Here is a 230,686-nt window from a genome sequence, read left to right as displayed (position 1 = left end):
CAGCGCGTCGAGGGTCACGACCCAGGGCGAGACGCTGCTACCGAAGCTCTTGCCCAGGAACGGCCCCAGCGGCACGTATTCCCAGCTCTGAATGTCGCGGGCACTCCAGTCGTTGAACAAAACCAGCCCGAAAATGTGCTCCTCGGCGTGCTGCAGCGGAATGGAGTGACCCAGCTCGGTGCTTTTACCCACCACGAAAGCCACTTCCAGCTCAAAGTCCAGCTGCTGACTCGGACCAAACGTGGGCGCAGCGGCATCGGGAGCTTTGCGCTGCCCGTTGGGTCGGCGAATATCGGTGCCGCTGACCACGATGCTGCTGGCCCGGCCGTGGTAGCCAATCGGGATGTGGCGCCAGTTGGGCAGCAGGGCATTGGCCGGGTCCCGGAACATGATACCCACGTTGGTGGCGTGCTCGATGCTGGAGTAGAAATCGGTGTAATTGTGGGGCTTCACGGGCCGGAGCATCTGCACCTCGCTCTGGCGCACGAGGCAGGTGCGCATGGCTTCCTCGTTGTCGCGCAGCTCGCCGTTGTCGTGGCGCAGCAGCTCCGAAACGCGCAGGCGCACGGCCCGCCACACCGGCCGGCCCAGGGCAATAAACTGGTTCAGGGAGCGGCGCCGAAACACCTTGGGCTGGGTCGGAATGTCGAGGTCTTCGAAGAAGCCGAATTGGCTCACGGCGTACAAATCCAGCACGTAGTCGCCGATGGCCACGCCCACCCGCGGGCCGCGCTCCGGGGTTTCAAACACGCCGAAAGGCAGGTTCTGAATGGGAAAGTCGCTGGTTGGGGCAATATCAATCCAGGAGTGCAGGGCGGGGTTATTCGGGTTGGGCATCGGAAAAGGAATAGCGTAGGGTGATGGGCAAAGATAGGGTAGGGAGCTGAACGAGACGGTGACTAGGAAGGAATGAGTGAAGTGGCTACCTTCGAGGTAAAGCTGTTTGATGTCGGTATTTAGGTCGATTGTGTTAGAGGTAATAGAATATTCCCTCTTTCTTAGCCAAGGCAGGCTACGTATTGGCAGACATCATTCATAATTTTTGTCCGTGTAATCAAGTGTAATTTGGAAACTATAGACTACCGCTCTTTCGCTCAAAAGTGCGTCGATGATTTAAAGGTCTTGCAAGCTGAATTGCAGGAAAAATATGAATTAGATGGCTACGAGAATTGGTTTTATAACCAAGCCACTGGGTTATTAACCTTTTCGACTGGTCCAGTTGAACTGAACTTTAAATATTTTCAAGCAGGAAGTTTCTCGCAAAAATCAAATACTTGGAAATGGTCTTGGGATAATGACCATACTCTTAGTAATGTGAAAGATGCGTCTAATGTCATAAAGGAATTCGGGCATAGGTCAGGCTTCCCAAAACTCACAACTGGCTACTTCCCGAGTGACGAATTTGAAGCATGGGAGTTTACAGCAATTGCCGCTAAACTAACACATGGCATCGGTGTATATAGACCTGTTAGCGACCAGTTGCAACTTTTTTTAATTATAACGGAAGTGCTTGACAACGAAACTGCGCAAAGTATTAAGGATAAATATGTTGAATGCGGCACTCATGAGTACAGAAGACGAGCATTTGTTTGCAAACATCTCAGCTTTACGAATGAAGTAGGGTTTGAAGAGGCGTTTGAAACCTTTCCGGAGATGGAGCTTGAAGAAGATGATGACTTTCAAGCATGGTGTGATAAATGTGAAATTGTTAGACAAAAAGAGGATGGGTGGAACGATAAGTCAATGGCATTTGCAGACATAAAGCTTGTTTGTGAGAGATGTTATTTTGAGATAAAAGAAGTAAATCTTGGGTACAGATAGAGTCTAGGCCTGCCAAATAGACGAACGTATAACAAACAAAAAAGCCAGCTTTCCGCAAGGAAAGCTGGCTTTTGACTTAACAAGCAAATACTAAAACTCCGGCGTGGGCACCGGGGCCGGCGACACGGGGTGGCCGGTCTGGCCGGCGGGCTGCTCGGCGAAGGGAGTGCCGTTGATGGCCTCCACCCGCACAATCTCGGGCACGGCCTTTTTCACCGACTCTTCCACGCCGGCTTTGAGCGTCATCGGCGACATGGGGCAGGTGCCGCAGGCGCCCATCAGCTCCAGTTGCAGCACCAGCTCGTCGGTGATGTTCAGCACCCGCACGTTGCCGCCGTCGGCCGCCAGATACGGGCGAATCGTGTCCAGGGCCTGCTCGACGCGGGACAACAAAGGATGCTCTAAAACAGCGGAAGAATTCATGAGAATTGAGTTGGCCCTGCTGCCGGAAGCAGGGGTAGGCGGGTAAAGATACAGCTTTTGGCTGGTGTGAGGATAACACGCCGGCTGCTGACAAAGTTACCAGCCGGGACTAAAGAAGAGCTTGCCGTTCAGCTTACGACTTCATTTCGACCACCTGCGTGCGGGGTGCCACGGCGTTGCGGATGGACACCTGCCGGGCCAGCTCCTCGGCCAGCTGCTCAAACAGCGCGGCGGCCGGCGTACCGGGCTGGGTAATGGCGGGGGTGCCGTAGTCGCCGTTTTCGCGGATGCTCTGCACCAGCGGCAGCTGGCCCAGCAGGGGCACTTCGTGCTTGTCGGCCAGGGCCTTGCCGCCGCCTTCCCCGAAGATGTAGTAGCGGTTGTCGGGCAGCTCGGCGGGCGTGAACCAGGCCATGTTCTCCACGATGCCCAGCACGGGCACGTTGATCTGGGGCTGGCGGAACATCTGCAGACCCTTCTGGGCGTCGGCCAAAGCCACTTTCTGGGGCGTAGTCACGATCAGGGCGCCCGTGACGGGCACGGTCTGCACCAGCGTGAGGTGAATGTCGGAGGTGCCGGGCGGCATGTCGAGCAGCAGGTAGTCCAGCTCGCCCCAATCCACTTCGGTAATGAACTGCTTCAGGGCCGAGGAGGCCATGGGGCCCCGCCACACGATGGCGCTGTCGGAAGGGGCCAGAAAGCCGATGCTGATGAGCTTGACGCCGAACTTCTCGATGGGCTGAATCAGGTTGCGGCCCTCGGGCGTCTGGAATACGTGGGGGCGGGCATCTTCCACGCCAAACATGACGGGCATGCTGGGACCGGAGATATCGGCGTCGACGAGGCCGACTTTGGCGCCGGTGCGGGCCAGGGCAATAGCCAGGTTGGCCGTGACGGTGCTTTTGCCCACGCCGCCTTTGCCCGAGGCAATGGCAATGATGTTCTTGACGCCATTGAGCACGGCCGAGTTGGCCGCCCGGGCCGTCGTCACGCGCGAAGTCAGGTTCACTTTCACCTCGGCGTCCTTGTCGACCATCGTGTGGATGGCGCGCACGCAGGCGTTGTGAATCAGCTCCTTGAGGGGGCAGGCGGGCGTGGTCAGAATGACGGAAAACGACACCGTCTTGCCGTCGATATGCACGTCCTCAATCATGTTGAGGGTCACGAGGTCTTTGCCCAGGTCGGGCTCCTCCACGTAGCTCAGGGCCTTGAGGACGTCTTCTTTGGTAATAGCCATAGGTCGGAAAATGCAGAATGCAGACTGCAAAGATAACCCACAAATGCGGGCGGAAGTTACCGGCCGGGCAGAGTTAGTTGTAAACCCAGCTATATCCTTTCCCGCCTGTCATCCTGAGCAGAGCGAAGGACCTTGGCACGCAAGAACAAGTCGGTAGTTGTCTCACTCGTTCATATCCCATAAGGTCCTTCGCTCTGCTCAGGATGACAGGTAGGGTTGTGGTTCCAAAAAATAATTTCTGCTTTGCTGTAACCTTCCCGTTGTGGGGCGGTGTCCACAGTCAAATAACCCACCACCTACCACCTCTCCTCCGGTTGGACTCGCTCTCAGACAACGCCCTTATGCTCCGGGTCAAGGCCGGTGATGTGGACCGGATGGGGCTGCTCTTTGAGCGCCACCACCGCAAGCTGTATTCCTTTCTCTACCACATGCTGGGCCGCGCCGATACCAGCGAAGATTTGGTGCAGAACGTGTTTTACCGCATGCTCAAATACCGGCACACCTACACCGGCGAGGGCGAGTTTCGCACCTGGATGTACCACTTGGCCCGCAACGTACTGGCCGACCACATCAAGAAGAACCGCCATGCCACCCACCACGCCGACGTGCAGGACTTCGCCGAGAAAATAGGGGGGGGGACCCGGGCCGACGAAACGCTGCAGCGTGAGCAGGAAGTAGCTACCCTGCACAAAGCCCTGGGCCGGTTGAGCGCCGACAATCGGGAAGTGCTCATCCTGAGCCGGTTTCAGGAGCTCAAGTACGAGGAAATAGCCCGGGTGATGAATACGACTGAAGGCGCGGTGAAAGTGCGGGTGCACCGGGCCCTGAATGAGCTGAAAACAATTTACCTGCGCATTGAAAACTGAAGGGATGGACATGCATTGCGAACAAGCCCAGCCCCAGCTGCTGGAGTATTTGAATAACGAACTACCCGCCGCCGAGCAGGCCCGTGTGCAGGCCCATCTGGCCCACTGCCCCGACTGCCAGGAGGAGCTGCTGGCCCTGCGGCAGGTGTGGCACACGCTGGGCACCACGCCCGAGCCCGAGCCCAGCGAAAACCTGCGCCCGGCCTTCTACTCCATGCTGGCGGCTTACAAGGAAGAAGTGGAAGCCGCGCCCACGTTCTCCCTGGCGGGTTTCTGGCAGAAATGCCGGGCCCTGCTCGCGCCGGGCCCAGCCCTGCGCCTGGCCTACGGCCTGGGTTTGCTGGTGGTGGGGCTGGCGGCGGGCTACTGGCTCAACAATGGGCCGAAAACAGCCCCGGCCACGGCCGACCAGCAGCAGCTGGCCGCCCTCACCACCCAGGTAGAGCAGATGCGCCAGGTGATGCTGCTGTCCCTGATTGAAAACCCCTCGGCCACCGAGCGGCTGCGGGCCGTGAGCTACACCAAGGACCTGAGCGGCCCCAACGACAAGGTTATCGACGCGCTGCTGAGCACCCTGAACCACGACGAAAACGTGAATGTGCGCCTGGCTACCCTCGAAGCCCTGGCCGCGCTGGCCCAGGAGCCCAAGGTCCGCCTGGGCCTGGTGCAGGCCCTCAAGCACCAGGATTCGCCCCTGGTGCAGTCGGCCCTGGCCGATGTGATGGTGCAGCTCCAGGAGCGCCGCTCGGTGCAGCCCCTGCGCCGCCTGCTCAACCAGCCCGGCCTGAACCAGGCCGTGAAAAGTAAAATTGAAGAAAGCCTTCAACATCTCTCCAATGGCCGGCCTGCCGCGCCCTCAACCTCCGAACCCTACCATGAAACTGACTATTCACCCCAGCCTGATAGCGCTGCTGGTACTACTGTCTAGCTGCCAGGCCACGGCCCAGAACCGCGAGTTCAAAGAGCAGATCAGCAAAGAGTTTACCCTGACCGGGGCCGCTGACCGCAGCGTGCTGGCCATCTACAACATCGACGGCAACGTGAGCGTGCAGGGCACCACGGGCAACAAAGTGGTGGTGGAAGTGACCCGCATCATCCGGGCCGACGACGAGCAAACCCTGGAGCAGGGCAAGAAAGAAGCCGTGCTGGGCCTCTACCAGCGCAACGACAGCGTGGTGGCTTACATGGCCGGCCCCTTCGACACCCGGCCCCGGCGCAACGGGCGCAACATCAACCACCGCGACATTGACTACCACTACACCTTTCACTACGTGGTGAAAGTGCCCAACCAGATGAATCTGGACGTGTCGACGATTAACAACGGGGCCGTGACGGTGCGGGAGGTGAGCGGCAAGCTCCGGGCCCACAACATCAACGGGGCCGTAACGCTCACCAACGTGCAGGGCACCACCGATGCCCGCACCATTAACGGTCCGCTCGAGGCCAGCTACCTGAGCAGCCCCCCCGGCCCCTGCACTTACAGCACCATCAACGGCGACATCAAGGTGACGTACCCCAGCGACTTAGGGGCCGATGTACGCTTTAAGAGCATGCACGGCGAGCTGCTCACCGACTTCCCGAACGTGGAAAGCCTGCCCGTACAGGTGGTGCAAAACAAGGAAAGCACCACTGGCGGCACCAAGTATAAACTCTCCAAAGGCACGGCCGTGCGGCTGGGCAAGGGCGGCCACGACTTCCGCTTCGAAACCCTCAACGGCGACGTGACCATTAAACGTAAACCCTAATGAAAACCCTGTTCTATCTGCCGGTGCCTGCCCCTCACCGTTTCCGCGCCGGCCTGCTGCTGCTCCTGCTGACCATAACCCTGACGGCTGCGGCCCAAAGTAAAGAGCAGCTGGTGGTTCCCCTGAGTTCCCCCGGTAAGCCCGGCCTGCTCCACATCAAGCTCGTGAACGGGGGCGTAACCGTGCTGGGCTATAGCGGCAAGGACGTCGTCATCGATGCCGCGCCGCGCGGCCGGAGCCGGGATAAGGATGCCGACGACGACTCCGACGACGATAACGACACCGACGGCAAGCCCGGCGCCAAGGGCATGCGGCGCATTGCCGGGGCCGCCACCTTCGACGTGACGGCCGAGGAGAAAGACAACAAGGTCTACGTCAAGAGCAACTCCTGGCAGCAGCCCGTGAACATGACCGTAAAGGTGCCCCAGCGGTTTTCCCTGCAAATCAGCACTGTGCAGGACGGCGACATCGTGGTCGAAAATGTGAGCGGGGAAATCGAGGTCAACAACGTCAACGGCGGCATCGTCCTGCGGCAGGTATCGGGCTCGGCTGTTGCCACCACCGTCAACGGCCCCATCAAGGCCGTCTTCAAATCGGTTTCGGCCGGGGCCCCCATGGCCTTTACGACCGTCAACGGGCCGGTCGACGTGACGCTCCCGGCCCCGGCCAAAGCCGCCCTCAAGCTCAAGTCGGAGCACGGCGAAATTTACTCGGACTTCGACCTGGTGACCGATAAAACCCCCGCCAAGGTGAACCGCACCGCCCAGAACGGGGTCTACCGCCTCAACGCCGACAACTGGACCTACGGCAAACTCAACGGGGGCGGGGCCGAAATCATGATGAAAACCCTGAACGGCAACATCTACATCCGCAAAGCTAAGTAAGCTGGGCTGAGGAAGTTGGATTCTGGTAACATGCTTGAATTTTGTGAAACCTTCCGGGCCCCGTTCCCGATACTGCATACAATAGCCCAGCAATCTGCCACGCCCGTGAGAGTCGCTGCAACGGCCTCAGGCGTTTTGGAAGCCCGGTGGTGAGTGTCGGGCCCCAATAGGGTGGATTTCGTCGGCCGCGGCTGGGCAATAGCGGCTGACAATTCTCGAAAGGCGGCCTCTGCACCACGCAGGGGCCGCCTTTCTCATGCGTGTAGCATTCCGGCCGCTGAACCTCGTACCTTCGTAGTGCCGTTTCCGCGTCCTTCTTACCTGTTGCTCGAAAGTACCCTTGGCCCGAATCCCGAAAGAAACCGTTGACCAGATCATTCACCACGCCGACATCGTCGAGGTGGTGGGTGACTTCGTGACCCTGAAGCGCAAGGGTCAGAATATGTGGGCCTGCTGCCCGTTTCACCACGAAAAGTCGCCGAGCTTCTCGGTGGCTCCGGCCAAAGGCCTCTACAAGTGCTTTGGCTGCGGCAAGGCCGGCGGGGTGGTGCAGTTCATCATGGATATCGAGGGCACCAGCTACGTGGAAGCCCTGAAATACCTGGCCAAAAAGTACGGTATTGATATCCAGGAAGAGGAAAAGACGCCCGAGGAGCAGCTCGTTCAAAACGAGAAGGACTCCCAGTTTATCGTTTCCAACTGGGCCAAGGACCACTACCAGAAGCTCTTGCACGAGTCGGAAGAAGGGGAGAGCATCGGGCTGAGCTACCTCATGCAGCGCGGCCTGAACCAGACCACCATCAAGACCTTCGAGCTGGGCTACTCCCTCGACCAGTGGGACGATTTGCTCAAGGCCGCCCAAAAGCAGGGCTTCGAGGCCAAGTACCTGGAGAAAACCGGCCTGACCATCGTGCGCGAAGACGACCCCAACCGGCGCTACGACCGGTTCCGGGGCCGCGTGATGTTCCCGATTCACAACGTCTCCGGGCGCGTCATTGGCTTCGGGGCCCGCACGCTCAAGGCCAACGACAAGACGGCCAAGTACCTCAACTCGCCCGAGTCCGACATCTACCACAAGTCCGACGTGCTCTACGGGCTGTTTCAGGCGCGCCAGGCCATCCGCTCCGAGGAAGTGTGCTACCTCGTGGAAGGCTACCTCGACGTGCTGAGCCTGCACCAGGGCGGCATCAAGAACGTGGTGGCCTCCTCGGGCACCTCGCTTACCGAAAGCCAGATTCGCCTCATTGGGCGCTATACCGACAACGTGACCGTGCTCTACGACGGCGACGCGGCCGGCATCCGGGCCTCCCTGCGCGGCATCGACATGCTACTGGAAGGCGCCCTGAACGTGCGCGTGGTGCTGTTTCCCGACGGCGACGACCCGGACAGCTACATCCGCAAAGTCGGCGACCAGCGCTTCAAGGACTACCTGGAAAAAAACAGCCAGGACTTCATCTCCTTCAAGACCCGGCTCGTGTCGCAGGAGGCGGCCCACGACCCGGTAAAGAAGGCAGAGGCCATCCGGGACGTGCTCCAGAGCATTGCCAAAGTGCCCGACCCGATCAAGCGGCAGGTGTTTTTGCAGCAAACCAGCACCACCTTCGGCATCGACGAGCAGGTGCTCATCACCGAGTACAACAAGCTCGTTAAGAAGGACTCCCAGCGCGCCGCGCCCGGCACCAGCGGGGGGCAGAGCAACAGCGGAGGTGTGAGTGGGGCCAGCAGCCGGCCCCCGTCGGGCAGCCGCCCGTACTCGCCCGCCCTAACCACTAGCAACCAACAACCAACAACTGGTGGCCTCAGCCCCGAGGAAGAGGCCGAAATGGCCATGTACGGGGCCTCGCCCGACGAGCTGGCCGCCGCCGGGGGCAGCTCGGCCGCCGAGGCCGATACCGAGCTGGAACCCGTGCCCGATCTGCAGCAGGCCTGTGAGCGGGAAGTGGTGCGCCTGCTGCTGCTCTACGCCGCCCAGCCTCTTACCGAGGACATGGCCGTGGCCCAGTACATCTTCGGGCAGCTGGAGGAAACGCCCCTGCAAACCCCGATTTACGCCGACCTGCTGCACCTGTGCCGCCAGGAAATGGAGCAGGGCCGCTGGCCCGAGGTGCGCACCTTTATCCAGCACGGCCGCTCCGACATTCGCATGCTGGTCAGTGATTTGGCCACGGAAAAGTATGAGCTGAGCCCCAACTGGAGCACCCACCAGATCTACGTGCCCCGGGAAATCGACCAGCTCCAGCAGGCCTGCGACAACGCCATTCTGCGCCTCAACAAGGTGAATGTGCAGCGCGAGCTGGCCGTGCGCCTCGAAGCCCTGCGCCACCCCATGGACGAGCTGGCCCTGCTCGAAACCCTGCACACCATCAAGCTGCTCAAGAAGATGGACGACGACCTGGGCAACATGCTCGGTACGGTCATTCCGCGCGGGGCTATGTAGGCTAGTGTGAGGCTTTTCAGTCAATATGGCCGTCATGCTTCGGCTGCGCTCAGCGTGGCAGTTACTGTGGCAACGCCAAGGCCCGCGAGGTGTCTCGCCTTATTCGAGAGGACGGTCATTAACTAGTGAACAGAAACTAACCGAATGTGGAAACGCGCTAACCTGAACCGTTTCTTTGTCGCCTTGCTGCTGACGGCGGTTGGGTTTGCCACGGGTATTCTGGGCTTCATGACCATCGAGGGCTACAACTTCCTCGATGCCGTGTACATGACGATGATTACCATCTCCACCGTCGGCTTCGGGGAGTTGCATCCGTTGTCGGCGGCGGGGCGGCTGTTTGTCTCAGTCTATATTTTCTTTAACCTGCTCGTCATTGCCTACCTCGTGTCGGTGCTCACGACCTATATCTTTGACGGCGAGCTGCGTACTATTTTCAAGATGTTCAAAACCGACCAGGAAATCCGGGGCTACCACGACCACGTCATCGTCTGCGGCTTCGGGCGCAACGGCAGCAAGGCCTACCACGAGCTGCGCGCCAACGGGGCCCGGGTGGTCGTAGTCGAGCAAAACCAGGAGCTGCTGCGCGACGAAAGCGGCGCGGGCACCATTCCCACGGTCGTCGGCGACGCTACCACCGACGAAACCCTGCTGGCGGCCGGCATTCACCGGGCCCGGGCCCTGATTACGGCCCTGCCCAAGGACGCCGACAACGTGTTTGTGGCCCTCACGGCCCGGGAGCTTAACCCGGGCCTCAAAATCATTGCCCGCGCCAGCCTCAAAACCTCGGAAAGTAAGCTGCTGCGCGCCGGGGCCGACTCGGTTGTGATGCCCGATGAAATCGGGGGCTCCCACATGGCCAACCTGGTCATGCGCCCCGAGGTAATCCGATTTCTGGAAATGATGAACGGCTTGGGGCCCAACAAGCTGCGGCTGGAAGAGCTGAGCTACCGCGAAATCCGGCGCGAGTGGCAGGGCCTCAGCATCCGGGAGCTGGACATTCGTTCCCGGACCGGTGCCACCGTTATTGGCCTCAAGCAAAGTACCGGCGAGTTCATCGTGAGCCCCAGCGCCGACACCCGCCCGGTAGCCGGCGACGTGCTGCTGGTGCTGGGCACCGAGGAGCAGATTCAGGCCCTGGCCGTGCAGTTCCGGGTGTAGCCGGGGCGGGTTCTTGTTACGATAAATAGCCAGCATAACCGCTTTCCACTGCCTTCTGCGTAGCTTTGGGCCCGCTTCAGTGCGGCTTGCCACCGTTCACTTCGTACGTGCATATCCTTCAAATCTGTCCGCGTGTGCCCTTTCCGCCCCATGATGGCGGGGCCATTGCCATGTATGATGTTGCGGCCGGCCTGGCCGCCCAGGGGCACCAGGTTACGGTGCTGGCCCTCAATACGCCCAAGCATTTTCAGCCCGACTCGGTGCTCAGCCATCTGTCCGGGGTGCGCCTTCTCACCGTGGCCGTCGACACCCGCCTGTCGCCGGTCAAGGCCCTGAAAAACTTGCTCGTCGGCAAGGTGCCCTACAACGTGGAACGCTTTATCAGTCCGGCCGTGGAGGCGCGGCTGACGGAGCTGCTGCGCGCCGAGCACTTCGACGTGGTACAGCTCGAAGGCTCCTTTGTGGCCTGGTACGTGGATGTGGTCAAGCGGGTGGCGCCCCGGGTGCCGGTGGTGCTGCGGGCCCATAATGTGGAGCACACCATTTGGCAGATGCTGGCCGACGGGGAGCGTAACCCACTGAAACGCTTCTATCTGCAGCATCTGGCCCGGGGGCTTAAAACGTTTGAAGAGCAGTTTCTGCCGCGCTTCGATGCCGTAGCCGCTATTACCGAGCCCGACCAGCGCCGCCTGCGCGCCCTGGGCTGCCCCGAACCCGTCGTGTTTGTGCCCGCCGGCGTCGATTTGACCCGTTTCCAGGTAATTCCCCAGCTGCGGCCCAAGCCCCGGACCCTGTTCCTGATAGGCTCCCTCGACTGGCTGCCCAACCTGGAGGGGCTCGACTGGTTTCTGGACAACGTGTGGCCCCACGCCCACGAGCAGATGCCGGACCTGGAGCTCCACATTGCCGGCAAGAACACGCCGGCCCGCCTGCAGAGCTTAGCCAAGAAAAACGTGCTGGTGCATGGCTTCGTGGAGTCGGCGGCCGAGTTTATGCAGCAATACGACATCATGATTGTGCCCCTGCTGTCGGGGGGCGGTATGCGCATCAAGATTATCGAAGGCATGGCCCTGGGCAAGTGCATCATCAGCACGGGGCTGGGCTCGGAGGGAATTGTCGTGCGCAACGGCTTCGACATCGTGCTCTGCGACGAACCTACCGAGTGGCTCAAGCGCATCCGGAGCTACTACGACGGTGAGCTGGGCCACCAGGCCATCGGGCAGGAGGCCGCCCGCACCATTGCCCGCCTCTACGACAACCGCCGCGTGGTGGAAAGCTTTCTGGATTTGTACAGCATTGCGCAGCGTCGCGTGCAAAGCGCCCCCAGCGCCTAAGTTTGCCTCATGAAGCTGCTCGTTCTGCTGTCCCGCTTTCCCTTCCCGCTCGATAAGGGCGACAAACTGCGGGCTTTTCACCAGCTCCGCTACCTGGCCCAGCACCACGAAATCTGCCTGCTGGCCCTCACCGACGAGCCCGTGCCGGAAGCTTCTTACGCGGCCGTGCGCCCGCTGTGCCGGGGCGGCTTGCACGTGCATGCCCTGGGCAAGCCCGGCATTGCGGCCAACATGGCCCGGGCCCTGGCCACGGGCCTGCCTTTTCAGGTGGGCTACTTCTATGATGCTGCCGCCCAGCGCCGCCTCGACGCGCTGCTGCGCGAGTTTCGGCCCCAGCACGTGTATTGCCAGCTCATTCGCATGGCCGAATACCTGCGGCCCCACGCCGGTACGTATGCCATGACCCTGGATTACATGGACGTGTTTTCGGCCGGCATGCAGCGCCGGGCCCGGCAGGCCCCGGCTTGGCAGCGCCCGGTCATCAGCCTGGAAGCCCGGCGCCTGCTGCGCTACGAGGCGGCGGTGTTCGGCTGGTTTCAACACCACACCATCATTTCCGACCAGGACCGCCAACTCATCAACCACCCCGAGCGGCAGCGGATTCACGTGGTGCTCAACGGCATCGACACCGACTTTTTCCAGCCCACGGATACGGCGAAGGAGTATGACCTCGTCTTCTGCGGCAACATGAGCTACCACCCCAACGTGGATGCGGCCGAGTTTCTGGCCACCGAAATTCTGCCCCTGGTACACCACACCCACCCCCGGGCCCGGCTGCTGATTGCCGGTACCACGCCCGCCGCCCGGGTGCTGGCCCTGGCCTCGCCCGCGGTGGTTATCAGCGGCTGGCTGCCCGATATCCGGGATGCCTACGCCTCGGCCCGGGTGTTTGTGGCCCCCATGCGGGTGGGTACGGGCTTGCAAAACAAGCTGCTCGAAGCCATGGCCATGCGCCTGCCCTGCGTGACGACACCCTTGGCCAATAATGCTTTGCGCGGGGTGCCGGGCGAGGATTTGCTCGTGGGCCAAACCGTCGCCGAGCTGGCCGCCCACATCACCCAGCTGCTGACCGAAACCGAGCCTGCCGCCGCCCTGGCCGCCCGGGGCTTGGCGTTCGTGCGCCGCCACTACAACTGGGCCGCGGCTACCAGTCGGCTTGAGGCCTTGTTCGCCAGCCACAAGGGTAGTGACAACGGTTAGCAGCAGACTCCCGAGGCACCCACATCGGCTTGCCCCAGGCTCCTGCAGAACAGGGCTGCCTAGTAGGTATGATCTGTCACTAACGTCTTTGTCACAAACTGGCATGTGGCGAAGACGTTAGTGACAAATGTCTGAATCTCGCCTGGTGTCACAGTTGTCTATACATACTCATTCGTTGTGACACATGGTGGGAAGTCTTCCGCTGGGCCGGCTACTCAACCCATTTCTGGCCCCGCGCCGAAAAGCCGGCTCAACCCTCGTAACTTCGCGCCGCCGTCGGTGGTTATGCTGCCGGGCGCATTACTCTCCTGCTCCCCCAACCCCATGCTTGACTCTATTGAAGACGCTATTGCCGATATCCGCGCCGGCAAAGTGGTAATTGTAGTGGACGACGAGGACCGCGAAAACGAAGGCGACTTCATTTGCGCCGCCCGCTGCGCCACCCCCGAAGTCATCAACTTTATGGCTACCCACGGCCGGGGCCTGGTGTGTGCTCCGCTTATCGAGCAGCGCTGCGACGAGCTGGGCCTGGAGCTGATGGTGGGCCGCAACACGGCCCTGCACGCGACGCCCTTCACCGTGAGCATCGACCTGCTCAAGAATGGCGTGACGACCGGCATTTCGGCCTCCGACCGTAGTAAAACCATTCTGGCCCTGATTGACCCCGACACCAAGCCCGAGGAATTAGGCAAGCCCGGGCATATTTTCCCCCTGAAAGCCCGTAAGGAAGGCGTGCTGCGCCGCGCCGGTCATACGGAGGCCGCCATCGACTTGTCGCGGCTGGCGGGCTTCGAGCCGGCCGGGGTGCTGGTCGAGATTCTGAAGGAGGACGGCGAAATGGCCCGCCTGCCCGATCTGCAGGAAGTAGCCAAGCGCTGGAATCTGAAGCTGATTTCGGTGCAGGACCTGATTAAGTACCGGCTGCAGAAGGAAAGCCTGATTACCCGCGACATCGAAGTGCAGCTACCCACCGAGCACGGTGATTTTGAGCTTGTCGCCTTCACCCAGCGCTCGACTAATGCCCAGCACCTGGCCCTGGTCAAGGGCGACATCAGCGGCGACGAGCCGGTGCTGGTGCGTGTGCACTCTTCCTGCGTGACGGGCGACATCTTCGGCTCCTGCCGCTGCGACTGCGGCCCCCAGTTGCACAAGGCCATGGAGCAGATTGAGCGCGAAGGCCGCGGCGTGATTGTGTATATGAACCAGGAAGGCCGCGGCATTGGCCTGCTCAACAAGCTGCGGGCCTACAAGCTGCAGGAGCAGGGCCGCGACACGGTGGAAGCCAACCTGGAGCTGGGCTTCGGCATGGACGAGCGCGACTACGGCGTGGGCGCCCAGATTCTGCGCGAGTTGGGCATCAGCAAGATGCGCCTGCTCACCAACAACCCCCGCAAGCGCACCGGCCTGGTGGGCTACGGCCTGGAAATCGTGGACACGGTACCCATCGAAATTGCGGCCAACCAGCACAACGAGCGGTACCTGGCCACCAAGCGCGACAAGCTGGGCCACACCATCCTAACCAAGGACCGCACTCCCCACGCCGACCCCGACTCGGCCGTGCCCGTACGGTAAGCCGGCCAGCGTACTACCCCACAAAACACCCGACACCAGCCCGTGTCGGGTGTTTTTGTTGGTAGGGCCCCGGCTTGGGAAACCCCGCCGCTGAGGTTTCCTACCACCAGGTGGTGCTGCATGCCGGGCGAGAATACCTACTTCTAGGTATTGTGCTGACTTTCCCGGTACCGGAATTTTGGGGGTTGTGTCGCCGACGCAACGTCCATCCTTCGGGCACTTTCAGGTTGTCCGGCTATTTCCTGGGGCCTAGCCCTTACTTTCTGCATGCAGCACGTTTCCTCACACACCTCTTTTCGGGCCGCGCAACGGGCCCTTATTCTTTCTGTTTGCCGGCTTTGGCGCTACGTGGCGCTTCTGATGCTGATGGTGCTGCGGCCGGGCCTGGGGCTGGCCCAGGGACCCGCTTGGCAGCTGGCCCAGGCCGGTAATCCGATGCAGGCCGGGGGCTCGGGCACCAGCACGACGACCGGTACGGCCGTCGACGCCAGCGGCAATGTGTTTGTGACCGGCTATTTCAGCGGGCAAGTTGCTTTTGGCACCACTATGCTCACGAGTGCGGGCGGCACCGACGTATTTGTGGCCAAGTGGATGCCCGCTACCAACTCCTGGGCCTGGGCCCAGAGTGGCGGCGGCCAATACGACGACAAAGGCAACGGCATTGCCGTGAGCGGCACGAATGTGTACCTGACCGGCGCCATCAATGAATTTTACTACTCCTCTGGCTACGGCACCATGCCCAGCAGCCCGCAGGCCAGTTTCGGGGGAATAAGCGTGTATAGTTCTGCCAACTCGTACTCCTACGGCTCCACGCACTCAAGCTTTTACGGGACCGACTACCTGTATCATAACATGGTCGTAGCCTGCTACACCGATAATGGCACCTCGGCAACCGTGAAATGGGTGCAGAGCAGCTCCGCGTCCCAAGGCGGAAAAGGGATAGCCGTGAACGGAAATGCTGTCTACGTTATCGGTCGTCAAGTTTTACCCTATACGTCTACCTCCGAGCACTGTCAGGCATTCAGAGGCTGCCACACCGATTATTATTACGGTTCGCAGAGCAATATAATCCTGTTTCGGTATAACGATATGGGTACTGCAGGCAATTATGCCTGGGCGCAGACGGCCGGGGGAAGCGGCCGGGACGAAGGCTACGGGGTAGCGGCGAGTGGGAGTTCGGTCTACATTACGGGCATCATTTCCAATAACGCGGCGGATGCCAGCGCCGTGCGCTTTGGCACCACGGCCGTGCCGGGAGCCAGTGCTACCGGCTCGTCCGATATGGTAGTAGCTCGCTATACCGATGCCGGCGTTTTCGGCTGGGCGCGGGTAGGGGGTGGCACCGGGGAAGACATTGGCCAGGGCATAACCGTGAACGGAGCCAACGTGTACGTTACGGGTTCGATCTACAATAATGCGGCCGATGCCCATGTCGTCCGTTTTAATGGCACGGCCGTGGCCGGCGCCAGTGCCACGGCCAGCGCCGACGTGCTGCTGGCCCGCTACACCGACGCCGGGGCCTTTGGCTGGGCCCGGGCGGGCGGGGGCACGGGCGAAGACCGGGGGCTGGGCGTAGTTGCCAACAGCACGGCGGCTTACCTGACCGGCTACACCACCAACACGGTTGCCAATGCCAATACCGTGCGTTTCAACGCTGTTAATGTTGTTGGAGCCAGCACCACGTTGAGCAAAGACCTGCTGGTGGCCCGCTATGCCAACAGCGGTACCTTCAGCTGGGCCCGAACCGGCGGGGGCGCCGGCGCCGATGAAGGCGGTGGTATTGCCGTGAGCGGCACCAGCCTGTCGGTGGGTGGCTATACGGCTAGTGCCTCGGCCGCCTTCGGTACGGCTACTGGCTCCCCGCTAATGGGCGGCCGGGAGGCTACCAACCGGGCCGTGGTGGGCAACCTGCTGGATGCCACTGCCAGCGGAAGCTGGCAAACCATAAAAGGCAGCAGCCACGGCGGCACCAGCACGACGACCGGTACGGCTGTCGATGCCAGTGGTAACGTATTTGTAACCGGCACTTTCTCGGGCGAGGTAGCTTTTGGGGCTACCACCCTGGGCAGTGTGGGCGGCAACGACCTGTTTGTGGCCAAGTGGGTGCCCGGCACCAGCACCTGGGCCTGGGCCGTAGCGGCCGGGGGAACCGGCGCCGACGGCAGTACCGGCATAGCCGTTAGCGGCCCGGCGGTATACGTGACCGGTACAGTGTATAACAACAGCGCCGATGCCAATGCCGTGCGCTTTGGCTCCACCGCCCTGGCCGGCGCCAGTACCGTTGCCAGCGAAGATGTGCTGGTGGCCCGCTACACCGACAATGGTACTGCTGTGACCTTCAACTGGGCCCGGGCCGGCGGCGGCACGGGCCTGGACAAGGGCACGGGCATAGCCGTCAGCGGCCCGGCCGTGTACCTGACCGGCTCTATTACCAATACCACTACCGATGCCAACGCCGTGCGCTTCGGTACGACGGCCGTAGCGGGGGCTAGTGGCACATCCGGCGAAGATGTGCTGGTGGCCCGCTATACCGACAACACCAGTAGCGCGGCCCTGAACTGGGCCCGGGTCGGTGGCGGCACGGGTGCCGATGTTGGGGCTGGCATAGCCGTCAGCGGCCCGGCGGTATACGTGAGCGGTACAGTGTATAACAACAGCGCCGATGCTAATGCCGTGCGCTTTGGCTCCACCACCCTGGCCGGCGCCAGCGCTACCGCCAGCAACGACGTGCTGCTAGCCCGCTACACCGATAACACAACCAGCGCGGCGCTGAGCTGGGCCACCGTGGGTGGGGGAGTCGGCGCGGATCAGGGCGCCGGTATTGCCGCCAGCGGCAACGCCCTGTACCTGACCGGCTCGTTCAGCAACAATGCCGCCGATGCCAACGCCGTGCGCTTTGGCGGCGCCGCCCTGCCTGGCTTTGGCACCAACGCTTATTACTCGGATATTCTGGTGGCCCGCTACACCGACAACACCAGCAGCGTGGCCCTGAACTGGGCCCAAGCGGGTGGGGGCGAACAGTTCGACAAGGGGACCAGCATTGCGGTAAGCGGCACTGCCGTGTACGTAACGGGCGCGGTTGTCAACGACGGTAGCAAGCCCATCCGCTTTGGCGAAACGCCAGCTTATGGGGGCACGGCCTACAGCCAGGACGTGGTGGTGGCGCGCTACACCGACAACACCAGTGCCGGGGTTTTCGAATGGGCTACATTCGGTGGGGGCAATAATAATGACCTGGGCGCCAGCCTGGCCCTGAGCGGTAACTTCGTGTACGTTGGGGGATTCGTGACTCCGGCGGCTACGTTTAGCAACCTGACGATAACGAATCCGGCCTCTACCAGCGTCAATTTTCTGGGGGCTCTGGATATTACCAAGCCCCATATTGGCTGGGTGTCGCCCGCTAGCGGGGTTGCCGGTACCACCGTTACGCTCAGTAACTACCTGCTCAGCGGGGCCAGCAACCTGGTGGTGAATGGGGTTAGTACGCCTATTGTCGCTAATACGGCGTCTACTATCAGCTTCGTGCTGCCCGCCGGCGCCGGGCCCACCAACCTGATAACGGCAAGTACTGCCGCCGGCCCAGTGAGCACCACGGCCTTCACCGCCCTGCTAAGTCCGCTCAGCCTCAACCCCGGCGTTAACGCCCGTTCGGCGCCGTTGACCAACTCCAGCGTGGCCCTTACCTTCAGTGAGCCCATAACGGCTACACCTCCCGGCTCGGCTATTCACGTATTCTCGGCCCAGGCCGGTGGGCGGAAGGCCGGGAGCGTGACGCTGAGCGGCAGCACGCTCAGCTTTGCCGCCGCGGCCAATACGCCCACTACTTCGTTTAAGCCCGGTGAGGTAGTCCGCGTAACTCTACCCAATGGGGTGCAAAATGCGGGCGGGCTACCGGCCTCCAAACGGGTGTACCAGTTCACGACCGGTACCGCCGGTACGGGGGGCGGAAATTTCCAGGCTCCGGCCACCAACGCGGAACCCGGCGTAGGCGCCGCGCCCAGCAGCGTGGCTACGGCCGATGTGGACGGCGACGGCGACCTGGATGTACTGACGACCAATTCGACCACCCAGGTGGTAACTGTGCGGCTCAACAACGGCAGCGGGGTCTTCGCGCCGCCCGCTACGGGGGCTACGGTTGGAGTCGGCTACAATTCTGCCAGCGTGGTCACCGGGGACGTGGACGGCGACGGCGACCTGGACCTGCTCACGGCCAACTCGGATAACAACACGATCAGCGTCCGGCTCAACAATGGGGCCGGTGGCTTTGCCGCTCCCGCCTCCAATTCGGAAGTGTACGTGGGCTCTGGTCCTCGCTCCGTGGCCCTGGGCGACGTCGACGGTGACGGTGACCTGGACCTGGCCGCGTCGAACTACTACGGCAACACGGTCAGCGTGCGTTTCAACAACGGCAGCGGCATCTTCAACGGCCCGAGCAATACGGACCTTTACTTGGGCTATTATCTGCAGGAAACCACCCTGGGCGACATCGACGGCGACGGTGACCTGGACTTGCTGGTGGTCGGCTCCAATGACCAAGCCGTGTTCGTCTGCCTCAACAACGGAGCCGGTATCTTCAGCAGCAGCGGGCAGCGGGTATATGTGGGAACTACCCCCACCGGCCTGGCAGTCGGCGACGTGGATGCCGACGGTGACCTGGACCTGCTGACTGCCAACTCGGGCTCCAACAACGTGAGCGTCCGCCTCAACGCCGGCAACGGCTATTTTGTGGGTCCGGCGACCAATGCTACCCTGAGCGTGGGTAACAGTCCGCGCCATGTGGCCCTGGGCGACGTGGATGCCGATGGTGACCTGGACCTGCTGACTACCAACTTTGCCGGTAATACCGTTAGCGTACACGTCAACGACGGCAGCGCCAACTTCACGGTTCCTGCCGTTAGTGCCAGTATCAGTGTCGGCACCAGCCCGGTTATGACTGCCTTGGGCGACATCGACGGCGACGGTGACCTGGATGTGCTGACCGCCAACTCGGGCAGCTCGGCCGTGAGTGTCCGCCTGAACCAGGCAATGCCCTTGTCGGTTACGGCCCTGAGCTCCAGCGCCGAGCTGGCCGGGATGCCAATAACCATTCGCGGCACTGGGTTTGCGCCGGGCAGTAGCGTCCGCATCGGGGGAGTGCCGGCGGTGGGAGTGGTGGTCAACTCGTCCACCTCGATTACGGCGACGGTGCCCGCCAGTCTTCCGGCGGGTAGCAGCCCGGTGGTGGTAACGACGGGAGCCGCTTCCAGCACCAGCACCACGGCCCTGACGGTGCTAAAGCTCTACGACGGCACCACCAGCACCTGTCCTACGACCACGGCCTACACGGCCACCGGCGACGGGCAGTGGCACTACCTGCTGGCCGACAACGGCCAGGTGGTGGCCGCGCTGCAGGATACCCGCGCCGCCTTGGGCACGGTACAGGTCAATTTTCAGGTGACGGGCCCTGCAAGCCCCGTGCGGGCCGATGGGCGGGGCAATAAGTACCTGGACCGCAACTTCCGGCTTACGGCCAGCGGGGGCTCTTTCCCGGGGCAAACCATCAACATGCGCTTCTTCGGCCTGACCAGCGAGATGAGCCGTTTGCAGGCCGCGGATGCCGCCACGACCTATGCGTCCTTGCGGGTTACGCAGTACAGTGGTGCCAACGAGGATTGCCGGCTGGATAACAACGATTTTGGGCGGGGCGAATTCCGGAGCTTACCCGCTTCGGCCAGCACCCCCGGCAACGACGTGCCCTGGTTTATGGCCCAGGTAGCGGTGCCCGATCATTTCTCCGAATTTTTCCTCACCAATAGCGCCACGCCGCTGCCCGTGGAGTTAACTGCCTTCACGGCCCGCCAGCGCCCCGATGGTATTGCCCTGACCTGGCGGACGGCCTCGGAAAAGAACAGTGCCCGCTTTGAGGTGGAGCGCAGCACCGACGGGCAAACCTTTGCGCGTATCGGGACCGTGGGCGCGCAGGGAACCACGGCCAGCCCAACGGCCTACGACTTCCTGGACGCCGAGTACCCGCGCCCGGCCGCCGTGCTCTACTATCGGTTGCGCCAGTTCGACCACGACGGTAGTAGCAGCCTGTCGCCGGTGCGCACGGTGCAGCCCGCCAGCGGCTCGGCGCAGCAGCTCTATCCGAACCCGGCCCATTCTGCCGTGACCGTGACGGGTATTCGGAGCGCGGCGCCCGTGGAGGTGCTCGATGCCCTTGGCCGTCAGGTTGCCTCGGCGCGGGCCGACGCCGATGGCCGCGCCTTGCTAACGCTGCCCGCGGGCTTACCGGCGGGCGTCTACGTGGTGCGTAGTAGTGGCCTGACGCAGCGGCTGGTAGTAGAGTAAACTCCTAGAAGCTTACCAGCAAATGCCCGGTTGGCTCTTCGGAGGTAGCCGGGCATTTGCTGCTTTGGGGCGTAGCGCCCCCTGCCAAGAGAACAGCTTAAGGCTCAATCGGTCAAGCCGAGCCGTGGGCTATGCCTTGGTCTGGCTAGCGTGGTACAGAAACGAGCAGGGCGTGAACCTGCGGCGGGTAGGTGTAGTTACAGCACAAAGGAGCCCCTGGCTGGTGTGTGGCCAGGGATTCTTACCAACAAAAAACGGCATCTGCGTAAGCAAAAGCTTGATTTTTAGGCTACCTTTCTTTCGCTATGAAAACACTGCGTTCCTCCTTTAGCGTCGCTTTAGCGGCCATCCTCAGCTTCGGGGGCAGTACGGCTGCCGTAGCCCAGCAGAACGTTGCCTTCAGCCAGCAGTTTGCGGGAAGCACCGTGCTGCTCACCTCCGGCGATACGATCCAAGGCCCCTTGGTGCTGCACCGCAACGAGGACGTGATTCGCCTCACCATGCCCGACAATACCGTGAGTACGCTCTCGGCCGTGGCCGTGCAGAGCTTTGCCGTGAAAGGGCAGAAAGAAGACCGGCGCAACTACGAGGACTTCTTCGACACCCGCGCGGGCTATTACTACGGCAATCCTTATTACAGCGTGCCCCGGCCCCGGCGCGAGCGGGTCGATACCAGCCAGGTGCGGGTATTTCGGACCTACCGCTGGAACCACGACAAGGATTACAGCGACTTCAAGTCGCCGGCGTTTTTCGAGCAGCTCAGCGGAGGGCCCAGCGTCCTGCTGCGGCGCGAGGTGCTGGTCGAGCGCACGATAAACAACGGGCCCATGTACGGCCCCGGGTACGGCTATGGCTACGGCGGGTACGGGGTTCCTTCCATGAGCCGCTACCGGACGATGAAAGATGTGTTTTACCTGGGCTTGCCCAACGGCAATGTACTGCCACTGCGCAACCCCAAAAAAGACCTGCTGGCCATTTTCCGGCAGCAGGCCAAGCAAATCGAGCAGTATGCCAAGGGCAACAAGCTGGACTTTATGGACCCGCGGGAACTGGCCTCCATTGTGAACTACGCCAACTCCCTGCAGAAGGAAGCCAAGTAACAAAGTCAGTATCCTAAAGTGAAAAGGGCCTCAACCATTCGTTGAGGCCCTTTTTCGGTGGCAACGGCAAACGGCTGCAACTATAAATCCCGGCTGCGAATCAGCAGGTAGCTCAGCAGCCACAGCCCGGCAATATAGGCCAGGGCAATGGGGGCGGCCTGGGGGGGAAGCAGGGCGGTGGAGGGGCCCGTTACGGTGCTGAGCAATTCCTGGCCGGGCGTCGGGGTCAGGCTGTCGAAAATCTTGACGGGAAAATACCGGTCGATGTGGTCGGGGGTGGCGAAGCGCAGCAGGGGCTCTACCAGCCAGGCGTAGAGCAGAAAGGCCAGAAACGCGGGACCCGCTTTGCGCAGCAGAAAGCCCAGCAGGGCCGCCAGCGCCAGGTACCCCAGCGCCTGGATGCCGTAGAGGGGCACGGCGCCGATGGTTTCGGAAGACCGGCCGAAGGTTTCCGGGGAGCGGGTCAGGCCAAAGAACAACCCGACGGCCAGCACCGCCAGCGTCCCGAAAACGGCCAGTAGTGCCGATACCGCCAGTTTTCCTTGCACCAGGCCCGCCGCCGAGCTGCCATCAATGACCTGCTGGCGGAAGGTGCGGAACTGGAATTCGTCGGTGATGAGAATGATGAGCAGAATGCCCAGCAACAGATTAAAGTAGCTGGCCACGTACGCCAGTCGGGGCCAGAGCTCGGGAAAGGCGTAGAGCGTATTGCCCAGCTGCTGGCCGTTGATCTGCACGTTGCTGCCCACCGACACAAAACCAGCCAGAAGCCCTACGAAAAGCAGCAGAATGACCCATACCGTCCGGTAGGGCAGAATCTTACGAAGTTCGGCGCGAAGAAGCATAGATGGTAAAGTTGTGCAAGGGAGAGATGGTGAACTGGCGAGTTGTTCGTCTGGCGTGGTATAGCGCGGCTGCACCGTTAACTCACTATCTCTCCATTTTGCTATTTGGTGAGCTCTAGGAATTGGGCTTCAAGGCTGCGGTGGCGCACTTCCAGGCCCGCCAGCACGACGCCGCTGGCAAACAGGGCCCGGTTCAGCTCGGCCGGGGTGTGGCCCGGGGCTAGCACGGCACTGTGGCCGCCCCCGGTTTCGGGCCGCACGTCGCTTACCCAGGTCAGCTGGCCCAGGGCGTGCAGCAAGGACGCCGGGTTCAAATCCGCTTCCACGCGCAGCACTACCCGGTCGGAGGCCGCCAGGATGTCGCGCACGGGGCCGGCCGTGCGCAGCTCCCCGCGCTGCAATACGGCCACGTGGGTGCAGACCTTCTCAATCTCATCGAGCAGATGACTGGCAATCAGGATAGTTTTGCCCTGGGCTGCCAGGCGCTGAATCAGCTCCCGCACTTCGGCTATACCCTGGGGGTCGAGGCCGTTGGTGGGCTCGTCGAGTACCAGCACCTCGGGGGAGCCGAGCAGGGTGGAGGCCAGGGCCAGGCGCTGCTTCATGCCCAGGGAAAAACCCCGGAAGGCATCGTGTTGGCGGGCGGTAAGGCCTGCCAGCTCCAGGGCCGTATCCACGGTGGCCGGGTCGGCGTGCTTCACGTCGGCGGCCAGCAGCAGGTTTTGGCGGGCCGAGAGGTAGGGGAAAAAATTGGGCGTTTCGAGCAAAGCGCCCACCCGCCGCTTGCTTTGGCTGGAGAGAGGCTGGCCAAACCAGCGCACCGAGCCACCGTCGGGCCGCAGTACGCCCAGGGCCAGGCCCAGGGTCGTGGTTTTACCACTGCCGTTGGGCCCCAACAGCCCGTAGACGCTGCCCTGCTCGACCTGCAGCGTGAGGCCGCGCAGGGCCGTGGTGCCGCCGTAGCGCTTGGAAAGATTGTCGAGTTCGAGAACGGCCATGAATCTTGTAGTTCGTTAGTGGTGGTCAGTTGTTCGGTCGTACTGGTGTCTGCTTGTAGCAACTGACAGCCAACAACGGCCAACTGGTGTTATTCCACCGGCAGCTTACCGCCCTGCCAGCGCACGACCGGGTAGCGCAGGTGCGACTTTTCGTAATTCGGCGACTGGCGGTACATGAAGTCGAGCTGGGCGGCGCCGCTGCTGGCAAAGGCGGGGTTGTCTTTCTGCAGCTTCTGCAGGCGCTGGCGCAGGGCCGGGTCGCGCTGGAGCAGTTCGGCGGCCACGTCTTCAAACACGTAGTCGGAGAAATACTCTTTCTGCTGCAGGATGCCGTCGAAAAAGCCCCAGGCAAAAAAGGAGTCGGTGGCCTGAGGTTCCAGGGTTTCGACGAGGTAGCGGGCGGCGGGCTGGTCGAGGTAGGCCACGTAGTCGCCGCGGCGGAAGGTGAGGGGCTGCTGCTCGGGGCGTACTTCCACCTGGTGGTGCAAGTAATGCCCTTCGTAGGGACGCTGACCGGTTTTGTAGTCGGCAATGTAGTACACCTCCGTGGTCAGGGTGGTGTCGCGGGTGAGGCGGCGCAGCTGCACGCTGCTCAGGCGCAGGCGCTCCACGACCTCGCCCCAGGCCTGGGGAATGATGTAGGCCACGGGCCGCGTCACGCTCACCGTGGGCCGGAAGGTGTTGTAGTAGTTGATCGGGCGGGTGTAGGGCGCCTTCCGGTCGTACCAGAGCCGGGGCTGCCCGCTCACCTCACTGGTTTTGGTTTTGCCTTCGTAGCCCCGGAAGCTGATTTTCTCCGCTGACGTCGTGTCAATAGCCCAGGCCAGGGGAAACTGGGTCTGGCGTTGCAGCTGCTGAGCTGCTTCGGCGCGGGCCTGGGCCAGGGCGGCGGCATCCTGGTGCACGTAGCGCACGAGCAGGTCCAGAAAGTCGTACTGGGCCCGCACCCGCGGGGTGTAGGCCTTCAGCATGTGGGTTTCGGTGACAAACCCGATGGTGTTGAACAGGGTGGTGTAGCCGGTAGAATAGCGCGGGGTTTCCAGAAAGCCCTGCAGGCCCCGGGCATCGGGGGTGCGGCCCTCGAAGTCCACGTAGGGCGTCATCGGCGACTTGCGCTTGGCCATGCCCGCGTACAGGGCCGGCTGCAGCCGCTGGGTCAGGTACTGACTGAGCACCGGGTGCAGCTTGTCCTTCTGGGTGGCAATCAGCGTCATGGTGTACTGGTAGTCGGCCCCGTCGGAGGTGTGGGTGTCCACGTACACATCGGGCTGCCAGCGCTGAAACAGCTGGGCGAAAGCCCGGGCGTTGCGCGAGTCCTGCTTGATATAGTCGCGGTTCAGGTCCAGGTTGCGGGCGTTGCCGCGGAAGCCGTACTCCTCGGGGCCGTTCTGGTTGGCCCGGGTGGTGGAGTTACGCACCAAGGAGCCGTCCACGTTGTAAATCGGGATGATGACCAGGGTCACGTTTTCCAACTGCCGGCGCAGCTCCTTTTTCTGCACGTAGTCGCGGGCCAGCATCATGGCCGCGTCGATGCCCTCGGGCTCCCCGGGGTGAATGCCGTTCTGGATAAAGACCACCCGCCGGTTTTTGCGCCGCACCGATTCTGGGTCGGCATCCCCGTCCAATGACACCACTACTTCGTGCAGGGGCTGGCCGATATCGGTGGTACCGGCTTCGCGCAGGAGGATTTCGGGGTAGGCTTCGTCGAGGCGCTGGTAGTAGGCAATGCACTCGGCGTGGGTCGTGGTGGTGTTGCCGTTGCCTTTTTCAAAAGGCGTGCGCCAATCCGGGGCGGGGGCGGAAACGGTCAGAAGCGCGGAAAGCAGGAAGGCGAGCATGCGGACGAATGTAGCAAAGAGCCGCGAAGCTAGAGCTAAAATGCCGTATACCCCCGTGCTCCGCCTTGGTCTGGCTACGAGGGCCGCCGAAACGGGCCGCGGCCGGCCTTAGTACAACCGGCGGCGGGCCGGAAACAGGGCCTGGTCGAGGCTGTATTTGCCCGGACCGATAAAGAGCAGGCCCAGAAACAGGATGCCCGATTCCAGGGCGTGGGAGTAGGCGTTGAAATCGTCGCCGCTGAGCACGTGCATCAGGGTGGCCATCAGCATAGTGCCCACCAAAACCGCGCAGGCCACGCGGAAAAACAAGCCCAGGGCCAGCAGCTGCCCGCCCACGGCTTCGGCCAGGGCCGCCACCAACCCCCAGGCTGCGGGAGCAAAGTCGATACCTACCATTTTCATCACGCCTCCAACTTGCGTCCACATTGCCGGCCCGCCCATCAGCTTGGGGTAGCCGTGGATGGTGAACATTACCCCAATCCCGACGCGGAGCAGTAGCAGGCCCAAATCGTGGTAACGGTAGCGGTTTTCAAACAAGACCATAGAAGGAGAGTAGGCTAGGCGGCGAGGTTTGGCGGAGGGGAAGAAAGGTATATAGGAAGACTACCATCGTTGCCAAAGTACAAGATTTATGGTGGAATACCATAAGCCCACGGTTGAGCTACCGCACCCGCACGCCCATGATGCGGGTAGCCGGCGGGATGTCGGCCGTGCTCATGTCGGTGCCGTGGTTGGCGGGCAAAGACTTTTCGTCCAGAATCCAGCCGATGCGCATCTGGCCCGATATGGCGACAAAGTCGTCCTCGTCCTGGCGTACGCGCGTCAGGCCGTACACTTGCCGGGCTGCCCCGAACGGGGAACCTACCCCGATGCCCTCGGCCGTGCGGTACTGCGGGTCGTAGACGCGGATGCGGCGCAGGGTAACCACCGAGTCGGGGCCGCTGATAAACTCCAGTATGGTTTCCGGGGCCTGGGGCTGCTGGGCGTCGCGCAGGCGGTAAGCCGGGTAGGTGACTCCTTTATACTGATAGGAAGTTTTGGTGAGCTGGGCAGCCGGTACCAAGGCCAGCAGCTCCCGTTCCTTCATGTTAAGCCGCAGCCGGCCCACCTGGCTGGGGCTAATCAGGTGGAGCGAATCGGGCAGGTTGGCGGCCGAGGAGCCGAGCGCGGCGGGGTCGGTGGTGCCGGTGCTCCCGGCAAAGGGGGCTTCCGAGCCGGAAGAGGCGGCCGGGGTGCGCCCCGCGGGCGAGTCGCAACTGATGAGTAGCAGCAGCAGGGCCGCGGAAAGGTAGCTTGGGTTGATCATGGTTGGCAGGAAATACGGGGGCAGCACGCCGGGCGTTGACGTATACAGCAGCTTTCTACGTGTAACCGCCCAACTCCGGCCCTTGTGTACCTTTGCCCGGATATTGTACCACTAAACTCCGCTGCCCGTGCCTGCTACAGCTCGTAAACCGCTGATTTTGATTTCCAACGACGACGGCATCACGGCCCCGGGCATCGCCCTGCTGGTGCGCGTGATGCGCCGCATCGGCGAGGTGGTGGTGGTGGCGCCCAACTCGCCGCAGTCGGGTATGGGCCACGCCATTACCATCGGCACCTCCCTGCGCCTCGACCCCAGCACCATTTTCGAAGGCATCGAGGCCTACGAGTGCAGCGGCACGCCCGCCGACTGCGTGAAGCTGGCCAAGCACGTAGTGCTCAAGGACCGCACCCCGGATCTGGTGGTATCGGGCATCAACCACGGTTCCAACTCCTCGGTGAACGTGCTGTACTCGGGCACCATGTCGGCCGCCATTGAAGCCGCCATTGAGGGCCTGCCCGCCATTGGCTTTTCCCTCTGCGACTACGGGCACCAGGCCGATTTTTCGCACACCGAAGAATGGGTGGAGCACCTCACGCGCCAGGCCCTGGCGCACGGCATTCCGGTGGGCACGGCGTTGAACATCAACTTCCCCAAGAAGCAGGCCCAGCCCATTGCCGGCGCCCGGCTCTGCCGGCAGGCCCGGGCCAAGTGGCAGGAGGAGTTCGATTTGCGCTACGACCCGCACAACCGGCCTTACTACTGGCTGATCGGCAATTTCGTGAACGAGGACCAGGGCGAGGATACCGACGAATTTGCCCTGGCCCAGAACTATATTTCCATCGTGCCCTGCCAGTTCGACCTGACGGCCCTGCACGGCCTGACGCAGATGAACGAGCAGTGGCAGCTGGGATTACAGGGCGGCAAACCAATCAAAACGGTTTCGAAAGCAACGTCGCCCCAACCCCCGCAGAAAGCCAAGCCGGCCCCGGCCGCCAAGAAAACGGCTAAGAAGTAAGCGGCGGCTTTGGCCAAAACGAGCTCCGAAACCGCCTTTCGGAGCTCGTCGCGTTTTGGTGGGTGCCAGCCTAACGGCAGCAATAGAGCTGTACCAAAACAGGCGGTGCCAAAAACTTTTGGTACCGCCTGTTTTGGTACAATCCGCTACGAGTGGCCCTTGGTCGGCTGGCAGGAAGCAGCCTCGCACGCCCAGACGCGTTTGTGCTTTATCTTCCCCCCAAATTCACTCCGCTACGCTTGCTAATGCTACTCAACTCCCGATTTGTTGCCGCCGCGCTGCTGGCGCTCGGCTTGTCCCGGCCCGCGGCGGCCCAGGTGTATACCGCCGCCGACCCGCTGGCGCACACTTTTTCTATCGTGGCCCGCGACCCGGCCACCGGCGATATGGCCGTGGCCGTGCAGAGCCACTGGTTTTCGGTGGGCACGGCCGTGTCCTGGGGCGAGGCCGGGGTGGGCGTGGTGGCTACGCAGTCGTTTACCAATAAGTCGTTCGGGACCCGGGGCCTAGCCTTGCTGAAAAGCGGCAAAACCGCCCAGCAGGCCCTCGACGAGCTACTGGCTACCGACGAAGGCCGGGAGGTGCGCCAGGTTGCCATTGTGGATGCCCGCGGCAACGTGGCCACCCATACGGGCAAGAAATGCGTGGACTTGGCCGGGCATATCAAAGGCAACCAGTTTTCGGTGCAGGCCAACATGATGCTCAACGACAAGGTGTGGCCCGCTATGGCCAAGGCTTACGAGCAAAACGCCAAGTTGCCCTTTGCCGAGCGGGTATTGTCGGCCCTGGAAGCGGCCCAGGCCGCGGGCGGCGACATCCGCGGCAAGCAGTCGGCGGCTTTGCTGGTGGTGCGGGGCAAAGCTACGGCCGCGCCCTGGGACGACCGGCTGATTGATTTGCGGGTGGAAGACAATGCCGCTCCGCTGCCCGAGCTGGCCCGCCTGCTGCGCCTCACCCGCGCCTACGACCATATGAATGCCGGCGACCTGGCCGTGGAGAAAAATGATATGCCCCGGGCCATTGAGGAGTATCAGGCGGCCGAGAAGATGTTTCCCGAAAACCTGGAAATGAAGTACTGGCACGCCATTACCCTGGCCAACAAGCAGCAGCTGCCCGCGGCCCTGGCCCTGCTCAAACCGATTTTCCGGCAAGACCCCAACTGGCGCACCCTCACCGAACGACTACCCAAAGTGGGCCTGCTCACGGTAACAGAAGCTGAGCTCAAGCAGATTCTGAGCTTAAAATAGCAACGCTGACTCCTATGAAATTCAAATCCCTCTTGTGTGGCGGTGGCCGGGCTGTCGTGGTGGCCGGTTTTATCTGGCTCGTAGCCACCGGCCTGCTGGGGTGCGCGGCCGCCAAGCCTACGGCCGCCGCATCCGCTGTTACGACGGTCTACATCGTGCGCCATGCCGAAAAAGACCCCACGCCCGGTCTGCCCGACCCGGTGCTGACGCCGGCCGGCGGGCAGCGGGCCCAGGCCCTGCGGGAAAAGCTGGGCCAGGAGCCCATTGCGGCCATCTTCACCACCAATACCACCCGGACCCGCACCACGGCCGCGCCCCTGGCTGCCAAGCTGCAACTGACGCCGCAGGTGTACGATGCCCGGCAGCTGAGCGCCCTAATCGAGCGAATCAAGACCGAGTACCAAGGTAAAAAAGTGCTGGTCGTGGGCCATTCCAATACGATTCTGGAAACGGCGGAAGCCCTGGGCGCCACCCGTCCCGTGGCTACCGTGCCCGACTACGAGCACAGCTACCTGCTCGAAGTACGCTTGCCGGCCACGGGCGCGGCCACGGCCACGAGCCAGCCGTACGGAGCCGCTACGGTAGTACCGGCCGCTAAATGAGAAGACTGCTCGTGCTGTTACTGGCTGGGCTGGGGCTGGGTAGTGGGCCGGTAGCCGCCCAAACCCTGAACCCGGCCGCCGATTCTGTTGTGCGGCCGGTACCCGGCTCGGCTAGCTTCGTGGGCCCCCCCGATACCTCGGCCCGGCCCACCCGCCTCTACCACGAACGGCTGGCCGGTCCGCGCCGTTTGCGGGGCGCCATTGGCAAGTTCCCGATTACAATGGAGCTGGACTCGGCCAATGGCAGCTACACGGGCGGCTACTACTACGAGCGGTGGGGGGTGTGGCAGGAAGCGCGGTTTGACGCCGGGCCCGGGCCCCGCACCGTGAACGTATGCGAAACGCCGGCCGGGGATATCACCGGGCAACTGCGGCTGCCGGGCAAAAAAGGAGGGACGGTGCGGGGCACCTGGGAAAACGCCGATGGCCGCCGCACGGCTCCCTTCACCCTGCGCGAAACCTACGCCAAGGCGGCCCGCTACGAGCAGGACTTGTGGGAAATGTGGCGCTACAACGCTTGGCGCGAAACCAGTCAGCAACCCCGGGACTCGGCGTTTTTTTACCAGTTCTACCTCGAGGTCAAGCTGCCCCAGAACCCCGGGGCCGAGCGGCGCCTGCGCCAGGTGCTGGCCGCCCCGGTTTCGGCCGAGATGATGCCCCTTTACCTGGACACCCTGCTGCGCCGCAAACAGCGCCAGGATAAAGGCTACCAGTTTCATGGCTCTACCGACGTGGTCTACAATGGCAACAACCTGTTTTCCGTCATGCGGGTGAGCAGCTTTCAGCAGGGTCCGGATTACCAGCCCCACGAATGGTACGACGGGGTTAGCTTCGACCTGCGCACGGGGCGCCGCCTGAAGCTGGCCGATCTGCTGGTCAAAGATTATCAGAAGCGCCTGCTCAGCCTGTTTCAGCGCAGCGTGGAGCGCTACCTGGCCGGCTTGCCGGCCTCCCGGGCCGTGAAAGCTCCCTTGCCCCGCCTGCCCGTAGGCGGATTTGTACTGGCTCCGGCGGGCCTGGTGTTTACGCTCGACGACCGGGACGATGCCCGCCTGAGTAAAGCCGGGGCCGGCACTGCCGACCGGTTTCTGGAAATTGTGCTGACCTATGAGGAGCTGCTGCCGCTCATCAAGCGCAGCGGTCCGCTGGGCCCGGTATTGCAGGAGCGGGGCCTGGTGCCAAAAAAGTAACCTTTGCACGCAGCCCACCCGCGTTTCGTGTTACCTTAGCCCGTCGGTACCGGCGTAAAGAGGCCTGCTGACCCGGTTTTTACTGTTTTTTCTTCGCTGAATTTTCTTGGTTATGCGCTCAATCTTCCGCCGCGGGCTGCTTGTTTCGGGCCTCGGCTTACTGGCTTTCACTTCGCACGCCCAAACCGCTAAAGTCAACAAACCCGACTCGCTCGTTCTGCGCAAAATCTACGACGAAGCCCTGCTGCGCGGGCAGAGCTACGAAAACCTGCGCTACCTCACCGGCCAGATTGGCGGCCGCCTCAGCGGGTCATCCCAGGCCGAGCAGGCCGTGCAGTGGGGCAAGGTCACGATGGAAAAGCTGGGCCTGGACCGGGTGTATCTGCAGGAAGTAATGGTGCCCCACTGGGTGCGCGGGGCCAAGGAAAAAGCGGAAATCAAGGGGGCCAAGGGCAAGGGCCTCGACATGAACGTCTGTGCCCTGGGCGGCTCGGTCGGTACCAATGGCCGCATCAAGGCCCAGGTGGTAGAGGTGCAAAGCTGGGCCGAGCTGGCCGCCCTGCCCGACGAGAAAGTGAAAGGCAAGCTGGTGTTCTTCAACCGGCCCATGAACCCCACCTTTATCGAAACCGGCCAGGCCTACGGCGAAGCCGGAGACCAGCGCCGCAACGGGGCCATCGAAGCCGCCAAGCGCGGTGCCATCGGGGCCCTGGTTCGCTCCCTGTCCCTGGCCCACGACGACTTCCCCCACACCGGCACCATGCGCTACGACGAGAAGGTGACCAAAATTCCGGCTGCCGCCCTGAGCACCAACGGGGCCGACCAGCTCAGCCAGCTGCTCAAAGCCGACCCCGGCCTGACCTTCGAGCTGGAAATGAACTGCGAAACCCTGCCCGAGGTGAAAAGCTACAACGTGGTGGGCGAAATTAAGGGCACCAAGTATCCCAACGAAATCATTGCCGTAGGCGGCCACCTCGACTCCTGGGACCTGGCCCAGGGAGCCCACGACGATGGTACGGGCTGCGTGCAAAGCATGGAGGCGCTGCGGCTGCTCAAGGCCGCCGGGCTCAAGCCCGAGCGCACCGTGCGGGCTGTGCTGTTTATGAACGAGGAAAACGGCGTGCGGGGCGGCACCAAATATGCCGAGCTGGCTAAGTCGGCGGGGGAAAAGCACCTGGCGGCCATGGAGTCGGATGGGGGCGGGTTTACGCCCCGCGGTTTCAACATCGATGCCCCGGCCCCTACCGTCAAAAAGATTCAGCAGTGGCAGCCCTTGTTCCGGCCCTACGGCAGCACCGAGTTCAAGGCCGGCCATTCCGGCACCGACATCGAGCCGCTGAAAGACCAGACCAAGGCCCTCATCGGCTACGACTGCGACGACCAGCGCTACTTCGACATCCACCACACCGCCGCCGACACCTTCGACAAGGTCAACCGTCGGGAGCTGGAGCTGGGCGGGGCCAGCATGGCCAGCCTGATTTATTTGCTGAGCAAGTACGGGCTGTAATCGGGGGGTAATACTGTGCTGGAGAAGAAGGTGCTGATGGTCTTCGCGTGTCGTTGCGAGGCGCTAGCCGAAGCAACCGGTCCGCTGCGCAGTACGCCCTGACTTTTCACCACCAAGCCCTTTTTCCTGGCCTTACGAGGAAAGCGGTGTCAACTCGTCCGCCAGACATACGTCCTGCGTTCTTTTCCCGAAAAGCCCTTTCTCGTTGCGCACGGGGAAGGGCTTTTCACGTAAGAACACGGGGCCTATTGCTGTAGAGTACCGCGCGCCGCCGGGATGGACACGGCTTTAGCCCCCTAATCCATCTATTTGTTAGCCCCCCTTATGTTCCTAGTCGCACTGTTGCCCCCGGAGCCCGTTTTCTCCGAAGTCTGGGCCATGAAGCAGGAAGTGCACCAGCTGACGGGCAGCCGCAACGCCGTGCGCCTGCCCCCGCACATCACCCTGATTCCGCCCCTGCGCCAGCCCGAGGCCTTTGAGCCGGAGTTTCGGGCAACCTTAGCCGAGTTTGCCAAAACCCAGGCCCGTTTTTCCGTCGGCTTGCAGGACTTCCGGTGGTTTGGCAACCGCACGCTCTTTGTGCAGGTGGCCCAGCCCGGGCCGGTGCAGGCGTTTCACGCCGCCCTGGTCGCCTGGTGCGCCCAGCACGCCCCGCGGGTACCCCGCGAAAACCGGCCCTTCACGCCCCATATGACCCTTGCCACCCGCGACTTGCCCACTAGTGCCGTCCCCGAACTGCGTAGCCTTTTCGTCGCCCGCCACTACCAGGCTACCTTCGCAGTCGGCAGCTTCGTGCTTTTTCGCCACGATGGGCAGCAGTGGCGTCAGGTGGAAGAGTTTTACTTGCCGGCTTAAGGAAAAGCCGCTGCCTGACCTGGCGCAGGCATTCCTGGACTCTCCTTAGCTGGTCGTGCCGTGCGAAGCCGCAGCTGGTTGGTAGGGTGGGGGCCGCAAATTTTGTCATGGAAGGCGGCCTTTTCAGGCCCAGCTTGTACCTTCCGGTTTGTATCAAATTACTGCTCCGCTTTGTTTGTGGCTATCCGTTGGTCTGCCGCCCGTTGGGGCAAACTCATTGTTTTTGCCGGTTTACTGCTCGAAAGTGCCGCTCTGCAAGCTGGTACTTTGCCTTCCAGTGAAGTCACTCCAGCCCGCTATTGGGTGCTGCTGCGCAACAAGGCCGGTATGCATTTCAACCCGGCAACGTACTTCGCTGCTCCCGCCCAACTGCGGCGCCAGCGCCAGGGGCTACCCGCGGCCGACAGCACCGATTTTCCCGTCCGCCCCGATTTTGTTCGGCAGATCCGGGCCGTGGCCGATTCCGTGACGCTGGTCAGCCGTTGGTTTAATGCCGTGGCCTGCCGGGCTACTCCGGCCCAAGCCGCCCGCCTGCGCATGCTGCCCGGAGTGGTAAGTGTGGAGCAATGGGAGCAAAGCTCCCTGCAGCTAGCCTCCCAGGCCGGCACAATCGAGCGGGGCAGCATGACCATCACCGCCGACGACCGGCAGCTGGCCCGCCGCCAAACCGCCAGCCTGGGCGGCCCGGCCTTGCGCCAGGCCCGCCTCGAGGGGCAAGGGCTGCGCATTGCCATCTTCGACGTGGGCTTTATCGGCACGGTCCGCCACCCGGCCTTTGCCCAGCTGATTGGCGAGAAGCGCCTGGTTGCCACCTACGACTTTGTCCGGAAGGGCCCCAATGTGTTTGTGGGCGGCACTCATGGCACCGAGGTACTTTCCTGCCTGGCCGGCCTGCTGCCCGATGGTACCGCCCTGGGCTTGGCTCCCAAGGCCGAGTTTCTGCTGGCCCGTACCGAGCGACTCACCCGCGAAATCTACGCCGAGGAGGAAGCCTGGCTGGCCGCCGCCGAGTGGGCCGACCGTAACGGGGCTGATATTATCAACTCGTCGCTGGGCTACACCGACCGGCGCTACTTTCCCGAGCAGATGAACGGGCGTACCAGCCTGGTGGCCCGGGCGGCCGCAATGGCCGTGCGCAAAGGAATTCTGGTGGTAAATGCTGCCGGCAACGATGGGGAAGACCCGGACTGGCCTACTATCGGCACGCCGGCCGATGCCGACTCCGTGCTGACCGTGGGGGGCCTCGACCCGGATACCAACCTGCACATTGATTTCAGCAGCTACGGCCCCAGCGCCGACCGGCGGCTCAAGCCCAATGTCATGGCCTTCGGCACAGTGCTGGCGGCGGCCCCGGGCGGGTACGTGCGCACCCAGGGTACTTCCTTTGCCAGCCCGCTGCTGGCCGGCTTTGCCGCCTGCGCCTGGCAGCAAAATCGTAGTCTGACGGTAATGCAGCTTTTCGAGAGGCTGCAGGCCAGCGCCGACTTGTACCCGTATTTCGACTACGCCCACGGTTATGGGCTGCCCCAGGCGGCAGCCTTGCTCCGGCCCGCTGGGGAAGTCCGTAGTAAGCGTCCAACAGTCGATTTCGTTCACCAAGACACCGTTTTGGCCATTCTGATCCGACCGGAAGCCGCCATTATTCCGGCTCAGGTACTCCCTCTGTATTCCGACTCGGCAACGGTGGTTCGTGCCGCGCAACAAGTGCCGGCGGTAGGGCGGGAGGAACTGGCCCCGCCGCTTAGCCGGCAGCCAGCCCCGGGCCAGGCACTACCCGAGCCGGCGCCGATGGCCCCGGTGCGACCTATGTACCTGTACTGGCACGTAGCCGACCCGCAGGGCGTGTTGCGCAGCTACGAGGTGCGCGAAGTTACCCAACGGGCGGTGCTCCAGATTCCCCGGCGCACCCTGCGCCCCGGCGACACGGTGCGGGTTTGCTACCGGGGCATCACTCAAAGCTATCTGGTCCCATGAGGAAGTCTGGTTTGTTGGTGGTCGGCACCTTGTTAACGGCCGCGGGCCCCGTTGGAGCCCAACGGATTCTGCTGCAGGAAAACCCGGCAGTGGATACCGTGAAAAGTGTCTTTGGCCCTAATCGGGCCTTCTACAATCATTTTTACCTTGGCTACGGCTTTGTGGCCGGTAAGCCCGCCGCTGCCGGGGCCGAGCTGCGCTACCCGGCCTCCGGAGAGCTGGTGCTGGGGCTGCGCAATAAATTCCGGTTGTCGCAGGGGCTGGCGCTGGGCTTGGATCTGCGTTACGCCCGGGTGGCCTACCACCTGGCCCAAAAAGCCCAGAAGCTAGTGCCGAATGCAGCCCAGCACCACCGCGAGTATCTGGCGACGCCCCAGGCGCAGCTGGAAGGCTTTGCCCGGCTCAACTACGGCCGGCGCGGCAATGTCATCGGCCGCTACGTGGATGTGGGCGGCTGGGGCGGCTGGGTTATCAGCACGGCCCACCACTACGAAGACCGGCCGGGCAATGGGGCCAAACGCATAACGGTTACCGAGCACGGGCTTTCGTATCTGCGCCGCTGGAGCTACGGCGTGGGCCTGCGGGCGGGTTCGAGCCGCTACGCCCTGACCGGCCGCTACCGGCTTTCCGACGTGTTTACGGCCGAGGTGCAGCCCCAGTATCCGGAGTTGCCGCGCTGGGTGGTGGGGTTGGAATTAGGCTGGCTTTAATTTGTAAAATACCCGGGCGGGAAAAGGCAACCTTCGGCTGCTTTTTGTGGTACATGCACCCAACAACCCTGCTTTGGTACAAAATTGGCACTGAATTCCTGTCCAGTGAGCAAGGCTGTTCGGGACTTTTGTATTTTGCCGAACTGATTAGAAGATGGTTGATTACCCCACAATGAAAAAACTTTTCCTCCCCGCTGCCTGCGCAGCCCTTTTGCTGCAAACAACATCTTGTATCAACACGGAGCGGGAAGTCGGCACGTCGCAGAACGCGGACAAAGTGTATACGCCCCCCACGTCTACCAGCCGCCTCAACAGCCGTACCGTACTCAATACCGTGCGCACGGCGCATTACTTTTCGAACACTAAGACCAAGGATAACTTCATTCTGCAGCTTCAGGGGCCCAAAATCCTGAATGCCCAGGCCAAGTTTATCATCGTCAGCAGTGCCGGCGACACGCTGCGCAAGGAGATAATGCCGGCCACGGCCCTGCTCGATGAGCGCGAATTGGAAGATCCGCAGGCTGCCACGGTGCGCGACAAGGAAATTGCCATTCTCAAGGGAATGAACAACTTCTTCCGCGAGGACCGCTTCACCCAGCCTGCCGTGCCCAAAGCGGCGGCCCAGCCCGCCGAAATTGATGCGCAGGCCTGGTCGGCGGTGAAGGAAGACAACAAGGCAGTAGGGTTCGACTACATCACCGTTGGTGGGAAAGAGCGCCGTATTGCTTACGCTAAAAAGCTGCAGAAAGCAGTTGTAATTGCCGAGTAAGCTTTTGTTTAGCCCAAACCTCAAAGCCTTTCTGCTCCAGCAGGAAGGCTTTGTTTTTACCGATACTTGTCTGGTTTGAAAGTGTTGTTGTAAGGAATAATAAATTGATTGTCAATAATTTGTTATTCAATTGTGAAAGGATATGTTTAGCTAAAAAAAGAATGGCGCAGCCCCTACCAAGAGCCACGCCATGTCTAAATCCAATCACCTGGGCGAAAGATGAGCGCCGCTGGATGAGGTTTGTATGAAGCGCCTGGAAAGCTTAGCCGTGGGGCGTCGCCGGTTTGGTAAGCCAGCCAATTGCCCCGGAAGTACTGCGCACCAGGCGGAAGCCTTTGAACTCTCCCAGCACGGCCACCTGACTGCGGGCCGGCAGTGTATCGAGCGGAGCAGCAGCGGCTGTGGGATAGGCGTATAAATCGACAGAAGTGGCGAGGGCCTCCTGGCGCAGGGCGGGCGTAGCAGCGGGCACTACCGCCTCGGCCGGCACGTAACCGATGCGGCCGTCGGGCTGCTCGACGCGGTACCAATTAGCCTGGCTGCCAAGCACAAACAGCGGCGTGTTCCGGCTCATGGCCGCTACGGTGGCCCCTTTGGCCGCCGGGCTGCGGCGCAGGGTAGCCGCCTTTTCCCGCACCCGCACCCACTGACCTAGTCGCTCGGGCTTGGTGCGCGGCGCGGGCGGCAGGGCGTCGGCCCGGCGCACAAAAGGGAAGGGGTCGACGGCACCACGGCCGGCCCGGTAGACACCGAAGTGCAGGTGGGGCGTGGTGGTACGGGCATTGCCCGTGTTACCGACTAGGCCCAGCGTGTCGCCTTTTTTAACCAGTTGCCCCGGCTGCACCAGTTGCTTATCGAGGTGAGCATAATAGAGGTGCTGCCCGTGCTGGGTATCGGCTAGCCACACCACGTTGCCCCCGAGCCGGGTGACGCCGGTGCGCGTAATAACCCCCGACACGGCGGCTACGGCGGGCGTGCCGCGCTTGGCAAAAATGTCGATGCCCTCGTGGCGGCGGGCGCCCTGGTCCCGGTCGGCCCCCCAGAAGCTGCCCACGGCCACGTCGTTCTTGCCTTTCACCGGAAAACCCAGCGACGGGGCCCGCTGAATGCGCAGGGTATAGCGGCCCGAGCGCAACAGCTCCGGCTGCACCCGCAGCAGGTGCTGTTGGTCGTCGGCCGCGGCGTAGCTAAAGGACAGCGCCGTGGTATCGGCCGAGGCAATGGGGCTGGGCAAGTGGTTGGGGCTGAGTTCATACGCATCCAAAAACACGTGCGCGTCGGTGCCGGCCGCCAGGGTCAGGCTGATATTAATCTGCTCCCCGGCCCGCACGGCGTAGCGGTAGGAGGCGGCCATAGCCCGGTCGGCGCGAAACAAGCCGGTTTCCTGGAACGGCAGCGTCACGACCAGCGAGTCGCGCAGGGCCCGGTCGGCCGCGGCCAGCCAGTCGCGGCCCAGGGCGGTTTCGTCGAGGTGGGCCTGGCGCAGGCGGCGGGCGTACGCCTCGTGGGGCGTGCTTTTCTGGAAAAGACCCTGCAGGGTTTGCTGCTGGCTGCAGGCGGTGGTTACAAGCAATAAAAGGAAAAAACGGAGCGACAGGCGGATAGCGGACATCGAGCGGAATTGATATACTACCCTAAACCCAGTTTTTGGGGAGCTAGTTCGCTGGGCTCGGGCTGGATAACTGAAGCGCCACCCAGTCAGTCGCAGGCCGGATAGCTCCCGCTTGCTTCTCAGTACCTGCCGCCAGTTTCTTAGCGAAGCCATGCCGTAACCCCGGACGGAAATAGGTATTATTGGTCGACTTTACTGACCTCTATCCAACCTACTGCTATGTTTTCCGCTGCTCGTATCCAGTCTATTCGTAAAAGCAAGGGCCTGTCTCAGGAGGTACTGGCCGAACAGTCGGGGGTGAGCTTGCGCACGATTCAGCGGGTAGAGCAGGGCGAAACCGTGCCGCGCGGCCACACCCTGCAGGCCCTGGCCGCTGCCTTGGACGTGACGCTCGAGGCCCTGCGGACCGAGCCGGAAGCTCCTAGATCTGCCCCCGTGGACTTCGTTCCTTCCCCAGCCCCCGAGGCGGTAGCGGCTACCCAGACCCTGGCGCCGCCGGCCGTTGAAGCTGCTGCGCCCGGTAGTCAGCCGGTCCCGGCCTTGCGGTCCGACCCGGGCTTTGTGCAGCTGCTCAACCTGAGTGCGCTGAGCTTCCTGGCCTTCCCGTTTCTGAACATTGTGGTGCCCCTGCTGCTGTGGCGGGCCCGGCGCCACGACACCGAGCATGTGGCCGAAATCGGGCGGCGGGTGCTGGGCTTTCAGGTGCTATGGCAGGTGGGGTGCTTCTTTGCCTATATGCTGGTGGTACTGGGCAATATCCTCGCCGCCCGCTACCGGCTGCCGGTGTCGGCGGGCGGCTACGTGGGGGTGCTGCTGTTCAGCTACGCCCTGAATGTGCTGACCATTGTGTACCAGGGAGCCCAGCTGCGCCGCGGGAATCTGGACGTGTACCGGGTCCGTTTCTAAAGTTGGGCTTATGAGTAAGTGGTTGACTAATAAATATATAAATCAAGTGGCGGGGAAATGACGCCTAAATGACGCACGGCCGGGTAGGGGCAGCGGGTAGTTTTGAGCCATCAACGAACCCCAACCAGTGCGTTATGAAAACCATCTACAAAGTCCTGCTTTCTATCCTGGCCTTCTTTGCGCTGAGCAGCGTCGGCGGCTATTTTTATTTCCGTAAAAAATTCCAGGCCCCCGCCAATCAGCTGGTCGTGACAGGGCTGCCCGCTACCAGTTCGTTTGTGTGGCTGGCCGACAGCACCACCAAACCCGTGACGGCGCACGCGGCTATTCTGCTCCCGGTTCGGCTGCCCGGCTGCCCCCGCACCTGCTACGTGCAGTTCGATACCGGCGCCCCGACTTCTCTCTTCTATGGCAAGTCGCTGGCGGCGCTGCGCACGCGCTACCCCGCCACCCAGGCCGCGCTGCCCGTGCAGAACGATACGCTCCACAACCTGTCGTTTCCGCTGGGGCAAGGCCGCATCCTGGCCCGCCGCCTCCGGGTCATTCAGTACGGTGCCAGCGGAGTGCCGGCCGACACCACCCGCCCCTTTATCATCGGCACGCTGGGCGCCGATGTGCTCGATGGCCGGGCCCTGGTACTCGACTACGCCCGCCAGCAGTTTGGTCTCCACGATAGGTTGCCGGCCGGCCTGGCCCAGCAGGCTGCCTTCACGCCGCTGTCCTTCGCCGAGCGCCGCGTGCAGTTCACGGCCACTGTGGAAGGACAGTCGCGGCAGCTGTTGTTCGACTCCGGCAGCAGTGCCTTCGCCTTGCTGACCAGCAAAGACAATTTCGAAGCCCTGGCCCGACCGGCCGCTCCGGTGCAAGTGGCGTCGGTCAACTCGCTGGGCCGAACACTGACTTCTTATACCGTGGCTACCCCGGCGGCCCTGCAGGTGGGCACGGCCGCCGTGCCGCTCGGCACCGTAACCCACATTGAAGGCACCCGCTTTACGGAGGAAATGCTGATGCGCTTTTCGGGCATGGGCGGGATGTTGGGCAACGCCCCCTTCGTAACCCGTACCCTGATTCTGGATGTGCGCGGCGGGCGGTTAGGCATCCTCTAGGCCAGATCCATTGAGCGGAGTTAGCCGTTATCGGGTGGGCGCTTACCTTTGCCTTCCTCACCCACCCAACCCGCCACCTCTATGAAGCTCATCGAATGCCCCCGCGACGCCATGCAGGGCCTGACCGAGTTTATTCCTACCGCTACCAAAACCAGCTACCTCAACGCCCTGCTGCGCGTGGGTTTCGACACACTCGACTTCGGCTCGTTCGTCTCCCCGAAAGCCATTCCGCAGCTGCGCGACACGGCTGAAGTGCTGGCCGGCCTCGACCTGAGCCAGACCCGCACCAAGCTGCTGGCCATTGTGGCCAACCTGCGCGGGGCCGAAACGGCGGTCAGCTTCCCCGAAATTCAGTATATCGGCTTTCCGCTGTCGGTGTCCGAAACCTTCCAGCTGCGCAACACCAACAAGACCATTCCCGAAGCCCTGGCCGAGCTGAACGCCATGCAGAACCTCTGCGAGAAAGCCGGCAAAACTCTGGTCACCTACCTGTCGATGGGCTTCGGCAACCCTTACGGCGACCCGTGGAGCCCCGAAACCGTGGCTGAGTTCACCCAGACGCTAGCCGATATGGATGTGCGCATCGTGGCCCTGTCCGACACCATCGGGGCTTCGTCGGCGGCTACCATCGAGCCGCTGTTTCGTCAGCTCATTCCGGCCTTTCCCAATATTGAATTTGGCGCCCACCTGCACACCACGCCCAGCACCTGGCGCGAGAAAGTGGCCGCGGCCTACACGGCCGGCTGCCGCCGCTTCGACGGGGCCCTGGGCGGCATCGGGGGCTGCCCCATGGCCGCCGACCAGCTGACCGGCAACATGCCCACGGAAAACCTGGTGGCTTACTTTGCTGAAATTGGGCAGGAAACCGGCCTCGACCCCAAGGCCTTTACGCAGGCTTGGCAGGCAGCCGGCTCCGTGTTTCATTTTTGACACTAGGTCAGTTTGTTGAGCTTGTGCCTTGCTCTTTCCTGGCTACTTTGGAGGTAGCGCCGCATATTTGCGTCTCATCGTTGAAGAATCAAGGCTGTTCCTTTCGGACGTCGCAACGATTCTGACGCAAATGTGCGTCGATATCCTCCCTGCTAAACCACACGCCATGCCTACTGCCGTCGACTTGTTTATTCCCTGCTTCGTGGATCAGCTCTTTCCCGACACGGCCATGAACATGGTGAAGGTGCTGGAAAAGCTGGGCTGCGCGGTGCACTACAACGGCAACCAAACCTGCTGCGGGCAACCAGCCTACAACGCGGGTTACAAAGCCGAAAGCTGCTCGGTGGCCACCAAGTTCCTGCACGATTTTCCCTCCGACACGGGCCGCTACATCGTGAGTCCGTCGGCTTCCTGCGTGGGCATGGTGCGCAATACCTACGCCGAACTCTTCGAGAATACGCCCGAGCAGAAGCAGTACCACAGCGTGCAGCGCCGCATCTTCGAAATGACTGAATTCATTGTGGATGTGCTGGGCGTGTCCTCTATCAAAGGGGCCCAGCTGCCGGGCAAGTACACCTACCACGACTCCTGCTCGGCCCTGCGGGAGTGCGGCATCCGGGAGGCCCCGCGCCAGCTGCTCGACGCCGTGCAGGGCCTGGAGCGCCTGGAAATGGCCGAAACCGAAACCTGCTGCGGCTTCGGTGGCACCTTTGCCGTGAAATTCGAAGCCATTTCCGTTGCCATGGCCGAGCAGAAAGTGGAGCACGCCCTGGCCACCGGCGCCGACTACCTCATCAGCACCGACACGAGCTGCCTGATGCACCTGGACGCCTACATCCGCCGTGAGAAAAAGCCCATCAAAACCATGCATGTGGCTGATGTGCTGGCCAGTGGGTGGTAGAAGCAGTGTCCTTGCGAGGCCGAAGGCTGTGGCAATCCGTCCTCTGAACTGTGCTGAGTGTTCTAACGTGAAAAGCCCCTCACTACAAGCGTAGTAAGGGGCTTTGGGTTTAAGGTCGGGGTGTACTTCGCAGAGGACGGATTGCTTCGTCGTACCTCCTTGCAAGGACACGAAAAACTACAGCAGCTTCTGAATCCGCTGCTTCAGGCCTTCGGTGGCTTCGAGCAGGGGCAGGCGGGCGGCGGGGGAGCACAGGCCCAGCGCTTCCAGCACGGCTTTGATACCCACGGGATTAGCTTCCTCGTACATCAGCGGGTTCAGGGGCAGAAACTCGAACAGTAGCTTGGTAGCCGCGGCGTAGTCGCCGGCCAGGGCCAGGCGGGTCATGTCGCTCATGCGCTTGGGGTAGGCATTGCCCAATACGCTGATAACGCCCTCGGCCCCGAAGGAAATCATGGGCGTCGTGAGCATATCGTCGCCGCTGATGAGCAGGAAGCCCTCGGGTCGGCGGGCGGCTATGGCCATGCACTGCTCCAGGTTGCCGCTGGCTTCCTTGATGCCGATGATGTTGGGGTGCTGGGCCAGGCGCAGCGTGGTTTCGGCCGTCAGGTTGGAACTGGTGCGGCCGGGCACGTTGTAGAGCAGGATGGGCAGCGGGCTCAGGTCGGCCAGGCGCAGGTAGTGCTGGATGATGCCCTGCTGGCTGGGCTTGTTATACGCCGGGCTGGCGGAGAGAATGGCCGTGATGCCCGTCAAATCGGTGGTGCGCAGCAGGGTTTCGAGGCCGGCCGTGTCGTTGCCGCCGATGCCGTACACGAGGGGTACGCGGCCCGCTACATGTTCTTTCACGACCCGCAAGATTTCGGCTTTTTCCTCGGCCGTCGTCGTGGGCGACTCGGCCGTGGTGCCGTTGATAACGAGGTATTCCACGCCACCGTCGATGTTGAAATCGAGCAGGCGACGCAGGGCGGGGTAGTCGACGGCGTGGTCGGGGGCGGGGGTGAAGGGCGTGATGAGCGCAACGCCCGTGCCGCGAAGTTTGTCCATGCGGGGAATTAGCTGTTGTTTTGTGACTTGGAAGGTCCGCGGCGAAGATACAATGCTCTTGGTCAAGGTCGGCTTCCGGCATTTTCTCCCCAAAAGTACCGGGTCTGGCCGTGTGCCGCCGCAATTCACCCAATGATTTTGTTCCGTACCCCGCTTTTTGCGGCCGCCGCAGCCCTGGCAGCCAGCTCATTTCTCACCGCCTGCGACACCAAGCCTGCCACAGCCTCCGAAGCCGGCAGCCCCACGGCTGAAGCCATAGCCTCCGATTCGGCCGCCACGGCCGCCGCCATGTCGGGCACTACGGCTACGGCTACCGACGAGGCCAACGCCACCCCGGCCCCCGACCCGAGCAGCATTCCGGCCAGCAAAATTGCCGACGCAGCCACCATCACGGCCCGTCCCCAGGTGCCGATTCTGTGCTACCACCAGATCCGGGACTGGCGCGCCAAAGACTCCAAAGGCGCTAAGGACTACATCGTTCCGGTGCAGCAGTTCAAGGACCAGATTAAGATGCTGGCCGACTCGGGCTACCACACCATTCTGCCCGACCAGCTCTACGCCTACCTAACCACGGGCGCCAAGCTGCCGAGCAAGCCCATCATGCTCACCTTCGACGACACCGACCTCGACCAGTTCACCGTCGCCAAGCCTACGCTCGACAAGTACGGCTACAAGGCTGTTTACTTCGTGATGACCGTGAGCCTGGGCCGCCCCAACTACATGAGCAAGGCCCAGGTAAAGCAGCTTTCCGACGAGGGTAACGTTATCGGCTCCCACACCTGGGACCACCACAACGTGAAGAAGTACCAGGGTGAAGACTGGGTAACCCAGATTGAAAAGCCCACCAAGACCCTGGAGGAAATCACGGGCAAGGAAATCAAGTATTTTGCCTACCCCTTCGGCCTCTGGAACCCCGAAGCCATCCCGCAGCTGAAGCAGCGCGGCATGGTAGCGGCCTTTATCCTAGCCGAGAAGCGCGACCAGCAGGACCCGCTCTTCACCATCCGCCGCATCATTGCCAGCGGCTACTGGAAACCCCGGACCCTGCACAACAGCATCGTGCAGAGCTTCTAGTAAGTTGAAGCGGGCGAAGAACAGCTTCGTCTTAAACAAGAAGTCCCAACGCCGGCGCCGGCGTTGGGACTTCTTGTTTGAAATTAGCCAAAGAAATCAGGCGGCAATGCTTGAAGTTCTGTCAATATCTGGTCCCGAACGGCTTCACTCGTGCAGGCCAAAGATAAGCTCCAGTTGTCAAGACGAAGGGTGGCATCCGAGCCTAGTAGTTTAAAATCCGTTACGTAGCCGTCCAGAATGTCGATTAACGGCGGTAGAGGAAAATGGTACATGGCCGCTAAGTGAGCGAGCAGGCACTGAAACATAAAAGTCTCGACAGGCTCAATCTCGATGCTGGGCCAGCGGTTGCCAACCCATCTACTGGAAACAAACTGCGCCATCAGATCTACTCGGTCTTCACCCCCGCCGCTTTCAGGTCTTTATAGGCTCCAGCATTTACCAGCTTACGAAATCCTTTTTCCTGCAACAGCCCGGCGGCTTTGCCGCTGCGGTTGCCGGAGGCGCAGTAGAGCACGTAGGTTTGAGTGGTGTCGAGGCCGGCTAGCAGGGTGGGGAAGTTCGGGTCCCGGAAGTTCAGGTTCTGGGCGCCCTGCAGATGGCCGGTGGCATATTCCTCCGGTGTGCGCACGTCGAGCACGACTACGTTGCGCTTCTTCAGCAGCTTCTTGGCTTCGGTGGCCGGGGTAATGGGCAAGGCGGGCGCCGCTGGTTGCTGGCCATTGAAGCTGGGGGCCGGCAACGAGGTGCTGGCGGAAGCGGCAGTTTGGGCCAGGACCGACGGAGCACTCAGCAACGCGCTGAGCACGGCCACGCAATAGGCGGAGCGAATCATAGGCTGAGCAAAAGAGGGAGAGGCTGACTAAGAACAGCCGTGGGGCGAAAAAGTGCCCCACCCAAGGGGCGGTACAACCGTGAGCCGGGGTGGGAATAGACCGGCTTGCAGCAAGGCGCGGTCCGGCTCACGGTTGAGACCAATTACCACCGGAACAGTGGTTTCAGCCGCTAAAATAAGGAACCTTGCTGACCTAAATCGTTTGCAGTGGATTTAGGTGCCGGAAAAGTCTGCTCGGAAGCCGTTTCGGCGCTGGAATCGAGGTTTTGGGGAGCTAAAATTTCTTCTTCATCTTCCGCCTGCGTCTCCGTCGGAATCATGGCCAGCAAATCGGTTTCCGTAATGATGGGCACTTTCAGCTCGGTGGCCTTTTCGCGCTTGGCGGGCCCCATTTTGTCGCCGGCTACCAGGTAGCTGAGTTTTTTGCTGATGGAGCCCGTGATTTTGCCCCCGTTCTGCACGATCAGCTGCTGGAGCTCTTCGCGGCTGTGCTGCTCAAATACGCCCGACAGCACGAAGGTGAGTCCCGCCAGCCGGTCGCTGACGGCCTTGGGTGCTTCGCCCGTTAGGGCCAGTTGCACCCCGGCGGCCCGCAGGCGCTCCACAATCTGGCGGTTGCTTTCGTCCTGCGTCCAGGCGGCCAGGTTAACGGCAATGACATTGCCGACTTCGGGCACAGCGGCCATATCGGTAGCCGAGGCCTGCAGGATGGCGTCCATGCTGCGGTAGTGCGCGGCCAGCTTTTCGGCCACGGTTTCGCCCACGTACCGGATGCCCAGGCCGAACAGAACCCGGTCGAAAGGCACCTGCTTGCTGGCTTCCACGCCATTGAGCAGGTTCTGAATCGATTTTTCGCCCAGGCGCTCCAACCCCGTGAGCTTCTCGGTTGAGAGGTCGTAGATGTCGGCTGGGGTGCGTACCAGGCCCAGGTCGAAGAAGCGGCCCACGGTTTCGGCCCCCAGCCCGTCGATGTTCAGGGCCTTACGGCTTACGTAGTGCTCCAGCTTGGCCTTGAGTTGGGGGGCGCACCCCGTGTCGTTAGGGCAGCGGAAATGGGCTTCGCCCTCGGGCCGGATCAGCGGCGTGCCGCAGGCGGGGCACTCGGTCGGGTACTGAATCGGTTGGCTGTCCTCGGGCCGGGCCGAGAGGTCCACACCGGTTATTTTGGGAATAATTTCCCCGCCTTTCTCCACGAACACCAGGTCGCCGAGGCGCAAATCGAGGGCGGCAATCTGGTTGGCGTTGTGCACCGAAGCGCGCTTCACTACCGTGCCGGCCAACGGAACCGGGGTAAGCATGGCTACCGGCGTCACGGCCCCGGTGCGGCCCACCTGGTACTGAATGCTGTTGAGGCGGGTGCGGGCGGCCTCGGCCGGGTACTTGTAGGCAATGGCCCAGCGCGGGCTCTTGGACGTGAAGCCCAACACTTCCTGCTGCCGGAAGTCGTCCACTTTAATCACGATGCCGTCGGTGGCGACGGGCAGCTCGAAGCGTTTTTTCTCCCAGTGGTGAATAAAGTCCAGCACCTCCTCAATGGAATGGCACCGGCGCCAGGTGTCGGAAACCGGCAGGCCCCAGGCCTTCAAGGCTTCCAAAGAGGCGCTGTGGGTGTGAAACACGCCCCGGCCGGGGCTCAGAAAGCTGTAGGCAAAAAAGCGCAGGCGGCGGGCCGCTACCAAAGCCGAGTCTTGGAGCTTCAGCGTGCCGCTGGCCGCGTTGCGCGGGTTGGCCAGCAGAGCTTCGCCGTTTTGTTCCCGTTCCTTATTAAGATCGTCGAACACGCCCAGGGGCATAAAAATCTCCCCGCGCACCTCAAACTCGGCCGGCTGGTTGGGGGCCGGGCGCAGGTGCAGGGGCAGATTCTTGATGGTGCGTACGTTGTTGGTTACCACGTCGCCGCGGGTACCGTCGCCGCGGGTCACACCCTGGGTCAGCTGGCCGTTTTCGTAGGTCAGGCTCATGGCCACGCCGTCGAACTTCATTTCGCAGACGTAGGCAAACTCGGCCCCTTCCAGGCCCCGGCGCACCCGCTCGTCGAAGTCGCGCAGGTCGGCCTCGGAGTAGGTGTTGCCCAGGCTCAGCATGGGGTACTTGTGCAGGGCCGTCGGAAATTGCTTGGTGATGGTACCGCCCACGCGCTGGGTAGGGGAGTTGGGCAAGGCCAGCTCCGGGTACTGCTTTTCGAGCTCCTGCAGGTCCGCCAGCAGCTGGTCAAACTCCTGGTCGGATACTTCCGAAATGTCTTGCTGGTAATACTGGTGGTTGAGGTAGTGCAGCCGCTCGGTAAGGGCCGTTATTTTCTCCTGAATGGCGGTGGTATCGGACATACGTTTGGGAAGCTGAACCGGGAGGTGGAAGAGAACCGTAGGGGGGAAGTAACAACGATTCAGCCGGCTAAAAATACGCGGCCGTCCCCGGTTTTGGCCACCTGATTTTGCTTGGCCCTGTAAAAAACAAAGGCCCTCACGCGGAGGGCCTTGTTCCTTAGGTTGCTAGGGCGATGCTGCTTACTGGGCTACCAGCACCCCGTCGGCCTCGAAGTTGAGCTGCTCTTCGGGCTGGGTAATGGCGGCCACTTCCTTCGCCGATTTGCCGGCATCCTTGGCGTAGTGCTGCAAATCGGCCACGGGTACTACTTCGCGGTGGGCCCAGCCATTGACCACCACCGTTTTACCGCTGATGTCCTTGGGCACGAAGAAAGCGTAGTCCTTGAACCGCACCCGCATCGGCTTGCCGTCGGCTGTAGTCATCGTCAGCCAGCAGCCCTTGGCCTGGCAGACCGCGTCGGCGGTGCCGACCAGCTTTACCTGGGCCGAATCCTGCTGGCCCAGCACCTGGCGCAGCTCACTCATGGGGCGCGCCCCGTCGGCAGTAATGGCCGCCCCGAAGGTCTTGCCCGTAAGGGCCGGCGCGGCCGCCGCTACGTCCGGAGTAGTTGCTTCAGTGGTAGAAGGCGACGACTGGCAGGCTGCCAGGGTGGCCAGGCCAGCGGCCAGCCAGAAGGATTTAGGGAGCAGGAGCATAGGGACGGGGCAAAAAAGAGGGGCCGAAGTTTCGGCCCCTAAAAATACTGGTTTTCATCGAAGCTCAGTGCGTTACTGGCTTTTGGCACTGGCCAGGATCCGGGTCTGGCTGAGCTTGCCTTTTTTGTCGTACACCTCGGTTTTCACAATGCCCATGGAGGGCGAGTAATAGTCTACCACTTTGTAGGTGGAGCGCATCACCATGTCCTTGCGGGCCTGGGTAGCATCTTCGTGTTCCGACTCGATTTTGTAGCAGGAAAAGGTGCCGGCCGGGGTGGTTACGGGGGCGGGGCCACTGACTACCTTCCGCTTGCGCACAAAGCTGCTGACCTTGGCAATATCCACCACCGAGCTGCTGACCTGTACCTGGCTGCCCCCGGCCGGCAGTTGCGAGCCGACCTTGGGCTGGTGGGGCCAGGCCAGAGCTACGGGGGCATACTCCAGCTTCCGGTCCCGGAACGAGCGGATGCTTTCGGGCTTGAACTCGCTCATGCCGTCGATAAAGCTGGTGTCCTGGCGGCAGGAAAACGTGAGGTCCTGCATGTTCAGCAGGCGGCTTTTCGTGTCGTAAAGTCCGCTCTTGAGCAGCACCTTGTGGGTTTCTACGGTTTTCTTCTTGTTCATCTCCGAGCTTAAGCTCACCACGCGCATGCGGACTTCCCCGGAGGGTTTGTTATCCGAATCGGTAAGGCGGTACACCCGCTCGTTGTTGTCGGTCAGCCCGAAGGGGTGGTGGCAGTCGATGCCGGTAGCAGCCGGGCTGGCCGAGGCCGGTACACTGTCGGTAGGTTGCTGGGCAACTTGGGCCTGGGCAACATGCAAGGGGAGCTGCGCAAGCACAATAGCGTACAAAAGACGGGAAGAAGGCAGGAGAAACATAGCGTAGGAAGGTGAACGGTAGGGCGCGCAGCCTGGGCAACATACGCAGGCCGGGCTATTTGGATGTAGAAGGCCTGCTGGGCAAACAGTCTGCCAAACCACCGCTCAGCTCGGGCAGGCTGGCGCGGCAGCCCCCGAGCCTGTAACTTGCGCCGCCGGGCCACGTTTGCCAGGTATCTGTTTTTCACTTTCCTTATCCTTTCTTCCCATGGCTGATTCTTCTCAATCATCTGGCAGCTGGGCCGACACGGCCGCTTCTTTATTATCCAAGCTTTCGGGTGGCGTTGAGCTAAGCCTGGCGTTCGACCAAATGGAGCTGCAGGTGCCCAACGCGCAAAATCCCGCGGCCACGCCCACCACCTGGCGCCTGAACGGCTCGTTGCGCATCCGGACCCGGGGCGAAAACCCCGGCGCAGCTTCGCCCCAGTTGCCACCGGCCAAGTCGGAGCCCCTTGGCTAGGGGCCTCGACATTGAGGCGCGCCTGGTCGTGACCCTGGACGGGGACGACATTCAGATTGCGGGCTCGGGCTCCTACCTGATTGTGAACCTGCCCAGCCAGCGCGTCCTCGACAAACTTACCAGCGGTCCGCCCAAGCCACCCGGCCAGAAAAAAGAGAAATCCGCGCCCGGGCCCGACCCCATGCAGCAACTCAACGACCTGGCCCGGCAGCTCGGCCTGATCCTAGACCTGCGGGTGGCCGGCAAGACCTACGTCACCTTCGGCGCCGGCCGCACGGCTAAGATTACGCTCAACGCGGTGCTGGGAAAAATCGGGTCATTTTTCGGGGGGAAATAAGCTGAATAAGGCCGGCCGGCGAATAGTATTTTACGTATCTTGTTTAAATAGCCACTAGCGCCGTCGGCAAGGTCGAGAACGGAACTTATGGCTCTTGGATTGGTTTCCAGAACGTACGCTGCTCCCTCTTCCCCCGATGATGAATTCTGACAAAGAACGTAAAGATAAAGTAGGCGCCGGTCGGCCACCCTCGGCCTTTACTCGCATCGAGCGGGTGCCCCCCTTGCTAATGCTCCTGTACCTGGGCATGGTGGGCATCACGGTCATGTTCGTAATCCTGGTGGCAGCCTACATCCAAACCCGTTCCCTAAACGGGGGAGGTACCGGTATTCACCCATTGCCGCGTTATTTCTCCCTGAGCACCGTCGTTTTGCTCATTAGCAGCTATACCCTGAGCCAGGCCCAGCGCATCTACCGCACCGACGACATGCGCAACCTCACGCGGTGCTTGGGGGCTACCCTGCTGCTGGGTAGCATCTTTGCCGGCCTGCAGGTGCTGGGCTGGCGGGAACTGATGAACCAAGGCGTCTTTTTTGTCGGGGAAGCCAGCGGAACCTACATCTACCTGATTTCTGCCCTGCACGTAGCCCACTTGCTGGGGGGCATGCTCTTTCTGCTGGCCCTGATGTTGCGGACCCTGCACGCCTCACGGGATGCGGTACGGTCATTGGTATTTATCCGCGACCCTTACCGCCACCGGCAGTTGCGGATGCTTAATATTTACTGGCATTTTATAGATGCTCTCTGGGTGGCCCTGTTTGCCGTCTTTCTGTTTTTGTATTAGCAGTGAGCACCCAGCCCAAAAAAGCCCCGGCTCGTACTTCGAGCCGGGGCTTTTTTGGGGGCGCCAATACCCTAGGGGGCAATGGTAACGGTGCCTTTGTAGGTCTTATCCGTGTATTCAATTAGCAGGAAGTACACCCCGGCCGGCAAGCCCCCACCGTCCCATTTAAAAGTGCGGTTGGTGGTCCGGTACACCAGATTGCCCCAGCGGCTGAATATTTTGATATCGGCTAAGCGCGAGTCGCAAAAGTCGGGCGGCAGGTTGGGCAGCTCGAAGAAGTCGTGCACCTTGTCGTTGTTGGGGGTGAAGATGTTGGCCGGCAGAAAATCCGGCGCCACCGGGCGTTCTACCTCAAAGCGCAGCGTGTGGGTTTTCGGCACGGGCTTACAGGTAGTTTCCTGCAGCCGGAAGGTGACCTCCGTCTGGTCGCGGGCGGCCACCTCGCAGTTGGGTATCCATTCAAACAAGCCCGTAGCCCGGCCCGGGCCATTTTGCGGCGTGAAGCGCATGCCCGCCGCGGCTAAATCCATGCCCGCCACGCTGGCCGTCATCGTGAGCATATCCTGGTCGGTATCCAGCCCTTCCAGGCTCATGGTAAAGCTTTCCCCCAACTGGCGCCGCACCACGGTTACATCATCACTGGTGGTGAGGGTGGGTGGGGCATTGGTGTAATCAATCTGAATGGGCACCAGCAGGGGGGCCGCGGCCTGGGCTTCGGAGCAGGTCGTGGCGGCGGCCCCAAAGTCAAACTCGTAGAAAAATTTGTCGGTAGGCGGACACGGGACTCGCCAGGTGAAGGTGCCGCTCACCTGCCCGCCCGTGGAGTTTTGTACCAGGGTAGCGCCCACACTGGCCGGCGTAAATCCCCGCCCCGTCATGCTCAGCGTTACGGGGTCGGCGTCGGGGTCCCGGCCCGTGACCTGAAACGTGACCAGGTCGCCGATGCGTACGCGCAGGGGCAGCCCGGGCCCGGCCGTGGTGGCAACAAGAGGCGGGGAATTGGGGTCAGGAACGCCCATAAAGGCTACCCGTACCGTGTCGCGCTTGGGCAGGCTGCAGCCGTTGTCGGCCACAATTACGTCCAGCAGATAAACTTTCCCCTTCGTATCGAGGCAGTTGGGGAAGCAGAGCTGGGAAACGAGCGTGTCGGGGGAACCCGGCGTCCGGACCACTCCCTGCGTGATGGAAATGGCCGGCAGCGGGGCCGAGAAGTTGACCGGGTTGTAGGATAAGGTCAGCTTGGAATTGGGGTCCGGATCGGTAAAGCGCAACTTCAGGCAACGGCTTTGACCCGGCTCCAGCCGCAGCACGTCCTTACCGGACTCGTAAAACTTGTTGGTCCCGGGAAGCTGCACATTCACCTTGGGCTTGGCATTTTGGGGGCAGTCTTCCACCAGGAGTTGAAAGTCGCGGCGCACTTCGCTGATTTTCTGGCCCTTGCGGTACTCCGAGCATTTCACTCCAAATACGAATAACCCCAGCTGGCTGGGGCGCACCTGCAACCGGCCCGTCCGCCCGTCTACGGTGAGGGAAGGCGTACCGGGTATCTGGTTGAGCACATTCAAACCCGGCGTCCATTGCACCAGGCTGTAGGGCTGGGGGGCCGCCTCGGCCGGCTTGGGGACGTTGGTGCTCGAGTGCCCGTTCAGCGGCGTCGACAGCTCATATACCAGGGAGTCCCCGTCGGTATCCTTGCCCCCAAAATCGAAGTAAAATAGCTCGCCCCGGCAGGCATAGTCGCTCAGGGGCGGGAAAACCCGGGGCGTGGAATTAATAAAGGGCTTACCGTCGCGGACGACGGCCGGAAACTCCAGGTAGTAGGTCTGGCCGGCGTCGCCGGGGTTGCGGATGTTGCGAATGTTGTTGTTGCGGCAGCAGCGCTCCACGGCGGCGTAGTAGCCCGCGGGGTTGGCGTACTGACTGGCCGGCAAGTCGATCTGGCCGGAGTAGGCAATGCGGCGGGTACCCAGAATCGGCCGGGTGCAGGCAATATCGGAATAGGCCACCGTGGTATTGGTTACCAAAGGCAGCGTGAGGTTCTGCATCCGGCGGTTGGTGCCCTTTTCAAAAATGCTCACCACCAGGGAGTTGTCCAATGCTCCGGGGTTGCCGTATATAGCGTCGAAGTACAGGTTCAGATTGATCTGGTAACGACTGCCCGACTGGTACTGCAAGTCCAGCTCGCCGCCCACGATATGGGTGGCCTGCGCCCGTCCGCTCAGCAGCAGCAGGAGTAGAGGCAGGAAAATGACGTGTAAAATTCGCGACATGCGGGAAGGGAATGATTACTTGGGAAAGATACAAAACCTCTGCTCGGCAGACCAGCCCAAAATCCCGTGTTTGCAGCCCGGTCCGTATCTTAGCATCCTTGGCTGAAGTGGCCGCAGGGTGGCTTTAGTCGTATCTAATTTCCTTTCGTATGCGCCGTATTCTTTACTCGTTGCTGACCAGCGCACTGCTGGCCGGGGCCGCTCAGGCTCAGATACCAACTTACCGGGCCTTGCCCGCCGACCTGGATGGCACCGCGGCCCTGAGCTGCGCCCACCGCCACGAAGCGGCGGCGCTGCGCCAGCCGGCTACCACGGTGCGGCACCGCCAGAAGATGGAGCGCTACGACGTGAAGTACTATAAGCTCGACATTGCCCTGGAAAACAACTCGCGCAATGTGGGCGGGTCGGTGCGTATGCAGGCCCGCAACGGGGCCCAGGCCCTCGACTCGCTGGCGTTTGAGCTCTACCCCAGTTTTATTATCGACTCGGTGGTGGTCGATGGCAAGAAAGCCGTGGGCACCCGCCGCGCCGCCGGCGACGTGACCGTGCGGCTGGCCCAGCCCGCGGCGGCCAATGCGTTGTTCAATGCCTACATTTATTACCGGGGTACGGCGCCCAACGGCAGCTCGGCCGCCATTGGCAATGCCCTCGATACCGACGTTGATTCCGAGTTTGGCGCTACCAGCATCACCTGGAGCCTGAGTGAGCCCTTCAACGCCTACGAGTGGTGGCCCTGCAAGCAAGTACTGACCGACAAAGCCGATTCCTCCGACGTGTGGGTCACGACGAGCAACATCAACAAGGTGGGTTCCAACGGGGTGCTGGAGCGGGTGACGGCCCTGCCCAACAGCAAGAGCCGCTACGAGTGGAAGTCGCGCTACCCGATTGATTACTACCTCATTTCGGTGGCCGTGGCTCCTTATGTGGAGTACACGAACTACGTCAACCTCCCCGGCGGCCTCCGCATGCCCATCGTCAACTACGTCTACAACCAAGCGGCTCTGAATTTCTACCGGGCCGAGATGGACCGTACCCCGGGCTTTATCGAGAACTTCTCGAATCTGGTGGGACTTTACCCATTTTCTAAAGAGAAGTACGGCCATTCCATGGCCCCCATTGGCGGCGGCATGGAGCATCAGACCATGACCACGCAGGATGGGTTTACCTTCACGCTCACGGCCCACGAGCTGTTTCACCAGTGGTTTGGCGATAATGTTACCTGCGCCTCCTGGCGGGATATCTGGCTCAACGAAAGCTTTGCCTCCTACGGCGAATACATTTCCCTGAATGCCTTTTCGACCCCGGCCAGTGCCCGCACCTGGATGGACAACGCCCACGCCACCAGCATGCAGAGCCCGGGCGGCAGCCTGATTGTGCCCGATACTACGAACGTCGGCCGGATCTTCAACTTTCGGCTGAGCTACAAGAAAGGGGCTGCCGTAGTGCATATGCTGCGCTACCTGCTCAACGACGACACGAAGTTCTTCCGGGCCCTGCGCACCTACCAAACCCGCTACGCCGGCGGCACGGCCCGTACCATTGATATGCAGCGGGTCTTTGAAGCGGAGGCCGGCCGTTCCCTCGATACTTTTTTCCGGCAGTGGGTACTGGGCGAAGGCTACCCCACCTTCAACGTCCGCTGGAACCAAGTGGGCAACACCTTGTATCTGCGAACCACCGAAACGGTATCGATGGGTGCGGCAACGCCTTTCTTCGACACGGAGCTGGACTACAGAATAAACTACAGCAACGGCACCAGCCAAACGGTGCGGCTGCGCCAGAGCCAGGCCGAAACCTCGTTCAGCCTGCCCCTGAACGGCACCGTCACCAGTATTCAGGTCGACCCGGACCAGTGGATTCTCAATGGGGCCGGTACCGTCGTGCGCGACAATGCACTGTCGACGAAGAATGCGGCCAGCATGGCGGCCCTGGCGGTGTACCCCAACCCTTGCCAGGAGGTGCTGCAACTCGCCAATCTGACCATGCGCACGGCCCAGGCGGAAGTAACGGATGCTACGGGCCGGGTAGTGCTGCGCCAGACGGTAGGCGCAAGCCACAGCCAGCTCGTTACCCGAACCCTAACGGCCGGGCTCTACCACCTGCGAATTACTACGCCGGAGGGAGACACGTTTTTTGCCCGCTTTGTGCGCGAGTAACCAGCCTGAAAACCTTGCAAAAAAAGCCCCGCCGGATCTACGGTGGGGCTTTCTTGTTATTTATAATACTCTTTGATGCGTTTCTGAACTTCGGGCGGAGCGGGCGGCAGGTTGAAAATGGTTTCCATCAAATCGTCGAAGGAAGCGGCCGGGGTAAAGATTGTATCCTGGTAAGGGTTGGCAAAAAACCGGATGAAGCCCGGCTGCCCGTTAATGCTGACCAAGTCGACTGTTACGTTGCCAAAGCGCTGATTGCAACGGCCCGTAGCCGTGCAGTCGTGGGGCCTGGGCTTGAGAAAATGCTTCTCGATGGATTCGGTGTAGCGCTCATGCTTCACCAGCCGCTTGTCAGATACCGACGCATTATAGCCCTGACTTAGGACCTGGTCCCGAATGAAGTCGAATAAGTGCCGGAAGTTGCCGGGCCCGATGCTGGGGTCATAAAAAAACAATGCCCCTTGCCGACCTTCTTCCTTCAGCAGCTGCACGCGCAGCTGCTTGGCGCACACACCAGTTTTCTGGAAGTGATACGCTTTGAAATAGGGCCCCATCCAGTTCAGATACACCTGCTGCTCGACCCAGTGCTGGTGGGCCCGCTGCTGCGCCGACGTGCGCGCCAGGGGCTGCCAGCTGGTCGCCTCCGAGGCGGAGGAGCGGGAGAATATCTTCTTTAAAAAAGGTAGCAAGGGATGGGAGTCAGTTTGAGCAAAAACACCAGGGCCAGTAAATAGTTTTTAGAGGACTTGCAGCCCTGGCCTTTTCTGCTGGGTCTTTCTCGTTCTACTCTACTCTACCGCTACCCTATGACTACCAAACAACGTACCGTTCTTAAGCAGCGCCTGCTAGCCGAATGTCGGCGGGTGCAGCAGCAGAAGGCCGACAATGCCCGTCAGGCCATGCTCGACGCGCAGGAAAGCGCCACAGAAAGCCAGGGTGCGATAGAGGATAAGTTTGAGTCTTTCCGGGAGGCCTGCCAAATTCAGCGCGACTTATTTGCCCGCCAGCTCGACGAAGCCCTGACGGGGTTGCAGGCCTTGCAGCGTGTGCCCGAGGCTCGTTGCCCTAAGGATCAGCCCGGCGTCGGCACCGTCGTAGTCACTGATTCCCAGCGGTTCTATATTTCTGTCAGCCTGGGAGAAATCAAGGTAGATGGGGAGCCCTATTTTGCTATTTCCGCTTTTTCGCCCCTTTTTCAGGCCATGGCTACTAGCCGGGTAGGCGAAACGTTTAATTTTCGGGGCAAGCATTACCACATTGAAGAGGTGTTTTAGCCCGTCTTACCGCACCCGAGCCCAGTAGTGGGAGCGGCCCACGATGGGAAAGCCGATATAGCCTTTTACTTCCAGCTTGTCTTTGTTTACTAAGCTCACGTAGCAGGAATAGGTGTGCCCATTGCTGGGGTCGTAAATCTGCCCGTCTTCCCACCGGTCGGAGCTGGCATTATACCGCAGGCCCTGTAGCACCGGCATATTCTGCAGCGGCTGGGTCCGCTTGTCGGGGTCCGGATTGTGCACATCGGCTTTGGGCCGGCCGTTTGAAGTGTCTGCCGCTTCTTTGAGCCACACTAGGCGGCCGCAGAGCATGTCTCCGCACCGGTAAATTTCGATGTGAGACTCGCCCGTGTCATCCGCCCACACGCCCAGGGGAACGGCAGTCTGAGCCCGCGCTCCGAAAGAGCTGGCCAGCAACAGCAGAAAGCTAAGTAGGAATGTTTTCAAGGTGGGTGGTAGTGGACAGCCTAAACCAGAGCGGGGCGGTGAAGGTTTCCGTTAGGAAGGTAGCACAAAAAAAGCGACGCCCCAGTTCGGAGCGTCGCTTGTTGATTAAGGCCTTAGCCCGGGGCTATTTAACCCGCGTCCAGGTCTGGGATTTGCCGATTAGGGAAAAGCCGATATAGCCTTTTACTTCCATCGTGTTGGCATTCAGAACCTTCATGTAGCAAGAGTACGTCTTGCCATCTTCCGGATTATAAATGGTACCGTCGTCCCACTTATTCTCGCTATCCTTCTTGAAGTCTTTCATGAAGACCAGGCCCAGACGCGGCCGGTTACGCAGCTTGGGGTCGGGGTTCTGCGTGTCGAGCTTGGGCTTGCCGGTAGCCGGGTCGTTGGGCACCGTCAGCGAAACAATCTTACCGTAGAGCTTGTCGCCCTGCTGGTAGATTTCAAACGTGGCCTTTTTCTCTTCATTGGTCCAGATACCAAGGGGCGAAAGTTTCTGGGCCGAAGCAATGCCCGTTAAGCTCAGCAGGAGCGCCAGACAGAGGAACAAGGTTTTTTTCATGGGAAACAGGGGTGAGAGGGATAATGACGGGAAAAAGATAGGAGAAAACTCCGAAATACGCTGCATGCGTAAGTTTTTTCAGTTGCGGAGGTGAATTACAAGTTTGAGGCCAACTCTGCTATTGCTCCCCCGGGGGAAATATTTCAAAATTATTTAGCAGAAAAAGGTACTGATGGTCAGTCGTATGGCTAAAAACATTCGCAAAGCCGCTAAAAAAAGGCGTTTGGGTTTTGAACCATCCCCGCGGCTTTTTACTTTAACTGCCAGTAGTGAGTGCTACGACCCCATCTAAGCAGCTCTAAGGTGCTGAGTAGCGCCGATGGGGGATGTCGGATCTAAAGAAAGGAGGTACAAAATGTCTAGTAGTCCCAAACAAATCCTGCCAAGCCTGTCGAATGTAGTCCGCTTCACCGCCGGACGCGCTTAACAACAGCTTTCGCGCGGAACCTTTGTTCGCCCTTCAGGGCGGGTTCCCGCATTCTGGCAAGGTCTTACTCAAAGGATGACGGGGCTGTACCCCAGACTCGTCGCTTGGTAAGATTTGAAGGATTAGATACCCGGTTCGCCCAGCAGCCTCCCTGGAGGTTTTGCATAGGCGGCCGGGTATCGTTTTTTATACCTGATCTGGTAAAAACAAAAGCCCGTGGCTGCCTTATAAGCAGGCCACGGGCTTTTGTTTTGATACCGAATTCTGGCACTAGCCTAGTGTGAAGCGCGTTTGACCTTGGTTTTTACCTTCGTCGCCGAAGCGCCGGGCGCGGTGACGACGCCTTTTGTGTTGGCGCTGGTCTTACCCGCGGCCTGATTTTCCGTCGCCAGGGGCGCTACGCCCAGTACCCGCCGGATACCCATAAAGCGCCGCTCGTAGTCGGTGCCTTCCACCTGGCTGATTTTGACCCCTGACTCGCGGCGGGCCGAGGAGGAGTGAATAAAGCGCAACGGCTGGCCCGGGTCGGAAACAATGATGCCCGCATGGCCTGGCGTGGTCGAGGTGGCAGCCGTGCCGGTGAAGATGACCATGTCGCCGCGGCGGGCCTGCTCCCGGGGCACGGCGCGGCCGGTATTGATGAGTAAGGCCGTGGAATGCGGTACCGAAACGCCGAAACGCCCATACACATACATCAAAAAGCCCGAGCAGTCGAAGCCCCCGGTGGGAGTGGTGCCCGCGTATGTATACGGGGAGCCCAGCTGCTGCATGGCAAAGATGATGAGGCTATCGGCCTGGGGCAGGTCCAGGGGAGTAGCCACCGGTTCCAACGTGCCCGGCGTGGTATCGGCCACGGGCCGGGCCGGCAGGCGGTAGACTACGGCTACGCGGTTGGGACCGGGTTGCTTACCAAACCGTTGCCAGGCGAAGTAGCCCGAAATTCCTGCCACCAGGAGAAGAAAGGTTAACCAGACGTAGCGCATGTGCTAATAAACGAAACCCCGAGAAGAATGGCGTGGGTACAGTCCTAACGGAGGAGCTTCGGTGCGGGTTCCTCCCTATTTTCGGGTAGGAGCTGGGAAAACGGCTGGGGCCGGTTTGTTTTCACCAGTATCTTGCAACCCCGGTCCGTTTTTCGTGTCGGGGTGGTGGCGCCTGCCGCACCGTTTCCTTTCCCTTCTCACTCTCTTTCCCTTATGACGCATTCTTATTTCCGCCGGCTGCTGGCCGTGGCCGCGGTAGTGCTGCTGAGTCAGTTTAGCCCGGCTCTGGCAGCTTCCACCCTGCGCTACACCCTGTCGATGCCGGCCCCGCAGACTCACTATTTTGAAGTCGAAATGGCGTTGGGGGGCTTTAACAAGCAGTACACCGACGTAAAAATGCCCGTGTGGGCCCCCGGCTCGTATTTGGTGCGGGAATTTGCCAAACACGTGGAAGGTTTCGAGGCCAAAGCCGGCAACGAAACCCTGCGCACGGAGAAAATCACCAAAAATACCTGGCGGGTATACCACCCCAAGTCGAAAGACTTTACGGTGCGCTACCGGGTGTACGCCTTCGAGCTAAGCGTGCGCACCAGCTTTCTGGATGCCGCCCATGGCTACCTCAACGGCACGAGCGTGTTTATGTACCCGGCCGACGGGCAGCAGCTGCCCAGCACCCTGACGGTGCAGCCCGCCCCGGGCTGGACCCAGGTAACGACCAGCCTGAAGCCGACCGGGCAGCCGTTCACCTTCCGCTCGGCCAACTACGATGAACTGGCCGACTCCCCCATCGAAATCGGGACCCACAAGGTGCTCAGCTTCGACGTGAACGGCACGCCCCACACCATTGCCATGTTTGGCAACCCCAGCTACGACGAGAACCGGCTGCTGTCGGATATGAAGCGTACCTGCGAGGAAGCCCAGCGCGTGGTAGGCCAGAACCCACTGGACCGCTACGTATTTATCATTCACAACATCGACCGGGGCACCGGGGGCCTGGAGCACCTGTTTTCGACCACGCTGTCGGTTTCGCGCAATGCCTATAGCTCGGAAGCCGGTTGGAAGGGCTTCCTGGGGCTGGTAGCTCACGAGTACTTCCACCTCTGGAATGTGAAGCGCATTCGTCCGGTGGCCTTGGGCCCGTTCAATTACGACGAGGAGAACTACACCCGCATGCTCTGGGTGAGCGAGGGAGGCACGGAGTACTTCAGCAACCTGATTGTGCAACGGGCTGGCTTTGTGACGCCCGACGGCTACCTGGCTGACTTGAGCAACGGCATTGGGCGGGTCGAGAATACGCCCGGCAACAAGCTGCAGTCGGCCGCCGAGTCGAGCTTCGACGCCTGGATCAAATATTACCGGCCCAACGAAAACTCCGTCAATACCGGCATCAGCTACTACGACAAAGGCGAGGTAATCGGGGCCGTGCTCGATCTGATGATCATCAACGAAACCAAGGGCCAGAAAAGCCTCGACGACGTGATGCGCTACCTCTACGACCGGTACTACAAGCAGCTGGGCCGGGGCTTCACCGACGATGAGTACCAGGATGCCGTAGCCAAAGTAGCCGGCCGCCGCTTCGACGACTTCTTCCGCAAGAACGTGTACGGCACCGAAACCCTGCCCTACGCCACGGCCCTGGGCTACGCTGGGCTGACGCTCACGACCACGCCCGTTACCACCGATGCCACCCTGGGAGCCAATGTGAGCACCGCTGGAGGCAAGTTTACCGTGACCAGCGTGCTGCGCAACGGCAGTGCCTGGCAAGGCGGCCTGAACGTGGCCGACGAGATTCTGGCCATCAACGGTGCCCGCCTGACCGATGATCCCAACAAGCTTCTGGGCGGCGTACCCGCTGGTACGCAGGTTGCTATGCTCGTTTCGCGCGACGGGCAGCTCAAGGAAATAACCTTCCCGCTGCTGGCCGGGGCCAACCAGCGCTACCGCATCGAGAAGCTGCCAAGCCCCACGGCGGCCCAGCAAACCGTCTTTACGAAGTGGCTGCGTACCAAATAGGGCAGTTCCTTACTCAGTAGAACTAGAAAAGGCCGCGAAGCACTTGCTTCGCGGCCTTTTTGTTGCTGCGCCGCTATTGCTACAACGGCAGTGCGCCAACTGCCGCCGCCACATTCACCCGGCCCCAGCCAAAGCTGCTGCTGCGGGCAGCGCGGTTGCTGCTGCTGGCCACCAAGCGGCTCATAATCTGGGCCCGGCTTTCGGTGGGGTAGCGCGACCAGACCACCGCGGCCATGCCGGCCATGCTGGCCGTGGCTACCGACGAGCCGCCCACGGTGCTGGGGGCGTCGCCGCTCATGGCCAAGGATAGGGGCCGCCGGTCGTTGCTGGTGCGCTGCATTACTACCGTAAATTCCACGTCGGAGCCGGTGTGGCACTCGTCGCAGCGGGTGGGGGCAGTGAGGTTGTCTTTCATGCCCGTTACGGCCACGGCTTCCGGCAGGGAGGCCGGATAGATAACCCCAACCCAACCCGCCGACCAGTCGAAGGAAGTGCCGGCGGCGCAGAAGATGAGCTTGCCCTTGCCGTAGGCGTAGCGAATGGCATCGGTCATTTGCGAAGAGCTGGTTAGCCGGCCCATGCTCATGCTGATAACGCGCACGTCGGCCCGGTTACCGGCCAGAATATACGCATCCGAGACGCCCTTTACTTCCCGGCTACCGTCGATGAACACGTCTTCCGAGGCCCGAATGGTAATCAGGTTGGCATTATAGGCCACGCCCACCGCGGCGCCGTCGGTGCCCCGAGGAGCCGCCGCGGCGCCGGCCATACTCGTGCCGTGGCCGCAGCCGTCGTTGGGGGTTTCCGCGTCGCCGTAGGGAATGCCGAAGATGGAATTGCGGGGCAGGGTCACGAGCCGCTCAATTGTGCGCCCGCTGCTGAGGCCCTGGTTGTAGGCCGCGCCCAGGTTTTCCTGCGCATCGGACGAGCCCGAATCAATGATGACAATCTTGATGCCCTGACCAGTGCTCTGGCTCCAACTGGCCCGAATGCCGTGGTACTGGTCGGCCTGGTTCCAGCTCGATTTGCTGCCGTTGCTAAGCGTGGTGTAGTCGGAGCCCGCTACGAGGCCGGCCGTGGCCGTATTGCTGCCGCAGCCGCTGCTGCTCAGCGCGGCGGCCCCTTTGCTGGCCGTAGGGCGGTTGGGTTCATAGCCGATAGGCTCGGCGTAGCGCACCAGATTGGAGGCCCGCAGCTTCTGAATAGTACTTAGCTCGCGCACGGTAACGTCCAGCACGGGTAGCACATTGTCCGGGTAGGCTAGCAGCTCTTGCAGGGTAAGCTCGGGCCGGGTTTTGCGCTCCTCACTCAGAATCAGCTCCAGCACTTGCTGGCGGGCCGCCTGCCAGGCCGGGTCGGCGGCATCGGCCGGGAACTCCAAGCTGCCGCCTGCGGGCCGGTAACCCACCGACAGCACGTAGTCGGACCGGGTGAGGGCGCTCCAGACGAAATGGGGCGTGGCCTGATTCCAGTCGAAGACACCATTCTGCTGCAGCTTGGTCAGAATCTGCTCATCAAGCTGCTGGGCGCTAAGCGCTTCTGTGGGATTTTCAGCCGGCTGGGGCAGCAGCTGGTCCTGGGCTTCCTGCTGCTGACAGCCCGCCAGCAGCGCCGCGCAGAGCGCGGCGGCAAGGGTAGTGGTACGCATACGTTCGTGGGTGTTTGGGTTGGAAAGAACAGAGTAGTAAGCGAATGGAGCGAAAACATAGATGAAATACAATATGCTGCTAGCATAACTTTTTTACCCGTAAGCTCGTAGTTCGCCAGCCGCCAAAAGCAAAAAAGCCCCGCTCGTCAAGAGCAGAGCTTTTTTGCAGAGCTGAACACGGTGACCGTTCAGCCAAGGTTCTTACATCACCCGTTTCAGGGCCACGTCGCGCACCGGGGTGATTACCAGGGGTACCTTTTCTACTTTCACCGAAGAGGTGTCCAGGCCGAAATACTTGTCTTCCGAGGCAATGAACTGCTTGATGTAGAAATATGCCTGCATCACCAGCTTTTCCATTACGGGGAAGTCGTTTTCCACCGATAAGAACTTCTCCAGCACCACGAAGCGGAAGTCGCCGGTAACGTGCTGCTTGCTCAGGGATTCGTAGCGGGAGGTAATGTCCACTTCGCGGTTGCGCACCAGGTCCTCCACCACTTTGCGGAAGTATAGGTTGATGCGCTGCTCCACCCGGAAGCCCAGGCGGAAGGTAATGCGGAAGGCATCGTCGGGGGCCAGCTCCACCACCTTATACTCCATCGTATACGGTTCGTCGGTGGTATCCACGTGCACAAACCAGTAAATGTCGGCCCGCTTGGGGCGCTTCTGGAAGATGGAGTAGATGATCTTGGATTCAATTTCGGAAGCCCGCTCGGCCGAGGTCATAAACACCAGGTGAGTCGCATACTTTGGCACCGATTCGTCGTTGCTAAGCTCTTTAAGAGCATCCATGTAGGGGTCAATCTTGACGAATTCCGTGAGGCGGCGCTTGATGTAGTAGGCCCGCAGCCACACGTACATCACCCCAATCAGTGTCGAGCCGATAGCCAGCGACACCCAGCCGCCGTGGGGAAATTTAATCAGGTTAGCTACCAGAAACGAGCCTTCAATCAGGCCGTAGACCGCGGCAAAGAGTACGACGACAACCAGTGGCACGCGCTTGGTGCGCAGCCACACCGTGAGCAGCAGCGTAGTCATCAGCATGGTCAGGGTAATAGCCAGGCCGTAGGCAGCTTCCATGTTGGATGACTCCCGGAAGTAAAGCACTACCCCGATGCAGCCCAGCAGCAGCAGGCGGTTCATGCTGGGCACGTAGAGCTGGCCCTTCACGTCGGTGGGATAGTTCAGCTTCACCTTCGGCCACATATTGAGGCGGATAGCCTCGGCTACCAGCGTAAACGAGCCCGTAATAAGGGCCTGCGAGGCAATGATGGCGGCAATGGTGGCAATGCCGATGCCAATGAGCAGAAACCAGTCGGGCATAAGCTCATAGAACGGGTTGCGGCCGTTGAGCTGCTGGCCCTGGTTGGTGAGCAGCCAGGCGCCTTGCCCGAAGTAATTGAGCACCAAGCAAGTTTTGACGAAAACCCAGCTAATGCGAATGTTGCCTTTGCCGCAGTGGCCCAGGTCGGAGTACAGGGCCTCGGCTCCGGTGGTGCACAGAAACACGGCGCCCAGCAGCCAGAACCCGCCGGGGTAGTGCACCAGCAGTTCGTAGGCATAGTAGGGGTTGACAGCCTTCAGAATCGTCGGATTCTGCACAATCCAGCTGACGCCCAGCACGCCCAGCATGCTGAACCACAACAGCATGATGGGCCCGAAGGCCTTACCGACAATCTGGGTGCCAAAGCTTTGCAGAAAAAACAGCGCGGCAATGATGGCAATAACGATGTACACAATGATATCCTGACTCAGATGCGGATACACCTGCTTCAGACCTTCGATGGCCGAGGAAACCGAAATCGGGGGAGTTATTACCCCATCGGCCAGTAGGGCGGCGCCCCCGATAATGGCAGGCACCGTCAGCCAGGCCGCCCGGCGTCGCACTAAGGCGTAGAGGGAGAAAATGCCGCCTTCTCCGTTGTTGTCCGCGTTTAGGGTCAGGATAACGTATTTAACGGTCGTTTGTAACGTTAGCGTCCAGAGCACGCAGGAAATGCCCCCTAATACCAGCCGCGGGTCGATGAGTTCGGGCACAATGGCCTTCATTACGTAGAGCGGAGAGGTTCCGATATCACCGTATATAATACCTAAGGCAATCAGTAAACCCGCAGTTGAAATGGCGGTATGCCGATGTTTGGCGTCCATGAGAGGAAGAAAAAGGGGAAGCTTACCTTGAAATAAAAGTGGGCAAATGTAGGGGTATCAGACTAAACCAAGGATGAAGTTTCGTTTGCGCCAACTCGTCGGGCCCTTGGTTGGGATGTTAAGAAGGGGGGGAAGGTTGGCTGGCGGCCGCTTGGGCTGCATCCGTTTCAGCTTGCAGGAGGGCAGCGGCCTGGGCGGCGGCTTCATCGTGGCGCTGGCGAATGCGGCGGTTGGTTTCAGCGGCGAGCTTAAGCCAAGGCTCCGGGGGACCAGAAAAGGAATAGTAGGCGGCCTCGCGCCCCAGCCGGTGAAGGCGCAGACGGTTGGCACCGCGGTTGCCGTAGGCCAAAATCAGGGCGCCAAGAGCCATACCGGCCATGGCGGGCATGGTGCGCACCCAGTTCTGCAAAAAGGCCAGCGTGAAACCAGCCAGAACGAGTCCGCCGAGCATAAACCACAGCAGCCAGCGTACCGGCTGCACTTCTACCCCCTCCAGTTCCAGTAAAGAATAGCGCTGCTCATTCACCACCAGGCTGTCAGCCGTAAGTTCCACGCGGCCATTCTCGCTGCGTAGCGTTGGCGGGGGAGGAGGCAGAGGAGCTGAAGCAGGCACGGTGGCCGGCTCCGGTAGCGGTTCGGCCGGTAATTCTTCGGTAGCGGGCATGGGCACCGATGGGGAAATTCTGGGGGCCGCGGCCGTGCTGGTGCGCACCCAGCCAATGGGCTGGGTGGCACTAGCACGGCTACTGGCCGAAGCAGCGCTTCAGTTATTTACTTTAATCAGCTCCACGTCAAAAATCAGGGCTGAGTCGGGCCCGATGTCGCGGCCGGCGCCGCGCTTGCCGTACGCCATGTCCGAGGGAATGTAAAGGCGCCATTTCGAGCCTTCGGGCATCAGTTGCAGGGCCTCCGTCCAGCCGGCAATAACCTGATTAACCCCAAACGTAGCGGGTTGGCCGCGCTGGTAGCTGCTGTCGAATACGGTGCCGTTGATGAGCGTGCCGTGGTAGTGGGTCGTTACCGAGCTGCGGGGGCCGGGCTTTTTGCCGCTGCCTTCGGTCAGCACTTCGTACTGCAGGCCGCTGGGCAGGGTCGTTACCCCGGGCTTGTTCTTGTTTTCAGCCAGGAAGTCTTCGCCGGCTTGCTTGTTGTTGCTCATATCAGAGGAATCTTGGTGGTCTTCTTCTTCGGGGCCGCCCATCTGGGCCTGCAGCTGCTCCATGGCGCTGCGCATCTGCTCCTGAGTTAGGCGGCTAGGTTCACCGGCCAAGCCTTCTTTAAGGCTGGCGGCCAGCACGTCGATGTCGAGCTGCAAACCCTGCTGGGCAAAGTTGCGGGCCAAATCGCGCCCGATAATGTAGCTGATCTGCTCCTGGAGGCTGTTGAGGTTCATGAATCAGAGTGGGTAAGAATTTCCAAAGCAGGGCCGCACAGGGCTAGCACTACCTTGAAAGCAGTGGTGGATGAAAGGATGTTGGCTGCCCGGCGTGGGCTGCTGAAGTGTGAAGTACCGAAAACCGGCCCGAATGGATGTGGTTTTTTTAATTAATCTATGGTAACCTGCTGATTCTGAAAGCCGGATTATTTATGGGCCTAAAACAACAAAGCTCCGCCGAAGCGGAGCTCTGTTTCAATATTGGCCAACGAAGTAGCTTAGCAGTAGTAGCACTGGTCTTCGCCGTGCAGGTCAAAATGCAGGTTCAGGTCTTTGAGTTGAGCGGTCAGGTAGCCCAAGGACCCGAGGCCGCTCAAAAGCAGAAGCGACGATAAGGCAGTGGTCTTTTTCATGGCAGAAAAGGTATGTAAAAGCAATTCAGCTTGTTGAGTGCAAAGATAATACGCATTCATTAAGAAAGTGTTATGCAAGCATAACTATTTTCTTGCCGCCACGCCGCAAACGCCTCGTGTGCCAGCCACGGAGCAGAAATGAGACGCCAGGGCATGCTAGGAGCAACAGACAACCGAACTCAGCTCGTTTACTTTCGTCAGCCCAGCTCTCTATGCACCAGAATCTCCCAGGAAGGCCTGACGGCCACGGCTTGGCCGCAGGTGCAGAAATCCGCAGGCTAACAGTAGGGGTAGAGGGCATCACTCGGCAACCTATGGTGCGGATCTATCCGATGGAGTTGACCGAGCAGGAAGCCCATAGAACCAATTCCACTTAGGAGTAGCATGGCAGACAGAATAGCGTTTTTCTTGTACATATACTTAAATAGGTAAGACTTGCGGGAGAAAATACAACTGTAAATATCATGTTTTTACAATATAATAGTGACGAGCTTAGAAAATATTTATTTGATAGAGTGATGCGCGCTGAAGTAAAGCCAGCCGGGCTGCTGAGGGGCTGATACTGCGCGAAGAATAGGTTTTCGCAAAGCCAGTCCCCCGCCGGGAAAAGGGTGTATTGCGTAACTTTCGCCCTTGGTGTTTTTCAGTTTCCTCCTGCTCGTTTTATATGAAATCTTTCTTTACCCTCTTGCTGGCACTATCGGTGCACTGTGCCCACGCCCAGGTCAACTTGATTATGGGAGGAATTAATGCGGCTCGTTTGGCTTCGCGTGCGGCAGCCAATAGCAAAAAGGCCGGCCAGGCGCAGGCAACTGCCCCGGCGGGACAGGAGCGCTACGTTACGCCCTTTTCGTATCGGGGGCAGCAAGTATCGCGGCAACGCACCGCCGTGGGCAACCTCAAGGGGAAAGGGGCTTCCGAGGTGTTGGCACTGGAAGCCGCCTTGGAGGAAAGCCACCAAGCCATGCTCGCTGACTCGGCGCAGTCCTTTCTGCCAGCAGCCCGGGTCGAAGCTATAGTAGAGGCCGCCCGGAAAGCCGCTGTGGCCCGCTCGCGCTGGAACTATGCGCCTTATCACCAAGAGCTAGCTTTTTATCAGCGAGAAGAAGCGCGCCGCCAAAAAGCCGCTGCGGCAGTTCCTGCCAAGTAGTTTCGGCTTTCTAACCTGCCTGGCCGGGCCCACCTCGTTCTGGGAGGCGGGCCCTGTTTGGTTGCAGGCCCGGGTTACTAGGAATTTTCAAGAAGGAGGCCTTGGGTAGTTGGCTTTTCCAGGCTTAGCAGCCACTGCTTGCGCCACAGGCCTCCGGCATAGCCCGTAAGGCAGCCATCGGCCCCGATGATGCGGTGGCAGGGAATTATAATGGCAACGCGGTTCATGCCATTGGCCGCCGCCACGGCCCGCACGGCTCCGGGCTTGAGCAGGGCCGCGGCCTGTTGGCCGTAGGAGCGGGTACTGCCATAGGGTATGGTTTGCAATTCCTGCCACACGGCCAGCTGAAACTCCGTGCCGGGCGTAACCAACGGAAGGGAAAACTCGCGACGGGTGCCGGCAAAATATTCCAGCAGCTGGGTCCGCAGCGGCTCAAAGTGCGGATTGAAGCCCTGCACAATTGTGGCGTTCAGGCGGCGGGCCAAGTCTTTGAGCTCGGTTTCCAGGCCGCGCCGGTCGGTGAATTCGAGCAAGCAGATGCCTTCGGCGGTGGCGCAGGCCAGCATGGTGCCCAGCGGCGTTTCCAGGCGGGTCAGCTGAATAACTTGTTGCTGACGGCTCAGGGAAGGAGCAACTCCGAAAACCGCTTTGAACGAATCCTGAAAGCCGCTGAGCGACTCGTAGCCACTGTCGAAGGCCGTGTCCGTAACCGAGAGGCCACTTTGGAGCTTTCGAAACGCCTGGTTGATGCGGCTCAGGCGCTGGTAGGCCTGAAAGGTGATGCCGTGCTGCCGCAAAAACCAGCGCCGCACCGTGGCCGGCTCCAGGCCTTTGTTGCGCAGGTCCTGGTCGGAGATGCGCAGGGCCGGCTGCTGGGCCAGGGCCTGCAGCAGGTCGTGGATGGGCGGGGGAGTAGCATCCCGGGCTTCCAGCGGCGTGCAGACTTTGCAGGGGCGGTAGCCGTGGAGCAGGGCTTCTTTGGTTGTAGAAAAGAACTCGACGTTTTCCGGCTTGGGTTTACGGGCCGAGCAGGTGGGCCGGCAGAAGATGCCGGTCGTTTTTACGGCCGCAATAAAGCGTCCTTCGTAGGTGGCGTCCTTGGCGACCAGGGCCTGGTAGCATTCCGCCGCGGTAGGTTCTGGTTCTGGTAGCATCGGCAAATCAGGCAAAAAGGGCGGTCAAACTACGCTCTTGTCGAATCTGGTGGCTCAGGCGCTGCTGGTGCGTGGCTGCGGCTTCGTACAGGAAGTTTCCCAGACTCACGCGCCGCACCCCTGCGGCAGCCAGGGCTTCCAACGCGGGCAGATTGGGCAAGGCCATGACATTTACGGGCAGGGCCGTGGCCCGGCAAAGCTCGTTGATGTGGGCTAAGTTGGTGAGGCCCGGAACAAACAGGCCGTCGGCGCCGGCTGCTTCGTAGTAGTGCAGCCGCTCCAGGGTGGCTCGAACGGGCTGCTCGGCTGGCAACAGGTAGGTATCGGTGCGCACGTTGATAAAAATATCGAGCTGCTGGCGCGCGCAGTGGCTGCGCAGCACCCGGAGCGTATCGGCAAAAGTCGCCGGCTCGAGTAGTTGCCGCTGTCCGGCAACCACTACGGAGTCCTCCAGGTTGATACCGACCACACCCAGGGCGGCCAGCTCCCGCACGTGGGCCGCAATCTGGGCCGGGTCGCGACTGTAGCCGCCTTCCAGGTCGACGCTGACGGGTAGGGTGGTGCTGGCGCAGATCCGGCTGACCAGGTAGCGCAGCTTGGCAAAGGGCAGTTGCTCGCCATCGGCGTACCCCAGCATGCTGGCCATGGCTGCGCTAGAAGTGCCGATTGCCGTGAAGCCAGCCGTCTGGCAGGCCGCGGCGCTACGGGCATCCCAGGCATTGGGCAACAAAAGGGGCTGGGACTGCTGGTGCAGCTGGCGAAAGTGCTGGGTTGGGGTCATGGGCATGTTCTTTTTTGAAGCAAAGGAACAGACCGGGCCCCGGTGGCCGCAACCGAAAAATGAACAAGCATTTTTTCAGGCCAATGCGACTGCACGAGCCGGCTTAGGCGGTCCGAGCATTAGCGGGGCTTCTGGGGCGCCTGCTGGGCGGCGCTGATTTTCTGGGCTACTTCCACCATAGGCGCTACCCAAATTTGCTTTTCGTGGGCTTTCAAATAGCGCAGCAGTTGCCGGTGGGCTTTGGCATCAACATTCAGGCCGTGGCCCCCGCCTACGCCGTGAAACAGAAACACCAGCAGCGTGTGCGACGCTTGGGCCTGCTTTACCAAATCCACCAGATAGTCGCCCGACTGCCCGTGGATCATGTAGGCATTAATATTGGTCAAGTCAACCTGGGCGGCGGTTTGCAGCCCCGACGTAACGCCGCGGGCGGCCACAAAATCGGGCTTTAGCTCGTCGTAGAACTTCACGCCACCAATGGTCAGGTCGCCGCAGGGGTAGGCAAAGGTGCGGGCCGTTTTGCCGTCGATGGCCGTGAGGAGGGTGTTGTTGGCGCGTGCCTCATTTACGGCCCGGGTCACGGTGTACTTGCTCAGGTCGTTGTCGGGCGTGACGAAGCCGCGCCCGGGCAGGCTGCCGTCGCAGGGGTGCATCAGGGCGTGGTTGCCCAGCTCGTGGCCCCGCTGCGCCGCCCGGCGCCACTCCGGCAGGCGCTTGGCCACCACGGGCGAAGAGCCGATCAGGTAAAACGTACCGCGCAGCTTAACTGAATCGAGGGCGGGCACCACGTTGTCCAGGTCCACGTCGATGGCGTCGTCGTAGGTCAGCACTACGGCGCACTGCTTGTTGTTCCAGGCCGGGGTGGTTTGGGCGTAGCTGCCCGCTGCGCCCAGCAGTACGGTGGCGGCAGCCAGGGGAAATAGGCGAAAAAAGTTCATGCGGAAAGATAACGGCTTGCCTACACTCCACCGCTACTTGCTGTCATCGATTGGGGTGGCCCGGGCTTATTCCTTGTTTTCGGCCACTTCCACCCGGCGGTTGCGGGCATCGGGCGACGGGTATAAGGGCCGGGAGTCGCCGTAGCCGATGGTGGTGATGCGCGCGGCGGCAATGCCCGCTTTCACCAGATAGGCTTTCACGGCTTCGGCCCGCTGCTCGGAGAGGGTTTGGTTTTTCTGGGGCTCCCCAATCCGGTCGGTGTGGCCGGCTACACGGAGTTGCAGCGTGGGCCGAGCGTTAAGTTCGGCCACCAGCTGGTTGAGGGCCGGGAAGCTTTCGGCCAGCAGCTCGGCCGTCCCCAGCTTAAAGAGCACCGTGGGCAGCACGGCCGGTGTTGGGGCCACAAGAGGCGGTGGGGGCGCGGGACGGGCCGTGTCGGGTTTGGCGGGTAGTGGCGCGGGCACCGCCGCCGTGGGCGGGGCCGCGGGTTTGGGAGCCGCCGGCTTGGGAGCAGGGCCGCTTACTTGAATGGTAATGGGCGTCACCGGGCTTTGGCGGGTCGGGTAATAGCTCTGCGTCAGGTAGAACGTGGTGGTTTTGCTCAGGCGGGTACGGAAGGTGTTGCCGGTTGCAACGGGCTTTTGCAGCTCCGCATCGGCAAACCAGAGCACGTTGCGGCCCGATACGCGCAGGGTGGTTTCGGCCCCGGCCGCCACCGTAGCCGCCGATTTGAGCTTGACGCGGTACAGGGTAAAAGTCCCCTGGTCGCAGTCGCCGATGGGTTTGTAGGTTGCCTTGCCGGTGAGCTTTTCCTGCGTGGGGTCGTAGGTGAAGGTGATAGAGCCCTCGCACCAGTAGGAGAAGGGCGTGGTGCCGGTTTCGTTGAGCTTGCGTACATGGTCGATGCGCAGGCTTTTGGCCGCCGGCGTACCCTGCACCTGAAAGGTAACCGACATGCCGGGCTGCCCGCCCATTTCCTGGTAGAGGACGCCAAATACGCCCGTGCCTTTGCCTTTCTGCAGGCGGAGCACGGCGGGCCAGGTCGCGCCCGGTTCCCCGGTATCGGTTTCGACGCCCTGCCAGTTGCCCGTCAGCGTTTGGGCCTGCCCGGGGCCGGCCAGCAACAGAATCAGTAAGCTATACCAAAAACTGCGTTTCATGCCGCGAAATAAACGAGGTTACCGGATAGAATCCAGCCCCGGGCCGGGCGCCCTGGGTGGTTAGGTAGCGTACGACAGTCTGCGGGCCGCTTTACGCATCCAGCAGCCGCCGATGATAATTGATCTGGCCCAAATGATAGGTCAGGTGAGTCGCTAAGTGCGTAAGAAAATACTCGGTTGAGGTAGTGGTTTCCAGCACCAGCAGCGGGTACTCGGCCGCCAGCGTTTCCGGAGGCACCCGGCTTAGCACCTGGTCTACCACAAGAAGGGTAGCATCAAGCTGGGCCAGCAGGTCGGGGCGGGGCACATGCTTGCGGGAAAACTCCAGCTCCCGGTTTCTGACGTAGCCCGTGCCGCCGAGTATGGCCCCAATGTAGGTGTTCAGATTGCCCAGCAGGTGCAGGCACAAGTTGCCGGCAGAGTTAGCTATGCCCCGCTCGACCTGCCAGATCTTCTGCTCATCCTGGTACAGCTCAATTTCCTGGCGGAGGCGTTTCAAATCCCGGGCAAAGAGCAGGCGGAGCGTGTCGAGTAGCATACGGGGCCGTAAAAGAGAATTGTAGAGAATCGGGTTAACGATTTGGTCGGCAATGTTAACATATACGGGCATAGGGGCTGCCTTTTTTGCCACCTTGTAACCTCTGCAACCCTTATTTAGCTTTAACCGGGGTGCGGGCCGGGCCAGTTGCCAGGGGCCGTACCTCCTGGACCAGGGTGAGCAGTAATTTGCCCGGCTCCTCGAGCGGAATCAGGTGGGCCGAGTTTTCAAACCAAACTCCTTTTTTCAGCGGAGCTTTCACCTGGGCCAGCCAACTGGCCGTGGGCTGCGACGGGGTCGTGTAGTCGTGGCGGCCCATGAACATGAAAACCGGAACGGGAAAAGTCTTGACGGGCTTGAAGTCGACGCGCAGCAATTCGGGCAGAATCCGGCCCAGGGTAAACCCGTTGCCCTGGTCGATGGCGTCTACCTCGGCCGGGGTGTAGGCCGGGGAAAGCAGCGGGGCGTTGAAGTAGTACATCGAGTTGCTGCGGTAGGCCGACAATCCTCCGTAATACTGGGGCCAGGTGCGGGCAATGATGATTCGCTCCCGGGTAATGGGCTGCTGGCCCGGGTAGGGCGCAATGGAGCGTAGTTGCCGCAGCGCCTCCAGGTTGTTTTCCCGGGTGGCGCGGTCCAGGGCGTAGGCAAAGCTGAGCCGTTCGTTATCCTGGGCGTTGATAACCTGGCCGATGCCCACGTAGGCGTAAAACAAGTCGGGGCGCTGCAAGGCCGCGTGCATGCCGACCACGGTGCCCCAGCTGTGGCCCATCAGAATGACTTTTTGCTTGCCGTAGCGCTGGCGCAGCCGCTGGGTCAGGGCAATGACGTCCTGCACGTACTGCTCAATCCGGATGCTCTTGCCCAGATTCGTCGTATCGTTGGCGGCGTAGGTTTTGCCCGCGGCGCGCTGGTCGAACTGCACCACGGTGAAATACTCCTCCAGGGGCCGTTGAAACATCCACGACACGGGCGCCATCGGCGAGGCCGGCCCACCGTGGACAAACAGCAGGATGGGGTTGTGCTTGTCTTGCCCCCGTACAAATACCCACTGTTTCACCCCGCCAATGGGCACCGCGTAGGACTCCTGCACCCCATTGGGTGCGACAATGGTGTCCCGGTCGGCTATAACTTTTCGAGCCGGGGCATAAGGGTCGGGGGCGTTTTGCTGGCCAACTGCGGGAAGGCCGCTGAGCAGTACCAGCACCAGATAAGCAAGGCAGCTGAAGAGAGGTCGTTTCATAGCGGTGTCGAAAAAACAGAGGGTAGTAGCAGCACCAGATGGAAAAAAGAGCGGCCCGGTTGCCTGTTTTACCAGGCAACCGGGCCGCTATCAGTCAGCTTCGACCTCGCGAAGCCGCAGATGCACTGCGCCTGTGCGGGCCGCCGGGCAGGAGCTACTCGTCGGTAGCAGGCTTGCGGGCCGGGCCGCCCAGCATGAGGGCCATCATTTGCATGCCCACCTGCATTTCATCTTTCGCATAGTCCAGCACCGGGGCCGTGGTGGCCACTTTCAACTCCTGGTCGGTAATGGCCTTGGGCTGCACGCTGGCAAACTCGTAGACCATGCGCTGCTTGCGCTCCTTGTCGAAATACACGACCAGCCGGGTGATGCCGTGGGCTTCGGCCACGTACACGGGATGAGCAAAATTGAGGCTTTGCGGAATCTGGGCGGAAGTCCACACGTCGAGGGCCGTGGGCTTATTCGAGAGCTGCCCGGGTTCTGGCGTCGCTTTTTCAGCCGCTCCGGGCTTAAGCGTGTACGTGGTTTTCTGGCTGGGGTAGCCTGCCACCAGGGCGGTTTCGGACGAAGGTTTGACGGTGTAGTCTTGCGTGGTAACCACAATGCTCTGCCAGGTTTTCTTAACCGTGGCCGCGTCGTAGGTGTAGTTCACCGTTTGGGGCGACGACTGCGAGGTCATGCGCAGCAGCCCTTTTTGGGTGGCGTGGTTGAAGTAGTTTTCCAGGTGGTAGGTCAGCGCGTCGGTGGTGGCGCGGGCCTCCTGAGCCCGGCAGTAAATCGTGCCTTTGCGGGGCAGCATCAGGGCCCCAATGGTCATGGCCGGGCTAAGCGTAGCGGCCTCCGCCTGAAACTGCTGCTGCTCGGCCGGCGTGAGGCTGCTCATCAGCTGCTGGATCTGGGCCTGGATGTTGCCCTTTGCCGGGTCAATCTTGCTCAGCATTTTGTCATACGGATTGCCCGGCAGCGACACCTTGGTCGTGATAATGCCCTGGGTGAAGTTGGCTACCGGAGCAGTGGTTGCCGAGGAAACGGGAGCATAGCCCGCCGCTACTAGGCCGGCTGCCAACGGCAAAACCGACAAGGCCAGTAAACGATGAATTCGCATAGGTAGAAAGTGAAAGGAAAAACTAGAAAGGAGGCACAGCGTGTTTGGCGGGCAATTTCCTGACCCGAAAACGGCGGCAATCTATATAGATAAAACGTAATGAAGCCCGCTTGCTACTCCTTGTAATACTCCTTGAGGGGGTAGGTGCGCGTGGCCGTGGTCCAGCGGCCGTTGCGCTTCGTGCGGGTCTTGACCACCACATTTTCACCGCCCCCGGTGGCGTCTTCCTCCACGGTCAGCACTTCGCTGAGGCCTTGGCCGGGCACTACTTCGTACTCGGTGGTCAGGTGCCAGCAGCAGCCGCTTTTCTCGAAGGTGATGAGGCGCTTACGCTTCTTATCGAGCTGAAACATGCCCAGGTTGTCGGTGGCCAAAGCCGTCAGCTCGGCGCTGCGAATGAATTTGCGGGGCCGGCTGGCGTACACGTACACATCGTAGGAAGGGCCCCCGTAGCTGCTGTTGTTGCCGTTGCGGATGGCCAGATCTTCGCTGCCGTCGAAGTTGAAATCGTCGAACAGCAGCGGGCTTTGCTCCCCATACAGCTCCACGGTCTTGACCGAGGGCTGCTGGTGGGCATCGAGGTAGAAGTTCAGGTCGGCGGAGGTGAAGGTCTGGATCAGCTGCTTGGTGTGCTGGTCGTAGAGCCGGATGGTGCCGGCGCCCTGGCACTGGTCGGTTTCGCAGCCCGCTACGGTGATGGTGGCCGAGTAGCGCGCCGAGGCCTTGGAAATGGTGAAGCTGCGCGGGCCGGGGCCGGCCGGGGCCGCGCCAAGCAGGGGAAGGAGCAACAGGAAACGGAGCATAGAAGTTGAAGGCTAAAATACCGGTGCGAAATAGGGCAAACGGCGGCATACGGTGAAGCCGGCCTTACTCGGCGGCGTTGCGCGCGGCAAAGTGCTGCTGGGCAATTGCCAGGAACTCCTCTTTTGATAGGTAGCGGCTAAAAAAGTTTTCCAGCGTGCCGACGGCGGTTATTTCCTGGAAAAAGACCTCGTGGTCGGTGCCGTAAACGGTTGGGTTATCCGGAGCAGGGTCGCTTAGGCAAACAAAGTAGTGGTCTGGGAAACCGTAGGAATAGCAGATGCAGATAAACTCCAGCGGGTCGGTTCCCGCAACAACGGAATGAAGGTCGGCGGGGGATACCAGGTCCTCCAACTCGCCGTAGTCGGGCGTATCGGGGGTGAAGGGGGTAAAGCGGAAGTTGCGGAAAAAGTCCTGCCCGTAGGGAAGTTCGTGGTCGGCGAAGAAGTGCAGCAGCAGGGCCTCGTCAAAGGCCGCGGGGTTAGCCGCGTACAGGTCTCGGTTCTGGTCGTAGAACACATCAAGGCCCAACACTTCCTCGGCGTAGCGCCGCGGGTAGAGCGGATGCGCGAACGTGGTGGCCTGCAGAAACTCGGGTAGCGTAGCAACGGGCGGGGCCGTGACGCGGCCGCCGAGGCGGAGAATCTGCTGCCGGATTTCGGGTTTCATACGGGCAGGGAGGTGTGTAAGACCACGGCAGGAGCCTACTTCTTCAGCACCAGCTCAGCTTTTTTGATGCGCAGCGTGGGGTTGGCCGCGGCTACGAGGCGGGCTTTAAAGGTATACTGGCCCGGCGCGGGAATCGTAAGGGCCCCGTTCTTGCCGGTGAACCGCCAGGTGGTTTTGCCCTGTATCGAAGTCCTAACTTCGCCCACCGTCACGTTTTTCGCGGTAGGATCCAGCTCGAACTGCTGATATGGCGTCCCGTTTTGCAACACCTGCACCTGAAAGCGCAGTGGGGTTTCGCCCTCGTAGGCCATATCCATTTCCGACCACAGCGCCACTTCGTCGTCTTTCTGCAGCTGCAGCGTCGCCTCTTCCTCCACTTCCCGGCCCGGGGTGCTGATGGCGTTGACCGGCAGGCGGGCTATTTCTTTGCCGAACAGACTGCCACAGGCGCTGAGCGCCCCAGCCAGCAGTAGCGTGACCAGCAGGTTTCGAAGGGCGGTTACGGGGTCGAGCGGTTGCATCGTCAGAAGGGTTTGGGCGGTAAGCTTAGTGGTTTTTCTGCAAAACCCGACGATTCGGCGGCGCTAATACCCGTTCTTGGCCCGGTGCTGAATTCGCTTTTCCCAGCGCTTGCGTTTGGGGGCAATGTGGCCGCGCAGGTGCTTTTCCATTACCATTACGGCGCAGGGCGCGGCGGCGGTGGCCCCGAAGCCGGCATTTTCCAGGTACACGGCCACGGCAATCTTGGGATTATTGGCCGGGGCAAAGCCTACGAAAGCGGCATGGTCGTCGCCCTCATCATTTTCCACAGTGCCGGTTTTGCCCGCCACCGTGATACCCACATCGGCCAGGCTGGAGGCGTCGGCCGTGCCGCCGCGCTGCATCACGGCTACCATACCGGGCACGAGGGCCTCGAAGTTGGCGCTGTCGATAAGCGTGTGGCGCTTGCGGGTGAAGCGGGCCAGTGGGCCATTTTCGCCGATGCCGCGCACCAGGTGGGGCGGGTAGTACCAGCCGCGGTTAGCAATGATGGCCGCCATATTCGCCATTTGCAGGCCGGTGAGGTTGATTTCGCCCTGTCCGATGCTGAGCGAGTAGATGGAGCGGTACGTCCAGCGGCGGGTGCGGCGGGCTTTGTCGTAATAGGCCGGGGTGGGCAGAAAGCCGGGTGCCTCGCGGGGCAAATCTACGCCCAGCACCGAGTCGAGCCCGAAGGAGCGGGCGTAGCGCCGCCACTGGGCCAGGTTCGCGTGGCGGGCGCCTACGGTGTCCTGGGCCAGGGAGTCGGGTACGCAGTCGATTAGGCTCTGCATGACCTGGTAGAAGTAGGGGTTGCAGCTGTACTTCAGTCCCGCCGTCAGGTTTTTGCCCGGCTTGTGGCGGTGCACGCAGCTCACCAACGACTGGTCGCAGCGGAAAGCTGAGCCGGGGGTAATGGCGTGCATCTGCAGGGCAATTGCCGCATTCACGAGTTTAAAGACCGAGCCGGGCGGATTGGCTAGCATGGCCGGCCGGTTGAGCAAGGGCAGGCTTTCGTGCTCGAGCAGCTCAGCTCGCACCCCGGCCTGGTCGGGGGCGGTAATGGTGGCCGCCGGGTACACCGGGGCCGAGACGTAGGCCAGAATTTCGCCGGTGCGCGGGTCCAGGGCCACGAGGTAGCCCCGGCGGTTGCCCAGCAGCTTTTCGGCGTAGGCCTGCAGGTTAGTGTCAATGGTCAGGTGCAGGTCCTGGCCCTGCTGGAAAGCCGTATCCTTGGCCCAGGTGCCGTGCTGCTGGCCTTTCTTATCTATCAACGGGTGCAAATAGCCGTGGTGGCCGCTGAGCAGGCCGTTGTAGTAGGCCTCGACGCCGCCGTTGCGCAGACGGTAGAAGCGGCCCCGCCCGGTGCGCTTGGCCTGGCGGAAAAAGGCCTGCGCCTCGGTATTGCGGTAGCCCAGCACGGGAGCCGCGGCGGGGGTGGTGTAGGCGCGCTGGTAGCGTTCGGTAAGCGTGAGTTGGGGCACGGTGGCGCTGCTGTCGCGGCGAATACGCTCGGCTTCTTTCCGGGTCAGGCGGAGCTGAACGGTCACGCCGTAGGCGCCCGGGTAGGGCAAGGCCTCCTGGATGCGACGGCGCACGGTGGTCGAATCCCAGCCCAGCAGCTCGCCCAGGGCCAGGGTGTCGAGGGCCCGGCGCGGCAGCTTGAGCAGGTACTGGGGGCGGGTGTCGACCAGCACCGAGTCGTTGCGGTCGAGGATGCGGCCCCGGATAAGAGAATCAGCCACCACGACACGGCGTGGGGTATAGGTTTCGCCGGTGCTGGGGTCTTTGACCGGGGCGCTGGTGGGGTGGTCGGGAGTGGAGCAGGCGGTTAGGGCCACTAGCAGAATTGATAGGGCGTTTTTCCACCTGGGATAAACAATGCGCATGGGGTAAAGCTAGGCAATTGCCGGGCTTCAGCCGGGTGCTTTTCGCCGAATGGGGCTACTCGCTGTGTAAACCGTGCTACGCATGGGCCTGAGTGCCTGCCCGGTCTTGGTGTAAGCGCATCTGCAGGAGCTGCCGCCGGCGACGCACAAGACCATCAACGAGCGGCTGGTGGCCGGGGAGGTTCCGGAAGACCTAGTGAACGTGCTGCAGCAGGGCACGGGCGCCAGTGAGAGCGGAGCTATAACACGCAAAAACGTCCTGCTAAGCCCGGTGCTCGGCAGGACGTTCCGCATTATGGGGTTGACTTACTGGGCTGCCGGGTACCAGTTGCGCAGCCGCACGTCGATTTTCTTGTTGGCCGTGGTCACCGTTTTCTTAAAGCTCTCCACGTCGCTCAGGCCGCCCTGGCCGCGGTAGTGGTAGGGATACACGATGCCGGGCTTAAAGGCCAGTACGCCCTGGGCGGCCTGGTTCACGTCCATGGTGTAGGGCAGGTTCATGCACACGAAGGCCACGTCGATACCCTTAAGGGCGCGCATTTCGGGGGTGTCTTCGGTGTCGCCGGACAGGTACACGTTTTTGCCGCCCAGGCCGAGCACGTAGCCGTTGCCCCGGCCTTTGGTGTGCATGGCGTCGGGGGCTTCGGGCAGGTTGTACATCGGAATGGCCGCCACGCTCATGCCCAGGGTATCAAGCTTCTGCCCGTTCCGTAGGATGCGGACCTGGGCTTTGTACTCGGCGGGCAGCTTCTCGGCCACGGCCTGGGGCACGATCATCAGGGCCTTGCCCACGGACAGCCCCGAGAGCGTCTGCTGGTCCAGGTGGTCGCCGTGAATGTCGGTGATAAGGACCACATCGGGGGCGGCCAGGCCGGCGTAGGCCGCGGCTCCGCCGTAGGGGTCCACGTAGATGGTCTTGCCGTTCCAGGTCAGCACCACGCTGCCGTGGGTGATGGGCTGCACCGTGAGCGGGCCTTTCTTGGTGGCAATCTGGTCGGCGGCCGCGCGGGGTGCGGGGGCAGTTTGGGCCGGCGCCTGCGTAGCAACCGCCGCCAGGGCCGCCGCGAGGATAAGGGTAGATTTCATTGGGGGTTTTATTGGTGGGTAAAGGGGACCGGGTTGCTAACCAGGGGCGGGGACGAAAGTTCTGGGGCGGAGGACCTGGCGCATAGAAAACGCCGCCCGAATTGCTCTGGGCGGCGTCCTTCCAATGCCGAGACTCCGCGCCGCTACTTGGCACTCAGCACCACCACGCCCAGGGCGGGCACCGACACCTGGGCTACGGCCTTGCCGGTGAAGGCATCGTGGTACTTGCGGGCGGTGAGCTGGGCGTGGGTGAACGGCGCGGGCTGACTGCCGCGGTTCACGATTACCAGCACGTCCTCCTTCCCCAGGGTACGGCGAAAGGCGTAGAGGCGGCGGGCATCGTCGGTGGCGACGGTAGTGAACGTGCCGCGCTGAATGGCGGGGGAGCGGCGGCGCAGGGCAATGAACTGCTGGTACCAGGCAAACAGCTCCTCATTGAAGCGCACCTCGTCGGGGGCGTGGGTAGTTTGGTCGGGGTTGTGGGTTTCGGGCTGGTAGGCCTGGCCGGGCCAGAGCATGGGCTTGCGGCAGTCGGGGTCGTTGGAGCCCCACAGGCCGGCCTCGTCGCCGTAGAAAATCATGGGGGAGCCCAGGTACAACATCTGAAAAGCAGCAATGAGCTTCTGCTTCTGGAGCTGGGCCGGCGTGGGCTTGCGGGCGTTGTAGGTGGGGTTGTTGCTTTTCTGGCTCCAGTTGAAATAGTCGCCCCAGTCGCCGAAGCGCTTGCCGTCGGGGTTGGCCACGGCGCTGCCGATGCGGGTGGCGTCGTGGCTATCGACCAGGTTCTGCATGTTCAGGGCCACGCCGGGCCCGAAAGCCTCGCGCAATTCCTGGAGGCGAGCGTCGAACTCGGTGACGGTGGTGGCCTTGGCATCCTGGACGAAGAAGTCGTGGACGGCGAAGGCGAAGTTGTAGTTCATGGTGGCGTCAAACTCGTCGCCGGCCAGGTAGGGTTTGGTTTTGTCGATGGGGAAGACCAGCTCAGCGGTCATGAAGGCCTGGGGGTTGAGGCGGCGCACGTGCTGGCGCCAGCTTTTCCAGAAGGGGTGGCCCACGTCGTAGGCCACGTCGAGGCGCCAGCCGTCGATGCCGTGGGCAGCGCCCTTGTTCATGGGGTTCATCCAGCGGGCGGTGGCGTTGAAGATGTACTGCTTGGGACCGGCCACGATGCCCGAGGCGTCTTCCTTGAGCTCGGGCAGGGTCTTGACCCCGAACCAGCCGTTGTACTCGAAGCGGGTGCCCTTGGCCGCGTCGCGCCAGCTCTTCACCATGAACCAGTCGGCGTAGGGAGAGGCCTGCTGGTTTTTTTCCACGTCCTGGAAGGCGAAGCTGCGCGCGCCCAGGTGGTTGAACACGCCGTCGAAAATGATGCGCATCTTGCGCCGGTGCACCTCGTCGATGAGCTTAAGCACGAGGCGGTCGGCCTGGGTCCAGACCCAGGTTTCGGGTTTGAGTGGGTCTTCGGTGGCCATCAGCTGCTTGTCGGCTGCGGGGGCGGGGCCGAAGGTGGGGTCCACGTGGTGGTAGCAGAGCGCGTCGTACTTGTGGGAGGAGGGCGACCAGAACACGGGCGTCAGGTAGAGGGCATTCACGCCGAGCTTCTGCAGGTAGTCGAGCTTGTTGAGGATGCCCTGCAGGTCGCCGCCGTAGCGCCGGCGCTGGAGGTTGAACCAGATGTTCTGGCCGTTTTGCTTTTCGTAGGGCTGCAGCTGGTACCAGTCGCTCGTCCAGGGGTGGATCTGGAAGGCGGAAGAGTCGTTGAAGGGGTAGGCCCCGCGCTGGTCCTGTACCTGGGGGTCGTTGGTGGGGTCACCGTTGGCAAACCGCTCGGGGAAGATCTGGTACCAGACCACGCCCTTGCTCCAGGCGGGGGTGAAGTCGGCGGGGGCAGCTTGGGCGGCGGTTTGGGCGCGGACGGCGACAGGGGCGGTCAGTAGAGACAGGGCGAGCAGCAGGCGGTGGCGGAAGGTTGTTCTCATAAGTGAGGAAGGAAGCAGAAGGCGAGGGGCAAAGCTAAGCGACGCGGGCCACTCGGGGCGGCCGGCTTTGCATTTCAATCCGTGTTTACTTGGGTTAATGAAGGCATGCTCATTCAACGACCCGACGCAAATAGGGGGCTCTACATCCGGTGGTTCAGCTCAACAAAACGCCGCCAAGATGACTACAGGCGGCGCAGTTCTGGGTTTGCCGCTTCGGCGGCAGTGGAGTATTACCTCCATATTAATAGATAGTTACGAGTTGCGGCTGCGCCTAAACTCGCGCCAGATGGGGCGGGACGCTCGGGGCAGAGCCCCTCCGGCATACGTGTCACTCGGCACGGTCGAGCGACTGCGACTGCGGGAGCGGGGGCGAAAGTTCTGGTTGGGATGTAGAGACGCATACTTGCGTCTCGTCGTCCGCACCGTTTGGATACCGATACCATTCCAACGACGTCGTGCAACGATAGAGACGCAAGTATGCGTCTCTACATGAACAGGCCTTCTTCGGCGGTTTGTTCGTGCTGCCAGCGGGTGGGGTTAGTAAGGATGTAGTGGCGGATTTTGTCCAGCTCTTCGGGGCTGCGCACGACCCGGTCGTGGAAGCGGGGCTGCCAGGCGAGGGGCAGGCCAGCACGGCGGGCCTGGCCGGTGGTGCCGGCTTTGAAGCCGCGCAGGATGGCGGCTAGATTCTCGCGCTGGGGTGCAAAGCGGTTTTCGTAGTGCCTGGCCGGGCTGGGTTCGGTGGGTTTGTCGAACAGCAGCAGGCCGTGCAGGTGGTCGGGCATGAGGATGAAGGCATCCAGCACAACGAAGGGGAAGCGCTGCGGAATTTGCTGCCAGCCGTCGGTAACTAGCGCGGCTACGGGCGTAGGTGAGAGGTAGGCTCGGTCCCAGTCGTGGTCGGGCACGGTGATGTCGCCGAAGTAGCGGGTGCGGTGCTGAGTGCAGATAGTGACGAAGTAAGCCCCGTTCTGCCCGTAGTCGTAGCCCCGCAGCCGCGCCGAGGCCACGCGGTATTTGTCGTGGTATAATTCTGTATCCATAATTCGATAATTGGATAATCTGAACGATGTAGAGACGCATATTTGCGTCTCGTCGTTGAACGAGGACGCCTAGATATAATGCAGGATAAATAACATCAGCAACGATTGAGACGCAAGTATGCGTCTCTACATCCGGTGGTGCCGTTCATGAAAATGCCGCTGGGATTAGTCCGAGCGGCGCGGCGGAAGTAAAGGATTCACGTTATGGCTGATTATGAGCTTCGTCATGTTAAACTCGCTTCGGACAGGGGGAGTAGCGGTGGCTGATGCTTATGATAAGATTTCTTGCGGTCGGATCTTTTAACGCTGCAGATGCTTACGCTATACTGGAAAAGGGTAAAATCGAAGTTAAAAGGTATTTCTTGGTCGAAATACGGCTTGTGCTTTTGATAAAGTGATTCATCAATTACATAGCCGCCTATATCATCAAACAGAAAACGTTGTTTAAACTCGACCAGCTGCTCATGAAATATTTCCGTCAGCTTGCTATAAAGGATGTGAGAAATATTGATGAAGCCAAATACGTATTCTGAAGTGGGTAAAGCGACTTCCAACCTCACCTGAAAATAATTTAGGTTCTTTTTCATTGTGAAATCTACTATAAAAAAGGGCGCTACCCTGGCAAGGTAGCGCCCTTTTTATTTCAGTTTATATAGAAAATTACATATTCCGCCGGTACTGCCCACCCACTTCAAACAGCGCATTCGTAATCTGCCCGAGCGAGCAGAACTTCACCGTTTCCATCAGCTCCTCGAAGAGGTTGCCGTTGGCAATGGCGACTTGCTGGAGCTGCTTGAGGCGCTGGGCGCTGCGGTCCTGGTTGCGGGTGTGCAGGTTGTGCAGCATCTCAATCTGGTACTGCTTTTCCTCTTCCGTGGCCCGGATCACCTCGGCGGGCACCACCGTGGGCGAGCCTTTGGAGGAAAGGAAGGTATTCACGCCGATGATGGGGTACTCGCCCGTGTGCTTGAGCATCTCGTAGTGCATGCTTTCCTCCTGGATTTTGCCGCGCTGGTACATGGTTTCCATGGCGCCCAGCACGCCGCCCCGCTCGGTGATGCGGTCAAACTCCATCAGCACGGCCTCTTCCACCAGGTCGGTGAGCTCCTCGATGATGAAGGAGCCTTGCAGCGGGTTCTCGTTTTTGGCCAAACCCAGCTCCCGGTTGATGATGAGCTGAATGGCCATGGCCCGGCGCACCGATTCCTCGGTGGGGGTGGTAATGGCCTCGTCGTAGGCGTTGGTGTGCAGGGAGTTACAGTTGTCGTAGATGGCGTACAGGGCCTGCAACGTGGTGCGGATATCGTTGAAGTCGATTTCCTGGGCGTGCAGGCTCCGGCCACTGGTCTGGATGTGGTACTTCAACATCTGGCTCCGGGCGTTGGCGCCGTACTTGAGCTTCATGGCCTTGGCCCAGATGCGGCGCGCCACCCGGCCGATAACGGCGTACTCGGGGTCGATACCGTTGGAGAAGAAGAACGACAGGTTCGGGGCGAAGTCGTTCACGTCCATGCCCCGGCTCACGTAGTACTCCACGAAGGTAAAGCCGTTGGAGAGCGTCAGGGCTAGCTGGGTGAGGGGGTTAGCGCCGGCTTCGGCAATGTGGTAGCCCGAAATCGACACCGAGTAGAAGTTGCGGACCTTCTCCTTGATAAAGTACTCCTGCACGTCGCCCATCAGGCGCAGGGCGAATTCGGTGGAGAAGATGCAGGTGTTCTGGGCCTGGTCTTCCTTGAGGATGTCGGCCTGCACGGTGCCGCGCACCTGGCTCAGCGTGCGGGCTTTGATAGTAGCGTACACGTCGGCGGGCAGGACTTGGTCGCCGGTCACGCCGAGCAGCATGAGGCCCAGGCCGTCGTTGCCCTGGGGCAACTCGCCCTGGTAGCGGGGGCGGGCGAGGCCCTTGTCGGCGTAGATCTGGTCTATTTTAGCATCGACTTCGGCTTCGAGGCCCTGCTCCTTGATGTAGAGCTCACACTGCTGGTCGATGGCGGCGTTCATGAAGAAGGCAGCCAGGGTAGCAGCGGGGCCGTTGATGGTCATCGACACCGAGGTGCTGGGGTTGGCCAAGTTGAAGCCCGAGTAGAGCTTCTTGGCGTCGTCGAGGCAGCAGATGCTCACGCCGGCGTTGCCGATCTTGCCGTAGATGTCGGGCCGGTGGTCGGGGTCCTCGCCGTAGAGGGTCACCGAGTCGAAGGCCGTGGAGAGGCGCTTGGCGGGCAGGCCCATGCTCACGTAGTGGAAGCGACGGTTGGTGCGCTCCGGGCCGCCTTCGCCGGCAAACATGCGGGTGGGGTCTTCGCCCTCGCGCTTGAAGGGAAACACGCCGGCCGTGTAGGGGAACTCGCCGGGCACGTTTTCCTGGAGCTGCCAGCGCAAGAGGTCACCCCAGGCCGTGTAGCGCGGCAGGCTGACTTTGGGAATCTGCTGGTTACTCAGGCTGGTGGTGTGGGTCTGGATGCGGATTTCCTTGTCGCGCACCTTAAAGACGAACTCCGGGGCCTTGTAGGCGGCTACTTTTTGCGGCCAGGTTTCCAGGAGTTTCCAGTTCTGGCCGTCCAGCCGGAGTTTGACCTCCTCGAAGGTCCTCTCCAGGCCGGCCACGAGGCTTCCGGATTCGGATTCGTGGCCGCCGTTCCCGCGGCCAGGTCCTGCAGGGGCGTTGCCGAGGCTTTGGACGGCTCCGATGGCTTGCTTGATTCCGTAGAGCTGCTGAGCGGTGTCAGCTTGTTTGAGAACCCACTGGTCATATTGGCGGTTGGTTTCGGCGATTTCAGAAAGGTACCGCGTGCGGTGCGGCGGAATGATATAGATTTTCTCGGAATCCTCTTTGGTGGTGGCCAGCTGGGAGGCGAAGGGCACGGAGGTCTTCTGCTCAATCATACGCAGCACGGCCCGGTAGAGGCGGTTCATGCCCGGGTCGTTGAATTGCGAGGCGATGGTGCCAAAGACAGGCATCTCGTCCAGGGGCTTGTCCCAGAGGCCGTGGTTGCGCTGGTACTGCTTGCGCACGTCGCGCAGGGCGTCGAGGGCGCCGCGCTTGTCGAACTTGTTGAGGGCAATGACGTCGGCGAAGTCGAGCATGTCGATTTTCTCCAGCTGGGTGGCGGCCCCGTACTCGGGCGTCATCACGTAGAGGCTGGCGTCGGAGTGCTCGATGATTTCGGTGTCGGACTGGCCAATGCCGGAGGTTTCGAGGATGATGAGGTCGAACTCGGCGGCCCGGACTACGTCGACGGCGTCCTGCACGTACTTGCTCAGGGCCAGGTTGCTCTGGCGGGTGGCCAGGCTGCGCATGTAGACCCGGGGCGAGTTGATGGAGTTCATCCGGATCCGGTCGCCCAAAAGGGCCCCGCCGGTTTTGCGCTTCGAGGGGTCGACGGAGATGATGGCAATGGTCTTCTCGGGGAAGTCGAGCAGGAAACGGCGCACCAGCTCATCCACCAGGCTCGACTTACCGGCGCCGCCGGTGCCGGTGATGCCTAATATTGGGGTTTGGTATTGGTTTTTGGTTTCTGGTTGTTGGTTGTTGGTCTCCGTCCCGTTTTCGGACTTCTGGAAGTCGGCGACGAGCTGGGACTTCACCCGCTCGAATTCTTCGGGGAAGTTTTCGGCGGCGGAGATGAGGCGGCCGATGCTGCGGGCGTCTTTTTCCTTGACGTGGGACGCTTCGCCGTTGAGGTTTTGGCCGGTGGGGAAGTCGCAGCGCTGGAGCAAATCGTTGATCATGCCCTGCAGGCCCATGGCGCGGCCGGCGTCGGGGGAGTAAATCTGCTCGATGCCGTAGGCGTGCAGGTCCTCGATTTCGGTGGGCAGAATCACGCCGCCGCCGCCGCCGAAGAGGCGGATGTGGCCCGCGCCGCGCTCCTTGAGCAGGTCGTACATGTACTTGAAGTACTCGTTGTGGCCGCCCTGGTAGGAGGTAATCGCAATGGCCTGGGCATCTTCCTGGATGGCGCAATCCACGATTTCCTGCACCGAGCGGTTGTGGCCCAGGTGGATGACTTCGGCGCCGCTGCTCTGGATGATGCGGCGCATGATGTTGATGGCCGCGTCGTGGCCGTCGAAGAGGGCGGCGGCGGTGACGATGCGGATGTGATTCTTCGGCTTATAGGGAGCGGCGGGAGCGGCTTGCATAGCGCGGGGGAATGGGGTGGAATTTGGGTAGGCGAAGGTACGAAAAAAGCCCCGGCGGTGGGAGCGGGGGCTATTTGTTGATTACATACGTCAGGAAGGTGGAATAAGCTCTTTTAGAAAATTGTAGCTCTCCGGGGGTAGATTTATTCCAGCAGCTACAGCTTCTACCTGCTGAAAAAAGGGCTCGGTAATCTTGATGTCAAACTCGTAGAGCTGCACTACGATGATATCAAAACCAACTTCCCACTCGGCATAATCGAACATGTCTCTGGCGTTAGAACAATCTCGCGGCGGTAAACCTAGGGCCGCAGCGGCGGATAATAGTGACCAGTATTTCTCCTGTTGCTTTCTCACGAAGGTTTCTATGGATGGTATGCTATCCGGGTTAGCCCCAGCGGGGCGGCACCACTAGTTGCAACGGTGGTGTCGTCCCGCTGGGGCTTGAATAATACTATGGGCTGGTTTTGCTGCCCATATGCTGCCCCGCTGGGGCTGGTTGCTCAAGTGTCATTGGCTGCGGCCGAGGTGGCAATGGGGGGGTGGCGGGGTGGCACGACCCTCGATGGGCTTGACAAGATGGTTGCATAGAGTGGCAGGACCCTCAGCGAGGGTGACACCGGCTTCGACGGAGCTGACATGAACCTTCAAAGAGGTGACATAAGGTTGAAATACCGTGGCAAGAGCCTCAACAGGTGTGGCATGGACCTCAACGGAGCTGACATGGGGTTCACGGAAGGTGTCATGGGGTTGAACTGAGGTAACATGACTCTTATGGGTAGAAGCCGGCTTCTGCCGTCGGGAGCCCGCTGCGGGCGGTTGGCCTGTTCACACTACTTGCTGCTTGGGTTAGGCGTAGGGTGGTAAGGCCGGTGTAGAGACGCATAGTTGCGTCTCGTCGTTGAACAATAATCGGTCGAATGGCGCGGACGATGAGACGCAAGTATGCGTCTCTACATCGTTCTGGTTGATAAAGTAGTGGTAAGGTCCTTTGCAGGCTCAGGATGACAGACGCTATTCTCAACTCCGCTACTTCTGCTCCGACAACACGGTGAAGTACAGGCTGGGGAGCAGGTTGTGGACGGTCCAGGCGGCGTGGCCGTTTTCGCGCTCCACCATGCCGGGCTGCTTCTGGCGGACGACGGGGATGGAGAAGTACTTGTCTTCGGGGTCTTTCTTTTCGCTTTGCAGCCATTGCAGCGTAGCCGCTACGGGCTGGGCGTCGAGCACGATATTGTAAGGGCGCAGGTCGAGCTTGAGCCAGCCCTGGCGGGTGGGCGGGCAGATGAGCTGCACGTCCTGGGTGCTGAGGAGCTGGTCGGGGCGGTTGTCTTTGACGGTATAGAGGTTGAGGCGGAAGCGCAGCAGCTCGTACTTGTTGTCGGTGAAATAGACGTGGAGCTCTTCGAGGTAGGAGCGGCGCTCGGGCGTGAGCAGAGTGCCCATTTCCCAGCCCCATTCGTCGTCGACGGTGGTTTTGCCCGAGCTGCCGGCCATCCAGCGCACGTCGGCCTTGTCGGCAGTGCGGCCCAGCTTGCCGGGCTTCACTTTGCGGCTTTGGATGGTGACTCCCTTCAGAACCTGTGCCTGGGGCGTGAGCTGAAACACGCGTTGCCCGGCCACGAGCTGGGTCGGCGGCACCAGGCGGGGCTCGAAGCCTACGCAGGATACAATCAGGGTATCGCGCAAATCCGGGGGGAGGCGCAGCAGGTAGCGGCCCTGCTCATCGGCGGCGGTGCCGATGGCCTTGCCCCGCACCCCGAGGATGGCGAAGGGTACGGGCTCCTGGGTTTGGGCATTGACTACCTGCCCCGTTACGGTTACCGTTTGGGCCCAGGTGGGAGTAGCGAACAGCAGCAGGAGCAGCCCTGCCAGCAGGTGGGGGAATCGGCGAGACACGAAGGGCGGCAAAGGCAGAGCGGGTGATGGTGGGGCGTAAACGTCAGCTCGTCCTTACGCAGTTCCCCTGCTTCTGGCTGCCCCGGCTGCCCCGACATCGGAAAGATACGGCCGCCGCCGGCTCCGTGGATTTACTTATACGTCTGCACATCGAGGTACATACTGACATGAATGGGGTAAGCCCGCCAGGAGGCCTCACTTTTATCCCGAACCAGGGAGCGGTGCCGGGGCGCCGGAAAGGCCCCCGGCCCGCCGAACTGCCGGCTAGTGGGCGCGCTTTGCTGGCCCTGCAGCCACTGAATGCCGGCGGCCACGCGCTGGCCTTTGGCTAGGTGCAGATGGTAGGGCGTCAAGTCCACGTCAATCCAGCCGGTCTGGTTAGCCGGAATGGTAAACTGCACGTCCTGGGTGAGCAGCTGCTGGGTGGGCTGACCCCGCTCAATGGAGTAAAGGTTGAAGCGCAGGCGAATCAGCTCAAACTCGTTTTTCTCAATGTAGACGTGGAAGCTGTCCAGGTAACAGCTCTTGCGGATGGGCAGCAGCGTGGCCACTTCCCAGCCCCGGTTGCCGTCGGCTTCGGAAATGTCGCGGATGCTGGTTGACCAGTGCGCCGTTCCCCCGGTTTTGGTGCGCCCCAGGGTGCCGGGCGTAACTTTAGCGTGGCGCACCTGCACTTCCCGCAACGGGGCCGGGACCAGCGCCAGCACGACCACGGGGCGTTGCCGCAGCTCGGCGAGCCGCAGCTTGCGGGCCTGGTAGCCCACGCAGGACACTACCACCGTATCGGTAGGGGCGGCTGAGCCGAGGGTAGCCAGCGCAAAGGCTCCGCCCGCGTCGGCTACGGTACCAACAGCCTTGCCCTGCACCCCCACCGAGGCGTAGGGCACCGGGGCACCGGCCGCCGTACTCACCTGACCGGTAGTAGACGTTTGGGCCGGTGCGTGGTAGCAGTAGCTCAGCAACAGCAGAAGCAGCAGGTAGCGAAAAGTGGGCATGGGCAGAAGGGTTTGCTGCTAAGAGTAAACCCGAACGGCTTCGCGTTGCATGGCCCTTCCACCGGCCCGAGAGTCTTCAGCGCAAAGCGTTGACCAACATATCTATGAATTTTTCTGCTAGGTCTGTCTTTATCGTAGTTACTGCCCGTGCGAAAGCCAGCCAGCCGGCCCATCGGCTGGCTGAAAGATAGGGTGCGGGGAGGGGCGGCTACTTAGCCGCCTTTTTCTCTAAAGCCTGGAGCAGCTCGTCGGCCGCTTTTTCAATGTCATGGTAGCCCTGCTGGGCAGCCCGTTCCTTGGCGGCAATGAGTCCGTCGCGGTGCACGGTCTTAAAGTCGCCGTAGGGAAACTTGTAGCGGCCCTTGGTGTCTTCACCCTTGCTGGCATCCTGACCCAGGTGCCAGTTGGCGTACTCCGCCATTTCGTGCTTTTCCAGGAACTTGTTTTCGTCGCCCGAATCGGGGTTATGCTTACCCCAATGCCCTTCGTCGTTCTTGATTTTGCCGTCCTGAATCAACTGTTTGGCATAGGCTACGGCCGCGGTATTAAGATTGACGCTCATGGCTGTTGTGTGGTTTAAGTGGTAAGAGTGAGGCACTCAGCAAGTGCCCGGAGTATAGCTGAAAGTACGCGCCGGCTGAGCTTTCGTTAAGGCGGAGCTTAACCCCCGAAAACCAAAACAGCCGGGCCTCTGCTGGGAGGTCCGGCTGTTCGTCACAAGCAGCTTGGGGTGATTTAGCGCACGTCGCGCACGGCCGCTACGCCGGCCTGGGCCACGGCGTGGTCGTCTTCCACGGTGCTACCCGAGACGCCAATGGCACCAATCACGCGGCCGTTGCTGTCGGTAATGGGAAGGCCGCCGGGAAAGGTAATCAGGCCGCCGTTGGAGTGCTCAATATTGAAGAGCGGGCCGCCGGGCTGAGAAATTTTGCCCAGCTCGCCGGTGGGCATATCGAAAAAGCGGGCCGTCTTCGCCTTTTTGATAGAGATGTCCAGCGAGCCGAGCCAGGCGCCGTCCATGCGGGCAAAGGCGGTCAGGTTGGCCCCGGCATCGACCACGGCAATATTCATTTTAACGCCCATTTCCAGGGATTTTTGCTGCGCAGCGTGCACGGCTGCCTGGGCTTGTTCAAGTAAAATACTCATACTAGAGATAGGTTGGATGAGCCTCAATAACCCTGGCTTGGCTAGAAGGTTAAGCGCACTGCCTAGAAAGTTACCCCTGCGCCGAGTACTAGCCGCCAGCCCAGGCCCACCAGGCCCGCCAGCACGAGTAAGCCCAGGGCCAGCTGAGTGCGTTTGGGCTCGGGAATGGTAAATTCGAACAGCTCCTGGGCGCTTTTCACCGCCATAGGCCCCAGCAGCAGGCCCATTACCAGAAAGTGCAGGGCCTCGTTGCGGCTCAGCTCGGGCCACTTCAGGGCCGCCAGCAACAGGCTGCCTACCACCCAGGGCACCAGAATACCGACCAGGATAAGCTGGCGGCGGTTATGGTACTGCATCAGCGTAATGGAGTCGTGGCTTTGCAAAAAGCCGATGGCGGCAAAGTAGCCCAGCACCAGCTGCAGCAGGCCGGCTACGACAGCTAGGATAACGTTCGGGATATTGCCGGCCAGGAACAGCCAGCTGGGAATGTACCAGGCCCAGTTTTCCAGAAACGTATCGGCTACCAGGGCCCCCAGCACCAGGTTGGCACTGTGCAGCGTGAGCCAGAGTAGAAACAGCTTGAACAGCCCTTTCCGCTGCCGGGCCCGGTGCCAGAACCAGAGCCCGGCCCCTACGGCCAGCAGGGCGCAGACCGTTGGGCCGATGCCATACACGGCCAGGACGGCCGAGCGCCACCACTCCGGGTCGGTGATGCGAAACTGGATGCTGCTCAGGCGCCACACCCCGGGAATGCTCAGGCGGCGGGCCATGGCCACGGTAGCGAGCTGGTAACTGCCCTGGGCCAGCATATAGGCCAGCACGTATATAATAGTGCTATTAAGGGCAGTAATAGCCGTTTTGGAAGAGGTGCCGGAACTGACAACCGGAGCCGGAGCAGACATACAGGGGAAATAAAAAGCAGGAACTCGGACTAAAAGTAGGGAGTCTGGGGTTGTGTTCCAGCAGGCCACTGCGGGCCCCGAATAGCATTTGCGGGCGGTTTTGCCTACCTTCGTCTTTGAAAATACGCCATCAGTGAAGAACATTCGCAATTTCTGCATCATTGCCCACATCGACCACGGCAAAAGCACGTTGGCCGACCGGCTCCTGGAATTCACCAGCACCGTGTCGAAGCGCGACATGCAGGCCCAGCTGCTCGATAACATGGATCTGGAGCGGGAGCGAGGCATCACCATCAAGAGCCACGCCATCCAGATGCAGTACCCCTACAAGGGGGAGATGTACACGCTCAATCTGATTGATACCCCCGGCCACGTCGACTTTAGCTACGAGGTGTCGCGCTCCATTGCCGCCTGCGAAGGCGCCCTGCTGATCGTCGATTCCTCGCAGGGTATTGAGGCCCAGACGATTTCCAACCTCTACCTGGCCATCGGCTCCGATCTGACCATCATTCCGGTGCTCAACAAAATCGATTTGCCCCACGCCATGCCGGAGGAAGTTTCCGACGAAATCGTGGACCTGATCGGCTGCGACCGGGACGAAATCATTCCCGCTTCGGGCAAGTCGGGCATCGGCATCGAGGACATTCTGAACGCCATCTGTGACCGTATCCCGGCCCCGAAAGGCGACCCGGAAGCTCCGCTGCAGGCTTTGATCTTTGACTCGGTCTTCAACTCCTACCGCGGCATCGAGGTGCTGTTCCGTATCAAGAACGGCACCATGCGCAAGGGCGACAAGCTCCGCTTCATGGCCACGGGCAAGGAATACGGCGCCGACGAAATCGGGATTCTGGGCCTCAACCAGGAGCCCCGCCAGGAAATTGCGGCCGGCAACGTGGGCTACCTGATTTCGGGCATCAAGGAAGCCCGGGAAGTAAAGGTCGGGGACACGATTACGCACGTGGCCCGCCCCACGCAGGAGGCCATTGTAGGCTTCGAGGACGTGAAGCCCATGGTATTTGCCGGTATCTACCCCGTCGATACCACCGAGTACGAAGAGCTGCGCTCCAGCATGGAAAAGCTGCAACTCAACGACGCCTCCCTGGTGTGGGAGCCCGAAACCTCGGCGGCCCTGGGTTTCGGCTTCCGCTGCGGCTTTCTGGGCATGCTGCACATGGAAATCGTGCAGGAGCGCCTGGAGCGCGAGTTCAACATGACGGTCATCACCACCGTGCCCAGCGTGCAGTTTCACGCCACCGGCACCAAGGACCAGCTGCTGACCATCAACGCGCCTTCGGAAATGCCGGAGCCGAACCTGATTAAGCACATCGAGGAGCCCTACATCAAAGCCCAGATCATCACGGCTTCCGATTATGTAGGCGCCATCATTACCCTGTGCATGGAGAAGCGCGGCATCATCAAGGGCCAGAGCTACCTGACTTCCGACCGGGTGGAAATGAACTTCGAGCTGCCTTTGTCCGAAATCGTGTTCGACTTCTTCGACAAGCTCAAAACCATCAGCCGCGGCTACGCCTCCCTGGACTACGAGCTGATCGGCTTCCGCGAGTCGGATATGGTGAAGCTCGACATCATGCTCAACGGCGAGAAAGTCGATGCTCTGTCGGCCATCGTGCACCGCTCTAAGAGCTACGAGTGGGGCAAGCGCATCTGCGAGAAGCTGCGCGAGCTGCTGCCCCGCCAGATGTTCGACATTGCCATTCAGGCGTCCATCGGGCAGAAAATCATTGCCCGTGAAACGGTGAAGGCCCTGCGCAAAAACGTAATTGCCAAGTGCTACGGCGGCGACATCAGCCGCAAGCGCAAGCTGCTTGAAAAGCAGAAAGAAGGCAAGAAGCGGATGCGCTCGGTGGGTTCCGTCGAGATTCCCCAAGAAGCTTTCTTGGCAGTACTCAAACTAGATTGATAAAAAAGGGGCGGCTCCATGGAGCCGCCCCTTTTTGTTTTTGCTCACTTAAAGGCCCTTATACGGCTGGATTCATCGAATTAGCCGTTGCGCCCTCTACCGGTCCTACGTACCGTACGTCGGAAGAGAAGCCCAGATACGGAATGTAAACGAAGCTGAAGAAAATCATGGCTAAATAGTTTCCCAGGCCTGTTTTGCCATACGACTTACACATGCTCACAAACAGGGTGATGTAGAAGTAGATGTTAACAAAGGGAACCAAATACAGAATGATCTTCCACGTTTCCCGCCCAATGATTTCGTGCATGACGATTAGGTTGTAGATCGGAATGAGGGATGCCCAGCCGGGCTTACCCGCTTTTTCAAACATCTTCCACATTCCGGCCACAATCAGAACGATAAAGGCCAAGTAGAATAACGAACCAAAAATACCTGCAAAGACCCCCGGTGTGTTGTCTTCCATAAGAACGAAAAGTGAATGGTTGGTGAATGATTGAGGTTGCAATATAGATTTTTCCTAATAAACATTGATTTAAAGAAGATGTCAAACAGCCTGACCAAGAACTGCACAAGCGAAGCGCAGTTAGAAAAAATTCGCAAAGGCCAGGAACGCAAGTTTCGGTGGAGGGACGATTGGCCCCAGATGGAGCAAGCCATTCTAACCGAAGGAGCCGCCGCCATAGCCCGCCACGAAGAAACGCACCCCACGACCCCGAACCCCGATCAAGGATTAGTATAACCAACTCAACTCCGCATGACCACTGCTCCTGAAGCCCCCGCCACCTACCGCCTCATCGACGGCAAGCAGACTGCCGAAGATATCAAGGTGGAAATTGCCGCCGAAGTTGCCCAGCGCAAAGCCGCCGGCCAGAAAGTGCCCCACCTGGCCGCCATCCTCGTCGGCCACGACGGCGGCTCGGAAACCTACGTGCGCAACAAAGTGCTGGCCTGCGAGCGGGTCGGCTTCGAGAGCACCTTGCTGCGCTACGAAGACTCTATCACCGAAGCCGAGTTGCTGGCCAAGGTGGAGGAACTCAACCGGGACGAGCAGATCGACGGCTTCATCGTGCAGCTGCCCCTGCCCAAGCACATCGACACCAATAAGGTTATCGAGGCTGTGCGGCCGGAGAAAGACGTCGACGGTTTCCACCCGATGAACATTGGCCGGATGGTGGCGGGCTTACCGGCCCTGCTGCCCGCTACGCCCTCGGGCATTGTGGAGCTGCTGCGCCGCTACGAGCTGGTAACCGACGGCAAGCACTGCGTAGTTATCGGACGTAGTAATATTGTAGGTACGCCGGTTAGTATTCTGCTGGCCAAGAACTTGGAGCCAGGCAACTGCACGGTTACTTTATGCCACTCCCGCACCCAGAACCTAGCTGAAATCACCCGCACCGCCGACATCGTGGTAGCCGCCCTGGGCCGCCCCGGCTTCGTCACGGCCGACATGGTGCAGCCCGGGGCCGTGGTGATTGACGTGGGTACGACCCGGGTGGAAGATGCTACGAAGAAGGCTGGCTGGGCTTTAAAGGGCGACGTCAACTTCGAGGAAGTAGCTCCCAAGGCCAGCTACATTACGCCCGTACCGGGCGGCGTGGGGCCCATGACCATTGCCATGCTGCTGCTCAACACGCTGCGGGCGGCCAAAGGGGAGGTGTACCCACGCTAAGCGGCAGGAAATAGGCTGCCAACCTTTCGAAATACAGGCGGTTATCGTACTTTTGAGGTCCGGTTGCGGTTCAGGAGCTGAGTGCTGACGCGCTTTGCCTGCTTGGGCTGCCGCCGGACTTACCCGTTTTTCTCTCGTTTTGCTGCACGTACTTCCACTTACGTCGGCGCCCCTGGCCGCAGAGCCGGCGGTGGCCGCGCTGCCCCTGATGGAGCAGTTTTACACGATTCAGGGCGAAGGCTACAACACCGGCCGTGCCGCGTACTTTCTGCGCCTGGGTGGCTGCGACGTTGGCTGCGTCTGGTGCGACGTGAAAGAATCGTGGGATGCGGATGCCCATCCGCGCGTCACCATTACCGATATGGTGGCTGCCGCAACGGCCCATGCGGGCCGCAATGTGGTTATTACCGGCGGTGAGCCCCTTATGCACGATTTGACCCAGCTTACGGCGGCGCTACACGCGGCGGGCTGTCAGAACTGGATTGAGACTTCCGGCGCCTACCCGCTCACGGGCGAGTGGGACTGGATTTGCGTTTCGCCCAAGAAGTTCAAAGCCCCGCTGCCGTCAGTACTAGCCCAAGCTCACGAGCTGAAGATCATTGTATTCAACAAAAGCGACTTTCAGTGGGCCGAGCAGCACGCGGCCCTGGTTGGTGAGCACACGCGGCTCTACTTACAGCCCGAGTGGAGCAAAGCCCCGCAAATGATGCCGTTGATAGTAGATTACGTGAAAGAGAATCCGCGTTGGCAGGTGTCCTTGCAGACGCATAAATACCTCGATATTCCGTAGCTTCCTGCCCTATGCGCCGTTTGCTACCAATTCCCCTTTTGCTACTATTTGGTATGGGTTTCTTCCTGCCCACGCAGGCCGGAGCTCAGAACAAGCTGTCGAGCACCAATACCAAAGCCAAGAATCTGTACGATAAAGCCCAGGCCCAGGCCCGGGACCGGCAGTTCGACAAAGCTATTGAAACGCTGACCACGCTAAACCAGAAATTCCCGTCGCTGGGGGAGCCGTATGTGATGAAAGGCTCCTTGCTCAAGGCCATGGGCGAAAATCGGGGTGCCTTCGAAGCCTACCGCGACGGGCTAAGCAAGCTCCCGCTCAATCCGGCTCGTTCCCTGGACTACCATACCCTAGCCGATCTGGCGATGAGCTTTGGGGATTACACCACGGCGGGCGAAAACTACAAGCGGTTTATCAAAACGGCCCCTAAAGGGCAGCGGCTCGTGTTTCGGGCCCAGCGGCAGGTGCTCAACTGCGAGTACGCCGTCAAGGCCATGGCCAATCCCGTTGGCCTGGAGCCCACGCGGCTGACCGAGCCGATGAATACCTTCCGGTACCAGTACTTTCCCGCCCTGACGGCCGACAACCGTTTCTTGGTGTACACGGCCCGGCCCAAGGTGGAAAGCAACGAGGACCTGTTTATTGCCAAGCAAAACAAGGATGGATCCTTGGGCAACCCCGTTTCAATTTCGCCGGCCATCAATACGAGCTATAACGAAGGAGCCGGCAGTATATCCGGGGATGGCAAGACCCTGGTTTTCGCTTCCTGCGACCGTCCCAATGCCGTAGGAAACTGCGACTTGTACATCTCCCGGCGTACTGGCAACACCTGGAGCAAGCCCCAGAACCTGGGCCGCAATGTCAATTCGGTGGAATGGGACTCCCAGCCCACGTTGTCGGCGGATGGCCGCACGCTCTATTTTACCTCTACCCGGCGCGGCGGCAAAGGCCAGGAAGACCTGTACGTGTCGACTCTGCAGAACGACGGTAGCTGGAGCGTAGCCAAAAACCTGGGGGAGCCGGTCAATACCCCGGGCAAGGATATGGCTCCATTTATTCACGCCAGTGGCACCACGCTGTACTACGTAACCGATGGGCTAGTGGGCATGGGCGGGCTCGACGTGTTTCGCTGTGAGTTGCAAACGGGCAACAAGTGGAGTGAGCCCCAGAACCTGGGCTACCCGCTCAATACTTTTGAAAACGAAGCCTCCCTGTTTATTTCTTCGGATAACCGCCGCGGCTTTTGCTCCCGCTCCCGCGCCCCCGAAGCTGGCGTAAAAGCCGAGCGCGACCGGCCCGTGGAGTTATTTGCCTTTGAAGTGCCCCAGCCCGTGAAAGCCCGCGAAACCAGTACGTACACGCAGGGGCGGGTATTCGATGCCATTACCAAAAAGCCCATCAAAGCCGATGTGCAGCTGTTCGACCTGCTCACGGATGAGCTTACGCAGTACGTGACTTCCGACTCGGAAGATGGGGACTATACAGTGGTGCTCAACGAAGGCCGGCAGTATGCCATGTACGCCGTAGCCGACAAGTATTTAATGAAGAGCCTGAGCTTCGACTACTCCGACAAGCGCACCTTCGACCCCCTCACGCTCGATATCTACCTGGAGCCGCTGCGGGCAGGACGCAGCATCGTGCTCAACAACCTGTTCTTCGACACGAATCAGTTTGATCTTAAGCCAACTTCGCGCACGGAGTTAAACCGCCTGATTCAGTTTATGCGGCAGTACCAGGAGGTGCAGGTAGAGGTTTCGGGCCACACCGACGATGTGGGCGCCGACGCGGACAACATCACCCTGTCGCAAAACCGGGCGCGGGCCGTGTATAATTACCTCATTGAGCATGGAGTGAAAGCAACCCGGCTGCGCTACAAGGGGTACGGGGAAACCAAACCCTTGGCACCCAACGATTCGGACGCGCATCGGCAGCAGAACCGGCGGATTGAGCTCAAGATTCTGTAAGACCCGACAGGAAGATGTACAAGTAAACCCGGCAGATCTCTGCCGGGTTTTTTTATTGTAGTATGCCTTTGTGGTAGGATTATTACTAGACTGGTAATCAATAGGATAGCTAATCGGCATGAAAGTGATTGAATAAAATAGTTATAAAAAATCATTGTTTTATTAAATATTTAGCCATATGTTTGGTCGTTCTTCAGCCAGATTGGTGGAAGTGGGTTAAACAGGTACCAAGCCCATTGTTACCCCTCTAGCAGAAGCACTACCTGGAAGAAATCATCATCTATCCATCCACATCTTTCACCGTTATGAAAAAAGTCTATTTTCTCGCTTTGCTGGCCTTGGCTTCGCAACGTGTTGCCTTGGCCTCTAATGACACCGACGGTCCTTCGGGCATTCAGTCTCGGGCCACGGCCCTGACCCGCACCATGGCCGAAAAGGCGCGTCTGGACGAAGGCCAGTACCTAAAGGTCAAGCAGCTCAACCTGCGCATGCTGACTGAAATGGATGACCTGAAAACCCGATTCGCTGCCGACCCCGCTATCATGGACCAGCAATTGGCTAGCGCTCAGTCGCGCTACGAAATGGAGCTGGCCTCGCTGCTGCGCCCGGCGCAGTTTGCCGTGTACCAGCAGGCCCGGTCAAGCATGACGGCCCTGGGCGGCACCCGTTAGGCAACCTTAGCTAATGCCGAAGCCTGCCAACACAACAGGCTTCGGCATACAAGCGGGGTTTCCGGACAGGTGCTGTATCCTTTACTTAACAGAGAAATATTAGGATTTTATTGCCTTTGTTTACGATAAGTGCTATATTTAAATAACGGTACGCGTAGCCTCAGTGCTTTGGTTGTCAAGGTAATAGGGGCCCAATCCACTACACTCAACCTTTCCACCCTTCTTCACCGTTATGAAAAAAGTGTACATGATTACCCTGCTGCTAGCGGGCCTGGCAACTCCTCTAATGTCGCAGGCTAGCGGCAGCGACGAACCTTCGTTGAAAGGGCGGGCCGCCGTACTGACCCGTCGGATGTCGGAAACGACCAAGCTGGACGAGGGGCAGTATCTGAAAGTAAAGCAGCTCAACCTGCGCATGCTGAGCGAAGTAGCCGATATCAAGGCGCGCTTTGCCGGAACCCCCGCCTTTGATGAGCATATGGCCGAAGTTCAGATGCATTACGAGTGGGATTTAGCGGCCATTCTCTGGCCTCGGCAGATGGCTGCCTATACGCAGTCGAAACTAAATGTGACGGCCTTTAACGGGCGTTAAACTGAGCGTTTAGCATAGGTGGGCCGAAAGCCCACAAAAAAAGGACCCGCTGCAGGCGGGTCCTTTTTTTGTGGGCTTATAGCACAGGGAGAACTACGAGCGTTGCTCGATGCTCACGTAGTCGCGCTCTAGCTCACCGGTGTACACCTGACGGGGACGGCCGATAGGCTCTTTGTTTTCGCGCATCTCTTTCCACTGGGCAATCCAGCCGGGCAGGCGGCCCAGGGCAAACATCACCGTGAACATCTCGGTCGGAATGCCGATAGCCTTGTAAATGATGCCCGAGTAGAAGTCTACGTTCGGGTAGAGCTTGCGCTTGATGAAATATTCATCGGTAAGAGCCGCTTGCTCCAGCTCCTTGGCAATCTTCAATAAGGGGCTGTCTTCCAGGCCGAGAGCGGTCAGCACTTCATCAGCCGCTTTCTTGATGATGGTTGCGCGAGGATCAAAGTTCTTGTAGACGCGGTGACCAAAGCCCATCAGACGGAAGGAGTCGTTCGGATCCTTGGCCTTGTCAACCCACTTCTGGGTGTTGCCCCCGTCTTTCTGGATTTCTTCCAGCATCTCAATGACCTCTTGGTTAGCCCCGCCGTGCAGCGGGCCCCACAGGGCATTGATACCGGCCGAAACCGAGCCGTACAGCGACGCGTTGGCCGAGCCGACCAGACGCACGGTCGAGGTAGAGCAGTTCTGCTCGTGGTCGGCGTGCAGGATGAGCAGCTTGTTGAGGGCCGATACGATGCGGGGGTCGATGTCGTACTTCTCGGTGGGGAAGCTGAACATCATGTACAGGAAGTTCGACGCATAGTCGAGGTCGTTCCGGGGGTAGTTCAGCGGGTGCCCCATCTGATTCTTGTAGGTCCAGGCGGCAATCGTGGGCAGCTTGGCCATCAGGCGGATAACGTTGAGGTCAATTTCCTCCTTGTTCAGGTCCGGCGACACGCTCTCGGGGTAGAAAGCCGTCAGGGCGCAGATCAACGACGAGAGGATGGCCATGGGGTGGGCCGCCGAGGGGAAACCGTCGAAAATCTTGCGCACGTCTTCGTGTACCAGCGTGTGCTTGGTAATCTGGTTGCTGAACTCCTGCAACTCGGCCGTTGTGGGCAGCTTGCCGTAGATCAGCAGGTAGGCAACTTCAATGAAGCTGGACTGTTCGGCCAGTTGCTCAATCGGGTAGCCGCGGTAGCGCAGAATGCCTTCCTCACCGTCGAGGAACGTAATGGCGCTTTTGGTAGCTCCCGTGTTTTTGTAGCCCGAATCGATAGTGATGTAACCGGTCTGGTCACGCAGCTTGGCAATATCAATTGCCTTTTCGTGTTCGGTGCCCTCAGTGACGGGGAAGGAGTAGGACTTCCCGTCGAGGATCAGTTCAGCAGACTCTGCCATAGGACTGGGTTAGAGAGGTGGTTGCGGGGCGAAACTAAAGAATAAACCGGCGAGCCGGAAAGTGCGGGAGAGGAACACTATACTACAGCTTGCCCCAGGGTGTTGTTTGGATACAAGACGGCTCAGTGCGGGCCGCCGCGCAAATTACGCTCAAGATGGGTTAGATTCTACTATTCCGGAAAAGTTACTTGTTAAGCCGCGTAAGAAGCCTATTGTGAGCCAGAAAGCTAACCGCATTCAACCCACCGGCCTCAAAAGTGGTAAGAGCATAGCAAAGCACCAACCCGGTAGCCGGGCAGCAAACTATACGGCATGAAATACAATCAGTTGGGAAAGTCGGCGCTGCAAGTCAGTGAAATCAGTTTTGGATGTATGTCGCTGGGCAACGACCACGCGGCCAACGCCAGACTCCTGCACCGTGCCCTGGACGCGGGTATCACCCTTTTCGACACGGCTGACCTGTATGAGAAAGGCGAGAATGAAACGACGGTGGGCAAGGCTTTCCAAGGCCGGCGGCAGCAGGTACTACTGGCTACCAAAGTCGGGAACCAGTGGCGGACCGATGGCCGCGGCTGGGACTGGAACCCCAGCAAGCCCTACATCCTGCAGGCCGTGGAGCACAGCCTGCGCCGCCTGCAAACCGACTATATCGACTTGTATCAGCTACACGGGGGCACGCTCGAAGACCCGATAGATGAAACCATTGAAGCTTTCGAACGGCTGCAGGAGCAAGGCAAGATTCGAGCGTATGGCATTTCGTCTATCCGTCCCAACGTGATACGCGAGTACGTCAGCCGTTCGCGTATTGCCAGCGTGATGATGCAGTACAGCCTGCTGGACCGCCGCCCGGAGGAAAGCTGCCTGCCGCTGCTACAAGAACATCAGATCAGTGTGCTGGCGCGGGGCAGCTACGCCCAGGGGGTATTAGTGGATAAACCGGCCCAGCCTTACCTGAATTATTCGGTGGAGGAAGTTCAACAGGCCGCCACTGCGGTGAAGCACGTGGCCGGCAACGGGCAAAAAATAGTCGATACAGTCGTGGATTTCGTGCTGCAGCAACCCGTTGTGGCCTCCGCAGTGCTGGGAATCAGGACCGATGAACAACTGGCCGCCGCTATTCAGGCGGCCGCCCGCCTGCCATTGTCTCCCGCTGAGGTAGCAGCTCTCCGGCGTGCGGTGCCGCCCAGCCGCTACGAGCTGCACCGCTAGCAGTACTATTTGCCGATACAAAACTGGGTGAAGATGCTCGTCAGCAAATCGTCGGAGGAAATTTCGCCGGTTATTTCGCCCAGGGCGGCCAGGGCTTGCCGCAAGTCGGCGGCCAGCAGCTCGGTGCCGGTACCATGCTCAATGCCAAGCAGCACGGCATCCAGGGCCTGGTTGGTTTGCTCCAGACTGCGGGCATGGCGCAGGTTGGTGACGATGGTGCTTTGGCCGGTACGGTCGAGTCCTTCGCCTCGCACCTTCACCAGCAAAGCTTCGCGCAACTCGTCGAGGCCGTCGCCGCGGGCAGCGGCAATGAGCAGTACGTCGGGCTGGTGCTGAAAGGCTGTGATTGCAGCGGCCGAGGCCACGTCGCGCTTGTTGCCCACGGCCAGGACCGGAATGGTACGGCCCGGATTCAACGCTTCAATCTCCGCTTCAAGCTCCTGAGGTGTTGTGCTCGTAATATCAAACAGATAAATGAGCAAAGCAGCCTGGGTTACGCGCTTTTTGGTACGTTCTACGCCGATGGATTCGACTACATCGGCCGTGTCGCGCAGGCCGGCCGTATCCACGAAGCGGAAGCGGATGCCCTCGATGCTGACCTCGTCTTCAATCAAGTCGCGGGTGGTGCCGGCCACGGCCGAGACGATGGCGCGCTCCTCGTTGAGCAAGGCGTTGAGCAGGGTCGATTTGCCCGCGTTGGGGCGGCCGGCAATAACGGTGGTAACCCCGTTCTTGATAACGTTGCCTAACTCAAAGGAGCGCAGCAGGCGCCGTACCAGGGTCTGGACCTCGTTGAGGAGTTTGACCAGGCCCGTACGGTCGGCAAACTCCACATCTTCTTCGCCGAAGTCGAGCTCAAGCTCCAGCAAGGCCGCAAACTGCACCAGCCGGCCCCGCAGGTCGCGCAGCTCCTGCGAAAAGCCGCCGCGCATCTGCTGCAAGGCTACCTGGTGCGAAAGGGCCGAGTCGGCGGCAATCAGGTCGGCCACGGCCTCGGCCTGGGCCAGGTCGAAGGCGCCGTGCAAAAAGGCGCGCTTGGTAAACTCGCCGGCTTCGGCCAGGCGGGCCCCGCGGCGGGTCAGCAGCCCCAGAATCTGCTCGACGATGTAGTCGGAACCGTGGCAGCTGATTTCCACCACGTCCTCGCGGGTATAGGAGTTGGGCCCTTTAAAGAGCGACACCACGACTTCGTCCAGGATGCGGCCGCCGTCGCGGATAGTGCCGAAGTGCAAGGTGTGGCTCGGCTGGTCCCGCAGCTTTTTACCGGCAAAGACCTCGTCAGCCAACGCAATGGCCTCGGGGCCGGACAGGCGCAGCATGGCAATTGCCCCGGCGCCGGGTGGGGTAGAAAGGGCGACAATGGTATCGGAAAGCGCGGGGGGAAGCGGAAGGGCCACGGAACAGGAAACCGGAAAGTGAGCCGCAAAGGTACGCAACCCGGCAGGTAGCGCCTACGGTAGCCAGGCTAACCCGCTACCCGGTGACAAACAAATTGCGGCTCACTTCCGCTGAAATCAACGTTGTTTTCTGTTTATCAATTTTGATTTCCAGGGAGTTGTCAAAGCTGACCTTGTCTAGTACTTCAACTGAGGCCCCCAGACATAGCCCTACTTTGTCCAGGTACTGCAGGAAGGGCACCGAGGTATTCTTAACGGCTACCAAGGTGCCAAAGTCGCCGGGCAGCAGGTCGGCCACGAGGCGGTTTTGGGGGCGCAAAATGGCGCCTTCCTCCGTCGGGATGGGGTCACCGTGGGGGTCGGTTTGGGGGAAGCCCAGAAACTCATCGAGGCGACGCACCAGCAACGGAGACTGGATGTGTTCCATTTCCTCGGCTACCTCGTGCACCTCATCCCAGTTGAAGCCTAGTTTTTGCACCAGGAATACTTCCCAGAGGCGGTGCTTGCGAATGGTGAGCAAGGCCAGGCGCCGGCCCTCGGCCGTGAGCGACACGCCCCGGTAGCGGGTGTAGTTGAGCAAGCCTTTTTCGCCCAGGCGCCGCAGCATATCCGTGACCGACGCGGCCCGGGTCTGTAGCACCTCGGCAATACGGTTGGTGCTGACTTCCAAGCCCGGCTCGGCTTCGGCCAGCTTAAAAATGGCCTTTAAGTAGTTTTCCTCGGTGTAGCTGGGCAAGAGAATAGCGGGTTAGGCTTCAAAATTAGAAATTCTAAACGCAAGTTCAGGCAAGCGGCGTGGTCGGCGGGGCGAACAAAAAAGAGGTGGCCGCCTACGTTGGCCAGCCACCTCCTTGACTTAAAAGCTACACTACGATTCCTGCCAGGGGCAGGACGTAGCGTTTAATTTACCATTTGATAAGGGCCGAAGCCCAGGTGAAGCCCGAGCCGAAGGCGGCCAGGCAGACTAAGTCGCCCCGCTTGATCTTGCCTTCGGCTACGGCCTCGCTCAGCGCAATCGGTACGGAAGCGGCCGTGGTGTTGCCGTAGCGCTGAATGTTGCTGTAGATTTTGTCATCCGAGAGGCCCATTTTCTGCTGCACAAACTGGGTGATGCGCAGGTTGGCCTGGTGCGGAATCAGCATGTCGATGTCCTGGGCCTGCATGCCGTTCTGGTCGAGGGCCTCCTTGATAACCTGGGGAAAGCGCACCACAGCGTGCTTGAACACGTTCTGACCGTTCATGTAAGGGTACATGTCGAGGTGGTTGTCGACTACGTACTCCACGCGCTTGTTGCGGTTCGAGCCGGGCTCTTTCACAATCAGCTCCTCGGCGTGCTCTCCCTGGGAGTGCAGGTGGGTGCTCAGAATGCCGTGGCCCTCACGGGTGCTGGGGCGCAGCACCACGGCGCCGGCACCATCCCCGAAAATAACCGACACGGCCCGGCCGCGGGTGCTGATATCGAGGCCCGAGGAGTGAATTTCGGAGCCTACCACCAGCACGGTGTCGTACATGCCGGTTTTCACGAACTGGTCGGCCATGCTCAAGGCATACACGAAACCCGAGCACTGGTTGCGCACGTCGAAAGCCGGGATTGGGTCCTTGATGCCCAACTCCCGCTGCAATAGCACGCCCGAGCCGGGGAAGAAGTAGTCGGGCGACAGGGTGGCAAACACTATCATCTGCACGTCGTCGGGCTGCAGGCCGGCCATTTCCAGCGCCTTGCGGGCCGCGTTGGCGCCCATGTTAGCCGTAGTGTCCTTGCCTTCCTCAAACCAGCGGCGTTCCTTGATGCCGGTGCGCTCCTGAATCCACTCGTCGGTGGTTTCCATGAGTTCGGTGATGTCGGCATTGGTGACAACACGGGAGGGGACGTAATGGCCGACGCCGGCAATTTCAGAATGACGCAGTGTGCTCATATGTACAATGTGGGAATACTCGGGGGAAGGGAGCAGGAAAAAAGGAGGCGAAGATAGCAAAATTGGTCCCGCATTTCCGCTAACGGCCGGCAAAGGTCGACAGTTACCGGATAGTATCCAGTAGCCTCCACAATTTTGTGGCTTCCGACTGCCAAAAAGCCTCGGCGGGCGGACCTTGGGGGTAAAACGAGGTGGTCGTGAGCTGTTCTACAAGCGAGGCCGGCTCAAAAGTTTCATCAAAGCGTACAACGATGCCGGCCTGGTGCTGCTCAACTATTTCGGCCCAGTACTTATTAGGCGGAACCAGTACTGGCAGTCCGTTGGCGAGGTATTCGAAGAGCTTGGTGGGTACGCACCGCCAGGTACTCTCGTGGCGCTGGTAGGGCAGCAGGCCCACATGGCTGCGCCCGATTTCAGCCACGATGCGGGCATGCGGCACCAGCGCGTCGCCGCCGATTAGCGTTATGGCCCCGGGGTTGGCGGCAAGGCGGCCCCGCAGCCTGGAAAGCTGCTCGGGGCGCTGGCAGAACCCGATAATCGTCAGGTGAGCCGCGGGCCAGCACTGGCGCAGGCGCAGCGTGAAATCAATTGCCTCAAACACCCCGTTGAGCTCGGAGATAGTGCCCGTATACAGGAGGCGAAGTGCTTGGGCAGGCGCGGGCAGGGGGCGGGAAGCAACGGGGGGAGCCGTGCCTGGCGTTGGCTCAAACTTGTTTTCCAGAATAACGGTGCGGCCCGGCCCGGCGAAGGGTAGCTCCTGGGCGTAGGTGCGCTCGGCCAGCACAATTCCCGCGGCGCGGCGGGCGGCGGCCGTTTCGAGCCGGCGCACGACGCTGGCCAGGACGCCCCGCAGCCAGGCCGGGTACACCCGCTGGGTCCGGATGTTGAGGGCGTAATTTTCCCGCACATCGTAGAGAAACTGCCCTTGGGGCCGCAGTAGCTGCCAGAGCAGCGTTAGGGGCAGTAGCTCCGGGGCGTGCACCAGCACGACATCGGGCCGGAGGCGGCGCAGCAGGCGCCAGTATTTCCACTGTGCCGCCAGCCGGGCCCAGCTCAGGCGGCTGCCGTGCAGCAAAGCATGAAAGTGAATACCAGGTGGAGCGGCGGCGGGTAGCGGTGCCTGCCGGCCGGCAATGTGCACCACGTGCGCCTCCGCGGCCCGCGCCACCAGCGTCCGGCCAAACTTGCCGTACATGCGGGTATCGTCCAGGGGTTTGAGGACGGAGGCCAGAAGAAAGGTGGTCGGCTGCATTGTTGCCGCCAAAGATGCTACTTCTGCGAAATAGTTTGGCCTGCTGGCTAAACGGCCGTAAGCCGGCGCTTGGTACGCTGAAGAGGAATAAGCCACCGGCTGTACCAGCAAGGGGCATCTAGTTGGTGCGTTTCCGCTCCTCGTCGTTGCCAAACTCCCGGGAGGCGGCTTTGAGCTGACGGTTGCCAAAGTCGTAGGACAGAGACAGGCGCACGAAGCGGCTGCTGTTGTTCTCACTGTAGACTTGCTTGATGCCGTTGACGGTGGAGGTGTAGTCCTTCAGATACGCCGTGTTGAAAACGTCATTTAACAGCAGAGTGGCTTGCACCCGGTTATGAAACAGACGCTGCTGGCAGGCCAGGTTCAGGCCCGCTTGGTAGCCTATAGTGTAGAGGCCCCGGGCCACCGCAGAGCTGTAGGTGTAGTCGATCTCGAGCTTGGTGGTCGGGCTCAGCGTGAGGGTGTGGCTGGTAGCGGCGTAGAGCTGGGGCGTATTGCGGGCGGTGGCGGCCAGTTCCCCGCTAAAGCGGCTGCGGGAGCCGAGCAGGTAAACCGTATTCTGGGTTTGCCACCACGCGGTTGGCGTGGCCGAATAAGTAGTGCCCAGCCCGAGAGTAACTTCCTGGAAGTAATTCTGGCGGCTGATAACCAGGGTGTTGGTGGCAGAACTAGCCGTAAACACGGGTCCGAAGCCGTCGGTGGTGCGGGTCAGGAAGGCCGTGGTGCGCAGCGTTTCCCGCAAGGTATGGGTCAGCTCCAGGTTGTCGACGAAGCTGGGCTGCAAAAACGGGTTGCCTTCCGAGTAGCTGGTGCTGTTGATGTAGGAGCGGAAGGGGTTGAGCAACGCAAAGCCGGGCCGGTTTACCCGCCGCCCGTAGGTGGCCTGCAGGCGCTGGTTAGCGGTGGGCTGATAGGTCAGGTAGGCGCTGGGAAAGGCTTTAAGGTAGTTGGTGGTGGTGCTTTGGGCCAGGGTGGCGGAGTAGCCCCGGGTGTGGGTTTTCTCCAGGCGCAGCCCCAGTTGCAGGCTCCAGCGGGTGCTCAATCGGCGGGTACCGCTCAGGTACAGGGCCTGGGTCTGCTCCCGGTACTCGAAGCTGTTCGACTGGTTGGGGTCCAGGACTGGGGCGGCCGGCAGCGTGTTGTAGTACTGCAGGGCGCTACGGCTCTGAAGCAGGCTGACTTTTGCGCCATAGCTGAGCGTGGCCCATTGCAGCGGGTGCTCCACGTCAACCTTCGCGCTGAAGTTCTGGATCTGCTGTCCGGAAATGTTGCGGACCGCCAGGCTCGTGTGCAAATACTCCTGGGCGGGGGACAAGCTCGTCGAGGTAAAGCGGTTGTCCACGTCGGTGCGGTAGGTGAAGTAGTCGGCATCCAGAGAAATCTTGCGTTGCAGCGTGTCCAGCACGGTTACCACATGGGCGTTGGCGGCGTGGCTGCTGGTGCGCACCTGCCGGGCTCCGACAACGAGCAGCACCGATTCCAGGGTGTGAGCCGCCGTGAGTACGTTGATTTGGGTGTGGTCCTGGCTGCTGGGAGCCGCCGTGGAGCTGCCCGCGTACTGCAACCCGATGGTAGTCCGCTTGCTCAGGTCATAGTCGAGGGCCAGGCGGCCAGCGGCGTTGCCCACCCGTTGCTTGGCCTCGTAGCGCAGCTCCCAGGGGCCGGAAGGGTAGTAGGTGTCCAGGGTTTGCTTGCCCTGGCTATGGCCCTGCTTGACGCTGGCACTGAGCGTAAGCCGCAGCTTGTCTTTGCTGTAGACCAGGTTGTTTTGCAGGGTGGCAGCTCCGTAGGCGTTCTGCTCGTAGGCCAGGGTCGTGGTGTTTTTCCAGGCGTTGGCCAGGCCCTGCTTAAGGTTGATGTTAAGCAGGCCCCCGTCGCCGCTGGCCTCGTACCGGGCCGGCGGACTGCTAATTACCTCCACGTTGCGGATGCTGCTGGCCGGAATCGACTTGAGGTAGGCCACCAGCTCATCGCCCGACAGCTCCAGCAGCCGTCCGTTCACCATCACCCGGGCCGAGCCTTTGCCCAGTATGCTGATGCTGCCGTTGCGCACCAATACGCCGGGGGCGGCTCCGAGGGCTCCCACGGCGTCGCCCCCCGTGGCGGCCACGCTGTTTTCCACGTTGAACACGACCCGGTCGGCCTGGTAGTCGACCAGCTTTTTACGGCCCACCACCACGACTTCCTGCAGGCGGGTCAGCTTCCTGGGCTGTAACACGATGGGGCCCACTGCTAGGCTGGTCGTCAGCACCACGTCCTGCTCCCAATCGGTGCAGCCCAGGAAGCTGACCCGGAGCCGGTAGGTGCCGCTGGCAGCCGTCAGCGTAAAGCCCCCGTCTTCGGTGCTGACAGTGGCCGCTGCCAGCTTGCCGGCGGGGTCGAACAACACCACGTTGGCCCAGCCGATGGGGGCCGTGCCATCCGTAACCGTGCCGCTCACCGTGCTTTGGGCCGCGGCCAACTCGGGCAGCAACAAGGCTAGTAGCAACAAACAAAGCCCAACCCGGCGCAGGCCAAGAAGTGAGAATAGGAAGGGGCGAAAGCAGCGGGAAAAGCCGGTGGTCAGGAAAGGATGAAGGGAAGCGGCCATGGTGGCAAAGGGCTGATGTTACTTGGCATCAGCGCCAAGTCTGCCAAAGGTGAGAAGCCGTCCCGGCCGCCGCGACTGACTAAAAAAGTCGAACCCTTTTCCTCCCGGGAAATGAGTTCGACTTCGCTTAGCAGGCGTTCGACTTTTATGTAAGGTGCTGGTGGATAGTCAATTGGTGCTGGTTGATGGGCTGGTCAGGATTCGGTTAAGTGGAAGCAGCTTGCTACTGAAAAGTAAGGCTGCCCGGCCTGCATCAGGCGTTGCGGTACTGAGTGGGCGTTAGGCCCGTCTGCTTTTTAAACGACGTGTTGAACGACGACTTCGAATTAAACCCCACCGCGTAGAGAATTTCCAGCACCGTTGGCTTGCCCTGGCTGGGGTCCTTGAGCAGGCGCTTGGCCTTGTTGATGCGGTACTCGTTCACAAAGTCAAAGAAGTGCTGATCCAGGTGGTGGTTGATGAGTACCGACAATTCCCGCGCGGGTAGCTGCAGCTGCCGGGCCAAGTCCTGCACTGTCAGATCGGGGTCGAGGAAGGGCTCGGCCTGCTCCATGTAGTTTCGCAGTTGCTGAATCTGGGCCTCCCGGACCTGGTCAGCTGCCGGCGGCGCGGGCGCCGTAGGGGCCGGCACTGCTTCGGCCGGGGCCTGACCCTGCGTTTGGGCTACCAATTCCTCCACCGGCGGCAGCGTCGAGTCGATGCTCCGAAACAGGGTAGGGTTGTAGAGGGCCTTGAGCACAAACCACGACAGAATGCAGGTTGCATTGAGTCCCACCAGCAGCTCCAGGCCGTTGAAAAGCTGACTGTAGGGCGTGAACCCCAGCAGGTCCTTAACCACGATGATGCTGTGCAAGACGGTATCGACGACGGTGAGCTGAAACAGCCAGCGGTAAGTGATACTCGAAGTGTCGGCAAAGTTTTCGACGTAGGTCCGGTGGTACTTACGCAGGGTCAGAAAGGTGGCCGTGATGTAGAACACGAACTGCGCATGGCCCAGCACAAAGCCGAAAGTGGCCTCCGGCGTGCCCCCGTAGTGGGCCAGAAAGGCCTGCTTGGCCGTCGTCTCCACCAGGTAAAACCGGGGCATGAGCGCCAGGGTCAAGGCCGCAAAGGGCAGCAGGTGCCAGAGGTGCCGGGGCCGCAGCCGAAAGTCGGAGTAGCACAGGGCCAGGGCGTAGAGGTAGTAGAGCGGATTAATCAGCGTGTTGAGGCTGATTTTGAGCAGCAGCAGCGTGGGGTAGTCCACCAAAAACCGGTTGACAAACCACGAGCTGATATCCAGGGCGTTGAGCAGAATGAAGCCGGCCAGCAGCGCATTGCTCAGTCGGCTGCGGGTCCGGACGGTGAGCAGGAATACAGCCAGGATGCAGGAAATAAAGACGGCCAGCAGGCTGACAAGGGGTAGCAGGCTTCTTACATCCATGCGCAGGGTACTAAAGCGGAAAATCTAACCGGGTAAGCAGCCCTAAAGGTAGAGGGACCCGCGTGTTTACCGGCCCTCACCCTTGGGCGCGCCCCAATGTTTTACCCGAATTCAGTGCCCGGGCCCAATAATTTGCTGCTAGTTTTGCAGCCTACATTTTTTGCACTCTTTCGCATGACCAACCTGCAAGCAACCATAGAAGCTGCCTGGGCCGACCGGAGCCTTCTCCAGCAAGCTGCCACCACCGACGCCATTCACGCCGTAATCGAGGAGCTCGACAAGGGCCGCCTGCGCGTGGCCGAACCCACCGCCGACGGGCAGTGGCAGGTGAATGACTGGGTAAAAAAGGCCGTAATCCTGTATTTCCCCATCCAGCAGATGGAAACCATCGAGCTGAAGCCCTTCGAGTACCGCGACAAAATGCGCCTCAAAACTGACTACGCCAGCCAGGGGGTGCGCGTGGTGCCGCCGGCTACGGCCCGCTACGGTGCCTTTTTGGCCCCGGGCGTGATTCTGATGCCCAGCTACGTCAACATCGGCGCCTGGGTGGGTGAGGGTACCATGGTCGATACGTGGGCCACGGTGGGCTCCTGTGCCCAGATTGGGGCCGGCGTACACCTAAGTGGCGGCGTGGGCATCGGTGGGGTGCTGGAGCCCGTACAGGCCGCCCCGGTTATCATCGAGGACGGCGCCTTTATTGGCTCGCGCAGCATCCTGGTGGAAGGCTGCCACGTGGGCAAGGAAGCCGTCATCGGGGCCGGCGTGACCATCACTGGCAGCACCAAGATTATCGACGTAACGGGCCCGGAGCCCGTGGAGTACAAAGGCTTCGTGCCGGCCCGGTCGGTGGTTATTCCCGGCTCCATCATCAAGAAATTCCCCGCCGGCGAGTACCAGGTGCCCTGCGCCCTGATTATTGGCCAGCGCAAGCCCAGCACCGACCTGAAAACGAGCCTCAACGACGCCCTGCGCGACTTCGGCGTGAGCGTGTAGGTAGGAAACCGAGTATAGTAGAACGAAACAGCCTGCTTTGCCTCAAAGCAGGCTGTTTCGTTTTGTAAGCGGCAAAAGGACAACTCCCTATTTCGTATTCATCCAAATATCCACGAACGGCTCTTGCTCCTCGATGCGGTAGGCCCTGCGAAACACGTTGGTGTTCGACTCCAGGGCAATATTGCCGTCGGGGTCCACGGCAATGATGCCCCGGTCGCCCTGGAGCTTGTCGGCGTACATGTCCACGGCTTGGCGGGCGGCCTCGTCGAGGGGCAGACGCTTGTACTTGCGCAGGGCGTAGACCTCGTGGGCCACGGCCGCCAACATGATGATTTCTCCGTCGCCGGTGCAGGAGGCCGCGCACACGTCGTTGTTAGCGTAAGAGCCACCCCCGTAGATGCAGCTGTCGCCCACGCGGCCCCGCAGCTTGCCCTCAATACCCCCGGTGGAGGTAGCCACGGCCACGTTGCCGTGCTGGTCGAGGGCAACGGCGCCCACGGTGTCGTGCTTGTTGGCATTTTCGGTTTTGCGGGCCTCCTGAATGATGTCGAGCCACTCCTGGCGCTGCTCATCGGTTTTGAAGTAGCTCGGGTCCTGCAACGTCAGGCCCTGGGCGAGGGCAAACTCTTGGGCGCCCTCGGCCGTCAGGAAAGTGTGCTTGCACTTCTCCATCACCAGGCGGGCCAGGCGCACCGGGTTTTTTACCAGCTTTAGCCCGCTGACAGCCCCGCCCCGTAGCGTGACCCCGTCCATAATCGACGACTCGGTTTCCACTTCGCCGTTGATATTGAACATGCCCCCGCGGCCGGCGTTGAACAGCTCATTGTCTTCCATGCTCATCACGGCGGCCTCCACCGCATCGAGGGCCGTGCCGCCGCGGTTCAGGATTTCCCATCCTGCGCTCAACGCCGCTGCTAGCCCGGCTTTTAGGGCTTCTTCCTTCTCGGGTGGAATGCTGGCGGGGTCGGTGGTGACAGCCCCGCCGTGGATGAGCATCACGTATTTAGGTTTTGATTCAGGCTTAGACTTGGCCATGGGGTTGGGAACGTGGAAATGGGTAGAAACAACAAAAGCACGGCCCGGGCCGTGCTTTTGTTATGTTGAGCTTGTAGGCAAGCGCTACGCTACCGACTTTTTGAGTTTGTCGCCAAACACGGCTTTCACCTTGTCCACCTTGCTCTTTACCACAAACTGGCAGTAGGGCTGAGTGCCGTTCAGGTTGTAGTAGTTTTGGTGGTAATCCTCAGCCGGATAGAAAACTTTGAGCGGTACAATTTCCGTGGTAATCGGCTGGTCGAAGGCCTGGGCGGCGGTCAGCTTTTGCTTGTACTGCTCGGCCAGGCGCTGCTGCTCCTCGTTGTGGAAATAAATTCCGGAGCGGTACTGCGTACCCACGTCGTTGCCCTGGCGGTTGAGGGTAGTCGGGTCGTGGGTTTTCCAGAACACTTCCAGTAGCTCCTCGTAGCTAATCACCTGCGGGTCGAAGGTGACCTGAATAACTTCGTTGTGCCCGGTCAGGCCGCTGCATACTTCCTTATAGGTCGGGTTGGCAATGCGCCCCCCCGTGTAGCCCGATACCACTTTGTGCACCCCATTCAAGTTCTGAAAAACGGCTTCGGTGCACCAGAAGCACCCCCCGCCAAATGTGGCCTGTTCCATTATTCTATTTCTAAAGTCCAAATCAAATACCGAATACTCTATAAGCGAAATCATGCCCCGAAGGTTTCAAGCTCGACGCTAGAAGCGCTGCGAAAAGCGGGAAATGAAAGCCGGAATAGGAATAGTCCGCTTCTCGAAGTGGGAACCTTGGCGGAAAGCAAAAGGCCTTCCCGAGTTGTCGGGAAGGCCTTTTCGTGTTGTAGCGCGAACTTATTTCTTGAACCGTTCGGCTACGATAAGGTCCTTGGTGCCGTGGCCCCAGGTGTAGAACCCTTCGCCCGACTTCACGCCCAGGCGCCCGGCCATCACCATGTTCACCAGCAGGGGGCAGGGGGCGTACTTGGGGTTGCCCAGGCCCTCGTGCAGCACCCGCAGAATAGCCAGGCACACGTCGAGGCCGATAAAGTCGGCCAGCTGCAGCGGACCCATGGGGTGCGCCATGCCCAGCTTCATTACGGTATCAATTTCCTCCACGCCGGCCACGCCCTCGAATAAGGTGATGATGGCCTCGTTGATCATGGGCATCAGGATGCGGTTGGCTACGAAGCCGGGGTAGTCATTTACCTCGGTTGGGGTTTTGCCCAGCTGCCGCGAAATCTCCATGATGCGGCTGGTCACCTCATCCGACGTGGCATAGCCCCGAATAACCTCCACCAGCTTCATCACCGGCACTGGGTTCATAAAGTGCATGCCGATAATCTTGTCGGCCCGCTTGGTAACGGCGGCAATCTTCGTGATGGAAATCGAGGAGGTGTTGGAGGCCAGAATGGCGTTCTGGGGGGCGTGCTGGTCTAGGTCGCGGAAGATCTGCAGCTTCAGATCCACGTTTTCAGTGGCGGCTTCTACCACCAGCTCCACGTTGTGCACGCCTTCGGCCAGGCTGGTATAGGACGTAATACGGCCCAGGGTGGCCGTTTTGTCGGCTTCGGAAAGACTGCCTTTCGCTACCTGGCGGTCGAGGTTTTTGCCAATCGTACCCAGGGCCTTGTCGAGGGCACTCTGGTTGATATCAATCAGGGCAACAGAAAAACCATGCTGGGCAAATACGTGGGCAATACCATTGCCCATAGTGCCCGAGCCAATAACGGCAACATTCATCATGGAAAGCGGAAGAAAGGAGGGTGGGAGGGAAAACCAGCCTGCGTCGGCCCGAAACCGCCGCAGATTCGGCGCAAAGCTAACCCGAATTTACTGCCAGCCCAAGGTGATAAAGCAATGCCGCCAAGCTCAACAGAAAAAAATACGCGACTATGAAAAAGCCTTTTACGCCCCCGGCAGCGCGTATTTCAGGGTTAAGTTGACCTCTGATTAATTAAATTTTTGAATGACGATATATCCTTTTAGAAAGGCCCGCGTACAAATCCGCAAATCCCTTTACCAGCAACTTCCAACCCTGTACAACTGCTGATAAGTCGATTTGTTTTTTTTCTTCTTTTCACACCTTCCATTCCAACCACCAACCACCATGGGAAATCTGCTGTATATCATCGCCGTAATTCTGATCATCATTTGGGCCCTAGGCTTCTTCGGCATTCTTGGCGCAGGCATGGCGGGCAACAACCTGATTCACGTTCTGTTGGTAATTGCCATCATTGCCATTTTGCTGCGTGTTATTCGCGGCGGCCGGGTAGTCTAACGGTACCCCGCCCTTTCTTTTAGTCTGAAAAAACACAAAAAGGCCCTTCCGAAATTTCGGAAGGGCCTTTTTGTGTGCTATGCTATCAGAACGCTTTACTTCAGATCGAACAGGAAGCTGAAGCGAATTACCGGCTGGCCGTAGGGCGACAACGGGTAGCCCTGGATGTCGTAGCCGTCGTTGAAATTGTAGAGTACCACAATGTCAGCAGCAAACCGGTCGCCGAGCTGGTTGCGGTAGCCCACGCCGGCCAGCGGCGTGCGCATCGAGCGGTTGACGGTAACGGCCCGCAGCTGCAAAGGGTTGGCGCTCAGCTCCTCAATGTAGTAGCTCTGCGCTTTGGTTACCTCATACTCGGCGTGAATGAAGAACTCCTTATAAACGATGTACTGCAGGAAGGCCTTCACCCCCACGCTGTTCAGATTCAGGCTCCGGGGTAAGCCAAACTGCTGGTAGTCGCTCGGGAAGGAAATATTGTTGTAGGCGTAGCTAATACCGGGACCCACCGCCAGCTTATCCGTTACGCGGTAGCCCACCGCCGGACTGATACTGGCGCTGAACTGCCCGCCGCTGTAGGGGTTGCTGCTATACCCCAGCCCGAAGTTGGAATACAGAAAATAGCGGCGCAGCGGCTTAGGCTGCTCGGAAGCCCGACTACCGGCCGGAAACTCCAGGCCCGAAGGCGAGTTGGGGTCGGTCTGCTTGGGCAGGGGCGCATCCAGGGGCGGCGGGGCCGGCACCGGCACGGCGGGGCGCTCGGCCGGCTGGGTGGGCCGGGCCGGAGCCGCGCCGGGCGGCGCCGTATTGAGCTGGGGTTTTTGCGCGGGGCGCGTCCGGGTAGTGTCCGTTTGGGCCCGGGCGGCCGGAGCCAGCCACAGGCTTGAGCTCCCAAGAGCCAGCAAAAAGAAAATGCGTTTCATAGAGAGCTATAACGGAATTAGGAAACCAATTGGTATTTGCGCTGCCGCAGCGTTTTGATTTGCTCGTCGGACAGGTATTCCTCGTAGGTCATGCGGCGGTCAATAATGCCGTCGGGGGTCAGCTCGATGATGCGGTTGGCCACCGTTTCCACGAATTGCAAGTCGTGGGAGGAAAAAAGCAGGGTGCCTTGGAAGTCGCGCAGGGAGTTGTTCAGGGCCGTAATGCTTTCCAGGTCGAGGTGGTTGGTCGGGTCGTCGAGCACCAGCACATTGCCCGATTCCATCATCATCTTGGAGAGCATGCAGCGTACTTTTTCGCCCCCGCTCAGCACGTTCGACTTCTTCTGCGACTCTTCGCCCGAGAACAGCATGCGGCCCAAAAAGCCCCGGATAAAGCTCTCGTCCTTTTCCGTGGAATACTGTCGCAGCCAATCCACCAGGTTCAGGTCGGTATCGAAGAACTCGGCGTTTTCGCGGGGGAAGTACGACGGGGTGATGGTGGTGCCCCACTTGAAGTCGCCCGAGTCGGCTTTGATCTGCTCAAACAAGATGTCAAACAGGAGGGAAGCGGCCCGGTCGTCGCGGCTGATGATGGCTACCTTGTCCTTCTTATCGAGCGAGAAGGATACGTTGCGGAACACCACTTGCCCATCGACCGACTTGGAAAGATTCTCGACGGTAAGCAGCTGGTTGCCGGCTTCGCGCTCGGGCTTGAAGGCAATGTAGGGGTACTTGCGCGAGGAAGGCTTGATTTCCTCCAGCGTCAGCTTCTGCAGCAGCTTCTGGCGCGAGGTAGCCTGCTTGGACTTCGAGGCGTTGGCCGAGAAGCGGCGTACGAATTCTTCTAGCTCCTTGCGCTTGTCCTCGGTCTTCTTGTTTACCTCCTGGCGCTGCTTCAGCGCCAGCTGGCTCGATTCGTACCAGAACGAGTAGTTGCCGGGGTACATCGTGATTTTCGAGAAGTCCAGGTCGGCCATGTAGTTACATACCGCATCGAGGAAGTGCCGGTCGTGGCTGACCACAATTACCGTGTTCTGGAAGCTGTCCAGGAAGTTTTCCAGCCACAGCACGGTCTCGGCGTCGAGGCCGTTGGTGGGTTCGTCGAGCAGCAGCACGTCGGGGTTGCCAAACAGGGCCTGGGCCAGCAGCACCCGCACCTTGTCGGAGCCGCCCAGGTCGCCCATCAGCGTAAAGTGCTTGTCTTCACCGATGCCCAGACCCGAAAGCAGCTCGGCGGCTTCGTAGTCGGCGTTCCAGCCTTCGAGGTCGGCAAACTCGCCTTCGAGCTGGGCGGCCCGCTCCCCGTCGGCGTCCGAGAAGTCGGGCTTGGCATAGAGGGCGTCTTTTTCCTCCATCACCTTCCACAGCTTGGTGTGGCCCATAATCACGGTTTGCAGCACCGGATACTGGTCGTAGGCAAACTGATCCTGGCGCAGCACCGAGAGGCGGGCCCCGGCGGGCATATCTACCGAGCCGGTGTTGGGCTCGATTTCGCCCGACAGGATTTTCAGGAAGGTTGATTTACCGGCCCCGTTGGCCCCGATGAGGCCGTACACGTTGCCGGGCAGAAATTTGATGGTGACGTCTTCGAACAGGATGCGCTTACCATAGCGCAGGCTAACGTTGGAGGTGCTGATCATATGCAGGAAAAAGCGAAATAACTACGGGAAGAGCCGGTTCGGACAAGAGAGAAAAAGTCAATCGGCGTGCGAAAATAGACAAAATGCGTGGGGCATTATATTTCCCTTGGCAACCAGTGCTTTCGCGAGGGGAGAATTAGCCGGTCAGCCGTAGCTGCCCAAGCCACCAACTGGCCGCCAAGCGCAGGGGCGCTACTCAGAAAACTAAGCCCTGGCACAACATCCTCGCGCAGAATCAAGTATACAAAACACAACTGCTTCGACTGGTGCGGTGCGCGGGCTTCTTCAACAGTCGGCACCGGGTTGCAGTTCCGAAGCACTTGTTGTCTTCATAATACACTTTTACCCTTCATGTATCATGAATAACCCACATCTGACCCCCGAACGAAACGGTTTCCGCTACGGCCTACTCACGGCCGGCGGAATGATTCTGTATTTCCTGCTGGCCTCCTTGCTGCACCTCACCGACCGGGTAGAGTTTAGCTTCCTCAATGGGGTAGTGCTGGCCATTGGTATCTGCATGGCCATTTCCCACTACAAGCGGGTGCGCCACGACCGGATGCCCTATCTGCACGGCTTTGGTACGGGTATTATCACCTCCATTGTCGCCTCAACAATATTTGGCCTGTTCTTCGTCGTGTACACGGTTATCAACCCCACGATCATGGACCAGTTGCGGGCCCGCGACCTGTTCGGTTTCGACCTGTCGGTGACCATTGCCTTCCTGGCCATTTTGCTGCAAAGCATAATGTCGGGAGTGATTATTTCGCTGGTCGCCATGCAATACTACAAGAGCCCCGACCACAAGCCGATTGAAGGCATTGAGTAAGGCAAGCTTGCTTGTGAATAAAAAAGCCGGATTCATAGAAGAATCCGGCTTTTTTATGGACTGAAGATACGTACAGCGGAACTTAGCGCGTTATAAAGCTTGTTAATAATGCGGTTGTGATTTTGACGAAAGGAATATATATTTGGATAAAATATATAAAATCCGGCAAGCAGCTACCTCAGTATGCGCTCCGGCAACTTTCTAGTGTCATCATCACAGCTTGTATCTTTTACCACCGCTCTGTATGAAATCCCTATTGCTTACCCTGACCTTCCTACTTAGCATGGCCACTCTTGCCACTGCGCAAAAACAAGATAAACATGCCGAGCTGCCAGGTTCCGAAGAGGTTTCGGAAGCTCGGGTAGCCGACCTAACCCGGCAGATGTGCAACCAGTTGCACCTGAACGAAGCCCAGTATATTCGGTTGCGGGCCGCTAACCGCATCAAGCTCGCGCGCTTGGATGAAATCCAGTGGCAGTACAAAGGGGAACCGGCTCAGCAGCACGCCAAAATTGCGGAGCTTGAAGCCCAGTACGAAGCCGAGTGCAGCCGTATCCTGACGCCTTCGCAACTCAGCGTGCTGCGCGACCAGCAACAGCGTGACTCGGTACCTACGCCACCGGCCAACGAGGGTGGCATCGGCTAAACGATGTTATTTTTTCCATACTAGAAAGGCGGCTTACTAAACAGGAGGCCGCCTTTTTAGTGGAGTTACCCAGCTGGTGCTTCTTGCGGTAAAGGCCGTTCGTAGAGTACCTCCGTAACCGTACCCAGCGGACCGAAGCGTAGTACCAGCTTGTTGGCCGTCGAGCGTTGGTGGCTGGGCTCGCACTGGGTTCCGGGCTCGAGGTAATAGAAGTACAGTTTCTCGGTTTGCTCGCTGAGCTCTTCCTCGTCGGGGCGGCCAAAGAGGGCGTCAATATCGTCGGCGCGGGTGCCGTAGAGCAGCTCCTTGTGTTGCTGCAGTACCGGCAGCTGCTTGGCCCGCTGGTTGTTACAGGCGTACGGGTCGCGGCGCCAGGCGGTAGCATCGAAGCCCGGGAGTTCGGGTAGGGAATGCCCGCAGGAAGGGAGTAGCAGGACGCTTACCCAAAAAGACAAAAACGAAGTAGCTTTCATAAGCAGCAGACCGGGAACCACCGGCTGAAAAGACGCGTTAGAGGCGCCAGAAAGGTGATACGGAAGCGCTAAAGTACTAGATTTGTATAGCCACGCTTTCCGCCCTTACTATTCCAGTCATTTTAGGCCTTTTTACAGCCCATGCTCTCTACACGGACTGCCTTCGCGGGCTTACTGCTGACCGCTTCTTCTTTTCTGGTTTCGTTTAAAACTGCCCCCGCCGCCGACAACCCTGGCAAGCCCAAAACCGCTGCCCCCCTTAACGCGGCGAATGCCGCTGCCCGCAAGGCATTGTACACGGCTGCTTTTGAGCAGCACGCCCTGCGCACGTTTACCCAAAGTGGTCTGACGGCTACCGGGCTTTCTTACCCCGTATTTCGCCAGGCGCTGGTGGGGTATTACAACCTGCAGCAGCGCGGGCTGGCTTCGGCAGCCAAGCCGCTGCTGACAGTCATTGATTTCAGCCGCTCCAGCCGCTTGAAACGTCTGTGGGTAGTTGATCTGCGCAAGCAGCGGGTGCTCTATCACACGCTCGTGGCGCATGGTAAAAACACGGGAGAGGAGTTTGCCAAGGCGTTTTCCAACAAAAACGGCTCGGAGCAAAGCAGCCTGGGCTTTTACCTGACGGGCAATACCTACACCGGCAAGCACGGCCTGTCGTTGAAGCTGCAAGGCTTGGAGCCGCGCTACAACAGCAACGCCGCCAGCCGGGCCGTGGTAGTGCACGGGGCCGAGTACGTGTGTGAGGAGTTTGTGCGCCAGCATGGCCGCTTAGGCCGCAGTCAGGGCTGCCCAGCCCTGCCTACCGACCAAGCCAGTGCCATTATTCGCACCATCAAAGGCGGGTCGGTCATCTACGCCCACGCCCCGGCAGCGGTTAACTACACGTCCTCTTTTCTGCAGCTGGACCCGGCGCTGACAGCTTTTGCCCGGACGCAGGGGCTGGCTAGCCTCTAAGTACTTTTACTGTTGTTTGTTGTTCATAGAAAAACCCAGCCCTCAGGCTGGGTTTTTCGCTTTTAAAGCTGTGGCCGTGCCCGCTAGGCCCGGTCGCCGGTCGTCTTCACCAGATTGATACCAGCGAAAAAGAAAATCAGGCCCACGGCAAAGGGTACCAGGGAGTTCATCTTGCTCAGGCCCAGGCCGCCCATCTGCAGAAAGCCCAGCGCGCCGACAATAATGCCAATAATACCCAGAATGGTCAGGATAGAGCCGAAGGTGCGTTTCTGGTTCATATTGAAAGCAGAATTAAGGTTCGAAGAGAAAAGTTAGCCCCGGAGCGGAGCAGTTTAGGCCTGATACGCAGAACCTACGAATTTGGGTGTGCCGGTCCGGCACAACCCTGTTTGCGGCTTCGCGTTACAAGCGGAACAGCGCTTTGCTGCTGATTTTTCATCCGCCCATTTTCTACAACCCACACCGCCATGAGAGGAGGACTCCGATATATCATAGCCCTGATTATTGCAGGGTTTTCGCTGATAAGCTACTACTGCAAACGCTCGACCAACGAAGTGACGGGCGAAGTGCAGCACGTGGATATGACCACCGAGCAGGAAATTGCTTTGGGCCTGCAGGCTGCGCCCGAAATGGCCCAGCAGTACGGCGGCCTGCACCCCGACCGGCAAGCCGCGGCCCGGGTCGAGGAAATTGGCCAGCAGCTTGTGCGCAGCACCAAAGCCGGCCAGACGCCCTACAAGTTCCAGTTTCATTTGCTGGCCGACGAAAACACGATTAATGCCTTTGCCCTGCCCGGCGGCCAGATCTTCATTACGGCCGGCCTGCTGAAAAACCTGCGCACCGAAGGACAGGTAGCGGGCGTACTGGCCCACGAAATCGGCCACGTCGTAGGTCGGCACTCGGCGGAGCAGGTGGCCAAATCCAGCCTGACCCAGGGCCTGACCGGCGCCGCGGCCATTGCCGTGTACGACCCGGACCGCCCCAGTACGGCCGCTGCCGCGGCGGCTACCGCCATGGTAGCTAAGCTGGTGACCATGCGCTTTGGTCGGGAAGATGAGCTGGAGTCCGACCGGCTGGCGGTGGACTTTACGGCTCAGGCCGGTTACAACCCCGAAGCTATGGTGCAGGTAATGCAGATTCTGGAGCAGGCCGGGGGCGGAAGCCGCACGCCGGAGTTCATGAGCACCCACCCCAACCCCGGCAACCGGATTGGGGAGATACAACAGGAAATTGCGGCGCAATTTCCTCAGGGTCTGCCCGCCGGTTTAAAGCCCTAAGTACTTCACTTTCCTGAACATCCACCTGTGGCCGGGCATAAGCTCGGCCACAGTGCGTTTATTACCGTAGTAAAACCGGTTCTCTTACCTTGAATTTTGTCTTCGATATGTCTTCCCCGCTCGTATTACGTCAGATCCTGTTTGTGCTCAATCCCATATCCGGGGACATCGATAAATCCAGTCTGGAAGCTACGGTGCAGGCTTTTTGTACGGAGCGAGGCCGCCATGCTTCCTTCTTTCACACCACCGGCGAGCAGGACCTGGAGAAGCTGCGGCAGCATATTGATCAGCACTCGTACGATGCCGTTTTTGCCGCCGGGGGCGACGGTACCGTGAGCTTGGTGGCCTCGGCCCTGGCCGGCAGGGATATACCGTTGGGCATTTTGCCCCTGGGCTCCGGCAATGGGCTTTCGAAAGATTTGGATATTCCCCAGGAACAAGAGCAGGCCCTGCACCTGATTTGGGATCATAGAGTGCGGGCCATCGACACGCTGAAGGTTGGCGGCACGTTCTGCGCCCATCTGGCCGATCTGGGGTTCAATGCGCTGGTCGTGGAGCGTTTTTGCAACGGCGATACCCGCGGGCCGGGCGCGTACGTGCGCATTGCCATGCAGGAATACCTGGACTACGAGCCGGCCACCTACCGCATCATCACCGACCAGGAAACCTATGAGGGCACCGCCTTTATGGTTACGGTGGCCAATGCCAACACCTTCGGCAGCAACGTGGTAATTAATCCGGATGGGCAGCTCGACGACGGTGAATTCGAAATTTGCCTGATTGAGCCCTTCCCCGGCACGGCGGCCATCGGCATACTCTACCAGCTCTACACCGACAATTTCGATGATTCCATTTACACCCGACGCCTGCGGTGCCGGCGGGCATCCATCGAGGTAAGTGGGCAGCAGCGGGCCCTGGTGCAAGTGGATGGAGAGCCCCTGGAAATGGACACCCCGATTCAGGTAACTATTCAGCCGCAGAGCTTGCGGGTGCTGTTGCCCCAATCGGCTGCGGAGCGGGCGTAACCGGGCTTGTAAAGAGCTTCTGGCGGAATACTTCGGTGCCCGCCGGCACGTCGGTTTGCGGGCTTGGCTCGTAGGTACGCAGCCACACGTCGCCGTTCTGATAAAACTCCAGGCTGAAAAACCCCTTGTGCTCGTGGGCGAAGGTCGCTTTGCCCCCGTGCTGCACAAAGGCGGTTTTGCTGCCCGAACCACTAACTAAGTAATGCCCCTGCTGATAGTGGAAATACTGGAGGTTATGGTCGTGGCCGGCGGCGTAGATGATGTTGGGAAACTGGTGGAGCACCCGCAGCAGGCGGCGGCGCATCTTGCGGTAGCGCGGGTGGGCCATGTCTTCCTCGGCCCCAATCAGCTTGCGGTACACCGGAAACAGGGAGCCCAGCCCCGGTAGCGGAACATAGGCTTTCTTGTGGGCGGCCGTCAGGGGGAACAGGTGCTGCTTGGTCGTGAACTTGCCCCCGTGCATGGCATTGGAATAGAGCGGGTGGTGGCCGGCCACCACAACTTGCTGGTGGCGGTTGTGTTCCAGAATTTCCTGCAACTGCTCAAAGGGCTCTTTGCTCGTAGTGGCCGAGCACCCATACGCCGCGCCCAGCGGGCGGGGGCCGTGCTGCACCCACCACTGGGTATTCAGCACCACCAGCAGCAATCCGTCGGTCAGCTGCATGGTTATCGGCCCGGGGCAGCCTTTGGGCGGCAGGTAAAAGGCCCCCGGCAGATGCTCCAGCACGTACGCTTCCTGGCGCAAGAGGTACTGGTAGCCATCGGGGCGGCCCTTGTTCCAGTCGTGGTTGCCGCTCAGGAAAATAACGCGTCCGGCGTAGCTGCGGAAGGCGTCGAGTTGAATATCCAGGCGGCGCTCGGCTGCCTCCCGACCGGGGGCTGTGGGCGCCGGTATACCGGTGGGGTACACGTTGTCGCCGAGCAGCACAACGCCGCTAGTCGGGCCAGCTTCGTGCAGCCAGTGTTGCAGCAGGGTAAGCACCGGGTCCTGCCCGTCGGTAGCCACGGCGCCCAGGTCGCCGACCAGCGCCAAGCGGTAGCGCAAGGGCTGGTCGGGGTCGGGTTGGCTGGCGGCCCAATTGGCGTGGGAAGGGGCAATGTAGACCTGCCGCCGGTACTGGCGTTCCTGCTGATAGCGGTAGAGCAGCCACAGGGCCAGCAGGGTAAGGCCGAGGGCCACAAGCAGCAGAAGATGGGAGAGCGTCAGCAAACGGCAGCAACATTAGCGTGTTGAGGTATGTACGGCAAGCGCCCCGGTTCAGCTGTAGTATGGCCGCGGGTAACTACTGCAGGAAGGCGGGCCGGCTAGAAATTAGGCGGCGTTAGGTTTTTGAAGTGTCCGTTGAGCCGGGCCCGGTCTTTCAGCCGCTCGGCCTCCATAATGACGGGCAGAACCCGCTCTAAGTGCTCCAACACGATTTCCTGTCGTTCCTGCTCACTAGTAGCCGCCAGCAGCTGATACTCCTGGTCGGTACTCAGGCCCAAGTTGTGGGCAATGTCGAAGATACAGTAAGTAGGAGGCAGCTCGACAAAGAGCTTGCGCAGCCCCAAGGCGCCATAGAGCTGCTGCACATACTCCGTAATGCGGACCTTAAGCGCCGCATCCTGGTCAGGGTCGTCGCGGATATCTTCCACGGTGCCGGCGGCGTAGAGCTTGCCCGGGGCCTGCCGGAAAAACTCCCGGATCCGGAACACGCCCACGGCTTTGGTTCGAATGTCCATTTCGCCGTTTTCGTAGTGCTTATCGACGCTTAGCAGGCGTACTTCGGTGCCCAACTCACTGACGCCCTCATTCAGATACGGAGGAATACCGAAGGTGATATCGGCCTCTATACAGTCGCGCACGAGCTGGCGGTAGCGCGGCTCGAAAATATGGAGGTTGAGTTTTTCGCCGGGAAAAACCACAAGATTCAGCGGAAACAGAGCAAGCAGACGAGACATATTGGCAAAACAGAGAAATCAGTAAAAAGTACGGGGAAACGCGCCGCCGGTACGGCCGCGCGGGGACAATTCCGCTACTTTTGCACGCATAGCCGGCCTAGGGCCCGGCAGCAACTCAGTTTAGACGAGTACAACGTGGCAAACTATAAGCGGTATTGGCAGCAGACCTGGCGGGTGGGCCTGCAGGTAGTGGTAGCCTTATTTCTGACCTCCGTAGCCTGGGTGCTGGTGTACCGCTGGGTGTCGCCGCCGGCCACGTGGCTCATGCTGGAGCGCCGGGCGCATGCGCCCGTGGGCAAGGGGTATTACGGCATTCGGGAGGAAAACCGCCAAATCAGCTACGACTTCAAGGGCCTGGATGAAGTATCGCCCCACGTGCCCCTGGCTTTGATTGCGGCCGAGGATCAGCTGTTTCTCAAGCACCACGGCTTCGATTTTAACGCCCTGCAAAACGCGGTAAAAACCAATATGCAGGAAGGCAAGAAACTGGTAGGCGGCAGCACCATTTCGCAGCAGGTCGCCAAAAACGTGTTTCTGTGGCACGGGCGCAGCTACCTGCGCAAAGCGGCCGAAGCTTATTTTACCATGCTTATCGAGCTGCTCTGGGACAAGCGCCGCATCATGGAAATGTATTTGAGCGTGGCCGAAATGGGCGACTGTACCTTCGGCGTGGAAGCGGCCTCGCAGCGCTATTTTCATAAGTCGGCCAGTCGGGTAACGCAGGCCGAGGCAGCCCTGCTGGCCGGGGTACTGCCCAACCCCTTGCGGTTTCGGGCCAGCAACCCCGGGCCCGCCGCCCGCGCCAAGCAGCGCCGCGTCATGCGCAACATGCGTCGCCTGGGCGGCACTACCTACGTGCGGGAGCTGATTGCCGAGTAGCCGGTTTTGCCTAAGTCAACCCCCGATCCATGAAAAAGCTTTTCGTTGCCGCCCTGCTTAGTGCCACTCTGGGAGCTTGTACTGTGGCGCGTCCCGCCCAGACGCGCTCTGCCATTCTGCAGGTGCTCACCACGCAGACGGCCGCCTGGAACCGCGGCGACGTGGCCAGCTACATGCAGGGCTACTGGCAATCCGATTCGCTCGTGTTTATTGGCAAAAGCGGCCTGACCTACGGCTGGCAGCCCACGCTGGATAACTACCGTCGCGGCTACCCCACGCCGGCGGCCATGGGCCAGCTCACGTTTTCCAACCTGGGCATCACCCAGGATAGCCCTCTTTCAGCGCACGTAGTCGGGCGCTGGCACCTGGCCCGTACGGCCGGTGACCTGGCCGGCCACTTTCTGCTGGTTTTTCGCCGCATCAACGGCCAGTGGGTCATCGTCGCCGACCATTCGAGCTAAGATTAAGATATAAGGGTGCTTCGACGAGTCTGAAGGTCTACTTCGGAGGTGTCCAGCTGCTAAACCAGAAAAGCCCTTTCCCGTTGCAACGGAAAAGGGCTTTTCAACAAAAAGTGGGCTGTACTGCCCCAAAGGCGGCCTGCTGTGATTCCTGCCCCGCAGCTACGGATCAGGTAAGAAGGGCTAGGCGCCTTCTTCCTGGGCCTCACCAGGGTCGGCCGGGGTGGTTTCGTCTTTCTGCTTTTCTTCGACTACCGCCGGAATGGCCTCCGTGAAAATCAGGCCCGTTCGGGCCGCGTGTTCGGCAGCCTGCACCGTGTCCTGCACCAGTAGCATTTCCACTTTGTCGCCCCGCAATTCCTCCGATACGCGTTCTACCATCGTGGCACGGTCGGGACGTAGCACGTCGCGGATGTAGATGGCCAGGATGCGGCCCGGGTGCCGGCGCACTACTTCGCGGTAGATGTTGGCGTCCTCCTGCCCACTGTCGCCGATGAGCACAAAGGGCAGCGTAGGGTAGGTGAGCAGAATGTTGTCGATTTCCTTGAGCTTGTGCCCGTGGTGTTCCGAGGTGTCTTTGGCCGCCTTGCGCACCACGGCAAAGTCGCGCAGCAGCAAGGGGCCCGGCGGAATCTGGTTTAGGTTCAGAAAGTCCTCCAGCAAGTCGTAGAGGTTCCAGGGGCTGCTGCTTACGTAAAAAAACGGGTTGTTGCGCTTGCCATTACGGCCCAGCTGCAAGGCCCGGTAAAACTCTGCCACACCTTTGAAGGGCAGGCGGGAGCGGGCATTGCGCAGCAGTACCGTGCGGGCCATGCGCAGCATATCCGTGGCCGAGGTCTGAATGACGGTGTCATCCAGGTCACTGATGATGCCGTACTCCGCATCGGCCGGCGGAATCATAACCGGGGCCTGGGTGGCCAGGCCCGCCGGCAGCGGAATAGAGCCGGGTACGGCCTGGAGCAGCACTTCCACCGGGTACCACATGTAATTGATGGGCTCGGGCAGGGCCCCCGGTTCCAGGTTCAGGGAGAAGTAGCCTTCGTCGTCGGTAACGGTCAAATGCTCGGAATTATCGGCCGGGCGCACCAGCAGCTGGGCGCCGGCAATTTCGTTGCTCTCAAACCGCCGGTACATATTCAGCAGGTTGTGCCAGCGCGAGTCGCTCGGGTCGGGTTCCCCTATGCCCTTGTCGGTCAGCAGGCGACCTTTCACGTAGAGCCGGGTAGGCGTGCCGTAGCTGCGGTAGGGAACAATCTGCAGCGGGTCGAGCAGTCCCAGGCGGGTGCGGGTCCGCAAAATCAGGTCGTCCGCTTTTTCGGCCCAGTCGCCGAGTCGGTTGAGTAGAGGAGCCATAGTGGGCGTAAAGAAAGCAAGCAATTTTATACGCCTTACGCGTACAGGCCCCGCCGGTGTTGCGCGGGCCGGCCGGCCAAGGCCCAACAAAAAGGCCTGCTACCGGAGTAGCAGGCCTGAGTAGCGCTGAACCTTAGGAGCTTAGAGCAAGCTCTTGAGGCGGTTCAGGTTGGTGTCGTTCTGGGGCTTATTGCGGCAGTTCAGCTCCTGCGCTTTGGCCTGAATAGCCGCTACGCGGTTTTCCGGGTTGGGGTGGGTGCTCAGGAAAGTTGGGGTGTTGTTGGGGCTCTCTTTCGACGACTTGATAAAGAAGCCGGCCGTGCCGTCGCAGGAATATTCAGTGCCGCTGAGGTAACGTACCGAGTAGTCATCCGCTTCACTCTCGTCGTTGCGGCTAAACTGCAACTGGCCCAGGCCGGCGGCAATCTGCACCAGCTGGTTGGGGTTGTCGCCGACTAGCAGGCCCAGCAGTACTTGCAGGCCGTACTGGGTTTGCAGCTGCTTGGAGGTGTGGCGGCGGTCGGCGTGGGCAATTTCGTGACCAATAACACCGGCTAGCTCGGCTTCGTGGTCGAGGTACTTAATCAGGCCCGTGTATACGTAAATGTGGCCGCCGGGCGTGGCAAAGGCGTTTTTCTCGTCCTTTTGCACAATTTTCACGTCCCAGGGAAACTCGTTCCGGTAGGTCAGCTGGCCCGAGTTGAGCACCTTATTCACCACGTTGTCGAGGGCCGCGTAGGCGGCGCTGTTGCTGCTGCGTTCCAGCAGCCGGCCATATTTATTGGGGTCGACGCGCATGAGCGAGTCCGTCTGGCGGGCTACCTGGTCGCCCAGGGTCCGGTCGTCTTCAATGGAGAACAGCAGGACGCCGTCACCGTCTTTGGAGCAGGAAACTGAGCCCAGGGAAGCCGCAACCAGCCCGAAAAGAAGCCAGGGCTTGAGGAGTAAACGATGCATGAGAAAAGAAATTAAAGGAAAAACGAAAGGAGAGGGTAGGCAGCCAAAAGAAAAAACGGTGCCAAAAGTCTTTCGCCCGATACGCCTAATACCCGCCTTCCGTTGCGCCACGTGCGTTGTAGGCCGGGTAGGCGGTCTGGCTCCCGCCCGATTGGCCCCTGAGTGTGGGAGGGTTAGCAGAACAGACTTTGGGGTGCGAGGCTGGCGGTAGAAGGGCGAAAAAATATTCAGCAGGGCTATTTCCCAGCTTGCCCCCGCCCGCGGCCGGTCCTGTCAGAGCGTCGGGCTTACCTTGGCCGTCATTCTGCGTACAAAAGAAGGAACCAGCCAACAAGGGCTGGCCTTGCTATTTCGTATGCCCTCTACTGCCGCCCCCCGCCCCAAAGTCAAGAAAAAACACCTGCTGCCCGAAGAGGAAGCTCATGTGCTCTATAAAGACCCCGCCCGCCAAGCCGAGCTGGCCGGCCTGCGCTACCTGCCCGATACCAAAGCCGGTATTACCCGCAAAGCCGGCCGCAACGGCTCCTTTACTTACCTCGATGCGAAGGGCGAGAAAATTACGGACGAGAAAACCCTGGCCCGCATCAACGGCTTCGTGATTCCGCCGGCCTGGACGGATCTGTGGATTTCGCCCTCGGCCAACTCTCACCTGCAGGTAACCGGCCGCGACGCGAAGGGGCGGAAGCAGTACATTTACCACCCGGCCTGGGACCAGGCCCGCAGCCTGACCAAGTTTAGCCGATTGCGCGCGTTCGGCGAAAAATTGCCCGAGTTGCGGCAGCGCATCGCCCAGGATTTAAAGCGCCCCAAGCTGGACCACGACAAAGTGGTGGCCCTGGTGCTTACCCTCATGGACCAATCCTTTATCCGGGTCGGCAATAAGGAGTACGCCAAGAAAAACAAAAGCTACGGCTTGACGACCCTGCGCGACCGGCACGTGGAAGTGGCCGGCGACGAGGTGCATTTCACCTTCGTGGGCAAAAAAGGGGTGCCGCACGATGTCAGCCTGCACAACCGCCGGTTGGCCCGCCTGGTGCAGAAGTGCAAGGAAATCCCCGGCCAGCACCTGTTTCAGTACTACACGGCCGAGGGGCACCGGCAGGAACTCGAGTCGGGCGACGTGAATGAGTACCTGCGCGCCGTTACCGGGCTCAACCTCTCGGCCAAGGACTTCCGCACCTGGGGCGGCACCGTCAAAATGGTGGAATGCCTCGAAGCCGTGCTGCACCAGGAACCCGAATTGCCCAAGGATAAAGTGCTGAAGCGGGCCGTGAAAGACGTGGCGGCTGGCCTCGGCAACACGCCCACCGTGTGCAGCAAGTACTACATTCACCCGCAGGTGGTGGAGCTTTTCAACTCCGACAAACTCATTGACTACCTGCGTCGGCACGATGCCGACCCCACTGAAAACGACCTGCTGACGCCCACCGAGCACATGGTGCTGGACATGCTGCAGGAGGTAGACAAAGCGGCTTAACCGCAAGAACTAAAATGCCACCGGGCCCCGCTAGCAGTACTGGCGGGGCCCGGTGACGTTAGTGCAGAGCCGTTTCGGTTAGTACCCTTCCCGGTCGTAAGCGTGCATCTTGACGCCTTTGGTGGTGTTGTCCTTGAAGTCGTGGCCGCGCAGAACGGTGTTGCCGCGCTTGGTATCGTAGTAAAAGGTTTTCTTGCCGCCCCGCTGCACCCGCGAGGTATTCATCACGTCGTCCTCGTTGGGCCCCCCGTAGATATCGACCCGGATGCCGCGCTTCACGTCGCCGCGCACCTCGAAGACGTCCTTGCCTTTCAAGCCGTGCAGCACAATGCGCTGGGTTTCATCGACTCGAAAGCTGCGGCGGTACAGCAGCGTATCGGCTTTGGCTTTCTTATCCTTGTCCAGAATCCGGTATACGCTTACCACAGTGCTGGTATCGGCCAAGCGCTCCACGACAAAACGCTCGTCCTGGTCGGTACCGGCCACGGTTACCCGGTGGGCCAATAGGCGGTAAAACGTGTCAGCTGCTTTGGGTAGCGCCGCCCGGCGGGCCCGCAAGGCGGCGGCCGTGCGGGTGCCTTCCCGGGCGTACACCGGCGCCGGGAACCGGTGGGTGGCCTGGGCAATAACCTCGTCGGTGAGGCGCTGCTGCAAGTCCTGGGCTAGGCGCTGAAACTGCTGCCGGGTTACTTCCGACAAGGCCCGTTCGTCGATAAACGTCGCGTTTTTGACCAGGCCGCCAATGTCCTCGTAGTGAGGCTTGAACGTGCGGAGCTTGCGCACCGCCCAGCGCCGGCTGAGCAGCCAGGGAATCAGGCCGTCGCTGAAGCGGTAAAATACCTGGTCCCGGTCTTTGGGTACGGCCCGGTACAGGGTGCGGCCGGCGGTTTCGTACACCGCCCACTGCCACTGACCTTCGTGCCGGTCCCAGTCGCCCAGCCAGATATCCAGCAGCCGGGCCCGGGCAAAGGCAAGTTGGTCAATCTGGTGGGTGGGGTCGGCATAGCGCTGGGCCAGCATTTCGTCGCTGTCTTCCAAGTCGCGGGCATTGCCGAAAGCAGGCGTTAGGTTCTCCGGGCCTTCGTACTTTTCTTCTAGCATCACCACTTTGCCCTGAAACAGCTCGGAAGCGGCACCCAGGCCGGTTTCGGTGGGCGGCACGTAGAAAGCGCGCGGGTTGGTATGGAGCACCCCGGCAGCTTCCGCCAGGGGCGGCACCACAAAGGCGGCGAAGGGGTTGGCTGCCGAAGTAGCATCCCGCACAACATTGAGTAGGAATGTTTTGCGCATCACCTTGGGCAAGGTCTTGTAAGGATCCTTGTCGAGCGTGCGCAGGGCGTACTGCCGGCCTTTAGCCCCATTGAGGGTCATACTCGTGCTTTGAAAGCCGCCGCCCATCTTGCCGGCCTGCAAGCCCCCGGGTACAGTCCGGTTGAGGTCCAGCACGGGAAGCATAACCGGCGTCGCCCAGACCTGCCGGTAATGAGTGCCCATAAAGAAATTGTGGATAGCCCCGCGGCGGTAATGCCGGCCCACCGTTACCTGCACGCTGTCAGAAGCCAGGGGAGCCACGGCGGGCCCGGTTACGCGGGCATCGGGTTGAAAGTAGTGCTGCCGGACGCAGGAAGCACAGGAAAACAAAGCAGCTAGGGCGAGTAAACGAGCGGTCATTGGGACGAGAAAAGGCGCGACTTGAGTCCTTCAACGAAGCTGCGCCATAAAAGTGGCCAGCCAAGTAAGCACAACCGCTGGGCCGTGGTTTGCGCTATAAGGGCAGGACCTGCTCCGGCTGGTCATTTTTCCGCCCTTTCGATCCTATTACGTGTCCTTTCTACTATTCGTGAGGAGCCCGACTGTCCTGGGCGGCACCCTGGCCAGTTGCTTGCTGCTCAGTGCCTGTTCGGCGCCGGCTGCGCCGGTGGTCACGCCTCCAATCATCGGTCCCGACTCCACGGTGCACGTAGCGGCCGGCACCCAGTATTTACGAGGACCTATTCACCGGTTTTTCTGGGGTAAGCATTACCGGCAGGTGTGGGCGACGCCCGTAACGGCGCCCGTGTTTAACCTGCGCACGGCCGTCCCCGGCGGCCTAACCCCTATTCAGGAAGGAGGCAGCTTTCAAACCCGCAACCTGCGCTTGCTGGACCGTAACGGCGCCCAGTACGTGCTCCGGTCCGTAGACAAGGACGCCACCAAGGCCCTGCCCGAATCCTTGCGGGATGGACCAATTGGGCGGCTCATGAAAGACCAAACCAGCGTTATCAACCCCTACGGTGCCTACATCGTGCCGCCTTTGGCCGCCGCCGCGGGGGTATACCACACCAACCCGCGCCTGGTGTACGTGGCCGATGACCCGGCCCTGGGCCCGTTTCGCGAAAGTTTTGCCAATGCGCTGTACCTGTTTGAAGAGCGCCCGGAAGGCGACCAGCGCGCTGTGAGCAGCTTCGGCCGCTCGGCCAAGGTCGAAAGCTCCCGTAAGGTTTTCACCAACCTGGTGTATAACCCCAAGCACCGCATTGATGCCCGCTGGTACCTACGGGCCCGCCTGTTCGACATGTGGCTCGGCGACTGGAGCCGGCGGGAAGACCAGTGGCGCTGGGCCAGCTTTCCGGCCAGCGGCGGGGCCACAGTCTACCGCGCCATTCCCCGCGACCGGGACCACGCCTTCTTCAAATTCGACGACGGCGTATTCACGCACATCATCGGCTGGGTGAAGTCAAACTACCAGAGCTTTCACCAGAAAATCCGTCTTGGCGACGTGGAAGGGCTCAACCGGGCCGCCCGCCCCATGGACAAGTCGTTGCTGGTGTATCTCACGGCCCAGGACTTCCAGCAAGTCGCCGATTCGATGCAGCGCAGCTTGTCCGACGACGTTATTCGCGGAGCCTTGGCTCTCTGGCCCAAGGAAGTGTATGCCGAAGCCGGGGCCGAGTTCGACGAAAATCTGCGGGGGCGGCGCGCCCAGCTCCCGGCCGTGGCCGCCCGCTTCTATGAGTTGTTGGCCCGCGAAGTTGAAATTCCGGGTACCGACCAGTCCGAGCGCTTCGTGCTGGAGCCCACGGGGCCGGGCCAGCTGCGCGTGAGCGTGTACAGTCTAGCCGCCGGGCGCCCCGACAGCCTGACCGGGCGGCGCACCTTCGATTACCGACAAACCCGGTCTATCAAAGTATTTGGTCTGGGTGGCAACGACTCGTTTGAGTTGCGCGGCCTGCCCGACCACCGCTTCGAAGTCGGTATCTACGACGGGGCGGGGCAGGATGTAGTGGAGCTAATGAGCCCGACATCGGTAGCGGGCAAAGCGGCCAACGTAATGGTGTACGACAGTGGCGACGGGAATACCATCAAAGTAGCGAAGCCCGTGAAGGTAGAAAGCTACGTGCCCGCGGCCACCGAGTTTGATGCGGCGGGTTGGCTGCTGCGGCACCGGCTGTTCTAGCAGAAACTTAAAAATTGAGTAGCCATTTCTCCGCCGACTCATTGTCTTCAAAGTAGCGTATCATCAGCGGCACCGATTCGAGCTGCCGTACTATATTCTGCGTGGAGAGCTGACTGAGGACGTCGTAGGCCTGCACAATGGCACAAAAGCGGTAACCGGCCTGCTGCACGGCCCGCGGGGCCCAGTTGTGGCTAAGCCACTCTTGGTCGCTGGGCTGAATCGGGGGCATCATCTGATGATCGGTCAATACCTTGGACAGCCCGCGGGTGCGCAGTAGCTGCAGTACCTGCTCGTACACGGCCCGCAACGAGCTGCTGCGAATGGGCACCGGGTTCCAGTCGATGCGGGCGTAGCCGTCACCGTGTTCGACCACGGTAGCCAGCTCATTGTGGTAGTACAACGACGCGTTGGACGGATAAACTAAATCAGCCATTATACAACAGAGCTAAAGCAATACTAACAGGAAGAAGCCAATAGCAATGGTGTGGCGGAGTGGGGCAGAGTGCCAGTATACAAGGAATTGCCGAGCTTGTTGGTACTCTCTGAATTTTAATTTTGCGTACTTAATTTAGCCTCCGTAGCAAGTAAGCTGGGCACACAAGGGCTGCACTCCGGGCCCCGGGAGTGATAGGTAGGATTTGAGTAGAGGTAACTGCTTATCGGTTAGTGGGGTTGAAAGGCGTAGGCGGCGGTCCGGACCCAGTGCCGGGCATCCTGAATATTGCTGAAATAAGCCGTGCTCAGCGGGGCCAGGCCGTGGGCGTTGTGCATGATGTGGGTCACGCCCTGTCGGTTCAGCACATCTTCGGATTCTACAACGGCCATGTGCAGAATATCCAGCAGGGCAAAGCGGGGAAACCAGTCGGTATTGATCCATTTCTGGTCCAGCGGCCGGATGAGGTGCATGTGCCTGAGATTCCCGATCCAAGCCCGGACGTGGTACTGCTCGGCGAGTTGCAAGCCCATGTCCAGGCCGGTGCGCAACTCGGCGCTGGTGGCAAAATTCAGCCATTCCAGCTCGAGGGAGTGCGCAAAACCATCGTGGTAGATTCGCAGGTAGGAAACGTTTAGCAGGGTTTGCATAGCGTCAATACTTTACTGGGAGAGAAAGGCAGAGGATGGCGCAATGAATATAGTAAAAGGGGTATAATTAAGTAAGCCCGACAGCAAAAGGTCCAAGTAGCCTCCAATAAAAATCCCGGCCGGTGAGGGTCGGGATGAAGAAAAAAGTCGCTGTAGCTATTTGAATATCTTCACTTTGTCTTTGTGCTTGGTGCGCAGGTACTGGCGGATGATCTGTTGCACATCCTTGTTGTCGTTATAGCGGGTAATGACTTCTTTGAAATCGTTGAGCTTGCGGGCCGAGAAATCAGTATCAACGTAGCCAAATCCCAGGTAGCGGCCATTCTCAACCACGACAATGGTTTTTTCGTCGGCCCGGCGCCCCTGGCCGATAATGACGAAGGAGCCGTGCTCGTAGGTAAAGCTTTCTATGGCTTCCTCCACGCGCTTGTTGTACTCTTCGGCGGGTTCCAGGCCCAGGCACGCACCCTTGCAGCGGTGTACCTGGTAGTCAAAACAAGAGCCGTTGGTTTTATACAAGTCACACAGCTTCTGGCACAGGTTGAACTTGGCTACCTTATGAAACAGAAACCCCTTGGCCTTGTACTGGTTGCCCAAGGCAATAAGGGGATGGGACTCGGCGTGGTCGTCGGCCTTGCCGTAGTAGAGGCGCTTGTAGCCGTTTTCGTCGGTGCGCAGAAAGATACCGGCCGGAAACACCGAGCGGCGCTGGGCCCGGTTGTAGAGGGGCTTCATCCGCTTAATTTCCGCCGACTCGTACAGCAGAGCCACCAGCTCCGAGCCAGTCAGCTCCCAGGTAATGTCGGAGATACTGTTCTTGAATTCCAGCGACTTGCGCGACTTGTAATCGACGGCAAAGTGCTGCTGAATCCGCTTGTAGATGTTGATGCTCTTCCCAACGTAAATGACCTCGCCCTGCTCGTTGTGAAAATAGTACACGCCCGCTTCCTGCGGCAGGGAAGCCACTTTTTCGGGCGTGATATTGGGCGGCAGCAACGCCGTGCGAATAGCTTCCTGCACGGCCGCCACGCGCCGGGGGCTGGGCTGCTTGGGCGGGGCTGCGCCGGCGCCGGCCGGAGCCTTCTTCGGACGGCCCGTTGGGGCCAGGGCATCGACGGTAGCCAGGGTATCGGCCGCCGAGATAGTTGGGTTGCGCAGGGCCTCCTCCTGCTGGCTTATTTTGAGCAGGCGGTCGAAGAGAATAGCCGTGGCGGCCGCGTCGCCGGCGGCGCGGTGGCGGCCCTCCAGCGGAATCCCGATGTTCTGGCAGAGCTTCCCCAGGCTGTAGCTGGGCTGGCCCGGAATCAGGGAGCGGCTCAGGCGCACGGTGCACAGGGTCTTGCGCGAGTAGTTATAGCCTAGGTCCGCAAACTCCTTTTTCAGGAAGGAATAGTCGAAACGCACATTGTGCGCTACAAAAACGCAACCCTCCGTTAGCTCCACCACTTTGCGGGCCACCTCGTGAAACTTGGGCGCGTCGCGCACCATATCATCGGTGATACCGGTAAGCTGGGTGATGAAAAAGGGGATAGGCCGCCCCGGATTGATGAGCGTGCTGTATTGATCCACGACCTTGTCGCCGTCGTGTATAAAAATAGCTATTTCCGTGATGCGGTCCTGGGTAGGCTGCCCCCCGGTAGTTTCAAGGTCAATGATGGCGTACAAAAGCGGCGCGGATTCAGGTAAAAGAAAGTGCTAATAGGATTGGTAACAAAGATAACACCTACGAAGGTTGCACACCGGGAAGTTTGCCTGAGGTGGGAAGCAGGAGAAAACTACGGTTCAGCTACACATTCTTCTAGCTCTGCTGCCGTTCTATTGCTCAATAAAGAAAGGGACGAGCCCAACAGGGCCGGATAGCCCACAGGCAGAAAGGCACGAAAAAAGCCCGACCAGAAGGTCGGGCTTTTTTACTTAGGATACGCTAAGCAAGCCTAACGGCGGCCTTTCTGCTGGGTTACCCAGTTTTTGGCCGACAGAATTTCGCTGTGCTGCTGCTCAATGACGGTACGGGCTTGGGCCGGAATTTCCTGCGACTTCAGCGCCGTTTCGTAGGCCGTCAGGGCCGTGGCGTCGCCGGTTTCGCACTCGCCCAGGATGGCCGAGTCGTCCTGGCCGGTAATAGCCGATTTAATATTGATCCAGCCGCGGTGCACGGCGGCGGCGGCATCGGCCACCACGCCTTCCAGCGTATTGCCGTCCTGGGGGTTGATGCCAATTTGTTGGGCCTGCTGCGTCAGCTGCGACACAAACTGGGCCCGCTGCTGGCTTAGCTCGCTCAGCTTCGACTTCAGATCGGGGCTGCTCACGCCTTCAGCGGCTTCTTGGTATCCCTTAGCGGCCGTCTTGTTAATTTCTACGAGGTCGTTATAAGCACGGGCGGTTTCCGAGGTGATAGTTGCCATAAGACAAGAAAATTTTAGGTGGAAGTAAGAGTTCAGAACATCAACGCACTGTGGTTGACTGGGCTTTTATACCTGCAACCGAACAGTAGGGTTGCTTTGTCCAGGATATAAAATTTGGGTTATGAGAGTATGCAACAGAAGGTTGGATAAAAAATACCCTCGCCGTTTTGTCACGACGAGGGTAAAAAAACGGCCAACCGGCCGCGGCTAGCTAGTTGGCTGGCTTGGTTTTGCGCCCCAGCAGCCGGTCCCACCAACTGAGCTGATTGGGTTTGTCCTTGTCGGGCTTGGTGGAGTCCTCGCCCTCGGCCGTGTCGCCGAGCAGAAAGCCCCAAGGTTCAGTAACCTTGCTGGCGTCGAGCACCACTTTGATGACGGCCATAATCGGGATACTCAGAATCATGCCCGGCGTGCCCCACAGCTCATTGCCCAGGATCAGGGCCAGGATGGCCGCCAGCGGGTTGATGCTGACCTGGGAGCCCGTAATCATGGGCGTAATGAAGTTGCCTTCCAGAAATTGCACGAACACGAACACGCCAATCACGCCGGCCGCGTGCAGGGGGGAGCCGGTTTCGACCAGCGTGATAATGGCCGGAATCGTGGCCCCAATCATAATTCCGATGTAGGGAATGACGGCCAGCACCGAGGCGAAGATGGCAAAGAAGATGGCAAACTTGACGCCCAGCACCACCAGCCCAATGCCATTGAGCACGGCCACAATGACGATAACCTTGAGCAGACCCGAAATATAGGCTTGTACCACGGTCTGAATGTTGTCGACGGTGTGCAGCACGTTGGTGCGCTTATCGGGAGTCACGAAGCGGAACATGAACTGGCGCAGGTGGTCCCGGTAGAGCAGCAAGCAGAAGATGTAAATCAGGACCTGCGCCAGGTTGCCCAAGGCGTTGGTTGTCACATTCAGGGTCGTACCCAGGTAAGTACCGCCCGACTTTTTCAGCGCCTTGACCGTGGATTCCTTTACTTCTTCAATGCTCATGGGCTTGTAGCCGAAGCGCTGGTGGGCCCACTCCTGGGCTTGGTTGAAGAACTCCATGGTCTTGGTTTGCAGCTTGGGTATCTCGTCTTTGAACTGAGTAAGCTGGGAGCCAAAGGCCAGCACAATGCCGGCAAAAATCACGATCAGCAGCAGCAGGCACAGAATAATGGCCCAGATTCGGCCCAAGCCCTTGGCTTCCAGCCACCGGCAGATGGGCAGCAGCAGCAGGGTAAATACGCCGGCAAAGGCCAGGGGCAGCAGCACGTCGTCGAGCATCCGGAGCGAGTAGACCAGCAGCACCCCGGCCAGCAGCACGAAAGTAAACTGCACAATCGGGCGCTGCTTCACCTCGGGCTGGGGTTTATGACCGGAAGGCGGCAAATGATGTTGGGTAACGGGAGGGAGCATATTGCTAATTAAATTGGAAGGGCGGGAGAGCGAAAAAGGACGGTTTATGGGGGTTTTAATCCCTTTTTGGGTGAACCTTACCTAAGTGATTTAGGTTGTGAAGAACGTTTTTACTAACTTGAGTAGCGAAAACAAGACGCGGAAAACCTCAATTTTCTGCGTTATTTTACCTCGAATTTGATTTGTGAAAAGTACAATGGCTGACGAAGAACTACCCATCGCTGCAACTCCCGACCACGGCTACACCGAGGACAGCATCCGCTCCCTGGATTGGCGCGAGCATATCCGGTTGCGGCCCGGCATGTATATCGGCAAGCTCGGCGACGGTTCTGCTTACGACGACGGGATTTATGTGTTGGTGAAGGAAGTTATTGATAACTCCATTGACGAGCACGTGATGGGCCACGGCCGCACCATCGACATCAAGATTTCGGACAGCCGCGTGCAGGTGCGCGACTACGGCCGGGGCATTCCGCTGGGTAAGGTGGTGGATGTGGTCAGTAAGATTAATACGGGCGGTAAATATGACTCGAAAGTCTTCCAGAAGTCTGTAGGCTTAAACGGGGTCGGTACCAAAGCGGTTAACGCGCTCAGCAATTACTTCCTGGTGCAGAGCGTGCGGGAAGGACAGATGAAATCGGCCGAATTTGAGCGTGGCATCCTTAAGCAGGACCCTAAGCCGGTGAAAACCAGCCAGCGCAACGGTACGCTGATGGTGTTTCAGCCCGACGACACGATTTTCAAGAACTACCGCTTCATCCCGGAGTACCTCGAAAACCAGATCTGGAACTACGTCTACCTCAACGCGGGGCTGACTATCAACTTCAACGGCCAGAAGTATTACTCCGAAAACGGCCTGCTCGACCTGCTGTCCCGCAAGGCCGACGCGGAGACGGTTCGCTACCCCATCATTCACCTCAAAGGCCCCGATATTGAGGTAGCCATGACCCACGGCAACGATTACGGCGAGGAATATTACTCGTTCGTGAACGGCCAGTACACCACCCAGGGCGGTACCCACCTGGCGGCCTTCCGCGAGGCGGTGGTCAAGACCGTGCGGGAACACTACAAGAAGGAGTACGACGCGGCCGATATCCGGGCCAGCATCGTGGCCGCCATTTCGGTGCGAGTGCAGGAGCCCGTATTTGAGTCGCAGACCAAAACCAAGCTGGGCTCCATCAACATGGGCGAGGACGGGCCCACCGTACGCGGCTATATCCTGGATTTCCTTAAGGAGCACCTCGATAACTACCTGCACAAGAACCCGGCGGTGGCCGAAGCCCTTAAAAAGCGTATTGAGCAGAGCGAGCGGGAGCGTAAGGACATGGCGGGCGTGAAAAAGCTGGCCAACCAGCGTGCCAAAAAAGCCAACCTCCACAACCGCAAGCTGCGCGACTGCCGCTTCCACCTCGGCGAAGGCAAGCAGGAAAGTGAGGCCCTGACCACGCTCTTCATTACCGAGGGCGACTCTGCTTCGGGCTCCATCACCAAGAGCCGCAATGTGGAGACGGAAGCCGTATTCTCCTTGCGCGGCAAGCCCTTGAACTGCTTCGGGCTCAAGAAGAAAATCGTTTACGAAAACGAGGAGCTCAACCTGTTGCAGCACGCCCTCAACATTGAAGAGGGCATCGAGGGGCTGCGCTACAACCGCGTCGTCATTGCCACCGACGCCGACGTGGACGGCATGCATATTCGCCTGCTGCTGCTAACCTTCTTTTTGCAGTTCTTTCCCGACCTCGTGCGCAACGGCCACGTGTTTATTCTGGAAACTCCGCTGTTCCGGGTGCGCAACAAGAAGACCACCATTTATTGCTACAACGAGCAGGAAAAGCAGGAGGCTATGCGCAAGCTGGGCCGCAACCCCGAAATTACCCGCTTCAAGGGCCTAGGCGAAATCAGCCCCGACGAGTTCGGCAAATTTATCGGCGACAATATCAAGCTGGAGCCCGTCATCCTGCAGTCGGACCGCTCGATTCAGCAGGTGTTGACCTACTACATGGGCAAGAATACGCCCGCCCGCCAGGAATTTATCATCGATAACCTGCGCCTGGAGAAAGACCTGGTGACGTCCGACGTACTGCCCGTGAGCGAGGTAGCCGAGGAAGATCTGGCCTTTGCCTAGGAGCCACTCTGCTCTAACCCTCAAACCGCCCCCGTGCCGCTTGGTACGGGGGCGGTTTGCTTGAAGGTCACTACCAAGCGGGATGCCTGACCTCGCGCACGAAGAATCGGGTGGGAGTTTTTGCTGGGAAGTTTTATCCTTATAAAAGGAGGGGTTCAACGCCAATTTCCCGGGGTTGGACCGAATAAGGTACATCTTTATGCGATACCGCCGTATAAAGCCAACGCCGATCTTTGTAGTACCTCCTGCTCAGTGCGGGGTCTCGCTCTTTTCTAACACACCTATGGCATCATCACTACCTTCTTATGGCTCGGGAGCTTCCCGGCACTCCGACACTTCGAATGTTTCGCCCTGGCGGCAGCGGGGCATGGGCTGGCTCCTGCTGCTAGTATTGCTGGGTTTGCTGGTAACTAGCCGCCACCTTAAAGCGCAGAATGCGCAGGGCCACCGGCCAACCTCCTTCTTCTTCGGACTGGGTTGATTCCTCAGCCGCCACACCTCGCCTTTTGCCGGCCGCTTTCAGGAAGCTGAAAGCGGCCGGTTATTTGTTAGCCCACCCGCGCCGATACCCCGGAAACCAGCTGGTTACGACAGGGGCTCGGGCGCGGCCGAAGCCGAGGAGGCCGGGCGCGACTTATCCTGGGGCAGAGGAATGAACTCGTGGTTGTCGGTGGGGGGCAGGGCAATGCGGCCCGCGGCCCAGTCGGCCTTGGCCTGCCCGATACGCTCCTTGCGCGAGGACACGAAGTTCCACCAGATAAAGCGCGGCCCCAGCTGCTCGCCGCCCAGCAGCATGAGCGTGGTGGTTTCGCGGGCAATGAGTACCGGGTCCTGGCCCGGAGTGAAGACCAGCAACTGCCCAGCCGAATAGAAATGCCCCGCTACTTCAATCTGGCCTTTGGCCACGTACGCCCCGCGCTCCTGATGGCCCTGGGGCAGGCCGAAACGAGTGCCGGGCTGTAGCACCACGTGCAGATAAAACAGGGGGGAGTGGGTCCGCACCTCGTTGCGCAGGCCGTAAGCGTCGCCGGCAATCAGGCGCATCCACACGCCGGGCTCGGTGAAGATGGGCAGCTCGTGGGGCTGGTAGTTGGTAAAGCTCGGGGCGGTTTCCTCGTCGGCCTCGGGCAGGGCCACCCAGGTCTGAATCATTTCCAGCTGCCCCCCGGCCAGCGTGGCCGGGTCCTCAAACCGCTCAGAGTGGGCAATGCCGCTGCCCGCCGTCATCCAGTTGACCTCACCCGGCCGGATGATCTGCTCCACACCCAGACTGTCGCGGTGCATTACCTGCCCCCCGAACAGGTAGCTGACCGTGCTCAGGCCAATGTGGGGGTGGGGCAATACGTCGAGGCTTTGCAGCTGAGCGGCTGGTACGCTCACCGGGCCGGCGTGGTCCATGAAGATGAAAGGACCCACCATGCGCCGCTCCCGGAAGGGTAGAATCCGCTTTACATCGAAACCGGCGCTGATGGCCGCTTGGCGGGCATTGATGACTAAGTCGAGCATAGATGTTGGGGCTATAAAGGTGGCAGGCCGCGGAACGCAAAGAACCCGGGGCGCTTCAAGGTTCGGAGTTTCCGGCGCATTTCCTATGGAGAAGTACCGGCTGGGTTATGAGTACTGGCTCTATTGCGTGGATAAACCACCCGTGCGCTATTCCTGCGGAGTCCGCACAAATCAGTTCAGGTACTCTACACGTCTGCCCCATTGTCGACTCCTGCGTTTCTGATGGGGGCCTAGGCGGGCACCCAAAACGGCACTTCCTACTGGTTCATCCGTCTAGTACTCTTTAAATACGGCTACCCGATAAGTAACTGGTAGCCGATGCATAAAATGGTATTGAGGCCCTTGCGCGGAAAGCTGCTGCCTTGCACCTAATTGCTGCACCGTGCGCAGACTACAGCAGGACATAGGTTTTTAGCAATGCTAATGTTTTTGGGAGTAGTAGGCCGGGGAAAAGACAGTGTATCGACCAAAGGGGGTTGTTTGTTACGAGAAAAACTTCCGGCATGGCTTGCGCCTGGCTAATAAAATTAGGAACTTTATGGCTCTGCTTTGCATTAGAAATGTTGCGTTCTGCGTAGCTAGCGGTACTTTTGATATTCCCAGGTTCCGTCGTGGCGGCCCGGGCGCTGCTGTTTTCTTCGTAGCTTTTACCCTGTCGCCATGAGTTAAGTCCTGCAGTTTAAGTGCCCGCACCCTTTTTCGGGCGGGTTTGTTACGTGAAAAGCCTTTCGGTTTTGCGGCCGGGAGAGAGGTACAAGAACATAAAGCGTGGCAAGCGCCACACCCTACCGTGTCAGAAGAGAAGAACCCCCAAGATCCTAATTCCGAAGAGCAGCCCAACCTGTTTGGCGCCGGCGACTCCTTCGAGTTTGGGTCTGCCACGCCCCAGGATGCCGATGCCGCTGGCGAGGAAGCTCCCGAATTTGTCGTTAGCGAAACCGGCGAGCTGCTGCTGGCCGAGTCGTCGGCCGACGTGGAGGCCATCACCCAGCCGGTTCCGGTGACCGAGGAAACTGAGGAGGAGCCCAAGTTTGCCCCCGGCGAAACTATTCACGACGTGGCTACCGTGGCCGGCATGTACCAGAACTGGTTTCTGGACTACGCCTCCTACGTAATCCTGGAGCGGGCCGTGCCCGCCATCGAAGACGGCCTCAAGCCCGTGCAGCGCCGCATTCTGCACGCCATGAAGGAAATGGACGACGGCCGCTTCAACAAAGTGGCCAACGTCATTGGCCAGACCATGCAGTACCACCCCCACGGCGACGCCAGCATCGGCGACGCCATGGTGAACCTGGGCCAGAAGGATCTGCTGATCGAAACCCAGGGCAACTGGGGCGACATCCGCACCGGCGACGGGGCGGCTGCCCCGCGTTATATCGAAGCCCGCCTGAGCAAGTTTGCCCTCGATGTGGTCTTCAACCCCGACATCACCGAGTGGCAGATGAGCTACGACGGCCGCAAGCGCGAACCCACCACGCTGCCGGTGAAATTTCCCTTGCTACTGGCCCAGGGCGTGGAAGGCATTGCCGTGGGCCTGAGCACCAAGATCATGCCCCACAACTTCCGCGAGTTGTGCAAGGCCAGCATCGACGTGCTCCGGGGCCGGGACATTCAGCTGTTCCCGGACTTTCCCACCGGCGGCCTCTGCGACGTGACCAACTACAACGGCGGCTTGCGCGGGGCCAAAATCCGCCTGCGCGCCACCATCGAGAAGGTCGACAAGACCATGCTCGTCATCCGCGACATTCCCTACGGCACCACCACCACGGCGCTGATGGAAAGCATCGTGAAGGCCTCGGAAGCCAACAAAATCAAGATCAAGAAGGTAGTCGACAACACGGCTGCCGAGGTAGAAATCCAGGTGCACCTGCCCACCGGCGTGAGTCCCGACCTGACGATGGACGCCCTGTACGCTTTTACCGACTGCGAAATTTCGATTTCACCCAACACCTGCGTGATTATCGAGGAGAAGCCGCGGTTTGTGGGCGTGGAGGACATGCTGCGCCTGAGCACCCAGAAAACGGTGCGCCTGCTGGAGCGGGAGCTGGAAATCCGCCAGGATGAGCTCCAGGAAAAGTGGCATTCGGCTTCGCTGGAGAAGATTTTCATTGAAAACCGCATCTACCGCAAAATCGAGGAGTGCGAAACCTGGCAGGATATTCTCGATACCATTGAGAAGGGCCTGAGCAAGTTTGTGCGCGTGGAAGGCTCCAAGGCCAAGGCCGACGACCAGCGCATCGTGCTGCGCCGCCCCATCACCGAGGACGACCTGACCCGCCTGACCGAAATCCGCATCAAGCGCATCTCCAAGTACGACGGCTTCAAGGCCGATGAGTACATCCAGAAGCTGGAAGCCGAGCTGGCCGAGGTGGCCGACAACCTGGCTAACCTCACCCGCTACGCCATTGCCTACTTCGAGGGCCTCCTGAAAAAGTACGGCGCCGGCCGGGAGCGGAAAACTCAGCTGCGCACCTTCGACGTGGTAACGGCTCAGAAAGTGGCCGTGGCCAACCAGAAGCTCTACGTCAACCGCCAGGACGGCTTCGTGGGCTACGGCCTTAAGAAAGACGAGTTTGTCTGCGACTGCTCCGACCTCGACGACATCATCGCCATCAAGCGCGACGGCACGTTCACCGTCACCAAGATTGCCGAGAAAACCTTCGTGGGCAAGGACATCCTGCATGTGGGCGTCTACAACAAGAACGACGACCGGCTGGTCTACAACATGATTTATCTGGACGGGGCCTCGGGCATCAGCTTCGCCAAGCGCTTCCTGGTCACGGGCATTACCCGCGACAAAACCTACGACCTGACCAAGGGCACCAAGGGCACCAAGACGCTTTACCTAACGGCCAACCCCAACTCGGAGTCGGAAATCGTGAGCGTGCAGCTCTCGGATAAAGCCCCGGCCCGCGTGAAGCAGTTCGACTTCGACTTTGCCGAGCTGGCCATTAAGGGCAAGGGCTCCATGGGCAACATCGTCACCAAGCAGCCCATCAAGAAAATCACCCAGAAAAGCCTCGGCGACTCCACCCTGGGCGGCCGGGAGGTCTTCTTCGACGCGGTGGTGGGTCGCCTCAACACCGCTGGCCACGGCCGCTACCTGGGTACTTTCGACACCGATAACACGGTGCTGGTGGTCTACAAGGATGGTAGCTACGAGCTCAAGTCGCCCGACCCGGCCCACCACTTTGATGTGCCCAACATCGTGCTGCTGCGCAAGCTCGAGCCCGACACCGTGCTCAGTGCCGTGTATGCCGAGGGCGAAACCAAGACGCACTATATCAAGCGGTTCCGGATTGAAACCAGCACCCTGGAGAAGCGCTTCGTCTTTATTTCTGAAACCAAAGGCTCCAAGCTGCTCTGCGCCACCTGCTTTGGCGAACCCCAGGTGGAAATCAAGCTGCAGCGCGACAAAAAGGCCGACAAGGAAACCGAGAAGCTCCACCTGCACGAGTTTATCGACGTGAAAGGCTGGAAGGCTATGGGCAACAAGCTCAACTACTTCAAGATTCACGCCGTGACCCTCACCACCGACGAAGGCCCCGAGCCGGAACGGCGGCAGGTAGCCAAGAAAAAAGGGCCGGCCACAATTCCTCGTCCAACCTCCGGGGGAAGCGAAGAAAGTGGCCCGCTGCCCGAAATGTCGGGCCCAGTAGACGTAACCAGTGAAGACGTCGAGCGGGCCCAGGCCATTCTGCGGCGGCCCAAAGCTCAACTCGGCTTGTTTTAAACAAAAGCTACCCCAGTTGCGAAGCTGGGGTAGCTTTTTTGTGTTCTTGCGAAACAAAACCAAATTCGGCAGTCCGCTCGCCTGGGCTGCCGTTGTTCGTTGCACCATTGCTACTTCCTGTTCATCTGGGTTATTGGGCTAGAAAATGCCTGTTGCTTTTCCTGCTTATAGCAGGAGCCGGGCTGTCTGTTGACGTCTATGGCCAACCCAGTGCCCCCGATGTCAGCAAGCTGCTGGCCGAAGCCCGGGGGTTGCAGCAGCAGTACAAAGAATCGGAGGCCCTGGCCAAGTACGAACAGGTGCTCAAGCAGGCCCCCGGCCACTACGAGGCCCTGTGGCAGGCGTCGGTTCTGAGTGTCCGCATCGGCACGCGCTACACCGACGAAACCCGGAAGGCCGCGTATTTTGCCGCCGCTCGCCTGTATTCAACCCGCTCCCTGGTCGTAAAACCAGAAGCAGCCGAGTCGAACTATGCCGAAGCCTTGGCCTTGGTGAATCAGGCCACCTTACTCAGCGCCCGGGGCCGCCTAGTGGCCTACAAGGAAATGAAGCCTTACGTCTTCAAGGCCGTGGAAAAGGCGCCAAAATGGGCCGACGCCTGGCAGCTCCTGGGGCGCTGGCACTACCGCGTGGACCACTACAACCCCCTGGAGAAGTTTTACAGCCAAGTGTTTCTGGGCGGTATGCCCGGCAGTGCCAGCACGCCCAAGGCCATTGAGGCCCTGATGAAGGCCCACGAGCTGGAGCCTAAGAAAATACAGTTCTGCTATGACCTGGCGCGGGTGCACCTCAACCAGGGCCAGCGCACCCGCGCCAGCAACGTCCTGCAGGAAGCAGCGCAGTTGACGCCTCTAACCAGTGAGGAGCTGGAAATGAGTCGGCGCTGCCGGGCCATGCTGATTCAGCTGAATAAGAAAATGCTCAAACAGCTCCACCATAAGGTTAAAAAGACGCTGTAGGGCGCGGGTTGCCCGCCGCCGCGTATCTTTGCCCAGTGCTTTCCTACCCGCTATCTGCCGTGAGCCTTCTTCGTTTTTTTCTGGGTATCAGCGTGGGTGCCGGGCTGCTGGGGGCCTGCGAAAGCGCCCCGGCCAGCCGGACGGAAACGATGGTGAACTTGGCCACGGTACAAAGCGGTCCGCAGCTACAGGCGCAGGAGCTGGAAGGCGCTATTGTCCGCCAGCCCCGCAATGCTTCCCTGTATGCCCGTCGGGCGGCTTTTCGCCTCGATGCCGGCCAAGTAGCAGCGGCCCTGGCCGATATCAACAAGGCCATTGACCTCGACGACGCGCCGGGGGAGTTTTACTTTACCAAAGCCCGGGCCCTGCGCGCCCAGGGCCGCTTGCAGGCGACGCTGGAGGCGGCCCGGGAAGCTTCCCGCCGGGGTTTTTCTTCCCCCGAGCTCAACTTGCTGGTAGGAGAGACCCACCTGGCGGCCCGTCACTACCAGGATGCCATCGACCAGCTGGACCGCACCCTGCAGCAGGAGCCCGACCACGCCGGCGCCCTGTTTTATAAGGGAGTGGCCTACATTTCCCTGGCCGATACCGTACAGGCGCTGCAGTTTTTGCGCGCCAGTATTGCCCGCGACCCCCGGCAGCCGGAAACCCTGCACCAACTCGCCTTTCTGTCGAATGCTTACCGCCTGCCCGCCGAGGCGGTGGTCTACACCAAACGGGGGCTGAAGCTGGCTCCCCGCTATGGCTTGCTCTGGTACGACCACGGCCGGCAGTTTGAGCTGCAAAGTCAGCCCGACAGTGCCCTGCGGTGCTACTCCCGCGCCATCAGCCTCGATACAACCCTGTACCGCGCCGATTACCGCCTGGGCCTGGCTGCCTTCAAGCAGCGCCAGTATGCCACGGCCATTCCGCACCTGCAGCGGGCCGTGCGCCGGGCCCCGCGCCTGCCCAATGCCCGGCAAATGCTGGCCGAGAGCTACGAAAGCCTGGGCCGTAATGCCGAGGCTTTGGGGCAGTACCGCCTGCTGGTAGCTGAAAACCCCGGCAACCGGCACTGGACCTACAAGGTGTGGAAGGCGGGTGAAAAGGTTCGGCAGCTGCGTGGAGATACCCTGTATCGCCGTCGATCTGCCGAGCCCATTGCGCCCCTAGTGCAGCGCTTCAAGCCGTCGGTAATTAATTAGGGCGGGCAAAATAGCCTGCCGGCTTGCACTGGCTAAGCCAAACCAGGCTCCAGGTTCCGGAAGAGAGGTGCGGCTATAAAAGCCGGGCGCTTGCCCGTTGGCTCTTAACCGGAAAGCAGCATGGTGTTGCTTCCGGTAAGGCTGCTTTTTGGCTCTTCGTGCGGCCCCGGATACTGTTGGTTGCTGTGGTGGTCAGATACAAAATCCTGATTCCTATAGGACCAATTCTATACTTGGCCGCTAAAAACCGCCTTAAGCTGCTAACTTGCGGGCTAACGCTGTTTGTATAGCTACTTTATTTCCCACTCATGATTGACATCACGCTTCCCGACGGCTCGGTCCGCCAGTTTGAAGCCGGCGCCACCGGCTACGACGTGGCCGCCAGCATCAGCGAAGGGCTGGCCCGCAACGCCCTGGCCGTCCGCGTAAACGGGGAGGTTCGCGACCTGAACCGTCCCATCGACCACAGTGCCAAGCTCGAAATCCTGACCTGGAACGATACCGACGGCAAGTCCACGTTCTGGCACTCCTCGGCTCACTTGCTGGCCGAAGCCCTCGAGGCCCTGTACCCCGGCGTGAAGCTCGGCATTGGCCCCAGCATCGAAAACGGCTTCTACTACGACATCGACCTGGGCGAAGGCCGCACGATTTCGACGGACAACTTCCCCGAAATCGAAAAGAAAATGCTGGAGCTGGCCAAGAACAAGAGCCGCTACGAGCGTCGCGAGGTGAGCAAGGCCGATGCCATTGCCTACTTCACCGAAAAGGCCGACCCCTACAAGCTCGACCTGCTGGAGCGCCTCGACGATGGCAGCATCACCTTCTACCAGCAGGGCGACTTCACCGACCTCTGCCGTGGGCCCCACATTCCCGATACCTCGCCCATTAAGGCCGTGAAGCTGCTCAACGTGGCCGGGGCCTACTGGCGTGGCGACGAGAAGAACAAGCAGCTCACCCGCATCTACGGCATCACCTTCCCCAAGGCCAAGGAGCTCACCGAGTACCTCGAGAAGCTGGAGGAAGCTAAGCGCCGGGACCACCGCAAGCTGGGCAAGGAGCTGGAGCTGTTTGCTTTTTCGGAGAAAGTAGGTGCGGGCCTGCCGCTGTGGCTGCCCAAGGGCACGGCCCTGCGCGAGCGGCTCGAGCAGTTCATGCGCAAGGCCCAGATCAAGTCGGGCTACCTGCCCGTGGTGACGCCCCACATCGGCTCCAAGGAGCTCTACGTGACCAGCGGCCACTACGAGAAGTACGGCGCCGACTCGTTTCAGCCCATCAAGACGCCCAACCCGGGTGAGGAGTTCTTCCTTAAGCCGATGAACTGCCCCCACCACTGCGAGATTTACAAGACCAAGCCCCGCTCGTACCGCGACCTGCCGATTCGCCTCGCCGAGTTCGGCACGGTGTACCGCTACGAGCAAAGCGGGGAGCTGCACGGCCTGACGCGGGTGCGCGGCTTTACCCAGGACGACGCCCACATCTTCTGCCGTCCGGATCAAGTAAAGGAAGAGTTTATCAAAGTTATTGACTTGGTACTCTATGTGTTCCGGTCTTTGGGTTTTGAAGATTATACCGCTCAGATTTCCCTGCGCGACCCGGAAAACAAAGCCAAGTACATCGGCTCCGACGAGAACTGGCACTTGGCCGAAACGGCCATACAGGAAGCCGCCGCCGAGAAGGGGCTGCCCACGGTAACCGAGCTGGGCGAAGCGGCCTTCTACGGTCCCAAGCTCGACTTCATGGTGCGCGACGCCCTGGGCCGCAAGTGGCAGCTCGGCACCATTCAGGTCGACTACAACTTGCCCGAGCGGTTCGAGCTGGAATACGTAGCCCCCGACAACTCGCGCCAGCGCCCCGTGATGCTGCACCGCGCCCCGTTTGGCTCCCTAGAGCGCTTCGTGGCCGTGCTCATCGAGCACTGCGCCGGCAACTTCCCGCTCTGGCTCTCGCCCGAACAGTTTGCGGTGTTGCCCATTTCGGAGAAGTACCAGGACTACGCCCAGCAGGTGTATGACAAGCTGGTGCAGGCCGAACTGCGCGGCTCCCTGGACAACCGCGACGAGAAAATCGGCCGCAAAATCCGGGATGCGGAAATTTCCAAGGTTCCGTACATGCTGATTGTCGGGGAGAAGGAGCAGGAAAATGGTATCGTCTCGGTGCGCAAGCACGGCGAAGGCGACATCGGCAGCGTGCCCTTGGAGTCCTTCATCCGCAGCTTTCAGGAGCAAGTAGCCGAAATGACGGCGGTGTAATTCGCGTGGTTACTGCGGGCGAAGCCGTGCGGCCTCCGCGCAGTACGAATAACCTTTACTCAGAAAGCCCCTTGCTACACGCCAGTAGTAAGGGGCTTTTCACCGAAAGAAACTTAGCATATTCCAGCGGACGGATGGCTTCGTCCGGCGTCCTCGCAAGGAAGCCAACTCGAGGTCGTGCCGCTTGATGCCAAGGTCTGTTTTAGTACTCGGGAGGCAATTTTATATAGCCTTTTTTGAGCGTTTGGAAAAAAAGCCGGATATTCGCCCGCTGATTGAACCCACAATGCTCCGGCAATGGTTGAGTTCAACAGCCAAAAAGTTAATCAGCTCACCTTTCAGAAGGAGGACCAACCCATAGCAACCCCAAACCGCCGCTACATTCCCCGCGCTCAGGTCGAGGAGCCGTTCAAAATCAATCAGAAGATTACGGCTCGGGAAGTACGCCTGGTCGGCGAAAACGTCGAGCAAGGCATTTATTCAATTGAGCAGGCCCGTCGGATGGCCCAGGAGCAGAACCTCGACCTGGTCGAGATTTCGCCCACGGCTGTTCCCCCGGTGTGCCGCGTTATCGACTACTCGAAATTTAAGTACGAGCAGAAGAAGCGCACCCGCGAAATGAAGGCCAAGGCTACGAAAGTAGTGTTGAAAGAAATTCGTTTCGGCCCCAACACCGACGACCACGACTTCGCCTTCAAACTTAAGCACGCCCAGGAATTCCTCAAGGAAGGCGCCAAAATCAAGGCGTACGTCCACTTTGTAGGGCGTTCTATCGTGTTTAAGGAGCGCGGCGAGATTCTGTTGCTCAAATTTGCCCAGGCGCTGGAAGACCTTGCCAAGGTTGAGCAGCTGCCCAAGCTCGAAGGCAAACGCATGTTCCTGTATCTGGCTCCCAAAGTAGCGCCCACGGCTGCCAAGCCCAAGCCCGCTGCCCCGGCCGCAAAAGACGGAGCTCCGGCACCGCGAGAAGCGCAGCCCAAGGAAGCTCAGGAGTAGGCTTGCGCCTTAAACTGCTTTTTCTTTTTTCTCAATTCATACCACAATGCCGAAAGTAAAGACGAAATCCGGTGCTAAGAAGCGTTTCTCGCTCACCGGCTCGGGCAAGGTGAAGCGGAAGCACGCCTTCAAAAGCCACATCCTGACCAAGAAGTCGACCAAGCAGAAGCGTAATCTGACGCACGTGACCTTGGTTAGCTCCGCGGACATGAACCGCGTGAAGGACATGCTGGTTATCTGATTTGTTTTTAGTTACCGGTTTTTGATTTTAAACTCTTTCCTGAGCTAAAACCAAAAACGAACAACCAAAAACGAATCACCAATTTTCAACCCGGCGTCCGGTTTCGAAGACTTCACTTGAATAGTCACCGGCCGCCAAAAACAAAGTAGGTTATGCCAAGAAGTGTAAACCACGTGGCCTCGCGCCACCGCCGTAAGAAAGTAATGCGTCTGGCGAAAGGCTATTTCGGCCGTCGCAAGAACGTATGGACCGTCGCCAAGAACGCCGTTGAGAAAGGTCTTCTCTACGCGTACCGCGACCGGAAAACCAAGAAGCGCGAGTTCCGCGCCCTCTGGATTCAGCGTATCAACGCTGGTGCCCGCGAGCATGGTCTGTCGTATTCGCAGTTGATGGGTGGCCTGAAGAAGGCTGGCATCGAGCTGAACCGCAAGGTTCTGGCCGACCTCGCCCTCAACCACCCCGCCGCTTTCAAGGGCATTGTGGACAAGATTAAGTAAGTAACCCCGCCTGGTTTACCAGGTTGGTTATTCACTGCAAAAGCCCTCAACCAATACTGGTTGAGGGCTTTTTGTTTGCCCGGGCACCTTAGCGCTGTTGGGGCCGGGCCAACACAATGATGGGCTTCTCTTTGTAGATAGTTTCCGCTACCGGCTGGTAGCCGTGCTTGGCAGCTACTCGCAGGGAAGCCGTGTTGTCGGGGTCGATGATACAGACGGTACGGGAGCAGGAGAAATGCTCCTGTCCCCAGGCCAGGGCCGCCTGTACTGCCTCTGTAGCGTAGCCTAGCCCATGAATAGCCGGGTCGAGTACCCAGCCAATTTCTGGTTCTCCTTTTAGACTGGGCGCCATATCGCGCCGCCAGTCGGCAAAGCCGACCGCCCCGATGTAGCGGCCGGTAGCGGTTTCCTCCACGGCCCAGTAGCCAAAGCCCAGTAAGGACCAATGGCCGTTGTTGCGCAGAACCTTTGTCCAGACCTCTTCTTCGGGTAGCGGCTGACCACCGAGGAAGGCATAGAACTCGGGTTTTTGAAAAATGGCGGTAAAAGCGGCCAGATCCGCAAAACGGTGCTCCCGCAACACGAGTCGGGCGGTGGATAGAACAGGAATCGGGGCCGTCAGGGGGTATAAGCTGAGCATAGAAAAGGGTAGTGACGGGCTGAATAAGCGGAATTCGGCTTTATTAGTCAAGAACAGTGCACATAGGTTGATAGTGGGGGAAAGTTGTTTATTGGAATTATTATATAAAATTCTGTTTGTACTTATTTTATCTTTGCTGTAAATAATACAATTAAATAATGTATTGTATTGCTGAATAGGTGCTTAGAAGTTATTTTTGTCTACACTCTGAGCTTCTAACAAACTTATTATGTACAAAAAACTACTTTTCACCTTCTGGCTTATTCTAGGTACTGTTGTCCAAGTTTCGGCGGCGGCTGAGACAACGACTTCTGGCGCGACTTCTTCGGCGAGCTATCCGCTCTTCAAGCGGGTTCCCAAAGACAAGACTCGGTCGGGCCGCTACATTCACCGACCTAACTACAAGCGCTACAAAGGTCCGGGCAATCCTAATCGGGGGTTTATTGCCCTGTTTAGCTAAGCATTTGCCGGGCATAAATCGGTGAACCCGGTCGGGCAGGGTATCTTTACCGGATGAAAAAGCAAATTGGGCTGCTCATGTTGTGGGCGGCTGGACTAGCAGGGCTGGCCACTTCCTGCGCGGATAAGAACGAGTCCTCGCCGGCTCCCGCTGGGGGCAGCACGGCCAGCTACACCCTCGACGGCAGGACCACCAAAGCGGCTGCCTCGACCAACGTGCAGTTTGGCACCAGCGGCGGGGATGACAGGCTGACCATTATTATGGTGAGCCAGCCCAACGGCAAAGACAATGAATTCGTGGAGGCCATCTTTACCAAGCCCACCGGCACGGCCGATGCGGAGTATCGGGCCTTGAACCTGCGGGTGGAGAACGAGAGCGGAATGAGCTATTATGCCGACCAGCTGACGATGACGCTGAGCAAAAGCAGCAGTGGCTACTCCGGTACGTTTGCGGGCAAGCGCAGTAACTCTGCTACGGTGAGCACGCTCAGCAACGGACTGTTTACCAACGTTCGGTAAGCAGACGTAGCAAACGAGGTAACACGCTCAAAAAGCCCTTTCGGCGGTAGCCGGAAGGGCTTTTTTGGGCCCTACAAGCGGGAATGGCAGCTGCCGGGCCCGGCCCGACTGCTGGTACTTAAGTGTATAATTTTGCTTAAAGCACAAAGCAAGAGTAAGTTGGGTAGCTTTAGGCGGTTCTGCCTACGTACCCAATTGCCCGGGCGCTGCTGTGCGCAGGGGCTGGTACCTTCTGTTTGGTATACACCGCTGGTTGGAATAACCGGCCGCATTCCTGACTGCCCATGCGCAACTATACGACTATGGCGCCGCTGCTGGTGCTGCTGCCCCTGCTCGGGGCCTGCACCGAGGCCCGCCGTCCGCGGCCTGCCCGGGCCCTGCCGCAGTCGGCCCAGAGCTTTGTAGCGCCCTACGGGGCTGGGTTTGGCTACGGCTGCAACCTGGGGTACTACGGGCCGGGCTGGACGGATGAACAGCTGGCCGCCGCCGCCCGCGCGGCCGGCAGCAACACCATCCGGGTGACGCTGCCGGAGCAGTTTTTAACCCAGTGGGGCTTTGGGGCCCGGCAGGCCACGTTTGCCTACTACCACGATTCGCTGGGCATGCGCGACCTGGTTTGCTTTGTGGGGGAGCCCGCGCCGGAGCACCGCGACCCGGTGGTGTATCCGGGCTGCCAGGAGCCATCCCGCTTGTTTGCCAATCTCTACGAGCCAATTTGGCAGGCGGATGGCCGTATTAACCCGGCCAACTACTACGCCGGCTATATGCACCGCCTGGTGCAGCGCTATGGCTCCACGGTCCGCATCTGGGAGGTGGTCAACGAGCCCGACTTTGTGACGGACCGCAGCAACGAGCAGTGGCTGGACCGGGCCCCGGAGCCGGCCGAAACGCCCAATACCCGGGCCCCGATTTACCGCTATATCCGCATGCTGCGCATCACCTGGGAGGTGGTGAAAAAGTACCAGCCCCAGGCCTACGTCACGCCGGGCGGGCTAGGCTACCCCGAATACCTGGACGCCCTGCTGCGCTATACCGACAACCCCCGCGACGGGGCCGCTACGGCCGAGTACCCGGCCACGGGCGGGGCTTTTTTCGACGTGCTCGACTACCATGTGTATCCTTCGTACTACCTCCGGCAGCGAAACTGGCGGCAGGCGGGGCGCTTTGCTTACCGTCGGCACTCCGATGCGGCAGCGGCGCAGGTAGTGGCGCATAAAAATGCCATGCAGGCCGTATTGCAGAAGTACGGCTACGACGGGGAAACCTACCCGCGCAAGCACTTCGTCGTGTCGGAAACCAATATCAGTCGGCGGCCGGCGGAGTGGCGCTACAGCTCGGACGAAATGCAGCGCAATTTTGGGATGAAAGCCCTGATTCTGGCCCAGAAAAACGGTATCCGCCAGCTCCATTTTTTTCAGTTGGGAGAAAAAGCCGATGCGCCGTCCCCGGGTACGACTGTGGGCGGCCCAACGGAGTTTGACCTCATGGGCCTTTACCAGAACCTGCCGCGGGCAGTGCCGGGCAGTTCCCGCCTGACGCCCCTGGGCCAGGGGGTACGCACGACGGCCACCCTACTGCGGGGCTTGGCCTACGATGCCGCCCGGACCGCCGCCCTGCATTTGCCCGCGGCCGTCGAAGGGGCGGTTTTCAGCCAGGGCCCCCGGGTGGTTTACGTGCTCTGGGCCCGTACCACCACCGACCAGAGCGAGGCGGTTACTGCGACCTACGCGTTGCCAGCCACTACGGGCCTGCGACAGGTGCGGGAGTACGCCTGGAATTATTCGGCCGGGACTGGCTCTAGGCCAGTGGTGCGGGCGGCCCAGCGCCTGGTGCTGAGTGGTACCCCTGCCTTTTTTACAGCCGCTACGCCTGCTGATGCGCTAGTCCTGAGGTTGGGACAGGCCGAAGACCCCACGGCGAAAAGCTTGCTCGTGCCCGCCCCATGACTGCATCACTCGCAAATGCCAGCAAGGGTACTAAGCTCAAGCGTGCGGGTAACATTTAATTAAATATTATCAATATTATATGGATAGTAAACGTTTGATAATTGCATTTATGGCAGACGGAGCAAACGTAAATGCGTGGACCACGTTTAGACTAAAACAAGGACTACGCCACGGGGAATAACATGCTAATGACCCTGGGTGAATCCGGGGTGTAATTTATTTCCGGCTTTTTGCCGCCGGTTGGGAATTGAGTTGTAAATTCGCTGTCGTTGGGCGAGGAGCGGGAAAAGTCGAATATCAGGCGTGAAGTTGAACAGAAGCAGGAAAGCATGGATGATACACCTCAGTTTCGGAAATAGTACCTTTTAAGCCAGTTGCTAAGCTGCCCGCTCGGCATGTGGCTCTTCAGTATCCGCTCTGGCCTCTTTGGCCCCGATCCTCCTTGGGCTCCCACCGCCTCTGACGTACCCTTTCCCTGCCTGCCGAGCAGGTAGGACAGCCGCGGACCAAAACCCTACTATTCAGCATGCCATGAAGAAATTTTTATCCGGCCGCTCCTGGCCCGTAGCCTTGCTATGCTCTTGGCTGACTGGGGCGGCCTACGGCCAAATCACCAGTGAGCAGCGTGTGCCAATCGTGTCGGCCACCCCGAGCGTGGCCACGGGCCAGGACTACTCGCCCTGGCTTAACGACGACCCTGCCAGCCTGCTGCAGGACTACTGGATGCCGGCCAACTTTCAGTATATCGATGTGACGCTGCGGCTCAGCCAGCCCACCGAGCTCAGCCGGTTGTCGTTGCTGGACTACCAGGGCGCGTTCCCGGACCGGCCGGCCACGCTCTACGCCCTGAGTGGAAACCAGCGCACATTGCTCGGCACTTTCGATGGCGCCCAGTACAACCAGTGGGTGGACCTGCCGGTGGCGGGTTCCCTGCGGGCCGATGCCATCGTGATTCATAAGTACTGCAACAATGTGCCGGCTAAAATCCGGGTGTTTGGCCGCAGCTCGGGCGGGCCCTCCAACCCGGTGCCGGCAACCATCAGCTTTGCCGCGCTGCCCGCGCTGACAGTGGGGGGAGCGGCGGTGCCGCTGACGGCCACCAGCACCAACCCGGCGACCCCCATTCTCTTCAGCTCGGCCAATGCCGGCGTGGCTACGGTAGCTCAGGTAGGCGGGCAGTGGCAGCTCACCCCGACGGGGGCCGGCACTACGACCATTACGGCCACCCAGGCCGGGTCCTCGGCCTACCAGCCGGCTACGGCTGCCCAGACCCTGGTGGTGCACAGCGGCTCCGGGGGCGGAGGTGGGGGCGGCAACCCGACCGCGGGGAAAATCCCGCTTGAGGCCAGCCGGTGGTACCAGCTCAACAACGTGGGCAACGGCATTGCGGCCTTGTTTGACGGTTCTACCAGCACGGGTGCCACCACGGGCTGGGGCAAAATCCTGCCCACCTTCGATGCCTACTATCCCCTGCACCCGGGCGAAACCATCAGCCTGGAAAGCCTCCGTTTTTTTGATGGGGAGGGCAGCAACCCCCAGGACCCGATGACCTTGTCGGTTATCACCGATACCTGGCAGCGCATACCGGTAGCTTCCTTCACCGGCGGGCAGTATAACCAGTGGGTGGGCCCCGACCCTGGTCGGCCCAACGAGTTGCGCCTGCCCGCGCCCATCAGCAACATTCGCTACCTGGTGCTGACTGCCTCCTGGGCCTATCCAACCGAAATTGAGCTTTACGGCTCCTACGTGCCGGGCACCCCGCCACCCGCGCCCGACGCCCAAACCCTGGCCCAGCAGAAGCAGATCAGGCTGCGGCAGCAGCTGGGAGTCAACGCCTTCGAGTGGGATCTGGAAGACCCCAACCGGCCCTGGGAAATAGATGAAACCCGGTTGGCGGCGGCCAAGAACTTTACCGGCATCCGGCACTACCTCGATTGGGAAAAGCTGGAGCTGACTGAAGGCAACTACACCTTTAACCCGGTGCACCGCGGGGGCTGGAACTACGACGTGCTCTACCAGCGCCTCAAGGCGGAGGGCATCGAAGTTCTGGCCTGCCTGAAAACCCTGCCGCCCTGGCTGCTGGAGACCTACCCGGGCGCGGAGCGGGATCTGGAAAACGTACCCGTCCGCTACGGCCGCGACTTTGCCGACCCTCGCTCGTACGTGGAGCAGGCCAAGGTAGGCTTCCAGTTTATAGCGCGCTACGGCTACAATACGGCCGTCGACCCTGCTCTGGTGCGCGTGACGACCAGCACCCGCTGGCCCGGCGACGGGGTAAATCAGGCCCGGATCGGCCTGGGGCTGATTCGCTACATCGAGTGCGAAAACGAGCGGGACAAGTGGTGGAAGGGCCGCAAAGCCTACCAGACGGGCCGGGAATACGCCGCCAACCTGTCGGCTTTCTACGATGGGCACAAAAACACGATGGGTCCGGGCGTGGGCGTGAAAAATGCCGACCCCACGGTGCAGGTCGTGATGGCCGGGCTGGCCTCGCCCTCGCCCGACTACGTGCGCGGTATGATCGACTGGTGCCGGGAGTTTCGGGGGCTGCGGGCCGATGGCTCGGTGAACCTGTGCTGGGATGTTATCAACTACCACCTGTATTCGAATGATGCCCGCTCGTCGCAGAATGGCAACTCCACCCGCGGGGCCGCTCCCGAGGTGTCGGAGGCGGCGCAGGTGGCCCGCGACTTTGTGCGCATGGCCCACCAGTACGCCGGCGGCATGCCCGTCTGGATTACCGAAACGGGCTACGACGTGAATCAGGGCAGCCCGCTCAAAGCCGTGGCCATCGGCAACCGCTCGGTGCTGGAAACCCAGGCCGACTGGACCCTGCGCACGGCCCTGCTGTATGCCCGCTGGGGAGTAGAGCGGGTGTTTTTCTACCAGATGTACGACGACAACCCGGGGAGCACCACCCAGTTTGCTTCCTCGGGGCTGATCAACCAGAACAAGACGCCCAAGCCCGCCGCCGACTTCCTGCGCCAGGCCGGGCAGCTGCTGGGAGAGTACACCTACAAAGCCACCCAGAGCCAGGACCCGCTGGTGGACCGCTACCAGAAGGACGGCAGCACGGCCTACGCGCTGGTCGTGCCCGACGAGAAAGGACGCACGGCCAGCTATACCCTGGAACTGGGCACCGACTCGGCCCGCATCTACCAGCCCCGGGCCGGCCAGCCCACGATGAGCCTGACGCGGGTGCGCACCCAGGGCGGCCGCCTGACGCTGACCGTCACGGAAACGCCGCTGTTTGTCGTGGCCGGCAGCGGCGGGGGCAGCCCGCCGCCCCCGAACGTGTGTTCCGGCACGGGCGCTATCCAGTGGGAGCAGTGGACGGGTGTGGGGGGCACCAGTGTGGCCGCAATTCCTACCCAGACCAGCCCCAACACGACGACTTCGCTCAGTAGGCTGGAAAGTCCCCGCGACGTAGGCGACAATTTCGGGGCCCGTATGCGCGGCTTTATCTGCCCGCCCCAGAGTGGTAACTACACCTTCCGGCTGTCCGGCGACGACGACTGTGAACTGTGGCTGAGCCCGGATGATAACCCGGCCCATAAGGTGAGAATTGCCGGCTACACGGGCTACACCGATTACGGGCAGTGGGATAAATACGCCACCCAGCAGGCAACACCGGTGAGCCTGCAGGCCGGGCGCCGCTACTACGTCGAAGTGCTGCACAAAGAAGCCGGGGGGCGCGACTTTGTGGCCGTGGGCTGGCAGCTGCCCAACGGACAATGGGAAGCCCCCGTATCGGGGAGCCACCTGATTCCCTTCTCGGCCCCGGCCAGCCGGCCGGCCGCCGGCCAGGCCGCCGCTACGGCAGCCCAGGGCGCGGACAGCCATGTCGGAAGCCAGGCGGCCCTGAGCGTGTACCCCAACCCGTTTGCCGAGCAAACCCGGGTAACGGTCAGCCTGCCCACGGCCGGCGCGGTGCAGGTGCTGGTGGTAGATGCCCAGAACCGCCTCGTGCGCCGCCTCTTCGACGGGCGTCTGGGAGCCGGCGAGCAAAAGCAGTTTTCCCTGGCCAGTGAAGGACTGCCCAACGGGTTGTACGTCGTGCAGCTCGTTACCAAAGGCAAAGTCGTCACCCAGAAACTCTCCCTGCTGCGGTAAGAACCAGCCATTCAAAAAAAGGCCGCCGAGCTGTGCTCGGCGGCCTTTTTTTGAGGCAATAAATTTTTTCCGCTCGGCCGCTGCGGCCTCGGGTCAGGCCCGGGCCCGGCTGTGCAGCGTGGTCCAGACCCGCTTGGGAAACGACAGATCAAAGGGGGCCTGGAGCACGGCTTTAACGGCGTATTTCACTCCGGCGCTGGTTTGCCCGGTATGGAAGGCATACAGGGAGCCTTCCCGAATGGCATCCAACTCGGCTTGCCGGCGCCACCGGCTAGTCAGGGGGCGCACGGCCTGGCAGCGGGCCAGGAGCGGAAGGGCGGCAAATTCCGCGGAGAGCAGGGCCGTCAGCCACCCGTCCAGCAGCTGCTTTTGGCGCTGCCCCCAGTAATGAAACACGTACTGCTGGCAGGCGTGCAGGGGCTGGTGGTGCTGCAAAACCAGAGAAAAGGCTATCTGCTCGCAGGTAAACCACTTCGTGGCGGCGTAAAAAGCGTCCGTCAGCGTGTAGACGTCGGCCAGCAGCGGGGCCGTGGGGGCGGGCAACCCCAGCACCCCCGAATTCCAGGAGTGCTGCTCGGGGCGGAAGCTGACCTCGGTGCCCGCCACCGAAAAGCGGCGCCGGGCAATCAGGTCCAGAAACTGCTGTGGGTATTCGGCCTGCCCGAAAGCGGCGTATTCTGCTACGGCGGCGGCAAACGTGTATTCGGGCTGGTGCATAAACACGGAGCCGGCGGCCACCCGCCGCAGCAGCGGAGCCGGATCGGCCACGAAAAAGGTGTCGGAGTCGCAGTACAGCACGTGGGCGCCGGGGTAGGCCTGCATGACTTCGTCGAGGATGGCAATTTTGACCCGGTGAATGTAGCCTGCAGGGCCCTGCATGGCCCGCAGCCCGTCGGGCGTTACGGGCACGTACTCAACGGGCAGCCCGGCCAAAAAGGGGCGGAAGTAGGCCGGATTATCGGTGAAGATAATGGCCCTTGCGGCCGGGGCGGGCGACGGAGCGTGGGCCCAGAAGCTGAGCACGGCAAAGATGGCGCGCCGGTATTCGGTTTCGCGCCCGTAGGCAAGATAAACCAGGTAGTGCATGCGTGGTAGAAAAAAAGTGAGCAGGAAAAGCCCGGCCGCGGCGCCGGGCGCTTCAGGATTTGCTGGGCCGCAGCTTGTGAAACAGGCTGGCCCCCCGGCGCAATATTTCTTCCAGGGCCAGAGGCAGCATGCTCCCCAGCGGCAGGGGCAGGTAGCGGCTGAGCACCACGTAGCCATACACGGTGCTGGCCAGCATGGTGGCCACCGAGGCCAGCGTGGCCCCGTACACGCTGCCCGTGAGCTGGATAAAGCCGATATCGGCCCCCACATTCACGGCCAGGGCCAGCAGCACCTTCACCAGGTTGAGCTGGGGCTTGCCGATGATGTCGAGCGTGACGCCCAGAAACCGCTCCAGCGGAAACAGCAGGGCCGACACGAGCATGATGCGGTAGATGGTGGCCGCTTCGGTGCCGGCGTATTTGCCCCCGCCCACCAAGCCCACCAGCACCTCGGCCAGCAGCCCGGCGCCCAGGGCCACGGGCACAAACAGCAGGGTCAGAAAGCCCGCGTATTTGAGCAGAATTTCCGTCACTTCGCCCTGCCGCTGCCGGTTGACGGCGGCCGACATGCTGGGCATGGCCGTGGCCAGGCCGCTGCGCAGCGGAATTTCCAGAATTTCGAGCAGGCGTTGGGGCAGGTTGTAGACAGCCAGGGCCGCCGGGCCCAGCATAAACTTGATGATAAACGTGTCGGAGCTGCGCAGCAGGTTGGCGCAGAGGTAGGTGCCAAAGCTGTACTTGCCGAAGTGGAAGATTTCGCGCACGGCGGCCCCGGTGCGGTAGGGCAGGTTTTCCAGCCGGCTCCAGCGGGCTGCCACGGCCACCACGCTCGTGAGCAGGGCACTAAGCAGAAAGGCGTACATCACCGTGTGCAGGTTGATGCGGTCCAGCAGGAAGGCCCCGAAAATCAGCCCAATAAACGAGCCCTGGTTGAGCAGGCGGATATAGAGAATCCGGTCGAAGCGCTGCTCGGCCTGCAGCACCCAGGTGGCCACGTTGAAGGGCAGCGTCAGGGCCAGGGCCAGGCCAAACCAGCGCAGCACCACCAGCACGCCGGCGTCCGTGAACCAACTCATCAGGGGCCAGGCCAGGGCGTTGAGCAGCCCAAACCCGCCCGTGACCAGCAGGGCCAGCAGCCAGCCCGCCCCGGCCACGCTGCGCTGCCGGGCCTCGTCGGCACCGGCGTAAAACTTGATGAGGGCCGTTTGCAGCAGGCCCGTCCGGAACGTGTCGAGCAGCAGAAAGGAGAACTGGAAAAACACCCAGTTGCCCATGTCGGCGGGCGCCAGAAACCGGTAGAGCAGGCTGTAGGTCAACACGCTGAACACGGCCATGACGCCGTTGCCGGCCAGGGACAGAACGTGGCGGTTGGTGAAGACGTTGCTCATGCCTGGGCCTGGCTAAAGTGCAGCAGGGCCTGGGTGGTCAGCACGGCGTGGGTGGCGCGCTGGGCGTAGACGGCCTGCACGGCCGCCCCGATTTTTTCCACGCTGTGGGCCCAGGTGTGGCTGGCGGCCAGGGTTCGGCGCTGGGCCTGCCGCCGGGCGCTGTCTTCCTCCAGGGCCCGGGCAATGAGCTCCACGTACTGCTCTGGGCGCTCGGCCAGGTAGGTGTGGTCGGCAAACACGCGCATGGCCTCGGTATGGGTTGCTACCACGGGCTTGCCCAGGGCCAGGTACTCGTCGACCTTGCGCGGGTAGTTGCCGATGGTCATCGGGTTGAGCAGCTGCGGATTCAGGCACACGTCGAAGTGCTGCACGTAGGCGGCCAGCTGCTCGGGCGGCCTGGAGCCCAGAAAGTGCACGTTGGCCTGCCCGTGCAGGGCACTGGCCCGAAACGCGTCGTCCTCGGGCCCGAGCAGCACCAGGCTCCAGTCGGGCCGCTGCCGACTGATGTGCAGCAGCACCTCAAGGTCCAGCCGGGTGCTGACCAGGGCCCCCACGTAGCCCAGCAGGGGCCGGGGCAGGGCCCGCAGCTCGGGGGGCGGGGCGGCTGCCGGCGGGGGGCTCAGCAGGGCCGCGTCGCAGCCCTGGCCCACGTCGAACGAGCGGGAGTTATACTGCCGGCAGTAAGCGGCCAGGTAGCTGGAGTTGGCCACGCACACGTCGCTCTTGGCAATAAGGGCCGGCTCGAGGCGGCGCCCGTGCTTGCGCCAGTAGTCCACGGCCTGCATGTTGTCGCGCGAGTAGTAGATGCTTACTTCCGGCTCCAGGAGCTCTTTGAGGTAGAAGCTGCGGAAGATGTCGTTGTCGTTGAAGAGCAGAAAATCCCGGAACTGCAGCTCGCGCAGGGCCCGGCGGATGGGGCGGGCAAAGCGGCGGTTATTCACCTTGTTGCAAAACGAGTAGAGCTCCGACTCGGGCAGCCAGTTGATAGACTCCAGCAGGCAGTCCGGGGTGAGCACCCACAGGTTGGCGTCCACGGCCTGCAGGCCCGGCGCCTGGCCCCGCAGCACGCGCACCCGGGCCTGCACCGCCGCCGCGTGGCGCTGGCGCAGCAGGGTGTTGCGGTCCAGGGGCGCGTTGACGTAGAGGACCCGGTTGTGGCGGCTGAATTCGCGGGCAATATCCTTGGCGTTCGAGCCAATGGGCGTATCCCAGGGCTGCTGACCTACCATTACAATGTCGCGGCCGTGAAGCGTGGAGTGCATGCAAAAGGGCGTTAAAAGTGAAGAGAAGTCCCGGAAATCAGGCGGCCGAGTACACCGGCTCGGGCGGCTGGCGGCGCAGCAGCTCCCGGTCGATGCGGTCCAGGATGTGCGCGTCGTGCTCGATATCGAACTTGCGGGCGTAGAGCTTGGGCGCGCGGGCCAGGGGCTGGAAGTCGGCCGCCGTCAGCACCCGCGGGTTGGCCCCGCCCGCCGACCAGTCGATGTAGCGGTAGTTTTCGTTGATGATGCAGTGGCGGTAGGGCGAGTTGAGCAGCACCGTGGCCGGCAGAAACTCATCCGAGCCCCAGGTGAAGCGGCTGAAGCGCTGCAGCTGCGGGTGCGTGTCGAGAAACTGCACCAGGTAGGCCGCGCACTCGGCGCTGATGGTCCACCAGGAGCCGTCGGGGCCGCCGTAGAGGGTGTAGGGCAGCGGAAAGCGGCGCTTGGGCAGCAGCCCGTTGACCAGGGCCTGCAGGCGGTACTGCCCCGGAAACCGGTAGTAGGTGGTGTGGTACTGCTCCACGCGCGAAACGGCGTGCTGCCACCAGGGCGAGTTTTCGGGCTCAAACGCCATAAAGCTTTGGCCCCGGTGGGCCGCCAGAAAGGCGTGTACCTCGGCCGCGGGCCGCAGGGGGTAGTCCTGGCCGCTGAGCAGGTTGATAAACTCATACCCGATACCGGTAGCCAGTATGTCGCGGGTACATTCGACGATGGCCTGGGTGAAGCGGTAGGAGGCCCAGCGCACGAAAAAGCGGCGGGGCGTGAAGTGCACATTCGGCAGCCGGGCGAGGTGCTCGAACGCGCGCGGGTCGGCTTTCAGATCCAGATGGAGGTAGCAGTCGGCCCCGTCGTGCGCCAGGGCCAGGAGCAGCCGCTCGACCTGCGCGGGGTTTTTGTGCACCATTATTAAATGAGCGATTCGCATGGGAGGCGGGGCGTAAAGTGGAGAGGTTCATAGGGCAGGGTCGGTCAGGGGTGGGGTTGCGGAAACGGGACGGCGGGTGGCTTTTTCCCAGGCGGCGGGCTGGGCCTTGCGCACAAAACGCCAGAAGCCGGCAAAGGCCGCGACGTTCATCATACAGAAGTACAGGGGCACGACCAGGGGCTTGAGGGTGCGGCCCGTGGCGGCGGCCCCCCAGCCCAGCCAGGCGGCCAGGTAAAACAGGACCTGCGCGGCCAGGGCCAGGGCAAAAACGCCGCCCTGCTCGGCGGCCAGCAGGGCGCTCAGGGGCAGCAGGCCGGCCAGGGCCAGCGGGGCCAGGCTCCAGCGCAGCACCCGGTGCGAGACGTAGAGAAACGTGACCAGGGGCTGGGCCGCCGGGTTGAGCAGGCGGCGCAGGCGCACCATGGACTGCCAGCCGCCGGCGCAGATGCGCACCTTGCGCTTCCATTCCTCGGCCAACGACACCGAAGGGTCTTCCGTGGCGTAGGCCCGGGGCTCGTACACCACCCGGTAGCCTTTTTCCACGATGCGCAACGACTGCACGAAATCGTCCAAGATGGTGTCGGGCTCCAGGGGAGCAAACAGCTCGGTGCGAAACGAAACCAGCTCCCCGGCCGCCCCCATGAGCGAGTAAATCCGGGAATCGCAGCGCTTCAGGAAGGATTCGTAGCGCCAGTACAGGCCTTCGCCGGCCCCGGGAGCCGAGCCCTGGGCCCTGATTTTTTTCTCCCCCGACACGGCCCCGACCCGCGGATCCTGGTAGTGCTTCACCAGCTCGCGGATCGCGCCGGGGTTGAGGTCGGTGTTGCAGTCGGTAAAGACCACGAAGGGCGTAATCACGTGCTCCAGGGCTCGGTTTTCGGCCGCCGACTTGCCCGCCCGCAGCGGGGCGTGCAGGTGGCGGATGTCGGGGTGACGGGCCAATACCTGGGCCGAGTGGTCGGTCGAGCCGTCGGTGATGAAGAGCAGCTGCAGCTGGTGGGCCGGGTAAGCCAGGGCCCGGCAGTTGGCAATCTTGGCCTCCAGTATATCGGCCTCGTTGTAACAGGGCACAATCAGCGTGACTTCGGGCTTGAAGACCTCCCGCACCACCCGGGGCCGGGTCAGGGTCAGTATTTTAGCCCAGAGGCCGGCCAGCACCGCGTAGCCCACGTAGGTGTAGGCCACTACGGCCACGGCGGCCCAGAAAAGGTAAGGGAGAACAGGTGTCGTCATAGCAAGAAAGGGTTGAACGGCTGGCGTGGGGTGGCCGGGCCTAGGCCTCGGGCCGGGCTTTCAGGCCCCGGATAAAGCCCCAGATCAGGCAGGCCAGGGCTGGCAGGGCAATGATGTCGAAGGGCATGGGGGCAGGGGGTTAGCTGGGAACTTGCAGGGGAGAGTCGTGGAGCTTGTGGGGCGTGGCCAGAAACGAGGTTTTGGTGCGGTGCACCCGCAGCAGGGCCACTACCATGCAGGCTATGGCGTAGGGCAGGCGCAGCAGGGCGGCCAGCAGCTGCCGGTTGTAGAGGCGGGCCGGCAACGAGCCCAGCAGGGTGGCGGCCAGCCCCAGCAGCAGGCCCGCCCAGAACCCGACCGGCGGCCCGGCCGGCACGAGGAGGGAAAGCAGGAAAAAGAAGCCCAGCACCCCAATCAGCAACGTCCGCGGCACGAGGTAGGCCTGCACGACCTTGTTGAAAAACTCCCCGTTGCCGCGCCGCAGCTGCCGGATGCCTTCCCCGCTGTACTTGCGCACAAACTCCAGCTGGGAGGCCAGCCAGCGGGTGCGCTGCTGGGTAAAGACCCGGGCATCCTCAATTTTCTCGTCGTACACCAGCACCGCGTCCAGGTAGCAGATTTTCTGCTGGTCGCGGGCAATGCGGAAGTCCATTTCCTTGTCTTCGCCCACGGTTTCGCCGATGCCCGAGAGCAGCTGGCGCAGGTAGCCGTAGTCGAAGGCCATGCCCGAGCCAATCAGGGCCGCCGACAGGCCCACGGCAAACGGCCCCTTGCGGTAGAGGTGGTTGTTGATTTCCTCGTTGCAGGCGTCGAGCAGGGCAAAGGCCGTGTTCTGGTTTTTGGCCGTGCGGTGGGTTTGCACCACCTTGTAGCCGGCCCCGAAGGCGGCATTGATGCTGTCCAGGCAGCCCGGGGCCATCAGGTTGTCCGCGTCGAGCACCAGGGCCACGTCGTAGCAGGGGGCGGGCAGCACCGTCAGGGCGTGGAGCAGGGCCTTGCCTTTGGTGCTGCGCTCAAACTGCACCTCTACCACCTGGGCGCCCAGCTGCCGCAGGTGCTGCAGCGTGGCCGGTTGTAGGCCGTCGGCTACCACTACTACGTCTTTGGGGCCGGCGTAGGCGTGGTGCAGGGCCGCGCGGGCCGTTTCCAGAATCACCGCGTCGGCGCGGTAGGCCGGAATCAGGACGCACAGGCGCCGGGCCGGGGCCACCGGGGCTTGGGTCAGAAACGGCAGGCGCACCGGCCGGTGGCCGGCCACGGCAAAAAACAGCAGATACAGGCAGTTGAGCAGCAGAAAGGCGCCCACCGCGTAGAGCAAGGCGTTGAGAAGGGTAGCAAGCAAGGCCATAGAAGTCGGGATAAAAGCCAGGAAGAATCAGCGCAGGTCGGTCAGCTTCGGGTGCTGCAGGTTCCAGCGCAGGCCCCGGCCCAGGGCCAGCAGGTGCTGCCACTCGCGGTGCAGGGAAAACTGCACGGCCTTCTTGGGCAGGGCCGCCGCCACAAACACCAGAATGCTGGTCAGGCGGGCCCAGCCCGCGCTGTTGCGCCGGATAAAGAGCAGGCGGTTGCGGTTCATGTAGTAGGTTTTCAGCACCGAGGCCTTGCCCACCGACATCGACTCCTTGTGGTACACCGTCGACTCGGCCACGTAGTGGCAGCGGTAGCCGGCGCGCTTGATCATCTCGCACCAGTCCAGCTCTTCGTAGTAGAGAAAGTAAAGCTCGGGCATGCGGCCCACGGCTTCTACCACCCGGCGGGGCACCATCATGGCGGCCCCGTCGGCCAGCTCGGTCTCAGCCGAACGGTTGTGCTGCCCGCAGTCGGGCTCGAGCTGGCCGATGGTGATGCTGCGCCCCGTCCAGGTATTGATGCCCCGCGAGCCGGCGTACTGAATAAGGTCGCCCGAGTCGTGGAAGAGGATTTTGGGCGAGGCCACCCCGGCCCGCGGGTTCTGCTCAAAGAGCTCGACCAGGGGCTCCAGAAAGTCGGGCGCAACCTCCGTGTCGTTGTTGAGAAACAGCAGGTAGTCGCCCTGGGCCTGGGCGATACCCAGGTTGTTGCCCCCGGCAAAGCCCAGGTTTTCGGCCGAGCGAATCAGCTGTACTTCCGGGAACCGCTCGGCAATGATGCCCGGGTCGTCGGTGGGCGAGGCGTTGTCGACAACCAGAATTTCCACCCGTGGATAGGTAATCTGGCGCAGGGAAGCCAGCATTTCGCAGGTCACCTGGGCCTGGTTGTAGTTGATGGAAATGATGGAAACCAGCGGCGTAGCCATAGCAGAATCGGTTAGGAGGTAGCTTGTTGGGCGGGCCGGTCGAGCCGGGGGCCGGCAAAGACGAAGGCCCAGGTCAGGTACACGATCAGGGCCGAGGGCATGAAGTTGATGACCTCGTTGCCGTAGCTGCAGACCAGGCTGCCGGCAAAGCCGGCCGTAAGGGCCAGGAGCTTGACTTTGAGTTGTTTGTCGCGGATGCGCCACACGATGCCGCAGCACTTGCCCAGGATGTAGAGCATGATGCCCAGCCAGAGCACGAAGCCCACGATGCCGTACATGGCCCATACCTTCACCCAGTAGGAGTCGGGCGGAATGGTCGCCAGGTACTGGCCGGCGTTGTAGTGAATGCCGGTGTTGCCGATGGAGCCTACCCCGCCCCCGAAGGGCCGGCTGCTGAGGTAGTCGCGCAGGGCCAGCTGGTTGCGCAGGCGCACGTTCAGGGAGGCATCCTGGGGGTCGAGGGCGGTGCGCAGGCGGTAGATGCTGTAGTTCTGGTTGCCGATGGTGGTGTACTTGAGCACCCCGAAGCAGCCCAGGGCCAGCAGGCCGCCCAGCACCAGGGCCTTGATGTTTTTGCTGATCAGCAGGGCCACCGCTATGCCCACGCCCAGGGCAAACAAGGCCCCGCGGGTGCCCGAAAGCAGCATGCCGACGAGCAGCAGACCGGCGGCGGCCAGCAGCAGCAGGCGCTGCCACTTGGCAAACGGGCCCAGGGCCAGCACCAGGGCCACGACCAGGATATGGGCCTGGGCGGCACCGAACTGGCCGGCGTCGCTGTAGAAGGAAAACACCCGCAGCTTGCCCCAGAGCAGGTGGGTTTTCGTGTTTTCATCCAGAAAGGCCTGTTCCCCCGGCGAAAGGCCCAGCAGCTGCTGCTTGAGACCGTTCAGGGCGCCCAGCACCGACAACCCCAGGATGAGTACCAGAAACAGGTTCAGATCCTGGCGCCGGGTGAAGAGCAGCATGGCCAGGGGCACGCCCAGGCTCCAGTACAGGGCCGTGCTGCGCATTTCCTGAAACCAGCCCGCCAGGCTGGCCCCGGCGGGGTTGCCCAGCTCCAGCAGGTTGTAGCCCAGCCACAGCAGCGTCACCAGGCCCAGGTCGTTGCGCAGGCGCCGCCAGTCGAACCGCTCGTGGTTGAAGGCCACGGCCACCCAGGTCAGCACCAGCAGGGCATCGACGGCCATGCCGTAGGGAATGCCGCCCACTTCGCGCACCAGAATAAAGAGCAGAAAGCAGTACACCACCAGCCCGATGATTCCCAGGCGGGGCTGGCGAAACAAGGCCAGCCCGAACGGCCCGGCCACGGCCAGCGCAATCAGCAAGCCCACGACCACGGGGCCATGGCCAGCCGTGAGCCAGCCCACGACGATGCTCGCCAGCAGGCCCAGCGGGAGCAGCAGAGGTTTGGGTCGCAGGGCCGAGGAAGAAAGCAGATGATTCACGCAGGAAGGGCAGTAAGAGGCCGGCCAGTACCAGCAGGGGCAAGGCCAGGGCGCATCAGCAGGGATACAGAAAGGGGCAGGCTAGGCTTCGCTCGGCACGGGGGGCGCCGCGGCCGGGTGCGGGGTCAGCAGGTTCTGCGGCGGATGGGCCGGCAGCACGGGCTGGGTGTGTGAGGGCCGGGCCTGCTTGCCGATAAAGTCGGTCACGTATTCGGGTAGCACCCCGTTGAGCACCAGCTCGATGGGTGCGTGGGCAATACGCTTGATGTTGTCGAAGAGGGTGCGGTCGGCCGGGTGCCAGGCCCGGTCGGCCCGGGCGGCTACCAGCAGCAAATCCAGTTCCTGGAGCAGCGAAGCCGGGTAGGCCGATTCGAGCAAGGCCGGGAACTCGACGATAACGACCATGTTGGGGTGCACGGCCTTGCCCACAAAATCGGTCAGCGTAGCCCCGGGGGCAACGCCCTGCAGCGGCGAGTAAAACCGGGTGTCTTCGTCCGGCAGCAGCGGAATGCAATGGTCATTGGGAAACAGGGCCAGGGTTTTGATGCGCATCTCGCGCAGGCTGGCGGCCAGGGAGTTGCACACGGCCGTTTTGCCTTCCCCGCTCTGGCTGCTCAGCACCCCGATGACGTAGGGCTTGTCGGGGTGGCGCTGCTGCAGCTTGAGCAGCAGTTGCCGGCCCAGGTGGGCTTCGGCCCGCTTGGCATCCACGAGCTGCTGCGGGCTCAGGCCCTGGGTGCGGGGCAGTACACCCACGACCGGCAGCTTGGTGAGCCGGGTGGCCACGGCGGGCTGCTGCAGGGTCTGGTCCAGCATGCCAGTGGTAACCAGCGCGGCCCCGAGCAGCAGAAACGAGCCCAGAAAGCCTCCCAGCATCAGCAACAGGGTTTTGGACCCGTTCGCGTCCAGGGGCAGGTAGGGCGGGTCGACCACCCGCAGCTGGGAGGCCAGCACCCCGTTCTGCTCCGAAAGCTTGCTTTGCTTGAGGCCTTCCATCTGGGAGAGGTACTCCTTCTCGGCTACCTCTACCTCGCGCCGGATCTTGCGGATTTCTGCCCCCAACGGCACGAGCTTGTTGTACTGGCTGGCCGCCACTTCGCGCTGCTGGCGCATCAGGCCCAGCTGGCTGCGCAAGTCGGCCACCAGCAGGTTGTTTTTGGTGTAGTCGCTGAGCAAATCCTTCACGGCCACGCCCTGGGCCGAGTGGGCGTTGGCGTAGTAGCTGTTCACCGTCTCGCCGATGCGGTCCGACAGCTCGGTGGCCTGCCTGCGCAGGCTGGCCAGCCGCTCGTTGCTGCTGGCGCTGGGCTGGGCCTGGTTCAGCAGCTCCACTTCCGAAATCTGGCTGTTCAGGGCTGCGAGCTGGTTGCGCAGGCGAATAATCTCCTGGCTTTTCAAGTTCGACACGCCCCGCTTGCTCAGCGTGCCTTCCACCGACTTCAGGGTGGAGGAAGCGCCGGCGTACTGCATTTCCAGGGCGTTGTACTTGTCCAGGGCCAGCTGCCGCTCCTCGGTGGAGGCCACAATCTGCTTGTCGTAGTCGACGATATTGTGTTTCTGGTGAAACTCAAGCAGGCGCTGCTCGGCGGCCTGCAGGCGCTGCCGGGCTTTTTCCGCGGCCCCGTTGAAGTAGCCGATAACCGACTCGTTCTGCCCCGTAAACAGGGCCTGGTGCTTGCGAATGAAGACCTGGGTCAGAATCTCCAGGGTTTTCTGGACAACCACTGGGTCGGAGGCGTTGTACTCGAGCCGGATCAGGTCACTGTCTTTCACCCGCCCGGCCGTAATGCGCCACAGGGCTTCTTCCGAGTAGAGCGGGTCTTTGGAATTGATGAGCCGGTAGAGCGGGTTGGTCGGCGAGGCCTCGTAGGCGGCCAGCACCCGCCGGGTGGTTTCCTCCAGCGTGGGCCCGGTCAGGCGGGCTTTCAGCGCGGCCGGCAGCTGGGCGTAGGCCGAGTTCTGCGCCTTTTTGGCCGTTTGCCGGGCCGTGAGGCGGCCTAGCAGGCCGGCGTCGGGGCCGGCCGGGGGCGTGGGCCGGAGGCGGGTGCCCGGGGCATCCTGCAGCAGGCGCCAGGCCAGCAGGCGCAGGCATACTTCCTGGCGGGTGTCGCGGGCATTGATCAAGCTCAGCAGGTTGTCGAAGGCCGTAGCCGTGGCATTCCAGCCGCCGGCGCCGTTGTCGTTGTTGCCGCCCTCAATCTTGTAGCCCGAGGCAATGCCCGTGTAAATGACCGTGTCGGAAGTGTATTTTTTGGGCTGAAACCGGGTAAAGACGTAAATGGAGGCCGCCGTGGTGGCCGGAATAAGCAGCAGCAGGAGCCAGTGCCGCCGCAGCAGCCGCAGGAAGTCGCGTGGGGTCATTTTCGGAGCATTAACATCGTGATGGGCATGCCAATCAGCTCTTCCAAAAGCAGCTGGGCGGTGCGGTACTTACTTTTAGCTTCTTCCTGGGCCAGCAGGGCCTTGCCGTAGAAATCCATGGCGGCCATCTGCTCATCGACCTGAATTTCGCCGTCCTTGAAGCGCCGGTCGGCTATTTTGCGGCTCACGCTGGCCGACTGCAGCGCGTCCTGGTAGTGTTGCAGGGCGGTGCGGGCCAGGGCCAGCTCCTGGTAGCGGACGATGACAACCTGGCGGATTTCACTTTCCTTCTGCTGGCGCTCGGCCTGGGCCCGGCTCAGCACCAACTCCTGGCGGTGCACCGTGGTGCGGCGGCCGAAGAGCACGTCCAGGGGCGCTACCACGCTCAGGCCGGCCGAGTACTGGGCCCGGGCCCCCTGCGAGAAGGGGTTGAACTGGTAGACCTGGGCCGTGCCGTCGGACGCGGCGAAGTAGGGCAGTGTGCCGTAGTTGTAGCTCGAACTCAGGGCCAGCATATTCAGCGGCTTCTGGCGGGTCAGCTTCAGGTCCTGGCTGGCAATTTCCCGGCTGGCTTCGAGCTGGGCTACCTCGGCCGAGTGGCTGATGGCCGCTTCGTAGAGGCGGGGCAGCACCAGCTCGGGGGCGGCAAAAAACTCGGCCGCCACCAGCGTGGGCGCCGCCGGGGCCAGCACGCTCTGGGCCGGGGCCGGCCGGCCGGCCAGCAGCAGAAGCAGGAGGAGGGCTACAGCTTGTTTCATCAGACGTTCTCCTGTTGAAACAAGGCCGGTACGGTGCGCAGCAGAATGCGCAGATCCTGCTTGAGCGAGTAGGTGCGGGCATATTCCACGTCCAGGGCAATGCGTTCCTCTTCCGACATCGTACCCTTGCCCCGCTTGCTGACCTGCCACAGGCCGGTGATGCCCGAGGGCGCGCCGAAGCGGGCGGCAAACTGGTCGGTCGTCAGCTTTTCGGCCTCGTAGATGGGCAGGGGCCGGTTGCCCACGATGCTCATGTCGCCGCGCAGCACGTTCCAGAGCTGGGGCAGTTCGTCGAAGCTGGTATTGCGCAGAAAGGCCCCGAGGCGGGTAATGCGCGGGTCGTTGGCAATCTTGATGAAGGCAGCTCCCCCGCGGGCTTTTTTGCGCAACTGGTGCTGCCGCTCGCACACCAGGCGGCCGTGCTTGTCAATCAGCTGGCTGCGGCACTGGGGCCCGCAGGCGCAGGTGTCGTCGGCGGCCGGGGCCAGGGTGTCGGGCTCGGCGGCCTGGTACTGGTTCAGGTCTTTCATCGAGGCCAGGAGCTGGTCGGCATCGGGCCGCATCGAGCGAAACTTCCAGAAGCGGAAGATGCGGTAGCCCGTGCCCACGCGGTAGGAGTAGTAAAACACCGGCCCCCGCGACTCAAGCTTGATGAGCAGGGCCACTACGGCAAACAGCGGGAGCAGGCACAGCAGGCCCAAGGCCGCCACCACCACGTCAAACAACCGCTTCGACCAGGGCAGGGCCCCGCCGGTAGCGGCCGGGGCGGCCGGCGGGCGGCGGGTGCGGGCGGCCGGCCGCCAGGCAAAGCGCCAGCGGGGCAGAAACGGGGTTTTGTCGGCGGCCGGAGAATAGGGTTGGTTCAGGAGAGCTTCCATTCGGAGGGAGATGTTGGGGGTAAGACCAGGCAGAGAGGTGCAAAAGGCTGGGAATGGCTCCGATAGCAGAGCCCGGTGGGAGCAGAATGCGGCCGGGGAGCCTAGGCGCTGGCCCCTACGCGCTGCAGTATCTTCTGAATCCGGATTTCCAGTTCCTCCGGGTTAAAGGGCTTGACCAGGTAGTCGTCGGCCCCCTGTTTGAGGCACAGAATCTTGTTGCTGGTCTCGTCGGTGCCGGAAAGCACCAGAATAGGCGTGTTTTCGTGGGCTTCGTCGGCCCGGATCTGCTTGATGAAGTCGAGCCCGTTCATCAGGGGCATCTCGTAGTCGAGCACGATGGCCTCGGCCAGATTGCCGGCCCGCAGCCAGGCCAGGGCTTCCTGCCCGTTGGCGGTAAGAACCACGCGGTAGTCGTGGGAAAAGTAGTGGTCCAGAATCAGGCGAATGGCGGGCTCGTCGTCGATGACGAGCAGGTGCTTCGGGCCGCGGGCGGACTGCTTGGAGTTGGAGTGAAGCATAGAAAGTAGATTTGGTTCAACTGCACGGATTAGCCAATATTCTTCCGGCCGCTGGGCGGCCAGCGGGAGAAACTCGTGGGAAGGGGTGGGATGGGAGGGCCCAGGGGCCAGCTGCGCAGGTCGAAGCCGCAACTGAGCTAGGTCCCGACGGTAGGCAGGAGCAGGTAAGCTTTACTTAATTACAAAAAATGTTGATTAAAGCTTATTTGTGAACCCGGCATGCGGTTAGCAGGACTAGCCAGATCTTTGGCAGGTAGCCACGAGCAAAACTGGGATAAAGACCAGCTGGTGGGAGCGGCAGCTGGAATAGCGCGGGGGCAGCAGTACTCCGAAACGGGTCCGCACCAGGCGGGGTGCCTGGGGGCGCACTGTTTGGGCAACGGTTCAATTTACGTAATGATTTTTGAATCGGTTTGCATTAACCCACAGTGCGTTGAGTTTAAGGGTAACTACAGTTGGTCTTAGTAAAGCACTAACGCTTATTAGTTTTATGCCCGTAAGAGGGTCGTATTTTGACTATGTTAAGGAATATTAAATACTTGTTTTGTACAAAAAATTAAGTCATTGCAATCGTTTCAGTGGTAGCTTTTCCATTGTTCAAGCCAATAGCTGGGTTGTGAAAGTCACAGCCATTTGCGTGGTCACTTGGTGAACGCTACGGTGGAGTTGCAGGAGGTGCGAAGGGTCCGGATTTTTTTTAATTATCTCCTCAATTTTTTTTATTCCTGCCAGCGCCTCGGCTATCTGCAGGTTGCCAAACGTCGATTTAAGGCTATGCGTGAGTCGGGCCGAAGCCGGCCAGTCGTGCTGCCGCAGCAAGGTGTGCAGCTCCTCCATCTGCTGGGGTACGGTATCGACAAAGAGCTGCTGCATCTTGCGAATAAAGTCCGGGTCGTTGGCCAGTTTGCCCAAGCCCTCGAACCCGTAGGCGGGCTGGTCGGCGGTGGTTTCAAGCGTGGCTTCCTGCACCTGGGTACGGCCCGTGTTGCGGGCAATTACCTGGTAGAGGTTGTTTTCGTGGTAGGGTTTCACCAGCCAGTCGGTAAAGCCAGCGTGGGGGTAGGAATCCACGTCCGTTTTCAGCGCGTTGGCCGTCAGGGCCACAATGGGGGTGTACTGGTTGGGGCCCGGCGTGCGGCGTAGCTCGGCCGTCGCCTCCAGCCCGTTCACCTGCGGCATCTGAATGTCCATCAGAATCAGGTCGAAGGGCTGGTGCAGGGCCAAGTGCAGGGCCTGAGCGCCGTCGGCCGCCACTTCCGAGTCAGTTTGCCACTCCTGCAGCAGCGAGCAGGCCAGCAGCTTGTTGACCGGGTTGTCTTCGACCAGCAGTACCCGCAGGCCCCGCAGCAGTCCCGCGGGCAGGGCCTGCGGAGCCTCGAAGGCCGGGGCCGGGGCCTGGTCGCTCAGCGGGTAGGTCAGCGTTACGTAGAAGCGGCTGCCGCGCCCCGGCGCACTGTCGAGCCCGATGTGGCCGCCCTGCAGCTCTACCAGGTGCTTGCAGATGGCCAGCCCCAGGCCCGTGCCGCCGTAGAGCCGGGTGGTGGTGCTGGTAGCCTGGGCAAAGCTCTGAAAAACCTGCTCAAACTTCTCGGGGCTGATTCCGATGCCCGTGTCGGCTACGCAAAAGCGCACGGTTTGCTGCGCTTCGGCCGGCGCACCGACGGGCTCCACGCTCACGGTGATGGTGCCGGAGCTGGTAAACTTGATGGCGTTGTTGAGCAGGTTGACCAGCACCTGGCCCAGGCGCACAGCGTCGCCGGCTACTACGGGCAGGGGCTCGGCGGGCACGCAAGTGTGCAGCTGCAGGCCTTTCGACTCGGCTACCAGGGCCAACGAGCGGCTTACACTGCGCACCGTGTCGGCTACGTCAAAGGGCCGGCTTTCCAGGTCGAGGCGGCCGGCTTCCATCTTGGCAAAGTCGAGGATGTCGTTGATAACCACCAGCAGGCTGCCGGCATTGGTCAGAATCAGGTCCAGGTAATCGGCTTGCTGGGCCGAAATGGGCGTTTTTTTGAGCAGGCGGGCCAGCCCCACAATGCCGTTCATGGGGGTGCGAATCTCGTGGCTCATGTTGGCCAGAAACACCTCCTTGGCCCGCGCCGACTCCTCGGCCGCCTCGCGGGCCTGCTTCAGAGCCGTCACGTTGGAGGAAATACTGAGCAGGTACCGGGTGCCGTCGGGTTGCCCCAAAGGCTTTTTGATGGTATGATACCACGCCGGAACGGCCTCGGGGCCTAGGTGGCACTCTTCCACGCTGAGCGTGGTGCCCGTCGTCAGCAAATCCTGGTCCTGCTGCTGCTGCTCGGCGCTTTGCCAGGTCGGCATCTGGCTCAGCATCTCGGCCACGCGGCGCTGGTGCAGGCGGGCGTAGGCTTCGTTGGCCAGAATCAGCCGCCCGGCCTCATCCTTTACATAGATAGGGTTGGGGCTGGCGTCGATTACCTGCCGCACCAGCTCCCGCTCCCGTTCCTGGTGCCAGCTGAACTGCTGCTGCTGGGCCAGGCGCGCCGCGTGCTCCTTGTCGGCATTGATGTCGAGCAAAGTGCCCAGCAGCTGGCGGGAGGCGGTGGACAGGGGCGTGTGCTGCACCCGGAACCAGTGCCAGCGGCCGGCCCGGGTGCGCAGGCGCAACTCCAGGGCCGGCAGCCGCCGCGCGGGGTCCTGGCCGAGCAGGGCATAGTGGGCGCGCAGCCGCCGCCTGTCCTGCGGGTGCAGCAAGCCCAGCATCGGCCCAGGAGCGTCGAGATGCAGCACCCGGGCCAGCTGGTCGTTAAGCTGCTGCTCAGCGCCGGTGTCGGGCGTGTACAGGTACAGGGCCAGGGGAGCCACCTGCACCAACTGGTGGTATACATCAGGCGGGGGAGTGAGGGCCGCACCGGCGGTGGGCAGCTGGGCTTCGAGCTCGGTTACGCGGCGGCGCAGCGCCCGGATTTCTTCTTCGGCACTCATCGGACAGGAAGCGTTGGGCTGACTATAAGGTTAGCGAAAGGACCCGATAGGGCCCCGGCCGGCCCGCATTGGGTGGGCAAGAGCGTGAGCCGGAGCGGCAAAAAAGAGGCCCAGCGGGGCTGGCCGCCGGCCGGAGCAGGGTCAGGAACAGGGCTGCTGGCCCCGAGCCGGTGAATAAGGTAGTAAAACCGGCGGGCATTTGGCAAGTCGGCATACCGGATAGCCCCACGCCGCGGGCTGGGCGGGGCTATAGCGGAGCTACGTGGGCGGGACCACCCGCGAAGCAGAAATTAGCCCACCCAGCGTCCCAGGGCATACGTGTAGAGGTAGACAAACTGCAGCAGCAGGCTACTCCCGTAGAGCACCACCTGGATCCAGCGGGAGTGGGCCCGCAGCCACAGGGCCACGTAGCCCAGCAGCAAGACCCCGCACAACAGCCCCGGCACCGGCACGCCCAGCAGCGGGGGGCGCTGAATAAACGGAGCGGTGCTGAGCATGCCCAGCAGGGCAGCCAGCCCGACAACGGGCAGCAGGCACAGTCCCACGGTTTGCCACGACAGGGCCTGGCGGGGAATGAACTCGTTGAGCAAAATCAGGAAAAACGGGGTGCAGAAGACGTAGCGGTGCAGGCTCAGCAGCGACGTTTGTCCGGTGCTGGTCAAGGGCGCAAACAGGGTGGTGTGCAGGGCCGATAAGGCCACGAAAACGGCCGCGAAAATAACCTCGGGCCGGGGAGCAGGCCCCTGCCCCCGGCCTACCCGCCCCAGTTGGTAGAGCAGCCAGCCGCCGGCCAGCACCCCGACCAGCAGCGCCAGCCCATCGAGCAGGACGGCACCGTTACCGAAGCTGGTTAGGGGTAGGTGGGGTAGGCGCAGGCGGTGGTCCCAGCCGGCCTGCTGGGTTTTGTTGAAGGCAAACCAGACCCCGGTTTCCCACCATTGGTAGAGCACGACCGTAAGCAAACCCAGGGCGGGCAATAATCCCAGCCCCACCAGGCGCCCCAGCCGGGGAACCAGGCGGCCCTCACGCTGGGCCAGCCACCCGAAGACTTCTACCGCGGCCAGGGCGGGCACGTAGAAAAAGGAGGTGACGCGGGTGAGGCTGCCCAAAAACAAAGCGGCGGCCAAAGTCCCGGCCGGGCGGAAATTGTGCGCGACGCTGATGAGCACCAGGCTCGAGAAAAAGAAAAACAGCGCCTCGGTGTAGGGCAAATACAGAAACATGCAGGAGGGGAAGGCCGCGTAGAGCACCAGGGCCTCGGGGCGCAGGCGCAGGTAGCGCCGCAGCAGCCACACGGCCACCCCCGCCAGGGCCAGATTGAAAATGCTGATGCCGACGGCATTGAGCTGGGTGATATCCCACACCCACGGAAAGAAGGGAAAGAAGCCCGTGGAGCTCATGCCTCCCGGCCGGAAAAAATAGCCGTGCGCCTCAATGGAACGATACCACAGGGCATCCCAGCGTACCAGGCTGGTGGGTAGGTGCGGGGCCAAAGCCAATACGAGCAGCAGGCCAATGGTCAGGATGCCCTGACTGGTTAAGACAAGTTTTACCATGCGCTCCATACAAGGGTCGGGGATAGGGTACCAGGAAAGTCGAAGGGAGTAGCTTGCGGGCGGCCGGCAAGGCCGGTACTAGGAGGCTGGCGCGGTGGGGGAAGCGCAGCACGGGCTTGGCTAACAGCTCTTTGGTACGTAGGCAGTCGTTGGCGGTTGGCGGCCTGGTGAAATTTTCTTATATAAATAATTATACTGCTGGTAAAGCCGAGCTTAGGCGCCTTGGCTGCAGCACCACGGGGGACGTCTGCCGGAAACCCGTAGATACGGCGTTTCAATCGATTTAGTCGCCCATACTCAACCCGCCGGGCCGCTGTTAATTTTGGGGGTAGCTGGGCGGAACACGGCTTTCGGCTGACCACTCACCCTGCTTAAATTCTATTTTCAACAAACGTTTGCATCTATGTCTGCTTTCCTTCCGGTAGAACGGGCCATTTCCTTTACTGCTGCCATGGTGGCTGCGCTGCGGGCAGGGCGCAAAACCGTGACCCGCCGCCGCTTTGCCAGCCACCTCCCGATGCAGGAGCGGCCCTTTAGCTACCAGTACCTGGGAATGGAGGCCGACACGGCCCGGCTCGGGCGGCGCACAGCGGGAGCCGCCCCGCCGCCCGAGCGGGTTGTCTGCCCGTTTGGGCGGCCCGGCGACCGGCTGCGCGTGCTCGAAGCCCCGGAGCTGCTGCTGGAAATCGTGCGGGTGGGGGCCGAGCAGCTCCAGAGTATCACCGAAGCCGAAGCCCGGGCGGAAGGCGTAGAGCCCGCCCCGGGGGCCGCCGGATCGGCGCGGGCAGCGTTCCAGGCTCTTATCGACTCCATTTATCCCGGGGCCTGGCTTCGCAATGAGTGGGTCTGGGTCATCGGGTTCCGGTTGGTGGGGCCGGAAGAGGCTGCTGCGCCTAAGTGAGGTTGGGTGCGTAGGCCGGGTTCTGGCATTGCGGCTCCGGGCCGGCCGGGGTGGGTTTGCATCCTAGCAAATCTGCCCTAGCCCAGGCCCCAACCCCGTTGGTCGGACCAGGCCCCGGGCTAGGGCAGGGCCAGCCAGCACGGGGTGGCCGGCATGCCCAGCGGCGCAGGCACGGCGCAGGCCGCCGATACGGGCGCGGCCGGGAATGGTGACGCAAAAGCACTGGGGCTGTTGGTCAGGGCGGCAATACGGGACGCCGAATGTAGCGGAACCCCCGGGGTGTAGGTGGCAGTTGAACCCGGGACAGAAGGCTGACTGAACGGGGAGGAAAAAGGTGTCATCGAAAAAAAAGACCGGTTACCCGGCGGGCTACTCAGCCCCGGCCCCGGTTGATTGCAGGCTCTTAAACGAGTCGGCGGACTTGTTTGCTCCCGGATTTATACGGTTTTTCTGCCTGGGCAAACCCGTAATTGCAGTTCCGTATGCTTCCAGCCGGCCGATAACCAAGTGGCCGAAGCTGGGGTTTAAGGACTGTTGGTTCTGCCTGCTCGCCCGTACCGAAGCCCCTGTATGACTCCCCGCTTTCTTTTCGCCACCGGCATCGAAAACAGTTACCCCACCATTCAAAACGGGCGTGTGCGCGTGGATGAGATGGAAAAGTGCGGCCACTATACCCACTGGCGCAAAGACTTTGACCTGGTGCAGGAGCTGGGCATCAGTTTTCTGCGCTACGGCCCGCCTATTCACACCACGTGGCTGGGGCCGGGCCAGTACGACTGGTCATTTGCCGACGAAACCTTTGGCGAGTTGGGCCGCCGCAACATTGCGCCCATCGTCGACTTATGCCATTTTGGGGTGCCCGATTGGCTGGGCAACTTTCAGAACCCGGATTTTCCGGTCCTCTTTGCCGACTATGCCCGCGCCTTTGCCCAGCGCTTTCCGTGGGTGCAGCTCTACACCCCGGTCAACGAAATGTTTATCTGCGCCGTGTTTTCGGCCCTCTACGGCTGGTGGAACGAGCAACTGACTACCGACCAAGCCTTTGTAACGGCCCTGAAGCACATTGTGAAAGCCAACGTGCTGGCCATGCAGGCCATCAACCAAGTGCGGCCCGACGCCTTGTTTATTCAGAGCGAGTCGTCAGAATACTTTCACGCCGAAAATCCGCAGGCTATCCGGGCGGCCGAGCTGATGAATGCCCGCCGCTTTTTGTCGCTGGACTTAAACTACGGCCGCCGGGTGGAGTCGGAAATGTACGAGTACCTGCTCGACAACGGGATGACGCGCGAGGAATACCATTTCTTTATGCACAACAACCTGCGCCACCAGTGCATTATGGGCAACGACTACTACAAAACCAATGAGCACCGGGTGCGGGCCGATGGCAGTACTTCGGCCTCGGGCGAAGTATTCGGCTACCACGTCATCACCCGCCAGTACCACGACCGGTACCGGCTGCCCGTGATGCACACCGAAACCAACCTCCACCAGGGCCCCTGCGGCGACGAGGCCGTGAACTGGCTGTGGAAGGAGTGGGCCAACGTGCTGCGCGTGCGCAACGACGGAGTGCCTATCATCGGCTTCACCTGGTACTCGCTCACCGACCAAGTCGACTGGGACTCGGCCCTGCGCGAAAACCGCGGCAACGTGAACCCGCTGGGCCTCTACGACCTGGACCGCAACATCCGGCCCGTGGGTCAGGCTTACAAGCAACTTATTCACGATTGGCGGCAGGTGCTGCCGGCCCAGAGCGTGTGCCTGCAGGTGCCCATCGTGATGCCCCACGAAAGCACCCAGCAATGGGCCCGCCTACAACAGGACGAAGCCCAGGCCTCCGACCAGGATGCCTCCACGGCTCCGGCCAACGTGGCCTCTGCCGAAGCGGGCTAAAGAGGCCTTCCGAGTGCTTGAACTTGTTCAGGCAGGGGGTAGGCATACTGCTTTGAGAGCTGGCGTACCCAGAGCTGTATGCCGCGGGTGTACAGGGTCTCTTCATGGGTGGCAAAAGTAAGCGCTGGAAAAAACAACAGGCTTTCCTGCGCCAGGAAAGCCTGTTGTGGTGCCGTGGCAACAACGTCGTGCGCCAGCCGTTGTAGCGCTACTTGGCTTTCGACATGGAAAAGGGCGCTGCGTCGGCTCTGGTGCCGCGGCTCGTATTGGGCGTGGCACGCATGTCGAATTCGAGGGTGGCACCTTGCAGCAGCTCCTCGTGGCTCAGGTAGTTTTTGTCGTACACCTTACCGTTCATCTTCAGCTGGTTCACGTACCGGTTGTCGGGGGAGTTGTTGCTGGCGTTCAGCACAATGTCCTTGCCCGAGGGCAGGTGCAGGGTGGCCTTGGGAAATAGCGGCGCGCCGAGCACGTACTGGTCGGTGCCGGGGCACACGGGGTAAAAGCCCAGGGCCGAAAACACGTACCAGGCCGAGGTTTGCCCGTTGTCTTCGTCGCCGCAGTAGCCGTCGGCCGTGGGTAGGTAGAGCCGGTTCAGCACCTCGCGCACCCAGTACTGGGTTTTCCAGGGCTGCCCGGCGTAGTTGTAGAGGTAGGGCATGTGCTGAATGGGCTGGTTGCCGTGGGCATAGTTGCCCATGTTGGCAATCTGCATTTCCCGGATTTCGTGGATTACCTCCCCGTAGTACGATTCATCAAACACCGGGGGCAGGGTAAAAACGGTGTCCAGCCGGGCCACAAACTTTTCCTTGCCGCCCATCAGATCCACCAGGCCCTGCACGTCGTGAAACACCGACCAGGTGTAGTGCCAGCTGTTGCCCTCGGTGAAGGCGTCGCCCCATTTAAAGGGGTTGAAGGGCTTCTGGAACGTGCCATCCTGGTTTTTGCCCCGCATCAGCCCGGTTTCCTGGTCGAACAGGTGGCGGTAGTTCTGGCTGCGCTTGGCGTACAGGTTGATTTCCTTTTTCGGCCGCTTCAGGGCTTTGGCCAGCTGGTAGATAGTAAAATCATCGTAGGCGTACTCCAGGGTGCGGGCCGCGTTTTCGTTGATTTTCACGTCGTAAGGCACGTAGCCCAGCCGGTTGTAGTACTCCACCCCGGCCCGCCCCACGGCCGTTAGGGGGCCGGCGTTGTCGGCCCCGTGGGTCAGGGCCTCGTAAAGCACGTTCATGTCCTGGCCCCGGATGCCTTTGAGGTAGGCGTCGGCCACTACCGAGGCCGAGTTGTTGCCCACCATCACGTTGCGCAGGCCCGGGCTGGCCCATTCCGGCAGCCAGCCGCTTTCCTTGTAGTCGTTGGCCAGGCCCTGCTGGATTTCCGCGTTTACGTCGGGGTAGAGCAGGTTTAGGAAGGGAAACAGGGCCCGGAAGGTGTCCCAGAAGCCGGTATCGGTGTACAGGTAGCCTGGCAGCACTTCCCCGTTGAAAGGGCTGTAGTGCATCACCCGGCCCGTGGCATCCAGCTCATAAAGTTTGCGCGGAAACAGCAACGAGCGGTAGAGGCAGGAGTAGAAGGTGCGGCGCTGGTCGGGCGTGCCTCCCTCCAGCTCGATGCGCCCCAGGGCCTTGTTCCAGGCCGCGCGCCCCTGCTGGCGAATGGCGTCGAAGTCGTTGCTGCCAATTTCACGCAGGTTCAGCTCGGCCTGCTCGCGGCTGATAAACGAGGAGGCTACCCGGACATTCACCTGTTCTCCCTTGCGCGTTCGGAACCCGACTACGGCTCCCGCGTGGTCGGCCGTTACTGCCAGCACCCCGTTTACCAGTTTCTTGTCCTGGTACAGAGCCGTGCTGGTAAAAGCGTGGTCAAACTCGAGCACGAAAAAGTTCTTGAAGTTCTTGGGCACCCCGCCCCGGTTGCGGGTGGTATAGCCTATGATTTTGCGTTGATCGGGTAGCACCTGCACATGCGAGCCCTTATCCAGCGCATCGAGCACCACGTAGGCGCTGTCGGTTTTAGGGAAGGTGAAGCGGAAACGGGCGGCGCGCTCCGTGGGCGCAATTTCGGTTACCACGTCGTGGTCGGCCAGGTACACGCGGTAGTAGTTGGGTTCGGCTACTTCGGCCTTGTGGGAAAACCAACTGGCCCGGGCATCCTCGTCGAACACCCGCTGGCCGGTAATCGGCATCAGCGCAAACTGCCCGTAGTCATTCATCCAGGGCGAAGGCTGGTGGGTTTGCTTGAAGCCCCGCAGCTTGTCGGCCGAGTACTGGTAGGCCCAGCCACTGCCCATCTTGCCGGTCTGGGGCATCCAGAAGTTCATGCCCCAGGGCAGGGCCACGGCCGGATACGTGTTGCCGTTTGATAACTCGGGCTTGGAATCCGTGCCCATCAGCGGACGTACCCACTGCACGGGGTCCGGGTCGGCGGGAGCTACTTGGGCCGGGGCCAGGTGGGCGGCCAGCAGCAACAGCGCCGTAAAAGCGGCAAGACGTGTAGACATTCGGTTGGGGAAAAAGGCAAATCACCAAGGAGAGCGCCGTACGGAAGCGGCCCGCTGGTAAGAATACTACTTGCCGCGTAGTTTTCCCAGAATCCCGAGTGAAAGCAGACGTAGGCCCCGGCCGGCCAGGGCAACCCTAGGCCGCGCCTGTTCAATAACTTGTTTTTGCGCAGGTATTCGTGCCCTAGTCGTTGCCCCGGGTGCGGCCGCCATCCAACAAGCTATGCCAGCGTTACCTTAGTGTTAGGATTTGGCAGGAGATTGTGCTAACCCAAGCCTTGCCAGCGCAGGCGGCAGTGGCTGCCAGGAGGCCACTTTCTCGGTTTTGCCCAAAGGCCCGGAAAATAAAAAAGGCCTTCCTGCAGTAGGAAGGCCTTTTTATGTAGCGGGGACGAGAGTTGAACTCGTGACCTCAGGGTTATGAATCCTGTGCTCTAACCAACTGAGCTACCCCGCCCTGTTTGGTGGTGCAAAGGTAATGACAAGATTTCGACTGTCGCAAGCCTTGTGTAAAAAAAAAGCCGTGTATATTGGCTCAGCCCATGTAACGACCTGACGTGGAACCTCTCCCTTTTTCCTGTTTTTGTTTTGCTTATGCCGCTTTCCGCTACTCGTTCCAAACACCGTTTTACGGTTGAACTCCCCGTAAACGCTTCTCCCAAAATTCTCTACCCGTACCTGGCCTCGGCGTCAGGGTTGTCGCAGTGGTTTTGCCAGGATGTGCGCATCGACGAAGACCACCGCTACAATTTTATCTGGGACAACCAGCCTCACTACGCCGAAATGAATTCCCACCGCACCAACCGCTCGGTGCGCTACGTCTTCCTCGACCACAATAAGCGGCATACGCCCGATGCCAATTACCTGGACTTTAGCCTCGAAGAGTCGCAGCTGACCCAGGAAGTGTACCTGCGCGTTATCGATTACAGCGAAGAAACCGACGACATTGAGCTGCAGGAAATGTGGGAAAGCCTGATTCTGAAGCTGCGCGAGCTGGTGGGCGGCTAAAACCGGAAAAATAAACTTGGGGGAGTGAGAGCAAAACGAGTTCTATCTTCGTTTGTCTTTTGCTCCCCCGCGGCGGCCACACTGGGTGCCGGGCAGGGGAGTGCCTGTCATGAAAAAACTCGATAAACTGATCCTGCGGGCCTTTGCCGGGCCTTTCTTCCTGACCTTTGCCGTTGTGCAGTTCATCCTGCTCATGGTCACCCTGCTCAAGTACATGGATGACTTGATTGGGAAAGATCTGGGCTGGGAGGTTATTGCCAAGCTGATTTTCTTTTTCAGCGTTATCACGATTCCTACGGCCCTGCCCCTGGCCGTACTGCTCTCGTCGCTGATGACCTACGGCAACCTGGGCGAGCACCACGAACTGACGGCCATCAAGAGCTCGGGCATCTCGTTGACGCGCATTCTGCGCCCGGTCATGATTGTGAGCGTGCTGCTGGGCGGCCTGGCTTTCTGGTTCAACAACCGCATCGTGCCCAGCGCCAACCTCGAAACCTTCAGCCTGCTCTGGGACGTGCGCCAGCAGAAGCTGGCCCTGGATATTCGGGAGGGGGTCTTCTACAACGGCCTGCCGGGCTACACCATCAAGGTTAATAAGAAGGAAGGCGAGAGTGGGGACCTGCTCAAGGGCGTCATGATCTACGACCACACCAACGGGCGTGGCAACTCCACCGTTATTCTGGCCGATTCGGGCCGCATGTTCACCCGCTTTGGGGGCAGCTACCTGGGCCTGGAACTCTTCCACGGCCGTACCTACGTCGAGCAGCCCGACTCCCGCGACCGGGCCGGGGCGAGCTTCATCCGCCAGGGTTTCGACCGTAACCTGATTACCTTTTCCCTGGCCTCCTTCGATTTGGGCCGCACCCAGAAAGAGCTGTTTTCGGGGAATAAGATGATGAAGAATATTCCCCAGCTCGAAGAGTACACCGACTCGCTGCACAACCGCCTCGTAACCGAGCGTGAGCAGTTCCCGCGCCAGCTCAACCCGTATTACGTCTACCTGCGGCTCGACACCACCGGCCAGGCCCTGAACCGCCGGGTGGAAAGCTGGCAGGTGCCGCCCACGAAGCTGCCGGTACTCAACGCCAGCCTGCTCGATCAGGCCGAAAACCGGGTCCGCAACCTGCGTACCTACGTGGGCAGCTCGTCCGAGCACATGAGCAACCTGGCCAAGGAAGCCGGAAATTTTCGCATCGAAATCTACCGCAAGTACACCCAGTCCATTGCCGTGCTGCTCATGTTTTTGATTGGCGCACCGTTGGGAGCCATCATCAAAAAAGGCGGCCTGGGTATTCCTGTGCTGATTTCTATTGTCTTCTTTATCGTCTACTACGTCCTGTCCATCATCGGGGAAAAGTACGGTCGCGAAGGGGTAATGCCCGTGGGCGCCGGCATGTGGATGGCCACGGCCCTGCTGCTGCCCGTGGGCCTGTTTTTCCTCAACCAGGCCCGGCGCGACTCCGGCCTGTTGGAGACGGATATCTGGGGCCGGCTGTTCCGCAAAATCAAGCTGCCCTTTCGCGGGTATAAGAAGGCCGTTTAGCGGGCAGGGAGTAGGAATGGGCTCAGGTGCTACTGTGGGGAATGCAAAGAATGTATCCCGGCGAGAAGGCACGAGGAAGCCACCCGTCCACTGAAAGAAGCGGAATCCTCTACTAGGAAAAGCCCTACCCTCTGAGCAGAGGGTAGGGCTTTTGGCTAAAAGGTCACTGTGTACGGGCCGCAAAGGAGGGCTTCGTTTCTGCTTCAGGCGCGCAATGCTCGCCAGGGCGCGCCTTTGGCCTTGGCACCTTGGCTCATTCTCCCCAGTACTATATTTCCTGCGTGCCCCTCGCATATTCCGCTTTAAATCCTTACCTTTGCGGCCACCCCGAGGTGCGGGGTGACTTTTTTCTTTTCATATTTAATCTAAGACGGGGAAAACCTATCTGCCGATGAAACTCACTACCGAAATTAAGCAGGAAATTTTCGCGAAGAATAGCCTGACCAAAAGCGCAACCGATACGGGTTCGGCTGAATCGCAAATTGCCCTGTTTTCGCACCGCATCAACCACCTGACCGAGCACCTGAAGGTGAACAAAAAAGACTTCTCGACCCGCCTGGGCCTGCTGAAGCTCGTGGGTAAGCGTCGCCGTCTGCTGGACTACCTGCAGCACCGCGAAATCAACCGCTACCGCGCAATTATTAAAGAGCTGGGTATCCGCAAGTAACCTCGCCCTAGTGGAGCAGGGAGCCTTTTTACGAAGGTTCCCTGCTCTTTTTTTGGCCTGACTGGTAACGAATCGGTGCCAGTGGGTTGTTGCCCTTTCGATTCCCAATACCCAGAGCAAAACCAGGCCCGCCGCCGGCCCTGGTTTTTCCAGGCTGCTCGCCCGCTGTCGCTTTTTCAAGCAAACTGAGAAGATGCCCAATTACACCGCTATTACCAAGAGCGTTACCCTGCCCGATGGTCGGCAGATTTCCATCGAAACCGGCAAACTGGCCAAATTCGCGGATGGTGCCGTCGTCGTGCGCCTCGGCGACGCCATGCTGCTGGCTACCGTCGTGTCGCAGCCCAGCGCCCGCGGCGACGTGGATTTCCTGCCCCTGTCGGTTGATTACCAAGAAAAGTTCGGCGGCGCCGGCAACATTCCCGGCTCGTTCCAGCGCCGCGAAGGCCGCCTGTCGGACTACGAGATTCTGGTCTGCCGTATCGTAGACCGTATTCTGCGCCCGATGTTCCCCAAGGACTATCACTACGAGGTGCAGGTGATGATTACCCTGATTTCGGCCGATAAGACCGTGCAGCCCGACGCGCTGGCCGCCTTGGCCGCCTCGGCTGCCCTCTCGATTTCGGATATTCCCTTCGCCGGCCCTATTTCGGAGGTTCGCGTGGCCCGCATCGACGGCAAGCTGCAGATCAACCCCCTGACGGCCGACATTGCCCGCGCCGACATCGACCTCATTGTGGGTGCCACCGCCGACTCGGTCGCCATGGTGGAAGGCGAGATGAACGAAGTGAGCGAGGAAGAAATGGTGGAAGCCATTGCCTACGCCCACGAAGCCATTAAGGAGCAAGTACGTGTGCAGTTGGAGCTGGCCGCTGAAGTGGAGAAATCCCACGTGAAGCGCGAGTACCCCAAGTACGAGGAAAACGACGAGCTGAAGCAGCGTATCCAGCAGGAAGTATACCAGCAGGCGTACGAGGTAGCCAAGTCGGGCAACACCAGCAAAGCCGGCCGCAAGGAAAGCTTCAGTGCTATCAAGAAGTCGCTGACCGAGAAATTGCTGGAAGAGCAGCCGGAGTTGGACATGAAAATGTTCGGCCGCTACTACTCGTCGGCCGAGAAGAAAGCCATCCGCGACATGATGATTAAGGAGCGCACCCGCCTCGACGGCCGCGCCCTGACCCAGATTCGCCCCATCTGGAGCGAGGTGAACTACCTGCCCGGTGCCCACGGCTCGGCCTTGTTTACCCGCGGTGAAACCCAGTCCCTGACCACAGTGGCCCTGGGCACCAAGCTCGATGAGCAGATCATCGACACGGCCATGACCTCGGGCTACAGCAAGTTCATGCTGCACTACAACTTTCCGGCCTTCTCGACCGGTGAAGTGAAGCCCAACCGCGGCCCCGGCCGCCGCGAAATCGGCCACGGCAACCTGGCCCAGCGCTCGTTGAAGAAGGTAATGCCTTCGGACGACGAGAATCCCTACACCGTGCGCATCGTGTCGGACATCCTGGAGTCGAACGGCTCGTCGTCGATGGCCACGGTGTGCGCCGGCTCGATGGCTTTGATGGACGCGGGTATTCCCGTGCGCGCCGCCGTATCGGGTATTGCTATGGGCCTCGTGCAGGACAAGGAAACCGGCGAATACGCCGTGCTGTCCGACATCCTGGGCGACGAGGACCACCTCGGCGACATGGACTTCAAAGTAACCGGCACCGAGAAGGGTATCGTGGCTTGCCAGATGGACATCAAAATCCAGGGCTTGAGCAGCGAAATCATGACGGCTGCCCTGCACCAGGCCCGCGAAGGCCGCCTGCACATTCTGCGCGAAATGGCCAAGACCATCAGCCAGCCCGCCGCCGAGCTGAAGCCTCATACGCCCCGCTCGCACAAGATGCTGATCGACAAGGAGTACATCGGCGCCGTCATCGGGCCCGGTGGCAAAGTCATCCAGCAGATTCAGAAGGACACCAACGCCACGGTTATTATCGAGGAAAAGGACGAGAAAGGCCACGTGAGCATCTACGCTTCCAACCAGGAAGACATGGAAGCTGCTATCAGCCGCATCCGCGCCATTGCCGCGACGCCCGAGGTGGGCGAGACCTACAAAGGCAAGGTGCGCAGCATTCAGCCCTACGGGGCCTTCGTGGAAATCATGCCGGGCAAAGACGGCCTGTTGCACATTTCCGAGGTGTCGCACGAGCGGCTGGCCACGCTGGAAGGCGTGCTGGAAGTAGGGCAGGAAATCGACGTGAAGCTGTTGGATATCGACAAGAAAACGGGTAAATACCGTCTCTCGCGCAAGGTGCTACTGCCTAAGCCCGAGCGTGCTGCCAGCAGCAACGGCGAAGCGCAAGCCTAACCATTTTCCTGCTGTAGAACTTTCGCGGGTACCGGCATGTTGGTCACAATCAGCCGGTACCCGTAGAAAGGGTACCCCGATGTTTAACATTTTCAGAAATACTCTACTTCCGCGCCCGCAATGAGACAGCTAAAGATCAGCAAGCAAATTACCAACCGCGAAAGCCAGTCGCTGGATAAATACCTCCAGGAGATTGGCAAGGTGGATTTGCTAACCCCCGACGAGGAGGTAACGCTGGCGCAACGCATACGAGAAGGCGACCAGCAAGCGCTGGAAAAGCTGACGAAGGCCAACCTGCGCTTCGTGGTGTCGGTGGCCAAACAATACCAGAACCAGGGCTTGTCGCTGGGTGACTTGATCAACGAGGGCAACCTGGGCTTGATCAAAGCCGCCAAGCGTTTCGACGAGACCCGGGGCTTTAAATTCATTTCCTACGCCGTATGGTGGATTCGCCAGTCGATTCTGCAGGCCTTGGCCGAGCAGAGCCGCATTGTGCGTCTGCCCCTGAACCGTGTAGGCTCACTGAATAAGATTTCCAAGTCCTTCTCTGAACTGGAGCAGAAATTCGAGCGGGAGCCCTCGCCCGAAGAAATTGCCGAAGTACTGGAGCTGACGACTTCCGAAGTAGTCGATACCCTCAAGATTTCGGGCCGTCACGTGTCGGTAGATGCTCCCTTCGTGCAAGGCGAGGAAAACCGCCTGCTGGACGTGCTGGAAAACGAAGACGAGGAGTCGCCCGATACCGGCCTGATGAACGACTCGCTCCGCAAGGAAGTGCAGCGCGCCCTGAGCACGCTCACCAAGCGCGAAGCCGACGTAATTACGCTGTATTTCGGCCTTAACGGCGAGCATTCCCTGACCCTGGAAGAAATCGGGGAGAAGTTTAACCTGACCCGTGAGCGGGTGCGCCAGATCAAGGAAAAAGCCATCCGCCGCCTGCGCCACACCTCGCGCAGCAAGGCCCTGAAGCCCTACCTGGGATAAGTTTTTACTTATCTACCATGAAAAACCCCAGCCGAACGTTGGGGTTTTTCTTTGTGGATAGGTGTCTAACGCCGGAAAAGTACAGTCCCGTCTGGCTACGATTATGCCGCATCCAACGGTAGCTGACGTTCTGGGTGAGTTTCCGACTTCGGCTCTGCCGATTCGACATATCCCGGCTTATGGCTCAGTTTAAGCTATGCGTTTAGCAATGTCGGCACTCGGCGGTTGAATAGCCGGGGGAAGCTTACTTTTGCAGTTCAAATTGCCATTCCTACTCTCATGGAGAATACCACGGAGCACGTAAAGTGCCTCATTATCGGGTCGGGGCCTGCCGGCTACACGGCCGCTATTTATGCCGCCCGCGCCAATATGGCGCCCGTTATGTACCAGGGGTTGCAGCCCGGCGGCCAGCTGACGATTACCAACGACGTTGAAAACTTCCCCGGCTACCCCGACGGCATCATGGGCCCGGAGATGATGGAAGACCTCAAGAAGCAGGCCGCCCGCTTCGGCACCGACATCCGCTACGGCCTGGCGACGGCCGTCGACTTTTCGGGCCACCCGCACCGGGTGACCATCGACGAAACCAAGCAGATTACGGCCGATGCGGTGATTATTGCCACCGGGGCGTCGGCCAAATGGCTGGGCCTGGAGTCGGAGGCGCGCCTGAACGGCTCGGGCGTGTCGGCCTGCGCCGTCTGCGACGGGTTCTTCTACCGGGGCAAGGACGTGGCCATCGTGGGCGCCGGTGATACGGCCGCTGAGGAGGCCACTTACCTGGCCAACCTCTGCAACAAGGTTTATATGCTGGTGCGGAAAGGGGAGATGCGCGCCTCCAAGATCATGCAGAAGCGGGTGCTCGACAATCCCAAGATTGAGGTGCTCTTCGACACCGCTACCGACGAGATTCTGGGGCAGTTTGCCGTGGAAGGTGTGCGGGTAAAAAACCTGCTCACACACGAAACCCGCGACTTAGCCGTTGAAGGCTTTTTCGTAGCCATCGGCCACGAGCCCAACTCCAAGATTTTCCAGCCCTACCTGCACCACGACGAGCAGGGCTACCTGAAAACGATTCCGGGTTCGGCCAAAACCAACGTCGACGGCGTGTTTGCCTGCGGCGACGTGCAGGACTACACCTACCGGCAGGCCGTCACGGCGGCTGGCTCGGGCTGCATGGCCGCCCTGGACGCCGAACGGTACCTGGCCGCCCTGGGAGTACATTAGTGGTGAGATGGTGAGGTAGGGAACCGGGGAGTTTGCGTTCTGCTGGCGCCGTTACGTAGCGTCCGAACCACAGCTCCCCAGTTCCCAATCTCCCCATCTTACTAGTTCACCATCTCACTTCTTGCTCTTGTTGAAATTTGTGAAATACTGGCTCGGGCCGTTTCTGCTGCTGGCGCTGCTATTGGCCGTGCCGGAGCAGGTGCTGGCCCAGCGCCGGAAGGTGCCCGAACCCAGGGCCAAGGCTGGTTCGGCAGGCAAGCGGAAAGACTTCTTCCGCATCAAGTCGCCTACCATCCGCTACGTACGGCCCGATACGACGATTCTGATTGAAACCAAGGACCTGCCCGACGACAACTCGGACGAGGCCAAGTCGATTTTCTTCAATCCCGCCAAAAAGCTCTCCATCGTCAGCGAGGATACCACCACGCTCAACGAAGGCGAACAGCAGATTGTGGAGATGTCGGAGGAGGTGCTCATCGATAGCTCCTGGATTAAGGTGGCCGGCTATTACGCTATCTGGGATACGCGCAACATCAACCCCTACCGGGTAGATGGCCGCCGCATCCGGGATACCCTAAATCTGCGGCTGACCGAACCAGAAAAGCAGCGCTTTGCCAAAATGCCCCTGAGCACGACGCCCCTGACTTCGGACTTCGGCTTCCGCGGCTACCGCTGGCACTACGGCGTGGACCTCGACCTGAATACGGGCGACTCCGTGCGGGCGGCTTTCGACGGGGTGGTACGCATTTCGAAGTGGGACGGCGGCGGCTACGGCAACTACCTGCTGGTGCGGCACTACAACGGCGTGGAAACCCTCTACGGTCATTTGAGCAAGGCCCTGGTGGCGCCGGGTACCTTCGTCAAGGCCGGGCAGCTCATCGGGCGGGGCGGCAGCACCGGCCGCAGCACCGGCTCCCACCTGCACTTCGAGGTGCGCTACGAGGGCAACCCCATCGACCCGGAGCGCATGTATGACTTTCCGGACTACAAGCTGCTCAAGGACAATTTCCAGATTACCTCGGCCCTGTTTGACTACTATAGCAAGGCCCTGCGCGCCAAGGCGGTGGCCAAACAGCGCAGTGCTTCGGCCGCTTCGGCCGCCCGCCGCGTAGTCACCCACCGTATCCGTAGCGGCGACACGCTCTCGGAAGTAGCCCAGAAATACGGGGTGTCGCAGTCCCAATTGCGGCGCCTGAACGGCAACGTGAAGGTGCTGCGTCCCGGCAAAACCCTGCGCATTAAGTAAGGGTAGGAAGCTCCAATGGTTTTTATACAGCTGTCATCCTGAGCCCAGCGCAGGACCTTATCACAGCAGAACGGCAGGCGTAGCAACGACTCGTTCTTCCTTGATAAGGTCCTGCGCAAAGGCTCAGGATGACAGTTCTTTTTTACACTCATCCCACTCCCCACCACCCATGAAACTCGATATCCTGGCTTTCGGCGCCCACCCCGATGATGTAGAAATGTCGGCCGCCGGCACCTTACTGGCGGCCGCGGCCCTGGGTAAGAAAATCGGTATCGTGGACTTTACCCGGGGCGAGCTGGGCACCCGCGGCACGCCCGCCACCCGGGCCGCCGAAGCCGAAGCGGCCAGCCGCATTCTGGGCCTGAGCGTGCGCGAAAATCTGGGCCTGCCCGACGGGTTCTTCCGCAACGACCGGGAGCACCAGCTGCCCCTGATTGCGGCCCTGCGCCGCTACCAGCCCGACGTGGTGCTCTGCAACGCTATCCACGACCGGCACCCCGACCACGGCCGCGGGGCCAGTTTGGCTTCGGAAGCCTGCTTTCTGAGCGGCCTGCGCATGATTGAGACCTTCGGCCCCGACGGCCAGCCCCAGCAGCCCTGGCGGCCCCGCACCGTGTACCACTACATCCAGGACCGGCAGATTGCCCCCGATTTCGTGGTCGACATTTCTGAGTTCTGGCCCGGCAAGTGGGCCTCCATTCAGGCGTATAAAACCCAGTTCTTCGACCCCAACAGCACCGAGCCCGTCACGTACCTGTCCACGCCGGTCTTCAGCCAGTTTATGGAAGCCCGGGCCCGGGAGTTCGGCCATATTATCGGCGTCGAGTTTGGGGAAGGCTTCACCCGGGAGCGGCCCGTGGGCGTGCGCGACATTACGGCCCTGATTTAAGGGTATCCTCTCAGTTATTATGAACTTGTTTTCTGATTGTAGTAAAGAAGGTATTCACACTATATCCTTGGTTTATTTAGAAGAAATAGATCAGGAATATAGAATTGAAACAGTGGATGCAGAATATGTTGAGGATGGCTATAGACTAATTTCTATCCCTTTTTTTGCGAAGCACCTAGCCTTGGGTGATGTAATCTCCGTGGAGACTGAAGATGGAATACATTATTTCGAAGATATAATCGCAAAATCGGGTCATAGCGTTATTAGGCTAGTCTTTTGGAACCGGGATATAATTGAAAGCACAATTCAATTAATGCAAGACTATGGTAGCAGAGCCTTCAGATACCAAGAGTCTGAACTCGTTGCTTTTGATATTGCACCTAGTGTTCAGTACAAAACAATAAAGGCTTTTCTAGACGATGGAGCTCGTTCTCGTTCTTGGGATTATGAAGAGGCTTGCCTAGGTTGGAAGTAGCCCACAAGTCAAAATAGCCGCCCCGATCCGCTCGGGGCGGCTGTTGTTTTAAGTGGCAAGCAGTAGCCCTGTCCTATAGCTTAGGGCCGAACGAAATCAGGCAGCAGAAGTGTTGGGGCATCATTACCAAATATGCCAACCTCCTGTAACGCTGGTATGAAGATTCCGTGGCCCTTTGGCTCTAGCGTGCGCCGTTTATGGGGCGTAGTAGGAAAAAGCCTGCTTGTTTGTTGCGCCGTTTTCGCACATCCGGCTCTAGGGCAAACTCCGGCCAACAGTGTCTGCTGGCAGGAAAATGTGCGCCTCAAGCAGCGCGACTTTACCGCCGCGCCGGAAGCCGGGCCGGGGCCGCTGCTGGCGGCTACGCATGCGGAAGTGCGGGTCTGGTCCTTTACCACGGCCGAGCAGCAGGTTCGCTTCAACGTCACGGTGCGCTTTATCAAGGACAAGTCCTGGTTTGACCAGGGCCAGACCGACGGCAGCTGGACCAGCGTCGTGCGCAACCCCGACCAGCTGCTGGCCCACGAACAGCTGCACTTCGACATCGCCGAGCTGACTGCGCGCCGCATCCGCCAGCGGCACGCCACCTATCAGGCCGCCAGAAGCAGGCAGCCCGCCGACCCGCTCCGGGCCGGACTGGAGCACGCTCTGTTTAAAGAAGAAATCAAGTGCCTGCTCCAGGACCGACGCGCCCTGGACGACCTCTACGACGCCGAATCCAACCACGGCCTGCTACCCCAGGCCCAGCAGCAGTGGCAGCGGAGGGTACAGCATGAACTAGAGGCGCTCCAGGAGTTTCGCTCTACCGCGGATGACTGCCACTAGCCAGGTCTACCCGCCAGAACGGCTAGTGCTGCCGGTTCGAAGTTCAACTGCCACATCGTGGGCAGGCACGAGTTACGGCTGCGCCAGGAAAGGAGGAATAAATTCCTCTAGGGTAATAGTTGTTAGAATCGGGTTTTGCCAAAAATGCTCCACCCGCATTATCTTATCCAACTCCTTTTTACTGAGCATTACTCTGGAAGCACGGGAGTAGAAAGTTGCAATATCCACTCTCAGCATTTCTAATTCCAGCGTGTATTCGGTAAGATCGGCCCACAGGCTGGCGTACAGTATTGCTGGTTTTATCATTTGAACAAGAGGTTGTCGCCAATACTACAAGTGCGCTTAACAGGTATTTCATCTTGCCCTAGAGTAACTCAAAGTCTAAATGAAAAAGCCCGGCCAAGCGGCCGGGCTTTTCAAATCTAGCAAAACCAACCTTTCCTACCGCACACCCAGTCGGTTGCGCTTCCAGCCGGAGCCCTGGGCGGAAGCCGGTGCATCAGTAGCCGCGGCGGGGGCCTTTTTCTCCGTCATGAGCATGGCCGTGAGCACGGCGGCGAGCTTGGCGGTGGTATCGTTGGGCGCGGCGTCGAGGTCGGCGGGGGTGAAATGGTCGCGCACGAAGTTCGTGTCGAAGTTGCCGCTGACGAAGGCCGGGTGGCGGAGCACGTAGCTGCCGAAGGGCAGGGTGGTCTGGATGCCGGTAATCTGGTACTCGTCGATGGCGCGCAGCATCCGCTCGATGGCCTCGGTGCGGTCCTTGCCGAAGGTGACGAGCTTGGCAATCATCGGGTCGTAGTAAATCGGGATGTCCATGCCCTGCTCGAAGCCATCATCCACCCGCACGCCCGGGCCCTGGGGGCGCACGTAGGTGGTCAGCGTCCCGATGTCGGGCAGGAAGTTGTTCTGCGGGTCTTCGGCGTACACGCGCAGCTCCAGGGCGTGGCCGGTGATGGTCAGCTCGTCCTGGGTAAAGGGCAGGGGCAGGCCCTGGGCCACCCGGATTTGCTCTTTGACCAAATCGAGGCCGGTAATCTGTTCCGTGACGGGGTGCTCCACCTGCAGGCGGGTGTTCATCTCCAGGAAGTAGAAGTTGCGCTGATCGTCGAGCAGGAACTCCACGGTGCCGGCCCCGGTGTAGTTGCAGGCCCGGGCCACGTCGACGGCGCAGCGGCCCATTTCGGCCCGCAGCTCGGGCGTGAGCACCGAGGAAGGCGCTTCCTCAATTACCTTCTGGTGGCGGCGCTGAATCGAACATTCGCGCTCAAAGAGGTGCACGATGTTGCCGTGCTCGTCGCCCAGTACCTGGATTTCAATGTGGCGCGGGCCGGTCACGAACTTCTCGATAAACACCGAGCCGTCGCCAAAGGCCGAGGTGGCCTCGTTGATGGCCAGCTGCATCTGCTCCTCAAACTCGGCGGCGTTGTTCACGATGCGCATGCCCTTGCCGCCGCCCCCGGCCGAGGCCTTAATCAGGATGGGAAAGCCCACTTCGGCGGCAATGCGCTTGGCTTCCTCCACGTCGCTGATAGCCTCGTCGGTGCCGGGCACGAGCGGAATGTTGTAAGCCTTGACGGCCTGCTTGGCCGAGAGCTTGTCGCCCATGATGTTCATGGCCTCGGGCGAAGGGCCCACGAAAATCAGCCCGGCCTCCGTCACCATGCGGGCAAACTCCGCGTTTTCCGACAAAAAGCCGTAGCCGGGGTGAATAGCATCGACCCCGAGGCGGCGGCACACTTCCAGAATAGCGTCGCCGCGCAGGTAGCTTTCCGACGACTGCGGGCCCCCGACGCACACGGCCTCGTCGGCGTAGCGTACGTGCAGGGCGTTGCGGTCGGCTTCACTATAAATAGCCACGGTCTGCAAGCCCATTTCCTTGGCCGAGCGCAGTACGCGCAGGGCAATTTCGCCGCGATTGGCGACCAGCAGCTTCTTGATTTCTTTCATGCGGTGGGAGGGGAAGAGGAAGGCGTAGAGGGGAAGGAAAAAGGGAAAAGAACGTCGGGTCGAACAACGTGAAACATCCCGCGGGCGGGCCGGGCCAGGTCATCTGCTGACGAGTGCACGCGAGATTCCTCGGTTTCGCTCGGACTGAGGTTCGGACAAAGACACGCTCGAAGGACCGTCAAAAATCAATTTCCACCCAAAGAAACGCCATTCTGCCTACTCCGTAAAACGGGCAGGCTATTTTTCGTGGAGTTGGAAGCCTCGCGCGCAGGGGTTACTTTTGCAGATTGCCATAACTTTGTACTTTATCGGATGGTTGAACCCCCAGCCAACCATCTGTTTCCTTTTCACATTTAACCCATTCCCTCGTGGATCTTTTCGAAAAGATTGCCGCGAACCGCGGCCCACTGGGCAGCCATTCGCACTACGCCCACGGCTACTTCACTTTCCCCAAGCTGGAAGGCGAAATCGAGCCCCGTATGATTTTTCGCGGCAAAGAGGTTCTTACCTGGAGCTTAAATAACTACCTGGGCCTAGCCAACCACCCCGAAGTCCGCAAGGCCGACGCCGACGGGGCCGCCCAGTACGGCATGGCCCTGCCCATGGGCGCGCGGATGATGTCGGGCAACTCGAACCTGCACGAGCAGCTGGAAAGTGAGCTGGCCGACTTCGTGCAGAAGCCCGACTGCATGCTGCTCAACTTCGGCTACCAGGGCGTGGTATCGATTATCGACGCCATGGTGGGCCGCCACGACGTGATTGTGTACGACGCCGAGTCGCACGCCTGCATCATCGACGGGGTTCGTCTGCACGCCGGCAAGCGCTTCGTGTATACCCACAACGACATGGAGAGCCTGGAGAAACAGCTGCAGCGCGCCAAGCGCATCACTGACGAAACCGGCGGCGGCATTCTGGTGATTACCGAGGGCGTATTCGGCATGTCGGGCAACCAGGGCAACCTCAAAGGTGTGGTGGCCCTGAAGGAAAAATACGAGTTCCGGTTGTTCATCGACGATGCCCACGGCTTCGGCACCATGGGCGCCACCGGCGCCGGAACGGGCGAAGAACAGGGCGTACAGGACGGTATCGACCTTTATTTTTCGACCTTCGCCAAGAGCATGGCCAGCATCGGTGCTTTCGTCGCCGGACCCGAAAGCGTAATTGAATATTTGCGCTACAACATGCGGAGCCAGATTTTCGCCAAATCCTTGCCCATGCCGCTTGTAGTGGGCGCTTTGAAGCGTTTGGAGCTGCTGCGCACCCGCCCCGAGCTGAAGGACAACCTCTGGACGATTGTACGGGCCTTGCAGAGCGGATTGCGCGAAAAAGGCTTCAACATCGGTACTACCTCCTCGCCGGTAACCCCGGTGTTCTTGAACGGTCAAATCCCCGACGCGACGCAGATAACCTTCGATTTGCGCGAGAATTACGGTATTTTCTGCTCTATCGTGGTGTATCCGGTCGTTCCCAAGGGCGTTATTATGCTCCGCCTGATTCCGACGGCGGTCCATTCGCTCAGCGACGTGGAACAGACAATTAAAGCCTTTGAAGCCGTGGCTGAAAAGCTGGATAAGGGACTTTATTCCAAAACTTCACCGGTTTTGGCCAATTAAGCCACGCGCTTGGTTGAGCTTGCGGGGGGCGTATTCCGGATGGGATGCGCCCCCCGTTTTTTGTGTTATTCCATGTATATTACTAGAAGTATATATTCTGGAAATGGGGTTTCATTTTATCAAAACCTAGCTCTGTAAGCTGCTAGGGCAGTTTTGAAAAAAAATTAGAACTATTGCTTGTATTTGAAATCCCTGTATATTAGGCCCGTTCAAAAACTTAAACCCACACCAATCAACCTTTTTCTCATGAGCAATTATAGCCAACTGAAAGACCTCGTACTCTCCCTGGAATCGGACTTCGAAAAGTTCTATGACAAGCAGAACTCGGCTGCCGGTACCCGTGTACGCAAGGGGATGCAGGAGCTGAAGAACCTGGCTCAGACCATCCGTACGGAAGTACAGAACACCAAGAACAGCGCCGCTGGCGACGCTGCTGGTGCTGCCAAAGCTGCTCCGGCCAAGAAAGCCGCCGCTCCGGCTGCCAAGAAAGCTGCTCCTGCCAAGAAGAAGTAGTCTTTGCTTGTGACGGCGGAACCGGTCCTGGTGGCCGGCTCCGCTGCCAACAAAAAGGCCCCGCCAGTCTGGCGGGGCCTTTTTGCTTAAAGGGGGGTCGGGCCGGAGCAGGGGTAGCTACACCAGCTTAAGCAGGAAGTAGCTTTTGCCTTTTTGCGCGACCAGGTATTTATCCAGCAGCGGGGCTACGGCCGTGGCCGACTGGTCGAGAGCTACTTTCTGGCGGTTGAGCTTCACGCCGTTGTTCTGGACCATTTTGCGGGCCTCGCCCTTGCTGGCGAAAATCACGCCGTTGGTAGCCGTGCTTAGCAGGGTCAGCGCGTCGAGGTCGGCCATTTCGCTGCGGCTGATTTCCACGTGCGGTACGCCGGCAAACACGTCGAGCAGGGTGGCCTCGTCGAGCGTGGCCAAATCGCCCCCGCCGAACAGCACCTGCGAGGCGGCCAGTGCTGCCTCGAAGGCTTGCTCGGAATGCACCCGGATGGTGACGTCCTTGGCCAGGGCCTTCTGCAGCACGCGCAGGTGGGGGGCTTGGGCGTGTTCGGCTTCCAGAGCCTCGATTTCCGCCTGCGGGAGCAGCGTAAATACCCGAATCAGACGGGGTACGTCGGCGTCGGCGGCGTTCAGGAAAAACTGGTAGAACTGGTAGGGCGAAGTCAGCGTGGGGTCGAGCCACACGGTGCCGGTTTCGCTCTTGCCGTATTTGGTACCATCGGCCTTGGTGATAAGCTGCCCAGTCAGGGCATAGGCTTTGCCCTCGCCACCCGACATGCGCCGGATCAGCTCCGTGCCGGTGGTGATGTTGCCCCACTGGTCGGAGGCGCCCATTTGCAGGGTGCAGCCCAGTTCTTTATACAGGTGAAAGAAGTCGTAGCCCTGCAGCAGCTGGTAGCTGAATTCGGTATAGCTGATGCCTTCGGCCCCGGAGTCCTCGTTGCCGCTGATGCGGCGCTTGACCGAATCCTTGGCCATCATATAGTTCACCGTCAGGTGCTTGCCTACTTCGCGCAGGAACTGCAAAAAGCCAAACTCTTTGAACCAGTCGTAGTTGTTGACCATCCTGGCGCCGGTGGGGCCTTCGGAGAAGTCCAGAAACTTCTCCAGCTGGGCTTTAATACCGGCCTGGTTGCGGCGCAGGGCTTCTTCGTCGAGTAAATTCCGCTCGGCCGACTTGCCCGATGGGTCGCCTATCATGCCGGTAGCGCCGCCGACTAACGCCAGCGGGCGGTGGCCGGCGCGCTGCAAATGCACCAGCAGCATGATGGTGGCCAGGTTGCCGATGTGCAGCGACGAAGCCGTGGGGTCGAAGCCGATGTAGCCGGTGATGGGCGCGTTCAGGCGCAAATGCTCATCCGTGCCCGGCATCATGTCGTGAAACATCCCGCGCCAGCGGAGCTCTTCTAGTAGGTCCAAAATGGTGAAAGTGTGAAATGGTGAGCTGGTGAGGTTGTTGGGCGAATGAGCTTGCTCATCCGGCCGTCTCACCAGAGGTAAGGCTGCAAAGGTAAAAGTACGGTGGTACATTTGCGCGGAGAAAAAGAGGGGGCCACTACCGTGGTCAACTCCCCCGTTCACCCGTTCACCAGCTCCCCATCCGTGCCCAACCTCTCGGCCGACGAAATTCTGCAGCAGCTGCGTCAGCGGCACTATGCCCCCGTGTACTTCCTGCAAGGCGAGGAGCCCTACTACGTAGACCATATTGCCGACATTCTGGAAAAACACGTGCTGCCCGAGCCCGACCGGGGCTTCAACCAGGTGGTGCTCTACGGCAAGGATACCGACGTGGCTACCATTCTGGGCCAGGCCCGGCGCTTCCCGATGATGGCCGAACGCTCGGTCGTCATCGTGAAGGAAGCCCAGGCCGTGGCCGACCTGGAGTCGGAAAAGACGTTTCCGTTTCTGGAAGCCTACCTGAAAAACCCGCTCACGACCACCGTGCTGGTCTTTTGCTACAAGCACAAAACCCTGGACGCCCGCAAGAAGCTGGGCAAGCTGCTGGCCGAAAAGGCGGTGGTGATGACCAGCAAGAAAATTTACGACAACCAGGTGCCCGCCTGGATTACCAGCTACGTCCGCTCCAAAAAGCAGCAGATCAGCGGGCAGGCCACGGCCATGCTGGCCGAATACATCGGCACCGACCTGGGGCGGCTGACCAACGAAATCGACAAGCTGCTGCTCAACGTGCTGCCCGGGCACAGCATTGATGAAGACCTGGTGCAGCGCCTGGTTGGCATCAGCAAGGACTACAACATCTTCGAGCTGCAGAAGGCCCTGGTGCAGCGCGACGTGCTCAAGGCCAACCGCATCCTGCTTTACTTCGAGGCCAACCCCAAGGCCAACCCGCTGATTCCGAACCTGACCCTGCTCTTTGGCTTCTTTACCAAGCTGCTGGTGCTGCACCAGCGCGGTAACCCCTCCGATGCCGATTTTAAAAAGCTGGGCATCATGAATTCGTTTGCCCAGAAGGAGTACAGCCAGGCCCTGCGCGTGTACGATTTTGGCCGCACCCGCGACATTATCCACCTGCTGCGCCGGGCTGACCTGCAAAGCAAAGGGGTGGAAAGCGGCTCGATGAGCGACGGGGAGATTCTGCGGGAGCTGGTGTTCCTGATTCTGCACCCCGTGCCGCTCAGCGCCGTGACGGGCCGCTAAACCCAAGGCAACGCGGAGCTTCGGTCGGGCGTACCAGGTGGGGCATGGCTTTGACGACGAGCCAGTTGCTCGCTGGAGCCCAAAGCTGCTATACCTGAAGTGTGGGCGTGAAGCTCGATATTACCGGTCCCCCAGCCTGTAAGCGGCCGGAAAGCCGTACCTTGGGCCGAGCATTTCCGTGCTGAAAACTTTGCTGCATGCTAGACAATACCTCTTCTCCTACCGCCAGCCGGCCTTCGGCCTTGCCCAAGCTACCCAAAGCCCCCTCGGGCATCGAAGGCCTGGACGAAATAACGGAGGGCGGGCTGCCCCTGGGGCGCCCCACCCTGATCTGTGGCAGTGCTGGCTGTGGCAAAACCCTGATGGGAATCGAGTTTCTGGTGCGCGGCATTCAGGACTACAACGAGCCCGGGGTGCTGATGACCTTTGAGGAATCGGCGGCCGAGCTGGCCGCCAACGTTACCTCCCTGGGCTTTGATTTGCCCCAGCTGCAGGCCGAGAAAAAGCTGCGCATCGACCAGGTTCACGTGGACCGCTCCGAGATTGAGGAAACCGGCGAGTACGACTTGGAAGGCCTGTTTATCCGTCTGGGCCACGCCATCGACTCCATCGGGGCCAAGCGCGTGGTGCTCGATACCATTGAGGCCCTGTTTTCGGGCTTTCCCAACGAGGGCGTGCTGCGCTCCGAAATCCGCCGCCTGTTTCGCTGGCTCAAGGACAAGGGCGTTACGACCGTTATTACCGCCGAGCGGGGCGAGGGCACGCTCACGCGCCAGGGCTTGGAAGAATACGTGTCGGACTGCGTGATTCTGCTCGACAACCGCGTGATAGACCAGATTACGACCCGGCGCCTGCGCATCGTCAAGTACCGGGGCAGCACCCACGGCACCAACGAATACCCGTACCTGATTATGGAATCGGGCATTTCGGTACTGCCCGTCACTTCCCTGCAGCTCAACCACGAGGTGTCGGACACGATTGTGTCGTCCGGCATTCCGGCCCTGGACGAGATGTTCGGTCGGCGGGGCTTTTACAAAGGCAGCAGCGTGCTCATCACCGGCACGGCCGGTACGGCCAAAACCACCCTGGCCGCTACGTTTGCCGCCGAAATCTGCCGCACCCACGGCCGCTGCCTCTTCCTGGCCTTCGAGGAGTCGCCGCAGCAGCTGGTGCGCAACATGCAGTCGGTGAGCATCAACCTAGCGCCTTACCTGGAAAATGGGCAGCTGCTGATAGAGGCCACCCGGCCCACACTCAACGGTCTGGAGCGCCACCTCGTCAGCATTCACAAGCTGATCCGGGAGTTCCGGCCCGACGCTGTGGTCATCGACCCGATCAGCAACCTGATTTCGGTGGGCAACCTGAGCGAGGTAAAAAGCATGCTCATCCGCCTCATCGACTTCTTGAAAGTCAACAACATTACGGCCCTGTTTACGTCCCTGATCAGCGGGCGTAACATCCAGCAGGAGATGACCGAGGAAGGTGTCTCGTCGCTGGTCGATACCTGGATCAGCGTGCGCGACCTGGAAGGCATTGGTGAGCGAAACCGCGGCATCAGCATCCTGAAGTCGCGCGGGATGAGCCATTCCAACAAGGTGCGCGAGTTCCTGGTCACGGAACAGGGCATTCACCTGCTCGACGTGGTCATTGGTCCGGGTGGTATCGTTACCGGCGCCGGCCGCCTCACCCAGCAGCTGCAGGAGCAGGCCCAGCTAATGGCCGCCCAGCAGGAGCTGGAGCGCAAAGACCGGGAGCTGGAGCGCCGCCGCCGCGTGCTCGAGGCCACCATCGGCAACCTGCGCACGGAATTTGAATCGGTGGAGGAGGAGCTGCGCCAAATCAACCACGAAGAAATGGCCCGGCAACAGGCCCTGACCGAAGGCAAGGCCCAGTTCACCCAGCCGCTGCCGCTGCAGCGGCCGAACGAGTCCCAACAAAACTAACCTGTCCGTAATGGAACCCACACCTGCCCATCCGGCCCCATTTATGGACGAGGAATACTGGGAGCTGCGCCTGTATGTGGCCGGCCAAACCCCCAAATCAGTAACGGCCCTGGCCAACCTGAAGAAGTACTGCGAGCAGTATCTGAAAGGACGCTACGCGCTGGAAGTAATTGACCTGCTCAAAGATCCGCAACTGGCCGAAGGTGACCAGATTCTGGCCATTCCGACGCTGGTGCGCAAAGTGCCCGAGCCGATTCGCAAGATCATCGGCGACTTATCCAACGAGGAGCGCGTGCTGGTCGGACTCGATATTCGCCCCCGGGGCAGCAAAGGCCCGCAGTAAATGGAAGCAGAAGAACGGTCGGAGCCGGCCGGAGCCGAATATGTGCTGCACCTGTACATCACGGGCGCCACGCCCAACTCGACCCGGGCCGTGCGCAACATCAAAGACATTTGTGAGCAGTACCTGAAAGGACGCTACGAGTTGCTCATCATGGATATCTACCAGCAGCCCGAACTCGCCCAGCGCGAACAGCTGATTGGGGCCCCGACGCTGATCAAGCGGAGCCCGGGCCTGGTGCGCCGCCTCGTGGGCGACTTGTCGGACCGCGAGCGGGTGCTCAAGGCCCTGGGTATTATCTCCCCGCTAGCCGATTCGAGTACCGGTCATGAGGGAGCGTGAGGTGCCGGGAAAAAGTGCGGCCGAGCTGGCCCGGGAAAACGAGGAGCTGCGCTACCGCCTCGAAGAAGCCGAGGAGCTGATCGAAGCCGTGCGCACCGGCGCCGTTGATGCGCTGGCGATTCAGAGTGCCGAGGGGCCGCGCATTTTCACCCTGGAAGGCGCCGACCACGGCTACCGCACCCTGATTGAGCAGATGAACGAAGGCGCGATGCTGCTCAGCGAGGACGGCACCATTCTCTACGGCAACGCCTGCCTGGCCAGTTGGCTGGGCCGGGCCCTGGAGGAAGTTATCGGCGGGCGGTTCGACACCTTCATTCCCCTGGACTTTCACGGGTACTGGCTGCTGCTGTTGCGCAACAGCTGGCAGGCCGGGAAAGGCAAAGGCGAACTGCCGCTCCGGGCCCAGGATGGTTCGCTGCGGCCCTTGTCGTTGTCGATGAACGTGCTGACGTTTCACGAAACCCCGGTCCTGGCCGTCATTGCCACCGACCTGTCGGCCCAGGAAGAAATCAAGGTGATTCAGGCCCGGGTAGCCGAGCAGAACGCCGTTATTGCCCGCAAAAACGAGGAGCTCGTGCGCCAGCAGGCCGCCCGCCAGGCCATTGAGCAGGCCGCGGCCGAAGCCAGCCGCATGCTGGAGGGCATCCCCCAGATTGCCTGGACGACCGATGCCCACGGCATTACCACCTACCTCAACCACCGCTGGTTCGACTTTACCGGGGCCAACAGCCACCAGCCCCTGCACAGTCAGTGGCAGGAGTATATGTTTCCGCCCGATGCCGAAGCCAGCACTGCCCGCTGGGCCCAGAGCCTGCAAACCGGGGAGCCGTTTGACCTCGAATACCGCTTCCGGACCCAGGCCGGGGACTACCGCTGGCTGCTGGGCCGGGCCCTGCCTTCGCGCAACGAGCAGGGCGATATTGTGCAGTGGGTGGGCACTTTCACCGATATTCACGAGCACAAGCTGGCCCTGGAGCGCATCGACCAGGCCCAGGGGGAGCTGCGCGAAAACAATGAGCAGCTGCTGCGGGCCAACGTGGACCTGGATAATTTTATCTACACAGCCAGCCACGACCTGAAGGCCCCCATCAGCAATATCGAAGGCCTGCTGTATGCCCTGCAGACCGAGCTTCGCGAGCAGCGGCAAAGTAGTGAGCTGAAGCAAGTGCCCCTGATTCTGGCCATGATGCAGGACTCCGTGGACCGCTTCAAGCGCACCATCGAGCACCTGACTGAAGTAACCAAGCTGCAGAAGGAGCACGGGCACTCCGCGGCCACGGTGGAGCTAGAACGGCTGATTACTGAAATCGAGCTGGATCTGGCCCCCCTGATGCAAGCAGCCGACGCGACGCTGGAACTGGACGTGCAGCAGTGCCCGACGATTTCCTTCTCGGAGAAAAACCTGCGCAGCATTATCTACAACCTGCTCAGCAACGCCCTGAAGTACCGCTCGCCCGAGCGCCCCCCGCGGGTGCGCATCAGCAGCCGGCTCGACCCCGAGTTTGCCGTGCTGAGCGTGCAGGATAATGGCTTGGGACTGAACCTCAACCACGACGGGCGCAAGCTGTTTGCCATGTTTCAGCGCCTGCACGACCACGTCGAGGGCACCGGCATTGGGCTCTACATGGTCAAGAAAATCGTGGACAACGCCGGCGGGCGTATCGAGGTGGACAGTGCAGTAGGGGTGGGCTCCACGTTCCGGGTGTATTTTCGGCGGTAGGCGGGCTGGGTTTTCCCCAACCTTGGGGCAGCTGGAAGCAAGGCCGACAGGGAGCCAGCAGATACCAAAACCCCCCGGGAAGCGTTTGGGACAAAACAGGTCAAATAGCGAAGCTGCGCAACCCATTGCCTTTTTTCGCTACTTTTGGCCAATACCGGGCCGGCAGCGCCCTTTTTCCCGTAACGCCCCGTTAATGAAGATATTTCCCCGGATTGCGCTGGTCGCCTCGCTCAGCGCCGCGGCTCCCGTAGCCGCTTCGGCCCAGCAAACGCAGGTTTTTGCCTCCGACGAACGACACTTTCAGGAAGGACTCGAGCTCTTTGACCGCGGCAAGTACGGCGCCGCCCAGCAGGCCTTCCAGCGCTACGTAGAACAAACCCAGCGCCGCACCGGCGAGCTGCGCGACCGAACCACCGACGCGGAGTATTACCGGGCCATTGCCGGCCTCTACCTGTTTCACCCCGACGCGGAAGGGCAGGTGCTGGCGTTTGCGGCCAACAACCCGGCCCACCCCAAGGCCGCCCAGGCCTTTTTCGAGCTGGGTAAATTCTATTTCGACAAGAAAGACTACGCCAAGGCCACCGACTACCTGCAGCGCGTCGGGGCCGATAACCTCAGCGCCGAGCAGCGGGCCGAGTCAGAATTCAAGCTGGCCTACAGCTACTTCTCCCAGAAAGAGTTTGACAAGGCCAAGCTGCTTTTCGACCGCAACAAGCAGGGCAACCACGAGTACCGCTACGCCAGCTCGTATTACGCGGGCTACCTGGCGTTCCGGGCCGGTGAATACGCCGCCGCCCGCCAGGACCTGGGCGTGGCCGAGCAAAACGATGCCTACCGCCTCGTGGTGCCGGCCATTATGAGCCAGATTTACTACAAGGAAGGCAACTTCGACGGCCTGATTGACTACGGCACCAAGGCCCTGGCCCAGACGCCGCCCCCCCAGGGAGCCGATGAAATCCAGCTGCTCGTGGGCGACGCTTTCTACCAGAAGCAGGACTTCAAGCAGGCCGCCGAGTACTTCGACAAGTACGCCGCCGGCCGCAAGAAGATCGAGCCCAAGGTGCAGTACAAAATCGGCTACGCCAACTACAAGATGGGCGACTACAAGGGCGCCATCGGGAGCTTGAAAGGCGTGGCCGCCCAGCGCGATTCGCTGGGGCAGAACGCGGCCTACCACCTGGGCCTGAGCTACCTGCAAACGAGCCAGAAGCAGCAGGCCCTGAACTCGTTTGATGCGGCCCGCAAAACGACCTTCGACAAGAATATCACCGAAAACGCCACCCTCAAATACGCCCAGATCAACTACGAGCTGGGCAACACCCAGGAGGTGATTACGGCCCTGAAGGATTTCAACAAGCGCTTCCCCCGCTCTAAAAACGCGGCGGCGGCCGACGACATCCTGAGCGAGAGTTTTCTCAATTCGAGCGACTTCACCCAGGCCATTGCCTACCTGGAAGGCCTCGATGAGCGCAGCAGCAAGCTCAACGCCACCTACCAGCGCGTGACTTATTTGCAGGCCGCCACGCTGTACAATAACAACCAGTACACCCAGGCCTTGCCGCTGGTCGATAAGTCCTTGAAATACCCGCAGGACGACGCGCTGCGGGCCGCCGCGCAGGTGCTCAAGGGCGAAATCTACAGCGTGGGGCAGAAGTACCCCGAAGCCATTACGGCCTACACCGCCGCGGCCCGCACCGCCCGTAGCGGCTCGGCGGCCGACACCGACTACGACCAGAAGGCCCGCTACGGCCTGGGCTATGCCTACTACAACACCCAGCAGTACGGGCCGGCCCGCACCCAGTTTCAGGCTTATCTGAACGACCCGGTTGCCAAGCCCACCGACCCGAACTACTACGACGTGACCCTGCGCGTGGCCGATACCTACTACGTGGCCAAAAGCTACCCGCAGGCCCTGGAGCTCTACGACAAGGTCATTGCCGCCAACGCCGCCGATAAAGACTACGCCTACTACCAGAAAAGCGTAACCCTGGGGCTGATGGGCCGGCGCGACGAGGCCACCAAGACGCTGAGCACCCTGCTCAAAACCGCGCCCACCTCGCGCTACGCCGACGACGCGGTCTACCAGCAGGCCCAGTTCGACTTCGAGGCCGGCGACTTCCAGCCCGCCGTGGACGGCTTCACCAAGCTGATTGTAAACCGGCCCAACAGCCCGCTGATTCCGCAGGCCCTGCAGAAGCGGGGCGTGGCCTACGCCAACCTCAACCAGCACGACAAGGCCATTGCCGACTTCAAGCAGGTGCTCGACCAGTATCCGCGTACCAAAGCCGCCAGCACGGCGCTCTACAGCATGCAGGAGAGCTTGTCGGCCATCGGCAAAACCGAGGATTTCGACCAGTACCTGGCTCAGTTTAAAGCCCAGAACCCGGAAAGCAAGGCCACCGAAAGCGTGGAGTTTGAAGCGGCCAAATCCTTGTATTCGGCCGAGAAATACCCCCAGGCCATTGCCCGCCTGGAGTCCTACCTGAAGCAGTACCCTACTAGCGCCCTGGCGGCCAACGGCCGCTACTACCTGGCCGATTCTTACCTGAAGACCGGCAAGAAAGCCGACGGCCTGGCCCGGATGCGCGCCGTGGTGACCGAGGGCAAGAGCGAGTTTGTGAACCGCGCGGTAGGCCGGGTGGCCGATTTGGAGTTTGAGGCCAAGAACTACCCCGAAGCCATCAAGTTCTACACCCGCCTGCGGGAAGTGTCGCAGAACAAGCGGGAAGTGGCCAACGCCGGCATCGGGCTGATGAAAAGCTACTACGAAAGCGCCGACTATGCCAGCACCCGGCGCGTAGCCGAGGAGCTGCGCAGCGTGGCCGGGGCCTCGCTGAACGCCACCAACGCGGCCAACCTGTATTTGGGCAAAGCCAGCTACAAAACCAGCAACTTCGACCTGGCCCTGCCCGAGCTGACCACCGCGGCGGCGGCCACCGATGAAACCGGGGCCGAAGCCCAGTACCTGCTGGCCGACGTGCTGTTTCAGCAGAAGAAATACCCCGAGGCCCTCGACGCCGCCTACAAAACCAACACCTCGAACTACGAGCTGTGGCAGGGCCGGGGCTTTCTGCTGATTGCCGACATCTACGCGGCCCAGGGCGAAACCTTCCAGGCCAAAGCCACGCTGAACTCCATCATCGAGAACAAATTCCCGGTGCCCGAAATCATTGAGGGAGCCAAGCAGCGCCTGGCGGCTTTGTCGGCGGCCGATGCGGGGAGCGGCAGCACGGGTGCGGGAACTACGGGCGGCGGCAAAACGCCCCCACCGGCCAAAACGCCGGCCACCAAACCCACGCCGCCCGCTAAAACGCCCCCGGCCAAAGGTAAAACGCCGGGGCGCAGCGCCCTGCAGCCAACCCAGGCCCCGCCCGCCGACTCGACGGCCACGCCCGCTGCGGGGGGCAACGAGTAGGAGTAGCCGCCTGGTAGTCCATTCAGAACGTGTATCCGGCCGGCCGGAAAAGATTTCCGGCCGACCCAAGCCCCCAACCTATGTCCCTTCCTTCCTCTAAACTGCTGCCGCTGGCGGTTCTGCTGACGGCCGCGCCTGCGCTGGCCTGGGCCCAGCGTACCGGCAAAACGGGCGGCAAGATTGAAGACGCCGAAATTGAGATTGTGAAAGAGCGGGTAAACCAGCTTCCGGAAGCCACCCGCAACTTCGAGAAAATTAAGATTGACCCGCCCGCCAAGCAGGCCGGGCCCGTAACCTACACCTACCCGGACTTCAAGCTGCCCGCCGACCGCCTCAACCCTTCGGTGCGGGTGCTTTCCATCCAGCAGGAAGAGTTGGCTCCGCAAACCGGCAATTACCTGAAGGGCGCTATCGGGAATTACGGCACCTTCTACGGCAAGGCCTACCTGCATAACACCCGCTCGGAAACGGCCGACTACGGGCTTACCTTCAGTCATATTTCCTCGGCCAAAGGGCCGATTGATAAGAAGAACTCGGGGTCGAGCCAAACCAGCCTGGGCCTGAACGGCGAAACCTACAACGGCCCCATGACCCTGGGTGCCAAGCTCGACCTGGGGCGGGAGCGGTATAACTTCTACGGCTACAACCGCGAGGTGCGCCGCGTGGCCCCGCCCGCCGACAGCATCAAGCAGGTATTCAGCCGGGCGGCCGTGAAGGTGTACGCCCGCAACCAGAGCACGGAGGCGCCCTTTCAGTACGACCTGGGCCTGGGCTTCAACTACTGGAAGGATAACTACCAGGCCTCGGAAAGCAACTTCAACGTGGCCCTGCGCTCGGGCTATACCCTGAGTGAAAACAGCCGGGTAGCCGTCAACGGCGACGTGTCGTTGATTTCCCACAAAGACTCGCTGAAAGTAAGCCGGCCCTTCGTGCAGATTACGCCGGCCTACGAGCTCACCCTGGACCGGCTGGCGCTGTCGGTGGGGGCCACGCTGGGCTACACCGGCGACACGATCCGGCGGGCCCAGCAGTTCAACGTGTACCCGGCCGTGCGCCTGGGCTACACCGTTACGGAAGATAAGTTTGTGGTCTTTGCCGGCCTGGGCGGCGGGCTGCAACGCGTGACGATGTACGACTTGACCACCGAAAACCCCTGGCTGGCGCCCAACCAGCGCGTGGCCGACACCCACCGCGGCCCGACGGTCTACTTCGGCTTCAACTCTACGCCGGCCCGGTCCCTGTCGGTGAATGCCAAAGTAACGCTGGCCAACGACCGGAACCTGTACTTCTACAACAACAGCCGCCGGGATTCTACCAAGTTCGATTTGGTCTACGATGCCAAGGCAACCCAGCTGCTTAACGTCCACGGCGAAATTCTCTACAATGCGGCCGAGCAGGTGCGGGTGGGTGTTAAGGCCGATTATAATGGCTACAAAACCCGCTCCCTGGCCGAAGCCTTCCACCGGCCCGCGTTCCAGTCGACGCTTTTTGGTACGTATAATATGTATGATAAGCTGCTGATTGGCGCTGAGTTGTACACGTACAGCTCCAGCTACGGTTCGGGCTATGTGCGCCGCCTGGCCGGCGGCCGGCCCGTGGGGGAAGTCGTGCGGCCGACCGATACGGTCGTGGACCTCAACTTGCGCGGTGATTACCGTATTATGGAAAATCTGTCCATATTTGCTCTAGGCAACAATTTGCTGGGCCGTAAGTACGAGCGTTTCCTGAACTATCCGGTGAAGGGATTCAACGTACTGGCGGGCGTAACGTATGATTTTTGAACATAATTGAGTTGATGCCAGTATCGCAGTTCAGCTAGTATACGCCACAAGACCTCCAGGTCGCCCGCAATGCCACGAAGTTGGCGTTGAAACGGTCTGGAGGTCTTTTGCATACCTGACCTGCGGCCCGCACCTTTCCACTTAACCTTTGCCGTCCATGCAGCTCTCCGACCATATCCGCACCTTGCTCCGGGACCACGACTGCGTTATCATCCCCGAGTTTGGAGGCCTGATTGCCGATTATACCCCGGCCCAGGTGCACCCCGTGCGCCATACCCTGGCGCCCCCGGCCAAGCGCGTGGCGTTCAACCAGGCCCTGACCCGCAATGATGGCCTGCTGGTCGATGCGCTGAGCCGCTCCCTAAACCTGACCACGGCCCAGGCCCGCCTGCTCGTGCGCGAGGCCGTTGGCCGCCTGCAGGCCGAGCTCGAAGCCAGCCAGCGCACCGAGTTGCCCGGTATCGGTATTTTCCGGCAATCCGCCGGCCGCGGCCTGGAGTTTGAGTACACCGGCAGCCAGAATTTGCTGACGGCCAGCTACGGCTTGCCCGAGCTGGTGTCGCGTCCCATCCGTGCCACCGACGCCCTGCTGGCCCGCGACCGGCAGGCGTCGGCCCCGATTTTAGCCGTTAGCCGTTCCCGCCGCGCGATGAAAACCTTCCGAATTGCCGCTACCCTGGTTATTGCCGGCCTGATTTTGTCGGCCAACTATCAGTTTGCCTCCCAGTTGGGCTACCTGCCCGAAAGCTGGCGCATCACCACGGAGCAAGAGCAAACCACGGTGCAGACTACGCCCGCGCAGGAAGCGGCTCCGCCCGTAGCCCGGCAGCAGGCGGCTTTGGCCCACGACGACTGGGAGGAAGCAACTCCCGCTACCGCCGAGCCCGTAATAGCGCCCGCGCCGGCCATTGCCAAAGCCCGCGTGGCGGCCAAACCGGTAGCCGCGAAGCCCGTGGTTAAAGCCCCGGCTGCAACCAAGCCGGCCCCGGCCGTGTCGGTAGCCAAGCCCGCCGCCGGTAAACCCGCCGTAGCGGCCGCCGCACCCGGCAGCACTACAATTAAAAGCCGGACGGGGCGTTCCTACGTCATTGTGGGCGCCTACACCACCCTGGCCCACGCCGAAAAAGGCCGGCTGGCGTTGGTAAACCATGGTCACCGCAATGCCCGCATTGTGCTGCCCGCCCCCGGCAGCCGTAAGTTTCGCCTCTCGGCCGTGGATTATGCCAACAAGGTGGAGGCACAAAAACAACTGCCCGTGCTGCGCAAGCACTTAGGCTCTTCTCTCTGGGTACTCAATTACTAGCATGACCTCTTTTCTGCTGCAGGTAACCACCGCCGCTACTGCCGCCGCCGACACCGCCGCTACTGCCGCCAGTCAGGCGGCCGACGCAGCCGCTGCCACCGGCGACCTTTCCCTGATTGATTTGATTTTGAAAGGGGGCTGGATCATGGTTCCGCTCTTTCTGCTCTCGTTCGTTTCCATCTACATCATCATTGAGCGCTACCTGACCATTCGCCGGGCCGCCGTGAACCCGGATTCGTTTATGGCCGGCATTCGCGGGCTGATGGTGAAAGGAGACTTGCAGGGTGCCAAAATGCTCTGCGCCCAGAACCCTTCGCCGCTGGCCCGTATGGTGGAGAAGGGTATCCGCCGCATCGGCCTGCCGCTGAAAGACATTGAGAGCAGCGTGGAAAACGTGGGGAAGATTGAAATTGCCCGCCTCGAGAAAAACATCAGCATCCTGGGCATTATTGCCGGTATCGCGCCCATGCTGGGTTTCGTGGGTACCATCATCGGGGTAATCAAGATTTTCTACGCCATTTCAACCACCGGCGACTTTGGCATTGCCCAGATTTCGGGTGGTCTCTACACCAAGATGGTAACCTCGGCCGCCGGCCTTATCGTCGGTATCATTGCCCACGTCGGCTACCACTGGCTGAGCATCATGGTCGAGCGCCTGATTTTCCGCATGGAAAACTCGGCCATTGAATTCATGGACATTCTTCAGGATAACTAGAGGCAAGCTGGCGAGCTAGTGAACCGGTGGGTTGTTGTCTGAAACGCGCCACCAGAACCTCTGCTCACCAGTTCTCCACTTCACAATTTCACCGCATGGACCTCAGCCGGCGCCGTAAGCTCTCCTCGCACGTCGAGACCAGCTCGATGAACGACATCATGTTCTTTCTGATGCTGTTCTTCCTGATTGTGAGCACCATGGTCAACCCCAACGTGATTAAGCTCATGCTGCCCAATGCCCGCTCGGGCAAGGCCGTGATGAAAGAAACCATCAACATCTCCGTGGATGCGGCCGGACAGTACTTCCTCGACCGGCAGCCCGTAACGGCCGCTACTCTGGAAACGGCCCTGGCGCAGCGCATTGCCGGCCTGGAGGCGCCCACTGTGGTGTTGCGCGTCGACTCCTCCCTGAACGTGCAGAAGCTGGTCGATATCCTCGAAATCGGCAACCGTTTGAAGGTCAAAATGGTCATGGCTACCCAGGCCCAGCAGTCGGCCGGCAAAGCGTAGCCAGCGCCCCAAAGGAACAGTCCTTGCGCCGTCCTCGTTACAGGAAGAGCATTCATACATCGGCTTACGGCGCGACTCACTTCGCGCCGTAACGCGTTTCTACCGAATTGAAGCCATGGCAGTAGAATACCGCGAACAGCACCGCCGCGAGGCAATCATCGGCACCGTCGTCATCCACGCCCTGCTGGTAGCCCTGTTCGTCTTCACCGTTTTCAAGGGCCCCGACCCGCCGCTGCTCGGCATCGGCGGCGACGGGGTGGAGCTGAACTACGGCATCGACGAAGCCGGCTCGGGCGACGTACAGAGCAAGGCCCTGGCCAACGAGTCACCGAACCGGGAGGACAGTCGCCCTCCGGCTTCCTCGCCCGACCCCGAGCCGCGGCCCGTGCAGCAGGCCGCCACGCCCGTGCCCCAGCAGGCCTCGGAAGACAAAATTGTGACCAGCGAAGCCGAGGAAAGCCCCGTGAGCGTGCCTCCCGTAGAAAAGCCGGCCCCGAAGAAAGAAGAAGTCAAGGAAGTGCCCAAGCCCGTGGAGAAGCCCCGCACGCTGTACACGCCCAAAGGCAGCGCCAATGGCGGCGGCAACGGCGAGAATGGCACCAGCTCGGCCGCTACCGGCAACAACAACGGCGACAAGCCCGGCTCGGTTGGCGACCAGGGCAACCCCAACGGGTCCCTGGACGCCAAGGCCCTGTACGGTCAGCCGGGCAGCGGGGGTAGTGGCCTGAGCCCGGGTTCCGGCGGCCTGGAAATGTCGGGCTGGGCTTTTGTCTCGAAGCCGGAAGCCCCCGCGCTGGACAACACCTCGGGCTTTGTGCGCTTTAAAATTCGCATCAATTCCGAGGGGGAAGTCGAGTCGGTCACCAAGGTTTCGGGCAACGTTTCGCCCGCCCAGGAAAAGGTCTGCCGCGACGCGCTGGAAAACGCCGACTTCCGCCGCACCAGCTCGGCTTCGGGCGGGGCCACGGGGTTCTATACCTTCAAAATTACCGTGCGCTAACGGCTGGCTAGTGCCGCAAGTTTAAACCCGCCGGTCGGATTATTCCGGCCGGCGGGTTTGTTTTGCACTTTAGTGCGCACCCGTCTTTGGAAAACCCTCCCTTTTTTGCATGACCTACTCCGAAACCTTAGCCTACCTCTACGAGCAGCTACCCATGTTCCAGCGCGTGGGGGCGGCGGGCTTTAAAAGCGGGCTGGGCAATACCCTGGCCCTGGCCGCCGCCCTGGGCCACCCCGAGCGCCAGTTTCGGGCCGTGCATGTGGCCGGCACCAACGGCAAGGGCAGCAGTTCCAATCTGCTGGCGGCCGTGCTGCAGGCGGCCGGCTACAACGTCGGGCTCTACACGTCCCCGCATCTGCGCGAATTTACGGAACGCATCAAGCTGAACGGCCAGGATCTGGACCCTGACTATCTGGTGCGGTGGGTAGCCAAGTGGAAGCCCCTGTTTGAGCAGGTGCAGCCCTCTTTCTTCGAAATGTGCGTGGCCTTGGCTTATAGCTACTTCGCCGAGCAGCAGGTGGATATTGCTATTGTGGAAGTAGGCCTGGGTGGCCGCCTGGATTCGACCAACATCATTACGCCCCTCGTCTCGCTGATTACCAACATCAGCTTCGACCACCAGAACCTGCTGGGCGACACGCTGCCCCTGATTGCGGCCGAAAAAGCCGGCATTATCAAACCCGGCGTGCCCGCTGTTATCAGCCAGACCCAGCCCGAGGTAAAGGCCGTGTTTGAGCACAAGGCCCGGGAAGTAGGAGCCCCGCTTCGGTTTGCCGATGCGCAGTACCAGGCTCACTTGCTCGAGGAGCCAGCCCCGGATGCCAGCAGCCAGCGGCTGCGCATCACCGGGCCCGGCGAGGCCACCGTTCAAGAGCTGGAAGTGGGATTGGTGGGCGACTACCAGCGCCTGAACGTGCCCGGGGTGCTGGCCGTGCTCGACGAGCTACGCCACCAGGGCTGGACGATTCCGGCCGGGGCCGTGGCCACGGGCCTGCGCGAGGTGCGCCGCCTGACGGGCTTTCGGGGCCGCTGGACGATTCTGGGACGCCAGCCGCTGGTCATCTGCGACACGGGGCACAACGAGGCTGGCATCCGCTTTATCACCGCCCAGCTAGCCCGCTTGCCCTACCAGCAGTTGCACATCGTCCTGGGCACGGTCAATGACAAAGACGTAACCAAGATGCTGACCCTGCTGCCAACGGCGGCAACCTATTACTTTTGCCAGGCCAACATCCCGCGGGCGTTGCCGGCCCAGGAGCTGGCAGCACGGGCAGCCGGGGTTGGGTTGCAGGGGAGGGTGTATGGTCCCGTCCCGGTGGCCGTAGCCGCCGCCCGCGCCGCCGCCGCGCCCGGGGACGTCGTTTTTATTGGCGGCAGCACCTTTGTGGTTGCTGAAATTGAAGAGTTGTATTCTGCGTAACCAACCGACATGGGTCGAATTAAACTGAAGCGCTTCTCGGAAAATGCCGAGCGGCAGGATATTGTTGAACCAGGCAAGCCCACCTACCAGCAGCTGAGCGGGCGGTGGAATTCCGACTTTTTCCGCAATGACCACCCCATTACCCTGGAGGTGGGCTGCGGCAAGGGCGACTATACCGTGGGGCTGGCCGCCCGCTACCCCGAGCGTAACTTCCTGGGCCTCGACATCAAAGGTGACCGAATCTGGATGGGGAGCACCAAGGCCGAAGCCCAGGGCCTGACCAATGTGGGCTTTGTGCGGATGCGGGCCCTGGATTTGCTGGACCATTTCGGGCCCGGCGAGTTAAGTGAAATCTGGATTACCTTTCCCGATCCGCGTCCCCGGCTCGGCGACGCGAAGCGGCGCCTGACGGCCCCGCGCTTCCTGGACCGGTATCAGCAGATTGTGCGTCCCGGGGGCCTGGTACACCTTAAAACCGACGATGAGGCCTTGTTCGACTATTCCCTGGAAACGGTGCAGCAGCGGCCCGGCGCCACGATACTGGCCCACACCAAAGACTTGTACGCCTCGGCCGAGCTGCTACCCCACGCCGAAGACATTCAAACTCACTACGAAAAACGCTTTCGGGCCCAGGGCATGCCGATTAAGTATCTGCAGTTTCAACTAAGCTAACGCCGCGTATGCAACCCTTAACCCCGCTGCTGACCAGTCATTTGTTTCCGGTACTCGATCAGCACTTGCTGCAGCTGCTACAGAGCCTGGAACCGGAGCAGTGGGAGCTGCCCACGCTAGCGCCCCGGTGGCGGGTGCGCGACGTGGCCCTGCACTTACTCGATGGCAACCTGCGCACACTCTCGATGCTGCGCGACGGGTATTTCGGGCAGCAGCCCAGCGGCTTTTCGTATCCGGAGCTGGTGCAGTTCCTGGACCAGCTCAATGCCGACTGGGTGAAAGCCGGCCAGCGGCTGAGTCCGGGCGTGATTCGCTGGCTGCTGGAGCTGTCCGGCCCCGAGTACAGCCGCTACCTGGCTGGCCTCGATCCGGCGGCTCCCGCCCTGTTTTCCGTGGCCTGGGCGGGGGAAACCGAGTCGGCCAACTGGTTTCATATTGCCCGCGACTACACCGAGAAGTGGCACCATCAGCAGCAGATACGGCAGGCCGTGGGGCAGGAGCAAGCCTTGCTGACGCGGGAATTGTACCACCCCTTTCTGGCTACCTGCCTGCGCGCCTTGCCCCACCACTACCGCGAAGTAGAAGCCGCGGCGGGGAGTACCATAGCCTTTATCATAACCGGCGCAGCTGCCGACACGTGGTATCTGCAGCGCACGGACCAGGCTAGCTGGCAGCTGGGTCAGCACTACACCGGGCCGCTGGCCGCTTCCGTGACCATCGACGAAGCCGTCGCCTGGCGTCTGTTCACCAAAAGCCTGCCCCGGTCTTTGGCCGAAACGCATCTGCAACGGCAGGGCCCGGGGCTACTCACCGAGCCCGTGTTTGGGTTGATTACGGTAATGGGGTAGGAAGGCCCGCCGGCTTATTCTTCCTCCAACTGTTCAAACACGGCTTCCATTTCGGAGAAGTCGCGCAGGCCGGGCTTGATTTCCTGCCCCCCTTCCAGCACGATGCCCAGGGGCTGCACTTCCTGGATGAATTGGCGCACGGTCTGCCCACCGGTAAAGCTCATCCCTAGCCAGAGCTTGTAGGTGCGGGCCTGCTGGGTGAGCTGGGCCCGCTGCATGGCCGACAGCGGCTCGGTAGGAGCCTGGGCCAGCACGAAGCCCGCCACGTGCGGCTGCTGGTCCCGGAAGCGCTTTTCCACGTCCTCGGCCACCATATCCGGAATCCACTTGATGAGCTTCAGGGCCGGTATCGTCAGCTGGGCCAGCTCCTCGGGGGTACGGCGGCGGTGCATCAGCACGTAGTGCAGCCCGCAGGCCGTGGCCAGGGCGTTGATTTCCGGAATCGAGAGCGTGTCAAATTCCCCGACCAGCTGCACGCCGGCTACCCAGCCGCTAAGCTCCTGCACGGCGGCTGGCTCCAAAAAGCCGGGTAGGGCCGGGTCCAGGCGGAAGGTCAGGTAGTCAGCGCCCATGCCGGCGCAGTAGCGGGCGTCCGATAAATTGTTGATGCCGCGTACAAGCACGGAGGTAATCAGGGGCATGAGCAAACAGGAAGCGTAGTGAACTGGAGAAAAGAAAGATGCCGCGGTAATATTCGGCATAAAAACCCATTGCGTAACAACTTGGCCGCGGCCAAAAGTTGAATATTTCGGCCGGGAAAGACCGAATTTGGCGGGCCCGATGGGGTAGGGAAGCCTCGGTTGCCCAGGGAATAGCGTTGTCGCTCAGCCGCTCCCTGGTCCGCAACGGCGGACTTCCTACCTTTGCAGTTCGGCCCGGAAACTTTCACCGGGCCAAGTGGCTTTTGCATAGTATGAATACTTCCGGTACGAAAGGACGAGTGCTGGTCGCCATGAGCGGCGGCATTGATAGTTCCGTAGCCGCCGTGCTCTTGCACGAGCAAGGCTACGAAGTGGTGGGCATGACCATGAAAACCTGGGATTACGCCTCGGCGGGTGGCTCGAAGAAAGAAACCGGCTGCTGCTCCCTCGACTCCATCAACGATGCCCGCCAGATTGCCGTTGAGCTCGGCTTTCCGCATTACATCATCGACATCCGCGACGAGTTCGGCGACTTTGTTATCGACAACTTCACCGAAGAGTACCTGGCCGGCCGCACGCCCAACCCCTGCGTGCTCTGCAACACCCACATCAAGTGGGATGCCCTGCTGCGCCGGGCCGACCAGCTCGGCTGCGAGTTTATTGCCACGGGCCACTACGCCAACGTGCGCCACGAGAACGGCCGCTACGTGATTAGCAAAGGCCTCGACGAAAACAAGGATCAATCTTACGCGCTGTGGGGCGTTTCGCAGGAAAGCCTGGCCCGTACGCTCTTCCCGCTGGGGGGTATGCGCAAAACTGAAATCTACGAGGAGGCCCGCCGCCGGGGCTTTACGGAGCTGGTGAACAAGCCCGAGAGCTACGAAATCTGCTTTATTCCCGATAACGACTACCGCGGCTTTCTGCGCCGCCGCGTAGAAGGGCTGGAGGAGCGCGTGGCCGGGGGCGAGTTTGTGCTGCGCGACGGCACCGTGCTGGGCCACCACGAGGGCTACCCATTCTACACCATTGGGCAGCGCAAAGGACTGGGTATTGCCCTGGGTTTCCCGGCCTACGTCACCGAAATCCGCCCGGAAACCAACCAGGTGGTGCTCGGCAACTTTGAGGAGCTGGCCAGCACTACTACCTACGTGGGCAAGCTCAACATGGGCAAGCATGCTTCGCTGGAAGGGCGGGGGCTGGTGCCGGCCATTACCAAAATCCGCTACAACCACAACGGCTCCCCGGCTTTCCTGGAGCAGGTCGGCGACAAAATCCGCGTATATTTCGAGGAAGCCGTTCATGCTGTTACCCCGGGGCAGGCGGCCGTTTTCTACGACGGCCAGGATGTGCTCGGGGGCGGCTGGATTGAGCGCCACACGATCAGTGAAGTTCCCGAACGGAATTTGGCTGCCTCCGCTACCCTATGAGCTTATCCTGTCTTTCTCTGAAACGTCTGCTGCCGTTGGCGCCCCTGGCCGCGCTGGCTTTCACAAGCTGCGAGAATAAAACGGTGCCCGGTCCGGAGTCAGGGGCCGACTATTTTCCGCTGGCCGTGGGCAACTACCGCATCTATCAAGTGCTCGACACGACCTGGAGTAACTACCAGCGTACGCCGGTGAGCTACCAGTTTCGGGAAACGGTTGCCGATCAGATTACCGACGCGGCAGGCCAGGCCAGCTTTCGGGTTGTGCGGGCCAAGCGGGTGCTGCCCACCGACGCCTGGCGCGACGACAGCGTGATGGTCATTACGGCCACGCCCAAGTACGTGGCGCAGACGCGCAACAACCGCCGCACGATTGATCTGGTGTTTCCGGTGCGCGACAACTACGCTTGGAATATGTACTCCTTTGTTTCGGTAGACACTGCTGCCGAGTCCAGAAACGAGGACAACCGCCGCTACGAGGCCGTGGGGCAGCCCTTTCAAGCAACGGCCGCCGGCAAAACCTACCGCTACGAGCAAACGGCCAGCACGGCCCTGATTGTGGACAACCGGAACCTTTACGGCTTCGATAACGAGTATTACCTCTCTACTTACAAGGAGGTGTACGCCAAAGGGGTCGGGCCGGTGTACCGGGTGCGGCGCCGCCTGAACTACTGCGACGAACAGTCGCCGACCTGCTCGCGCTCCAACACCCGTATCTACAAAGGGCAGGCGCGGGTAGAGGTGCTCATTGAGCAAGGCAAGATCTAGGGACTTTCGTAGCCCCGGCTGCAACGGAAACCAGGCGACGCGTGTACTACACGTGTCGCCTTTTTTGTGCCCCGCCTCTGGCTCTGTCCCGGGGCTGGCCGCTGGCCGCAAAAGCGGGTATTTACGTATATTCCCGCACCTTACCTCCACCTCCTTCCTTTGATCCGAATGCGTTTTTCTACTCTGCTGCTGGTTACTGGCCTGAGCCTGGCGGCTCTGCCCAGCCTGGGCGCCCCCACCAGCGCTGACTTGCCCCCGGCCCGCCCCACGGCTACCGTCCGCAAGCATCTGATTTACTTTCGCGACAAGGCCAATTCGCCTTTTAGCACCACCCAGCCCCAGGCGTTTCTGTCGGCCCGCTCGATTCAGCGCCGCACCCGGCAGAACATCAGCGTGCAGCCCCGCGACCTGCCCGTAAATCCGGCCTACGTCGCTCAGCTCAAAGCCCTGCCCCAGGCCCAGCTCTGGTATACCTCGCGCTGGTTTAACGCGGCCGTCGTGGCCTGCGACTCTACTACGCTGGCCTCCATCCAGGCCCTGCCTTTCGTGCGCGGCGCCGTGACGCTGAACCGGAATCAAGCCGGGTTCCGCAAGCGCGACCCCCAGCCGGTGGTGCTGCCCCAGGAGCAGCGGGCCAGCCCCGCCGACTACGGCACGGCCTACGACCAGGCCAATATGATTGGGGCCGTGGCCATGCACAATGCCAGCTTCCGCGGGGAAGGAATGCAAATTGCCGTTTTCGATGCCGGCTTTCCCGGCGTCGATAAGATTCCGGCCTTTGAGTCGATGCGGCAGGAAAACCGGCTGGCCAGCACCTTCAACTTCGTCGATAAAGTATCCGACGTGTACCGGCGCAACGACCACGGCACCAACTGCCTGTCCACCATGGGTGCCAACCAGGCGGGTTTCTTTATTGGTACTGCGCCCAAGGCTACCTATCATTTGTGCATCACGGAGGATATCTACTCGGAGCACCCCGTGGAGGAAATGAACTGGCTGATTGCGGCCGAATACGCCGACTCCGCTGGCGTCGATGTGATTAGCTCCTCGTTGGGGTATAACACCTTCGACCAGCCCTCCATCGACTATACCTACGCCGACCTGAACGGGCGGACGGCTATTTCAACCCGGGCCGCGGCCACCGCCGCCCGCGTGGGTATGCTGGTCGTCAACAGTGCCGGCAACGAGGGCGGCAGCAGCTGGCGCTATATCACGGCGCCGGCCGATGCAGACTCCATCCTGACGGTGGGCGCCGTAGACGCTTCCCTGCGGCTGGCAGGCTTCAGCTCGGTGGGGCCCACGGCCGATGGCCGAATTAAGCCCAATGTGGTAGCCCAGGGTGTGCAATCGGCTATTCTGACGGCCTCGGGCGCGGCTAGCCGGGGCAATGGCACGTCCTTTTCCTGCCCGATTATGGCCGGCATGGCCGCCGGGTTCTGGCAGGCCAACCGCAGCCTGACGGCCCAGCAGGTAATCAGCTTTTTGCAGGGCTCGGGCTCCCTGGCGGCCACGCCCGATAATCAATTTGGCTACGGGCTGCCCAACTTTGTGAAGGCCTACAACCTGGCGAATCCGGGCAGTCCGCTCTCGGCCGCCAAGGCGGCTGAGGAGCAGGAACTGGCCGTGTTTCCGAATCCTAGCCGCGGCACCGAGCTTTTCGTGCAGCTCACGCCCGAGTTCCAGAACAGTCCGCTCAGCATTCGGGTGGTCGATGCGCGCGGGGCCGTAGTCGCCGTGCAGCAGTTGCCCGCTACCACGGCCGCCCAAGTGCAGTTGCAACCCGGGCCGCTGGCCAAGGGCGTGTACACCTGTACCATTAGCAGCAACAAGGCCCAGCGCAGCGTGCGTTTCGTAAAAATGTAGGTTGCTAACATATTTAGTATAATATACCAGTGCGCTTTGCGGCTTGAGGGCTGGAAAGCGCACTTTTTGTTGGGTGTAAAAAGCCTTTTATAGCGTAGGATTGTTGGTCATTGTTAAAAATATTAGTATCTTTCTACCGTATTACAGGACATCAAATTTCTTTTCCCATGTTACAATTAATGGTCACGAAGCGCATTGGGCGCCGCCAGTTTCACTTCACGGTGCAGGGTACCAACTTCCACGAAGTGGTAGCCGAGTACGACCGGCTCAGCTTTCCCGATGTGTCGGCCTGTGGTTTGTGCGGGTCCGATAACCTGGATCTGACTTCACGCGTGGCTCAGGACAAGTTTAAGTACACGTCTGTGAAATGCCTGGATTGCCGGGGCGACGTGACCTTTGGCAAAACCCAGAAGGATGACCAGACCGTGTTCCTGCGCAAGCGCGAAGACGGCACGCTCGACTGGCAGTCTTGGAAGAAAACCGAAAAATAGGCGGGCTCTGCTCGTTGGTGGCCCAAGCCGCCGGTAGCAGCTTTCTTTTGTTTCGAAACGCGGACCGCAGTTCACCTTATCTTCAGGTGGGCTGCGGTCTTGCTGTTTCCCGGCAGCCGGACCAGGTAAGGCGCTGTTTCGAAACGAAAAGACAACTTTCCCCGGCGCTGGGTATACCAAAAGCTGCTCCTCAAAGCGTTACCTTCGCACTATGAATCCGACCCGTCGTATCGTGCCCTTGCTGGCTCCTTCCTTACTTGCTGCCGACTTTGGCAACCTTCAATCCGAAACCGAGCGCCTCGCGGGCAGCGCGGCCGACTGGCTGCACTGCGACATTATGGATGGCCGCTTCGTGCCCAATATCTCGTTTGGACTGCCCGTGCTGCAGGCTGTGCACCGCCACGCCCAGCAGCCCCTGGACGTGCACCTGATGATCGAAGAGCCCCAGCACTACCTGTCGGCTTTCCGCGACGCGGGTGCCACCAATCTGACGGTGCATTACGAAGCCTGTCCGCACCTGCACCGCGTGGTCCAGCAAATTAAAGCCCTGGGCTGCCGGGCCGGCGTCGCCCTAAACCCCCACACGCCCGTGGCCGTGCTCGAAGACATCATCGCCGACCTGGATCTGGTCTGCATTATGTCGGTGAATCCCGGCTTCGGCGGGCAGTCCTTTATTCCCAATACCCTGCGCAAGGTGACGGCCCTGAAAGAGCTGATCGTGGATTATAACTCCGTGGCCCTGATTGAGATTGACGGGGGCGTGAGTCTGGATAATGCCGCCGCCCTGGTCGAGGCCGGGGCCGACGTGCTGGTGGCCGGCAGCTTCGTGTTCAACTCGCCCGACCCGGTGGCTACGCTGGCCGAAATGCGCCGGCAGCTTAACGCCCAGGTCGAGGCCGAAGCCCAGCAGGCGCGCTAATGATTGCACGCTACGTACTTCGTCTTGCTTTCCGGGTGAGCCTGCTCAGCCCCGTGGTCCTGCTGGGCCCGTTGCCCGCGGCCCAGGCTCAGCAAACGGCCCGGGTGCTGATAACGGGCACCGTGCGGGATGCCGAGGGCAACCCGCTGGAGCAAGTCAGCATTGGAGTGGAAGGGCAGGTTGGGGGCACCAACACCGACGATAAGGGCCGCTTTGCCCTGAACGTAGTGCGGCCTTTGACCGGGAAGCAGCCCACGCTGGTAACCCGGCGCCTGGGCTACCAGGCGCAGCGCGTGCCGCTGAACCTGACCGAAACCCGCGAGTTATCCATTACCCTGACACTCGACCCGCGGGCCCTGAAAAACGTAACCGTGCGCGCCCGCAACGATGATGCCGACACCCGCGAGCAAGTCAGCGTGGTGCGGCTCGACCCGCGCTCCGTCAAAGAGCTGCCCTCCACTTTCGGCGACTTCAACAAGATTCTGACCACGCTGCCCGGCGTGGTGGCCAACAATGAGCTGACCAGCACCTACACCGTGCGGGGCGGTAACTACGATGAAAACCTGGTCTACGTCAACGGCATTGAGGTGTACCGGCCGTTTCTGGTAACCACGGCCCAGCAGGAAGGGCTCAGCTTCGTGAACCCCGACCTGGTCGACCGGATTGAGTTTTCCTCCGGCGGCTGGCAGCCCAAATACGGTGACCGGCTTTCGTCGGTATTGAGCATCGAGTATAAGAAGCCCCAGCGGTTTGGCGGCTCGGCTACGGCCAGCCTCGTGGGTGGCACCATGCACGTGGAAGCCACGTCGCCCAATAAGCGCATCAGCTACCTGGCCGGGATTCGCTATAAAAATGCCACCTACGTGCTCCGCTCCCTGAAGCAGCAGCAGGGGGGCTACAATCCCACCTTTTACGACGGGCAGGCCTACATCAATGCCGCCCTGGGACCCAAGGAAAATCCGGACCGGACCAGTCTGGGCTTGCTGACCACGTTTGCCCACAACGATTTCCGCTTTAACCCCGAATCCGGCCAGGCCTCGTTCAGTACGGCGACCAATCAGGTCACGCGCCTGTTCATTGCCTACGACGGGCGGGAGCGGATGCAGTACGATACGTACCAGGGTGGGCTGAACCTGCGGCACAACTTTACCAGCAACCTGCAGGGCGAGCTGATAGCCGGTGCTTTCCTCTCCCGGGAGTTTGAGTACCGGGACATCGAAGCAGCCTACAGCCTGGCCGAAGTAAACCGGGACCCTCGCTCGGATGATTTCAACCAGCCCGTGCGCCAGCGGGACGTTGGCTCCCGCTTCGACCACTCGCGCAATAACCTGCTGGCCCGCGTAGCCACGCTCGAAGCCCGGGGCCGCTGGACGCCGGGTACGCGGCACACCGTGCGCTGGGGCGTGAAAGCCGGGCGGGAGAAAATCGAGGACGAGCTGAATGAGTACAGCTTCGCGGATTCGGCCGACTTCGTGCCCGACTACCGCCGCACCCGCCTGGTTTCTTCGCTGAACCTGGCCAGCACCCGCTACCAGGGCTATGCCCAGCATACCATCGAGCTGGATTCGCTGCGGACGCTCACCTACGGGGTACGGGCCAATTACTGGTCGGTGAATGAGCAGCTGACGATTAGCCCCCGGGTGCAGTATTCGTTTATCACCCGGCGCAATCCCAACCTGTCGTTTAAGCTGGCTACGGGCCTCTACTACCAGCCGCCGTTCTACCGCGAGTTGCGCGACCAGTCGCGGGGCACCCGGGCCACTCCCCAGGACGTGCTGGTGCAGACGGCCGTGCTGAATCCGGAGCTGCGGGCCCAACGCTCCCTGCACTTTATTGCCGGCAACGAGCTACGCTTCCGCAACTGGGGGCGGCCCTTCGTCTTTACCAGCGAGCTGTACTTTAAGTATCTCACCGACGTTATTCCCTACGATATCGACAACGTGCGGCTGCGCTACTTTGCCAAGAACAACGCCAAGGCCTACGCCGCCGGCCTGGATACGCGCGTGAGCGGGGAGTTTGTGAAAGGAGTGGAGTCCTGGTTTAGCCTGGGCATTCTGACCACCCGCGAAAATATCGTGGGCGACTCTATCACGGAAGTAAATTCCCAGGGCGACACCCTGAGCCGCACGGCCCAGGGCTACATCCGCCGGCCTTCCGACCAGCGCCTGAACTTTGGTATCTTTTTCCAGGATCAGCTGCCCAATAACCCGTCGGTGAAAGGCTACGTCAATTTTGTGTTTGGTACCGGCCTGCCCTTTAGCCCGCCGGCCTTGCCCGAAGAACGCGGCACGACCAAGCTGACCCGCTCCTACAAGCGCGTGGATCTGGGGTTTTCGAAAGTTATTTCACTCAATAACACGGGGGAAACCCGGCGGCCCGGCCAGCTGGAAAGCCTGTGGCTGGGGTTGGAAATTCTCAACGTGCTGGCCGCAAACAACGTGGCCGGCTATAGCTACGTGCAGGACGTGAATGGCCGGACCTATGCCGTGCCCAACTACCTGTCGCAGCGCGTCGTGAACCTGCGCGTCATTGCCCGGTTCTAGAACTTAGAACCCGTTTCTGCGCCCTAGGCAGTTCATTGGCAAGCATTCTTGCTAGCACCAAAAAAGGCCCGTCAGATACTTCTGACGGGCCTTTTTTGGTACAGCACAGCGTTTTGCTGCTGGGTTCTTGCCGCAGTGCTCCGCTAGTACGCCTTCGACTGCCACTCCGTGAGGGTGATGCGCATATTGGGTTGCTGCTGCTTGAAGTTAGGGTCTTCCTTTTCCCCCAGCTTCAGGGCGCGGCGGCCGTATACGATGGCCGTGCCGTAGTCCTGCTTGGAGGCCATCAGGCGGGCCTTGATCCAGGTGTTGGTATACGCTTCCTTCAGCCGCAACGACTCGTTGATATACTGCAGGGCCAGCTCGGCCTGAATGTTATTCTGCACCAGGTAGTCGGCGGCCTGGGCCAGCAGCTGCCAATTTTCCGGGTTGGCCGCCAACACTTGTTGAATACCGGCCAGGGCCTTGGCGTGCACGTCGGTTTCGATAAGCAGGCTCACCGTGCGCTTTTCCCAGGACAGGTTCAGCCGCCCGTTGCCGGGCTTGATTTCTGAAAACCAGTATACCAGGTTTTCGTGCATCGGCCCCGACTCGGGTACGGCCGGTAGCCGTATCTGGTCGGCGCGGGCGTCGTAGCCTTCCGTGCCCCAGTGGTTGATGACCCGGTTCAGGATCAGCTCCCAGTCCTGGTCGGATTTGGGCAGCACGTAGAAGGAGTACTTGCCGGCGGGCACGGCCTGCCCGTTCAGGATTACCGGCTCCGAAAAAGTCAGGATGGTATTCTCGTTGGCCCCGGCCCGCCAGATCTGCCCGTAGGGAACCAGCTGGCCCCAAATGGCCCGGCCGCGCACCGAAGGCGTATGGTAATCCACCGTGACATCGGTGAGGCCGATGGTTTGCAGTACCATGGCCCGGGGGCTGGCCTGGGGCAGGGGCAGCTCCGGGGCCGGGGCTTTTCTGTTGTCGGCCGGCAATGGGGCCGTGACTTTCGTGGAGTCGGTTGTCTGGGCTCGGGCCGTGGAAAGGCCGGCACTTAGGGCCAGTACGACACCCAGACGACAGGCCAGGGGAAGAAAAAAGCGGTACGAAATCATAGGCAGCAATAGGCAAGAGCGGCGTTGGCACCAGTTGGGAACCCCCAGGACCGAAACAATAGTGCCAAAAACGGGGTTGGCTGGGCAGGAAGCCACAAAGGTCAGGGTTCCAAACATTTTTTGCCGGAATAATTTTGTTTCGAACCTGCCGCCCGTACTTTTGCTCCGCAATTCGCCCCTATGCCCTTCGCCGCGCTTTTCTTCTGCACCCTCAGCTCCCAGGCCGCCCCTACGGGTCAGGCAACTGGCTGGCTGCGCGCGGCGCACCATCATCTGCACGGGCATCATTCCTCTTAAGAGAGGAACGACACAAGCATATTGACCCCGTTGGGCACTGCGTATACCGAGTGCCTGGCCGCCCCAGAAAGGCGGCCCCGCCCGCCGTTGCCGTTTTCGAACCGCCGCGGGCCTTTTCCCTTTCCTTCGTGTCACATTTGGCTGCTGAACGGGTGCCCCCGACTGGGTTAGCCCCGCAGTATTCTTCCCCAATCCAATTCCCCCTATGATTCGTCTGGCCATTCAGAAATCGGGCCGCCTGAGCGAGGATTCGCTCAACCTCATTCGTGAGTGCGGCATTTCGTTCGTTAGCAGCTCGTATAAGCTCAAAACCGAAGCCACCAATTTTCCCCTGGAAATCCTATTTCTGCGCGACGACGACATTCCCGGCTACGTGCAGGATGGGGTGGCCGACCTGGGTATTGTAGGCCAGAACGTGCTGGTAGAGGCCGGATTTCCGGACTTGGAAGTAGAAAAGCTGGGGTTCAGCAAGTGCCGCCTGTCGTTGGCGATTCTGCGCTCGGAAGGCTACCAGTCGGTGGCCGACCTGCAGGGCAAGAACATTGCCACCTCGTATCCGCAGATTCTGGGTCGCTACCTGGCCGGCGAGGGTGTGCAGGCCAACCTGCACACGATTAGCGGCTCGGTCGAAATTGCCCCCAGCATTGGCCTGGCCGATGCCATCTGCGACATTGTTTCCTCGGGCTCCACGCTGCTGGGCAACGGGCTGCGGGAAGTGGAAACCGTGTTTCGCTCCGAAGCCGTGCTGATTGCCAACCGGCAGCTCTCGGCCGAAAAGCAGGAGCTGCTCGAGCAGCTCCTGTTCCGCATGCAGTCGGTGCGCCGGGCACGCCGCAACAAGTACATTTTGCTGAATGCCCCCGTTGCGTCCCTGGCGGCGGTAAAGGCCCTGCTGCCCGGTATCAAGTCGCCCACCGTCACGCCCCTGGCGGAGGAAGGCTGGGTATCGGTGCAATCGGTGGTGAACGAGGACGACTTCTGGCACATCACGGGGCAGCTCAAAGCCGTCGGGGCTGAAGGCATTCTGGTCCTGCCCATTGAGAAGATGATTGCATAATTGCCCATCCGCATCGTAATTCCCATGCAAGTATTCCAATACCCCAGCCCAGCCGAATGGGCTGCTCTGCAGCAGCGGCCCGCCGCCGGCGAAGCCCGGCAGGTCGAAGAACGGGTCCGCCAGATTTTCGATGACGTGCGCCAGCGCGGCGACCAAGCCCTGCGGCACTACGCCCTTGAGCTGGACGGCGCCGCGCTGACGGACTTACGCGTTACGGCCGAGGAAATTTCGGCTGCCGTGGCCCAGGTGCCGGCCGCCCTGCAAACGGCTATCCGGCAGGCCCACGCCAATCTGTGGAAGTTTCACCTGACCCAGCGCGAGGAAGTGGTGCGCGTCGAAACCATGCCGGGCGTAACCTGCTGGCGCAAATCGGTGCCGGTGCAGCGGGTGGGACTGTATATTCCCGGGGGTACGGCGCCCTTGTTCAGTACCCTGCTGATGCTGGGAGTACCGGCCCGGCTGGCCGGCTGCCCGGAAGTGGTGCTCTGCACCCCGCCCCGCAAAGACGGCTCGGTGAACCCGGTGATTCTGTTTACGGCCCAGCTGCTGGGTGTCACCACCATTATTAAAGCCGGCGGCGCCCAGGCCGTGGCGGCCCTGGCCGGGGGAACCGAGAGTGTGCCGGCCGTCGACAAGATTTTTGGTCCCGGCAACCGCTACGTCACGGCGGCCAAGCAACTGGCCGCCCAGCGCGGGGTGGCCATCGACCTGCCCGCCGGGCCCTCGGAGGTGTTGGTTATTGCCGACAAAACCGCTAACCCGGCTTTTGTCGCCGCCGACTTGCTGTCCCAGGCCGAGCACGGCCCCGATTCCCAGGTGGTATTGCTGACCGATGCCCCGGAGGTGTTGCCGCTGGTCGTGGCCGAAGTAGAGCGGCAGCTGGCCGAACTGCCCCGGCAGGAAGTGGCCGCGCTGGCCCTGGGCGAAAGCCGGGCGGTGCTGCTGCGCACCCCGGAGGAAATGCTGTTCTTCTCCAATCAGTATGCGCCCGAACACCTGATTCTGGCCGTGCGCAACGCCGAAGAGTACGCCGAGGGCGTGACCAGTGCCGGCTCGGTCTTCCTGGGCCACCTCACGCCCGAAGCCGCCGGCGACTACGCCTCCGGCACCAATCACACGCTGCCCACGGGCGGCTACGCCCGCAATTACAGCGGGGTGTCGCTGGATTCCTTTCTCAAGAAAATCACCTTCCAGCGCATCACCGCCGAAGGCCTGCAGAACGTGGGTCCCGTGGTCGAAACCATGGCCGAGGCCGAGGGCCTGCGGGCCCACGCCCGCGCCGTGTCCTTGCGCCTGGAAAGTCTGAGTACGCCCGTTTAGTTATTTCTCATCTGCCGCCGGTGGCTGCCCCTGCGCTCCGGCCGGCTACACTTCCTTGTTTATGTTTGAGCTCGAAACCCTTATCCGGCCCAACATCCGGGCCATGCAGCCCTATTCCTCGGCCCGCGACGAATTTCAGGGCGAAGCCCGGGTTATGCTGGATGCCAACGAAAACAGTTTGGGCAGCGCCGGGCCCGACCGGTTCAACCGGTACCCGGATCCGCAGCAGCGCGCCGTGAAGGCCGCCCTGGCCAAGCTGAAAGGAGTGGAGCCCGGCCAGATCTTCCTGGGCAATGGCTCCGACGAGGCCATCGACCTGCTCGTGCGCCTGACCTGCACCCCGGGCCAGGACCGTATCCTGATTTTGCCGCCCACCTACGGCATGTACGAAGTGGCCGCTAACCTGAACGACGTGGGCCTGGAGCGCCTGCCGCTCACGGCCGACTTCCAGCTTTCGCCCGAACTCGTGCAGCAAATCGTGGCCTCCGAGGCCAAGCTCGTCTTTATCTGCTCGCCTAACAATCCGACGGGCAACCTGCTGCACGCCGAGGCCGTGGAAGCGGTACTGCGCGGTTTTCGGGGGCTGGTGGTGGTGGATGAAGCCTACGCCGACTTTGCCGCAGCCCCCAGCTGGACGACCCGCCTGGCTGAGTTTCCCAGCCTGGTAGTACTACAAACCTTCTCCAAGGCCTGGGGCCTGGCGGGGCTGCGCCTGGGCATGGCCTTCGCCTCGCCGGAAATCATTACTTACCTCAACAAGATTAAGCCGCCCTATAACGTGTCGGAAGCTACCCAGCAACATGCCCTGGCCGCCCTGCACGATGCACCCCGGTTCGAGCAGATGCGGCAGGAGCTCTTGCTGGGCCGCCGCTGGCTGCTCGAGCAGCTGCCCAGCCTCGACATAGTAGAAGCGCTGTTTCCCTCGGATGCCAACTTCCTGCTGGTCCGGTTCCGTCCGGATGCCACGGCCGTCTATACGTACCTGCTGAGTAAAGGCATCGTGGTGCGCAACCGCACGACCCAGCCGGGCTGCGCCGGCACCCTGCGTTTGACCGTGGGCACGCCCGCCGAAAACGAGCAGCTGGTAGCCGCCTTGCGGGAATACCCCGCGTAGATACCGCCCGCTATGCAGCTCATCGTCTTCTGCGGAATGCAGGCTACGGGGAAATCAACTTTCTACCAGCAGCACTTTTTCCATTCCCACGTCCGTATCAGCCTGGATTTGCTGCGGACCCGCAACCGGGAGCGGCGGCTGTTGGCGCTGTGTCTGGAAACGCAGATGCGTTGTGTGGTGGACAATA

General features: G+C 60.8%; 196 protein-coding genes, 1 tRNA gene and 1 pseudogene (2 of these 198 only partly in view). 102 read left to right on the top strand and 96 right to left on the bottom strand.

Annotated features, from left to right (window positions below; genetic code table 11):
* A protein-coding gene (fahA, locus tag E5K02_RS04830) for a fumarylacetoacetase (RefSeq protein WP_206025922.1) crosses the window boundary here: on the bottom strand, positions 1 to 837 show its 5' portion. It extends 447 nt beyond the left edge of the window; 837 of the gene's 1,284 nt are visible here — the first part of the coding sequence; it begins with the start codon at positions 835 to 837; the stop codon falls past the left edge of the window.
* Positions 838 to 1,065: 228 nt separating this feature from the next.
* Between fahA and E5K02_RS04825 the strand changes: the two genes are divergently transcribed.
* Entirely contained in the window at positions 1,066 to 1,821 is a 756-nt protein-coding gene (locus E5K02_RS04825; protein WP_135392598.1) for a DUF6882 domain-containing protein, read from the top strand.
* 90 nt (positions 1,822 to 1,911) lie between these two features.
* On the opposite strand, the gene E5K02_RS04820 is transcribed toward E5K02_RS04825, so the two are convergent.
* Both E5K02_RS04820 and E5K02_RS04815 read right to left on the bottom strand, forming a co-directional pair.
* Positions 1,912 to 2,244 (bottom strand): NifU family protein, encoded by a 333-nt coding sequence (locus E5K02_RS04820; protein ID WP_135392596.1) that lies wholly within the window; start codon positions 2,242 to 2,244, stop codon positions 1,912 to 1,914.
* Positions 2,245 to 2,377: 133 nt separating this feature from the next.
* Positions 2,378 to 3,481 carry an Mrp/NBP35 family ATP-binding protein gene (locus tag E5K02_RS04815; RefSeq protein WP_135392594.1) on the bottom strand — a complete coding sequence of 368 codons (1,104 nt, stop codon included), beginning with the start codon at positions 3,479 to 3,481 and terminating at the stop codon, positions 2,378 to 2,380.
* A gap of 341 nt (positions 3,482 to 3,822) precedes the next feature.
* On the opposite strand from E5K02_RS04815, the gene E5K02_RS04810 reads away from it, so the two are divergent.
* From E5K02_RS04810 to E5K02_RS04760, 11 genes are all read left to right on the top strand, one after another.
* Positions 3,823 to 4,347, top strand: a complete 525-nt coding sequence (locus tag E5K02_RS04810) for an RNA polymerase sigma factor (protein ID WP_135394774.1) — start codon at positions 3,823 to 3,825, stop codon at positions 4,345 to 4,347.
* A 10-nt stretch (positions 4,348 to 4,357) separates the two neighbouring features.
* Positions 4,358 to 5,275 carry a zf-HC2 domain-containing protein gene (locus E5K02_RS04805; RefSeq protein WP_135392592.1) on the top strand — a complete coding sequence of 306 codons (918 nt, stop codon included), beginning with the start codon at positions 4,358 to 4,360 and terminating at the stop codon, positions 5,273 to 5,275.
* Positions 5,223 to 6,092, top strand: coding sequence for a DUF4097 family beta strand repeat-containing protein (locus E5K02_RS04800; RefSeq protein ID WP_135392590.1), 870 nt, complete (start codon positions 5,223 to 5,225; stop codon positions 6,090 to 6,092). Before E5K02_RS04805 ends, E5K02_RS04800 begins: the two co-directional genes overlap by 53 nt.
* The gene (locus tag E5K02_RS04795; protein WP_240737154.1) at positions 6,092 to 6,976 is read left to right on the top strand and encodes a DUF4097 family beta strand repeat-containing protein; all 885 of its coding nucleotides are present in this window, start codon (positions 6,092 to 6,094) and stop codon (positions 6,974 to 6,976) included. Before E5K02_RS04800 ends, E5K02_RS04795 begins: the two co-directional genes overlap by 1 nt.
* Before the next feature lie 340 nt (positions 6,977 to 7,316).
* Positions 7,317 to 9,413, top strand: coding sequence for a DNA primase (dnaG, locus tag E5K02_RS04790; protein WP_135392588.1), 2,097 nt, complete (start codon positions 7,317 to 7,319; stop codon positions 9,411 to 9,413).
* Positions 9,414 to 9,557: 144 nt separating this feature from the next.
* Positions 9,558 to 10,571: a potassium channel family protein gene (locus tag E5K02_RS04785; RefSeq protein ID WP_135392586.1), complete on the top strand. Its 1,014-nt coding sequence runs from the start codon at positions 9,558 to 9,560 to the stop codon at positions 10,569 to 10,571.
* Positions 10,572 to 10,705: 134 nt separating this feature from the next.
* The gene (locus tag E5K02_RS04780) at positions 10,706 to 11,905 is read left to right on the top strand and encodes a glycosyltransferase family 4 protein (protein WP_135392584.1); all 1,200 of its coding nucleotides are present in this window, start codon (positions 10,706 to 10,708) and stop codon (positions 11,903 to 11,905) included.
* Between the two features lie 9 nt (positions 11,906 to 11,914).
* A complete protein-coding gene (locus E5K02_RS04775; RefSeq protein ID WP_135392582.1) occupies positions 11,915 to 13,105 on the top strand; it encodes a glycosyltransferase in 1,191 nt (396 codons plus the stop codon).
* 324 nt (positions 13,106 to 13,429) lie between these two features.
* Positions 13,430 to 14,677 (top strand): bifunctional 3,4-dihydroxy-2-butanone-4-phosphate synthase/GTP cyclohydrolase II, encoded by a 1,248-nt coding sequence (locus E5K02_RS04770; protein ID WP_135392580.1) that lies wholly within the window; start codon positions 13,430 to 13,432, stop codon positions 14,675 to 14,677.
* A 267-nt stretch (positions 14,678 to 14,944) separates the two neighbouring features.
* Positions 14,945 to 21,007 carry an FG-GAP-like repeat-containing protein gene (locus tag E5K02_RS04765; RefSeq protein ID WP_135392578.1) on the top strand — a complete coding sequence of 2,021 codons (6,063 nt, stop codon included), beginning with the start codon at positions 14,945 to 14,947 and terminating at the stop codon, positions 21,005 to 21,007.
* Between the two features lie 305 nt (positions 21,008 to 21,312).
* Complete coding sequence (locus E5K02_RS04760; RefSeq protein ID WP_135392576.1) at positions 21,313 to 22,107, top strand: hypothetical protein; 795 nt, start codon at positions 21,313 to 21,315, stop codon at positions 22,105 to 22,107.
* An 80-nt stretch (positions 22,108 to 22,187) separates the two neighbouring features.
* Here the strand turns inward: E5K02_RS04760 and E5K02_RS04755 are convergent, their stop codons facing one another.
* The 5 genes from E5K02_RS04755 to E5K02_RS04735 all read right to left on the bottom strand — a co-directional run bounded on the left by E5K02_RS04755 (position 22,188) and on the right by E5K02_RS04735 (position 27,094).
* A complete protein-coding gene (locus E5K02_RS04755) occupies positions 22,188 to 22,952 on the bottom strand; it encodes an ABC transporter permease (protein ID WP_135392574.1) in 765 nt (254 codons plus the stop codon).
* 101 nt (positions 22,953 to 23,053) lie between these two features.
* On the bottom strand, positions 23,054 to 23,950 hold the full coding sequence (locus E5K02_RS04750; protein ID WP_135392572.1) for an ABC transporter ATP-binding protein: 897 nt from the start codon (positions 23,948 to 23,950) through the stop codon (positions 23,054 to 23,056).
* An 89-nt stretch (positions 23,951 to 24,039) separates the two neighbouring features.
* Positions 24,040 to 25,788: a M14 family metallopeptidase gene (locus E5K02_RS04745; RefSeq protein WP_135392570.1), complete on the bottom strand. Its 1,749-nt coding sequence runs from the start codon at positions 25,786 to 25,788 to the stop codon at positions 24,040 to 24,042.
* Positions 25,789 to 25,896: 108 nt separating this feature from the next.
* Complete coding sequence (locus E5K02_RS04740) at positions 25,897 to 26,331, bottom strand: DoxX family protein (RefSeq protein ID WP_135392568.1); 435 nt, start codon at positions 26,329 to 26,331, stop codon at positions 25,897 to 25,899.
* A gap of 118 nt (positions 26,332 to 26,449) precedes the next feature.
* On the bottom strand, positions 26,450 to 27,094 hold the full coding sequence (locus tag E5K02_RS04735; protein WP_135392566.1) for a hypothetical protein: 645 nt from the start codon (positions 27,092 to 27,094) through the stop codon (positions 26,450 to 26,452).
* Between the two features lie 121 nt (positions 27,095 to 27,215).
* Here E5K02_RS04735 and surE point away from each other — a divergent pair, with 121 nt between their 5' ends.
* The 9 genes from surE (at position 27,216) to E5K02_RS04690 (ending at position 36,963) form a co-directional block, all read left to right on the top strand.
* Positions 27,216 to 28,109 carry a 5'/3'-nucleotidase SurE gene (gene surE / locus E5K02_RS04730; RefSeq protein ID WP_135392564.1) on the top strand — a complete coding sequence of 298 codons (894 nt, stop codon included), beginning with the start codon at positions 27,216 to 27,218 and terminating at the stop codon, positions 28,107 to 28,109.
* A gap of 245 nt (positions 28,110 to 28,354) precedes the next feature.
* Positions 28,355 to 29,356 (top strand): DUF1028 domain-containing protein, encoded by a 1,002-nt coding sequence (locus E5K02_RS04725; protein ID WP_135392562.1) that lies wholly within the window; start codon positions 28,355 to 28,357, stop codon positions 29,354 to 29,356.
* Between the two features lie 14 nt (positions 29,357 to 29,370).
* Entirely contained in the window at positions 29,371 to 29,958 is a 588-nt protein-coding gene (locus E5K02_RS04720; RefSeq protein WP_135392560.1) for a histidine phosphatase family protein, read from the top strand.
* Positions 29,955 to 31,148 (top strand): hypothetical protein, encoded by a 1,194-nt coding sequence (locus E5K02_RS04715; protein ID WP_135392558.1) that lies wholly within the window; start codon positions 29,955 to 29,957, stop codon positions 31,146 to 31,148. Before E5K02_RS04720 ends, E5K02_RS04715 begins: the two co-directional genes overlap by 4 nt.
* Before the next feature lie 112 nt (positions 31,149 to 31,260).
* Positions 31,261 to 32,655 (top strand): M20/M25/M40 family metallo-hydrolase, encoded by a 1,395-nt coding sequence (locus E5K02_RS04710; RefSeq protein WP_135392556.1) that lies wholly within the window; start codon positions 31,261 to 31,263, stop codon positions 32,653 to 32,655.
* Positions 32,656 to 32,979: 324 nt separating this feature from the next.
* Positions 32,980 to 33,510, top strand: coding sequence for a 2'-5' RNA ligase family protein (locus tag E5K02_RS04705; RefSeq protein ID WP_135392554.1), 531 nt, complete (start codon positions 32,980 to 32,982; stop codon positions 33,508 to 33,510).
* Between the two features lie 177 nt (positions 33,511 to 33,687).
* A complete protein-coding gene (locus E5K02_RS04700; protein WP_167856283.1) occupies positions 33,688 to 35,484 on the top strand; it encodes a S8 family serine peptidase in 1,797 nt (598 codons plus the stop codon).
* A complete protein-coding gene (locus tag E5K02_RS04695; protein ID WP_135392550.1) occupies positions 35,481 to 36,194 on the top strand; it encodes a hypothetical protein in 714 nt (237 codons plus the stop codon). The genes E5K02_RS04700 and E5K02_RS04695 overlap by 4 nt, the downstream gene beginning before the upstream one ends.
* A 172-nt stretch (positions 36,195 to 36,366) precedes the next feature.
* Positions 36,367 to 36,963, top strand: coding sequence for a hypothetical protein (locus E5K02_RS04690; RefSeq protein ID WP_135392548.1), 597 nt, complete (start codon positions 36,367 to 36,369; stop codon positions 36,961 to 36,963).
* Positions 36,964 to 37,225: 262 nt separating this feature from the next.
* Here E5K02_RS04690 and E5K02_RS04685 read toward each other — a convergent pair whose 3' ends face one another.
* Positions 37,226 to 38,536, bottom strand: coding sequence for a M23 family metallopeptidase (locus tag E5K02_RS04685; RefSeq protein ID WP_135392546.1), 1,311 nt, complete (start codon positions 38,534 to 38,536; stop codon positions 37,226 to 37,228).
* A 258-nt stretch (positions 38,537 to 38,794) separates the two neighbouring features.
* Between E5K02_RS04685 and E5K02_RS04680 the strand changes: the two genes are divergently transcribed.
* The 4 genes from E5K02_RS04680 (at position 38,795) to E5K02_RS04665 (ending at position 42,418) form a co-directional block, all read left to right on the top strand.
* On the top strand, positions 38,795 to 39,481 hold the full coding sequence (locus E5K02_RS04680; protein WP_135392544.1) for a helix-turn-helix domain-containing protein: 687 nt from the start codon (positions 38,795 to 38,797) through the stop codon (positions 39,479 to 39,481).
* A gap of 134 nt (positions 39,482 to 39,615) precedes the next feature.
* Positions 39,616 to 40,587 (top strand): hypothetical protein, encoded by a 972-nt coding sequence (locus E5K02_RS04675; RefSeq protein WP_135392542.1) that lies wholly within the window; start codon positions 39,616 to 39,618, stop codon positions 40,585 to 40,587.
* 81 nt (positions 40,588 to 40,668) lie between these two features.
* Complete coding sequence (locus tag E5K02_RS04670; RefSeq protein WP_135392540.1) at positions 40,669 to 41,517, top strand: hydroxymethylglutaryl-CoA lyase; 849 nt, start codon at positions 40,669 to 40,671, stop codon at positions 41,515 to 41,517.
* A 166-nt stretch (positions 41,518 to 41,683) separates the two neighbouring features.
* Positions 41,684 to 42,418: a (Fe-S)-binding protein gene (locus tag E5K02_RS04665; RefSeq protein ID WP_135392538.1), complete on the top strand. Its 735-nt coding sequence runs from the start codon at positions 41,684 to 41,686 to the stop codon at positions 42,416 to 42,418.
* Between the two features lie 177 nt (positions 42,419 to 42,595).
* On the opposite strand, the gene dapA is transcribed toward E5K02_RS04665, so the two are convergent.
* The gene (gene dapA / locus E5K02_RS04660; RefSeq protein ID WP_135392536.1) at positions 42,596 to 43,465 is read right to left on the bottom strand and encodes a 4-hydroxy-tetrahydrodipicolinate synthase; all 870 of its coding nucleotides are present in this window, start codon (positions 43,463 to 43,465) and stop codon (positions 42,596 to 42,598) included.
* A gap of 132 nt (positions 43,466 to 43,597) precedes the next feature.
* On the opposite strand from dapA, the gene E5K02_RS04655 reads away from it, so the two are divergent.
* On the top strand, positions 43,598 to 44,539 hold the full coding sequence (locus E5K02_RS04655; RefSeq protein ID WP_135392534.1) for a polysaccharide deacetylase family protein: 942 nt from the start codon (positions 43,598 to 43,600) through the stop codon (positions 44,537 to 44,539).
* Positions 44,540 to 44,622: 83 nt separating this feature from the next.
* Here E5K02_RS04655 and E5K02_RS25455 read toward each other — a convergent pair whose 3' ends face one another.
* The 5 genes from E5K02_RS25455 to E5K02_RS04635 form a co-directional block, all read right to left on the bottom strand.
* The gene (locus E5K02_RS25455) at positions 44,623 to 44,919 is read right to left on the bottom strand and encodes a hypothetical protein (protein ID WP_167856282.1); all 297 of its coding nucleotides are present in this window, start codon (positions 44,917 to 44,919) and stop codon (positions 44,623 to 44,625) included.
* 5 nt (positions 44,920 to 44,924) lie between these two features.
* A complete protein-coding gene (locus E5K02_RS04650; RefSeq protein ID WP_135392532.1) occupies positions 44,925 to 45,371 on the bottom strand; it encodes a rhodanese-like domain-containing protein in 447 nt (148 codons plus the stop codon).
* A gap of 170 nt (positions 45,372 to 45,541) precedes the next feature.
* On the bottom strand, positions 45,542 to 47,698 hold the full coding sequence (gene ligA, locus E5K02_RS04645; protein ID WP_135392530.1) for an NAD-dependent DNA ligase LigA: 2,157 nt from the start codon (positions 47,696 to 47,698) through the stop codon (positions 45,542 to 45,544).
* Positions 47,699 to 47,878: 180 nt separating this feature from the next.
* Positions 47,879 to 48,394 carry a DUF4920 domain-containing protein gene (locus E5K02_RS04640; protein WP_135392528.1) on the bottom strand — a complete coding sequence of 172 codons (516 nt, stop codon included), beginning with the start codon at positions 48,392 to 48,394 and terminating at the stop codon, positions 47,879 to 47,881.
* A 72-nt stretch (positions 48,395 to 48,466) separates the two neighbouring features.
* Positions 48,467 to 49,273: a TapB family protein gene (locus tag E5K02_RS04635; RefSeq protein ID WP_135392526.1), complete on the bottom strand. Its 807-nt coding sequence runs from the start codon at positions 49,271 to 49,273 to the stop codon at positions 48,467 to 48,469.
* 208 nt (positions 49,274 to 49,481) lie between these two features.
* On the opposite strand from E5K02_RS04635, the gene E5K02_RS04630 reads away from it, so the two are divergent.
* The 3 genes from E5K02_RS04630 to E5K02_RS04620 all read left to right on the top strand — a co-directional run bounded on the left by E5K02_RS04630 (position 49,482) and on the right by E5K02_RS04620 (position 50,854).
* A complete protein-coding gene (locus E5K02_RS04630; RefSeq protein WP_135392524.1) occupies positions 49,482 to 49,733 on the top strand; it encodes a hypothetical protein in 252 nt (83 codons plus the stop codon).
* Positions 49,726 to 50,070: a hypothetical protein gene (locus E5K02_RS04625; protein WP_135392523.1), complete on the top strand. Its 345-nt coding sequence runs from the start codon at positions 49,726 to 49,728 to the stop codon at positions 50,068 to 50,070. The genes E5K02_RS04630 and E5K02_RS04625 overlap by 8 nt, the downstream gene beginning before the upstream one ends.
* A gap of 136 nt (positions 50,071 to 50,206) precedes the next feature.
* Positions 50,207 to 50,854, top strand: coding sequence for a cytochrome c oxidase subunit 3 (locus tag E5K02_RS04620; protein WP_240737152.1), 648 nt, complete (start codon positions 50,207 to 50,209; stop codon positions 50,852 to 50,854).
* Positions 50,855 to 50,925: 71 nt separating this feature from the next.
* On the opposite strand, the gene E5K02_RS04615 is transcribed toward E5K02_RS04620, so the two are convergent.
* Positions 50,926 to 53,124: a gliding motility-associated C-terminal domain-containing protein gene (locus E5K02_RS04615; protein ID WP_135392521.1), complete on the bottom strand. Its 2,199-nt coding sequence runs from the start codon at positions 53,122 to 53,124 to the stop codon at positions 50,926 to 50,928.
* A 149-nt stretch (positions 53,125 to 53,273) separates the two neighbouring features.
* Between E5K02_RS04615 and E5K02_RS04610 the strand changes: the two genes are divergently transcribed.
* Positions 53,274 to 55,280: a M1 family aminopeptidase gene (locus tag E5K02_RS04610; protein ID WP_135392519.1), complete on the top strand. Its 2,007-nt coding sequence runs from the start codon at positions 53,274 to 53,276 to the stop codon at positions 55,278 to 55,280.
* A gap of 56 nt (positions 55,281 to 55,336) precedes the next feature.
* Here the strand turns inward: E5K02_RS04610 and E5K02_RS04605 are convergent, their stop codons facing one another.
* Entirely contained in the window at positions 55,337 to 55,966 is a 630-nt protein-coding gene (locus tag E5K02_RS04605; protein WP_135392517.1) for a hypothetical protein, read from the bottom strand.
* Between the two features lie 117 nt (positions 55,967 to 56,083).
* Between E5K02_RS04605 and E5K02_RS04600 the strand changes: the two genes are divergently transcribed.
* Positions 56,084 to 56,551, top strand: a complete 468-nt coding sequence (locus E5K02_RS04600; RefSeq protein WP_135392515.1) for a hypothetical protein — start codon at positions 56,084 to 56,086, stop codon at positions 56,549 to 56,551.
* Positions 56,552 to 56,557: 6 nt separating this feature from the next.
* Here E5K02_RS04600 and E5K02_RS04595 read toward each other — a convergent pair whose 3' ends face one another.
* The 3 genes from E5K02_RS04595 to E5K02_RS04585 all read right to left on the bottom strand — a co-directional run bounded on the left by E5K02_RS04595 (position 56,558) and on the right by E5K02_RS04585 (position 58,940).
* Positions 56,558 to 56,998, bottom strand: a complete 441-nt coding sequence (locus tag E5K02_RS04595) for a DUF2147 domain-containing protein (protein WP_240737150.1) — start codon at positions 56,996 to 56,998, stop codon at positions 56,558 to 56,560.
* A 124-nt stretch (positions 56,999 to 57,122) separates the two neighbouring features.
* Positions 57,123 to 57,563 (bottom strand): DUF2147 domain-containing protein, encoded by a 441-nt coding sequence (locus E5K02_RS04590; RefSeq protein ID WP_135392513.1) that lies wholly within the window; start codon positions 57,561 to 57,563, stop codon positions 57,123 to 57,125.
* 702 nt (positions 57,564 to 58,265) lie between these two features.
* Complete coding sequence (locus E5K02_RS04585) at positions 58,266 to 58,940, bottom strand: C40 family peptidase (protein ID WP_167856281.1); 675 nt, start codon at positions 58,938 to 58,940, stop codon at positions 58,266 to 58,268.
* 246 nt (positions 58,941 to 59,186) lie between these two features.
* Between E5K02_RS04585 and E5K02_RS04580 the strand changes: the two genes are divergently transcribed.
* Complete coding sequence (locus E5K02_RS04580) at positions 59,187 to 60,986, top strand: M61 family metallopeptidase (RefSeq protein ID WP_240737148.1); 1,800 nt, start codon at positions 59,187 to 59,189, stop codon at positions 60,984 to 60,986.
* A 79-nt stretch (positions 60,987 to 61,065) separates the two neighbouring features.
* Here the strand turns inward: E5K02_RS04580 and E5K02_RS04575 are convergent, their stop codons facing one another.
* From E5K02_RS04575 to E5K02_RS26025, 5 genes are all read right to left on the bottom strand, one after another.
* Entirely contained in the window at positions 61,066 to 62,634 is a 1,569-nt protein-coding gene (locus E5K02_RS04575) for a S8 family peptidase (RefSeq protein ID WP_135392509.1), read from the bottom strand.
* A gap of 201 nt (positions 62,635 to 62,835) precedes the next feature.
* On the bottom strand, positions 62,836 to 64,779 hold the full coding sequence (locus E5K02_RS04570; protein ID WP_135392507.1) for a KUP/HAK/KT family potassium transporter: 1,944 nt from the start codon (positions 64,777 to 64,779) through the stop codon (positions 62,836 to 62,838).
* 118 nt (positions 64,780 to 64,897) lie between these two features.
* Positions 64,898 to 65,443 (bottom strand): hypothetical protein, encoded by a 546-nt coding sequence (locus E5K02_RS04565; RefSeq protein ID WP_135392505.1) that lies wholly within the window; start codon positions 65,441 to 65,443, stop codon positions 64,898 to 64,900.
* A gap of 99 nt (positions 65,444 to 65,542) precedes the next feature.
* Positions 65,543 to 66,172, bottom strand: coding sequence for an FKBP-type peptidyl-prolyl cis-trans isomerase (locus E5K02_RS04560; protein WP_135392503.1), 630 nt, complete (start codon positions 66,170 to 66,172; stop codon positions 65,543 to 65,545).
* A 260-nt stretch (positions 66,173 to 66,432) separates the two neighbouring features.
* Complete coding sequence (locus E5K02_RS26025) at positions 66,433 to 66,567, bottom strand: hypothetical protein (RefSeq protein WP_262709832.1); 135 nt, start codon at positions 66,565 to 66,567, stop codon at positions 66,433 to 66,435.
* Between the two features lie 667 nt (positions 66,568 to 67,234).
* Between E5K02_RS26025 and E5K02_RS04555 the strand changes: the two genes are divergently transcribed.
* Positions 67,235 to 67,717: a hypothetical protein gene (locus tag E5K02_RS04555; RefSeq protein WP_135392501.1), complete on the top strand. Its 483-nt coding sequence runs from the start codon at positions 67,235 to 67,237 to the stop codon at positions 67,715 to 67,717.
* A 77-nt stretch (positions 67,718 to 67,794) separates the two neighbouring features.
* On the opposite strand, the gene E5K02_RS04550 is transcribed toward E5K02_RS04555, so the two are convergent.
* The 22 genes from E5K02_RS04550 to E5K02_RS04450 all read right to left on the bottom strand — a co-directional run bounded on the left by E5K02_RS04550 (position 67,795) and on the right by E5K02_RS04450 (position 91,699).
* The gene (locus E5K02_RS04550; protein ID WP_135392499.1) at positions 67,795 to 68,871 is read right to left on the bottom strand and encodes a bifunctional transcriptional activator/DNA repair enzyme AdaA; all 1,077 of its coding nucleotides are present in this window, start codon (positions 68,869 to 68,871) and stop codon (positions 67,795 to 67,797) included.
* Positions 68,872 to 68,878: 7 nt separating this feature from the next.
* Positions 68,879 to 69,658 (bottom strand): isocitrate lyase/PEP mutase family protein, encoded by a 780-nt coding sequence (locus E5K02_RS04545; RefSeq protein WP_135392497.1) that lies wholly within the window; start codon positions 69,656 to 69,658, stop codon positions 68,879 to 68,881.
* 113 nt (positions 69,659 to 69,771) lie between these two features.
* Complete coding sequence (locus E5K02_RS04540) at positions 69,772 to 70,590, bottom strand: polysaccharide deacetylase family protein (protein WP_135392495.1); 819 nt, start codon at positions 70,588 to 70,590, stop codon at positions 69,772 to 69,774.
* Positions 70,591 to 70,656: 66 nt separating this feature from the next.
* Positions 70,657 to 71,751: an OmpA family protein gene (locus E5K02_RS04535; protein WP_135392493.1), complete on the bottom strand. Its 1,095-nt coding sequence runs from the start codon at positions 71,749 to 71,751 to the stop codon at positions 70,657 to 70,659.
* A gap of 91 nt (positions 71,752 to 71,842) precedes the next feature.
* Positions 71,843 to 72,289, bottom strand: a complete 447-nt coding sequence (locus E5K02_RS04530) for a DUF1572 family protein (RefSeq protein WP_135394769.1) — start codon at positions 72,287 to 72,289, stop codon at positions 71,843 to 71,845.
* Between the two features lie 112 nt (positions 72,290 to 72,401).
* On the bottom strand, positions 72,402 to 73,532 hold the full coding sequence (locus E5K02_RS04525) for an alpha/beta fold hydrolase (protein ID WP_135392491.1): 1,131 nt from the start codon (positions 73,530 to 73,532) through the stop codon (positions 72,402 to 72,404).
* A 154-nt stretch (positions 73,533 to 73,686) separates the two neighbouring features.
* A complete protein-coding gene (locus E5K02_RS04520; protein ID WP_135392489.1) occupies positions 73,687 to 74,637 on the bottom strand; it encodes a hypothetical protein in 951 nt (316 codons plus the stop codon).
* Positions 74,638 to 74,750: 113 nt separating this feature from the next.
* Positions 74,751 to 75,440 (bottom strand): XAC2610-related protein, encoded by a 690-nt coding sequence (locus E5K02_RS04515; RefSeq protein WP_135392487.1) that lies wholly within the window; start codon positions 75,438 to 75,440, stop codon positions 74,751 to 74,753.
* Between the two features lie 64 nt (positions 75,441 to 75,504).
* The gene (locus E5K02_RS04510) at positions 75,505 to 76,107 is read right to left on the bottom strand and encodes a hypothetical protein (RefSeq protein ID WP_135392485.1); all 603 of its coding nucleotides are present in this window, start codon (positions 76,105 to 76,107) and stop codon (positions 75,505 to 75,507) included.
* Between the two features lie 35 nt (positions 76,108 to 76,142).
* Positions 76,143 to 76,628, bottom strand: a complete 486-nt coding sequence (locus E5K02_RS04505) for a hypothetical protein (protein WP_135392483.1) — start codon at positions 76,626 to 76,628, stop codon at positions 76,143 to 76,145.
* Between the two features lie 63 nt (positions 76,629 to 76,691).
* The gene (locus E5K02_RS04500; protein WP_135392481.1) at positions 76,692 to 78,515 is read right to left on the bottom strand and encodes a peptidoglycan D,D-transpeptidase FtsI family protein; all 1,824 of its coding nucleotides are present in this window, start codon (positions 78,513 to 78,515) and stop codon (positions 76,692 to 76,694) included.
* Between the two features lie 306 nt (positions 78,516 to 78,821).
* Positions 78,822 to 79,601, bottom strand: a complete 780-nt coding sequence (locus E5K02_RS04495; RefSeq protein WP_135392479.1) for an MBL fold metallo-hydrolase — start codon at positions 79,599 to 79,601, stop codon at positions 78,822 to 78,824.
* A 143-nt stretch (positions 79,602 to 79,744) separates the two neighbouring features.
* On the bottom strand, positions 79,745 to 81,580 hold the full coding sequence (locus tag E5K02_RS04490) for a glycoside hydrolase family 13 protein (RefSeq protein ID WP_135392477.1): 1,836 nt from the start codon (positions 81,578 to 81,580) through the stop codon (positions 79,745 to 79,747).
* 485 nt (positions 81,581 to 82,065) lie between these two features.
* On the bottom strand, positions 82,066 to 82,623 hold the full coding sequence (locus tag E5K02_RS04485; protein WP_135392475.1) for a transposase: 558 nt from the start codon (positions 82,621 to 82,623) through the stop codon (positions 82,066 to 82,068).
* Positions 82,624 to 82,847: 224 nt separating this feature from the next.
* A complete protein-coding gene (locus E5K02_RS04480) occupies positions 82,848 to 83,210 on the bottom strand; it encodes a hypothetical protein (RefSeq protein ID WP_135392473.1) in 363 nt (120 codons plus the stop codon).
* 73 nt (positions 83,211 to 83,283) lie between these two features.
* The gene (locus E5K02_RS04475; RefSeq protein WP_135392471.1) at positions 83,284 to 86,760 is read right to left on the bottom strand and encodes a methylmalonyl-CoA mutase family protein; all 3,477 of its coding nucleotides are present in this window, start codon (positions 86,758 to 86,760) and stop codon (positions 83,284 to 83,286) included.
* Between the two features lie 90 nt (positions 86,761 to 86,850).
* The gene (locus tag E5K02_RS25450) at positions 86,851 to 87,024 is read right to left on the bottom strand and encodes a hypothetical protein (RefSeq protein WP_167856280.1); all 174 of its coding nucleotides are present in this window, start codon (positions 87,022 to 87,024) and stop codon (positions 86,851 to 86,853) included.
* A gap of 762 nt (positions 87,025 to 87,786) precedes the next feature.
* Positions 87,787 to 88,656: a carboxypeptidase-like regulatory domain-containing protein gene (locus tag E5K02_RS04470; protein ID WP_167856279.1), complete on the bottom strand. Its 870-nt coding sequence runs from the start codon at positions 88,654 to 88,656 to the stop codon at positions 87,787 to 87,789.
* 131 nt (positions 88,657 to 88,787) lie between these two features.
* Positions 88,788 to 89,651 carry a carboxypeptidase-like regulatory domain-containing protein gene (locus E5K02_RS04465; protein ID WP_135392468.1) on the bottom strand — a complete coding sequence of 288 codons (864 nt, stop codon included), beginning with the start codon at positions 89,649 to 89,651 and terminating at the stop codon, positions 88,788 to 88,790.
* A gap of 208 nt (positions 89,652 to 89,859) precedes the next feature.
* Positions 89,860 to 90,213 carry a hypothetical protein gene (locus E5K02_RS04460; RefSeq protein WP_135392466.1) on the bottom strand — a complete coding sequence of 118 codons (354 nt, stop codon included), beginning with the start codon at positions 90,211 to 90,213 and terminating at the stop codon, positions 89,860 to 89,862.
* 173 nt (positions 90,214 to 90,386) lie between these two features.
* Entirely contained in the window at positions 90,387 to 90,797 is a 411-nt protein-coding gene (locus E5K02_RS04455) for a GlcG/HbpS family heme-binding protein (RefSeq protein WP_135392464.1), read from the bottom strand.
* 62 nt (positions 90,798 to 90,859) lie between these two features.
* The gene (locus tag E5K02_RS04450; protein WP_135392462.1) at positions 90,860 to 91,699 is read right to left on the bottom strand and encodes a hypothetical protein; all 840 of its coding nucleotides are present in this window, start codon (positions 91,697 to 91,699) and stop codon (positions 90,860 to 90,862) included.
* A 133-nt stretch (positions 91,700 to 91,832) separates the two neighbouring features.
* Between E5K02_RS04450 and lepA the strand changes: the two genes are divergently transcribed.
* A complete protein-coding gene (gene lepA, locus E5K02_RS04445) occupies positions 91,833 to 93,620 on the top strand; it encodes a translation elongation factor 4 (RefSeq protein ID WP_135392460.1) in 1,788 nt (595 codons plus the stop codon).
* Positions 93,621 to 93,678: 58 nt separating this feature from the next.
* On the opposite strand, the gene E5K02_RS04440 is transcribed toward lepA, so the two are convergent.
* A complete protein-coding gene (locus tag E5K02_RS04440; RefSeq protein ID WP_135392458.1) occupies positions 93,679 to 94,083 on the bottom strand; it encodes a DUF5684 domain-containing protein in 405 nt (134 codons plus the stop codon).
* 78 nt (positions 94,084 to 94,161) lie between these two features.
* On the opposite strand from E5K02_RS04440, the gene E5K02_RS04435 reads away from it, so the two are divergent.
* From E5K02_RS04435 to E5K02_RS04410, 6 genes are all read left to right on the top strand, one after another.
* A complete protein-coding gene (locus E5K02_RS04435) occupies positions 94,162 to 94,359 on the top strand; it encodes a hypothetical protein (protein ID WP_135392456.1) in 198 nt (65 codons plus the stop codon).
* Between the two features lie 15 nt (positions 94,360 to 94,374).
* On the top strand, positions 94,375 to 95,289 hold the full coding sequence (locus tag E5K02_RS04430; RefSeq protein ID WP_135392454.1) for a bifunctional 5,10-methylenetetrahydrofolate dehydrogenase/5,10-methenyltetrahydrofolate cyclohydrolase: 915 nt from the start codon (positions 94,375 to 94,377) through the stop codon (positions 95,287 to 95,289).
* A 139-nt stretch (positions 95,290 to 95,428) separates the two neighbouring features.
* On the top strand, positions 95,429 to 96,079 hold the full coding sequence (locus E5K02_RS04425; protein WP_394346415.1) for a 7-carboxy-7-deazaguanine synthase QueE: 651 nt from the start codon (positions 95,429 to 95,431) through the stop codon (positions 96,077 to 96,079).
* 53 nt (positions 96,080 to 96,132) lie between these two features.
* Positions 96,133 to 98,040, top strand: coding sequence for an OmpA family protein (locus E5K02_RS04420; protein ID WP_240737147.1), 1,908 nt, complete (start codon positions 96,133 to 96,135; stop codon positions 98,038 to 98,040).
* A gap of 305 nt (positions 98,041 to 98,345) precedes the next feature.
* Positions 98,346 to 98,711, top strand: coding sequence for a hypothetical protein (locus tag E5K02_RS04415; RefSeq protein WP_135392452.1), 366 nt, complete (start codon positions 98,346 to 98,348; stop codon positions 98,709 to 98,711).
* A 232-nt stretch (positions 98,712 to 98,943) separates the two neighbouring features.
* A complete protein-coding gene (locus E5K02_RS04410; protein ID WP_135392450.1) occupies positions 98,944 to 99,303 on the top strand; it encodes a hypothetical protein in 360 nt (119 codons plus the stop codon).
* A gap of 93 nt (positions 99,304 to 99,396) precedes the next feature.
* Here the strand turns inward: E5K02_RS04410 and E5K02_RS04405 are convergent, their stop codons facing one another.
* Entirely contained in the window at positions 99,397 to 100,689 is a 1,293-nt protein-coding gene (locus E5K02_RS04405; RefSeq protein WP_135392448.1) for a citrate synthase, read from the bottom strand.
* 312 nt (positions 100,690 to 101,001) lie between these two features.
* Here E5K02_RS04405 and E5K02_RS04400 point away from each other — a divergent pair, with 312 nt between their 5' ends.
* Complete coding sequence (locus tag E5K02_RS04400) at positions 101,002 to 101,898, top strand: aldo/keto reductase (RefSeq protein WP_135392446.1); 897 nt, start codon at positions 101,002 to 101,004, stop codon at positions 101,896 to 101,898.
* A 5-nt stretch (positions 101,899 to 101,903) separates the two neighbouring features.
* On the opposite strand, the gene mnmE is transcribed toward E5K02_RS04400, so the two are convergent.
* From mnmE to E5K02_RS04370, 6 genes are all read right to left on the bottom strand, one after another.
* Complete coding sequence (mnmE, locus tag E5K02_RS04395) at positions 101,904 to 103,295, bottom strand: tRNA uridine-5-carboxymethylaminomethyl(34) synthesis GTPase MnmE (RefSeq protein WP_135392444.1); 1,392 nt, start codon at positions 103,293 to 103,295, stop codon at positions 101,904 to 101,906.
* A gap of 76 nt (positions 103,296 to 103,371) precedes the next feature.
* On the bottom strand, positions 103,372 to 104,031 hold the full coding sequence (locus E5K02_RS04390; protein ID WP_135392442.1) for a metal-dependent transcriptional regulator: 660 nt from the start codon (positions 104,029 to 104,031) through the stop codon (positions 103,372 to 103,374).
* A 169-nt stretch (positions 104,032 to 104,200) separates the two neighbouring features.
* Positions 104,201 to 105,202, bottom strand: a complete 1,002-nt coding sequence (locus tag E5K02_RS04385; RefSeq protein ID WP_135394766.1) for a 3-oxoacyl-ACP synthase III family protein — start codon at positions 105,200 to 105,202, stop codon at positions 104,201 to 104,203.
* Positions 105,203 to 105,314: 112 nt separating this feature from the next.
* Positions 105,315 to 106,463, bottom strand: coding sequence for a glycosyltransferase (locus E5K02_RS04380; protein WP_135392440.1), 1,149 nt, complete (start codon positions 106,461 to 106,463; stop codon positions 105,315 to 105,317).
* Between the two features lie 118 nt (positions 106,464 to 106,581).
* Complete coding sequence (locus E5K02_RS04375) at positions 106,582 to 109,053, bottom strand: outer membrane beta-barrel family protein (protein ID WP_135392438.1); 2,472 nt, start codon at positions 109,051 to 109,053, stop codon at positions 106,582 to 106,584.
* A gap of 253 nt (positions 109,054 to 109,306) precedes the next feature.
* Positions 109,307 to 110,476, bottom strand: coding sequence for a helix-turn-helix domain-containing protein (locus E5K02_RS04370; RefSeq protein WP_135392436.1), 1,170 nt, complete (start codon positions 110,474 to 110,476; stop codon positions 109,307 to 109,309).
* Positions 110,477 to 110,650: 174 nt separating this feature from the next.
* Here E5K02_RS04370 and E5K02_RS04365 point away from each other — a divergent pair, with 174 nt between their 5' ends.
* Positions 110,651 to 111,469 carry a 2,3,4,5-tetrahydropyridine-2,6-dicarboxylate N-succinyltransferase gene (locus E5K02_RS04365; protein WP_135392434.1) on the top strand — a complete coding sequence of 273 codons (819 nt, stop codon included), beginning with the start codon at positions 110,651 to 110,653 and terminating at the stop codon, positions 111,467 to 111,469.
* 87 nt (positions 111,470 to 111,556) lie between these two features.
* Here the strand turns inward: E5K02_RS04365 and E5K02_RS04360 are convergent, their stop codons facing one another.
* The 3 genes from E5K02_RS04360 to E5K02_RS04350 form a co-directional block, all read right to left on the bottom strand.
* Positions 111,557 to 112,504, bottom strand: coding sequence for an isoaspartyl peptidase/L-asparaginase family protein (locus tag E5K02_RS04360; RefSeq protein WP_135392432.1), 948 nt, complete (start codon positions 112,502 to 112,504; stop codon positions 111,557 to 111,559).
* An 84-nt stretch (positions 112,505 to 112,588) separates the two neighbouring features.
* Entirely contained in the window at positions 112,589 to 113,128 is a 540-nt protein-coding gene (gene msrA / locus E5K02_RS04355; protein WP_135392430.1) for a peptide-methionine (S)-S-oxide reductase MsrA, read from the bottom strand.
* A 210-nt stretch (positions 113,129 to 113,338) separates the two neighbouring features.
* The gene (locus E5K02_RS04350) at positions 113,339 to 114,229 is read right to left on the bottom strand and encodes a 3-hydroxybutyryl-CoA dehydrogenase (protein WP_135392428.1); all 891 of its coding nucleotides are present in this window, start codon (positions 114,227 to 114,229) and stop codon (positions 113,339 to 113,341) included.
* A 364-nt stretch (positions 114,230 to 114,593) separates the two neighbouring features.
* On the opposite strand from E5K02_RS04350, the gene E5K02_RS04345 reads away from it, so the two are divergent.
* Positions 114,594 to 114,764, top strand: coding sequence for a lmo0937 family membrane protein (locus E5K02_RS04345; RefSeq protein WP_135392426.1), 171 nt, complete (start codon positions 114,594 to 114,596; stop codon positions 114,762 to 114,764).
* 95 nt (positions 114,765 to 114,859) lie between these two features.
* Here E5K02_RS04345 and E5K02_RS04340 read toward each other — a convergent pair whose 3' ends face one another.
* Complete coding sequence (locus tag E5K02_RS04340; RefSeq protein ID WP_135392424.1) at positions 114,860 to 115,684, bottom strand: hypothetical protein; 825 nt, start codon at positions 115,682 to 115,684, stop codon at positions 114,860 to 114,862.
* 17 nt (positions 115,685 to 115,701) lie between these two features.
* Positions 115,702 to 117,324, bottom strand: a complete 1,623-nt coding sequence (locus tag E5K02_RS04335; protein WP_135392422.1) for an ABC-F family ATP-binding cassette domain-containing protein — start codon at positions 117,322 to 117,324, stop codon at positions 115,702 to 115,704.
* Between the two features lie 358 nt (positions 117,325 to 117,682).
* Here E5K02_RS04335 and E5K02_RS04330 point away from each other — a divergent pair, with 358 nt between their 5' ends.
* Together E5K02_RS04330 and E5K02_RS04325 are read left to right on the top strand one after the other, a co-directional pair.
* Positions 117,683 to 118,153, top strand: coding sequence for a DUF4199 domain-containing protein (locus tag E5K02_RS04330; RefSeq protein WP_135392420.1), 471 nt, complete (start codon positions 117,683 to 117,685; stop codon positions 118,151 to 118,153).
* Positions 118,154 to 118,397: 244 nt separating this feature from the next.
* Positions 118,398 to 118,799, top strand: a complete 402-nt coding sequence (locus E5K02_RS04325; protein WP_135392418.1) for a hypothetical protein — start codon at positions 118,398 to 118,400, stop codon at positions 118,797 to 118,799.
* A gap of 65 nt (positions 118,800 to 118,864) precedes the next feature.
* Here the strand turns inward: E5K02_RS04325 and E5K02_RS04320 are convergent, their stop codons facing one another.
* The gene (locus tag E5K02_RS04320) at positions 118,865 to 119,272 is read right to left on the bottom strand and encodes a hypothetical protein (protein ID WP_135392416.1); all 408 of its coding nucleotides are present in this window, start codon (positions 119,270 to 119,272) and stop codon (positions 118,865 to 118,867) included.
* Positions 119,273 to 119,413: 141 nt separating this feature from the next.
* Here E5K02_RS04320 and E5K02_RS04315 point away from each other — a divergent pair, with 141 nt between their 5' ends.
* Complete coding sequence (locus E5K02_RS04315) at positions 119,414 to 120,229, top strand: murein L,D-transpeptidase catalytic domain family protein (protein WP_135392414.1); 816 nt, start codon at positions 119,414 to 119,416, stop codon at positions 120,227 to 120,229.
* An 83-nt stretch (positions 120,230 to 120,312) separates the two neighbouring features.
* On the opposite strand, the gene E5K02_RS04310 is transcribed toward E5K02_RS04315, so the two are convergent.
* Complete coding sequence (locus tag E5K02_RS04310) at positions 120,313 to 120,507, bottom strand: hypothetical protein (protein ID WP_135392412.1); 195 nt, start codon at positions 120,505 to 120,507, stop codon at positions 120,313 to 120,315.
* A 189-nt stretch (positions 120,508 to 120,696) separates the two neighbouring features.
* Between E5K02_RS04310 and E5K02_RS04305 the strand changes: the two genes are divergently transcribed.
* Both E5K02_RS04305 and E5K02_RS04300 read left to right on the top strand, forming a co-directional pair.
* The gene (locus E5K02_RS04305) at positions 120,697 to 121,506 is read left to right on the top strand and encodes a M48 family metallopeptidase (protein ID WP_135392410.1); all 810 of its coding nucleotides are present in this window, start codon (positions 120,697 to 120,699) and stop codon (positions 121,504 to 121,506) included.
* Between the two features lie 107 nt (positions 121,507 to 121,613).
* Positions 121,614 to 122,531, top strand: coding sequence for a diacylglycerol/lipid kinase family protein (locus tag E5K02_RS04300; RefSeq protein WP_135392408.1), 918 nt, complete (start codon positions 121,614 to 121,616; stop codon positions 122,529 to 122,531).
* Here E5K02_RS04300 and E5K02_RS04295 read toward each other — a convergent pair.
* Both E5K02_RS04295 and E5K02_RS04290 read right to left on the bottom strand, forming a co-directional pair.
* Positions 122,473 to 123,711 carry a metallophosphoesterase family protein gene (locus E5K02_RS04295; protein WP_240737146.1) on the bottom strand — a complete coding sequence of 413 codons (1,239 nt, stop codon included), beginning with the start codon at positions 123,709 to 123,711 and terminating at the stop codon, positions 122,473 to 122,475. The two genes, E5K02_RS04300 and E5K02_RS04295, sit on opposite strands and share 59 nt — an antisense overlap.
* Before the next feature lie 125 nt (positions 123,712 to 123,836).
* On the bottom strand, positions 123,837 to 124,472 hold the full coding sequence (locus E5K02_RS04290) for an LON peptidase substrate-binding domain-containing protein (protein WP_135392406.1): 636 nt from the start codon (positions 124,470 to 124,472) through the stop codon (positions 123,837 to 123,839).
* Between the two features lie 135 nt (positions 124,473 to 124,607).
* On the opposite strand from E5K02_RS04290, the gene mtgA reads away from it, so the two are divergent.
* Positions 124,608 to 125,351, top strand: coding sequence for a monofunctional biosynthetic peptidoglycan transglycosylase (mtgA, locus tag E5K02_RS04285; protein ID WP_240737145.1), 744 nt, complete (start codon positions 124,608 to 124,610; stop codon positions 125,349 to 125,351).
* A 29-nt stretch (positions 125,352 to 125,380) separates the two neighbouring features.
* Entirely contained in the window at positions 125,381 to 125,812 is a 432-nt protein-coding gene (locus tag E5K02_RS04280) for a YybH family protein (protein ID WP_135392402.1), read from the top strand.
* A gap of 183 nt (positions 125,813 to 125,995) precedes the next feature.
* On the opposite strand, the gene E5K02_RS04275 is transcribed toward E5K02_RS04280, so the two are convergent.
* Both E5K02_RS04275 and E5K02_RS04270 read right to left on the bottom strand, forming a co-directional pair.
* Positions 125,996 to 127,165, bottom strand: a complete 1,170-nt coding sequence (locus E5K02_RS04275; protein WP_135392400.1) for an App1 family protein — start codon at positions 127,163 to 127,165, stop codon at positions 125,996 to 125,998.
* A gap of 141 nt (positions 127,166 to 127,306) precedes the next feature.
* Complete coding sequence (locus tag E5K02_RS04270; RefSeq protein ID WP_135392398.1) at positions 127,307 to 128,122, bottom strand: M48 family metalloprotease; 816 nt, start codon at positions 128,120 to 128,122, stop codon at positions 127,307 to 127,309.
* A 355-nt stretch (positions 128,123 to 128,477) separates the two neighbouring features.
* Here E5K02_RS04270 and E5K02_RS04265 point away from each other — a divergent pair, with 355 nt between their 5' ends.
* Entirely contained in the window at positions 128,478 to 129,599 is a 1,122-nt protein-coding gene (locus tag E5K02_RS04265) for a DNA topoisomerase IB (RefSeq protein WP_135392396.1), read from the top strand.
* Positions 129,600 to 129,677: 78 nt separating this feature from the next.
* Here E5K02_RS04265 and E5K02_RS04260 read toward each other — a convergent pair whose 3' ends face one another.
* Entirely contained in the window at positions 129,678 to 131,270 is a 1,593-nt protein-coding gene (locus E5K02_RS04260) for a hypothetical protein (RefSeq protein ID WP_135392394.1), read from the bottom strand.
* A gap of 169 nt (positions 131,271 to 131,439) precedes the next feature.
* On the opposite strand from E5K02_RS04260, the gene E5K02_RS04255 reads away from it, so the two are divergent.
* Complete coding sequence (locus E5K02_RS04255) at positions 131,440 to 133,035, top strand: hypothetical protein (RefSeq protein WP_135392392.1); 1,596 nt, start codon at positions 131,440 to 131,442, stop codon at positions 133,033 to 133,035.
* A gap of 7 nt (positions 133,036 to 133,042) precedes the next feature.
* Here E5K02_RS04255 and E5K02_RS04250 read toward each other — a convergent pair whose 3' ends face one another.
* The 5 genes from E5K02_RS04250 to E5K02_RS04230 form a co-directional block, all read right to left on the bottom strand.
* The gene (locus tag E5K02_RS04250; RefSeq protein WP_135392389.1) at positions 133,043 to 133,468 is read right to left on the bottom strand and encodes a hypothetical protein; all 426 of its coding nucleotides are present in this window, start codon (positions 133,466 to 133,468) and stop codon (positions 133,043 to 133,045) included.
* Positions 133,469 to 133,698: 230 nt separating this feature from the next.
* Positions 133,699 to 134,118: a hypothetical protein gene (locus E5K02_RS04245; protein WP_135392387.1), complete on the bottom strand. Its 420-nt coding sequence runs from the start codon at positions 134,116 to 134,118 to the stop codon at positions 133,699 to 133,701.
* Positions 134,119 to 134,274: 156 nt separating this feature from the next.
* Complete coding sequence (locus tag E5K02_RS04240; protein WP_135392385.1) at positions 134,275 to 135,783, bottom strand: exonuclease domain-containing protein; 1,509 nt, start codon at positions 135,781 to 135,783, stop codon at positions 134,275 to 134,277.
* Positions 135,784 to 136,052: 269 nt separating this feature from the next.
* Positions 136,053 to 136,523, bottom strand: coding sequence for a ferritin-like domain-containing protein (locus E5K02_RS04235; RefSeq protein ID WP_135392383.1), 471 nt, complete (start codon positions 136,521 to 136,523; stop codon positions 136,053 to 136,055).
* A gap of 211 nt (positions 136,524 to 136,734) precedes the next feature.
* Positions 136,735 to 137,928: an AI-2E family transporter gene (locus tag E5K02_RS04230; protein ID WP_135392381.1), complete on the bottom strand. Its 1,194-nt coding sequence runs from the start codon at positions 137,926 to 137,928 to the stop codon at positions 136,735 to 136,737.
* Positions 137,929 to 138,124: 196 nt separating this feature from the next.
* Here E5K02_RS04230 and E5K02_RS04225 point away from each other — a divergent pair, with 196 nt between their 5' ends.
* Positions 138,125 to 140,050, top strand: coding sequence for a DNA topoisomerase IV subunit B (locus E5K02_RS04225; RefSeq protein WP_135392379.1), 1,926 nt, complete (start codon positions 138,125 to 138,127; stop codon positions 140,048 to 140,050).
* A gap of 283 nt (positions 140,051 to 140,333) precedes the next feature.
* Positions 140,334 to 140,531, top strand: a complete 198-nt coding sequence (locus E5K02_RS04220; RefSeq protein WP_135392377.1) for a hypothetical protein — start codon at positions 140,334 to 140,336, stop codon at positions 140,529 to 140,531.
* Positions 140,532 to 140,635: 104 nt separating this feature from the next.
* On the opposite strand, the gene E5K02_RS04215 is transcribed toward E5K02_RS04220, so the two are convergent.
* Complete coding sequence (locus E5K02_RS04215) at positions 140,636 to 141,556, bottom strand: pirin family protein (protein ID WP_135392375.1); 921 nt, start codon at positions 141,554 to 141,556, stop codon at positions 140,636 to 140,638.
* Positions 141,557 to 142,556: 1,000 nt separating this feature from the next.
* Here E5K02_RS04215 and E5K02_RS04210 point away from each other — a divergent pair.
* The 7 genes from E5K02_RS04210 (at position 142,557) to rplT (ending at position 151,415) form a co-directional block, all read left to right on the top strand.
* Entirely contained in the window at positions 142,557 to 145,289 is a 2,733-nt protein-coding gene (locus E5K02_RS04210; protein ID WP_262709846.1) for a DNA gyrase/topoisomerase IV subunit A, read from the top strand.
* Between the two features lie 152 nt (positions 145,290 to 145,441).
* Entirely contained in the window at positions 145,442 to 146,248 is an 807-nt protein-coding gene (locus E5K02_RS04205) for a tetratricopeptide repeat protein (protein ID WP_135392373.1), read from the top strand.
* A gap of 59 nt (positions 146,249 to 146,307) precedes the next feature.
* Positions 146,308 to 147,432, top strand: a complete 1,125-nt coding sequence (locus E5K02_RS04200; RefSeq protein ID WP_135392371.1) for a tetratricopeptide repeat protein — start codon at positions 146,308 to 146,310, stop codon at positions 147,430 to 147,432.
* A gap of 308 nt (positions 147,433 to 147,740) precedes the next feature.
* A complete protein-coding gene (gene thrS, locus E5K02_RS04195) occupies positions 147,741 to 149,681 on the top strand; it encodes a threonine--tRNA ligase (RefSeq protein ID WP_135392369.1) in 1,941 nt (646 codons plus the stop codon).
* Positions 149,682 to 150,038: 357 nt separating this feature from the next.
* Positions 150,039 to 150,677 (top strand): translation initiation factor IF-3, encoded by a 639-nt coding sequence (gene infC / locus E5K02_RS04190; protein ID WP_135394763.1) that lies wholly within the window; start codon positions 150,039 to 150,041, stop codon positions 150,675 to 150,677.
* Positions 150,678 to 150,723: 46 nt separating this feature from the next.
* The gene (rpmI, locus tag E5K02_RS04185) at positions 150,724 to 150,918 is read left to right on the top strand and encodes a 50S ribosomal protein L35 (protein ID WP_135392367.1); all 195 of its coding nucleotides are present in this window, start codon (positions 150,724 to 150,726) and stop codon (positions 150,916 to 150,918) included.
* 152 nt (positions 150,919 to 151,070) lie between these two features.
* The gene (gene rplT, locus E5K02_RS04180) at positions 151,071 to 151,415 is read left to right on the top strand and encodes a 50S ribosomal protein L20 (protein ID WP_100336011.1); all 345 of its coding nucleotides are present in this window, start codon (positions 151,071 to 151,073) and stop codon (positions 151,413 to 151,415) included.
* Between the two features lie 88 nt (positions 151,416 to 151,503).
* Here the strand turns inward: rplT and E5K02_RS04175 are convergent, their stop codons facing one another.
* A complete protein-coding gene (locus E5K02_RS04175) occupies positions 151,504 to 152,055 on the bottom strand; it encodes a GNAT family N-acetyltransferase (RefSeq protein ID WP_135392365.1) in 552 nt (183 codons plus the stop codon).
* A gap of 513 nt (positions 152,056 to 152,568) precedes the next feature.
* Between E5K02_RS04175 and E5K02_RS04170 the strand changes: the two genes are divergently transcribed.
* From E5K02_RS04170 to E5K02_RS04160, 3 genes are all read left to right on the top strand, one after another.
* Positions 152,569 to 153,033: a hypothetical protein gene (locus tag E5K02_RS04170; RefSeq protein WP_135392363.1), complete on the top strand. Its 465-nt coding sequence runs from the start codon at positions 152,569 to 152,571 to the stop codon at positions 153,031 to 153,033.
* 284 nt (positions 153,034 to 153,317) lie between these two features.
* Positions 153,318 to 154,979 carry a hypothetical protein gene (locus E5K02_RS04165; RefSeq protein WP_135392361.1) on the top strand — a complete coding sequence of 554 codons (1,662 nt, stop codon included), beginning with the start codon at positions 153,318 to 153,320 and terminating at the stop codon, positions 154,977 to 154,979.
* A 531-nt stretch (positions 154,980 to 155,510) separates the two neighbouring features.
* Positions 155,511 to 159,092, top strand: a complete 3,582-nt coding sequence (locus E5K02_RS04160; protein ID WP_135392359.1) for a PA14 domain-containing protein — start codon at positions 155,511 to 155,513, stop codon at positions 159,090 to 159,092.
* Positions 159,093 to 159,185: 93 nt separating this feature from the next.
* On the opposite strand, the gene E5K02_RS04155 is transcribed toward E5K02_RS04160, so the two are convergent.
* The 14 genes from E5K02_RS04155 to E5K02_RS04090 form a co-directional block, all read right to left on the bottom strand.
* Entirely contained in the window at positions 159,186 to 160,178 is a 993-nt protein-coding gene (locus tag E5K02_RS04155; protein WP_135392357.1) for a PADRE domain-containing protein, read from the bottom strand.
* A gap of 52 nt (positions 160,179 to 160,230) precedes the next feature.
* The gene (locus E5K02_RS04150) at positions 160,231 to 161,565 is read right to left on the bottom strand and encodes a lipopolysaccharide biosynthesis protein (RefSeq protein ID WP_135392355.1); all 1,335 of its coding nucleotides are present in this window, start codon (positions 161,563 to 161,565) and stop codon (positions 160,231 to 160,233) included.
* The gene (locus tag E5K02_RS04145; RefSeq protein WP_135392353.1) at positions 161,562 to 162,827 is read right to left on the bottom strand and encodes a glycosyltransferase; all 1,266 of its coding nucleotides are present in this window, start codon (positions 162,825 to 162,827) and stop codon (positions 161,562 to 161,564) included. Before E5K02_RS04145 ends, E5K02_RS04150 begins: the two co-directional genes overlap by 4 nt.
* Positions 162,828 to 162,864: 37 nt before the next feature.
* Positions 162,865 to 163,752: a beta-1,6-N-acetylglucosaminyltransferase gene (locus tag E5K02_RS04140; protein ID WP_135392351.1), complete on the bottom strand. Its 888-nt coding sequence runs from the start codon at positions 163,750 to 163,752 to the stop codon at positions 162,865 to 162,867.
* Between the two features lie 27 nt (positions 163,753 to 163,779).
* Positions 163,780 to 164,985 carry a glycosyltransferase family 2 protein gene (locus E5K02_RS04135; protein ID WP_135392349.1) on the bottom strand — a complete coding sequence of 402 codons (1,206 nt, stop codon included), beginning with the start codon at positions 164,983 to 164,985 and terminating at the stop codon, positions 163,780 to 163,782.
* 139 nt (positions 164,986 to 165,124) lie between these two features.
* The gene (locus E5K02_RS04130; protein WP_135392347.1) at positions 165,125 to 166,333 is read right to left on the bottom strand and encodes a glycosyltransferase; all 1,209 of its coding nucleotides are present in this window, start codon (positions 166,331 to 166,333) and stop codon (positions 165,125 to 165,127) included.
* Positions 166,334 to 166,360: 27 nt separating this feature from the next.
* Entirely contained in the window at positions 166,361 to 167,260 is a 900-nt protein-coding gene (locus E5K02_RS04125) for a glycosyltransferase family 2 protein (RefSeq protein WP_135392345.1), read from the bottom strand.
* Positions 167,261 to 167,271: 11 nt separating this feature from the next.
* Positions 167,272 to 168,705 (bottom strand): O-antigen ligase family protein, encoded by a 1,434-nt coding sequence (locus tag E5K02_RS04120; protein ID WP_135392343.1) that lies wholly within the window; start codon positions 168,703 to 168,705, stop codon positions 167,272 to 167,274.
* An 81-nt stretch (positions 168,706 to 168,786) separates the two neighbouring features.
* Positions 168,787 to 171,066: a GumC family protein gene (locus E5K02_RS04115; protein WP_135392341.1), complete on the bottom strand. Its 2,280-nt coding sequence runs from the start codon at positions 171,064 to 171,066 to the stop codon at positions 168,787 to 168,789.
* The gene (locus E5K02_RS04110; RefSeq protein WP_135392339.1) at positions 171,063 to 171,824 is read right to left on the bottom strand and encodes a TolC family protein; all 762 of its coding nucleotides are present in this window, start codon (positions 171,822 to 171,824) and stop codon (positions 171,063 to 171,065) included. The genes E5K02_RS04115 and E5K02_RS04110 overlap by 4 nt, the downstream gene beginning before the upstream one ends.
* Entirely contained in the window at positions 171,824 to 172,702 is an 879-nt protein-coding gene (locus E5K02_RS04105; protein ID WP_135392337.1) for a sugar transferase, read from the bottom strand. The genes E5K02_RS04110 and E5K02_RS04105 overlap by 1 nt, the downstream gene beginning before the upstream one ends.
* Positions 172,703 to 172,803: 101 nt before the next feature.
* Entirely contained in the window at positions 172,804 to 173,220 is a 417-nt protein-coding gene (locus E5K02_RS04100) for a response regulator transcription factor (protein ID WP_135392335.1), read from the bottom strand.
* Positions 173,221 to 173,817: 597 nt separating this feature from the next.
* The gene (locus tag E5K02_RS04095) at positions 173,818 to 176,169 is read right to left on the bottom strand and encodes a PAS domain-containing hybrid sensor histidine kinase/response regulator (protein WP_135392333.1); all 2,352 of its coding nucleotides are present in this window, start codon (positions 176,167 to 176,169) and stop codon (positions 173,818 to 173,820) included.
* 290 nt (positions 176,170 to 176,459) lie between these two features.
* Positions 176,460 to 177,725: a hypothetical protein gene (locus tag E5K02_RS04090; protein ID WP_135392331.1), complete on the bottom strand. Its 1,266-nt coding sequence runs from the start codon at positions 177,723 to 177,725 to the stop codon at positions 176,460 to 176,462.
* A 403-nt stretch (positions 177,726 to 178,128) separates the two neighbouring features.
* Between E5K02_RS04090 and E5K02_RS04085 the strand changes: the two genes are divergently transcribed.
* Positions 178,129 to 178,626 carry an ASCH domain-containing protein gene (locus E5K02_RS04085; RefSeq protein ID WP_135392329.1) on the top strand — a complete coding sequence of 166 codons (498 nt, stop codon included), beginning with the start codon at positions 178,129 to 178,131 and terminating at the stop codon, positions 178,624 to 178,626.
* Positions 178,627 to 178,745: 119 nt separating this feature from the next.
* On the opposite strand, the gene E5K02_RS04080 is transcribed toward E5K02_RS04085, so the two are convergent.
* Entirely contained in the window at positions 178,746 to 178,967 is a 222-nt protein-coding gene (locus E5K02_RS04080) for a hypothetical protein (protein ID WP_135392327.1), read from the bottom strand.
* A 229-nt stretch (positions 178,968 to 179,196) separates the two neighbouring features.
* Here E5K02_RS04080 and E5K02_RS04075 point away from each other — a divergent pair, with 229 nt between their 5' ends.
* Entirely contained in the window at positions 179,197 to 180,516 is a 1,320-nt protein-coding gene (locus E5K02_RS04075; RefSeq protein ID WP_135392325.1) for a family 1 glycosylhydrolase, read from the top strand.
* 208 nt (positions 180,517 to 180,724) lie between these two features.
* Here E5K02_RS04075 and E5K02_RS04070 read toward each other — a convergent pair whose 3' ends face one another.
* Both E5K02_RS04070 and E5K02_RS04065 read right to left on the bottom strand, forming a co-directional pair.
* Positions 180,725 to 183,016, bottom strand: coding sequence for a GH92 family glycosyl hydrolase (locus E5K02_RS04070; protein WP_135392323.1), 2,292 nt, complete (start codon positions 183,014 to 183,016; stop codon positions 180,725 to 180,727).
* Positions 183,017 to 183,399: 383 nt separating this feature from the next.
* Positions 183,400 to 183,473, bottom strand: a tRNA-Met gene (locus E5K02_RS04065).
* A 137-nt stretch (positions 183,474 to 183,610) separates the two neighbouring features.
* Between E5K02_RS04065 and E5K02_RS04060 the strand changes: the two genes are divergently transcribed.
* From E5K02_RS04060 to E5K02_RS04015, 10 genes are all read left to right on the top strand, one after another.
* Positions 183,611 to 184,024, top strand: a complete 414-nt coding sequence (locus E5K02_RS04060) for an START-like domain-containing protein (protein ID WP_135392321.1) — start codon at positions 183,611 to 183,613, stop codon at positions 184,022 to 184,024.
* 109 nt (positions 184,025 to 184,133) lie between these two features.
* Positions 184,134 to 185,567 (top strand): LptF/LptG family permease, encoded by a 1,434-nt coding sequence (locus E5K02_RS04055; protein ID WP_135392320.1) that lies wholly within the window; start codon positions 184,134 to 184,136, stop codon positions 185,565 to 185,567.
* A 391-nt stretch (positions 185,568 to 185,958) separates the two neighbouring features.
* Entirely contained in the window at positions 185,959 to 186,234 is a 276-nt protein-coding gene (rpsO, locus tag E5K02_RS04050) for a 30S ribosomal protein S15 (protein ID WP_135392318.1), read from the top strand.
* Between the two features lie 193 nt (positions 186,235 to 186,427).
* Positions 186,428 to 188,593 (top strand): polyribonucleotide nucleotidyltransferase, encoded by a 2,166-nt coding sequence (gene pnp / locus E5K02_RS04045; RefSeq protein ID WP_135392316.1) that lies wholly within the window; start codon positions 186,428 to 186,430, stop codon positions 188,591 to 188,593.
* Positions 188,594 to 188,713: 120 nt separating this feature from the next.
* On the top strand, positions 188,714 to 189,577 hold the full coding sequence (locus E5K02_RS04040) for a sigma-70 family RNA polymerase sigma factor (protein WP_073111364.1): 864 nt from the start codon (positions 188,714 to 188,716) through the stop codon (positions 189,575 to 189,577).
* A 279-nt stretch (positions 189,578 to 189,856) separates the two neighbouring features.
* The gene (gene trxB / locus E5K02_RS04035; protein WP_135392314.1) at positions 189,857 to 190,801 is read left to right on the top strand and encodes a thioredoxin-disulfide reductase; all 945 of its coding nucleotides are present in this window, start codon (positions 189,857 to 189,859) and stop codon (positions 190,799 to 190,801) included.
* A 139-nt stretch (positions 190,802 to 190,940) separates the two neighbouring features.
* Entirely contained in the window at positions 190,941 to 192,047 is a 1,107-nt protein-coding gene (locus tag E5K02_RS04030) for a M23 family metallopeptidase (protein WP_240737144.1), read from the top strand.
* 169 nt (positions 192,048 to 192,216) lie between these two features.
* Positions 192,217 to 192,936 (top strand): bacillithiol biosynthesis deacetylase BshB1, encoded by a 720-nt coding sequence (gene bshB1 / locus E5K02_RS04025; RefSeq protein ID WP_135392312.1) that lies wholly within the window; start codon positions 192,217 to 192,219, stop codon positions 192,934 to 192,936.
* 19 nt (positions 192,937 to 192,955) lie between these two features.
* Positions 192,956 to 193,411, top strand: coding sequence for a DUF4265 domain-containing protein (locus tag E5K02_RS04020; RefSeq protein ID WP_135392310.1), 456 nt, complete (start codon positions 192,956 to 192,958; stop codon positions 193,409 to 193,411).
* Positions 193,412 to 193,567: 156 nt separating this feature from the next.
* On the top strand, positions 193,568 to 194,236 hold the full coding sequence (locus E5K02_RS04015; RefSeq protein ID WP_167856277.1) for a DUF922 domain-containing protein: 669 nt from the start codon (positions 193,568 to 193,570) through the stop codon (positions 194,234 to 194,236).
* Positions 194,237 to 194,308: 72 nt separating this feature from the next.
* Here the strand turns inward: E5K02_RS04015 and E5K02_RS04010 are convergent, their stop codons facing one another.
* Positions 194,309 to 194,542 carry a hypothetical protein gene (locus E5K02_RS04010; RefSeq protein WP_135392306.1) on the bottom strand — a complete coding sequence of 78 codons (234 nt, stop codon included), beginning with the start codon at positions 194,540 to 194,542 and terminating at the stop codon, positions 194,309 to 194,311.
* Positions 194,543 to 194,677: 135 nt separating this feature from the next.
* Entirely contained in the window at positions 194,678 to 196,183 is a 1,506-nt protein-coding gene (accC, locus tag E5K02_RS04005) for an acetyl-CoA carboxylase biotin carboxylase subunit (RefSeq protein ID WP_135392304.1), read from the bottom strand.
* Between the two features lie 368 nt (positions 196,184 to 196,551).
* Between accC and E5K02_RS04000 the strand changes: the two genes are divergently transcribed.
* Together E5K02_RS04000 and E5K02_RS26125 are read left to right on the top strand one after the other, a co-directional pair.
* Positions 196,552 to 197,796, top strand: a complete 1,245-nt coding sequence (locus tag E5K02_RS04000) for an aminotransferase class I/II-fold pyridoxal phosphate-dependent enzyme (RefSeq protein ID WP_135392302.1) — start codon at positions 196,552 to 196,554, stop codon at positions 197,794 to 197,796.
* 246 nt (positions 197,797 to 198,042) lie between these two features.
* Positions 198,043 to 198,213 (top strand): annotated as a pseudogene (locus E5K02_RS26125) (histone H1); the annotation flags it as partial.
* 213 nt (positions 198,214 to 198,426) lie between these two features.
* Here the strand turns inward: E5K02_RS26125 and tyrS are convergent.
* On the bottom strand, positions 198,427 to 199,722 hold the full coding sequence (gene tyrS, locus E5K02_RS03990) for a tyrosine--tRNA ligase (protein WP_135394761.1): 1,296 nt from the start codon (positions 199,720 to 199,722) through the stop codon (positions 198,427 to 198,429).
* 111 nt (positions 199,723 to 199,833) lie between these two features.
* On the opposite strand from tyrS, the gene holA reads away from it, so the two are divergent.
* The 14 genes from holA to E5K02_RS03920 all read left to right on the top strand — a co-directional run bounded on the left by holA (position 199,834) and on the right by E5K02_RS03920 (position 216,969).
* Positions 199,834 to 200,961: a DNA polymerase III subunit delta gene (gene holA, locus E5K02_RS03985; RefSeq protein ID WP_317128890.1), complete on the top strand. Its 1,128-nt coding sequence runs from the start codon at positions 199,834 to 199,836 to the stop codon at positions 200,959 to 200,961.
* Positions 200,962 to 201,158: 197 nt separating this feature from the next.
* Positions 201,159 to 202,904 carry a circadian clock protein KaiC gene (kaiC, locus tag E5K02_RS03980; protein WP_135392298.1) on the top strand — a complete coding sequence of 582 codons (1,746 nt, stop codon included), beginning with the start codon at positions 201,159 to 201,161 and terminating at the stop codon, positions 202,902 to 202,904.
* A 10-nt stretch (positions 202,905 to 202,914) separates the two neighbouring features.
* A complete protein-coding gene (gene kaiB / locus E5K02_RS03975) occupies positions 202,915 to 203,247 on the top strand; it encodes a circadian clock protein KaiB (protein WP_240737143.1) in 333 nt (110 codons plus the stop codon).
* Positions 203,248 to 203,586 carry a circadian clock KaiB family protein gene (locus E5K02_RS03970; RefSeq protein WP_135392296.1) on the top strand — a complete coding sequence of 113 codons (339 nt, stop codon included), beginning with the start codon at positions 203,248 to 203,250 and terminating at the stop codon, positions 203,584 to 203,586. It abuts the gene before it with no gap.
* Entirely contained in the window at positions 203,573 to 205,306 is a 1,734-nt protein-coding gene (locus E5K02_RS03965) for an ATP-binding protein (protein ID WP_135392293.1), read from the top strand. Before E5K02_RS03970 ends, E5K02_RS03965 begins: the two co-directional genes overlap by 14 nt.
* Before the next feature lie 193 nt (positions 205,307 to 205,499).
* Positions 205,500 to 208,721, top strand: coding sequence for a tetratricopeptide repeat protein (locus E5K02_RS03960; protein ID WP_135392291.1), 3,222 nt, complete (start codon positions 205,500 to 205,502; stop codon positions 208,719 to 208,721).
* An 80-nt stretch (positions 208,722 to 208,801) separates the two neighbouring features.
* Positions 208,802 to 210,502: a TonB-dependent receptor gene (locus E5K02_RS03955; protein ID WP_135392289.1), complete on the top strand. Its 1,701-nt coding sequence runs from the start codon at positions 208,802 to 208,804 to the stop codon at positions 210,500 to 210,502.
* Between the two features lie 157 nt (positions 210,503 to 210,659).
* Complete coding sequence (locus E5K02_RS03950) at positions 210,660 to 211,805, top strand: HU domain-containing protein (protein ID WP_135392287.1); 1,146 nt, start codon at positions 210,660 to 210,662, stop codon at positions 211,803 to 211,805.
* A gap of 1 nt (position 211,806) precedes the next feature.
* Positions 211,807 to 212,520, top strand: a complete 714-nt coding sequence (locus E5K02_RS03945) for a MotA/TolQ/ExbB proton channel family protein (RefSeq protein WP_135392285.1) — start codon at positions 211,807 to 211,809, stop codon at positions 212,518 to 212,520.
* A 95-nt stretch (positions 212,521 to 212,615) separates the two neighbouring features.
* A complete protein-coding gene (locus E5K02_RS03940; RefSeq protein ID WP_135392283.1) occupies positions 212,616 to 213,029 on the top strand; it encodes an ExbD/TolR family protein in 414 nt (137 codons plus the stop codon).
* A 115-nt stretch (positions 213,030 to 213,144) separates the two neighbouring features.
* Positions 213,145 to 214,029 (top strand): hypothetical protein, encoded by an 885-nt coding sequence (locus E5K02_RS03935; RefSeq protein WP_135392281.1) that lies wholly within the window; start codon positions 213,145 to 213,147, stop codon positions 214,027 to 214,029.
* Between the two features lie 109 nt (positions 214,030 to 214,138).
* Positions 214,139 to 215,449, top strand: coding sequence for a bifunctional folylpolyglutamate synthase/dihydrofolate synthase (locus E5K02_RS03930; RefSeq protein WP_135392279.1), 1,311 nt, complete (start codon positions 214,139 to 214,141; stop codon positions 215,447 to 215,449).
* 9 nt (positions 215,450 to 215,458) lie between these two features.
* A complete protein-coding gene (gene trmB / locus E5K02_RS03925) occupies positions 215,459 to 216,121 on the top strand; it encodes a tRNA (guanosine(46)-N7)-methyltransferase TrmB (protein WP_135392277.1) in 663 nt (220 codons plus the stop codon).
* A gap of 8 nt (positions 216,122 to 216,129) precedes the next feature.
* Positions 216,130 to 216,969: a maleylpyruvate isomerase N-terminal domain-containing protein gene (locus tag E5K02_RS03920; protein WP_135392275.1), complete on the top strand. Its 840-nt coding sequence runs from the start codon at positions 216,130 to 216,132 to the stop codon at positions 216,967 to 216,969.
* A gap of 14 nt (positions 216,970 to 216,983) precedes the next feature.
* Here the strand turns inward: E5K02_RS03920 and E5K02_RS03915 are convergent, their stop codons facing one another.
* Entirely contained in the window at positions 216,984 to 217,610 is a 627-nt protein-coding gene (locus E5K02_RS03915; protein ID WP_167856276.1) for a beta/alpha barrel domain-containing protein, read from the bottom strand.
* Positions 217,611 to 217,882: 272 nt separating this feature from the next.
* Here E5K02_RS03915 and mnmA point away from each other — a divergent pair, with 272 nt between their 5' ends.
* From mnmA to E5K02_RS03885, 6 genes are all read left to right on the top strand, one after another.
* On the top strand, positions 217,883 to 219,037 hold the full coding sequence (gene mnmA, locus E5K02_RS03910) for a tRNA 2-thiouridine(34) synthase MnmA (protein ID WP_135392271.1): 1,155 nt from the start codon (positions 217,883 to 217,885) through the stop codon (positions 219,035 to 219,037).
* Positions 219,034 to 219,801 (top strand): hypothetical protein, encoded by a 768-nt coding sequence (locus tag E5K02_RS03905; protein ID WP_135392269.1) that lies wholly within the window; start codon positions 219,034 to 219,036, stop codon positions 219,799 to 219,801. The genes mnmA and E5K02_RS03905 overlap by 4 nt, the downstream gene beginning before the upstream one ends.
* A gap of 168 nt (positions 219,802 to 219,969) precedes the next feature.
* Complete coding sequence (locus E5K02_RS03900; protein WP_135392267.1) at positions 219,970 to 221,664, top strand: S8 family serine peptidase; 1,695 nt, start codon at positions 219,970 to 219,972, stop codon at positions 221,662 to 221,664.
* A 167-nt stretch (positions 221,665 to 221,831) separates the two neighbouring features.
* Positions 221,832 to 222,155 (top strand): hypothetical protein, encoded by a 324-nt coding sequence (locus E5K02_RS03895; RefSeq protein ID WP_135392265.1) that lies wholly within the window; start codon positions 221,832 to 221,834, stop codon positions 222,153 to 222,155.
* 211 nt (positions 222,156 to 222,366) lie between these two features.
* Positions 222,367 to 223,074 carry a ribulose-phosphate 3-epimerase gene (gene rpe, locus E5K02_RS03890; RefSeq protein ID WP_135392263.1) on the top strand — a complete coding sequence of 236 codons (708 nt, stop codon included), beginning with the start codon at positions 222,367 to 222,369 and terminating at the stop codon, positions 223,072 to 223,074.
* The gene (locus E5K02_RS03885) at positions 223,074 to 225,617 is read left to right on the top strand and encodes a TonB-dependent receptor (protein ID WP_135392261.1); all 2,544 of its coding nucleotides are present in this window, start codon (positions 223,074 to 223,076) and stop codon (positions 225,615 to 225,617) included. Before rpe ends, E5K02_RS03885 begins: the two co-directional genes overlap by 1 nt.
* A 143-nt stretch (positions 225,618 to 225,760) precedes the next feature.
* Here E5K02_RS03885 and E5K02_RS03880 read toward each other — a convergent pair whose 3' ends face one another.
* Positions 225,761 to 226,828: a DUF2911 domain-containing protein gene (locus E5K02_RS03880; protein ID WP_167856275.1), complete on the bottom strand. Its 1,068-nt coding sequence runs from the start codon at positions 226,826 to 226,828 to the stop codon at positions 225,761 to 225,763.
* Positions 226,829 to 227,213: 385 nt separating this feature from the next.
* Here E5K02_RS03880 and hisG point away from each other — a divergent pair, with 385 nt between their 5' ends.
* From hisG to E5K02_RS03860, 4 genes are all read left to right on the top strand, one after another.
* Positions 227,214 to 228,065 (top strand): ATP phosphoribosyltransferase, encoded by an 852-nt coding sequence (hisG, locus tag E5K02_RS03875; protein ID WP_394346414.1) that lies wholly within the window; start codon positions 227,214 to 227,216, stop codon positions 228,063 to 228,065.
* A 24-nt stretch (positions 228,066 to 228,089) separates the two neighbouring features.
* Positions 228,090 to 229,385: a histidinol dehydrogenase gene (gene hisD, locus E5K02_RS03870; RefSeq protein WP_135392255.1), complete on the top strand. Its 1,296-nt coding sequence runs from the start codon at positions 228,090 to 228,092 to the stop codon at positions 229,383 to 229,385.
* Positions 229,386 to 229,446: 61 nt separating this feature from the next.
* On the top strand, positions 229,447 to 230,499 hold the full coding sequence (gene hisC / locus E5K02_RS03865) for a histidinol-phosphate transaminase (RefSeq protein ID WP_135392253.1): 1,053 nt from the start codon (positions 229,447 to 229,449) through the stop codon (positions 230,497 to 230,499).
* A gap of 12 nt (positions 230,500 to 230,511) precedes the next feature.
* Positions 230,512 to 230,686: the beginning of an ATP-binding protein gene (locus E5K02_RS03860; protein WP_135392251.1), read on the top strand. 275 nt of this gene lie beyond the right edge of the window; 175 of the gene's 450 nt are visible here — the first part of the coding sequence; it begins with the start codon at positions 230,512 to 230,514; its stop codon lies beyond the right edge, outside the window.

The organism is Hymenobacter metallicola (assembly GCF_004745645.1).
GTDB lineage: Bacteria > Bacteroidota > Bacteroidia > Cytophagales > Hymenobacteraceae > Hymenobacter > Hymenobacter metallicola.
Note: the sequence above shows the minus strand (reverse complement) of the source record. Positions and strands in the feature narration are given on the sequence as shown.

Bases quoted from the DNA above. Each gene is read 5' to 3' on its own strand.
- E5K02_RS04055 (WP_135392320.1), top strand. From the start codon at position 184,134: ATGAAAAAACTCGATAAACTGATCCTGCGGGCCTTTGCCGGGCCTTTC.
- E5K02_RS04615 (WP_135392521.1), bottom strand. From the start codon at position 53,124: ATGTCGCGAATTTTACACGTCATTTTCCTGCCTCTACTCCTGCTGCTG.
- E5K02_RS03895 (WP_135392265.1), top strand. From the start codon at position 221,832: ATGTTACAATTAATGGTCACGAAGCGCATTGGGCGCCGCCAGTTTCAC.
- E5K02_RS04620 (WP_240737152.1), top strand. From the start codon at position 50,207: ATGATGAATTCTGACAAAGAACGTAAAGATAAAGTAGGCGCCGGTCGG.
- E5K02_RS04250 (WP_135392389.1), bottom strand. From the start codon at position 133,468: ATGGCTGATTTAGTTTATCCGTCCAACGCGTCGTTGTACTACCACAAT.
- E5K02_RS03900 (WP_135392267.1), top strand. From the start codon at position 219,970: ATGCGTTTTTCTACTCTGCTGCTGGTTACTGGCCTGAGCCTGGCGGCT.
- E5K02_RS04795 (WP_240737154.1), top strand. From the start codon at position 6,092: ATGAAAACCCTGTTCTATCTGCCGGTGCCTGCCCCTCACCGTTTCCGC.
- E5K02_RS04550 (WP_135392499.1), bottom strand. From the start codon at position 68,871: ATGCTACCAGAACCAGAACCTACCGCGGCGGAATGCTACCAGGCCCTG.
- E5K02_RS04465 (WP_135392468.1), bottom strand. From the start codon at position 89,651: ATGCCCACTTTTCGCTACCTGCTGCTTCTGCTGTTGCTGAGCTACTGC.
- E5K02_RS04400 (WP_135392446.1), top strand. From the start codon at position 101,002: ATGAAATACAATCAGTTGGGAAAGTCGGCGCTGCAAGTCAGTGAAATC.
- E5K02_RS04275 (WP_135392400.1), bottom strand. From the start codon at position 127,165: ATGGCTCCTCTACTCAACCGACTCGGCGACTGGGCCGAAAAAGCGGAC.
- E5K02_RS04340 (WP_135392424.1), bottom strand. From the start codon at position 115,684: ATGAAACGCATTTTCTTTTTGCTGGCTCTTGGGAGCTCAAGCCTGTGG.
- E5K02_RS04090 (WP_135392331.1), bottom strand. From the start codon at position 177,725: ATGGTAAAACTTGTCTTAACCAGTCAGGGCATCCTGACCATTGGCCTG.
- E5K02_RS04740 (WP_135392568.1), bottom strand. From the start codon at position 26,331: ATGGTCTTGTTTGAAAACCGCTACCGTTACCACGATTTGGGCCTGCTA.
- E5K02_RS03920 (WP_135392275.1), top strand. From the start codon at position 216,130: ATGCAACCCTTAACCCCGCTGCTGACCAGTCATTTGTTTCCGGTACTC.
- E5K02_RS04530 (WP_135394769.1), bottom strand. From the start codon at position 72,289: ATGCTACTCGACACGCTCCGCCTGCTCTTTGCCCGGGATTTGAAACGC.
- E5K02_RS04280 (WP_135392402.1), top strand. From the start codon at position 125,381: ATGAAAAAGCTTTTCGTTGCCGCCCTGCTTAGTGCCACTCTGGGAGCT.
- E5K02_RS04760 (WP_135392576.1), top strand. From the start codon at position 21,313: ATGAAAACACTGCGTTCCTCCTTTAGCGTCGCTTTAGCGGCCATCCTC.
- E5K02_RS04735 (WP_135392566.1), bottom strand. From the start codon at position 27,094: ATGATCAACCCAAGCTACCTTTCCGCGGCCCTGCTGCTGCTACTCATC.
- E5K02_RS04535 (WP_135392493.1), bottom strand. From the start codon at position 71,751: ATGAAACGCAGTTTTTGGTATAGCTTACTGATTCTGTTGCTGGCCGGC.
- E5K02_RS03905 (WP_135392269.1), top strand. From the start codon at position 219,034: ATGAGCTTATCCTGTCTTTCTCTGAAACGTCTGCTGCCGTTGGCGCCC.
- E5K02_RS04335 (WP_135392422.1), bottom strand. From the start codon at position 117,324: ATGATCAGCACCTCCAACGTTAGCCTGCGCTATGGTAAGCGCATCCTG.
- E5K02_RS04555 (WP_135392501.1), top strand. From the start codon at position 67,235: ATGAAATCTTTCTTTACCCTCTTGCTGGCACTATCGGTGCACTGTGCC.
- E5K02_RS03955 (WP_135392289.1), top strand. From the start codon at position 208,802: ATGTCCCTTCCTTCCTCTAAACTGCTGCCGCTGGCGGTTCTGCTGACG.
- E5K02_RS04705 (WP_135392554.1), top strand. From the start codon at position 32,980: ATGTTCCTAGTCGCACTGTTGCCCCCGGAGCCCGTTTTCTCCGAAGTC.
- E5K02_RS03880 (WP_167856275.1), bottom strand. From the start codon at position 226,828: ATGTTTGGAACCCTGACCTTTGTGGCTTCCTGCCCAGCCAACCCCGTT.
- E5K02_RS04820 (WP_135392596.1), bottom strand. From the start codon at position 2,244: ATGAATTCTTCCGCTGTTTTAGAGCATCCTTTGTTGTCCCGCGTCGAG.
- E5K02_RS04365 (WP_135392434.1), top strand. From the start codon at position 110,651: ATGACCAACCTGCAAGCAACCATAGAAGCTGCCTGGGCCGACCGGAGC.
- E5K02_RS04070 (WP_135392323.1), bottom strand. From the start codon at position 183,016: ATGTCTACACGTCTTGCCGCTTTTACGGCGCTGTTGCTGCTGGCCGCC.
- E5K02_RS04135 (WP_135392349.1), bottom strand. From the start codon at position 164,985: ATGACGACACCTGTTCTCCCTTACCTTTTCTGGGCCGCCGTGGCCGTA.
- E5K02_RS04220 (WP_135392377.1), top strand. From the start codon at position 140,334: ATGGCATCATCACTACCTTCTTATGGCTCGGGAGCTTCCCGGCACTCC.
- E5K02_RS04520 (WP_135392489.1), bottom strand. From the start codon at position 74,637: ATGCGAATTCATCGTTTACTGGCCTTGTCGGTTTTGCCGTTGGCAGCC.
- E5K02_RS04610 (WP_135392519.1), top strand. From the start codon at position 53,274: ATGCGCCGTATTCTTTACTCGTTGCTGACCAGCGCACTGCTGGCCGGG.
- E5K02_RS04570 (WP_135392507.1), bottom strand. From the start codon at position 64,779: ATGGACGCCAAACATCGGCATACCGCCATTTCAACTGCGGGTTTACTG.
- E5K02_RS04235 (WP_135392383.1), bottom strand. From the start codon at position 136,523: ATGGCAACTATCACCTCGGAAACCGCCCGTGCTTATAACGACCTCGTA.
- E5K02_RS04310 (WP_135392412.1), bottom strand. From the start codon at position 120,507: ATGAACCAGAAACGCACCTTCGGCTCTATCCTGACCATTCTGGGTATT.
- E5K02_RS04405 (WP_135392448.1), bottom strand. From the start codon at position 100,689: ATGGCAGAGTCTGCTGAACTGATCCTCGACGGGAAGTCCTACTCCTTC.
- E5K02_RS04775 (WP_135392582.1), top strand. From the start codon at position 11,915: ATGAAGCTGCTCGTTCTGCTGTCCCGCTTTCCCTTCCCGCTCGATAAG.
- E5K02_RS04495 (WP_135392479.1), bottom strand. From the start codon at position 79,601: ATGAAATCTACCCTTATCCTCGCGGCGGCCCTGGCGGCGGTTGCTACG.
- E5K02_RS04175 (WP_135392365.1), bottom strand. From the start codon at position 152,055: ATGCTCAGCTTATACCCCCTGACGGCCCCGATTCCTGTTCTATCCACC.
- E5K02_RS04750 (WP_135392572.1), bottom strand. From the start codon at position 23,950: ATGGCCGTTCTCGAACTCGACAATCTTTCCAAGCGCTACGGCGGCACC.
- E5K02_RS04675 (WP_135392542.1), top strand. From the start codon at position 39,616: ATGAAAACCATCTACAAAGTCCTGCTTTCTATCCTGGCCTTCTTTGCG.
- E5K02_RS04480 (WP_135392473.1), bottom strand. From the start codon at position 83,210: ATGAAAAAGAACCTAAATTATTTTCAGGTGAGGTTGGAAGTCGCTTTA.
- dapA (WP_135392536.1), bottom strand. From the start codon at position 43,465: ATGGACAAACTTCGCGGCACGGGCGTTGCGCTCATCACGCCCTTCACC.
- E5K02_RS04215 (WP_135392375.1), bottom strand. From the start codon at position 141,556: ATGCTCGACTTAGTCATCAATGCCCGCCAAGCGGCCATCAGCGCCGGT.
- accC (WP_135392304.1), bottom strand. From the start codon at position 196,183: ATGAAAGAAATCAAGAAGCTGCTGGTCGCCAATCGCGGCGAAATTGCC.
- rpe (WP_135392263.1), top strand. From the start codon at position 222,367: ATGAATCCGACCCGTCGTATCGTGCCCTTGCTGGCTCCTTCCTTACTT.
- E5K02_RS04075 (WP_135392325.1), top strand. From the start codon at position 179,197: ATGACTCCCCGCTTTCTTTTCGCCACCGGCATCGAAAACAGTTACCCC.
- E5K02_RS04155 (WP_135392357.1), bottom strand. From the start codon at position 160,178: ATGCACTACCTGGTTTATCTTGCCTACGGGCGCGAAACCGAATACCGG.
- E5K02_RS04040 (WP_073111364.1), top strand. From the start codon at position 188,714: ATGAGACAGCTAAAGATCAGCAAGCAAATTACCAACCGCGAAAGCCAG.
- hisG (WP_394346414.1), top strand. From the start codon at position 227,214: ATGATTCGTCTGGCCATTCAGAAATCGGGCCGCCTGAGCGAGGATTCG.
- kaiC (WP_135392298.1), top strand. From the start codon at position 201,159: ATGCTAGACAATACCTCTTCTCCTACCGCCAGCCGGCCTTCGGCCTTG.
- E5K02_RS04640 (WP_135392528.1), bottom strand. From the start codon at position 48,394: ATGCTCCTGCTCCCTAAATCCTTCTGGCTGGCCGCTGGCCTGGCCACC.
- rpsO (WP_135392318.1), top strand. From the start codon at position 185,959: ATGAAACTCACTACCGAAATTAAGCAGGAAATTTTCGCGAAGAATAGC.
- rplT (WP_100336011.1), top strand. From the start codon at position 151,071: ATGCCAAGAAGTGTAAACCACGTGGCCTCGCGCCACCGCCGTAAGAAA.
- E5K02_RS04410 (WP_135392450.1), top strand. From the start codon at position 98,944: ATGAAAAAAGTGTACATGATTACCCTGCTGCTAGCGGGCCTGGCAACT.
- E5K02_RS04665 (WP_135392538.1), top strand. From the start codon at position 41,684: ATGCCTACTGCCGTCGACTTGTTTATTCCCTGCTTCGTGGATCAGCTC.
- E5K02_RS04440 (WP_135392458.1), bottom strand. From the start codon at position 94,083: ATGGAAGACAACACACCGGGGGTCTTTGCAGGTATTTTTGGTTCGTTA.
- E5K02_RS03915 (WP_167856276.1), bottom strand. From the start codon at position 217,610: ATGCCCCTGATTACCTCCGTGCTTGTACGCGGCATCAACAATTTATCG.
- E5K02_RS04690 (WP_135392548.1), top strand. From the start codon at position 36,367: ATGAAAAAACTTTTCCTCCCCGCTGCCTGCGCAGCCCTTTTGCTGCAA.
- E5K02_RS04130 (WP_135392347.1), bottom strand. From the start codon at position 166,333: ATGGCCTTGCTTGCTACCCTTCTCAACGCCTTGCTCTACGCGGTGGGC.
- bshB1 (WP_135392312.1), top strand. From the start codon at position 192,217: ATGAAACTCGATATCCTGGCTTTCGGCGCCCACCCCGATGATGTAGAA.
- E5K02_RS04145 (WP_135392353.1), bottom strand. From the start codon at position 162,827: ATGCACTCCACGCTTCACGGCCGCGACATTGTAATGGTAGGTCAGCAG.
- E5K02_RS04545 (WP_135392497.1), bottom strand. From the start codon at position 69,658: ATGCCCATGACCCCAACCCAGCACTTTCGCCAGCTGCACCAGCAGTCC.
- E5K02_RS04100 (WP_135392335.1), bottom strand. From the start codon at position 173,220: ATGCTTCACTCCAACTCCAAGCAGTCCGCCCGCGGCCCGAAGCACCTG.
- E5K02_RS04245 (WP_135392387.1), bottom strand. From the start codon at position 134,118: ATGCAAACCCTGCTAAACGTTTCCTACCTGCGAATCTACCACGATGGT.
- E5K02_RS04140 (WP_135392351.1), bottom strand. From the start codon at position 163,752: ATGCGAATCGCTCATTTAATAATGGTGCACAAAAACCCCGCGCAGGTC.
- E5K02_RS04170 (WP_135392363.1), top strand. From the start codon at position 152,569: ATGAAAAAGCAAATTGGGCTGCTCATGTTGTGGGCGGCTGGACTAGCA.
- E5K02_RS04725 (WP_135392562.1), top strand. From the start codon at position 28,355: ATGCTACTCAACTCCCGATTTGTTGCCGCCGCGCTGCTGGCGCTCGGC.
- E5K02_RS04635 (WP_135392526.1), bottom strand. From the start codon at position 49,273: ATGTTTCTCCTGCCTTCTTCCCGTCTTTTGTACGCTATTGTGCTTGCG.
- E5K02_RS04655 (WP_135392534.1), top strand. From the start codon at position 43,598: ATGATTTTGTTCCGTACCCCGCTTTTTGCGGCCGCCGCAGCCCTGGCA.
- E5K02_RS04420 (WP_240737147.1), top strand. From the start codon at position 96,133: ATGGGTTTCTTCCTGCCCACGCAGGCCGGAGCTCAGAACAAGCTGTCG.
- trmB (WP_135392277.1), top strand. From the start codon at position 215,459: ATGGGTCGAATTAAACTGAAGCGCTTCTCGGAAAATGCCGAGCGGCAG.
- E5K02_RS03950 (WP_135392287.1), top strand. From the start codon at position 210,660: ATGCAGCTCTCCGACCATATCCGCACCTTGCTCCGGGACCACGACTGC.
- E5K02_RS04720 (WP_135392560.1), top strand. From the start codon at position 29,371: ATGAAATTCAAATCCCTCTTGTGTGGCGGTGGCCGGGCTGTCGTGGTG.
- E5K02_RS04600 (WP_135392515.1), top strand. From the start codon at position 56,084: ATGACTACCAAACAACGTACCGTTCTTAAGCAGCGCCTGCTAGCCGAA.
- E5K02_RS03930 (WP_135392279.1), top strand. From the start codon at position 214,139: ATGACCTACTCCGAAACCTTAGCCTACCTCTACGAGCAGCTACCCATG.
- E5K02_RS04755 (WP_135392574.1), bottom strand. From the start codon at position 22,952: ATGCTTCTTCGCGCCGAACTTCGTAAGATTCTGCCCTACCGGACGGTA.
- E5K02_RS04695 (WP_135392550.1), top strand. From the start codon at position 35,481: ATGAGGAAGTCTGGTTTGTTGGTGGTCGGCACCTTGTTAACGGCCGCG.
- E5K02_RS03960 (WP_135392291.1), top strand. From the start codon at position 205,500: ATGAAGATATTTCCCCGGATTGCGCTGGTCGCCTCGCTCAGCGCCGCG.
- E5K02_RS04160 (WP_135392359.1), top strand. From the start codon at position 155,511: ATGAAGAAATTTTTATCCGGCCGCTCCTGGCCCGTAGCCTTGCTATGC.
- E5K02_RS04305 (WP_135392410.1), top strand. From the start codon at position 120,697: ATGAGAGGAGGACTCCGATATATCATAGCCCTGATTATTGCAGGGTTT.
- E5K02_RS04150 (WP_135392355.1), bottom strand. From the start codon at position 161,565: ATGAGCAACGTCTTCACCAACCGCCACGTTCTGTCCCTGGCCGGCAAC.
- E5K02_RS04345 (WP_135392426.1), top strand. From the start codon at position 114,594: ATGGGAAATCTGCTGTATATCATCGCCGTAATTCTGATCATCATTTGG.
- E5K02_RS04330 (WP_135392420.1), top strand. From the start codon at position 117,683: ATGAATAACCCACATCTGACCCCCGAACGAAACGGTTTCCGCTACGGC.
- mnmA (WP_135392271.1), top strand. From the start codon at position 217,883: ATGAATACTTCCGGTACGAAAGGACGAGTGCTGGTCGCCATGAGCGGC.
- E5K02_RS04270 (WP_135392398.1), bottom strand. From the start codon at position 128,122: ATGCATCGTTTACTCCTCAAGCCCTGGCTTCTTTTCGGGCTGGTTGCG.
- E5K02_RS04320 (WP_135392416.1), bottom strand. From the start codon at position 119,272: ATGAAAGCTACTTCGTTTTTGTCTTTTTGGGTAAGCGTCCTGCTACTC.
- E5K02_RS04650 (WP_135392532.1), bottom strand. From the start codon at position 45,371: ATGATTCGCTCCGCCTATTGCGTGGCCGTGCTCAGCGCGTTGCTGAGT.
- E5K02_RS04630 (WP_135392524.1), top strand. From the start codon at position 49,482: ATGGCTGATTCTTCTCAATCATCTGGCAGCTGGGCCGACACGGCCGCT.
- E5K02_RS03885 (WP_135392261.1), top strand. From the start codon at position 223,074: ATGATTGCACGCTACGTACTTCGTCTTGCTTTCCGGGTGAGCCTGCTC.
- E5K02_RS04370 (WP_135392436.1), bottom strand. From the start codon at position 110,476: ATGGATGTAAGAAGCCTGCTACCCCTTGTCAGCCTGCTGGCCGTCTTT.
- E5K02_RS04095 (WP_135392333.1), bottom strand. From the start codon at position 176,169: ATGAGTGCCGAAGAAGAAATCCGGGCGCTGCGCCGCCGCGTAACCGAG.
- E5K02_RS04290 (WP_135392406.1), bottom strand. From the start codon at position 124,472: ATGTCTCGTCTGCTTGCTCTGTTTCCGCTGAATCTTGTGGTTTTTCCC.
- E5K02_RS04505 (WP_135392483.1), bottom strand. From the start codon at position 76,628: ATGCAACCGCTCGACCCCGTAACCGCCCTTCGAAACCTGCTGGTCACG.
- msrA (WP_135392430.1), bottom strand. From the start codon at position 113,128: ATGGAACAGGCCACATTTGGCGGGGGGTGCTTCTGGTGCACCGAAGCC.
- E5K02_RS04565 (WP_135392505.1), bottom strand. From the start codon at position 65,443: ATGCCCGCTACCGAAGAATTACCGGCCGAACCGCTACCGGAGCCGGCC.
- E5K02_RS04115 (WP_135392341.1), bottom strand. From the start codon at position 171,066: ATGACCCCACGCGACTTCCTGCGGCTGCTGCGGCGGCACTGGCTCCTG.
- E5K02_RS04300 (WP_135392408.1), top strand. From the start codon at position 121,614: ATGTCTTCCCCGCTCGTATTACGTCAGATCCTGTTTGTGCTCAATCCC.
- E5K02_RS04580 (WP_240737148.1), top strand. From the start codon at position 59,187: ATGACGCATTCTTATTTCCGCCGGCTGCTGGCCGTGGCCGCGGTAGTG.
- E5K02_RS03935 (WP_135392281.1), top strand. From the start codon at position 213,145: ATGGCAGTAGAATACCGCGAACAGCACCGCCGCGAGGCAATCATCGGC.
- E5K02_RS04085 (WP_135392329.1), top strand. From the start codon at position 178,129: ATGTCTGCTTTCCTTCCGGTAGAACGGGCCATTTCCTTTACTGCTGCC.
- rpmI (WP_135392367.1), top strand. From the start codon at position 150,724: ATGCCGAAAGTAAAGACGAAATCCGGTGCTAAGAAGCGTTTCTCGCTC.
- E5K02_RS04230 (WP_135392381.1), bottom strand. From the start codon at position 137,928: ATGCTCCCTCCCGTTACCCAACATCATTTGCCGCCTTCCGGTCATAAA.
- E5K02_RS04265 (WP_135392396.1), top strand. From the start codon at position 128,478: ATGCCCTCTACTGCCGCCCCCCGCCCCAAAGTCAAGAAAAAACACCTG.
- E5K02_RS04680 (WP_135392544.1), top strand. From the start codon at position 38,795: ATGTTTTCCGCTGCTCGTATCCAGTCTATTCGTAAAAGCAAGGGCCTG.
- E5K02_RS04575 (WP_135392509.1), bottom strand. From the start codon at position 62,634: ATGCGTACCACTACCCTTGCCGCCGCGCTCTGCGCGGCGCTGCTGGCG.
- E5K02_RS04475 (WP_135392471.1), bottom strand. From the start codon at position 86,760: ATGCAAGCCGCTCCCGCCGCTCCCTATAAGCCGAAGAATCACATCCGC.
- E5K02_RS04060 (WP_135392321.1), top strand. From the start codon at position 183,611: ATGCCGCTTTCCGCTACTCGTTCCAAACACCGTTTTACGGTTGAACTC.
- E5K02_RS04165 (WP_135392361.1), top strand. From the start codon at position 153,318: ATGCGCAACTATACGACTATGGCGCCGCTGCTGGTGCTGCTGCCCCTG.
- E5K02_RS04435 (WP_135392456.1), top strand. From the start codon at position 94,162: ATGTCAAACAGCCTGACCAAGAACTGCACAAGCGAAGCGCAGTTAGAA.
- E5K02_RS04105 (WP_135392337.1), bottom strand. From the start codon at position 172,702: ATGGAAGCTCTCCTGAACCAACCCTATTCTCCGGCCGCCGACAAAACC.
- E5K02_RS25455 (WP_167856282.1), bottom strand. From the start codon at position 44,919: ATGGCGCAGTTTGTTTCCAGTAGATGGGTTGGCAACCGCTGGCCCAGC.
- E5K02_RS04515 (WP_135392487.1), bottom strand. From the start codon at position 75,440: ATGCTCCGTTTCCTGTTGCTCCTTCCCCTGCTTGGCGCGGCCCCGGCC.
- E5K02_RS04455 (WP_135392464.1), bottom strand. From the start codon at position 90,797: ATGAGTATTTTACTTGAACAAGCCCAGGCAGCCGTGCACGCTGCGCAG.
- E5K02_RS04450 (WP_135392462.1), bottom strand. From the start codon at position 91,699: ATGTCTGCTCCGGCTCCGGTTGTCAGTTCCGGCACCTCTTCCAAAACG.
- E5K02_RS04540 (WP_135392495.1), bottom strand. From the start codon at position 70,590: ATGAACTTTTTTCGCCTATTTCCCCTGGCTGCCGCCACCGTACTGCTG.
- E5K02_RS04500 (WP_135392481.1), bottom strand. From the start codon at position 78,515: ATGCGCATTGTTTATCCCAGGTGGAAAAACGCCCTATCAATTCTGCTA.
- E5K02_RS04460 (WP_135392466.1), bottom strand. From the start codon at position 90,213: ATGAGCGTCAATCTTAATACCGCGGCCGTAGCCTATGCCAAACAGTTG.
- trxB (WP_135392314.1), top strand. From the start codon at position 189,857: ATGGAGAATACCACGGAGCACGTAAAGTGCCTCATTATCGGGTCGGGG.
- E5K02_RS04715 (WP_135392558.1), top strand. From the start codon at position 29,955: ATGAGAAGACTGCTCGTGCTGTTACTGGCTGGGCTGGGGCTGGGTAGT.
- E5K02_RS04770 (WP_135392580.1), top strand. From the start codon at position 13,430: ATGCTTGACTCTATTGAAGACGCTATTGCCGATATCCGCGCCGGCAAA.
- thrS (WP_135392369.1), top strand. From the start codon at position 147,741: ATGATTGACATCACGCTTCCCGACGGCTCGGTCCGCCAGTTTGAAGCC.
- E5K02_RS04510 (WP_135392485.1), bottom strand. From the start codon at position 76,107: ATGAAACCCGAAATCCGGCAGCAGATTCTCCGCCTCGGCGGCCGCGTC.
- E5K02_RS04380 (WP_135392440.1), bottom strand. From the start codon at position 106,463: ATGCAGCCGACCACCTTTCTTCTGGCCTCCGTCCTCAAACCCCTGGAC.
- E5K02_RS04490 (WP_135392477.1), bottom strand. From the start codon at position 81,580: ATGAGAACAACCTTCCGCCACCGCCTGCTGCTCGCCCTGTCTCTACTG.
- E5K02_RS04020 (WP_135392310.1), top strand. From the start codon at position 192,956: ATGAACTTGTTTTCTGATTGTAGTAAAGAAGGTATTCACACTATATCC.
- E5K02_RS04800 (WP_135392590.1), top strand. From the start codon at position 5,223: ATGAAACTGACTATTCACCCCAGCCTGATAGCGCTGCTGGTACTACTG.
- E5K02_RS04375 (WP_135392438.1), bottom strand. From the start codon at position 109,053: ATGGCCGCTTCCCTTCATCCTTTCCTGACCACCGGCTTTTCCCGCTGC.
- E5K02_RS04260 (WP_135392394.1), bottom strand. From the start codon at position 131,270: ATGACCGCTCGTTTACTCGCCCTAGCTGCTTTGTTTTCCTGTGCTTCC.
- ligA (WP_135392530.1), bottom strand. From the start codon at position 47,698: ATGTCCGATACCACCGCCATTCAGGAGAAAATAACGGCCCTTACCGAG.
- E5K02_RS04810 (WP_135394774.1), top strand. From the start codon at position 3,823: ATGCTCCGGGTCAAGGCCGGTGATGTGGACCGGATGGGGCTGCTCTTT.
- pnp (WP_135392316.1), top strand. From the start codon at position 186,428: ATGCCCAATTACACCGCTATTACCAAGAGCGTTACCCTGCCCGATGGT.
- E5K02_RS04815 (WP_135392594.1), bottom strand. From the start codon at position 3,481: ATGGCTATTACCAAAGAAGACGTCCTCAAGGCCCTGAGCTACGTGGAG.
- hisC (WP_135392253.1), top strand. From the start codon at position 229,447: ATGTTTGAGCTCGAAACCCTTATCCGGCCCAACATCCGGGCCATGCAG.
- E5K02_RS03945 (WP_135392285.1), top strand. From the start codon at position 211,807: ATGACCTCTTTTCTGCTGCAGGTAACCACCGCCGCTACTGCCGCCGCC.
- E5K02_RS04485 (WP_135392475.1), bottom strand. From the start codon at position 82,623: ATGGATACAGAATTATACCACGACAAATACCGCGTGGCCTCGGCGCGG.
- E5K02_RS04080 (WP_135392327.1), bottom strand. From the start codon at position 178,967: ATGACACCTTTTTCCTCCCCGTTCAGTCAGCCTTCTGTCCCGGGTTCA.
- E5K02_RS04670 (WP_135392540.1), top strand. From the start codon at position 40,669: ATGAAGCTCATCGAATGCCCCCGCGACGCCATGCAGGGCCTGACCGAG.
- hisD (WP_135392255.1), top strand. From the start codon at position 228,090: ATGCAAGTATTCCAATACCCCAGCCCAGCCGAATGGGCTGCTCTGCAG.
- E5K02_RS04745 (WP_135392570.1), bottom strand. From the start codon at position 25,788: ATGCTCGCCTTCCTGCTTTCCGCGCTTCTGACCGTTTCCGCCCCCGCC.
- E5K02_RS04015 (WP_167856277.1), top strand. From the start codon at position 193,568: ATGAAGATTCCGTGGCCCTTTGGCTCTAGCGTGCGCCGTTTATGGGGC.
- E5K02_RS04225 (WP_135392379.1), top strand. From the start codon at position 138,125: ATGGCTGACGAAGAACTACCCATCGCTGCAACTCCCGACCACGGCTAC.
- E5K02_RS04360 (WP_135392432.1), bottom strand. From the start codon at position 112,504: ATGGCCAAGTCTAAGCCTGAATCAAAACCTAAATACGTGATGCTCATC.
- kaiB (WP_240737143.1), top strand. From the start codon at position 202,915: ATGGAACCCACACCTGCCCATCCGGCCCCATTTATGGACGAGGAATAC.
- E5K02_RS25450 (WP_167856280.1), bottom strand. From the start codon at position 87,024: ATGTTCGATTATGCCGAGTGGGAAGTTGGTTTTGATATCATCGTAGTG.
- E5K02_RS04125 (WP_135392345.1), bottom strand. From the start codon at position 167,260: ATGGCTACGCCGCTGGTTTCCATCATTTCCATCAACTACAACCAGGCC.
- E5K02_RS03940 (WP_135392283.1), top strand. From the start codon at position 212,616: ATGGACCTCAGCCGGCGCCGTAAGCTCTCCTCGCACGTCGAGACCAGC.
- E5K02_RS04765 (WP_135392578.1), top strand. From the start codon at position 14,945: ATGCAGCACGTTTCCTCACACACCTCTTTTCGGGCCGCGCAACGGGCC.
- E5K02_RS03970 (WP_135392296.1), top strand. From the start codon at position 203,248: ATGGAAGCAGAAGAACGGTCGGAGCCGGCCGGAGCCGAATATGTGCTG.
- E5K02_RS04415 (WP_135392452.1), top strand. From the start codon at position 98,346: ATGAAAAAAGTCTATTTTCTCGCTTTGCTGGCCTTGGCTTCGCAACGT.
- E5K02_RS04525 (WP_135392491.1), bottom strand. From the start codon at position 73,532: ATGAAACGACCTCTCTTCAGCTGCCTTGCTTATCTGGTGCTGGTACTG.
- E5K02_RS04805 (WP_135392592.1), top strand. From the start codon at position 4,358: ATGCATTGCGAACAAGCCCAGCCCCAGCTGCTGGAGTATTTGAATAAC.
- E5K02_RS26025 (WP_262709832.1), bottom strand. From the start codon at position 66,567: ATGAAAAAGACCACTGCCTTATCGTCGCTTCTGCTTTTGAGCGGCCTC.
- E5K02_RS04350 (WP_135392428.1), bottom strand. From the start codon at position 114,229: ATGATGAATGTTGCCGTTATTGGCTCGGGCACTATGGGCAATGGTATT.
- E5K02_RS04785 (WP_135392586.1), top strand. From the start codon at position 9,558: ATGTGGAAACGCGCTAACCTGAACCGTTTCTTTGTCGCCTTGCTGCTG.
- E5K02_RS04430 (WP_135392454.1), top strand. From the start codon at position 94,375: ATGACCACTGCTCCTGAAGCCCCCGCCACCTACCGCCTCATCGACGGC.
- E5K02_RS04710 (WP_135392556.1), top strand. From the start codon at position 31,261: ATGCGCTCAATCTTCCGCCGCGGGCTGCTTGTTTCGGGCCTCGGCTTA.
- E5K02_RS04110 (WP_135392339.1), bottom strand. From the start codon at position 171,824: ATGAAACAAGCTGTAGCCCTCCTCCTGCTTCTGCTGCTGGCCGGCCGG.
- E5K02_RS04315 (WP_135392414.1), top strand. From the start codon at position 119,414: ATGCTCTCTACACGGACTGCCTTCGCGGGCTTACTGCTGACCGCTTCT.
- E5K02_RS04010 (WP_135392306.1), bottom strand. From the start codon at position 194,542: ATGATAAAACCAGCAATACTGTACGCCAGCCTGTGGGCCGATCTTACC.
- E5K02_RS03965 (WP_135392293.1), top strand. From the start codon at position 203,573: ATGAGGGAGCGTGAGGTGCCGGGAAAAAGTGCGGCCGAGCTGGCCCGG.
- E5K02_RS04560 (WP_135392503.1), bottom strand. From the start codon at position 66,172: ATGAACCTCAACAGCCTCCAGGAGCAGATCAGCTACATTATCGGGCGC.
- E5K02_RS04590 (WP_135392513.1), bottom strand. From the start codon at position 57,563: ATGAAAAAAACCTTGTTCCTCTGTCTGGCGCTCCTGCTGAGCTTAACG.
- E5K02_RS04325 (WP_135392418.1), top strand. From the start codon at position 118,398: ATGAAATCCCTATTGCTTACCCTGACCTTCCTACTTAGCATGGCCACT.